This window comes from Limosilactobacillus sp. WILCCON 0051 (assembly GCF_039955095.1).
In the GTDB taxonomy this organism is placed as follows: Bacteria; Bacillota; Bacilli; order Lactobacillales; family Lactobacillaceae; genus Limosilactobacillus; species Limosilactobacillus allomucosae.
Genome location: NZ_CP154878.1, coordinates 1,783,134 through 2,013,819, shown reverse-complemented (window position 1 = coordinate 2,013,819; position 230,686 = coordinate 1,783,134). Strand labels below are relative to the sequence as shown.

Below are 230,686 nucleotides of genomic sequence, written 5' to 3'. Positions count from 1 at the left end.
TGTGGTTTGAAGTAAGTGCTGGGCCTGTGTTAGCCGAATCTCGTTTAGCCTTTCTCGAGGGGTCATGCCTGTGATATCTTTAAAAGTGTGCCTTAGATATGAAGGATCACCATGAACTAACTGACCTAATTCGTTCAAAGTTAGTTTCCGTTGATAATTCGTTTTGAGTGTGTATTCAATTTCATCAACCCACATTTGTTTATTAACGATGCGATTGAGTGGTCGGCATCGTTTGCAAGGCCGAAATCCGTTTTTTATTGCCTGTTGTGGGTCAGTAAACACTAAGACATGGTCTCGTTTTGGCAACCGAGAAGGACATGACGGTTTACAAAAAATGTGAGTAGTTGTTACTCCATACCAAAACTGCCCATCCAACTTTGAATCATTGTTGATGATTGCATGCCATTGCTCGTCATTTGGCAATTTAGTATGATTTATTGCTTTCATTGCTACTTTTCCTCTCTAGACGAAGAAGGGCTTTTTTGCGTTCTAAACCACCTGCGTATCCAGTTAATGATCCGTTACTACCAATAACTCGATGGCAAGGAACGATTAATAAGATTTGGTTGTGTCCAATAGCATTGCCAACAGCTCGTGAAAGATTCTTCTTTACTGCATGACCTTCTTGAATTACATCAGATAATTCCTTATAAGTTACAGTATGACCGTACGGGATTTTTTGCAGGGCATTATAGACACGTAGTTGGAATTCAGTTGCCTGTTCTTTGAGTTTTAATTTGTTGTAGCTCGGATTTTGGCCAGCAAAAAATTGGTTGAGCCAATCAATTGTTTTGCTGGCTTGACTAGTTAATCCTGATTCAATTTTATCGAGATTATAATGTCCTCCGTAATACTTTTGATCATTAAACCACAGACCATATAGATAACGGTCATCAGCTAAAATCGTCATCTTCCCGAGTGGCGAATCATATATAGTCTTTTTCATCAGCAGAGGCCTCCTCCGATAGATTTGCAATAGCTTAATTTATTGTCCAAAGATATCATAACAATAAAAAACGTCAAAAAATATCAAAATATGGCTTTTTCTTTAAATAATGTCTATGGCTTCAGCAGTTACTAAGTGCATTAATTATGATAAGTCATAGGAGTTCGAGTTTTTGACTTGGTAGCAAAATACAATTGCTATGTTGAATCAGTGACCACAGTATCTTGGAACCATGCAGTTAGCCTTTTTCTAGAAAAGAGTAACGGCGTGCAGGTTTTGCTTGGAGGTGAAAAAAATAACATGGTATCATAAAAACGTTGCTCGTCCCTTTGTCTGTATGAGAGGGGGTGAAAGCATTGAACTATTGGCAAGATCTATTTAACTTATTCTCCAGTCTACTTATTGTAGTTTTCGACCATTGGCTTGATAATTGGAAGCGTTGATAATAGTAGACGAACCGAGCAAAGTCAAGCTACCAAAAAAGCCCTAGCGTATGGCAGTACGTTAGGGCTTTTGGTTTACCTGCATGATAGCATTGAACTATTCACGACAAGTTATTTAACTTATTCTCGCTGTTATTATAGCACACAAAGAGCCCCAATCAAGTAGCCAAGACCTCTTTGAATTGCCTCCTTATTTAGCAAAATCAATTTAGATATTTTTAAATCCAACGTGGACATCTTATGTGAGTATTGGGGACAAATGACTTTGAAAGTACACATTGCCTTTTGATTCTTTTCGACTACAAATCGTTCAATCATTGCTCGGTCCGTGTTTGGCATAAGGCACTCTTGCTTTTATCGACTACAAATTGTTCAATTAAAAAATAACAAGGCTCGGAGTTAGAGTTTATTAAAGCGTAGGGTACATTTGAGCTTGATCAACGGAGTAGTTGGTCTGATGTTAGTTACATAGCGATTAGATGACTTCTACGTATGATTGGTTTAATTTTACGGGAGGAATTTAATACGTGTAGTACAATACAAAAAATAGAAAGGAGCCTTTAATATGCCAATTACTACTACTCAAAGTGATTTTCGCAAACACTTGAAAGATTATTTAGATCTAGTAAATGATGAAGGGCAAACAGTTTTAATTGCTCGTTCTAATCATCGTTTTGCAGCAGTTATTTCTCAAGAGCAATTAAAGACTCTGCTGGACGCCGTTAATGCTAAAGAGGATTCCCTAGAATATGCTGTTGCTCGTGATAAGCTAATCGACATGCATGTTCTGCCAGATGATCCAATTGTCGATCTAAACGATAACTATTGGAGTAGCTTCAAACCAAAGGATAAGCAGTAATGAACTATCAATTTCAGTCCCGAAAGTCGTTTGTACCAGTTAGCAAAATTAGTAAGCACACCATATTGAACCGTGTTGCCTACTAAGCGGTGACCAATTTCAAAAATTAAAGAACAAAAAAGCAGCGGTCGACCGGCGCATTTCTGCGTGGTCGACCGCTGTTCATTTATCAATTAGGCTTTGCAGCTTTCTTGAATTTCACGAGCCCATGGCAAATAAGCCTCTATTTCTGGCGTTTCGCGTTTTGTAAAGGCGCTAAGCAGGGTCTCTAAATATTTAAAGACATCCAAATGATTTAGTTTTGCGGTTTGCACGATGCTATACCAGATCGCATTGGCTTTGGCCCCAGCCGTGGACTTCGCAAACAGACTGTTCTTTCTGACCAGCGTGGTGGGACGAATCAGTTGCTCATTGTGATTATTATGCAATGGCAGCTCTCCATGCCTGAACATCTGGTAAACCCGCTTCTTCAATTTGAGGGCATTTTTGATTGCATTGCGTAGCGGTTTGAGTGGCGATTTCGTCAAGGCTTCTTCAATCAGCTGATAGAAATCATCAATCATCGCTTTTAAATGCTGACGCCTTTGGGCTGCCTTCTCACTTGCTGATGAATATTTCAACCGTTTTTCGATGTGAAATACTTTGGCAAGGATCCGCACGGCGTCACTCGCAATACTTTGCCCTTGAAAGCGGGTAATCTTTGGATCAAGCAGTCGCTTAAATTGGCGATTGATATGAACCAGACAGGTCCCCCAATACGCTTCTGGTAAGCGATTATCAGAATATCCACTAAACCCATCACACATAATACCGCCAGAAAAGTCATCACCTAAGATTTCTGTAATAACCTTTCCTGATCGTGAAGGGGCATAGTGGAAATACGATACTTGATGTGGACTGAATTCTGCCGTAGAACAGGCTGACCAGAAGTAGCCATGTGATTGATCAAGATCCAGAACTTGAAATGGCGTCTCATCAAGCTGCACCACAGGTGCTGCCTTGATTTCTTGACGCAGACGTTCATAAATCTTTTGCCCAAACCTTTCGCCAGCTTCAATTACCCCACGAGCCATATGTTTGCTGGTGATGGGAAGTCCGAGGCGCTCCCAATACTGCGTCTGGCGGGTAAACGGTACTGCCAGACCAAACTTTTCAAAAAGTACTTCGGCGATTACCGAGCTTGAAAGGTAACTGTGTGGAAACAAGGGCTGTGGCGTCTTTGCCTGAACGAGTACATCATTGTCGGTTTCCGGATCTTGACAGTGTTCGCATCTAGCCGTTTCAGTACATACGATTTTGCAGCACAAGTGGGCAGGAATCAGTTTAACTTCACGATATTGTTCATGTTTGCCGATAACCGTCATCATTTGACCGCATTGATCACAAGTCAGTTCTTGCTCGCTTAGCTGATGAAGTTCTTCAACTTGTTCTAGGCAATCAAGCAATTGTTTACGTGATTCCTTTGATTTGCATTTTCTCTGGTGACTGGTAACGGTAGTGGTCAACTTTTCTACTGTTGAATCATTCGTTGGCACGGTTTCCTGTTCGTTGTCATCAAACAGATCCAACTGGCCAGCACTTAATTTTTCAGTTTTTTTTCCAAAAAGTTGCTTTTGCAGATAGTTTACCATCTCGGTCAGTTCCGCAATCTTAGCCTTTAGTTCTTTGTTTTCACGCAAGGCTTCTTCTAAAGTGATCTTCTCAGCCATTACCAATCACCTCCTTTATTATCTGATGACCATTAGGTTATCAGATAATGGAGGCAAATAAAAGAGGAACTTGTTAATACCCTGGTCCCTTAATAGCCGGCCTGATTCGTTTCTGAGGCAGTGGCGAGATGCCTTCTAACAATGCCTTAATCTGACTCTTGGTTAATGCCACTGCGTCTTCTCGATGTCGCGGCCATCGCAGTCCACCATTTTCAAAGCGTTTATAAAGCAGGATGAATCCTTCGCCGTCCCAGTACAAGCCTTTGAAGCGGTCATTACGATTGCCACAAAATAGGAATAACGAATCATTATCTAATTCCAAGCCATAATTCTCTGCGATCACCATGGCCAAACCATCAATCCCCTTCCGCAGATCGGTCTTGCCACAAACTATGTAGACGTGCTGAGGGGCACTCCAGTTAACCAGCATAAGCGGCTACTGCTTTAATGATCTCACTAACCAGAGCGGGATCTGCTTCTTGGTAGACATTAATTTTTACTTGGTGCAGTGAAACGGTCGCAGTCAAGCGTGAGCGCTTAGTAACCGGCTTCTTTGTTCGTGGTATATCAACTTCGACAAAATCTTGCTTCATAAAAAGTCCTCCTCCTTGAATATGTCTTCAAGTATAGGAGAACTTGGGATTTAATCATATGCGGTTGGTTATAGTGTGCTTACCAAAATTAAATGGTACCATCATTAATAAAACTAGGAGCGCTGCTCGCATCTTATTGATTGACAGGATTTAAAGAATACGAGGAGAGGATATTATGACCGCAAAGAAAAAAGGTTCAGCTATTCAGTCGGATCAAGCACTTGAAAAAGTAGAGTATGTTCATTTCAATGAAAAGACTCAGGAAGCAATCATTCGGGCACACGCAGAAGAAGAAGGACTGCTCCCCAATACTGCTAAAACTTTTGATAATGTTGACGATGCAATGAAGGCACTTTTCGGTGAATAGTAATGGCGCAACCCTGATCTCAATTTATTGACTACAAATTGTTCAATCACTGCGTATCCCATGTCTGGCATAATTCATTTCGGCTGTTTTCGACTACAAATCGTTCAAAAAAGCACGCTCATCAAAACATCCCCACACTTTTGAGCGTCTGATTTTCCGTTAGCATCAGGGATAATGCTGCAGTACCGCACCTGGAACAGCCAAAATGCCAGCAATTAGAGAGACAGCCATTTCTGTTATAATTGCTGTGTTATAACAGATTGAAACGATCAGACACTGGATTCATCATGTAAATGGGAGGATTGCATTGAAAGTCTATGTTCAATTAAATAAGGATAAAATACCTTATAGCGTTAATGGTTATGTGGCAATGACCGGTTTTGAGCAGATGGGATTTGAGGTTGTCTTATTTGAAGATTTGGATAACGTAATTCCGGAAATGAACCGTGAAGATATTGTGGTTGGCGGAATTGGAACCGTTCGTAAGCGACTTGATCAATTAGGGATTGGCTTTGAGGAAATTAATTACCCCGCATCAATTCGCAAATACTTAGGACGGAAAATCTGGAAATCCAAAATCGACACTATTAACAGTCATCCAGAACAGTGGCCAGTATTTGTTAAATCCATTGAGGGAAAAAGGATTACGGGGAAAGTCATCAATTCGCCAAAAGATTTAATCGGGCTGGGTTCAAGTTATGAAAATCCAGATATTATCTGCAGTGAAGTTGTTGACTTTATGGCAGAATGGCGAGCCTATATCCGTTATGGTCAGGTTGAAGGAATTCGGCCTTATTATGGTGATTGGCATTATCACTATGATCCTCAAGTAATTGAGAATTGCCTTAATGATTATGAAAATAAACCAGCTGGCTTTTCATTGGATTTTGGCGTAACTAAAAAAGGCGAAACATTACTGGTCGAAGTAAACGAAGGCTATTCGCTGGCAGCTTATGGACTTTATGATATTCGTTACGCAAAGCTGCTGGCGGCACGCTGGGCAGAGCTAACGGGGACTGTTGATGAATGCGCATTTGATCTTTGAAACGCGGATTTGCTTTCAGAATCGCAGCCTTAAGAACCTGATTATTATGAAATTTAGTGATTTAGCAGGCTCGCGGCTAATAAAGTAACTGATATCAAAAATGGGGCACCCAAGCAGCAGGATGCCTCATTTTTAATACCTTTGCAAACTCAGATTATTATGATGCCTATTTAAAGAAACATTGAGTTAAGTTAAAGCGGCCATTAAATCGATTACTTTACTGATGGTGAGGATGTTCGCGGATAGTGCTCTGAGATATGATATTAATCCAATTGTTTTTTTGATAGAATTGGACAATATGTTAAATTTAAGGAGTGATTTATTAAATGAAAAAAGGGATTGATGCACCGATTGTACCAATTTTATTTTCAGTGATTGGCGTAATTGGAATCTTAATAGCCTGGCAATCGCAAAATACATATAATTTTATTTTCCCGGCAATCATGTTTATTTTGGCAATTTTATTTATTCACACTAGCCTTGATGGCAAGTACAAGATTATTCATGACGTGGTGAAATCATTAGATATTCCAAATGACAGCCAAATTCTTGATTTAGGAACTGGGCACGGTGCGGTACTGTTAGCGGTGGCAAAAAAATTAAAACAACCTGGTAAAGCTATCGGGATTGATATTTGGCAGTCTGCGGATCAATCTGGCAACTCGCAGACAACTACTCAGCAAAATATTGATAGGGCCCAAGTGAGTGCGGTTGCTAAAGTTCAGACTGCTGATATGACCAAACTGCCATTTAATGATCATGCATTTGACTTTGTTTTTGCAAGCTTTGCCATTCATAACGTTAAGCCAAGAAAACAGCGTGAATTAGCAATTAACGAAGCATTGCGAGTCTTAAAAACTGATGGACGGCTGGTAATCATTGATATGGAACATACGCGGGAGTTCAAGCGTATCATAACTCAAAGCGGCTGGCAGGTAACGGTTCATCATGCAGGGATCAATGGACTATGGGGTGGAATGCCAACAAGTATTTTAATTGCCCAAAAATAGCAGCATGGACACTATAATGGTGATGTTTCCTTCAACTAAGATGATGAGCGGATCAGTATCATGAGCTGGAATAAAATTGCACGGTTCAGCCTGGTCAGTAGAAGAAGGTTTGCTGGCCTTTTTGACCGATGCTGGATTAGCTGGTCGCCTGACAATGGATCATCAAGGACGTTGGCCAAGCGCTGACAAAGAGATGCTTCCTGCCAAGATTTGTGAATGTGTCTGGTGGCTGGCGGTTCTTGCGCAAAGAATGGATTTGAGCTTCGAGGATTGTGTAAAGGATTTTCTTGCTGAACGCTGGATTCTTTAAAGTAACAGTTTGGATGCGATAAAATCATAAAGCTTTTTTAAGCAGCATGGTCAGTTCTCTGAGCATTGCTGCCTTTGTGAAGAAAAAACGTCTTTGAGCTGCCGGGGGCTTTGAAATTACCTACTATTATTTGATTTTTACGCTCAAGTAGGTAAATGGGGAGAAATGTATACTCGACTTTTCTAACTTTACCTACTAAAAGAAAAATTTTCTCGAATAGTAGGTAATGTTGCATATTTAGAAGCTGATTGGGTTAGACCGACTTTGTGAATTACCTACGATTACGTGTTTTTTATCAAATAGTAGGTAATGTTAGGGTCCCCTAACTCGATATACATTAGTTTTTACCTACTTATACATTGATTTCTGCGAAAAGTAGGTAATGATTTTTTCGTCATGTGTTTTATGCAAAATTTTCTGCATAACAACCACTATTTAAGCTGTTAATGATGGACCTAAGCTGATTTAAAGGGTGTGTCAATAATTTTGTGTAAAAAGGGATCTTCCTGTGCGTATGATGAAGTCCGATTTTTAAAACATTGCGTCAAATGTGTCCTTACAGCCGGTAAATCTGGTGTAGATTCAGCGTATTCTGGACATATTTTGATCATTATAGGTTGCTGATAAACGGTTGGCTGCATCAAAAAAGTTATCGGCACGTTTGCCACAGACAATAAAAACGGCTGCGGCATACTAAAAATTAAGCGTGACGGATGGCTGATTCATGTTTTTCGATAAGCTGACTGATCGTGTAACCATCAGCAGCATGAATCATTTTCAGGCTTATTTCATGGACGATGGCGACCGCTTTTATGACTTTGCGGAAGGCAATCTGATCCGCATGCGGGCACTGAACAAGAAAGTCAATTGCGACTATTTAATGGGGATGACGATTGATGGCAAAAAGATCTACATCTATCCTGCCGAAAAATTTGCGGAATTGCTGAAAGCCAGATACAGCTGATTTTGCCATTGAATGGGTAACGAGTACGGGGGATGCGGTCTGGATCAGAAAAGCACGTTGGGTTCATGATGGCCGTTTTTACACGTCATCGGGAGTTTCAGCGGGAATTGACATGGCACTGGGATTCGTTGCCGATCATTACGGCTTGGACGCTGCTAAAGTCAATGCACAAAAAGCCGAATATATTTGGAATGAAGATTCAGAAGTTGATCCGTTTGCTTAAAATTTTAAAATGAAATCTTTTTTCGTTATACTATAAACAATAACAGTCACCGGAGGATAGTGTGCCGCAGCACAGGGGATCGCAGTTATCTGCAGGCCGCCTATCAGATAAGGTGTCGGGTGAGCCCGGTTAGATGTTTTGGCATCGCCGGGCTTTTTTAGTACCGGCATTGATTTAAGGAGGTTTTTAATTATGGTAGAACTGATTTTGCTGCAGCCAGATGACCGTGAACGATTTATCAAAGAAAATCAATGGGCATTTAAATATGGCGCGTTAGAAGAATTTGGCAAGCGCAACGACCAATTTGAAGAGGGCGATGAGATAATCGCGCGCCAAACGATTGAGAACTGTATTGATCAAGGCACGGCCTATCGTATTTGGCAAAATGGTCAAAAAGCAGGCGGGGCCGTTGTAAATATTAAAGGCGATCATGGCAGTCTAGAGCTGCTGTTTGTCAATCCAACCATGCATAGTCAAGGGATTGGCGAAGCTGCCTGGCGAGCAATTGAGCAGATGTATCCAAAAGTCAAAGTCTGGGAAACGATTACGCCTTATTTTGAAACGCGCAACATTCATTTTTACGTTAATAAGTGCGGCTTTAAGATCGTTGAATTTTATAATCCGCACCATCCTGATCCCAGCTGGTCGACTACTGATGATCAAGTCGGCTGGCTGGATTTTCGCTTTGAAAAAAGAATGGAATAAGCGTTATCATTAATTAATTCCTAAACAAGACTATTTTTAAATTGACAAGCAGTTCTATAATGAAACAATCTAAAAAGGTCTGTAAAAACAATAAAACGCCATGCTTTAAATTGCATGACGCTTAGTATTTAATAAGTATAGTGGTTTCACTTGATCTTATCCAGCTACCATGAAGATACGGACTTCTGGATCAGACGTCCAGGTTGGCTGCAATCCCACGAAGACATGCTTTGTGAACATATCGCTTTTGAGGTAGTCTTGGGCGTGTTCAACTGAGTCAAAGCCGTGCAGTACTTGGACATCTTCATTGCGGATAAGCAATTGTTTGGTTTCAGCACCTGGAATAGTGTTGAGAAATGGTTTCCGGTAATCATTATATACTTTGGCTGCCGCCTCACGATTCTTTTCAGGGATTTCCATTGTTATTTCCAGATAAGCTTTTACTGCCATTATTAAGGCTTCCTTTCATATCAGATTTCATTATTAAGATTAAGGCAGCCTTAGGAAAATTAATACATTTTCAAAAATGATTGAGGTACTAAAGAAGTATTGAGGAGTGATTTTAAGTTGTATCAGCGCAAGTTACCTAAAGAATATTTTTGCACGGTCGATTATGCCTTGGATGTCTTTGGTGGTAAATGGAAACCGCGTCTGCTCTGTATTTTAGGGCACAGTGGCTCCGTTCGTTATGGTGAATTAAAAAAGTCAATGGAAAACATTTCTGATGCTGCTCTGGCTGACTCGCTAAAAGAATTGCAAAATGCAGGATTGATTGAGCGTCATCAATATAATGAAATGCCGATTAGAGTAGAGTACTCGTTATCTTCAAAAGGCAAGACGCTTATTCCAGTTTTGAACACTATTTCAAAGTGGGCCGTTGAGCATAGCAATAAGGATATGTATCTGGGCAAACACTTTGAGCAGGTCCACAAATCCAGTTTTAATGACAGCAGAAGGTCTTAGAAACAATGGCACTTATTTTGAAAATTAAAGGATGATGAAATGGCTTCTTTACTATTAGGGGTAATTTATTTGATCTTTGTCAGTCTGGGACTGCCTGATTCGCTGTTGGGATCGGGGTGGCCACAGATGCAGACTGCATTTAACGTTCCTTCATCATATGCCGGCTACGTCTCAATGACGATTGCTTTTATGACCATCGTTTCGGCATTGTTGAGTCCTAAACTGATTCAGAGATTTCATACTAAATGGATCGTTATTTGCTCAATTTTATTAACGATTGTGGGTCTGTTTGGCTTTTCGCTTTGTACTGAGTATTGGATGCTGCTGATTTTTGCGGTTCCCTATGGCTTAGGGGCTGGCGCGATTGATGCCGCGATGAACCATTATGTCGCTAGCTATTACTCAGGCGCCGTGATGAATTTTTTGCACTGCTTTTATGGACTGGGGGCCGTGATCAGTCCATATATCATGGCATTGGCTCTAAAGACGGCGCGTTGGAATGAGGGCTATCGCTGGACGGCTTTTTTGCAGACGGGGATTCTGTTGGTCGTATTGTGTTCATTGCCACTCTGGCATCAAAACGAGCAGCCCGATGAAAAGCAAGCCAAGGCGGCCAGTGCGGGAATCAAAGAAGCAATCAGACAGCGGGGCGTGGTTACGACGCTGCTGGCTTTCTTTGCCTACTGTGCCGGAGAAGCCACTTGTTTTCTATGGACGCCAAGCTACTTTGCCGGGACGAGAAGCGGTTTGAGCGAGGAGACGATTGCCTCATTTGGCTCGCTGATCTTTGGGGGACTAATGCTGGGGCGCTTGTTGGCGGGAATGGCAGCCAACCGCTTTGGTGATCGCTTGATGATCAGAATCGGCGCGGCAGTTGAGCTGGTTGGCATTGTGCTGGTTATGCTGCCGACTGCTGGCTATCAGACGGCGGCAGTCGGCTTTGTCGTTATCGGTACGGGGATGGGACCAATCTATCCATCAATTCAGCACATGGCACCTGCTAACTTTGGCCAGCGCTACAGTGCCGCCGTAATTGGTCTGCAGATGGCGGCAGCCTATACTGGCACTACTTTTATGCCGACGATTTTTGGCCTTTTGCAGCAGCAATTTGGTATTTGGATCATGCCATACTATCTGCTGGTGTTTGCGATGCTTAATATCGGCCTTTTGGAGCTGACGTATCAAAAGCTTCGCCATCAAATTCGATGAGCATCATAAGTTCGATGAATCAATCTGTTTAATGCAGTTACGAAATTGGACTGGTTGGAGTAGAATGTGGATCAATCGCCAGGTGATGAACTGTTGATAAGATCAGCCGTTTCTGCTTCGGCGTCAACTTAACCAGCTATGGGGTGATCTAGATGAAAATATTGCATATTGGCAAGCAGGGCAATCTACAGCGGTTCGCGGCTGCTGACAGCTTTTTGAATTCGTTGGACCTGGTTGATCTAAAACCAGATCTGCCAGTTGAAGAATATCTTAGTCAAGCTGGGGACGCGGACTTTATCATTGTTGATGCTATCACGGCGATTCCAGGCGAATTGATTCGGCAAATGCCTAATCTGTTGGCAATCCATTCTGAAGGCGTTGCTTTTAATGCAATTGATCTAAAAGCTGCAGATGAATGCGGGGTCTACGTCTGCAATGCGCAAGGGATGAATGCAATGGCAGTAGCTGAACAGACGATTTTATTGATGGTTGGGATGCTGCGCAATGTTGTCGTAAATGATGCGGTAGTAAGAGCTGGTCATCAGATTGAAGCCAAAGGAGACTATATTCAAAATGCCAACCTGCTTGAACTGGCTGACTGCAGCGTGGGACTGATTGGCTTTGGTGACATTGCACGTCAGACTGCCCGCTTGTTAAAAGCCTACCAGGTTAAGAATATTTACTACTGCAAGCGTCATCGACTGGATCCAGAACAAGAGCAGCAATATGGCGTGCAGTATCGTGAATTGGATGACTTACTGGCGCAGAGTCGGATCGTGAGTCTGCATCTGCCAGTAACCAAAGCAACGCGGCACATGGCAGATCAGACCTTTTTTGCCCAAATGCAGCCAGGCAGCTATCTGGTCAATACGGCTCGTGGCGAACTGATTGATGATGCGGCACTGATTGAAGCACTCAAGTCTGGGCGTTTAGCGATGGCTGGTCTCGATACGCTGGATCATGAGCCGGTCTTAAAAGATCATCCGTTGTTGAATCAGCCGCAATCAATTGCCAGTCGCCTGCTGTTTAGTCCGCATATTGGCGGCATTACCGCAGCCAGTTTTTATCGCGGCTATGCCATGATTGATGAGGATCTGCGGTTGGTTGCTCAAGGTCAAAAGCCTAAGCGCGTCGTCAACCATCCCCAGAACCACTAATCAGATTAAGCCGCCATGACTAAGCGAGACTATAGCCTTCAACTCAAAACGCCACCCTGACTTTGAGCCAGCGTGGCGTTTTTTTAGAGCTTGCCTATCTGGAGGCACCTTATCAACCGCACGCAATCGTAGGGGCGATCGATCATAATCCAGCTCAAGGAACGGTTTTGATCGATGCAAAGAAATAATAAGCCCGATTAAAAATCGACCAGGCTGATGGCAAACTATCAGCGTTGGATAATCAAAAACCGGTAGCTATCGGCCAGCTTGTGCTGATGATTACCGGTTTTTTACGTTTTTAACAAAGATAGCGTTTACAACGATGGCAAATGGTTGGCAGCCAATTAAAAGACTTGGTTTACAAAAGCTTTACCCGTTAATTACAAAAACGTGAGGTCAGTCGTTACGTTGCTTGAATAAGATAAATCCCGTTGAAATGCAACGAAACTTTCAAGCACATGAGGTGAAATGAATGTCCATTGAACTGAAGAATCTTTCAAAGTCATATGATGGCAATACCTTGACGCTTAAAGACGTCTCGGTACGGATCGAAACGGGCGAATTCTTTGCCATTGTCGGTCCTTCTGGCTGTGGGAAGAGTACGCTTTTACGCATGATTGCCGGCTTGATCCCTGCCACTGATGGCAATGTCTTGATTGATGAACAAGACGTTACCAACCTGCCGCCCCAAGAACGCAACTTAACGATGGTGTTTCAAAACTATGCACTGTTCCCGTTCTTGACGGTCAAAGACAACGTTGCTTTTGGTCTGAAGGCGCGCAAGGTTGACCAGACTGAAATCGATCAGCGGGTTGCCAAGGCTTTAGAGATGGTTGACTTAGCCGAATTAGGCGATCGCAAGCCCAAGGAACTGTCTGGCGGTCAGCGGCAGCGGGTAGCCTTGGCAAGAGCAATTGCCAGTGATGCCAAGATCTGTCTGATGGATGAGCCGCTTTCCAACCTTGACGCCCAGCTGCGGACTAAAATGCGGGCTGAGATTCGCGAGCTGCAGCAGCATCTGGGCTTGACGGTCATTTATGTTACTCATGATCAAGTCGAGGCAATGACGATGGCGGATCGAATCATGGTGCTGCATGATCATGAGGTTCAGCAGATTGGCACGCCGCTGCAGATTTATCAAGACCCTCGCAACGCCTTTGTTGGTCAGTTCTTTGGCACGCCGCGGATGAACCTTTTGGAAACGACGCCCAACGAAGGTCAGCTGCAGACGGCCGCTCCGCTTTACTTTACCAAGCCAGCTGAGGTTGAGCCGCACAACTGCCTGATTGGGATTCGTCCCGCCAACTTGACGATTCTGACGGATGTATCAGATGCCAATGCCCGGATTGAAAACGTGGAATATCTGGGGACGCAGCTGATCATCGAAGCAGCGATGGATGATGGACAAGAGGTTCGCATCGTGCAGGATACTGAACAAGCGGATCTGTATGGAGTCAACCAGCGGATCAAGGTCGTACCAAACGGCAAGTTCTTTATTTTTGATCAAAAGGGTCAACGCATCGGTCAAGGCGAGGAGGAAATTGAAGATGGAACGATCACCGAAGCAAAATACGCTCTCAGCTAATGGCGCCAAGTCATATGCCAAGTCGTCATTTCGGACCAATCAAAAAGACGGCTGGTATGCAGTGCTGTTTTTGGGGCCTTCCTTGCTGCTGCTAACGGTTTTTGTCTTTTATCCCATGCTTAAGACGCTGTATCTGTCATTATTTATTACCGATAGTCTGGGACAGCCAAAAATCTTTGTGGGCTTAAAGAACTATGTATCGCTATTTACTTCCAGCGCCTATCTGGCCAGTGTGCGCGCCACGCTGATCTATGTGCTGTTTGTCTGTGCCTTGACAATCGTTTTGGGGCTGCTTTTGGCACAGACCGCGACGGCTAAACTGCGCGGCATTGGTTTCTTTAGAACGGCTTTTTCAGCAACGATGGGGGTTTCTGTTTCAGTTGCGGCCATCTTTTGGCTGTTTATCTTCAATCCATCAGTCGGCCTAATGAACAATATTGCCAAGGTTCTTCATTTACCGGTCATTAACTGGCTGGCTGATCCGACCTGGGCGATGGTTGCCGTGATCATTACCACAGTTTGGATGAATCTGGGCTTTACGTTTTTGGTACTGTTTGGGGCTTTGCAGAGCGTACCGCCAACCTTGTATGAAGCTGCTCAGATTGCCGGCGTCTCCAAGCGTTACCAATTCTTCCACATTACGCTGCCGATGATTTCGCCAACCTTGTTCTTCGTCTGCATCGTGACCTTGATTGAGGCATTCAAGAGCTTTGGCCTGATTGATCTGATGACGACTGGGGGACCAAACAACGCCACGAATCTGATGGTCTACCGCATTTATCAAGATGCCTTCTTAAACGGCAATTATTCATTAGCCAGCGCGGAATCGATTATTCTGGCGGTTATTATTGCAATCTTCACCCTGATTCAATTTAAGTTCTTGGAAAAGAGGGTCAACTACTGATGGATACCGTTCAAACATCCAATAAAAGCAAATGGGGACAATACCTGCTGCTGATCATTCTGGCAATTATCATTTTGGTGCCATTTGTCATCGGCTTTTGGACCAGTCTTTTGCCAACCGCGGAAATCTCGCAAGGCAAGCTGTTCAGTACCAACATCTCGCTGCGCAATTATGTTTCAGCGATTACCACGACGCCAATTCTGCGCTATCTTTGGAACAGTTTGGTGATCGCGACTTTAACGACGCTGTTTCAACTGATTTTCTGTTCAATGAGTGCCTATGCGTTTACTTTTCTGCATTTTAAAGGACGCGATGCCTTATTCTATGTTTTCCTGGCAACCATGATGCTGCCGTTTGAAGCTGAAGTGATTCCCAACTTTGCCACGTTTAAGAGTCTGAACCTTTTGAACAGCTATTCGGTAATGATCATTCCGTTTATGACCTCAGCATTTGGGACCTTCATGCTGCGTCAGGCCTTTAAGCAGATTCCAGGTGAACTGAAGGAGGCTTGTGATATTGAAGGACTCTCGCATTTTCAGTTCTATGGCAAGTGTGTGCTGCCTTATGCCAAAATCAGCCTGCTGACCTTGGCTTCATATAGTTTCCTCTCAACTTGGAATCAATATCTCTGGCCAATGCTGACGACGTTTTCCGACAGCTTCCGCCCCGTTCAAGATGGTCTGCGGCAGCTGCAGTCGACCGAAACGTTCAACGATTGGGGAATGATTCAAGCCAGTGCCGCGATCGTGGTGATTCCAACCTTGATCGTACTGTTTATTGGACAAAAAGCCTTTAAGTCGGGAGCAAACGAGGGGGCCATCAAGTAATGAAGCAGCAAGCAGTCAAATTTTTCAGTCGCCTGTTGTTGGCATTCAGCTGCTTATTCCTGTTTGCCACGACTTTTGCCAGACCCGTTCATGCCGCGGAACGCACCAAAATCGTTTTTTGGCATGAGATGACGGGACCGGCCAAAGAGCAGCTGGTTAAGTTTTGTAATGAATTCAACAAGTCACAAGACAAATATACCGTGGTACCTGAATTTGAAGGGGACTACAATCAAGTCGTGCAAAAAGTCTTAAACACGCATGGGACCGATACTTCGCCGGCACTGTTCCAGTCAATGGATATTTCCACGGCACAGATGCACTACAGCAACTACACGACGCCGGTACAAAAGTTTATTGATGAGGATCACTATGATATGAGCAAGATCTCACCAATGGCACGCGCGTTTTACTCCAAAGACGGTAAGCAGATCTCAATGCCGTTCAACTCATCGCAGCCAGTGCTTTACTACAATGCCACGCTGCTTAAAAAGCTGGGGGTTGCCGCGCCGCCAAAGGATCCATCTTATTCTGACCTGACTAAGACGGCCGAGGCGATCTATCAAAAGTCGCATCACAAGGTTCACGGGATGAGCGTTGAGATCTACGGCTGGTTCTTTGAGCAGTTCCTGGCCAACGCCAACGTCTGCATCGCCAACAACAATGACGGTCACAGCGGCGTGCCGACTAAGGTTTCGTTTAACAATCCCGCCGCGGTCAAGACGATGCAGTGGCTGCAGAAAAACATCAAGAGTGGTGCCTTTATGAACTACGGGGCCGGTTCCAATGCCGAGACCAATGAGCAGGCCGCCTTCTTGTCAGGCAAGCTGGGGATGTTCTTGCAGTCATCAGGATCGATTACGCAATTGACGACCGGGACCAAGGACAAGATCGGTGTCTGCTACTACCCACACATGGATGGTCAAAAGGCGAATGGGGTTGCCATTGGCGGGGCTTCGCTGTGGATCTCAAATGACAAGTCAGCAACTGTTCAACGTGGCGCCTGGGAATTTATCAAGTATCTGATGACCGCTAAATCACAGGCACGCTGGCAGGCCGCAACTGGCTATCTGGCATTGAACAGTGATTCGCAAAAAGAACCGGTCTTAAAGAAACTCTACAAGAAGAATCCAGCGGCCAAGGTTGCCAGCGAACAGCTGCAGCGTACTAAGCCCAACAAGGCCAACTCAGGGATCTTCATGCAGAATCTGGTTCAGGCGCGTCTGCTTGAACAAACGGCAATGGAGCAGATTTACGGCGGCACGGACGTCAAAACTGCTTTAACCAATGCCCAAAAATCAATGAACAGTTATATTCAACAGTCCAATCAAGCAAATGGATTTAGCAAATAGCTGAAAAGCTTTGACTCTCATGTGAGGGCCAAAGCTTTTTTATTGAGCTGAGCAAGAACAATTGGCTCCGCAGTCAACTGATGGTCTGATGACTTGGAACGTGGTTGGCAATCGTGGGAATAGAAGTAATTATGGTAATCGTGGGAGCTTTAGTAATTGCTGCAATTGTAGGAACTGCAGGAATTGTGGGAATTGTGGGAATTGTGGGAATTGTGGGAATTGTGGGAATTGTGGGAATTGTGGGAATTGCGCAAACGGTTGCTCATTAAAGGGAGAAGTGAGCTTTATTGTAGTCTTGGTGTCCATTGTCGAGGTCTGAATATGGTATTAACGATGGAGAAATGGATCATGGAGGTATTGATTAAGGAGGTGTTGAAAATTTGTGCAAATGGTCGCTCACTGAAATGGGGCTTGAAAGGGATTGGCAGGTTCGCAGGCAGTTGCTTTCCTTGGGCTCGACCAGCAAAGGTTTGGCTGAAACATATTCGATGCAATCAGTGCAAAGCCGTTGATTGATTAAAGCAATGCAGTGAACTTGCAACAAAAAATTAGATGGAGCAATCATACGTAAAATGATGGCTGGTGATGCAGTATCGCAATTTAAGGAAGCGGATCTGCACAATTTGGTTCAGCTAGCGAATCAAAAAAGCAGCGATGATTATTAATCAGGCTGCTTTAGCGTTTTTATAGAAAATATTCAAAAAATAGTGTATAAACTCAGATGGTGGCAAGACCATTACCTACTTTTTTCAAAAAAGCGATGTATAGTAGGTAAAATCGAATGTATATTGATTTTTCGGCGTTTTCATTACCTACTATTTTCTATTTTCATTAATAAAGTAGGTAAAATTGGCTAGTGGTCTAGATTGATTAACGGAAAAATATACAAAATTACCTACTATTTCGAAAAAAATTATTAATAGTAGGTAAACTTTCGAAGATTAATTATGCACTTACCTACTATTCGAATGAAAATGACTGATAGTAGGTAAATCATTTTTGAAAGCGAGAAGATTATTGATGCTGCCGATGAACCAGGTGCCAGTTAATGTAAATTCCTCTTGCAAGTAAAGGAATTGTACTAGTTTCGATGGTAAATGAATCAACCTTTTTGATGCCGTACCAAAATTATTGCGCAACTAGAGAGTACTGGTCAGTCAATTATGTCATCGGCTTTGGTTAATGAATAGGGCTTGATTAATGGAATGAGAGCCTTGACATTTAGCGGCTGCGTGGATGATTCCATTGAAATAATAAGGCGATCTGCAAAACCGCTTTTAACGTAGTCGTTATAGCGAATGATCATTTTTTGGGAATAGTCTGGATTATCGATCATTCCAAAGTGCTCTAAGTACACTAGACGATTTTTACGAATATCATAAATGGTGAAGTCCGGGTAAATCGTCCCCAGTTCGTTTAAAGTGCAGGCCATTTCGTAGCGATAAGGAACGTTGTAATAGTAAAGCAGATCAGCGATGATTTTTTCTGATTTTGAGCGAACCGTCTCGCCATTAATGGTTTTAAAGGTTTTGATGCCTGGTACGAGCGGCTTTTGGTTAAATGTTTTGCGTTTCCATAAATCCAGTCGATGCGCAGTTGGCTCCTTGAATGGGATGAGCTTTTTTTGACATTCAGTTGGGAAAGCGTTCCAGATTTCATCAAAGGTATCATGGGGGTCTCTTTTCAAAAAGGCAGCGATGGCATTTTGGCGCTGGGTCAATAGTTTTAAGCATTTCTCATCATATTTCTTCTGCAGCAGTTGGGTGATTTCTTGGTGCTGCTTGGTTTTGCTTAGATATCGGCGACAAGTGCTACCGATAGAGCAGTAAAACTGAAGCGAGCTCTTGTTTGACTCGATGATCAGGTTACCTTGAAGCGAATCTGCAATCTGAGCCTGCAGTTTTTGGATGTTGTTTTGATTTTGACTGAACGCGTTAGTCATCAGTTGATGCAGTTTTTCCATTTGAATTCCTCCTCGGCAGTGTAATAAGAATTGCCCCGATGGCGTACATGAACATGCGGATAATAAACGAGACATAATTATGTGACAGAACAAATTACGCCTCTACTAAAGCTGTATGCCAAAACAAGCGGATTTCAATTTATTTTTGCTGACGAAATAGCAAAATGCGGTTGTCTACTGTAATAGGGCGGTTAAAGGATCTTGAAAAATCTTTCCAATTGATAGTCAGTAAACGCTCTAAGCAACGTTAATCACTTAGATCAGCAATCTTTTCAAAGTTTTTTGGCAGCTGGTCTTTATGGTCAGCCCTCGATGTTAAGATAAGCTTAAGAAGTAAAAAAGGAGCTGATCAATTATGCCATGGCTTAAGTTGAATGCTGGCTGCATCGTACTTGATGTAAATGTGGAAGACCGTGATGCCACTGCACGAATTCATCTCAAAATCAGGGGGAATGGCATTAATATCGATCAAAACAATCTGGCAGTGCCAAAAGAAGAAGTAGTTTTTTTGGCAAAAAGTCTGAAAAAATGCCTTACCCAGGATAATTATCATTGGCAGCATGGTGATTCAGTCAGTGGTCGTTATGGAATTTTTCTGGAAAGTGAAGAGGGCGACAAGTACAGTGAGTTCATTTATTATTTGGAAGCCCACTCAGCCAGCCGCATTGTGATTGACTTTAACGAGGAAAATATGCGCTGCTTGCTGGAATATCTCGAAATGGTATTAGGCAAGATTGACCTTGACGATGATTTTGCCCAACAGATGTACGCCAGCGGCACTCTGTATTAATGTTTTTATGTTATCCAAGCCACCGAGTTTTTCGTATATAGTGTGCTCAATGTTGGTATTTTCATTGTTATTTACAATACTGCTACAGCCAAGTTCGTATATAGTGTGCTCTGATCGTTGACTAGGCAAAGCAGAGCTGGTATTGATCAGCACTGCGATTGGGATTTGCCAAGTTAAAAATTGAATTACGATGCCAAATCAAAAACCCCGGCCAGCGTCAAGCTGAACGGGGTTTATCAGTTAATTCGAATGGTGTCTGAAAAGTCAATCAATTTAAATGACGCCGGTCGGGAAAAACTCGCCAGTTAATCTTGTTAGTCTTCGTCGCTGGCCTTGTCGACGGCATCAATCACGCCATAACGGAAGCCGTGCTTTTCCAGGGCAGCCAGTCCCCGAATCGTCGTACCGGCAGGAGAGGCGACCTGATCACGCAGAGCTGCTGGTGATTGCCGCGTTTCATAAGCGAGGGCGCCTGAACCCTTAACCATGCTGGCGATCAAACGGTAGGCAGTCTGGCGATTCAATCCGTGCTTTACGGCCGCATCGCTCATGGCATCCATAAAGACATCCACGAATGCCGGACCACAGCCGCCAATCACGCCCACGATGTCCAACTGTTCTTCAGGCACCAGAACCACGTCGCCAAGGTCATTCAGCAGTTGAACGATGGTATCTTTGATGGTCTTGTCAAACGTTGGATTCAATGACAGGCCAATCGTACCGGCATTTACCGAAACTGGCGTATTTGGAATCATTGTTGCGACTGGATTGTTGACCAGTGCTTTTTGCAGATCGATGCGCTTAACGCCAGCGGCTGCAGAGATGACGATCGTATGTGGATCCAGGGCCTGCAGCTGTTCAGCCACGGTTACGGTCACAGGAGCCGGAGTCGTTAAGATAACGACATCGGGCTGCAGCTCAACCAAGCTTTGCGGATCAAAAACCAGCTTAAACTTATACTCATGGGCCAGCTTTTCAACGCGTGGATTTTTGGGGTTCAAGGCAATCAAGTCGTACTTGGTCAGGTTGTTCAATCCCTGCATAATGGCGCCGCCCATGCTGCCAACGCCGACAATAGCAACTTTCATAATCAATACTTCCTTTCGTTTAATGCTGTTTTAATTATAACAAAACCTATTGAATCAGATTGACGTAAGAGCCGTTGATAAAGCCGAGATCTTTTGCTTGATACCAAACGACGCCATTATTGTCATTGAGCTTGCCGATAATGTCTAAGCGTTCGCCATCAATCACCTTGCCAACGCTTTGCCCATACGGCTGATCGTAGACGTCCAGTTTCTTTCCCTGTACATAGTCAACGACGGCTTTGAGATGATTCAGCGGCAAGATTGCCAGCTGAGTGCCAGGTTTTGGTGCCAAGGAGTCATCGTTAGGCAGCTCCTTGAAGTCCTTCATGGTATTGCTGTCGTATTTCAGCCAGCGATCCGCGTTCACCTCGTACCAGAACTCGCCTTTTTGGGTGGCAATGCGCTGGAACGTCTTGACGAAAATTCCGCCAGGCAGCGGCGTATCGACTGGCATGCCATCAACGTCGTCAAACAGCTGCGTTGGCGTCGATAATTTTAGATACATAGCCACGTTTTGAACCTCGCCCCATGAATTGCGGCGATAGTACAGGTGAACGCTGTGTGGCTGCATATCAAAGCTGCCGTTCAATTGACCATCGGCTTTAATGAATCGGTAGTTGGGAAACTTTAACTCGACAATATGAAAAGGCGTACCAACAAAGCCCCGCAGCAGCTGCGGAACGCGCAGATTGGCACCAGTATCGATATCGGTATAGTAGACCCAGATTGGGTTTCCGGTTTTAAATGAATCAGCCATAAAAATCGCTCCATAACTCTAAACGCTTGTTAATCACATTATAACGCTTTCGAACGCTAAAAGGTCTTGAATTATCGAGCAAAATTACCAATTCGCGTCTAAAATTCAAACCATGTTATAATTGACTGGATATTTTGGCATAGTGCGAGAAAGGGGATATCAATGACAAATGCTTCGGTGAGAACAAAACGCTTAACGGCTCAGACGCTGCTGCTGGCGATTTTGATACTGCAGGATTTTATTCCAGCGTTAGGAAACATTCCAATTGGTCCATTGTCGCTGACGACGCTGCAGATTACGGTAATGATTGGCGCGGTAGTCATGGGACCAAACACGGGGATGCTTTTGGGCGGAACATGGGGCGTGATTACCTGGCTTAGGGCCTTCTTTTATCCCAGCAGTCCACTGGCGCCGCTGATCTTTACCAATCCGCTGATTGCAATCGTGCCACGGCTGCTGGTCGGTTTGGTGGCTGGCTATCTGTTCTTGTGGCTGCGCAAGGTGATGAAACAGCGATGGGCATTGACAATCGTGGGGGCGGCCGGTGCCATGACCAATACGCTGCTGGTTTTGGGCGGCATCTATCTGTTCGCGCATACGCCAGCAGTTGCTAAGGGCTACCATACCGATGTTGCTCATTTGGGGACGGTCTTGGGGACGGTTTTGGCAACGAATGGCCTGGCAGAAATGGTTATGTCAATGATTCTGGTACCGGCAATCGCCATTCCGCTGCTGCGCTATACGCATTTTAATGATCAAAAATAGACAAAAAGGCGCGACTGCCAGGCTCATAAGCTTGACAGTGCGCCTTTTATATTCAGACTAATTGAGTTACTCAGCGTCGGAATCGTCTTTGGCTGTATCGGTTACGCTGGGAGTCTGCGTGTTGGTTGGAACTGGCGTATCAGCGGCTACGACTTCGATCTTGCCGTCGCCATCGAGCTTGGCAGCCAGCTTGTTGACTTGATCGTGATCCAAAACGTAATCAGCGATGCGGTCTTCAATCTGTTCTTCAATGACCCGGCGTAATGGCCGTGCCCCCATCTTAGGATCATAGCCCAGATCAACCAGTTTTTCTTTAACGTCGGTTGGAACTTCGATGTGCAGGTTCTTGTCAGCCAGCATGGCATTGACGTCATCGAGCATCAGTGAAACGATCTTCATCAAATCAGGCTTGGTCAATGGGTTGAACTGAACGATGGCATCGAAACGGTTCAAGAATTCAGGCTTGAAGTAGTCGGTCAGCTTGTCGATAATCGAGTGCGTTGAGCCGCTTGCTTCTGGGCCAAAACCGATCGAGGCCTCGGAGTCGCCAGTGCCGGCATTGGAAGTCATGATGATGATGGTGTCCTTAAATGAAACCGTGCGTCCCTGCGAATCAGTCAAGCGACCATCGTCCAGAATCTGCAGGAACATGTGCATTACGTCAGGGTGTGCCTTTTCAACCTCATCCAGCAGAATCAGGCTGTAAGGGTGACGCCGAACCTGTTCCGTCAGCTGGCCAGCCTCCTCATAGCCGACATAGCCTGGTGCGGCCCCGATCAACTTGGAAGTCGAGGTCTTATCCATGTATTCGGACATATCGAATCGAATCATGGCGTCTTTGGAACCAAACAGCAGTTTAGCCAGCTGCTTGGCCATTTCCGTCTTACCAACCCCCGTCGGCCCAACGAACAGGAAACTGCCGATTGGACGGCCAGACTTGTTAAGACCGATTCGATTGCGCCGAATTGCCCGAGCAACCTTGTCAACGGCCTCGTTTTGACCAATGACGTGCTTTTCGAGCTGCTTGTCGAGATCCCGCAGCTTGTTTTCTTCTTGCTTTTGCAAGTCGCCAACCGGGATGTGCGTCTTTTCTTCGACGATCTTTTCCATATCTTGAACGGTTACCGTTGCGGCTTGGTCAGTATGGTTTTCTTCGGCATCCTGCTTTGCCTTGGTCAGCTTGGAAACTTGATCGCGGTAGTAGGCGGCCTTTTCATAGTCTTGGCTTTCAACGGCCTGCTGCTTGTGAGCCTCAGCCGTGTGAATCTGATTTTCGATCGTTGCCGGATCAGCAGTCTTCAAGGTCAGGTTCTTGCGGGATCCCGCTTCGTCCAGCAGGTCAATCGCCTTGTCGGGCAGGAACCGATCCTGAATGTAGCGATCAGACAGTTTAGCCGCGGCTTGGATGGCATCATCGGTGTACTTGACGTGGTGGAAGTCTTCATAGCGACCTTTGATACCGTTTAAAATCTTGATCGTTTCTTCAACGGAAGGCTCATTGACCTCAACTGGCTGGAACCGCCGAGCCAACGCCGCGTCTTTTTCAATCTTGCGGTATTCGTTCATGGTCGTAGCGCCGATCAGCTGCAGATCGCCACGGGCCAGGGCTGGCTTTAAGATGTTGCCCGCGTCCATGCCGCCTTCAGCATTGCCGGCGCCCATGATTTCGTGAATCTCATCAATAAACAGGATGATGTTCTTATTCTTTTGAACTTCCTTCATTAACTGCTGCATCCGCTGTTCGAACTGACCACGAATGCCAGTCCCTTGAACCAGGGAAACAACGTCTAAGCGGATGATCTCTTTAGAAGCGATCTTTTCCGGAACCTGGCCAGAAACGATTGCCTGGGCAAGACCTTCAACGACCGCGGTTTTACCGACCCCGGCCTCACCAATCAAAACTGGGTTGTTCTTAGTCCGCCGGTTGAGGATCTCAATTACGCGCGCGATCTCATCATCACGACCAATTACGGGATCAATCTTGCCTTGGCGGGCCAGGTCGGTCATGTTGACGCCGTATTGCCCCAACAGACCTTTGTTACGCTTGCCGCCGCCATTGCTGCTGGATTGAGCATTAAAGTTGGCGCTGCCTTGGTTGTTGGCATCTTGGCCCTGCATGTTGTTCATGGCATTCATAAAATCTTCGAGACTGCCGAAGCCAAAGTTGTTGTTCATTCCATTACCCCCATTCATCAGGTTCATTTGTGCCTGCTGCATGTTTTGGTAGCAGTTTTGGCACAGGTCAATCTGCATGCGTTGACCGTTAAAATTCATTTGTAGGTGAATCGTTGCGGGATTTTGATGGCATACTTGACAAAGCATTTATTTTTACCCCCTCAGAAGTCAAAAATATATTTGACCTTTTTTGACCATAATGCAATTATACTTACTTTTAGTAATATATCAAGCAGTTTATTCGATAAAAGTCAAATTAATCAATGCTTGATACAATGCGCTTTATCAACAAAGGTCAAAAAGCAGATAAACTTTCTACCTTTGATTTTAGCACTGGTTGAATTAGAATGCTAAAAACCCCGCCATTTAAAAAAATCCGTTATAATATAAATAGGTGAAGAGCAATCAAGAAAAGAGGTGGGGAATTCGTGGCTGCCAAAGATTACCGTCAACTGCTTGAAGATCTGCGCGCCGGTAAGATTGAGGAATTTGTCGTGACGCCCGCAGAATTTATGGACTTCCAACCGATTTATCATGATTATGAGTATCGGACCCAGATTGAAGGGAAAGCCGAACGGGGCGGAGAATTGCACTATCATTTGATAAAACGAGATTAAATCCGCATTTTGGCGTCATTTGCCAAGAAATCGTCTTGTATTTACCGCTTACAATTGCTACAATGGTGATATTGAAAGCGTTGGTTGCCAATTGCCAATGCCCAACAAAGCCTTAAGGAGAATGATTACAATGGAAAAACGCGATTTTACGATTACTGCTGAAACTGGTATCCACGCTCGTCCAGCTACGATTCTGGTACAAACTGCATCCAAGTACACTTCTGACGTATCTCTGTCATACAACGGCAAGAGCGTTAACCTGAAGTCCATCATGGGTGTTATGAGCCTGGGTGTTGGTCAAAACGCTAACGTTACGATTACTGCAGAAGGCGATGACGAAAAGGAAGCTATCGAAGCCATCGCTGAAACGATGAAGAAAGAAGGCTTGGCGGACTAATATGTCAAGACAGCTCAATGGCATCGCGGCTGGCGGTGGGATTGCCATCGCGCCGGCCTATTTGCTGGGAGTTCCTGACCTATCCGTTAAGCAGCAACATACCGATAATGTGAATCATGAAGTCGCTCGGCTTCATGATTCTTTTGCTATTACGGCCAATGAGCTGCGGGAGATTTGTCAGCGTGCCCATGCCCAACTCAACAAACAGGCGGCGGTGGTCGTCGATATGCAGCTGCAGCTGGTGCTGGCTGATGATTTTCAGCAGACCATTGAGCACCAGATCGTTGCCAATAAATATACGGCGGGCTATGCGGTCAAAAAAGAAACCGATCGCTGGCTGGCCGAAAATGCATCTTCTGAACAGGGACTGCATCAAAGAAGAATCGCCATGCAGGACCTTTTTAAGCGTTTAATGAGTCATATCTTGGGAATTGAGCTGCCGGATCCAAGCCGGCTCAAGCACCAGGCAATTATCGTCGCCCACAGCCTGACGCCAACCGATATAGCCCGCTTTGACCGGCGCTATGTCGTGGGCATCGTCTCTGATCTGGGCGGCAGTACCTCGCATTTTTCCATCATGACCAAAGAAAAGGCAATTCCCGGCGTGGTTGGTACCAAAACGGCCACCCGTGAGATTTTGGATGGCACCTCGCTGATCGTTGACGGCATTCATGGTCGCGTTTTGCTGAGTCCTACGCCGGCTGAGATCGATGAATACGAGAAAAAAGCCGGCGACTATGCGCGGGAAATGGAATCGCTCGGTGTTTTGAAGCATCAGCGAACCGTCAGTGCCGATGGTCGCCATTTCGAGATCGGTGCCAACCTGTTCCTGCCTAATGAGATTGAAAGTGCCAAAAACAGTGGCGCAGAAGGAATTGGCCTGATGCGCAGCGAGGCTTTGTTTATGGGTCGCGATACTCTGCCAAGCGAAGAAGAGCAGTTTTTAGCCTATAAAAAAATCGTGGCCGATATGACGCCAGAACGCGTGATTATCCGCACGCTGGATATTGGCGGCGACAAACCAATCGCAGCCATCCAGACACCGACAGAAGACAACCCATTTTTGGGGATGCGCTCATTGCGTTTTTCATTGGCGCACCCAGAGATTATGCGTCCGCAGATGCGAGCCCTGCTTAGAGCATCGGTTTATGGCCGCTTGGCAGTCATGTTTCCGATGGTCAGCACGCTGGATGAGTTTTTGGCAGCGCGCAAGGTACTAGAAGAAGAACGTCAAAAGCTGCAGGCCAAAGGAATCGGCTGCGCGAATCAGATTGAGGTCGGTATGATGGTTGAGGTTCCGGCCGCCGTAGAAATGGCTGATCAACTGGCGCAGTATGCCGACTTTTTCAGTATTGGCTCCAATGATCTGACACAGTATATGTTCGCGGCCGATCGCGGCAACAGCCAAGTCGCACATCTTTACCAAACGCTGCACCCAGCCGTCTTAAGAGCCATTAAGCATACGGTTGACGCGGCGCATGCGGAAGGCAAATGGGTCGGCATCTGTGGTGAGATGGCCAATAACTCGCTGGCCACGCCGCTTCTTTTAGGAATGGGCATCGATGAGTTTTCGATGAACAGTACCAGTATTTTGCCGATTCGCTCGCTGATTGGCGAACTGCACGTGCGGCAGCTGCAGCCATTGGTTCACCAGGCGATGAATGCTCGCAATGCCAAGGAGGTGCGACAGATGATCATTGGTCGCGTTCCGGTCTTAAAAAACTTCAATTTCTAAAATTTGATCAAGGTCGCTTCAAATGTCTTGAAGCGACTTTTTTGTAGGGTTAAAATCAGTTATCTGATGATGAAGAATCAGTTAAAATGGAAATTACTGAATCTGAATCGTAATTAGCCGTTCGCCGTTATTGGCGATTGAAAATTAAAGGGGATCGCATTGTGAATATTGGGTTGTTTACAGATACTTATTTTCCACAAGTCAGTGGCGTCGCGACGTCGATCAAGACTTTGCGTGATGAATTGACTGAACAGGGGCATCACGTTTACATCTTCACTACGACCGATCCAGCCGCCAAGCATGATGAGCCGGAAAATGGCATCTATCGCTTTCCCAGCGTTCCGTTTGTATCGTTTACCGATCGGCGCATTGCCGTGCGTGGCTGGGTAAGGGCTTTGAGACTGGCCCGTAAGCTGCAGCTGGATATCGTTCATAACCAGACCGAGTTTTCCTTGGGGATGATGGGCAAGATGGTGGCCAAGGAGATGAACATTCCGTGCCTGCATACGTACCATACAATGTATCAGGACTATCTGCACTATATTGCCAATGGTCATATCATCAAGCCGCATGATGTTGCCAGATTAGCGCATCTGTACCTAAAAAACATGACGGGGATCATTGCGCCTAGTGAACGAGTATTGGATACGCTGCAGGCATATGACGTGACCGCACCGATCAGAATTATTCCAACTGGGGTTAATCTGCGCGTGTATTCAAAACCAGACACGCCTGCACAAAAACATGAGCTGCGGCAAAAACTGGGTTATGAAGATAATGTGCCGGTATTGCTGTCGCTTAGTCGCCTGGCTTATGAAAAAAACATTCAAGCCCTGATTGAAGCGCTGCCGGATATTTTGCAGCATCGTCCTGACGCGCAGCTTTTGATCGTTGGCGATGGTCCAGCCAGAGAAACCTTGGAGCGGCAGGTTGTTAAGATGAGTCTTAGCGATCACGTTCAGTTTACCGGCGAGATTAAAAATGAGGACGTTCATCACTTTTATCAGATGGCCGATGTCTTTGTCTCAGCATCGGACTCAGAATCACAGGGTCTGACCTATGATGAGGCATTGGCATCCAACTTGCCGATTGTCGTGATGCGCAGTGAATATACCGACGAGCTGATTGATGATCCGGCCATTGGAATGAGTTTTCAAAAGCGCGGCGATCTGGTCAAGGGCGTTTTGTACTACCTCGACCATCCCGACACGCAGGAAACGATTGCCAAGCGTCAGCAAAAGCTTCATGATATTTCCTCAGAAGTCTTTGGTCAGCGCGTGATGGACTTTTATCTGGAATGTCAAGAGCGCCTGCAGGATGAGCAGGACGAAAAGAAACGACATCATCATCTTTTTGGTAAACGAGGTTGAGCATGTTAAAAATAACTATGTATTCTTCAGCGGATAAAGTAGCTGGTCAAGGGGTGGGCAGCGCTTATCTAGAGCTGATGCATCTGTTGAAAACGAATTTTAAAGGCGAGTTTGATATCGCGGTTAATCAGTACCGAACCAGTGATATCAGCCACTATCACACGATTGACCTGCCATTTTGGTTTTCCACTTTTTCAAAGAAACGCGGGCGCAAAATCGGCTACGTGCACTTTTTGCCAGAGACTTTAGAAGGCAGCCTCAAGATTCCGCAGCCTTTTCGCGGGATCTTTTATCGCTATGTGATTGCTTTTTATAAACGCATGGATCATTTGGTAGTGGTCAACCCATCGTTTATCGATAAGCTCGTTGCCTATGGAATTCCACGGAGCAAGATTACCTATATTCCTAACTTTGTCGATGATGCCAAGTTTCATCCCGTTGACGAGCTTGAAAAAAGAAGGCTGAAAACTAAATGGGGGATCGCTCAGCAACGGTTTGTCGTGGTAGGCAGTGGTCAGATTCAGGAGCGCAAGGGCGTTTTTGATTTCATTCAATTAGCCGAGCAGAATCCTGACGTTCAGTTTATCTGGGCGGGCGGTTTTTCATTTGGGCGGATTACGGATGGCTACACGGCCCTTAAAAAGATCGTTGACAATCCGCCGGCAAACCTTAAATTTCCCGGGATCGTCAGTCGGCAAGAGATTGCTGAGCTGGATAACATTGCCGATCTGTTTTTACTGCCGTCTTATAACGAGCTGTTTCCGATGTCGGTTTTAGAGGCTTTTAGCTGCGGGACACCGGTCATGCTGCGTGATCTGGATCTTTATCATTCAATTATTCAAGGATATTATGAGCCAGCCAAAGATGTTGATGAGATGCAGCAAAAGCTTGATTGGCTGCGGAAGACACCGGCTCGTCTGGCTGAGCTTAAAATGGCGGCGCATACCGCATCGCGTCAATATTCCAAGTCGCACCTTGCCAAAGTCTGGCATCAATTCTATCTGGAGCAGGCAAAGGAGGGCTAGGCAAATGTCGCGAAAAAATTGGGTTATTTTTGTTTTGATGCTGGCATGCGGAATCGGCATCTTTGCTTATTCGCTGCGTGACATAAAGCTGTCTTCGATTATCGTGGATTTGGTGCATCTAAACTGGGGATGGTTTGGGGCAGCCTTGTTGTGCATCTGCCTGTATTTGTTTTTGGAAGCCGTGGTCGTCAAGATTTTTATGAATGATCGTCATGACGGCTTTACCTGGAAGGATGCAATCCGGATTCCATTGGTTGAGCAATTAGGGAATGGTTTAACGCCTTTTTCAACTGGCGGGCAGCCGGCACAGCTGTTGGCAATGATGCAGGCGGGCGTTGATGCTGGTCAGGCCAGTTCGGTGCTATTGATGAAGTTTGTCGTTTTTCAGTCGATGATTGTGATCAACTTCATCATTAGTCTTTTGGTCGGCTTTCACTATATTGCTGCTAAAATGCACGTTTTGTCGCTGCTGGTTCTCTTTGGCTTTTTGATTCATCTCAGCGTCATCATCGGCTTGCTGTTAGTGATGTATTGGTACAATTTCACCAAAAAAGCGGCTAATATCGTGATTCGCCCTGCTCATTGGTTTATGAAGCCTGCTAAGTACGAAAAGATGCAGGCAACGCTGAATGAAAAAATCGATACCTTCTATCAAGAAAGCCTAAAAATCAAAAGCGAATACGGCAAAATGGCTAAAGTGAGTTTGATTACTCTGCTGCAGCTGGGGTTTTATTATCTGATTCCTTATTTCATTATGCTGTCGCTGGGCATCAATGGCTTGAACGTGCTGATGGTAGTCAGTCTAAACGTTTTGATCTTTATGGTGATCTCGCTGTTTCCGATTCCTGGTGGGACAGGGGGAGCAGAATACAGCTTTTCGGTGCTGTTCTCAAGTTTTATTGCCTCAGGAAGCAAATTGGTGCTGGCAATGCTGCTCTGGCGGATTCTGACCTACTACTTTGGCATGTTTGCCGGGATGTTTGCTTTAATGATCAAGCCAGATCGAGTGCATGAACCTGATTAATAACGATATAATATATAGTGCAGAACCTGGTCGTTTGGATTGGGTTCTTTTATTTTAGTAGTTAGTGAGGCTAGATCATGATTCATTCAGAACTGCAGCGGATTTTGCGTCGTTTGGATGCAATGGCAGAAGATACGCATGGGGACCTTCAGCAGCGTACTTTTTCTGCTTATGGCATTCAAGTCTGTACGGTAACGTATCGACAAAGCACCGGTGAGTTTACTTTAGAGCAGTTTCAGCCGGCTGCTCAGCTGACGTTTGACAGCTTGGATCTAACGGCAATCGAAGTCTATCGCTGTCTGTACGAGTTTAAGAATTCTTTTTGAATGCGACTCGAATATTCAAAAATAGTTTAGTTTATAACCACCGAGTTTCCCGCTTGGTTAAAATTGCTGTAGCTTAGTTTGTTCGTTCTTTTAAAATTAGCAGAAAAACTTTTAAAATATAGTTGACGATTAGCCACAATCTCGGTATAGTAATTATCGTTGTCGATGAGGCAAGTGCTGATGACAGTCAGATTTGCTTCTAGCAGTTATTAACGACTTTAAAAATGTTGTTGACAGTTGCGTGACTTCATGATATATTATTCTAGTCGCTTGTTTAAAGCGTTTGAAAAAAGAATTAAAAAAGTTCTTGACAAATAATTGACAAGTGTTAAAATAATAAATGTTGTAACTGATCGATTGAATCGGTTACATGGTAGACCTTTGAAAACTGAATACAGTTTCGACGAACACAAATGTGCAGGGTCATCAATCATTACGATTGATGCAAAAACATTTGCGAAGTCAATTCGCTTAATTTAAATTTGAGCTTTTCAAGTTCTTATATTTTATATGAGAGTTTGATCCTGGCTCAGGATGAACGCCGGTGGTGTGCCTAATACATGCAAGTCGAACGCGTTGGCCCAACTGATTGAACGTGCTTGCACGGACTTGACGTTGGTTTACCAACGAGTGGCGGACGGGTGAGTAACACGTAGGTAACCTGCCCCAAAGCGGGGGATAACATTTGGAAACAGATGCTAATACCGCATAACAATTTGAATCGCATGATTCAAATTTAAAAGATGGCTTCGGCTATCACTTTGGGATGGACCTGCGGCGCATTAGCTTGTTGGTAGGGTAACGGCCTACCAAGGCTGTGATGCGTAGCCGAGTTGAGAGACTGATCGGCCACAATGGAACTGAGACACGGTCCATACTCCTACGGGAGGCAGCAGTAGGGAATCTTCCACAATGGGCGCAAGCCTGATGGAGCAACACCGCGTGAGTGAAGAAGGGTTTCGGCTCGTAAAGCTCTGTTGTTAGAGAAGAACGTGCGTGAGAGCAACTGTTCACGCAGTGACGGTATCTAACCAGAAAGTCACGGCTAACTACGTGCCAGCAGCCGCGGTAATACGTAGGTGGCAAGCGTTATCCGGATTTATTGGGCGTAAAGCGAGCGCAGGCGGTTTGATAAGTCTGATGTGAAAGCCTTTGGCTTAACCAAAGAAGTGCATCGGAAACTGTCAGACTTGAGTGCAGAAGAGGACAGTGGAACTCCATGTGTAGCGGTGGAATGCGTAGATATATGGAAGAACACCAGTGGCGAAGGCGGCTGTCTGGTCTGCAACTGACGCTGAGGCTCGAAAGCATGGGTAGCGAACAGGATTAGATACCCTGGTAGTCCATGCCGTAAACGATGAGTGCTAGGTGTTGGAGGGTTTCCGCCCTTCAGTGCCGCAGCTAACGCATTAAGCACTCCGCCTGGGGAGTACGACCGCAAGGTTGAAACTCAAAGGAATTGACGGGGGCCCGCACAAGCGGTGGAGCATGTGGTTTAATTCGAAGCTACGCGAAGAACCTTACCAGGTCTTGACATCTTGCGCCAACCCTAGAGATAGGGCGTTTCCTTCGGGAACGCAATGACAGGTGGTGCATGGTCGTCGTCAGCTCGTGTCGTGAGATGTTGGGTTAAGTCCCGCAACGAGCGCAACCCTTGTTACTAGTTGCCAGCATTCAGTTGGGCACTCTAGTGAGACTGCCGGTGACAAACCGGAGGAAGGTGGGGACGACGTCAGATCATCATGCCCCTTATGACCTGGGCTACACACGTGCTACAATGGACGGTACAACGAGTCGCGAACTCGCGAGGGCAAGCTAATCTCTTAAAACCGTTCTCAGTTCGGACTGCAGGCTGCAACTCGCCTGCACGAAGTCGGAATCGCTAGTAATCGCGGATCAGCATGCCGCGGTGAATACGTTCCCGGGCCTTGTACACACCGCCCGTCACACCATGAGAGTTTGCAACACCCAAAGTCGGTGGGGTAACCCTTCGGGGAGCTAGCCGCCTAAGGTGGGGCAGATGATTAGGGTGAAGTCGTAACAAGGTAGCCGTAGGAGAACCTGCGGCTGGATCACCTCCTTTCTAAGGAATTAATCGGAAACCTGCACATTCGTTGAAACTGCGTTCAGTTTTGAGGGGTTTACCACCTCATCTCAATAATCGTTCGCTTGTTGGGTCTATAGCTCAGTTGGTTAGAGCGCACGCCTGATAAGCGTGAGGTCGGTGGTTCGAGTCCACTTAGACCCATATATGGGGAATTAGCTCAGCTGGGAGAGCACCTGCTTTGCAAGCAGGAGGTCATCGGTTCGATCCCGTTATTCTCCATTGCCAGTCGTTTGACTGGTGCTTGTACTTTGAAAACTAAATAATATTTATTTCTTTATTCACAATTAAACCGAGAACACCGCGTTATTTGAGTTTTATTAACGAAATTAATCGCATACTCAATAACTGAGGTGATCGTAAGATCATCAAGGTTAAGTTATGAAGGGCGCATGGTGAATGCCTTGGTACTAGGAGCCGATGAAGGACGGGACTAACACCGATATGCTTCGGGGAGCGGTAAGTACGCTTTGATCCGGAGATTTCCGAATGGGGAAACCCAATCATCTTAGTCGATGATTGCCTGAGCAGTGAATACATAGCTGTCAGGCGGTAGACGCAGTGAACTGAAACATCTAAGTAGCTGCAGGAAGAGAAAGAAAATTCGATTCCCTGAGTAGCGGCGAGCGAAACGGGAAGAGCCCAAACCAACGAGCTTGCTTGTTGGGGTTGTAGGACTGAACATTTGAGTTACCAAAGTGCGACGTAGTTGAAGTCGTTGGGAAGCGACGCCAAAGATGGTGATAGCCCAGTAAACGAAACGTCACACTCTCAGTTCAGGATCCTGAGTACGGCGGGACACGTGAAACCCCGTCGGAATCCGCGAGGACCATCTCGCAAGGCTAAATACTCCCTAGTGACCGATAGTGAACCAGTACCGTGAGGGAAAGGTGAAAAGCACCCCGGGAGGGGAGTGAAACAGTTCCTGAAACCATGTGCCTACAAGCTGTCGGAGCACATTTACGTGTGACGGCGTGCCTCTTGCAGAATGAACCGGCGAGTCATGATTGCGTGCAAGGTTAAGGTGGAAAAACCGGAGCCGCAGCGAAAGCGAGTCTGAAATGGGCGTACGAAGTACGCAGTTATGTACCCGAAACCAGGTGACCTACCCATGTCCAGGTTGAAGGTGCGGTAAAACGCACTGGAGGACCGAACCCGTATCAGTTGAAAATGGTTGGGATGAGGTGTGGGTAGCGGTGAAATTCCAAACGAACTTGGAGATAGCTGGTTCTCTCCGAAATCTCTTTAGGGGGAGCCTCGAGGTTTAGAATCATGGAGGTAGAGCACTGTTTGGACTAGGGGCCCGTCATGGGTTACTGACTTCAGATAAACTCCGAATGCCATTGATTTTTACTCGGGAGTCACACGGTGAGTGATAAGATCCATCGTGGAAAGGGGAACAGCCCAGATCATCAGCTAAGGTCCCTAAATATATGCTAAGTGGAAAAGGATGTGGAATTGCACAGACAACTAGGATGTTGGCTCAGAAGCAGCCATCATTTAAAGAGTGCGTAATAGCTCACTAGTCGAGTGACTCTGCGCCGAAAATGTACCGGGGCTAAGCATATTACCGAAGCTATGGATGCATCCATCAGGATGCGTGGTAGGAGAGCGTTCCAAGGGCGATGAAGTCAGACCGTAAGGACTGGTGGAGCGCTTGGAAGTGAGAATGCCGGTATGAGTAGCGAAAGACAGGTGAGAATCCTGTCCACCGAATGACTAAGGTTTCCTGGGGAAGGCTCGTCCTCCCAGGGTTAGTCGGGACCTAAGTCGAGGCCGAGAGGCGTAGACGATGGACAACAGGTTGATATTCCTGTACCAGTTGATTGTGCTTGAGTGATGGAGTGACGCAGAAGGCTAAGCGATCCGGACGATTGGAAGTGTCCGGCCAAGCAGCAAGTCAGTTGATGAGTCAAATGCTTATCAGCAGGTTGACAAGCTGTGACGGGGAGCGAAATTATAGTAGCGAAGTCGTTGATGTCACGCTGCCGAGAAAAGCTTCTAGCGAATAATCAACTGCCCGTACCGCAAACCGACACAGGTAGTCGAGGAGAGTATCCTAAGGTGAGCGAGCGAACTCTCGTTAAGGAACTCGGCAAAATGACCCCGTAACTTCGGGAGAAGGGGTGCTGATCGCAAGATCAGCCGCAGTGAAAAGGCCCAGGCGACTGTTTATCAAAAACACAGGTTTCTGCAAAATCGTAAGATGAAGTATAGGGGCTGACGCCTGCCCGGTGCTGGAAGGTTAAAAGGAAGAGTTAGCTTCGGCGAAGCCCTGAATTGAAGCCCCAGTAAACGGCGGCCGTAACTATAACGGTCCTAAGGTAGCGAAATTCCTTGTCGGGTAAGTTCCGACCCGCACGAAAGGCGTAACGATCTGGGCACTGTCTCAACGAGAGACTCGGTGAAATTGAATTGCCTGTGAAGATGCAGGCTACCCGCGACAGGACGGAAAGACCCCATGGAGCTTTACTGTAGCTTGATATTGAGTGCTTGTACTGCTTGTACAGGATAGGTAGGAGCCATAGAAGCCAGGACGCTAGTTTTGGCAGAGGCGCTGGTGGGATACTACCCTTGCATTATGATCACTCTAACCCGCACCACTGATCGTGGTGGGAGACAGTGTCAGGTGGGCAGTTTGACTGGGGCGGTCGCCTCCCAAAAGATAACGGAGGCGCCCAAAGGTTCGCTCAGAATGGTTGGAAATCATTCGCAGAGTGTAAAGGCACAAGCGAGCTTGACTGCGAGACAGACAGGTCGAGCAGGGACGAAAGTCGGGCTTAGTGATCCGGTGGTTCCGCATGGAAGGGCCATCGCTCAACGGATAAAAGCTACCCTGGGGATAACAGGCTTATCTCCCCCAAGAGTCCACATCGACGGGGAGGTTTGGCACCTCGATGTCGGCTCATCGCATCCTGGGGCTGTAGTCGGTCCCAAGGGTTGGGCTGTTCGCCCATTAAAGCGGTACGCGAGCTGGGTTCAGAACGTCGTGAGACAGTTCGGTCCCTATCCGTCGCGGGCGTAGGAAATTTGAGAGGACCTGTCCTTAGTACGAGAGGACCGGGATGGACATACCGCTGGTGTACCAGTTGTTCCGCCAGGAGCATCGCTGGGTAGCTATGTATGGATGAGATAAACGCTGAAAGCATCTAAGCGTGAAACTCGCCTCAAGATGAGATTTCCCATTCCTTATGGAAGTAAGACCCCTCAGAGATGATGAGGTAGATAGGATGGAAGTGGAAGTGCCGCGAGGCATGGAGCGGACCATTACTAATCGGTCGAGGACTTAACCAAGTTTAAAGGTGTTTCGATTGAACGTGAGAAGAATAGATATTGTTTAGTTTTGAGAGTACAAGCTCTCAATCCTGAAAAGGATTAGTGTGGTGATGATGGCTTGAAGGATACACCTGTTCCCATGCCGAACACAGAAGTTAAGCTTCAACGCGCCGAAAGTAGTTGGGGGATCGCTCCCTGCGAGGATAGGGCATTGCCATGCACATCTAAACGAACTTTGGCACCTGGCATTGTGTGTCAGGGTTCGGATATTGGAGAGTTGTCCGAGAGGCCGAAGGAGCAGCATTGGAAATGCTGTATACGGGTTAAAGCCTGTATCAAGGGTTCGAATCCCTTACTCTCCGTTTCTTATGACCCATTAGTCAAGCGGTTAAGACACCAGCCTTTCACGCTGGTATCGTGGGTTCGAATCCCGCATGGGTCACTTATGGAGGATTAGCTCAGTTGGGAGAGCATCTGCCTTACAAGCAGAGGGTCACAGGTTCGAGCCCTGTATCCTCCATTGCAACTGAATAGTTGCGTCCACAAGGATGGCTCGGTAGCTCAGTTGGTAGAGCAACGGATTGAAGCTCCGTGTGTCGGCGGTTCGATTCCGTCCCGCGCCACTTTATGGAGGAGTAGCGAAGTGGTTAAACGCGACGGTCTGTAAAACCGTTCCTTCGGGTTCGGCGGTTCGAATCCACCCTCCTCCATTATTATAGGGATATAGTTAAACGGTATAACTACGGTCTCCAAAACCGTCATTGTGGGTTCGATTCCTACTATCCCTGCTCAACTGAATATTTTGGCGGTATTGGTGAAGTTTGGTTAACACATCGGTTTGTGGGTCCGACATGCGTGGGTTCGAATCCCACATACCGCCCTTTTATCCAACAGTCTACCAACTGTTGGATAGTTTGAACGAGACGTTCAGGCACTATTTGGTGGTATAGCCAAGTGGTAAGGCACAGGTCTGCAAAACCTCGATCACCGGTTCAAATCCGGTTACCACCTTTTAGTAAAGACTTATGCCTCTGTGGCGGAATTGGCAGACGCGCTGGACTCAAAATCCAGTTCCCGTTGAGGGAGTGTGGGTTCGACCCCCACCGGAGGCATTAAATATTCGGTTATATATCTTTACTAAGCAGTCATCAGTTTTTACTGATGGCTGTTTTTTTGATTTTTGAGAAATGGCAAGGAAACACGTTCTTTTGGGTCATTGTCAAATCGTATTGGTGAAGATCAATTCCCTGTTTCAAAAATGGAGTGAGGAATTTTTAATTTTAGCTGAGGTCAATGGACATAAACTAAAACCAACCGGAAATGATTAAATTCTTTTCTCTGCAAGTTGGGCTGGCTGATCATTGAAAAATTAGTGGCTATGCTTGATTAGACTGAATTATTCAAAAAATTCTGCATAATAACATATGACGAAAATCTCATTACCTACTTTTTGAAAAAATCGATGTATAAGTAGGTAAAAATCAATGTATATCAAGTTAGGTATCCCTAATACTACCTACTATTTAACAAAAGTATCGCAATAGTAGGTAATTCACAAAGTCGGTGTGGTCCAATCAACCTCTAAATATACATCTTTACCTACTATTTCAATAAAAGGCGTCATAAGTAGGTAAAGTTAGGCTGAACAAATATGCAACTACCTACTTTTGGCGCCAAATCAACCAATAGTAGGTACTTTTGGCGCCCTTAGCCTCTGCAATCCGTTTTTCTTTCACAAAGCCAAGCCGTTTATCAGGCAGATGACGCAACTAAATACATTTGCTGGCTTACGACTTAATGTAGCAGTCTCGATGCTGCCGAGAAATCGGTCAGGATAATATAATTGCCCCCAATCAAGCGAGTTGGTACCTGGGAGGATTTTATCAGAGTTTTCAAAAGTGATTGAATATATTTAGATTATGAATTTATTAAACGTAATGATTAACTTATCCACGATATATGCAAATTTTTAATCGTTTATTGAAAGCACGTTAATTATCAACATACAATAATCTGACGTGAAGATTTTCATTTGGAGTGATGTTAGTATTGTTAAAAGTAGATAACGTAACGAAAAGGTTTGGTCAGCTTACGGCTGTAGAAAAACTTAGCTTTAGTGTTAATCGAGGAGAAGTTTTGGGAATCGTTGGACAGAACGGCGCTGGAAAATCAACGACCTTTAAGATGATTCTGAACTTCTTAGTACCAGATCAAGGAAAGATTACAATCGATAACCGCAAACTTGATGAGAAGATTTTGAATAAGATTGGCTTTTTACCAGAAGAACGCGGACTGTACCTCAATCTAAGCATTAAGGAACAAGTATTATATTTTGCCAGACTGCATGCTTATAGCGGTAGAAAAGCTGAACGGGAATTGCCATTTTGGATGAATGCGTTAGCGGTAAAAGGAAATGAAGAAACTTTAATTAAAGACCTGTCAAAGGGAAACCAGCAAAAGGTTCAATTAATTGCGGCTTTGATTCATCATCCGCAGTTGGTGATTTTAGATGAACCTTTTTCAGGATTAGATCCGGTCAATATCAGTTTATTGATTGAAATAGTAAAAAAACTTAAACAAGACGGCACGGCAGTAATTTTTTCTTCGCATAATATGAAAAATGTCAGTGAGGTTTCAGATAAAATTTTGATGCTGGTAGATGGGAAAAAGCGTCTTTATGGGCCAATCAATGAAATCAGAGCAACGTTTGGCAGAAACAAAGCGTATCTTGAAGGAGTCTTTAATGATATAGCAATTGAGCAGATCACAGGCGTTGAAAAAATAGTTGATGATTATCCTGGTAAGATTATTACATTTGACTCGGAACGGCATGCACGAGATGTGATTAAACTTGCTAAGCAATGGGATTCATTACAAGGATATCGTTTGTTGCCACCAACACTGGATGATATTTTTTGCATGATAACTGAAAGTGAGGTGGCTAGACATGGGTAAGATTTTGACAATTGCCAAAATGGTATTGAAAAAACGCCTATTGTCACCTGCCTATTATTGGATGATTCTTACGCCAGTAACAGTATTCTTGATAGGGATTGGTTTTGTTGGATTAATGCATCGGCAAAATAATAACAGCAGACCGATTATTGCGGTTGTTGCCAATAGCGATATAAAGAAGGCAATTGAATCTGAAAAGTCTGATGCCTATCAAGTCAATAGAAAAGTCGATGTCACAGATGATAAGCGTCTCAAATCTTATCTAACAGATGGTGTTTTAGATGGAATTTTATACGTCAGCGATGATTTCTCAAAAATAACCTATCGCTATAATGCTGATTCAAATAAGTCATTACCGATTGAGGCACTTGAGAAAAATCTTAATGGCTTAAGTTCTCAATTCGTGGCTTCAAGTTATGGACTAAATATTAAGCAGTGGTCGGAAATTGTTAAGCAGCCTACGATTAAACAACAGGCCATTAATAAAAAAGAAGCAGTTAAATTAAAGAATAGTAACGCTGCTCAAAATCTTGGAGAGGTAATTGTGATGCTCGCCTTTGTTTTATTGGTGAGCTATATCAACATTACTGGAACCGAACTCGGAATAGAAAAGAGCAATCACTTAATTGAAGGAATTCTGGCGGCGGTTCCTGCTCGAAAGCATTTTGCCGGTAAGATGCTTGGAATTGGTTTTCTGATTACATTGCAGCTGCTGATCTATTTGGTGATTGGTGGCCTGGTATGTCTAGTTGCTAAACAGACTGATTTGATGACCTGGTTCGATCCGGTTAAATATTTTGGTCATGTTGATGCAGAATATTTAGTAATTGTCGTCCTATTGACGTTGCTATCAATTATACTTTATATATTTTTGGCTGCTATCTTTGCGTCATTTGTATCCAAAAGTGAGGATATCTCACAAGCAGTCTCAATTGTTGGCACTATCATGATGGTACCTTACTTGTTAAGCTTTTTGGCGCAGGAGAATCCTAATACTGGCGTGATCCGGTTTCTATCATACATGCCGTTTATGAGTCAGGGAATTATGCCGGTTAGATTAGCTCGTGCAGCTGTTTCTTATCAAGCGGGATGGATTACAGTTTTATTCGCATTGTCTGGGGCAATTATTATGTATTTTTGGGCAGAGCGTCTCTATGTGAAAAATGCTTTTTCATATAGTTCAGATTCTCCACTAAAAACTCTTTTCAATCGCATCCTAAAAAACAACTAGTCAATTGCCATCCTGGTTTTGATTAAAACTACCAAAATCGGCAATAAAAACTGGCAATTTTGAGAAAATAAAAATTCTGACTCTTGAAAGCGATAAGCTGCCTTATAATCAATGCTAAAACTCAAAAGGCGATGAATTGATATGGAAGAAAACGAAAAGAAAATTCAGAACGTGTTAGCCAAGCTGGATGAAAAGCAGATCAACTATGAAATGCAGCGGCATCCGGCAGTTGATCGCATTGACCAGATTGCGGATTTGAATCTGATTCATCCAGAAACGGCGGCCAAAAATCTTTTCCTGCGCGATGATAAGCACCAACACTATTACTTGGTGTCGATCATGCCGCAAAAGCGCGTGGATCTGAAAGCCTTTCGTAAAGAAATCGGAGCGCGGCATCTGAGTTTTGCCTCAGCTGAAGACATGGAGAAATATTTGGCTTTACGTCCAGGATCAGTAACGCCGATGGGAGCGCTGAATGATACTGAGCATCAAGTGCAGGTTTACTTAGACCAAGATTTTCAAGGCGGCTTGATTGGGGTTCATGCCAATGCCAATACGGCGACCGTCTGGCTGGATGCGGACGTCTTGAGCTCATTTTTAACCGAGTATGGCTGTCGGGTCGCTTATGCTGCCATCTAAAAATGCAAACTAGTCAAGAAGCATCATGGCTGAGTCTGGTATGAATCAAATAGCGTCTGCGGCAAGCTGGCTTTTGGCATCTAGATTTAGCAATGATAAGATGGTCGGCATTGTTCAACGGTTCGGCTTGGTATGCTTGGTCTTATGCAAATAACCAGCTTTAGTGCGGTAATCTGAGACATTACGATTAAACATGACGTGGATGAACATAGCGGCTTGACAGTTACTGTCAATTATTTACCGAAATGTCAGACAGCTAAACGTGATAGCGATCATCAGTTTAAGAGATTAGGGGATTTTTTGCTTGAATTACGGTATCATTAGACTAAAGCCTTTTACGAAAGAAGGTTGTCGTTATGCCGCATAAAGCTGCTGATCCAGAAATCATTAAAGTTCTGCTGAAACAAGAAATCATCCGTTTGGGTATTCAAAATAATCCTAGCCGCACTGTTTATCAAGATCGCTATCATCGTGGCGAGGCGCCTTCGCCAAACAGTGCCATGCAGATCACCAAAATGTCTTGGAGCGATTTGATGCATGACCTGGGATTTAGTTATGATGCCAAGAAAAACATTGCGCAAAATGGTAAAAAGGGAGCCAGCAAGCATCTAGGTACCAAGCAGTCCATTCGTTTGGCAGACCCGCAGACATGTGAGCAGGTCGTAAATGGGGCCTTAGAACTTATGCGTCGCGAAAAGCTCTATAATGTAAAGGATTTTCGTCTGCGCTGCCGACCGGTTCTGGGCGTCAGCTACGATTCGCTGATGCGCTATGGCTTTTCTTTTGAGGAACTCAAGAAACGCTATGCTGCCAAATACGGTGAAAGCATTCGTAAAACCAGTCGTTGGAGCCGGTATTCCAATGCCGATCTGACGTTTTTGGTAATCGACTATATGAAGGCGCACGAACTGAATGGACTTCATCAATACTCGACTTATCTAAACCTGCATAATGATGCCATGCCCGCGACGGAAACCTTAAAAAAGCGTCTGCAGCTGTCTTATTCTGAGTTGAATCGACTTTTAAAGATTCTGCTGCAGTAGCGCTGCCTGATATAAATTGCGGATACTTTGCATCGGCTGCGTAAATCGTAAATCTGTTCAGCAATCCTCATGTTGATGAATCATGAGGATTGTTTTTATTTTTAAGCGCGAATATCTGAATAAAAAACTTGCCAAAACAAAACCGCAACTTGAAATTCTGCGATTGCAACGGCTTAATAACAACTTTTATGAAAATCAACTTGTCTGCAAAATAGTTCACGAATTTCAACAAGGTGAAAATCTAAAATAGCAAACGATTGCACAACTGCTGACTGTTCCGTTGTAAACAGACTTAGCTGGGGAAACTTTGCTCATGATTTAACTTTTTTGTTGGTTGAGCCAAAAATCGTTTTCATTGTGTTTACATTAGTGAAATTAATTTACTTTTTGATGATGTTCGTTTAGAATTATCTCAACAATTTGATAGTTAATTCACAATCTTTAGGAGGCAATAGTTATGGCAAAAGTTGCATTAATTACCGGTGCAGGTCAAGGAATTGGTAAGGCAATCGCTGAACGTTTGGCTAAAGATGGTTTTTCAGTCGTCGTTGTTGCTCGCCACATGGACGCACTGCAAAAAGTAGTTGAAGGCATCAAGGCAAATGGCGGTGAAGCTTTTGCCGTTACGGCCGATGTTGCCAAGCGCGATGAAGTCTTTGCTGCCGTTGACCAAGCCGTTGAACACTACGGCGACTTCAATGTTATGGTTAACAATGCCGGGGTTGCTCCAACGACGCCAATTGACACCGTAACGCCTGAAGATCTGCAAAATGTTTACAGCATCAACGTTGGTGGTACGATCTGGGGCGTTCAGGCTGCTCATGCCGCATTTAAGAAGCTTGGCCACCCAGGCAAGATCATCAACGCTACTTCCCAAGCCGGGGTCGTTGGTAACCCTAACCTGACCGTATACTCCAGCTCCAAGTTTGCCATTCGTGGGATCACGCAGGTTACGGCTCGTGAACTGGCTGAAGAAGGCACGACGGTTAACGCATACGCACCTGGGATCGTGAAGACGCCAATGATGATGGACATTGCTCACCAAGTCGGCAAGAATGCAGGCAAGAGCGATGAATGGGGCATGCAGACGTTTGCTAAGGACATCGCGCTGAAACGCCTGTCTGAACCTGAAGACGTTGCTAATGCCGTTGCCTTCCTGGCTGGTCCAGATTCTGACTACATTACTGGTCAAACTCTGGAAGTCGATGGCGGGATGCAGTTCCACTAAAATAAGTTCATAAAAAAGATCTCATCGTAAGTTTCGGTGAGATCTTTTTTATTTAGCGCGGTTTCGGCATTGGACTGCAAGGCGCATCTTTGATTAAGAATTTTGGCGATTATGGTCGTTTGCGATCGTTTCTTGGCGTTAGGCGATTGTGACTGCCTTAATTATTGATTCATTGCTTTGGTCTGCATTGCTCCCTTTCTTGTTGATTTATTAATTGCCGTCTTTTCTACAGATTCATAACCTTGGCCTAAGTTACTTATGCAAATCCATTAATCGCAGCCTTTCTTGTTGATTCGTGCTTTGGTTTGCAATCAATGTGGCGCTGCTATTTGCCATTAATGTTTCGTCGCGATTGTCACTGCTATTTGCCATTAATGTTTCGTCGCGATTGTCACCGCTATTTGCAATCAATGTCTCGTTGCGATTGGCGCTGCTATTTGCAATCAACGCCTTCCAACTGCAGCAGAGCCAACTTGCGTGCGGTGCCGGCAGCATAGCCAGTCAGGCGACCGTCACTGCCAATAACGCGATGGCAGGGTACCAAAATCAGGATCGGGTTGTGGGCAACGGCGCCACCGACTGCCCGCGCGGCTCCTTTTGAAATACTTTGATCAGGCGCGGCTTTTTGTCCCAGTTCCTGATAGGTGATGGTGCTGCCAGCGGGGACTTTCTGCAATGCATTTAGAATGCGCTGCCGATAGGGGGTAGTTTCTAAGGCCAGCGGAATGGTATGCGGGTCGGGATCCTGTTTTGCGAAATACTGATCGAGCCAGGCTGTTGTGCGTTTAATGATGGAATTTTCACCAACGGCAATTTCGTCTAATGCGTAGTCGGCACCAAAGTATTTTTGGTCGTTGAACCAGAGACCATGCAAGGCGGCGTCATCAGCCAGCATAGTCATGGTACCTAATGGGGAATGATATTCGTGTTTCAGCATTTTTGCGTGTTCCTTTCAAAATCAGTAGCGGCAGCCATAAATTTATGGATATTTATAAATATTTGTTGAAAACGGTTTTAACGTCAATTAATTAGAAAAAGCAATATCAGACTTAATAATCTTTAACAATCAGTACGGCAAAAACAATTAAATAATAAGTACCAGCGAGTTTAGAATACCTTCTTCTTAAAATTAAAAGTTTATTAAAAACAAACTGTGCGATATACTATATTTTAATATTTAATGTTTTAAGAGGAAAGAGGAGAACAAGATGTGTGGATTTTTAGCCGCTGGTTCCAGTGAGTTTGCACCCAAGGCTTTTGCGGATGCCTTGGCTAAGCTGAACGATCGTGGACCTGATATGACCCGGACGATTTCAATGGATGACAAGGTCTTTGGCTTTAATCGCCTGGCCATCATGGACCTGTCTGAGCGGGGGATGCAGCCTTTCGTAAGTGGTGACTGCATCTTGGTCTGCAATGGCGAAATATACAACTATTATGCATTGGAAAAGAACTTGGCCCCAGAGTATGAGTTTGTCAGCAACAGTGACTGCGAAGTCTTGATTCCACTCTATAAGAAATATGGCCTGGATACAATGTGCAAGATGCTGGACGCGGAATTTGCCTTTGTCTTATACGACCAAACCACTAAGCGCGTTGTTGCCGCCCGCGACCCAGTTGGCATTCGACCAATGTTTTATGGTTATACCAAAGGCGAGCATAAGATGTCATTTGCCTCAACTGCCAAGGCGCTGATGGATCTTTGCGATGAGATCTATCCATTCCCGCCAGGCTACTACTATGATGGTGAAAAGTTCGTCTGTTACCATGACGCTACGACGGTTCAGAAGATGCGGACCGACGATTTTGCCACGGCAGCCAGCACACTGCGCGAAAAATTGGTTGAAGCCGTTCGCAAGCGCCTAAACTCTGATGCGCCTGTTGGCTACCTGCTGTCTGGTGGCCTGGACTCATCCTTGGTCTGCTCGATTGCTACTAAGCTTTTGGGCAAGCCGATTCGGACCTTTGCAATTGGGATGGACCGCAACCCGATCGATCTCAAGTACGCGCGTGAGGTTGCCGACTATCTGGGAACTGACCATACCGAATTTATCATGACGCGAGAAGACGTGCTCAACGCTTTGCATGAGGTTATCTACCAGTTGGAAACCTGGGACATTACGACGATTCGGGCCTCAATCGGGATGTACCTGCTTTGCAAGAACATTCATGAAAACACTGATTTGAAGGTAATCTTGACTGGTGAATGTTCTGATGAGCTGTTTGGCTACAAGTACACGGACTTTGCTCCCAACGCGGAAGAATTCCAAAAAGAATCATTGAAACGGGTGCACGAGCTGTACATGTATGATGTTTTGCGGGCTGACCGCTGCATTTCCTCCAACTCTTTGGAAGGCCGGGTACCATTTGCGGACCTGGACTTTGTCGAATATGCGCTGTCAACTGATCCAGAACTGAAGATGAACCACTATCACAAGGGCAAGTATCTGCTGCGGCAAGCATTTGCTGGACAGGGATATCTGCCAGACGACATCATCATGCGGGAAAAGGCGGCCTTTAGCGATGCGGTTGGTCACTCATTGGTTGATGACTTGAAGGACTATGCCGAAACGCTCTACACTGATGAAGACGTGGCCAACGCCAAGGAAAAGTATCCATACTGCACGCCATTTACCAAAGAGTCGCTGCTGTATCGCGATATTTTTGAGGAATATTTCCCGGGAAAAGCAAAATGGATCAAGGACTTCTGGATGCCAAACAAGGAATGGGAGAACTGTGACGTTGACGATCCAAGCGCACGGGTCCTCAAAAACTATGGTGCCAGTGGTGAATAAAGCAGATTGCCGTAATAGATAAAAGCGTCATCTCAGACGGGGCTTGTCATAACAGCCTTGCATCTTGAGGTGGCGCTTTTAGCTTGCGATTAAGATTCTGATTGGCCTGGCTTGTAAAATTTGACTGTTGAAGCAGGGGGATTCTTCCACCGATTAGGCTTCAGCAGCGGAATGGCTAGGACTTAATTGAAGAATTGGGCTTCTCGCCAAAAGTGATGTCGTTAAACAGCAGCCGCATCTCTGCCGGTATGAAATCAGTGACTTTGGCCGCCAGCTGTTGAGGACTTGTCTGCATCTCCTCGTCAAACCAGGTCAGCAACCCATTATAGATGCCGCCAATATGGTAGGCCGCCTGCCAGCGCTCGACGTTTTCAAACTGCTGAAAGCTCTGTTTAAGAACTGGCAGCAGCTGAATGCTCAAGCCGGCATGATGAAGGATGAGGATATCGTTTTGGCGCTGTTTGAGCTCATTGAAAAGAAACTCCAGATAGGCTTGATAGGTCAGTGGTGCACTGGCGGCAAAATGCTGACGATGTTTGGCCAGTAATCTTGCGTAGTAGTATTGGGCCAGCTGCTGTTTGCTGGAAAAGTGGCGATAGTAGGTTGAGCGATTAACCCCGGCTTTTTCAGTAAGTTGGCTGATCGTAATCTGGTCGAATTCATGGTCTTTTAGTAGGATCAATAAGGCTTGTGCAAGATAGTCGCACATCATAGCCGACGTCGTATTCTTTCTTCGCATTAAGCGACAAAACTCCCTTCATGTTGCAGATACTGGTAATCAATTGAATTAAGCAACAAATGTCTCTAAAATGATTCTTGCTTAAAATTTTTGAAAAGTCAATGGTGAACAAATGAAAGCAAAAACGGGACTGTTTCTATACGCGCTGGTGCTGAGCGGCTGCATTGCCATGGTAGCATTTGCCTTTCTTTTTACTGAAAATGGACTTTGGGAACTGCTTTGGCAAGAGATACCACGTCATTTGCACGATGCTCGTTACTATCGCGAACTATTGATCATAATCGGTACATGCCTACTGCTGATCGTAAAAAAGCATTGGGGCAACGTGCCGCATAACGCGCACAGTGTCATGGGCGAGCTGCGGCAGACGCACACGGTCGACTACACGCAGGCCTGGCGCAATATGGTGGCATCGCTGGTCGTTTTAGCGTTTGGGGCTGGCGTGGGGCCGGAAGCAACGCTGGTGGGGATTGTCATCTCTTATTCGATCTGGGAAGCCGACAAGCTGCGTTGGGTAACCAAAAATCAAGCTGCATTTCAAAACGCGCCTTTGAAACAGAAGCTAATCATGCTTTGCTGTCCATACCGCTACCTGCTGTCTGGCAAGGAGGAAAATCATCTGCAGCAAGTCGTCAAGCATAAGAAACTGTTTGATGGATTGCTGATTGTCAATGGGGTGGCACTGTTTTGGCTGATGGTGCAGCTGACCGATCAGCCAAGCTTTATCACCAAGGTTGGTGCTAGTCATTGGCAGGTCCATGAGCTTTGGCTGATGCCGGTTTTGATGGCGTATGGCTGGCTGTTTGGCAAAATATATCGCTGGCTGACTCAGCACCTGCAGGATTGGCTGACGCGGTTCTGGCAGCCAGGGCTAAGCGCGCGGGTCGTGATGGCGGCAGCCGTAATGGCGTTTGTTGCCTGGTATTTCCCGCAGCTGTTATTTTCTGGCCAGCATTCTCTGCATTGGGCCGTTAGTCTGGGGCTGCGGGAATCAACATTGATGCTGCTGGGGCTGGCCGCTTTAAAGCTGTTCTTTTTGGACGTCTGTTTATGGGGCAGCTGGACGGGTGGTAATATCTTCCCGATTGTTTTTGCCGCGCTGCTGAATGGTTTCGCGATTGCCCAGCTGCTGCCAGCAAACGACACTACCTTGATCGTAATGCTGGTGGGGATTTCTTCTGGGATCAGCTTGCTGGGCAATATCTGGCTGGCCGGGATCTTCATGATGCTATTCTTCCCAACGAATCTATGGCCGGTCGCCATTTTGCTCATGCTGATTTGGCTGGCTGGACAACGACTCATGAAACGATTTGTCAAAGATAAGCCGATTAGTGCAGACAAGTCGGGTAACTGACGATATTGTCATTGATTTGCCAAGCATTCGAAATGGAATTGACCGCTGTCAGTATCATTGAACGCTGATCGTCAAACCTGTGCTTGGCCGATGCTCACAGCAACAAGAAAGCAGTTCGCTGATAGTTCAACATGCTTGAGCAATGGTGGTAATGATTGAACTAGTTTAGCATTGGCAACAGCCAGCAGTCGATTTAGGCCAGCTAATGATTGCCGCGACTGACTCATTGATGATAAGTGCCTTACTCAGTGGTCATGGCAGTTGAGAGCAAACTGAACAGTTATAATGACCCCATTTGGCACGTATTATGCAAAAAATCCTGCATAAAACATATGATAAAAAAATCATTACCTACTTTTCTTAAAAAACGCTGTATAAGTAGGTAAAAATCAATGTATATCGAGTTAGGGGTCCCTAACATTACCTACTATTTGATAAAAATCGCCTAATAGTAGGTAATTCACAAAGTCGGTCTGGCCCAATCGCCCCGTAAATATACAACATTACCTACTATTTCGACAAAAGGCGTCAGAAGTAGGTAAAGTCAGGCAGACCGCGTATGCAGCTACCTACTTTCCGCGAAAAATCAAGGAATAGTAGGTAATTTCCGACCATCAGCTGTTCACGAGCAGTTTTCCTTCACAAATTCAGCGATTTCGTGATCAAATCAATCCCGATCTGCTGGCTTTTGAACAAACATCATAAACAGTTGCGAACGCTAGACGTCTTAGAAATGACAGTCATAAGTTTGAGGTGTCGATCAACTGTCAGAGTCTTCTGTATCTAGCCAAGTTTTCATTATCAAATTACAAAAAATAGCACTAGCTCAGGCTTTCGATGTCTGAGTCTAGTGCTATTTGCATATGTGAATCCTTATCAATCAAAACTACTGCTTATCTTGGTCAAGCAGCTCGAATGAATGCTTTTCCTTACCGATCTGCTTCCAGATATCAATGATCAAAACGTCCATAATCAAGGCGCCAATGATAAACAAAACATATGAATACTTGGTCCCAATGGCAGTCTGAACGACGGTGCTTTGGTGAGGCATTTGCGCAGCAGTGATTGCTAGAATCGTGGAGACACAGGCGGTTCCGATTGAGCCGGCATACTGCTGCAGTGTACTGAACAAGGCATTGCCATCACCAACCAGCTGCGGTTTTAGATGCTGCAGTCCATAGGTCATGACATTGTTGAATAAGAAGCCGAAACCGACCATGTAGACCGCGTAAAAGATCGTCAGCGACCACATTGAGAGATGGCTGCTAAATGCATACATCAAGATCACGGCCAGGTTGGTAAAAAGCGCGCCAAAGATCAGCGGCTTCTTGATTCCTGATTGATCCAGCAGGCGGCCAGTCAGCGGCAGCAGGACAGCTGAGATCAGTGCCCCGAGCAAGAGCATCAGGCCAGCGACAAAAGAATTCTGGTGCAGCGTTAATTGAGCACAGTTTGGCAAAAGGAACGTCATACCGATTTGAATGAACTGAACCATGAAATACAGCAATAGACATGGCAGATAGATCGGGTCAGCAAAGACATTGGTATTGACCAGCGGATGTTTGCGATGCGAGGTCAGGTAGCCGAACATAATCAAGGCAGCCACTGCGACAATGACGTTTCCGTAAAAGGCTGGTGAGCCAAAGCCGCTGGTACCAACGCTGTTTAGTCCCATTTCCAGGCAGATGAAGCCAATGGCAACCAGCAGATACTGCAAAAACTGGAAACGGACGGCAATTGGGTGATCGATCTGCTGAATGTTGGCAATCCCGATCAGGCCAAAAATGATCCCAATTGGCAGGACGATCCAAAAAATCACGCGCCAGTTGATGAATTGATTAACCAGGCCGCCATAAGTTGGTCCTAAAGAAGGTGCCAGCCCGATTACCATTCCACCCAGGCCGGCGTAGGTTCCCTGCATGGCAAATGGAATCTGCTGCATAATGACGAAAAACAGTAGCGGCATTGCCAGCCCAGTACTGATCCCTTGAATTAAACGGCCTAACAGCAGCATCCATAATTGAGGCGCCAGGGCACAAAGCAGACCGCCAGTGATAAATGCCAGAGTAGATGCAGCAATCAAGCCGCGCAGTTTAAAGCGACGCTGCAGAAAAGCTGCCAGGACAACGGTTAGGGCGACAGTCAGCAGATAGCCGGTCGTGACCCACTGAACGGCATTTAGACTTTGGTGAAAATCACGCATCAAAGTTGGAAACGTAACATTCATTGAGGTTTCAACCAAGACACCGCAAAATGCCAGGCCGGCAATACCAATAATTGACAGATTGGTTTTCTTGGTAACCTGATGTTCGTTCGTTTGCTCCATAAAAATCAAATTCCCCTTTCTCAAATAAAAAAACTGACACTGGGAAGGCAAAAATGCTTTTCCTAGTGTCAGTCTGACTTACGGATATACAAGCGAAAGTTATGTCTTAACTATACCACTTTCGAAAATTTTTCGTAAATTAAAAAATCATGATAATTAGGACTCAAACCGGTCAAATGTCTTGCCCAAGCAGGTTATGAGCGAATGGGACATAACGGCTGACTGGCTTGACAATAACCTCGTAAAGATTTGCTAGACGTGTCGCTAAAACGCGCTGATCGGATCCTAAATGACAAATATCGTGGAACGAATTCAAACAGCCGTTGCCTAGCCGCGTTGGAGACTTCACCTCGGCGTCATTTGTCCGAGGCGGTTTTATCCGTTGCCTAGCCGCGTTGGAGACTTCACCTCGGCGTCATCTGTCTGAGGCGGTTTTATCCGTTGCCTAGCCGCGTTGAGAAGTTTCACCTCGGCGTCATCTGTCCGAGGCGGTTTTATCGTTGCCTAGCCGCGTTGGGAAGCTCCGGACTGTGGGATCTGGATTATCGTTGCCTTCAATCGTTGCCTAGCCGCGTTGGAGACTTCACCTCGGCGTCATCTGTCCGAGGTGGTTTTATCCGTTGACTAAACGCGTTGGGAAGCTCCGGTTGTCGCGTCCAGTCTTGAGCCATCATTCGGCGTAAAGTGCATCAATGGGCCATCAATCTGCGCGTCATAGTCGATTGCGACGTCCAAGCCATTGAAAAACCAATAGTCAAAGGCCTGAATGTAGTAATGAATGCCATCGACGACTTGATCAACGACGGGGTCAACGGGATGATCACAGCGGCCGATGCCTTGTGAAAAACCTTGATGGGCATTGGTTTCACCATAGCCCTTGCCAAACAGTTTGATGCCGTTGCCAGGCTTAAGATGCATTTCGTTTTGAAACCATTCACTGGCTTGCGGGGTCATGGTAATCTTGGTTAATTTCTTTTCAGTCATAAGAAAGCGCCTTCCTTAAAATGTTTGCTTTTAGCCTAACATGATACCAGCAGTTTGTCGCCTGGCTTGCTTGATAAATCGTAAATTTGATTAAAAAGTTGGTTGCTTGGATTTTACAGCAGTAATTTTTAATAACCGACCCCATTTTTTTAAAGTTTTGCTAAAATAAGGTGTTGAAGAAACAACCATCGAGATCTGCATTCCTGAAAAGGCGGCTGATCTTTTTTGATTGCGTGCTGTTTAAGCTCGATTAACCGGCAGCATGTGATCGATGTCTAAGCGATGAACCAGCAAGACATTGGTTGAAGGGGGAAAAACTATGGCTGAAAAGCAAGCCAAACTATTGAAAATGCTGAGTGAGGGATCATTAAACGAGCGGATGTTTAATGCCAGCTTTGGTCTGCGCCTGGAAGAGCACCGGATTTTAACCAATGGCCGGGCCAGTCGCTACGAATATCCCAAGAACCTCAGCTCACGCAAAACCAATCCATATCTTTTGAGCGGCTTTTCCGATAATTTAATGGAATTTACCACGCCAATCGTCAGAGGGAGCAAGGCCACCTGTCAGCAGTTAAAGGTCTTAGAACAGATCGTTGACAGTCAGCTGCATGAAGATGAACGGATCTGGCCATTGAGTCTGGCACCAGCACCAGAGTATCAGCACGATCTGGAATATGTCGGCAACAACTGCTCACAGCCGTGGAACAAGGAATACACCAACTACCTGCGCGAAAAATATGGCATTAAGCGGATGATGCTGGGAGGCGCGCATATTGGCTTTAACCTGGACCAAGAGCTGCTCAACGCCTTGTATGACGAGACTTTTAAGGACGATTTTGCCAGCCAGGCCGATTTTCAAAACGCGGTCTACTTCAAAATGGCCCAGTGCTTCTGTCTATGGCGGTGGCTGTTTACCTATCTATACGGTGCCAGTCCGGTTTCAGAAGCCGTTGAACACGATATGCCAGATCACATCAACCTGCCAGTGCGCAGCTTCCGTAACAGTACTTATGGCTACGATAACCTGCCTGATGAACGCCCCAGCTATGAAAGTCTGGAAATCTTTGTCGACCAGATCTCAAAGTTTTTGGAGGATGGTACTTACTATGGTCCGCAAGAATTCTTTGGTCCGGTTCGGCTGCACGGTAAGCATGATGATGACAGTCTGCGCCAGATCGTTAAGGACGGCATTCAATTCATCAGTTTTCGTTCATTTGATCTGGATCCATTTGCCAAAGGCGGCATTAGTGAAGATACGCTGAACTTTTTGGAATTGTTTATGCTTTACACTTTGGTTTCGCCAATGCCGGAAAACCTTAGCGAAAAAATGCAGCAGGCGGTTGAGCGCAATAATGAGGTCGCTTTGCAGGCACCGGATGAACAGACTGACTGGATGCGTGATGAGGCCATGGAATTGATTGAACGTCTGGAACAATTCTGCAGTCAGTTCAATGCACCGCGCGAATACAAGCTGGCATTGAGTTTCGTTAAGCGGCGGGTAGAAGATCCAACGCTGACGATCGGTGGCCAGGTAGCGGAAAAACTGGCGAAGGGCGACCTGTTGAGTTTCGGCCTCAAGATTGCCAATGACCGCTATACCAGTTTCGTGCGCTCGCCACATCCATTGCAGGCGCTGGCTGGCCAGTATTCCGACAGTGTTCAGAAGTTGATTAAGATTGCCATCATGAGCGGGGTCCACGTTGATTTTGAAGATCCGCTAAAGCTCAGTGTCGGCAATCGCGTTGAGACCTTTGACGCGCAGGCTGATCTTGATCTTTCCCGGGGTGCTTTGGATTACTTGTTGAACCTGTTCCCAGAATTGGAAGGTAATTTGGCTGAATAGCAAAAAGCAGTTGGGAGGCGCGCCCTGAATGGGAAGCGCCTTTTATGTTACGATGCGGTTTAGCTTGATAAATCTATGCTGCAGTAACTGCTTGGACTCACCAGGCTGTTTGCTTGATCAGATAGTAACGCCGCTCTAGGTTGCCCTGGTCAGGTGATGTCATGCCGGCTGCTTGCCTTAAACCAGTTGTTTGGCTTGGCGGGGGATGCTGTGCCGCGTGTCTGCATAATCGCCTCACGCAGGCCGCATTAATTTTCAACCCGTACTTGCATAATCATGTCATGCCGGCTGGATTAATTTTTAAAATGAGAGGACGATGGATTTTGCGTAAGCTTGGAATTATTGGACTTGGCAACGTTGGCGCGCTGTTGGCCAATCTGCTGGTGGCACGGCAGGCTGTTGATGAGCTGGTTTTGATTGATACCGACAGTGATCTGGCAGTCGGGCTGCAAAATGATCTGCTTGATGGTGTGTCGGCACTGGCAGTTCAGCCAACGATCAAAGTACAGGATTACGCGGCGCTCAAGGATGCGGACGCCGTTGTCTTGGCAATTGGCAAGGCGGAATTGTTAAAAGAGCAGCGGTTTGCTGAATTGACCGATGTTGGGAAGATGATGCGCCAGATTGCACCGCTGATCAAGCAGAGCGGCTTTAGCGGGGTACTGCTCAATCTGGCCAATCCCAACGAGGCAGCCACGGCCTATCTGCAATATTTAACGGAACTGCCGCGGCCAAAAGTAATCGGGCTGGGAACGGTTCTGGATACCGCGCGCCTGCACCGAGCCATTGCCGATCAGGTCCATGTCGCGCCCAGTGCAGTGACTGGCTTTATCTATGGCCAGCATGATGGCGAGGCCGTGCCAATCTGGTCAACGTTTCGCATCAATGGCCAACCATTGGAAAAGCCGGTAATGGGACAAAAAATCGATCCGCACCAAAGCGAGATTCAAGCTAAGCTGAATGGCTGGTATGCAATCAAAGGTCAAGGGCAAGACGTCAGCGGGATGGCATTATGGACGATGCGAATTCTGCAGGCAGTTTTGTCAGATGAACAGGTCAGTCTCCCTGTGGCGCTTTATCAGCCGCAGTATCAAAGCTATCTGAGTTTTGCCGCGCAGCTTGGTCGACGGGGTGTTGGCAACTATACGCTTTTGCCATTGCGGCCATTGGAGGAAGATCAGCTCAAAGTTGCGGCCCAAAACATTCAAGATCAGCTGAACGTCCTGCTTGAACTGCCAACTGAAGACTAGGTTAGGGCGTTTCGTTAATACGGGCATAAAGTCAGGCCGTTGCTTTTGCTGATGAAAGTCGCTCCAGTATTTTAGCTGGTCGCATCAATCAAAAAGATCATCACGGTCGCGTTAGGCTCGGGATGATCTTTTTAGTTTGCAGGCATAATTGAAGATTGGCAAAATTCATGATTACGCTTATTTGGCAACTTATACTGTTACTTCCTAATTTGTTGGGTCAGGTGGGGGTCGTTAGCGAGATTCGCAAGCAGATTTAGTTTAGCGATACTGTCGGCGGGCTGGCGCATGGTAATGGTTCATAAACTTCATCAAGTCATCAAACGAATAGGCGAAATGGATCGCATCCAGATATGACTGTTCCAAAAAGCCAGTATCATGCATGCGTCTCAGCATATTGCGCAATGGATCGTAAAAACCGTTGACGTTATAAAGCGCAGTTGGTTTGGCATTATCGCCCAATGACATCCATGAAAAGGCCTCGCTGATTTCTTCCAGCGTGCCGATTCCACCAGGCAGCGCCACCAGTCCGTCCGCGAGATCCATCATCAAATCCTTGCGCACGTCCATATTGGAAACGATTTTGAGATCCTCAACGCGGTCCAGTGCAGTTTGGCGTTCATACAGCTGTCTGGTGATGACGCCATGGACTTTGCCTCCATTATCCAGTACAGCATTGGCAATCACGCCCATGGTTCCATATTTGCCGCCGCCATAGACCAGCTCAATGCCATTTTGCGCCATCTTTTTGCCAAACGCCGCGGCCCTTGCTTGGTAGATGGGATCGTTGCCTAGATGCGCACCACAGTAAACGGCTAAACTCTTAATCATCAAATCGCTTCTTTCCATTTTTTATTTTAATTGTAAACCGATTGATCCATTGTTGCTGATGTTTTATCAAAGATGAGAATCGGTCAGCAGTTTTAATTATGCCTAGCCGAAAATCCCGTGACTTTAGTCATGGGATGGATAGGCTCACTCAACGCCAATTTGGACACTTTTTCTTTAGTCATTAAGAACACCTCAATCGTTATAGTCATTAGCTGATGATATAATTCAATTAAAGGAGGTGAAAAAATGAAGTCAATGGCACAGTTAGAATATCATTATGGATTGAAGGTTCGTATCTATCCGAGTGATTACCAGAAACAAATAATCAAGGTTAACAGCGATGCCAGTCGTTTCGTCTATAATGAGATGGTTGCGATCGGTAAAGAGCTCTGGCAATTAAACCGAGTAAAACTGTCGATTGATACGGTTCAAGATCGGATCCAACAGCTAAAGCTTCGTCAAAACGCTAAGCAGATGTCAAATCATTTCCAGTTTTTAGAAGATAAGCGCATTGACAGTCTTGCTAAGGCTAATGCCATTCAAAACTATCACAAGGCTTGGAACGCTTTTCGCAAGGTTCATGAAACCGGTGTGCCAAAATTTCATCGTAAAAGCTATGCTTGGCGATACCAGACCAACTGTCAATATCCAAAACAAAAGACGGCCCGGCTAGACAACGGTACCGTCCGCTTTGAAGACCGCAAACATATTGAGGTGCCTAAACTAGGACGTTTGCGGATCAAAGGCGCTCAGCAGCGACTATTGGATCGTCAAGGCGAAACACGCATTGGTACGGTGACCATTTCCAAAGATGCTGCCGATCGATTCTTTTTGTCGCTGCAATTAGGTTCCGATACACCGTTTGTTCCTAAGCTTAGCCGCACTAATCGGCAAATTGGCATTGACCTAAACACAGAAAACTTTCTGACTGCCAGTGATGGTCGAACCATCGCTAACCCACGCTACTATCGAACAATCAAGGGAAAATTAGCTAAAGCACAGCGCACTCTTTCACGCCGCCAGCGCCGGGCTAAAAAAGAGCAGCGTTCCTTGCGGGAAAGCAAAAACTACCAGAAGCAACGTTTGTTAGTCGCTAAGATCCATGCACGGGTATTTGACCGCCGCCATGATTTTCTCCAACGCACATCTACAGCACTGATCAAGAACCAAGATCTCGTTGTAGCTGAAGAATTGAGGAGTAAGAATCTGTTAAAAAATCATGCCTTGGCAATGAGCATCAGTGATGTTGGCTGGCGGTCTTTCTTGGGTATGTTGTCATACAAAGCCGACCTTTATGACCGTCAATTTATCACGGTCAGCCCTAAAAACACGACCCAAACCTGTCATGACTGTGGCTTTGTAATGGGAAGTGACGGAACCGAAAAGCTGACCCTGGCAGATCGTGAATGGGTATGTCCACAGTGCCATGTTCATCATATCCGCGATTACAATGCAGCACTAAATATTCTAGAAAAAGGACTCCAGAAACAACAAAAAGCCTAGTCAAAAAGCTAGGCTCATTCCTATGGCAACCTGGGAATGTAAAAGGCATTGGTAATTAGATGATCACTGCTCAAGCAACTGCGGCTGTTTGAGTAAATCGTCCGTATCTATGCAAATTGTGGTTCAGACACTCAATACAGGGGTGTTTGCCCACAAGCCATCGACTTTAGCCGATGGTGGTTGACCATCATCGTACCGGCTGGCAGGATAATCGGAATCGGCCAGTGGTTGTTAACTGGAAGATGATCGTTATAATTGGCGGGACCGTTTCTGAAATCAATGATCTGGCAGTGAAAAAGGCTCTAGCTTGATCATGGCATGCCACATTAACTACATTTGCTACCCCAGTGATCCTAATGACCAATTAGCCGATCTATCAGTAACGAAAAATATTGCCACGGTGGACGTAACGGTAAATAGCCGGATTATCAACAATGAAGGTGGGTCTTAGTGATTCTGGTAGTGGGGAGCCGCTTAATTAAAGAGCTAAGGTGCCTGATTAGCGAAGATGAAGGTGGGCCTTAGTGATTCTGGTAGTGGGGAGCCGCTTAATTAAAGAGCTAAAATGCCTGATTAGCGAAGATGAAGGCGGGCCTTAGTGATTCTGGTAGTGGGGAGCCGCTTAACTAAAGAGTTAAAGTGCCTGATTAGCGACGATGAAGGCGGGCCTTAGTGATTCTGGTAGTGGGGAGCCGCTTAATTAAAGAGCTAAGGTGCCTGATTAGCGACGATTATGCAAAAAAATCTGCATAAAAACATATGACAAATTTATCATTACCTACTTTTCTTAAAAAAAGCTGTATAAGTAGGTAAAAAGCAATGTATATCAAGTTAGGGAACCCTAACACTACCTACTATTTGATAAAAATCGTCCAATAGTAGGTAATTCACAAAGTCGGTCTGATCCAATCATCCCTTAAATATACAATTTTACTGATGATTACCTACTATTTCGGAAAAAGGCTTTGGAAGTAGGTAAAGTTAGGCGAGCCGAATATTCACTTTACCTACTTTCGGACAAAAAACAGCGTGAAGTAGGTAAATTTATCCCCTCAACCCCATGAATGCCCATATTTTCTCACAAGATCAACCGCTTTATGGGAACAGACTGATCAAGATTGACTGAAAAGCTGTTGATGGTGACTCGGACAATGAGAAAGTGGTTGTGTCGGGAGTTTGAAACACATTGTTGATGACAGCCTGGACAATGAAAAGTCAACCGTAAACAGATGAAATCGCCCGAACAGCAATGAAAGAAAGCAATGTCATTAGCAAGCGCGGGTTCGTTTGGCAGTGGAGTCACAATGGCGTTTGGAGGCAATGTCGAACGCTCGTCAACCACATTTCGTAGTGATATTGGGGAGCTTCCTGATATCATTTGAACAATCGTCAGCCACATTTGACAGTGGAGTCATAATGGCGTTTGGAGGCTATGCCAAATGCTTGTCAGCTATATTTGACGTTGAAAGCACCACGGTTTCTGGGAGCTGCCAGACATATTTCGAATGCTTGTCAGCCACATTTTGTAGTGATATTGGGGAGCTTCCTGATATCTTTTGAACAATCGTCAGCCACATTTGGCAGTGGAGTCACAATGGCGTTTGGAGGCAATGTCGAACGCTCGTCAACCACATTTCGTAGTGAAATCGCCGCAGCTTTTGGAAAATCAGGAGGCCCACCGAACTCATCAGCTGCCATTAAACCGGCTTAAGCCAAATTGTTCTAAACTTATTTCAATGGCGGCTCGGACCGACCCAAAATAGTCAAATCGATGCAGTTTTCGTTTTGAGGGTGGCCTGCACACCAATGTCAATTAATCAAACCAGTGCCATCGTTAAGACTAAAGGCAATAAAAAAACGGCGTCCGTCGCGGAACGTCGTGAATTAGACATAACGTAATTGAATTAATTATTGCACAGGTTGAATATAGTAGACTTGGTCATCGGCTTCATCGATCAGCTTGGCGGGGCGCTGTTCATTGGCTTGAATCGTAATGTGATAGCCAAACTTGTCCAGATAGACGAGCTGTTCGGCGCTAACCTGCTGAACGGTAGCCGGAATCAATTGGTTGTCGATTCCCAGCTTGAGTTCTGGCGAGATCGTAATAATGTGTGAACGGTCACGCTCTTCATCATAGTATTTCCAGGTACCGGCATAGAAAACGGGCAAGGCCGCGACGGGATGATTCTGTTTCTTAGATCGGCTGAAACCAAACGAACTGGTGATTCCAGCCATTAGTCCCGCACCGAAAAGCAACATTCCTTTTTTCTTCATTCTGCTCAATCCCCTTCAATTTAACTTGATTTTTCATTTGATCATAAATTTACGATTTTAATTATACACAGCTTTGTGTTATAGAAAGATTTCATTTCTGTTAAAAACTGGAAATAATTGTTAGAATGAAACGTAGCAATTGTAAAGGAGTGATCGAATTGCTGAAATTGGGGATTATTGGAACTAACATTATTACTGATCAAATGCTTGACGCGGCTAAGACCACGGGCAAGTACGAACTGACGGCGGTTTACTCGCGAACTGAGGAACATGCCGAAAAGTTTGGCAAGCCATATGGAGCCACGCAGTTTTTTGACAGCTTGGAAGATTTCTTTGATGAAGGCGACTTTGACGTGGTCTACGTTGCCTCACCAAACAGCCTGCATTATGAACAGGTTCGCTTAGCAATCGAAAATGACAAATTCGTAATCGTTGAAAAGCCAGCCTTTGTCAACCCAAACGAATTTGAGGGCATTGAATCGCTTTTGGCAGCCCACCCAAAGGCCCGTGTCGTTGAAGCTGCTCGTCATATTCACACGGGTCTTTTCCATGCGGCTGAAGAACAGCTCAAGCAGATGCCGGTTATTCAAGGTGCCAACATTACGGTAATGAAGTATTCTTCTCGCTATGACAAGGTAGTTGCCGGCGACAAGCCATATCCAAACATCTTCACGGCTGAATTTGCCGGTGGGGCATTGATGGACCTGGGTGTTTACGCTGTTTATGGTGCCGTTACTCTGTTTGGCGTTCCGGACAGTGTCGTGCTGTTCCCAACGATGGTCGCAAGCGGTGTTGATGGGATGGATACCGCCATTTTGAAGTATGACAAGTTTGCCGTAACGCTGAACTTTGGTAAGACGGCCAACTCGCATCTGGTTTCTGAAGTGTACGGTCTTAAGGATACGCTGGTCTTTGACTCAATCTTTGACACGACCAAAGTAACCTACTATGACAGTGAAAAGCAGGCCCACCCACTGGAAGCCAAGTACTACGAAAACTCAATGGTTGATGAGCTTAACGATTTTGCTGATCTGTTCAATGATCCAGAAAATCCAGAACAGCAGGCTAAATACCGTCGCTGGTTCGATCTGGCGCGCAAGGTCAACACGGTAATGTATGATCTGCGTCGCTCGGCTGAATTGACTTTCCCAGCTGACGATAATCGCTAGACATCAACTGACTAAATTAAAGGATGGATATCTGTTGATCGAACAATTTCAACAACTTTTTGATGAAAAAGGTTTCCAGCAGCCAACGCAGATTCAAACTGCGGTTGCTGAAACCCTAGCTTCTGGAAAATCAGTCTTAGGAATCGCGCCAACTGGTTCTGGTAAGACGCTGGCCTTTGCCTGGCCGCTCTTGCCTAAAGTTGAGCCCGGTGCCGGCGTTCAGATTCTGATTTTGGAACCATCACAGGAACTGGCAATTCAGACGACGGCAGTTTTGCGCGAATGGGCCAATCTGATCGGGGTCAAGGTGCGCTCGCTGACTGGTGGTGCCAATCTGCGGCGGCAAGTGGCAATGCTTAAAAAACAGCACCCCGATGTCGTTGTCGGGACGCCGGGACGCGTGCTGCATATGCTGGACAACCGCGATTTGAAGCTTGACCGGCTGAAGACGCTGGTGATTGATGAAGCCGATGATCTGTTGCGCGATGATACGCAGGCGGTGGTGGAAGACATTGAACGCGCCACCCCCATCAACGCGCAATTGGCCTTTTTCTCGGCAACGAGTTCGGCAGCCTTTGATCAGCTCAGCGTCATGTTTGGCCGCGACATCATCACTTATGACGTTCGTGAAACGGATCAAAGCCGTGGACCGGTTCGGCATGGCTTGGTCTATGCACGAACGATGAGTCAAAAAACGGCGATGCTTAATCGGTTGAGTCACACCAAGGATTTTCGGGCGCTGGTCTTCTTTGACAGTGTCAAGACGCTGCACTACGCGGCCAGTCGCTTGAAGCATGAGCACGTCGCTTCGGCAACTCTGGGCGGCAAGCAGCGGCAGACAGAACGTGAAACGGCACTGCGCCAATTCCGCAAGCGTCAGTTAAAGCTGCTATTGACCACTGATGTCGCCGCGCGGGGGTTGGATATTCCCAAACTGCCAGCCGTGATCAATTTCGAACTGCCCACCACTGTCGATCAGTACGTGCATCGAACTGGGCGAACGGGACGGCAGGGTGAGCCTGGCTTGGTAATCAATCTGGGCAGTGATCATGATTTTCGTGATCTGAAAAAGCTGCTGGCCGATACCGACTATCAATTTACGGAATTAACGGTTGGTGAAAAAGCCGTCACCGATGAAAAGCCGGCCGATGGAGCAGCTAAAATGCCGGTGCGTAAAGAAGCCAGCCGTGCGATTCAAAAGGAGCAACGTGAAAGCAAGCGTGAGGTTAAAAAGAGCATTCACAATACGCTGGATGGCTTTTCGATGCCGGCTAAGCGCAAAAACCGCAAGAAGAATCGCAAAAACAAGGGAATTCGCCTCAAGCATCGTCGCATGGCGGAAAAACAATCTGATCAATAGTCTTGACAGCTGGCGGATATTGAGCTGAGCATTTTTTAAGTAAGTGAAGTCTCGGTTCCGCCTGGCTATCTCTGTCTGATAGGGGTGGCATCGCTTCAGACACAAGGCATGCTTGATTCGGATTCAACATTAAAGAGATATTGTTGACTTTACGATTGAACATAAATGTGCGACAATATTTCTTGTTGCGGTCCCATAGCATAATTGGATAGTGCATCCGCCTCCTAAGCGGTCGATTCCGGTTCGAATCCGGATGGGATCATTTAATTTAAATTGATTCAAGTCTTCAGCAAGTCGCCGTCCTTAATTGGGTAGCGGCTTGTTTTACGTTGAAGACTTAAATTTTTTGTTAAAGCCAACCGATGCCAGCCCATTCGCTCAGTCAATCTTGTCTTCGGTAATTTGCTCAGTCAATCTTGTCTTCGGTAACATGATCGGCCACGCAACACGGCTGCCGGTAATCTCTGGCGTCATTCAATGGCCTAAGCCTGGGGAATGACTTGCCTGCTCCTGTGCTGACAGCTGGTTAATGAAATTTGCCAGTCGCTGCTCGTTGCCCAATTCGGAAAATGCCGTGGATGATATTTAACTGTGGTCGATGACGCTTGGCGGCGATGAGTGACGATTAGCAATGATTCACTGTCATTTGTGGGGACTTTGATCATGCCAGGCCATGGCTCGCTGACATTTGACTGAGGGCGATGACGGTTGGCGGCGATTCAGTGGAGATTAGCCATGATTCACTGTCATTTACGGGGACTTTGATCATGGCAGGCCATGGCTCGCTGACATTTGACTGTGGTCGATGACGCTTGGCGGCGATTCAGTGACGGCTAACTATGATTCGATGGTGTCTGATCGGCGGCTTGTGAAGGAAATTAGGCATTTACCCGTTGCGCCCTTTGAATTTACCTACTTTACGCTGTTTTTTTGCCAATAGTAGGTAGCTGCATACGCGATTCATCTGACATTACCTACTTCTGAAGCCTTTTGTCAAAATAGTAGGTAAAAATGCATATTCTGGGGATGATTGGGCCAGACCGACTTTGTGAATTACCTACTATTGCGCAGTTTTTATCAAATAGTAGGTAATGTTAGGGATCCCTAACTTGATATACATTAATTTTTACCTACTATGCATTGGTTTTTCGAAAAAAGTAGGTAATGAGATTTCGCCAGCCATTATTATGCAGAAAATTTTGAATATTTGAGTCTAATTAGGTTCAATGCTGTGGAGTAGATGCCCGCATTCATGAAGAAGATCGATTTTGGCCCGTTGCAGACTTTTCGATTACAACGTTTGCTTCATTTTCGGCGCAAGGCAGATAAATGACCTCAGCAATTTTTGAAGTTTTATCTATTTGGGCGATATTTCGTTAAATGCAGGTAATGGGCGAGCAGGATAGGTGCCACGTCACAAATGAATGGACAAAAAAAGCGTGATAGCAGATCTGGTAAAATCTGGAATCACGCGATGCTGTTTGGTTTAAGAGCCGAATCTTCTCTTTAGAATTCGGAAACCCGGCTTCAAAGTCAGTAAGTTTAAGTTTTAGAGCGTATCTTTCGAGTCAGTGCTCGTGATCAGGCTCAGCTTGCGTTTGCCAGTCCGATCGATCTCATAAGTCTGACGATACCGGGCTTAGCGATTGGCAATTTTGTCGTTGGTTTTAAAGATCAGCCACTTGGAAAAGATATAGTTGGCAATCACGACGACGACATTGTCCAGAATCTTAACGACCAGCTGCTGGATTGCGGAGTCAAAGCCTAAAAGCGTCACCCCGACGTACATGAAGACGATATCGATCAAAAGCGTCAAGGCACGATAGAAATAGAATTTGATAAACTCCACGATAAAAGCGCGGAACGTCGTATAGTGCGAGCCAAAGACCCAGACCTTGTTCGTTAAATAAGCGACCAGAACGGAAACAAACCAGGCAATAATGTTGGCAAGCTGATAGTTCCAGTGAATGCCGGAACTGAGCCATTGGAACACGCCGATATTGACGATGGTTGTCACCACGCCCCAAAACAGGTAGGCAATGACGCTTTTATATTTATTCCATAATTCAGTCATTAGTCTTGAGCTGCCTTTTCTACCAGCTGCTTGGCAAACGCGTCCAGCTTGGTGATATCGTCTTGATCTGGTTCCAGGTTGATGTGAACGTTGTCAGCACCCTTAACGGCACCGGTCTGTTCAAAGGCCTCGCCAAACTTGTCAACAGCCAGGCAGAAGAAGTCTTCATAAAAAGTATCGCCTGAGCCGGCTACCCCATAAACCTTGCCGCTCAGATCCTCTTCTTTTAAGTCATCGAAAAAGTCCAGGCCTTCATCGGGCAGGGCACCTTCGTCATAAGTGTATGGGCAGACTACGCAGATGTCGACGTCTTCAAAATCAGCAGCGTCGGCCATCGTCATTTCGGTTTCTTCAACTTCAACGCCTTGGTTTTCCAAAGCTTCGGTAATAATATCGGCAACGTCTTCATTGTTACCAGTAATCGTGGCATATACGACCAATGCTTTTGCCATTGTTTTTCCCTCCACGTAAATAGATTCGTAAATAAATTCGCAACGGATAGTATAACACAGAATTATTTTGCGGCCGTGAGTGATATACTAAATAAGATATTAAAATTTATAAACTAAGGAGACTTTCTGGATGATTAGTTTAAAGTCACCACGCGAAATTGAAGCGATGGAAAAGTCCGGTGCCGTTTTAGCAGGGATGCACATTGGGGTGCGCGAAATCATTCGGCCTGGCATTTCCAGCTGGGTAATTGAAGAATTTGCTCGTGAATACTTCAAAAAGGCGCATGCAATTGCCGCTCAGATTGGTTTTGAAGGCTACAAATACGCAACCTGCATCAGCGTTAACGATGAAATCTGCCACGGTTTTCCCCGCAAAAAGCTGATCTTTAAGGACAACGATCTGGTTAAGGTTGATACGGTCGTGAACCTGGATGGCGCCTACAGTGATTCCTGCTGGTCATACGCGGTTGGCAAGGCCAGTGATGAGGTCAAGCGCTTGATGGACGTTACTTACAAGTCATTGTATCTGGGAATCGATCAGTGCAAGGTCGGCAACCGGATTGGTGACATTGGCGCGGCCATTCAGCACTACACGGAAGATGAGAACGGCTATGGCGACGTACGCGAATTTGTTGGCCATGGTATTGGACCAACGATGCACGAGGATCCAATGGTACCTCACTATGGCAAGGCGGGGCAGGGAATTCGGCTGCGCAACGGGATGACCATTACGGTAGAACCCATGATCAACACCGGTACCTGGGAAGCTGATACCAGTGATCCAAGCGGCTGGCTGGCCAAAACGGCAGATGGTGGCCTGAGCTGTCAATACGAACACTCACTGGTAGTTACCGACAAAGGCCCTAAGATCTTGACTTCCCAAGATCCAGAAGCCGATGCCGCTTATCTGTACGATGACAACTACGCTGAATACTTGGCGCACTACGCTAAGCTGGCCAAGGAAGTTGCCAAAAAGTACATGAAATAGTCCATAAGATAATTACGCGTTACTAAAGACGTGATGCCTTGGTTTGCTGCCAAGATCCACCACGTCTTTTATTTATAATGGGTGCAAGATGAGTAAAGCGATACGAAGAACTTTAATTGGCTTAGCCAGTATTTTATTAGTGATGAATCTGTGGATGTGGGATAGTCGGCTGCCATTTGTCGGCTATCAGGAAAATAATACCCACATGATGATTCTGCAGCTGATTCACGTTGTTTTGATCGTTAGTGAACTTTTGATTTTGATGCTGCTGGGCAAGATGATGACGCGGCTGCGATTGGCTAAAGTCCGTGTCGTCAGCAGCTGGCTGTTGATGGTGACCATTGGCATCTTGGCAGTCTGGCTGGATTTGTTTTGGAAGAAAAGTTTCCAGTTCAGCAGTCTTTTAGATGCCGTCATGCCGATTACGCGCAACGCCATGCCGCTGGCAACCGCTTTCATCCTGGGGGGGGTAAGCAGTCGCTGGCTGGTTGACCTCAAGTTAAATCAGCGAATGGGCCTGATTTTGGCGATTCTGCTGCTGTTTTTGACGACAACGGTCTATAATCGCGACCTCTGGGGATTGGGCAGCGGCAATACGATTTTAAGCACGCTGCTGATTTTATCATTGGGCGCGATGACTGCCGAGTGGCGACCGCATTCAAAGCGCAGGCTGCTCTTGGCTGCTGGCGGTCTGTTGGCGGCAACCGGTGTGATGGCGATGATTATGCCTAAGATCTCAATCATGCTGCATAATGACATGTCAACGGCCAGCCGGATTGCCAGTTTGAACAATTTCTGCCTGATCATCGTGGCGCTGCTGCTGAGTCTGGCTTTGAGCATGCCTGGCTATTTAGCTGATGAGGTTGAGTCAGTAGTCAGCGATCGGCATAACGAGGCATACTGGATTACGCTGGGAACGGTGGCGATTGCCCAACAGCCATTGCTTGAACAGCATTTTATCGGTTTGGCGGCTGGGCATTTTGAAAATTTGATTGCCAAAATGGGGCTTTTATTGGCAAGTGCGGTCATCGTTATTATCGCGGGCGGGCTGCTGCGCTGGGGTGGCAAATGGCTGCTGGAACGAACCGGCTTGATGCGACGCTTGAACAACTGGGTCGCGACTCTGCCAACCAGTCTTGGTCAATGCTGGCCATGGTTTAAGCAGTGGTGGCATCGAAACTGGAGCACGGTTCTGTTATGGGGCAGCTGTTATGTGCTGGCTGTCGCCTCGTTTTTATTGATGAACAGCAGCTGGCGGCTTGAGCCCAACGCTGATGCATCTTATAATCTGTTGATCTATACCGTTTTTGCCTGCCAAAACATGCTGCTTTTGACAACGATTCTGTACGGCTTGATCGCTAAGACGCTGCAGGCATTGTTCAATCGCTACTGGGCAGCTTTGGGAACGACCACGGCCTTGGTGATGCTGATGATTGTTGCCAACCGAATTAAGATTGCTGCGCGCGACGAGCCGATTCTGCCATCTGAGGTCAGAATGTATCAGGCATACGGCAGTCTGTTTAAGATGGTCAAGGGCTGGATCTGGGTCGTGGCCGCGATTGTGGCGTTGCTTTTGGTCATGATCGTCGTTCGCCTGGAAAAACGTTATCCAGTTGCTAAAATCAAGCTGCCGGCAAAAATCGGCTGGCTGGTCGTGACCGTGATGGCATTTGGCAGCAGTCTGTTTTGGAACAATCAAGGATCGGCAGTTAATGCCTTTATGACTGGGATGGGCGATCAGGCAATGTTTTACAATCAATTGACCGGTGCCCGTATCAATGGTCCGCTGATTCAGTTTATGAATAATCTTGACGTTAAGGTGATGAATCAGCCTAGTGGATATTCCAAGGCTGAAATGGCAAAGATTGCCAAGCACTATCAAAAAGAGGCGCAACGAATCAATCAAACGCGGACGAATGATCTATCCAAGCAAAATATTATCTTTAATTTAAGTGAGAGTTTTTCAGATCCACGTCGCGTGCCCGGCATCAAGCTGGCGCATGATCCGATGCCTAACATTGAGCGATTGAAGAAAAACAACACCAGCGGCTTGATGATCAGTTCGGGCTATGGCGGCGGGACGGCCAATATGGAATACATGACGCTGACTGGTCTGGCACTCTGCAATTTTTCGCCAACCCTGCCAACGCCATATACACAGTTAGTACCGTTTCAGAATCAGGCCTGGTCGATCAACCAGCTGTTTAAGACGTCAGTGGCCATTCATCCATATGTCGGCGTCTTTTACAGTCGGATTGCGGTCTATCAGAAGTTCGGTTTTGATCGCTTTATGTACCTGGGCAGCAAGTATTCAATTAAGCATCAGTCCAAAATCGGCCGCAGTCAGTATCTTTCGGACGCGACCTCATATGCGAATACGCTGGATCAGCTAAAGCAGAATGGCAATGGTCTGTTTGTCAATCTCGTAACGATGCAGAACCATTTCCCTTATGATCAGCATTATTATGATGGCGCCGACTATTATCATGCCAGTACCAAAAACGGGACATCAACCGACCAAGTAGAGCAGTTTGCAATGGGCGTCCACTATACCGATCAAGCAGCAGCCAAGTTTATTAAGCAGATTGATCGGTTGAATAAGCCCGTCACGGTAGTCTTTTATGGTGATCATCTGCCTGGCATCTACCAAAACGACATGGCTAAGGATGGACTAAAGATGCATGAGACCGACTACTTTATCTATTCCAACCGCGCCGCTAGAAAGCAGGGCGCCAAGAATCTGACCAAGAGCACCGGCTATGTCGTACCAAACGACTTTATTGCTATGGCCGCAGCCCAGACCAACTCAAAGGTGACGCCTTATCTGGCATTATTGACGGATGTTTGGCAAAAATTGCCGGCCGCCGCGATGGATACTAGTCAAAGCACTACCAATACTTATAATTCCACCGCGCAGTTTATCAACCAGCAAGGAAAAGTCGTTGCCAAAGCCAAGCTGACTAAAAAACAGCGGCAGCTCTGGCACGACTATCAGTTGGTTCAATACGATTTGACGACTGGTCATCAGTACCTGCTGAAAAACGGCATGATGAAATAGCTGGACAATCCCCGCGCAAACCGGGTGAACGCACGCTCCTCAATATAAGAGGGGCGTTTTTATTTCGTGATATAATGTTTTTTGATATTGCGTTATCGCACTGCGCTGATAATCTGATAAAAGTCAATAGTAACCACCTACTAAAGTAGGTGGCTTGTGGTATTAACTGCAAGCCTGGTTGACTAGACTTAGTTTTCATAACTACGTTATGCGTGTTATCACACCTCGGGATGATACTCTAGTCCCCCGCTCTGTGGCGGCTCTGTAAACAGTCGTAAGGTTAATGCGACAGTCAACCGCGTTGGTCGTTCTCTTTGAGAAAGACAAGCACGCATAACATTGTCGAAGGGTAACAACACGGACTTATCTGCTCCGGATAGGTACGTGATAAGGTCAATACTACCTTATATTCAGAAAGGAGTAACTGTGATTATGCAGAATCGAGTTTTTGTCATTAATCAGCATGGCGAAGCTCTAATGCCCTGCAAGCCTCGAACAGCGCGCAAACTATTGGCGCAGGGCAAGGCTAAGCCGATTAAGAAAGAACCGTTTACGATTCAATTGTTGTATGGCTCGACTGGCTATAAGCAACCAGTCAGTTTAGGGATTGACAGTGGTCAGCGCCATATTGGTATAGCGGTTACGAGTCAAGCTAAGGTTTTGTTTCAAGGTGAAGTTGAACTGCGCCAAGACGTTAAAAAGCTGCTTGATACACGGCGAACGTATCGGTGCAGTCGTCGGAACCGTAAGACTCGTTATCGTAAAGCGCGCTTTCTAAACAGGATTAAAACTAAAAAGAACGGTTGGCTGCCGCCATCGGTTGCCAGCAAGTGTCAGCACAATATCAGCTGGATCAATCGCTTTTTAGCAGTTTTGCCTAACCCTGCCTTGCACATTGAGGTTGGCAAATTCGACATGCAGAAGATGAAAGACCCAAATATTCAAGGCATAGGCTATCAATATGGCGATCTGTACGGCTATCAGACGATCAAACAGTACGTCTTGGCTCGTGATGAGTACAAGTGCCAAGTCTGCAAGAAAAAGGGTGGCAAGCTAAAAATTCATCATATTATTTACCGTTCTCAAGGCGGAACTAACGTGCCATCCAATTTAATTACCGTTTGTGCCGACTGCCATACGTATAAGAATCACGAGCCAGGTGGTATTTTGCATAAATGGTATAAGGCTAAAAAGAAGGTAACAAAATCCTTGAAGGGTGCAACCTTCATGAATATTTTAAGGCACCGATTATGGCGTGCTTTTCCAGACGCTGAATTTCAATACGGTGCGCAAACAACTTTGCAAAGAGCTGGTCTTGGCTTGGAAAAGTCGCATTTCAACGATGCCGTTACGATCAGCAGTATTCAAAGAATCACTGAAAAGCCAACGAGTGTTGTGATGTTCAAGCAGTTTCGCAAGAAGAAACGTTCTCTGCACGAGGCGACTGCTCGTAAAGGACGGAAGGAGCCCAACTGCACCAGCAAGCGCAATGCTAAGAATACCAAGTTCGCTAAAGGCTTTTGGCTGAACGATTACGTTCGTATCAAGAACAGCCAGAAAAAAGGCTACATTAGTGGATTCACAGGAAACTCTTGTTATATCAAGGATTGTCTTGGCAACTATGTAATCATTGGGAAATACAAGCAAACAGCATTGTCAAAAATCATGATGATTACTCATCACAATAACTGGTGCAGTACCGAAATATTAGCGAATGAATACACGATGAGATAGACCTATCCATCCCATGACTAAAGTCACGGGATTTCCGGCTAGTCATCATTAAAAACATTATTTCTGAACAAGGCAGGTTAACCATGGACAAAAAGCCGAATAAAATAAAAAATTTCGTGCTGCTTTTTATTAAGCACTTCACCATGGCACAGGTTTCAGCGTCAGCGGCGGTCTTGGCCTACTACTCGCTGCTGTCGGTTTTTCCGGCGATCATCGTGGTCGGTAACCTGCTGCCAATGATGGGGCTGAATGCTAAAACCGTCTTGGACTATCTGCAGACGGCGATTCCAGAATCAGTGTATGACTTTTTAAGACCGATCATCTATGACTTTCTGCAGCATGGGAACGGCGGCACGTTGACTTTGGGTGCGATCGTGGCATTATGGTCCACCAGCCTGGGGATCGCGGCTTTTCAGCGCAGCGTCAATCATGCCTATGGGGTCGCGGAAAATCAAAATCCGATCATCAACCGCGCCGTGTCGTTTCTTTGGATGCTGGTCATCTTGCTTATCGTGACGACGCTGGTGATTTTATATGGGCTTGGCGAACAGACCTTGAGCAGCCTGCAGCCGATCTTGGGCTTTAGTACCAAATACGTCACGTTCTTCAGGTCGATCAAGTGGCCGGTTACTTTCTGGGCGCTGTTTGTGCTCTTAACGCTGCTGTACTACTTTGTTCCCAATGCCTTGGTCAAGCTGCGCTACGTGATTCCGGGCGCTTTGATTGCGGATCTTTTATGGATGGGACTTTCCCGCGTCTTTTCCTATTACACGATGATTTTTGCCCATAACATTACGTCCTATAAAACGATTGGGGCGTTTATCGTGCTGATGATCTGGCTGGATCTGTCCGGGATGGTGATCATGATCGGTGCCACCATCAATGCCACGCTGCAGGATGCTCATGATGGCGAGATCAAGGAAAAGAAGCATCTTTGGCAGTACGTGCGCAAGATGCGGCATCGCGAGTTTAACGACCGCTACCATTATGATGAGCATAAATAAAAACAAAAACGCTGGCAGGGAAGGATCTGCTGGCGCTTTGAACAGTTGGACTTATATTTGGTTAGAGTGAGGAAGTTTTTAAGAAATGGCGAAAATTTCAAAAATTGAAGCACAAAAACGTCCTGGCCGCTATAATATCTATCTTGATGGCAAGTATGCGTTTGCCGTAGCTGAAAGCGTCTTGATCAAGTACCGGCTCATGAAGGGGATGGAACTCGATCAAGCACAGCTGGCCCAGATCTCTAATGATGATGAGATTGCCAAGACCTATAATAAAATGCTGGACTATCTGGCTCACCAGCTGCGAACTGAACATGACGTCTATGAGAAGATGCGTCAGCTCAAGACCCCGGCTGAAGATATTGAACCGGTGATGCAAAAGCTGCGCGGGCTCCATCTTTTAGATGATCACGAGTACGCGGCCAGCTACGTACGCACGGTGATGAATACTGAACTGAAAGGGCCCCAGGTGATTCGGCAAAAACTGCGGCAAAAGCAGATCGGTGAATTGGATATCGACAGTGCCCTGGCGCAGTTTACACCGGAGCGGCAGCTGGAGAATGCGACCAAGCTGGCCAAAAAGCTGTTTAAACGCTATAACAAGCTGCCAGCACGTCGCCAGGCTGAAAAGGTGCGGCAGGGATTGGCAACGAATGGCTATGCGGCTGATCTGTTCAATGAGATCAAGGACACGGTGACGCCGCAGCCTGATCTTGAGCAGGAAGACGAACTGTTGGCCAAAGAAGCGGCAAAGGCTTGGCGACGCTATGAGAAACGCGCGCAGACGGATTATGAAAGACGGCTTAAGGTTAAGCAGGCTCTGTATCGAAAAGGCTTTGACCTGGATGAGGTTGAGCGTTGGCTGAATGAGCATGAGAACGCTTGAAAACGTCAGTAGTTTTAAAATGTCTTTCAAATACTTAAAAATACTGGTATCATACTAAAGATATGTTTATTGACTAAATGATAATAGAGAGAAATATGCAAATGGTAGAAAAAAATATAAAGATTGATGGAGAGAAGCTTAAACATCAGTATGCTTATCGAATGGTTAAACGTATTTTTGATGTTGTTGCCTCAGCAATCGCTTTAGTTTTACTAAGTCCATTATTTTTAATCTTAGCAATTGCTATTAAAATTGATGATCCTAATGGGCCTGTTTTTTATACCCAAACACGAGTCGGGAAAAACGGAAAAACTTTCCAAATTATTAAATTTCGATCAATGATTAGTAATGCCGATAAATTATTGGCTCGTCTAAAAAACCAAAATGAAGTTGAAGGTGCGATGTTTAAAATGAAGAACGATCCACGAATTACGCGAGTGGGTCGTTTTATTCGGAAATACAGTCTAGATGAACTACCTCAGTTGATCAATGTAATTGGTGGCTCGATGAGTATTGTTGGACCGCGGCCACCATTACTTTCTGAGGTTGAGCAATATACAGATTATGATAAGCAACGTTTAATGGTCGTACCTGGTTGCACCGGTATGTGGCAAGTTGGTGGTCGTAATGATGTCGACTTTGATGAAATGGTCCATTTAGATCTAACCTACATTCAAAATCGCTCGGTTTGGCTTGATCTAAAAATTATGTTTGAAACTGTAAAAGTTATGATTATCCCTAATGGGGCTTACTAAGGAGTTAAAAAATTAATGGAAGTAAAAGTACTGGTAGCAGCACACAAAAATTACCAAATGCCTACGGATCCACTGTATTTGCCTGTATTTGTTGGGAAAGATCTTCATCCTGATGTAAATCGTACTTTTCAAGGGGATAACACCGGCGATAATATTTCTTCAAAAAATCCAACATATAATGAATTAACCGCCATTTACTGGGGATGGAAAAACTTACAAGATTTGGATGCAATGGGATTGGTTCATTATCGACGTTATCTGAGCTTAAATCATAAAAAGTCATTGGACTCAGTATTAAGTGAATCCCAAGTCCAAGACTTATTAAAAGATAACGATATTATCTTGCCTCCTAAGCGAAACTATTATATTGAAACCAATGAATCACATTATTTGCATGCACATCATCATGAGCCATTTGAAATCATGCGACAGGTAATTCATGAAAAGTATCCTCAGTATGTGCCTGCCTTCGAAAAAGTAATGAAACGTACATGGGCACATATGTTTAATATGTTTATCATGAAGCGTAAACCACTTGATGAATATTGTACTTGGATGTTTGACGTATTATCCGAGGTTGAAAAACGAACAGATATTACAAGCTATTCTGACTATGAAAAACGAGTATATGGCTTTTTAAGTGAACTACTACTCGATGTGTGGTTGGAGTGTCATCCTGAATATAAGACCGTCGAAGTCAACTATGTCTTTATGGAAAAGCAAAACTGGCTGGTAAAGGGTGGCAAGTTTTTGAAACGTAAGATTACGGGATATAGTGAATAATTATAGTTTTTAAGGAGAGAAAAAATGTCTGATCTGTCGCTAAGAATCAAACAGGTTTGGAAAACGCAATTAAATGGCGAGGTACTTTTCTTTATTGCGTTTGTACTGTATTTTTTCTTTTCTTTTATTCGAAATACAACATTTAATCCATACGTTGGGGCACGCCCTTTTAATCTAGTTTCGTATTTAGTGGTAGGATTGTTGGTTGTTAAAATATATATTTTTGATAATCAACAACTTAAATCATTATTAATAGCAACAATTGGGTTGGGATTGGCAGCGATATCTTGGCGAATGTCGGGATCAAATTTAATTATTGTTATGATGGCTTTCATCCTAGGTGCTAGAGGAATATCCTTTCAAAAAATCATAAAATGGTATTTCTGGTTAGGTATTACGATGTTAGTAATGGTGATGTTATTTTCATTAACCGGAATAATTAAAAATATGGTTTTCATTGCAAAGGGTCGGGCACCTAGATATGCCCTGGGTATAATCTATCCTACAGATTTTGCAGCGCATGTATTGTATTTAGTCCTTGCACATGCATATTTAAACTATAGGTCACTTAATATTAGATATTACTTTACCTACTTTGTAATTGCGTTGGTAGCTATGCTGGTTACTAATGCTCGATTGAGTTTTATCTGTTTAATATTGACAATTGCTGTTTTATGGGTTGCAAAGCATGCTGAGTCTGAAAATAGACCTATTGCAAAATTAATTGCGTCCTTCTATTGGACCAGCACTCCTTTGTTAGCTGTAATTACTATTTTCTCAACGTATCTTTTTGATAATACAAACCATATATTCTATATGGTAGACCATTTATTATCAGGGAGGCTTTCATATGGAAACATGGCTTTTTGGAGATATCCGATTACATTTTGGGGCCAAAAAGTCGTTGAGCATGGGTATGGTGGAAATGCAGGGATGAAAATTTTTAGCCAACATAACGGAGAATATTTTTATATTGATTCTTCATACATGCGTTTAATCATGATCTATGGGTTAGTTATTGCGGTCGTGATGGTAGGAATTTTTATGACGATTTCTATTCGTGAAACCGCAGTGAGAAAATATGCTCTTCCAGCTATTTTATTTATCGTATCCATTAGCTGCATGGTTGAACAACATTTATTAGAATTAACATATAATCCATTTCTATTGGCACTTCTTGCTGAAGTAGGAATGGATAAAGCTTTGGAGGAAAGAATTGATGAAAAGCAAAAATTATAGTATGCAGGATTTATCAAAAATCATTGTAAAAAATTTATTAGTAATTATTATTTTTACTATATTGGGTGGTGGAGCTTTTGGTTTACTAGCTAAACATAAACGTTCAACAACCTATACTGCTGAAAGAAGTGTTGTTGTAAGCCATAACTTCAGTAATGCTAATAAAAAAAATGATGTAGTTAATGCTGATCTATCAATGACCTCTACGTACTCAGATATGATTAATGGACGCGAAGTAACCAATAAAGCATATAAACTATTGTCTAAGAAGATGCGTAAGGAATATACACGGAATCAAATTGCTGCCTCAATTAATTCTGAAACTCATCCAGAATCGTTGGTAATCAGCATTAAGGCTCATGGAAATTCTGCAAAAGATGCAGTTGCTATTGTTAACGCAGCAACAGATGCAGCAAAGTTAGAAATTCCGAAAATGCAACCAGGTGCTGGCAACGTTCACGTCTATCCTAAGGCTACAGAAAGCAGTGTCGTATCTAAGACCACGCCTTCTACAAAAAAGTATGTTGTTATTGGTAGTGCCTTAGGACTACTTTTTGGAATGATTGTGGCTTTTGCTGTTGATACTTGGAAGAAATTGATTTAGTTTTGGAGAATTATAATGACTGTCTATGTAATAACGCACAAGCCATTTAAATATGCTGATAAGCTTCCTAGTGGCTATCTTCCAATGATGGTTGGTGCTAACTCTAATGCCAATCCTGATAATTACTTGGCCGATAATACTCTTGAAAACATCTCAGATAAAAATCCATACTACTGTGAGTTAACGGGGTTATATTGGATTTGGAAAAATTCAGCTTCTGAGAATGTAGGACTTGCACATTATCGACGCTATTTTTATGAGCGTAGTATTGGTGGCCGTAATGCAATGTACCTTTATTTACTTATAATGGGAAATAAAGTTAAACCTATCAGCACTGATAAATTAGATGATTTGCTGACTGAATATGACTGGATCGTAGCACATCCTGAAAACGAAGGTGGTGGCGATTTATGGAATCAGTTTGCAAAGGATAATAATATTTTAGATATGCAACATACCCGAGATGTTATCTCAGAAAAATATCCGGATTATGTTGCAGCTTTTGATGAAGTAATGCATTCTTCATCTTGGATGTCTCCATACAATATGTTTTATGCAAGCAAGAATAAAATGGATGAGTACTGTAAGTGGTTGTTCGATATATTGTTTGAAGTTGAAAAGAGAACTGATATGTCAGGATATACTGATTATCAAAAGCGACTTTATGGATTTCTAAGTGAACGTCTGTTGAATGTTTGGCTGAAGAAACATTCTGAATATAAAGTAAAGTATCTTACTGTTTTTAAATCAGATGATTTGGATAGGAAAGCATTGATTCGTCGGATTACTAATCATTTTGGAATTACCAAGGGAGTCAATAATTAACTCGAAAGTGGTGTAATAGATGCAAGCTGTATTAATTTTGGCACATAAGAATATTGACCAGGTTATCGAGCTTTCACAACGATTGAGCTCTTGCTTCAATGTGTATATCCATTTTGATAAAAAGGTTAGTCTCAGTGAAAAACAAGAGCTTAGTTTGAAGAAATTAAATGTTAACTTTTTTTCGAAATATGATGTCAAATGGGGAAGTTATAGTATTGTACGGGCTACTATTGATTTAATGAAATTAGCTTTAGAGAATCCTAAAAATAAATACTTTCATCTAATATCTGGTCAGGATTGGCCAATGAAAGCACCCCAAAAAATTTATGATTTTTTTGAACATACTAATAAGATATACATGAACTACTGGCGTGCGATTGACATGCGAAAATCTGGGGAACCAGAAATTTGGTGGGTAAAATATTATTTCAATTATGATCAAATTAATCGACGAACTACTTTTGGAAAAATTTATCATCGCTTTTTATTACTCGTTCAGACACTGGGACGTGTTAATAAACTTAAAAAGTATGGTGTAGATGAAAATGATATCTATGCGGGGCAAGAATGGGTTGATGTTCCTAGGGATGCTCTAGAATATACTATTGAATATTATGAAGGTCATCCTAATTTAGAAAAGATTTTTTCAACTAGTTTCTGTTCTGATGAGATATGGATGCAGAGCATACTATGCAATTCTCCATATAGAGATAGAATCGATAAAAATATCCATCATTTTATTGAAATGGTGAGGAATCCTGGTATTCAACCAGCAATTTTGGATGAAAAGTATTATGAAAAAATTATTAAAGGAGATTATTGGTGGGGGAGAAAGGTTGAACGTCCAGTCTCTGATAAACTAATCAGCCTATTGGATCAGAAAAATCGGTTTTAGTTATACTAAAGGTTTTCTTAAACATGGAAGGCCTTTTTTAATTTGATAATTTCTGTTAAAATTGGCTATTGATTATTTTGTTACGAATTCAAACTTCTGAGAAAAGAGGATAAAAATGAATAGCTATGATTATTTAGTAGTAGGTGCCGGCTTATTTGGAGCCACTTTTGCTTACGAAGCAGCTAAGCGTGGCAAGCGCGTTAAGGTGATTGAGAAACGCAGCCATATTGCTGGCAACATCTATACTAAGAAAGTTGATGGCATCCAGGTACATGAATATGGTGCCCACATTTTCCATACTTCGGATAAGGCAATCTGGGAATACGTTAATCAGTTTGCGGAATTCAACCGCTACACGAATTCTCCAGTAGCCAACTACAAAGGGGAAATGTACAACCTGCCATTCAACATGAACACCTTTAATAAGATGTGGGGCGTTCGAACACCTAAAGAAGCAATGGCTAAGATCAATGAGCAGCGAGCTGAAATGGATGGCAAAGAGCCTCAGAACCTAGAAGAACAGGCTATTTCTCTGATCGGTCGCGATATCTATGAAAAGCTGATTAAGGGCTACACCGAAAAGCAGTGGGGGCAAAAGGCAACTGAACTGCCGGCTTTTATCATTCGGCGTCTGCCAGTTCGATTGACTTATGACAACAACTACTTCAATGATCTGTACCAAGGCATTCCAATGGGCGGCTACACGCAGATCGTTGAAAAGATGCTGGCCAGTGATTTGATCGATGTTGAACTGGGGGTTGACTTCTTTGATCAACAAGATGAATATCTGGCAAACTTCCCTAAGATCGTCTTTACTGGGATGATCGATCAATTCTTCAACTATGAATTGGGTGAGTTGGAATACCGCAGCTTACACTTTGAGACTGAAGAGCTTGATGAAGACAACTACCAAGGTAATGCCGTGGTTAATTACACCGATGCCGAAACGCCATACACGCGAATTATTGAGCACAAGCACTTTGAATTCGGTAAGGGCGATGAAGGCAAGACGATCATTACGCGTGAGTACCCAGCTGACTGGAAACGAGGCGATGAACCATACTATCCAGTTAACAACCAACGTAATAATGCTCTTTACCAGCAATACACGGAATTGGCCGGACAAAAGGCACCAAACGTTATTTTTGGTGGTCGTCTGGGTCAATACAAGTACTACAACATGGATCAAGTAATCAAGGCGGCCTTAACGACCGTGGCTGAGGAGTTTGACAAGTAGATCATGAAGGTTATCAAAAACTATCTGTATAATGCGGGCTACCAAATTCTGTTAATGTTAGCTCCTTTAATCACAACCCCCTATGTATCGCGGGTCCTAGGAGCGCATGGCAGCGGTATCAATTCATACACGAATAGTTGGGTAACCTTTTTTTATTTAATTGGTCAATTAGGGATTACTTTATATGGTAATCGAGAGGTTGCTTACCACCGTGATGATAAACATGAACGTTCCAGAATCTTTTGGGGCATTGAGTTCATGCAATTGATTACATCAACTATGGCATTCTTTGCCTTCTTGTTGGCTATCTTCTTGTTTAGTACGACATTCCGAAAATACTTCTTGCTACAGTCATTATGGATTGTAGCAACAGGATTAGATGTCTCATGGTATTTCATGGGAATGGAAGATTTTAAAAAGACGGTTACACGGAATACCATCGTAAAATTGATATCAATTGGTTTGATTTTTGCCTTAGTCAAAGAACCAGGGGATCTTTGGAAATATATCCTATTATTAGGGCTTGCTCAAGTGGGCGGTAATTTGACTTTATGGCCATATTTAAAAGGCAGTATTGAATGGGTAGCAATAAAAGAATGGCATCCTTTTCAACATTTGTACCCATCATTGTTATTATTTATCCCAACTATTACGACTCAAGTGTATGTTGTCGTAAATCGTTTGATGTTGGGGCATATGTCATCGCAAGAAGCGTTAGGCCAATTTGACTATGGAGATAAAATCGTTAAATTAGTTCTGTCTGTAGTAACTGCAACAGGGACAGTTATGCTACCCCATGTGGCTAATAAATTTGCGAATGGTGACATTAAAGCAGTTCGCAAGAGTCTCTATAATTCATTCGATTTCGTTACTGCATTGTCAGTACCAATGATGTTTGGTTTGATGGCAATTTCAGCTAAATTTGCTCCCTGGTTTCTAGGAGGGGAGTACGTTCAGACTGGACGTTTGATTTTTCTCGAATCGCCAATTATCTTATTTATTGCTTGGAGTAATGTTACTGGAACGCAATATCTAATGCCTGTTAATCGTGTTAACGAATATACGCTATCTGTGACAGTTGGAGCTGTCATAAATATTATTGCTAATTTATTTTTGATTCAAGGATGGGGAGCTGAAGGGGCAGCTGTTGCCACGGTTATTTCTGAGCTTGCTGTAACATTTGTTCAATTATATTGTGTACGTACAACCATACGGCGGCGACAGTTATTTGCTTCTTTGTGGCGTTATTTAATCAGTGGGATTTTAATGTATTTTGTTGTTTACCGATTAGATCAAATTATGCAAATGACGATTATAAATTTGATGATTCAGGTTGCCTTAGGAGCAGTTGTTTATGTAGCCTGTTTATTTGTATTGCATGCGCCAGTGATTGAGCAAGCAAAGGTAATGCTGAATAGGAGATAATTTATTATGAAATTGAATTTTGTTTGCCCAGAGCTATCTGGAAATGGTGGTACTGAAACAGTTTTAGTTAAAGCTTTAAATCATTTATCAAAAAATAATCAAATAAAGCTCTATTTAACTAGCATACCGGAAAATCGTGTATGGTTAAGTCAAATGAATCCTGATATCCTTATTAAGGAAGTTAAGAGAAATACCAAATTTGATAAAATGACATTGCTTTTAAAAACTTTTTTATCTGCTAAAAATGATGAATGCTTTGTTATTCTTGGTGCAACTATTATTAAATTAGCTGCTTTTGTTAGAAAAATATTTTTAAAAAAATGGCCTATTGTTTCATGGATACATTATTCTTTGATTAATCAAGATATATTTGATCCCAAAAATATTAAATTAGCTGACCGACATTGGGCAATAAGTACCCCTATTAAACACCAGCTTATGGATTTAGGGATTCCAGAGAGCAAAATCTATTTAATTTTAAATCCAGTTAGTCAATATAATGGTTCACTTAATATTTCTAATCAGTCTTCGATGCTTAGGCTGGTATATGTTGGGAAAATTATGCTGCATGGACAAAAGAATTTAATTGAGCTTTTCGATGGAGTTAGCAAATATCCTAAAGAAATACATGTTGATTTATTTGGAGCAGATAACAGCAATGGGGAAGTTTTTAATTATATAGAAAAATTAAAAATTACTGAGAAGTGTACTTTTCATGGTTGGCAGAAAAATCCTTGGAAAAAGATAATAAATGAGATTCATCCCAATGCCTTAGCTCTAACTTCAAAATATGAAGGATTGCCTATGGTAATGATTGAAGCTATGGAACGAGGAATTCCTTGCTTGGTTGCTGATTTTAGTGGTTATGAAGATGTACTAATTGAGAAAGTAAATGGCTTTGTCTATAGAAGTGATAGCACGTCTGATTTGGTAGATAAAATGCATTTATTAAAAGAAAATATTTTTTCTGCTGATTTAGTTCATAAAAGTGTAAAAAAGTTTGAGGACCCAGAATACTTTGAACGTTTGGATCAAGCGGTAAATGAGATTGGTGAATTATGATTAAAAAAAGAATTTTATGGATTGATTTGGCAAGAGCTATTGGGATGTTACTAATAATAATTGGACATATTCCAAATGCTTTTTCAGAATTTACGTATAATATGATTTATGCTGTTAACGTACCGCTATTTTTTATTCTGTCTGGTTATCTTTTTAGGGTCCAGCCATATGCAAAGCAGCTATATAAGTTATTTTACAATCTAATTCTCCCGTATCTATTTACTGGGGTTTTAATGCTTTTGATTAGTGAATTTGTAAACAATTTTTGGAGATATGGTGGATTGATTAGTGGTGGTAGTACTAAAGAAATGTTAGCAAAGATATTTTTTGCTGTTGGTACGAATACGAATATGTTAATGACTGGTTTTCATATGCCTTCAATCGGTGCAATATGGTTTTTACCAGCGCTTTTCTTTAGTTCTATAATTTATAATTTCCTGATGAAGACAATAGGCAAATATAAACAAGGTTTTTATATTGTCGGTGTTATTACGTTATTAATTTGTGCTTTAGGTTTTTTAATTACCAAAGATAATGCTACTATTATTTTGCCATGGTCTCTAAATGCTGCATTTATTGGGACCTTCTTTTTATGGATAGGGGCTTTAATTCATAGAAATTATTTTATAAAACGACACATGATTATTTTTTCTATATTAGGTTTGATAATATGGTTCTTTTCAAGCAAATTCGGTGCATTTTGGTTGAATCGAGCATATGCAGATAATCCTATAATAGCTGTTATTGGCGCTTGCGGTGGTTCTTATGCGATTATGGGGATTTGCTATGGCTTAGAAAAAATTACTGATGTAAATGGTTGGCACAGAGTTATGACATTAATTGCAATTTATGGAAAAGACTCATTAATTGTATTATGTGCACATATTCTCGACTTAAATCATACAATGAGCAGTTTTTATATCACTAGAGAATTTGCAAGTGTACCAACTATAGGTAATATGGTTCTGATACTATATCGAATTTCAATAACAGTAATAGCGATTATTTTATTTAGATTTTTACCAGTTTTTAAAAATATTTATTATAATCGGCAATACCCTTTCAAGTTTCAAAAAAAATTTACAAATGTAAATAGACAAGAGAAAAATTAGATATCTTATTAATCATGTTAAGAAAGTGATTAGAAGAATAACACATATTCCAACAATTATAAGGAACTCTTATATTGTATAATACGTGTTGCTACACGCGTTATGCTTACTATTTAATAACAAGCCCTTGCAGAAAAAACTTGAAGCTAAAATTACAAGTCTGTTTCAAAAATTATAGTTCTTTAACAAAAATAATGAATATTCAAATGGTGGTTATTTGTGTGTTAGTATGAACATTGATGTAAATTGTAATAAAAATTATAAATTATTAAAGATTTAGCGAACTTTAGTAGAGAAAGAGTAGGAAGATTTAAAATATGGATTTGCGGAAACACTATAAAATGTTTAAGAAGGGCAAGAAGTGGTGCTGTATGGCCTTGATGACCGTTGCAGTTGCTGCTGGAACGGTGATGGCAACACAAACGGCTAATGCGGATACAGCAGTTGAAACGGGCAATGCTGCAGTATCAACAACTTCTGAAGTTCCATCGGCCAGTGCAAACACTTCTGGTTCAGCTACATCTAGTGAGAGTGCAGCTTCGGCAATGTCAAGCACAACTATTACAAACCAGGCTAGTGCTTCCAGTACAGAAAATATAACTAGCGCTGTGAGCGAATCTGCAAATATTATCAGTCAACCTGTTGCAGATAATGCCAACAGCCAATCTTCTGTTGCAAGTACGGCTAATGATAGTGCAGCCAGTGAGTTAGAAATTACTGAAAGTACTAGTTCAGCATCAGTAAGCACAAACTCTGATACCGCTGTAAAAATGACCTCTACGGCTTCAGACAATGCTGAAAGTTCAGCTGCTAGTTCTGCAGTAGCTGATACTGAAAATGTAGTAATGACCTCATTAGCTGTTGCTGCACAAAAGGATGGCTTAGTAACTGAAAATGGCAATACTTATTATTATCAAAATGGTCAGCAATTAAAAAATTATTTTGCAACCATTAATGGTAAAACCTATTATTTCAAATCCGATGGGACAATGGCCAAAGATTATTTTTATAATAACTGGGGTCATACGTATTACTTCCAAAGCGATGGCTCTCGGATGGACAATAATTTCTACAATAACTGGGGTCATACGTATTACTTTGGTGATGGTGGCGTTCGCTTAGATGATGGATTCTATAATAATTGGGGTCATACTTACTACTTTGGTGATGGTGGCGTTCGCTTAGATGATGGATTCTATGGTAACTGGGGTCATATGTATTACTTTGGTGATGGTGGCGTTCGCTTAGATGATGGATTTTATAATAATTGGGGAAATACTTATTACTTTGGAAATGGTGGAGTTCGTTTAGATAATAGCTTTTACAATAATTGGGGGAATCTTTACTACTTTGGTTCAGATGGCTCATTACAAAAAAATAAGCAAGTTAGTGTTAATTTAACGAGATATTGGGCTAATAGTGATGGTGTTTTAACTCCCCAATTTGATAATGGGGTAAACCAATACATTATTAATAACCATATAGGTCATGCAAGCATTACATATTACAATGCTATTCCTGAAAATATTACGGGAACTTATTCCGGCACTAGCGATGGGAAGCCTAATATGATTGTTGTTCATGAAACTGCAAACCCTAATGACAATATCTGGGGTGAGATAAATTATGAAAAATCACATTATAATAGTGCCTTTGTTCACGCATTTGTAGATAATAATAGCATTATTCAAATTTCTGATACTGACCATGAGGCATGGGGAGCAGCCTATCCAGCTAATGGCCGCGCTGTTCAGTTTGAACAGGTCGAAGTATATGGAGGTTGGAATTTCGCCGCAGAACTTGTAAATGCTGCCTACTACACTGCCTATAAAATGAAACAGTATGGGATGTATCCAAGAATTGCTGATGGTGATTTGAGTGCTACTTTATGGTCGCATCATGATGTAAGTCGCTATTTAGGCGGTACTGATCATACTGACCCAGACAGTTACTGGTCAAATCGCGCTTGGACCAATTTTGGGACTGGTTATGGTATGTGGGATTTTACTATGTTGGTTAATTATGAATATGCATTGCTGCAGTAAATAAGATAACTCATATCTCTAAAGTTGATTGACCTTAGGGATATGAGTTTTTTTAAATTTATGAAGAAAATTAGAAGATAAAGTTACAAGGTTATTGCAAAAATTATTGTTCTTTAACAAAAACGATGAATAGTCACTTGACAGATAATTATGTGTTAGTATGAACAGTGTTATCGTAAAATAAAAATTAAAACTATTAAAATTTAGAAAACTTTAGTAACGGAAGGGTAGGAATATTTAGATCATGGATGTACGGAAACACTATAAGATGTTTAAGAAAGGCAAGAAGTGGTGCTGCATGGCTTTGACGACCGTTGCGGTTGTTGCTGGAACGGTGATGGCAACACAAACGGCTAATGCGGATACGGCAGGTGAAACGGATAACGCTGCAGTATCAACAACTTCTGAAGTTCCATCAGCCAGTGCAAACACTTCTGGTTCAGCTACATCTAGTGAGAGTGCAGCTTCGGCAATGTCAAGCACAACTATTACAAACCAGGCTAGTGCTTCCAGTACAGAAAATATAACTAGCGCTGTGAGCGAATCTGCAAATATTATCAGTCAACCTGTTGCAGATGATGCCAACAGTCAATCTTCTGTTGCAAATAAAGCTAATGATAGTGCAGCCAGCGTGTTAGAAATTGCCGAAAGTACTAGTTCAGCATCAGCAAGTACAAACTCTGATACCGCTGTAAAAGAGGCCTCTACTGTTTCAGACGATTCTGAGAGTTCAGCCGCTAGTTCTGCAGTAGCTGATACTGAAACTGTAGCAATGACTTCATTAGCTGTTGCTGCACAAAAGAATGGTTTGGTAACTGAAAATGGCAATACTTATTATTATCAAAATGGTCAGCAATTAAAAAATTATTTTGCAACCATTAATGGTAAAACCTATTATTTCAAATCCGATGGGACAATGGCCAAAGATTATTTTTATAATAACTGGGGTCATACGTATTACTTCCAAAGCGATGGCTCTCGGATGGACAATAATTTCTACAATAACTGGGGTCATACGTATTACTTTGGTGATGGTGGCGTTCGCTTAGATGATGGTTTTTATAATAACTGGGGTCATACGTACTATTTCCAAAAAGATGGTTCTCGTTTAGATGACGGCTTCTATAATAATTGGGGTCATACGTATTACTTTGGTGATGGTGGTGTTCGTCTAGATGATGGATTCTACACTAATTGGGGTCATACGTACTATTTCCAAAAAGATGGTTCTCGTTTAGATAATGGATTCTATACCAATTGGGGTAACGTCTACTACTTTGGTGATGGTGGTGTTCGTCTAGACAATAGTTTTTATACAAACTGGGGTAAAGTTTATTACTTTGGTGCAGATGGAGCACGTGTAACCAATACTACGATTAACCTTGGCTTTGGTAATCTGACCTTTGATGGAGATGGTGTTCTTTCTGATTCTAATTCATTTATTGGTAGTATCGTAAACGGTGCAATTCGTGGATGGACTCAATACAAAATTTTGCCATCACTAACACTTGCTCAAGCAATCCTTGAAAGTGGCTGGGGTAAATCGACTTTGGCTTCTCAATACCATAACTTATTTGGTATTAAGGGGTCCTATAATGGGCAATCCGTAACTATGGCAACCGCTGAATATATTAACGGAAGCTACATTACTGTAAATGCTGCTTTCCGAGCTTATCCTGACAATGACGCGAGTGTTGCTGATCATAGCTTATTCTTCATTCAAAATTCCCGTTATAGTAATTTGATTGGAGTGACTGATTCCAATACTGCAACGTACTTAGTTCGAGCAGATGGTTATGCAACAGATCCGTCATACACGACGTCATTAAGAAACATGATCAGTACTTATAATTTGACTCGTTTTGATCAAGTTGCTTTCCGTTTATAATTGATAAATTGTGAAGAAACGACTTTTGCCGAAAGATTTAAGCCGTTTCTTTTATTTTTACAATTATTACAGAAGCGTTTCAAAGATTATTGTTGATTAACAATCAACTGAAAATTCCCGATTATAGGATTTTTTATGGTAAGGTAATAATCGTTAATAAATTATTAGTGAAAATTAAATCTTTAAAAAAATCATGAAAGGACTTTTGTGTGATTATGGAAGCAAAGAAACACTTTAAATTGTTTAAGAAGGGTAAACAATGGTGTTGTATGGCAATTGCCACCACAACTGTAGCTTTGGGCGTTGCTGCGTTTAATGCTCAAAATATTAACGCTGATACAGTTAATGATGTGCAAACAACAGCTGTTGCTTCCACAAGCACGGAAATTCAAAGTGAAAGTGTCGCCGAACAATCTGGTGCAAGTGATGTAGCTTTATCAACTACTGATACTATTGCTGTCAGCGAAGCGAGTGGAGTAAATTCAACAGTTGCTAGTTCAGCTGCTGAAAGCAGTAATGAGAGTGCTCAAAGTAATGCCCCGGCTGCTTCTCAGAGTACCTCATCAAATAGCAGTGCAACTTTACCCGCTGCAAGTGCAGAAGCCTCTTCAGCTGCTGAAAATGTAGCGTCTGTTTCTTCCTCTGTAAATAAAGAAGTTGCTGACAGTGATGTAGCAATGACTACATTGTCTGCTCAAGCTGTTAAGAATGGTTTAGTTACCGAAAATGGCAATACTTACTATTATCAAAATGGTCAAGCGGTTAAGGATTATTTTTTGACGCAGAACGGTAACACCTATTACTTTACCGCTAATGGTACAATGGCCAAGAACTACTTCTACAGTAACTGGGGTCATATGTACTACTTCCAAAATGATGGTGCACGTTTAGACAATGGTTTTTATAGTAACTGGGGCCATACGTACTACTTCCAAGGCGATGGTGCACGTTTGGATAATGGATTCTACAACAATTGGGGCCACACATACTACTTCCAAGGCGATGGTGCACGTTTGGATAACGGATTCTACAACAATTGGGGCCACACATACTACTTCCAAGGCGATGGTGCACGTTTGGATAACGGATTCTACAACAACTGGGGCAATACGTATTACTTCCAAAGTGATGGTGCACGTTTAGATAACAGTCTTTATAGTAACTGGGGGAACCAGTATTACTTTGATGGTAATGGTGCCTTAGTAAAGAACACTAATATTACCGTCAATGGAGTTGCATATAAAGCAGCCAGTGATGGTGTTTTGACCTCTGTTAATGATGCAATCGTACAATTGGCTTTGAAACTTACCACAATGAATATTCCTTATGTTTGGGGTGGTGATTCATTGCAATGCATGGATTGTTCCGGTTTGGTTAAATATGTGATGTCACAGGTACGAGGCTTAAACCTTCCTCATAACACAATTGCTCAAGAGGGCTACTTAACTGCCCGTAAGGCGGTAAGCCAAGCACAGCCTGGCGATCTGCTTTTCTGGGGTAATGCAGGTGCATCATATCATGTCGCAATCTACATTGGCAATGGAAAATACGTTCACGCACCGCAACCTGGTGAATACGTAAAAGTTGGCTACATTAACTCATACTTTATGCCATCGTTTGCTGGTACGCTTCGTTAAATTTATTAGGCATTGGCATGACGGAAGAGTCTGCCAGTGCTTTTTATTATTGATTGCTGTTATCAATACTAGTATAATTCGATTATGAAATTGTCCGTTAAATTAAAGGAGATTATAAAAATGCATTTTAAGAAAGTATTGGCCACTGTTGCAACTTTTGGGTTAATGCTATCCTTAACTGCTTGTGGAAGCAAACAAACCGTTTCTACCAGCAGTTCAAGTAAATCAGCTAGCGTATCAGCAAAAACATCTGGATCATCATCTGCTAAATCTCAAGATAAAAAATATTCAGAAGCTCAATATGCAATGATGGCATATCTTAAGAGCGCAAAAAAAGAGGGTACTAATACTGGAAATCAATCAGTACAGATAACTACTAATAATAATTTAAGACGAAGAATAAGTGACAATCAAGAACAATATACGGTTACTAATACTGCAAAGAAGGTAACTGTTAAGTCTTCAGAAGCTTCCTATGTCTTTTCAAAAGATCAACTAACTAAGTCTTTACAGAAAAATATTGAAAATGTGAATGAATTACTGGATAAAAATAGTGATTCATCCGATAACTTAAGTTCTTCAACTTCATCATCAAAAGAAAGCAACGTTGCTGAATCTTCTAGTAGCAGTTCATCATCCAGCTCTTCGAGTGCGTCTTCATCATCAAGTAGTCAAAGTACCGCAAAGATGACAGCTGCCGATGCAAAGGCTATGCTTAAAGAACACGTCAGTGTTGAAAGAGAAAAAGCCGGTTTAAGTGGTCAATCAGTATCCGGGATGCCAACTGCTGATGATGTTGACGGTTTTACTATGAATCAAAACTCTGATGGAAATTGGACGGCAACAGGCATGATTAATGGGCAGACTGTAACCTATAGCATTACTCCGTCACAAGTATCGTCTAACTAATTAATAAAAACTAATGAGATAGTACATCATGGATTTCTTAAATTTCATGATGTACTATTTTATTAATAATTTAAGAAGGGACTTCTTAAAATGTCAAAATTATCAATTGTAGTTCCTTGCTACAACGAAGAAGAGTCAATTCCATTATTCTACCCAGCCGTAGAAAAAGTCGTCAACCAAATGAACGATTTACAAATTGAATATTGGTTTGTCAATGACGGTTCGTCAGATAACTCACTAGCCGAAATGCGCAAACTACACGAACAAAATCCAGAGCGCGTCCATTACGTTTCTTTTTCACGTAACTTTGGTAAAGAAGCCGGATTATACGCTGGATTACAAGCAGCCACTGGCGATTACGTCGTGGTAATGGACGTTGATTTACAAGACCCGCCAGAATTTTTGCCACAAATGTATGAATTGCTCCAAACGGGCGAATATGACTGTATCGGAACGCGTCGTGTCGATCGTACTGGCGAAGCCAAATTCAAGTCGTTTTTAAGCGATCAGTTTTATCACGTCATTAATCGTATCTCACAAACCAACATCGTTCCCGGTGCACGCGACTACCGGATGATGACACGGCAAATGGTTGATGCCGTTTTATCATTAAAAGAATATAACCGCTTTTCAAAAGGCATCTTCAGTTGGGTCGGATTTAAGACCAAATATCTGGACTATCATAACGTTGAACGAGTGGCCGGTGAAACTGACTGGTCAACTTGGAAATTGTTCAAATATGCAATGGACGGGATTACCGATTTTTCACAGGCACCACTTTCGATTGCGGTATGGTTAGGAACGACTTCATTCATACTTTCAATTATTGGCCTGTTGTTTGTTATTATCCGACGAATTGTGGAACCAAGCAGCAGTGTCTTTGGTTGGGCTTCATTGATCTGTATCATCCTGCTATTCGGGGGACTTCAATTGTTATGCATTGGAATTCTCGGCAAGTACATTGGTCGTGTCTACATGCAGGTCAAGCAACGACCAATCTATATTATTAAGGAAAAGAAATAATGATAAAACGAAAAAGTCTACTGTTTTGGTCAGCAGAACTATTAATTGTCGCGACTTTAATTTGGGTTTGTACTAAACTGGACTTTCTGTTTCATCCCATCATCGTCTTCATATCAGTAATCTTTGTACCACTGATCGTTTCAATCTTTTTATATTACATGACGAGTCCGGCCTTTCGCCTATTAATGAAGATTCGCTTAGGCAAATGGCAGATGAAACGTGGGATCGCCAGCATAGTGATCGTCTTGGGACTCTTGCTGCTGATTGTTGGTAGTCTCGCAGTTTTAATTCCACCAATGATCAAGGAACTTAATCAAATGATTCACTGGCTACCAAGTGCTACCAACGACATGCAGCATTGGCTCGCGCAAGCTTCTCAAAAACATGAATGGATTCGCAAGATCGACCTGGCAGACTATTATCAGCAATTCAACAAGCAGATTACCAAATACGCTGAAAAGCTGTTGGCGGGTCTAACCAGCAGCGTTGGCTCAATCATCGGCACGATTACCAGTGCAGTGGTCGTGATCGTAACCGTGCCAGTCATGCTTTTTTATATGCTGAAAGATGGCGATCGCTTTGTACCAAACATTCAGCGATTCTTTTCTGAAAAGCATGCCAAAGAGGTTACGGAACTGCTGCATCAGATGAATAAGACGCTTTCTTCATACATCTCTGGACAGATGATTGAATGTATCTGTGTTGGAATTGGTACCTGTATTGGCTATCTGATCATTGGCGAACCAATGGCAATCGTTTTAGGCCTGGTAGCTGGGATCACCAATATCATTCCTTATATCGGGCCATATATTGGCATTGCACCGGCTTTAATCGTTGCTTTGGCAGTTGATCCGCAGAAAATCATCTGGGTTATTGTGGTAGTGATCGTCGTTCAACAGATTGATGGTAATATCATCTATCCAAATATTATTGGCAAGAGCCTGCAAATCCATCCATTGACGATTATCATTTTACTGTTGGCCGCTGGCAATATCGCCGGGTTACTAGGGATGATTTTATGCGTGCCACTGTATGCGGTAGTCAAAACAATGGTTGATTACTTCATGACGATTTATCGCTTGGAAAAAAATGACGCAAAATAAGGATTAGAAAGCTTGTTTGCAGCAAGTGTCAAGGGCAATTAAAAATTGTACAAAAATGGCAATTTGAAAATGTACAATTATGGCAGTTTAAGATGGCGATTTATGGTTAGTCGCCGATTTCAATCTATATGACTTGCCTGCAATTTTAATGATATGTGACTTATAGACCAGGCGATCCAAAATGGTTTCTGCCGCGGCCGGATTATGTAGAATTTCTCCCCATCCAGATAGTGGTACGTTAGTTGTGATGATTGTTGAATGCTGCTCATACCGATTGTTAACGAGTTGAAACAATAAGTTCGCATCATCTGGCTTCATCGGTAAATAACCAATCTCATCGATGATTAACAGCTCGTAATTTGAGTATCTCTTCATCTGCCTTTCCAGAGTTCCTTTACTGTCGGCCGTTCTTAAAGCCAGTAGAAGGTCATGGCAATTGATAAATAGGGTCTTAAAGCCATGTTCACACGCTATCAGCCCTAAGCCAATCGCTAGGTGCGTTTTGCCGACTCCTGGACTGCCAACTAGTAAAATATTTTGGTGATTGTTTAAGAAGCCTAACGATTTAAGCCCCAGAATCTCCTGTTTATTGATTGAAGGCTGGAAGTTAAAGTCGAATTCATCAATCCTTTTGACGATCGGAAACTTTGCTTGCTGGATTCGCTTTTTGATTTCTTGATCACGTCGGTATTGCAGCTCACTTTCGGTTAATTTTAATAATGCTTCACCGAAACTGAGTCGCTGTTGATCGACCTCCGTACTATAATTTTGATAATTTTCACTGAAATTGTTTAATTTTAATTGTGCTAAATTTGAGATAAGCTGTTCATAGTCTGTCATAAATTCAACTCCTTACAGACAATCGTATGCTTTAAGATTCTCGCTCATATACTTATTGAGCTCGTCTTCTGAGCGGTCCTTAAAAAGATCCGTCTTTAAAATTGCTTTGTAATCATCCTCGTTATAGTTGAATTGCTTATCGGTTAGGTTATGAGATCTAATTTCCACTCCCATATAATAAATTTTGATACTTTTATTGGTGGGACTTAGTTTAATTTCAACTGTTTTTCCTATATACTTAGGGTCAACGGAGTACTGATTCTTCCTGAACATAATCATTGAATCTTTCGATACTTTTCGAGTCTGCACGCTGTTAAAGTATCTATCGATGTCATCGTTTAGGGGATTGAGGCACTCCTTTTCTTTTTGCCATAATTCCTTCGGAATTTTATGCGTGCTCTGAGATTCCTCTAAATTCAAATCTCGACAGATCTCATCGTAAGCACACCATAACAACACGTATTCCAACCGCCACACGGACCTTCTATACTTGAGGAAACTCATATATAGGAGGTCTTTTTGATGGCTCAAAATGAAATCGTTGAAGTCAGCGCCACTTCAAACGACCGCAAGACTAACCGGCGCGTGCTCGTAGCCTCACTTTCGATTCAGAAGGTGCGGCTTAACATCTATCAAGACGCGGATCCCGCAATGATTGAAAACCTGATTAAACTCCTCGTTGATCATGCTAGTTAATTGGACCCAGCCAAAGCATGTTTTCATCGTCTGCGGCAAAACCGACCTGCGCAAAGGCATTGATGGCTTAGCTGCAGTGGTCGCTGAAAACTATGATCTGGATCTGTTTGATGATTCCCTATTTCTCTTCTGCGGTACGCGGAATGATCGGTTTAAGGGACTCTATTGGGACGGTGAAGGATTCATCTTGCTTTATAAACGTTTTGAAAATGGTGGTCTGCGCTGGCCACGGCATCGCAATGATGCCGTCCAGTTAAGCCGACGCCAAATCAAGCAGCTTTTGGAAGGCATCTCTCCGTTGCCTGTTAAGCGAGTTAAACCCGCGCCAAATGGGCATTTATATTGATTTTAGTCTGTTAATTTCCTAACGTTTCTGATATGCTTAATAGCATTCAGAAGCGTTAGGAGGTGACGAACTATGGCTCAAGCACAACAGCCCAAGAATCTTGAAGAAGCCTTGCAGGTCATTCAGCAATTGTCTGAAGTGATTCAGCAACAAAACGAGCTGATCAATCAGTTGAAGGTAGCCCTTCAGCTTCAACAGCATCGCCAATTCGCAAAAAAAAATGAGTCTTTAAACCCAGATCAGCTCTCTTTATTTGAAGAGAAGCAGGTTGAAGCAACTGATAGCGAAGAACCTTCAGATGCGGCGGTAGAAAAGCGAGAATCCAGTCGTCACCCTAAGCCAAAGAAAAGCAACAGCCGGAAAGAAAATCTGGATAGTCTGCCACAGGAGAACTGTGAATACGACCTGGATGATAAAACTTGTCCTGACTGTCATCAAGAAATGAAGCAGATTGGCCGCCGATTGGCAAGTCGCGAAGCGGTATACGTTCCAGCACATACCGTTTGTAGGAACGTTTATGCGAAGACATACAAGTGTCAGCATTGTCATCCCAACGGTGGCGATAAGCTGGTTACGGCCAAGACGCCGAGTCCGCTGTTTAATCACAGCTATATCTCAAGCAGCATCCTGGCAACGATTGCGGCTAACAAATTTGATTTGGCTGTGCCGTTTAATCGTCAGGAACGCATGTGGCAAGCAGCTAATCTTGAATTGGATTCCAAGCAAATGGCAAATGCGGTGATTAAAGGTGCCAGGCGGTTTTTAAAACCATTGAGCGACGTTCTTGTCAGCCAATTGCGACAAGAGAAAGTTGTTCATATGGATGAGACTCCTTTTCAAGTGCTCGACAGCGGGAAAAGCAAGTCCTTTTTCTGGGCTTTGCGAACACCGAAGGAGTTCGCAAAACATCAGATAGCCTACTTTCACTATGCGCCGACTCGTTCAGGAAAAGTCATCAGTGACGTACTGACTCCTGACTATACGGGAGCGGTTATGTGTGACGGCTATCGTGGCTACGGCCAAGAGCAGCTGCCCAAAGCAACGTTTGGCAGCTGTCTCATACATATTCGCCGACCATTTATTGAATTGGTCAAAGGCCTCACGTTAAAGAATAATGCCCAGGCAACGCAAGCCGTAAAGCTGCTTAGCCGAGTGTTTCATAAGGAAAATAACTTGAGGTATAAAACGCCGGCTGAGAAAAAAGCGCAGCGACGAAAACTGGTCAAGCCACTGTTGGATGCCTTCTATCGCTTTATTGAAGGGATTGCTTATCCGATGCATAAGCTGAAAGACGCAGTCAAAAACGCCTTGAAACTTAAGGATCGTGTATATCAGATCTTTGAGATTGGCGAGCTGCCGTTAAGCAATAACTCGGTTGAGCAGAGCATCCGACCGTCGACCATCATTCGCAAAAACAGCCTGTTTGCGAAGTCCACGGCCGGTGCGGAAGCCAATGCGATCTTCTATACGATCGTTCAAACGGCCAAACTAAATAATCTGGATGTCTTCAAATATCTGAAATTGATCTTTGAAGCCTACACGCGCTCTCAGAACCTGGATCTGAAGGCTTATTTGCCATGGAATCCAACCGTTCAGCAGATTTGCGGCAAATAAAATCACTAGGATAATGAAATGGGGCATCTCGCCAAGCAGCGAGATGCCTCATTTTTTCGTGTATTTTTCAACCCATACCATTATGGTGTGCTTACATCTCATCAACGATGCCATCAAGTTCCTTTAAAGTTTTAAATTCACCATCGTAAGGAGCTAGTCGGCTAGTTGTTCTCGCTAGAGATTCCACAACGCCCTTTGTTTGTGGCCTGTATGGCTGACAGGCAATCGCCTTAAATCCAGCATCTTTGCTAAATGAAAGAAATTTTTCGTTGAATTTAACATGTCCAGGATAACTGGAATGATGGTCTACAACCGTTGCCATATTATCAAACCAAATTTCTTTTGGAACGCCATTAGTGTATTGAAACGCCTTGTAAAGCATCTCAAACAGCGTATCTTGGCTTTTGTCCATTGTTAGACTAATAAACTTTAACTTTGAGTAAGGCAGTACGTATAGAAAAATGTTGAATGTGTGTACCTTCCCATACTTATCACGTAGTTTGACTTCCTCCTTCCAGTCTACTTGAGCGCTAAGGCCAATCGTATGAGTAACTCTAATCGTCGCCTTCTTTATCTCCTCCTGTTTATAGTTTCGGCAGAACGTTTTTACTAACGTATAGCCGCCTGTATATCCTTTCTTTTGAATGAACCGGTAGATTGCCATGGCCGTGCAGCCAGCTTCGTATTTGAGCTTGACGATCTCTTTAAAGTCGTCGAGCTTTCCATGAATGTTTCTTTTCTTTCTTACAACCTCCTTAACTTGACCCGCTTTATCATATAAAGTTTTAGCCGTTCTTCGATCAACGCCATACTGTCTGGCAATCTGACTAAAGTTTGGTTTGATGTCCTCCTTCACGAAGAATCGCATCCTTTCAAAAATATCTTTTCTCATGTATACATCACCTCTAATTTTTTAAGTGAGTATACAAAAAAATGTACGAAAATGTACAATTTGAGATTGCCATTTTCATACATTTTAAGACTGCCATCGACAGCAAGCTCCTAATCCTTTTTAAATGCCGTGGCTAATAGACTTTACACCATATTTGTAATACTATAGATAGGATAATTCTCGAAAGGAACATAAAAATGACTGATTCAAAAAAATTGGCAGAAGCCGTTAACAAGCGCCGGACGTTTGCGATTATCTCGCACCCCGATGCTGGAAAAACGACAATTACTGAACAGCTGCTTTTATTTGGGGGCGTCGTCCGCGAAGCTGGGACTGTTAAAGGACGCGGCAGCAGCAATTTTGCCAAGTCTGACTGGATGGAAATTGAAAAAAAGCGTGGGATTTCCGTTACCAGTTCTGTAATGCAGTTTGACTACCAGGGCAAGCGGATTAATATTCTGGATACACCAGGGCACGAAGACTTCTCTGAAGATACTTACCGAACTTTGATGGCCGTTGACTCTGCCGTCATGGTAATTGATGGTGCCAAGGGTATCGAACCACAAACCAAAAAGCTGTTCCAAATTTGTAAGATGCGGGGAATTCCGATTTTCACGTTCATCAACAAGTTTGACCGCGATGCCCGCGAACCATTGGATCTGTTAAACGAAATCGAAGACGTGCTGGGAATCGAAACCTACCCAATGGACTGGCCAATTGGGATGGGACGGCAATTTATGGGTGTTTATGATCGTTATAATCATCGAGTTGCCCTTTCCCACCCACAGGATCCTGCCAACCCTTATCTGCCATTAGATGAAGATGGTCAGGTCATTGGTGAAAACCCATTGGCTGGTGAAGGTGAATGGAAAGACGCCTTAGATGGAATGGAACTGATTGAAATGGCTGGCAGCAAGCTTGATGAAGAAAAGATCGCTAAGGGGGATCAAACACCTGTCTTCTTTGGTTCAGCTCTGACCAACTTTGGGGTTAAGACTTTCCTGGAAACCTACTTAAAATTTGCCCCAGCCCCTTCGGCACACAAGACAGAAGACGGTAAATCAATCGATCCACTTGCACCCGAGTTTTCTGGCTTCATCTTTAAGATTCAAGCTAACATGAATCCTAAGCACCGTGACCGGATTGCTTTTGTACGGATTTGTTCTGGTGAATTTACCCGGGGCATGGACGTTACCTTGGAGCGGACTAAAAAGCCGATTCGTCTGTCAAACGTGACCGAGTTTATGGCCAATACGCGTGAAAACGTTGAGAATGCCGTTGCCGGTGATATTATCGGGCTTTACGATACCGGAAACTTCCAAATCGGTGATTCAATCTACACTGGTAAACAAGACATCAAGTTTGAGAAACTGCCTCAATTTACACCAGAACTGTTCGTCCGCGTAACGCCAAAGAACGTTATGAAGCAAAAATCATTCCATAAAGGGATTAACCAGTTGGTACAAGAAGGGGCTGTCCAGCTCTATACTGGCTATAACTCCAACGACTACATTTTGGGAGCTGTAGGTCAATTGCAGTTCGAAGTGTTCAAGTTCCGGATGCAAAACGAATATAATTCCGAAGTTATTATGGAACCACTGGGTAGTAAGACAGCACGCTGGGTTGATCCAGAACAGCTTGATCCTAAGATGGCTTCTTCACGGAATATGCTGGTTAAAGATCGTTATGGCGCTCCACTATTCTTGTTTGAAAACCAATTTGCGGAAAACTGGTTCAAGCAGAAGTATCCAGATGTTAAACTGACGGCGAAACTCTAGGAGACCATAATGTCTAAAGCAAAATCACAATTTTTAAATATTGTATGGCTATTCATTGGTACAGGAATGCTAGTCAGTTATCCTACTCCATTAAGTAGTGACAACAGACTACTAAGCACAAACTCCTATACAGTGATTATGGTGGCTTTATGGCTAGCTGTTATTTACTACCTATCAAAGGAATGGATAATCAAGGTAACTAAAATTGATGTTATAGGTGGAGTTATTTTATCATTTTTCTATAATTTCACATTTATGATCAGTGCTGGCTTAGACGATAGCAATAGAGGACTAACATTGGTCGGAACATACTATCTTAATCATAGCTTTTTAGATTGTATGTTTTCGATCCTTGCCATGCTAAGTTGGGCATTTGTGCTTACCTATACAATTGCAACGCTTCGAACTTATTGTACTAGTAAACTTCAATTAAAAGAAACATACAGCAGTCCTCATCTTTTTAAAATATTCGGATGTATGATGCTCATATGGTCTCTTACGATTATTACCTATTATCCTGGTCAGATTAGCTGGGATGCTTTAAGACAGTTTTGCGAGTTTGAAGGGCGTCACCTATCATCTTTACATTTCACATATGTTCCTACGAACCATCAACCATGGTTTGTAACTTTAATCTTTGGATCACTGTTTAAAATTGGTCAGAAATTAGTTAACACAAATTTTGGTGTATTTACGGTAGTTCTATTTCAAACGATTATAACAGGCATTATCTATTCAATCGCTACTTCGTTCGTTTGGAAAAAGATTGGCAAAATAGGCGGAATACTGACCTTTATTTTATTTGCATCCCCCGTCTTTAGTACTTATGCAATAACAATCGATAAAAGTACGATCTATTATGCATTATGTGTTGCATATTATCTTGTCTTTTTGAAATTACTGGACAGCATAAAACAAGGCGTTAATTCATCTTATGAATACTTATTATATTTGATCGTATCGTTTTTCTTTTCTGAATTTAGGAATGACTCAAAATATATCGTCATCATAACAACAACTGTATTGATTGGATATGCACTTGTTCAACATCAAAAAGTACGTTATTTAATTGCTGCTACGGTTACATTATTTATTTTGCTGTTTGGTTGGAACAGTTATTTAAATTATAAAAATGTAATTCCGGGGGCGATGAGTGAACCGTTAACGCTGCCAGCTCGTCAATTAAGTTATATATACCTTAACGATAAGAAAAGCCTTTCTAAACAAGAAATAGACACAATCAACAGAGTAACTCCAGTAAAAGAGCTTAGAACAAATTATGACGTGAATTCTGGAGATAATCTAAAAAACCTTTTCCCTATGAACACTTTTCTAAATGGGGAAACGATAATCAATGATGTCGTAAATCATAAGATTACTTTGAGAACTACACAAACTCAAAAAAAAGAAGTCAAAAATTATCTAAAGGTATGGATTATTCAAGGCCTCAAGCATCCAGTAAAGTATGTTGAGGTATATTTGGCTGCTAATAGTAAGTACTTTAATCCATTTTTTGGTCTTCCAGGTAAAGATAATTCACTATTTTTAAATTATTTTCCTAATTATGGAGACTTCCTATCGCCAACTTGGTATTCAAAGTATCACCCTATTTTTTCTACTAAAATTCATAATCATATGCAATCTCTTTTAGATGCCTTTCTTGCAATTCCACTTATTTCCATTGTCATAAATGTTGGTTTCCCATTCTGGTCAATGTTAATTTTAGTCATCATAATTTTGTCAATTACAAGTAAAAAGAAACCATTACTTTTAATTTCTATAATTCCGCTTATACTCATGATTCTTTTATATACTGTTACACCAATAAATGGTTATTCAAGATACGTTATTGGTACTACTGCTGTCTTACCAGTGGTCACAGCATATATTTTAAAGAATATTCATCAAAGAAATAAAAAGAACATATAATAAATATTATCTATAATTTAAGGAGAAAATTATTAAATAATGGACAACTTAGCTGTTTTAATTCCTTGCTACAACGAAAGTCAGACAATCACTAAAGTTGTTAAGGATTGTCAAAACGCCATTAAAGATATCCCAAATTCAGCGGTGTATGTATATGACAATAACTCTTCTGATAACACCGCTGAATTAGCTCGTGAAGCGGGTGCTTGTGTCCGCTATGAATATAAGCAAGGTAAAGGAAATGCCATTCGTCGCATGTTTCGTGAGATTGATGCTAAATGCTATATCATGATTGATGGTGATGATACGTATCCTGCTGAAGAAATCCCCAAAATGGCACGATATGTGTTAGAAGAAAACTATGATATGGTTATTGGTGATCGACTTAGTTCAAGTTATTTTGAAGAAAACAAACGTCCTTTCCATGGCATTGGTAATAAAATGGTTCGTGGCAGCATCAACTTTTTCTTTAAAAATGATATTAAAGACATCATGACTGGCTATCGGGCCTTTAGCTATGAATTCGTTAAAACCTACCCCGTGCTGTCAAAAGGATTTGAGATTGAAACAGAAATGAGTATTTTTGCAATCGTTAATAACATGGCAATGAAAAACCATGTCATCGATTATCGAGATCGTCCTGAAGGAAGTACCTCCAAACTAAATACGTATTCTGATGGGTTTAAAGTATTAAAACTTATTTTTACTCTTTATCGGAATTACAAGCCATTAAGATTTTTTGGAACCTTGGCTTGCTTGTTGTTAATCCTATCATTAGCTTTCTTCATTCCGGATGTCTGGCTTCCTTATCGCGTAACAGGCAAGGTTTTACATTTTCCAACTTTAATCGTTTGTGGATTTTGTGCTATCGCTGGAATTCTATCTTTTTATAGTGGCTTGATTCTTGATGCTATTCAGCGCAAAGAACACCGAGAATTCGAATTTAGATTACGGCAAGTTCATCAAATAAAAATTCAATTAAGTAATCACTAGAAAAATTTTAGAATCATAATTAGAAAAGTAAGCCAGTTCAAAATTGAGAATTAGTCCTAGTTTTCTAAATATAAAGAAATATTAATTAACTAAATTTCTATGATTGAATTTAATTGATGAGTGGAATAAAAAATGCCATTTTTGAACTAGTTGGGGGATATGATTGATGGGCAGTAGTTTAAAAAGAAAAATCATAACGGGGATTGTGTTTTTTTTATTTATAATGCTTTGGTTATTCTGGTTATGGAAACAGTTGATGATTGGAACATTTGTTACTGGAGATAGTTTTTTTCATGCTAGTCGTATTTATGAGATAAGGTATGCTTTTTTGCATCATGAATTGCCAAATTTCCTTAACTTTCAATCCTTTTTTGGGATGGGGCAGGCAGTTAATGGAATGTATCCGGACATTTCATTGTGGCCATTAGTTTTAATAACACTACCTTTATCATTTATAAAGCAGATTTATGCTATAAGATTAATGATAATATTCTTAACTTTACTAGTTACCTACGTTAGTTTGGTTGGTAGACGGGTTTCAAAAATCAATTCGTTATTGGCATCAATTATTTATGTAACATCAGGATATTCACTATATCAATCCGTAGTAGAATTGCAGCCAGGAACTGCAATAATATATTGTTTCTCTTTTCCTATTTTTTTCTGTGCTGAAGAGATAATTGAATCTAAAAGTGTAGATAGATTACTAATTTTAAAAACGGCACTTTTATTAGCGATAATTTTATATTCACATCTTTTAAGTGTTATATCATTGATAATTATTATTTCTTTAGTACTATTATATAATTTTTTTATTAATGGTAATGATATTAAATATTCTATAATTAATTCGATGTTAGCGAGTGCGGTTTCTTTTCTTTTTGCACTTCCTATATTATTTCGATATTTTATTATTTCAAAGTCAGATATTTCGGCGCCTTTTTCACAGGGAAATATAACTTCAGAGTCGTTAATTGAACTTTTTCAAATGCCATATGGTTGGGCGGCTCGGACTACTTTACCAGCTATTTCATTATTTTTAATCTTTTTGACAATCTTTTTAAGATCAAATAATAAAAAGATTTTGAATTATTTGTCTATAGAATCGTTATTAATGTTATTATGTACAAATTTATTTCCATGGGCTATCTTTAACAAGGTGCCAATAGTTAATAATTTACAGTTTACTCCTTGGCGTTTTGGAATTTGGTTAGGAATAATTCCCTTAATCGCTTTTTTGAAGAATTTTAATAATCAAAAGATATTATGGAAGTTATTAATAGTTTTTGCATCCCTATCAGTCTTTGCATGTTTGCAGTTTATAACTGATTTTTACTCTAATAATCAGCAAGTTTTAACTTTGCAGCTTTATAAAAATAAACAAGGAAAGAATCAAGTTGCTGGTGATGATTTAGATAAGGTAATACTTACTCGGGACTATACACCCAAGAGATCAAATATTAAAGGAAACGATAATAGGGTTACGCATTTGACCAGTTCCTTAGCTTTTAGCCCCCATGTATTTACGAAAGAAGCTCAAGCTAAAATAACAAAAGAAAGTTTTAATAATGGCATAAAAATGACTATAGATGATCCGATAGAAGGAAAAATATCACTCCCTATGTATTGCTATAGATCAATAAATTATAGAGTTAAAATTAATGGTGAAGGCATACCCTATACTACAGATAAAAAAGGATATTTACAATTAACATCAGATTTGAATCTGAAAAAAAATGATGTTATAACAATTACGGTAAAGAATCCGAAGATATATATGTATTTAGTATTTCTATCTCTTGGACTTTACGTAATAGGTTTGATTTACTTTTTTATTTCGAAGGTAAGGATATTGTAGCAGTCCGCATTTAAACGTAAACACCCTATAAAGGTACGGAATGAAAAATGTTTTTGTCAAATAGTGTTGATGAAGATCAACTCTTTGCTTCAAAAATGAAGATAGGATCTTTCACTGTAAACGCTTCATTATTCTAATTGTTTTTTACTGGTTAATCATACGGGGATGGTTTTTCCTTTTTTCAATACTTCTTTTAAATCAACACTTAAGACGGCTATAAATTTGTAAATGTTTGTTCATGGAATAGAGGAACTGAGTTTATGAAAAAAGAATATTTTGAATTATTATTAGATCAGTTGGAATTACAATGTTCTTTTGCAGAGTATTCATTTAAAAAATTCTATGGGATGTATATAAAATTTGATTTGGAATCTTCAAAAGTAATATATCAAACTAATGATGAAATATGGTTTTACTTGAGAGGATTTACAATTTCTTTAGCCGATATTGCCAAGCTGCTTGTATTATCTACAAAACAGTCTGATATCAGACGAGTAAAAAGGGAGGTATTACTTCAAAAAATTGATATTCTTCCTGAACTGTCAGTAATTACTGATAAAAAATTAAGAAATGCTTTGGAACATATTGATGAAAGAATTGATGAGTATGAGGAGTCAGGAGTGAAACTTGTACTTAATCGTAATATTGCACCGAACTTTCTCAGAGAGATGAAAGGAAGTGTAAAAATAAACGATCAAATTAATAATTTTAATAAAACTAATTATACTGAAAATCTTTTTTATGAGAAGAATATGCTATATTATGCAGCCTTTGGAGTAGATATACCATTAAATCAAGCATATGAAGAGTTATTAAAATTGAAGGAAGATATTAAAAAAATTAAAAGACAGTTTTGTGAAGGAAAATATGATTCTGAATTCAATGGATAAAATATGTGAATTGCTAGTTAGTAATATTTAGCTGTCGATGGCAGTCTTAAAATGTATGAAAAAGGCTATCTCAAATTTGTCAAGGGCAATTAAAAATTGTACAGAAATGGCAATTTGAAAATGTACAATTATGGCAGTTTAAAATGACAATTTATGGTTAGTCGCCGATTTCAATCTATATGACTTGCCTGCAATTTTAATGATATGTGACTTATAGACCAGGCGATCCAAAATGGTTTCTGCCGCGGCCGGATTATGTAGAATTTCTCCCCATCCAGATAGTGGTACGTTAGTTGTAATAATTGTTGAATGATGCTCATACTGATTGTTAACGAGTTGAAACGTAAGCACACCATAACGGTACCGGTTGAAAAATGCACAAAAAATGGGTCTTTGTCAAATCGTATTGGTGAAGATCAATTCCCTGCTTCAAAAATGGGATTTAATCATATACAGTTGGTTATAGTGTGCTTACAGAATATTTAGGTAAACACATGATTGATAAAATGAGATAGAAAACTTTTAAGTGGACTATCTCATTTTTTATTTATATTAAGATAAATTTAAGTTATAATGACTATAGTTGTATTTTATCAGCTAATATCTGTGTATTTTTTCTGAGGGGGAATAATTTGATGAAGTATAATAGACGTTATCTTTTCATGGCAACGGCTGCTCTCACCGCTTTTATCCTAACTGGTACTACATCGATCAAGGCACATGCTGACGATAATCAGGCAGTAATCGTAGCACAGCAACAAACGGCATCAACTGGTAGTCAAAAAGATACTAGTGTTGATACTATCGTTACAAATGATTCACAATCGAGTTCTGACTTATCAAGTGCTACTAATTCTGATTGGAACTCTAGTTCAGCAGATAGTAGCAGTTCAATTGTGAATGAGAATAATAGTCAATCTGCTGTAGAAAATACGAATGTAAATACTACTACTGCAGCTGCCTCTGCTCCTAAAAATCAGTTTGTTACTAGTGCCAATGGTAAGATTTCATACTATGACAACAATGGTCAAAAAGTAGCGGGGAGTGGCAATACTGCCGATACACTTGCATATCGGACCATTAATGGTAATACATATGCCTTTGATAATGATGGTAATGCCTATACTGGCTTTTTGTCAGGGTGGGGTAATATGTATTACTTTGACAATAATGGTGCTCGTTATACAGATCGATTCTATAATAATTGGGGCAATACATACTATTTTGGCCAAGATGGAGTCCGTTATACCAACCGTTGGTACTACAATTGGGGTAATTACTATTACTTTGGTGATGGTGGTGTTAGACTTACTGATGCCTTCTTGCCTAATAAGCAATTACCACTAAATGATGGTAAGGGTGGCTTGAAAGATACGGATCAAGTTCATGTTTACTATTTTAATCCCGAGACTGGAGTAATGGCTCGTGACCAATTCTATAATAATTGGGGTCATACTTACTACTTTGGTGTAGATGGTGTGCGTTATACAGATCAGTTCTACAATAACTGGGGTAACACGTACTATTTTGATAACGATGGTGCACTTTACACTGATAAATTCTACAATAATTGGGGCAATACGTATTACTTTGACAAAAATGGTGTTCGCTACACCAACCAGTGGTATTCTAACTGGGGTCACAAATATTTCTTTGGTGATGGTGGTGTTCGTGCCACTAATGTATACTTTAATGCTTTAGGAGCTGGTGGTGACTATGACACTCACTGGGCTGATCAAAGTGGTATCGTAAGTGATGTTCACTACTTTAGCCAATATACGCCAGTATTTGCACCTTGGGGCTGTGCAGGGGCTTCATTGGCGATGCTTTTGAGCATTAAGAATGTTTACCCTGATTTAAAGGATTTAATTTATAACGAACCTAATGTTACTGGCAGTCGTAATCAAGGCTGGGAAGGCGGTCAATCAGGTAGCGTCGTTTCTGGTATTGGGTTTGACCACGTTGTTCAACCAAATGCTTTAAGTCGTTATGGACAGATGTTCTATAGTGGTGTTCGCGATATTTCCAACACTAGCTTGTCAAATATCGCTAATATTGTTAAGAGTGGACATCCAGTAATTTACTATGGCTGGTCTGCTTATGATGCAGGTGGAGCCCGCAACCACTGCAAGGTTATCTTAGGCTACAATGCTCAAAACAATACTTTCCATGTTTATGATCCGCTGTATGGCTACAAGAATCGTTGGACTGCAAACTCAACTGGACACAACGCTTACGATCTTGGTAATGATGCTTGGGTCAATGCAAGTCATATTCAAGGTGAAATGAATGGCCAAGCTATTTCGATTTACTAAATAAAAATTAATTTTAATAGATTAAATTTGGGTCTTTGTCAAATTGTATTGGTGAAGATCAATTCCCTGCTTCAAAAATGAAGTGGGGAATTTTTAGTTATCGAATCTAAACTTTTGGGAGTGTAAAATTGTTTGTGTAAATGTAAGCACACTATAACCAACCGCATATGATTAAATTCCAAGTTCTCCTATACTTGAAGACATATTCAAGGAGGAGGACTTTTTTATGAAGCAAGATTTTGTCGAAGTTGATATACCGCGAGCAAAGAAGCCAGTTGCTAAGCACTCACGCTTGGCAGCTATCGTTTCACTGCACCAAGTAAAAATTAATGTCTACCAAGAAGCAGATCCCGCTCTGGTTAGTGAGATCATTAAAGCAGTAGCCGCTTATGCTGGTTAACTGGAGTGCTCCTCAGCACGTCTACATAGTTTGCGGTAAAACAGATCTGCGGAAAGGGATTGATGGTTTGGCCATGGTGATCGCAGAGAATTATGGCTTGGAATTAGATAATGATTCGCTATTCCTATTTTGTGGCAATCGTAATGACCGCTTCAAAGGCTTGTACTGGGACGGTGAAGGATTCATCTTACTTTATAAACGCTTTGAAAAGTAAGCACACCATAACAACACGTATTCCAACCGCCACACGGACCTTCTATACTTGAGGAAACTCATATAGGAGGTCTTTTTGATGGCTCAAAATGAAATCGTTGAAGTCAGCGCCACTTCAAACGACCGCAAGACTAACCGGCGCGTGCTGGTAGCCTCACTTTCGATTCAGAAGGTGCGGCTCAACATCTATCAAGACGCGGATCCCGTAATGATCGAAAACCTGATTAAACTCCTCGTTGATCATGCTAGTTAATTGGACCCAGCCGAAGCATGTTTTTATCGTCTGCGGCAAAACCGACTTGCGCAAAGGCATTGATGGCTTAGCTGCAGTGGTCGCTGAAAACTATGATCTGGATCTGTTTGATGATTCCCTATTTCTCTTCTGCGGTACGCGGAATGATCGGTTTAAGGGACTCTATTGGGACGGTGAAGGATTCATCTTGCTTTATAAACGTTTTGAAAATGGTGGTCTGCGCTGGCCACGGCATCGCAATGATGCCGTCCAGTTAAGCCGACGCCAAATCAAGCAGCTTTTGGAAGGCATCTCTCCGTTGCCTGTTAAGCGAGTTAAACCCGCGCCAAATGGGCATTTATATTGATTTTAGTCTGTTAATTTCCTAACGTTTCTGATATGCTTAATAGCATTCAGAAGCGTTAGGAGGTGACGAACTATGGCTCAAGCACAACAGCCCAAGAATCTTGAAGAAGCCTTGCAGGTCATTCAGCAATTGTCTGAAGTGATTCAGCAACAAAACGAGCTGATCAATCAGTTGAAGGTAGCCCTTCAGCTTCAACAGCATCGCCAATTCGCAAAAAAAAATGAGTCTTTAAACCCAGATCAGCTCTCTTTATTTGAAGAGAAGCAGGTTGAAGCAACTGATAGCGAAGAACCTTCAGATGCGGCGGTAGAAAAGCGAGAATCCAGTCGTCACCCTAAGCCAAAGAAAAGCAACAGCCGGAAAGAAAATCTGGATAGTCTGCCACAGGAGAACTGTGAATACGACCTGGATGATAAAACTTGTCCTGACTGTCATCAAGAAATGAAGCAGATTGGCCGCCGATTGGCAAGTCGCGAAGCGGTATACGTTCCAGCACATACCGTTTGTAGGAACGTTTATGCGAAGACATACAAGTGTCAGCATTGTCATCCCAACGGTGGCGATAAGCTGGTTACGGCCAAGACGCCGAGTCCGCTGTTTAATCACAGCTATATCTCAAGCAGCATCCTGGCAACGATTGCGGCTAACAAATTTGATTTGGCTGTGCCGTTTAATCGTCAGGAACGCATGTGGCAAGCAGCTAATCTTGAATTGGATTCCAAGCAAATGGCAAATGCGGTGATTAAAGGTGCCAGGCGGTTTTTAAAACCATTGAGCGACGTTCTTGTCAGCCAATTGCGACAAGAGAAAGTTGTTCATATGGATGAGACTCCTTTTCAAGTGCTCGACAGCGGGAAAAGCAAGTCCTTTTTCTGGGCTTTGCGAACACCGAAGGAGTTCGCAAAACATCAGATAGCCTACTTTCACTATGCGCCGACTCGTTCAGGAAAAGTCATCAGTGACGTACTGACTCCTGACTATACGGGAGCGGTTATGTGTGACGGCTATCGTGGCTACGGCCAAGAGCAGCTGCCCAAAGCAACGTTTGGCAGCTGTCTCATACATATTCGCCGACCATTTATTGAATTGGTCAAAGGCCTCACGTTAAAGAATAATGCCCAGGCAACGCAAGCCGTAAAGCTGCTTAGCCGAGTGTTTCATAAGGAAAATAACTTGAGGTATAAAACGCCGGCTGAGAAAAAAGCGCAGCGACGAAAACTGGTCAAGCCACTGTTGGATGCCTTCTATCGCTTTATTGAAGGGATTGCTTATCCGATGCATAAGCTGAAAGACGCAGTCAAAAACGCCTTGAAACTTAAGGATCGTGTATATCAGATCTTTGAGATTGGCGAGCTGCCGTTAAGCAATAACTCGGTTGAGCAGAGCATCCGACCGTCGACCATCATTCGCAAAAACAGCCTGTTTGCGAAGTCCACGGCCGGTGCGGAAGCCAATGCGATCTTCTATACGATCGTTCAAACGGCCAAACTAAATAATCTGGACGTCTTCAAATATCTGAAATTGATCTTTGAAGCCTACACGCGCTCTCAGAACCTGGATCTGAAGGCTTATTTGCCATGGAATCCAACCGTTCAGCAGATTTGCGGCAAATAAAATCACTAGGATAATAAAATGGGGCATCTCGCCAAGCTGCGAGATGCCTCATTTTTTCGTATATTTTTCAACCCGTACCATTATGGTGTGCTTACAATACTAGTATTCTTTACGGATACTTTAAATCTTTTAACAAAATTTGACGATAGCGCTTTACATCTGCTAAAGTTAGAGGGTTAGTTATGATAAAAAATTGGTTTATTGGAGTATAGCAAGACAATGAATGGCGACTATCAAACACGTGCCGAATATCGACACGATCATAATCAAAATAATCAGTCACAAAACAGTCCTAAAAAGCCGCGTAATAAGCTGCGCTGGGTCTATCGCTTTATTGGTTTGATCATCGTATTGCTCTGCATCGGTGGTGCTTATGAATATCATAAGATTCACAGTACTGCTCAAGGTGTCTTTTCTGACGGTTCAGGCAAGATCAGCAAAAAGCTGAAAGAAGGCAAGCCGGTATCAGTTCTGGCAATGGGGACTGACGTTGGTGCCATGAATCGTGGGAATAAGGGTGGTAATACGGATACGCTTGAACTGATTACTATTAATCCCAAGAAAGAAACGGTTACTATGACCAGTATCCCACGCGATATCTTGATCAAGGTGGATACTGACGAAGGTGCGGACTATGTTAAGCTGAATGCTGCTTACCAGATTGGTGGCGCTAAGCAGACTGTCAAGCAGGTTAAAGAGCTCTTGGGCGTGCCAATTGATTACTATGCTGTTGTCAACATGGGTGTTTTAAAGAAAGTCGTTAACGCGGTTGGCGGGGTCGATGTCAATAACCCATTTGCCTTTGATTATGAAGGTCAGCATTTTGCCAAGGGTAAGCTGCATTTGAATGGTCATGACGCCTTGCAGTATTCTCGGATGCGCTATGATGATCCTAAAGGTGACTATGGCCGTCAAAACCGGCAGCAGCAGGTTATGAAGAGTGTTATGAAGAAATTCAAGAAGTCTGGTTCCATTTCGGCTGCCAACAAGATTATGGACGCTGTCAAGGATGGAGTTAAGACCAATATTCCAATTGACAACGTGGCAACTTTATACACCAACTATCATGTTGCACTGAAGAACATTAAGACTGAACATTTCCAAGGCTTGGATGCAACAATTGAGGGCGTTTCTTTCCAGATTGCCTCGCCAAAGGAAATCAACCGGGTTTCGAAGCTGATTCGGAATCAATTAGGTTTGAAGGCTAAGAAAGTCGTTAACAATGAAACCAAGATGTACAATCTGCAGACGACATATGATGGCTACACCAACACCAATTTTGTCTTGCCAAACGGCGCTTCTTACAACACGCCTGGCAGTGGTACCAGCAATACGATCAGCTCATCCTCTAAAAAGTCGAGCTCTTCGCTAAGCGGCAGTTCAAATTATGGAACGACGTATAGTGCTGATACGACTTATGGTTCGTACTCTACTAGCTATAGTGCTGGATACTAAGTAAAAGCATTACTGTGACATCGTCAGAGTAATGCTTTTTTATTATCGATATTCTATAAATAGATAGTTCGGAAGGTGAAGTATTATATTCTGAGAACTTGATTAGTCCTTTATTTATAGAGATGCTTTTTAAGATTTTAATATATTTATTTTTGTGGGTAATAATATTGAAAGAATAACAATAGGGAGTATAGTATGTTACATTCTCGTTACTTGTGATACTCCTCTTCAGTAAGCGCTAACCCTGCTGATATATAGCAGATAAATAAGAAGGTGTCGAATTAAATATCTTTTATTTCGTAATGTTTTTGAAATATTTGTTACATTATTGTTTGAAATGAAGTATAATAAGAATGTAAAGAAATAAGGAAATTCATTCAGGAAATTCTAATTTGATCGGGGGTAAGGATCATGATGAAGCTGCAACACAAAATTTTAACAAGTTCAATTATTTTAATGGCTGCATTGGGACTGACGGGTTGCGCCACCAGTTCCAACACCTCAACAATTACTGGTCAAGAAGCAAGTAGTGCAAAGGTAACTAAGAGTGCCAAGAGCACTAAGAGCGTAAAGAAGGCAGCAAGTTCTTCAAGTCAAGCTCAAAGTAGTTCGGTTGCTTCAGGCAGTTCAGCACAGAATGAAAACTCGACTGTATCTACTCCAGCAACTTCCAGTAGTGAGACGGCTGTTTCTAAAGCAGCTCAAACTAGTACGGCTCCGGTAACTACCACTACGACGGTAACCCAACCAACAAATGTTAATACTGACAAGGTAGCTGAATCCAGCAGTGTTGTAAATAACAATGAAAATGCCAACATTGAATCACAAGTAGTAGCACAACACGTTGATACTGAAGAAGCTGGCATCATTAATGGATTAGTACAAGCTGCCGGTCTGCAACAAGAAAATGGTGATCAATACACTGTTACGAAAGGCGAAGATGGCTACTACCAAGTAGATGTACGCAATTCAAATGGTGACCCAGACGTTGCTCACTTGAAGGGAATCTACCAATACAACCCAACCACTAATCAATACAAGACAATGGATCCAACAACCGGTGAATTCAACTAGTTAACGAGTAGGCTTTCATCCTAAACGATGAGAGCTTTTTCTATTTATAATGAAGTATTATATTTAATATAGGGAAATTAAATGTACTTTTGGAGATGATGTTTTTGCGGCTATTGGTAACTGGTGGGGCCGGCTTTATTGGCAGTCACTTTATTGATTATGAACTTGCACACGATCAAAGCATTGAGATCGTAAACCTGGATGCTTTGACCTATGCCGGCAACGTTGCCAACAATGCGCAGGCAGCTGGCAATGCTCGCTATCATTTCGTTCATGGCAGCATCAACAATCGGGAGCTGGTTGACTGGCTGCTGCAGGAATTTGCCATTGATCATATCGTTAATTTTGCGGCCGAGTCACACGTTGACAATTCACTGAAAAATCCGGAGCTCTTTACCAAAACCAACGTCTTAGGCACGCAGGTTTTATTGGATGCTGCCTATCAGGCCAATATTCAAAAATTCATTCAGATTTCAACTGATGAGGTCTATGGTACGATGGCGCCTGGGCAAGCGGCTAAGGAAACCGATCCGCTGCATCCCAGTTCGCCATACGCTGCCAGCAAAGCAGGAGCAGATATGCTGGCACTGGCGATGGTGCACACGTTTGGCATGCCAATCTGCATTACGCGCAGCACGAACAACTTTGGCCCACGTCAGCATCATGAAAAACTATTGCCCATGCTGATTCAAAATGCGCTGCGCAATCGACCGCTTAACATTTATGGCCAAGGTACCGACCGGCGTGACTGGCTGTACGTCAAAGACAACTGCGCGGCCATTGATCTGGTTTTGCGTCATGGTCAGTTGGGTCAGATCTTTAATATCGGTGCGCATCAAGAAAAGAGCAACAATGAGGTCACGAAAATGGTGCAGGCAGAATTAGGCTTTTCCGATCAGTTGATCCGTCACGTTGCTGAACGGCCTGGCCATGATCTGCGCTATTCGCTTGATACCAGCCTGATTGAAACCCAGCTGCATTGGAAGAGTCAGACAGATTTTGCGTTTGGCTTACAGGAGACGATTGCCTGGTATCGCAAGCATCAGCGTTAAGTATCAGCGCGGAAATACCCATGTTAATTGACTGACGGCGGCCTTAAATCAGTTTTGCGGTCGTTATTATGATGGTTGCTGGCTGAGTTTGCTAGCATCAGCGTGGAAATCCTTGTATTAATCGATTGGCCAAAGTACAGCCCAGTTCCAGCGCGGAAATACCCATGCTAATTGACTGGCAGCGTTCTTAAATCAGTTTTGCGGTCGTTATTATAATGGCTACTGGCTGAGTTTGCTAGCATCAGCGCGGAAATCTTCGTGTTAATCAGTTGGCCAAAGTACAGCCCAGTTCCAGCGCGGAAATACCCATGCTAATTGACTGACGGCTGCCTTGAATCCGTTTTGCGGTCGTTATTATGATGGTTACTGGCTGAGTTTGTGAAAAAATCAGGCGCATCTGGACGGCACTCTTTGAAATTACCTACTTTGCGATGCTTTTTTGAAAAAAGTAGGTAAGTGCAGGGAAAGTGCATATGCGATTTCGAGAAATTTACCTACTATTGGGCGCATTTTGCCGAATAGTAGGTAAAATTGCATATTTAATGGTTGATCGGGCCAGACCATTTTTGTGATTTACCTACTATTGGGGAATTTTTGATCAATAGTAGGTAATGTTAGGATACCCTAACTCGATATACAATATTTTTTACCTACTATACATCGCTTTTTTGCGAAAAGTAGGTAATGATGTTTTCGTCATATGATTTATACAGGATTTTTTGCATAATGACGATTTTGATGAGCTTGTCGTTAGCATTACTGACTGATGATTCCCTGCTTTCAATAAGTTAATCGTTGGTCATCAATACTATTGGCGGTTCGGGAATCTGGCTGCTGCAAATAAAGTCAGGCTATTGCTGAAAATACGATTGCTCCAAGACAATGATTTAAAGTACAAAAGCGCCGGATCACCTTCACAATCGTTCGACGTTTTTAAATGTAATGATTTCTCATCGGGAATTATTGCAGTGCATTTTAGCGAATTAGATGACCGCCTGGCTTTTATGCTGGACGGTTTTTCGATTATTAGGAAGCTGCTGTTGAACAATATTCTTATGATGAAGTTCTAAAAGAATCTAAAAAATTCTAAAAGAAAAAACAACTTCTAAAAACTTCTAAAAAGATCTAAAATAAAAATAGCAAGTTAAAAGTGAGGTGATATCATGCAGAATCCGTTCAATCCAACTTTTGGTGATGTGCCTAAGATTTATCTTGATACTGGTAATCAAGCGGAATCATTGGCTGCGTTGATTAAAAACAGTGAATTTGCTCGTTCGTTCTTCATAACCGGTGTGCGTGGATCAGGTAAAACGACTTTTATGACACAGGTAGAAACATTGCTTAGTCAAGATTTGCAATGCCTGCCAATCAGCCTGATTAATGATGAGCATCTTTTATCGAGTTTTGTCCATCAACTAGAACGGGCCGTCGAGAGTAAGACTGCTGCTCTGGCCAAAAAACTATCAGGGTTTACTGCTGGACCGATTTCATTGTCCTTTAACAGTGAAGAAGCTGGCAGCGATGTTATTACGCGGGTCGTTGAATTGATGCAGATAGTAAAGAAGAAGCATCAATATGTTTTGGTTACGATTGATGAGGTTGACAACAGTAAGGCAATTCGCAGCTTTGCACAGGTGTTTAACGACTTGAAACGTCATCAGATGCCAATTTTTACACTAATGACTGGGTTACCAGATCTGATTTTAAATATTCAAACGGAAAATAAAATGACTTTCTTATTGCGCTCTGAAAAGATAACCATGGAGCCTCTAGGAAACGGCAATACTGCGCTTGGCTATTCCAAAGTGCTTGGATGCGACTGGGTAACTGCCCAGCAAATGGCTAACATGGTGCGTGGCTATTCATATGCCTTTCAGCTGCTTGGTTATTTGGCCTTTGAGTATCAAGAAAAGTTGGCGCGTCCAATTCAGCAGGCAGATTTAAAGTCAATTGAGCAGCAGTATATTGTTCAGTTGTTTGATAATGCCTATCAAAAAATTTTCGTTGATCTTTCACCACAAGATAAGAAATATTTAATTGCTGTAGCTGATCATCGTCGGTTTAAAGATGTCGTTTCAATGATGAATCAAAATGCTTCCTATGTATCGCAATATCGCCGTCGTGCCATTGAGCGTCATCTGGTGGTTCCGGCATCATATGGACAGGTTAACTACACGCTGCCATATTTCGCGGAATATCTAAAAGCGGTTCAAGATCCAAATTCCGTTTATTATGACTATCTCGAGTTTTAGAGGATTGGTTTCGTTTGCCGGCGTTGAAAAATTAAAACAGCTCGATTGCAATGGTCGGGCTGTTATTTATATCGGTAGCAGGATAAAGCGAAAATTTGAGGCACGAAAACGGAATATTTGTTATAATTAATCACGAAAATATGTGATAAACAAATAAGAAGGTGACTAGATATGTTGATTGATTTTAAAATGAAAAATTTCGCTTCATTTAAAGAGGAGATGATTCTCTCTGCTGAAACTGGTGCATATCTGAAAAGTTACCGAGAAACGAATACGTTTGAATTTAAAAACCTCAAATTGTTAAAAAACCTGCTGATTTTTGGTCCAAATGGTGCGGGGAAAACATGGGTCATCAATGGTCTTTTAACGATGAAGAAAATCGTTTTAAACGGGGGTGGCGAAAACAGTGCAAGCAGATTGGCATTTACGCCATTTGCTTTGGACGAGGACTCAAGAAATGAAGATACCAGTTTTACGATTGATTTATTGATTGACTCAGTTCAATATCAATATCGCTTTGACTATAATGCACGTGCGGTAACTTATGAATCATTAGACATTATTAAGCGAAACAAGACTATCAATTATTTCAAGCGACAAGATCAGAATTTATTGAACGTACCTGATCAATTAAAAGCATATATTAAAAATATGCGTATCAATGGCCTGTTTCTCTATATTGCGCAACAATTCAACGATATTCATGCAATGCGTATCTTTAAATGGTTTTATAATGATTTATACGCAATTAATAATTCAGGCATCGTACCAGCAAAGTTGGTCGAATTAATGAAGAATCAAATCTTGAAAGATGAAATGGTGGCCTTTTTACGAAACGCTGATTTTAATATTATTGACATTAGGGTTCGCGATATACCTACGCCAAATCTACAAGATATTCCTGAACAGCTGCAGCCACTCTTTAAAGATGCGCAGAAAACTGTGCCGCAACTATTTACTGTTCATAAAAAATATAATGGTGCCGGACAGGTCGTTGGAGATGAGGAATTTTCATTAAGCCAAGAATCGCTTGGGACAATCCGTATCTTTAAGATAGTGCTGTACATTATCTATTCGCAGGTTAATGGCAGTCACAAAACAATTTTGATTGATGAATTTGATGATTCGCTTCATAACGAATTGTCACAGTCGCTGGTCAGAATTTTTAATTCAAAGCAAAACCTAAATCAGTTTATCTTAACAACGCATAATATTCAGCTGATGGACTTAAAGGTGAGAATTGACCAGATTTACTTAGCTGAGAAAGATTTTCATGGTATCAGCACGTTAAACTCAATTTTTGATTTTAATGATCCACGCACTAAGGGACGCCTGGATATTCATTTTGCCAAGCGTTACATTGAGGGACGATATGGGGCCGTTCCGATCGTTGATACCGAAGAATTATTGAAGACTTTGGCAAGAGTTGATGGCATAGTGGGGGAACAATATGTCAAGAACGAGGAAAAAGATAAAACCACATTTTAGTATTGGCATTTTTTGCGAGGGCGCATCGGAAAAACAGTATTTTGACATGCTTAACAAAAAATATCGTCGCGGCAATGTCGTGACAACATATCACACAAAAATAAAAGTCAAAGATGCTGGGGCTTCTGGAAGAAAGTTGATTGAGACCGCCAATCAACACCAAAAACAAGAAAAATTTGATCAGGTATATGTTGTTTTTGACCGCGATGATCACTCAAGAGCAGAACTGCAACATTGCGAAAAACTTGCCGAGCGCTATAACATTAAAGTGATTTTTTCTTCAATTTCATTTGAGATTTGGATTTTGATGCATTTTGAAAGTGTAATGAAATCATATACAAGAAAAGGACTTTATCAAAAACTTTCGGGGAAAAAGTACTTTGGCCAAGATTATCGTCGTTTCAAAGGCTCTGATTATTCAAAATATCTTGAAGACAAAGTTCAGACCGCCAAATTAAATGCTGAACGGCTTTATCAAAAGAATAACAAGATCTATGACGATGATCCGTTTACCAATGTTGATAAAGCAATTAAAGAGATTTATGATATTGATCAATTTTAAAACAGCTCGATCGCAATGGTCGGGCTGTTATTTATATAATAGAAAAAATTAAAAAGCATGGCGACAGCTGGCTCGCTAAAAATTTTTTAAAGCTTGATCCAATCAGAACTATCACGTTTTACTCAGCGTTAAATTCTTGTCAAGCCTTGATATATCAATGATTAGCAACTATGATAGTCTTTGGCTGTTTTTGGAAGTGATGGTATTTTTATCATATATCCAGAAAAATTTAGGACGATTTTATGAGCATATCAAACGATAAATTAGCTTTGGATTATACATTGAATTCAGTTCGATATGCGATTCATGCCAAATCAAGAATTGAGTTTTAGCGTGCTTTTGATCGCCTTAACGTACGATTATGAAATCTATTTTATAACCTCGATCTGCAATAACAAATTACTGACTACAACATATAGTGATGTAAAAGTCAAGGCTTAACTAGATGTTGTGTTTTGCGCTAATATAGATGGTGTTCAAAAAAGGAGAGGATCACAATGAAGCTGCAGACGGAAAAAAACACCGGGCTAAATAGTCTGGCAGATTTAAAGGTAGTTAAAAGGGATGGGACTGAAACGCCCTTTTATGCCTATAAGCTGAACTTGATCTTTAAGTCACTTGACGCGGATTGGGCAACGCAACAATCCGTCTGCCAAGCTTTGTCACAGGCCTTTAAGGATCAGGCAAGCGCCACGACGATTGAGATTGCCGAAGCTTTTGTTGATGGACTGCGCCAGGCTGGTCATGACGATCTGGCAACGCGCTACATTGAATACCGCAAGCAGGATGAAGAAGCCTTTGCCGAGGCCACTAATCCGATGAACAAGCTCCATCAGCTGTTTGGCCGTGATTCCCATATCGTGCACGAAAATGCCAACAAGGACTCACGGGTCTTTAACACGCAGCGTGACCTGGAAGCCGGTGTGGTTAGTCGAGCACTGGGACTCAAAATGCTGCCAGGTATCGTTGCCAAGGCACATCTGCGTGGCGACATTCACTGGCACGATTTGGACTACTCTCCAGTTATGCCAGAAACCAACTGTTGTCTGATCGACTTTGACGAAATGTTCAAAAATGGTTTTAAGATTGGGAACGCGTGGGTTTCTTCACCACGCTCCATTCAAACGGCCACGGCTCAGATGTCGCAGATTATTGCCAACGTAGCTTCACTGCAGTATGGTGGCTGCTCGGCCAACCGCATTGACCAGCTGTTGGAGCCATATGCCAAGCTTAACTATGAAAAGCACATGAAGGATGCCAAGGAATGGGTTGCGCCAGACAAGCAGGAAGCCTATGCCAAGGCCAAGACTAAAAAAGACATTTATGACGCGATGCAGGCTCTGGAATATGAGATCAACACGCTCTACTCCAGTCAGGGGCAGACACCGTTTACGACGATCAACTTTGGTTTGGGAACTTCCTGGATCTGCCGCGAGATTCAAAAAGCAATTTTACAGATTCGCATCAAGGGGCTGGGCAAGGAACATCGGACGGCGATCTTCCCGAAGCTGATCTTTACTTTAAAGCGCGGTCTGAATCTTAAGCCAGGCGATCCCAACTATGATATCAAACAGTTGGCGCTGGAATGCTCTACTAAACGGATGTACCCTGACCTATTGATGTATGACAAGATCAAGGAGATTACGGGCTCATTCAAGACGCCAATGGGTTGCCGGTCGTTTTTGCAGGGCTGGAAAGATGAAAACGGCAAGGAGGTCAACTCTGGCCGGATGAACCTGGGCGTGGTTACGGTCAACCTGCCTCGGATCGCTTTGGAGGCTCATGGCGACAAGCAGCTGTTCTGGCAGATCTTTGATGAAAAGATGAACATTGCCAAGATCGCGCTGGACTACCGGATCAAGCGGACCAAGGAAGCCAAGCCGGAAAACGCGCCGCTGCTTTACATGTATGGTGCGTTTGGCAAGCGGCTGAAGAAAGACGACAGCGTTGATGAGGTCTTCAAGAACAGCCGCGCGACCGTATCATTGGGCTACATTGGTCTGTATGAGGTCTGCTCAACGTTCTACGGTCCAAAGTGGGAACACAACCAGGAAGCTCACGACTTTGCGGTTTCAATCGTCAAACAGATGCATGACCTTTGTGCGCAATGGGAAAAAGAAGAAGGCTACCACTTCAGCGTCTACTCCACGCCAGCCGAATCTTTAACGGACACGTTCTGCCGGGATGACGAAAAGAAGTTTGGCCTGGTTGAAGACGTCACTGACAAGGAATATTACACCAACAGCTTCCACTATGACGTCCGCAAGCATCCGACGCCATTTGAAAAGCTGACGTTTGAAGAAGACTTTCCTCAGTACGCAGCGGGTGGTTTCATTCACTACTGCGAATATCCAAACCTGCGTCAGAATCCGAAAGCGTTGGAAGCCGTTTGGGACTGGGCATACGATCATGTCGGCTATCTGGGAACCAACACCTCAATCGATCAATGTTTCAAGTGCGGCTTTAAAGGCGAGTTCAAGGCCACAGCGCGCGGCTTTAAGTGTCCACAATGCGGCAACACTGATCCCGCAACCTGTGACGTGGTTAAACGGACTTGCGGCTACCTTGGCAATCCTCAGGCACGGCCAATGGTTCATGGTCGTCACGAAGAAATCATTCACCGGGCTAAGCACATGGATCCTGGCATGATCAAGACGGCCGCTGAATTCCAACGGAGCCGGCAGCTGGATGATAAGGCGCACGCTAACATCACCGGCGATCAGATCTAGCAGGCTGCCAGCGTCTGGTTCAGCATCCTAAGCAGCCGGCAAAATGCTCAGCTCGGCTTTAGCCAAGGTGCTGCGTCTGCATTTTAAAAATCAAAGTGCTGAATCCGTGTCTTGGAAAATTCGGCGCCCGCAATTTAAAGACCACGCAGCCCGCAATTTAAAAAACACGCAGCGACTGGTTCAATGATCAGCATGGCTGGAAAATATTACTGACTTAAAACGACGCCACCTTAAGCTTCGGCGTTTCAATCAAAATTAAACAACTCGTGAATACCGCTAAGGGTCCGCATTCGGCTAGACCGAACGTCGGGCCTTTATTGCTTTAGAAAGGAAGATATGCATGACAAAAGAACGTCCAATCAGACTCCCCAAGAATCCTAAACCCAAGGAATGGCTGGCCGAGGATCATTCCTTACAATACATTGCCGACTACAAGCCATTTAACTTTGTCGATGGTGAAGGGGTGCGCTGCAGTCTTTACGTCAGCGGCTGCCTGTTCAACTGTCCTGGCTGCTACAACAAGGCCGCGCAAAACTTTCACTATGGTCAGCCCTATTCACAGGAACTGGAAGATCAGATCATTGAAGACTTGGATCATGACTATGTTCAAGGACTGACGCTGTTGGGCGGGGAACCATTCTTGAACACCCAGGTCTGCTTAAAGATCATCAAGCGCGTGCGCAAGGAGTTTGGCCATACCAAAGATATCTGGTCATGGTCGGGCTACACTTGGGAAGAGCTGCAGCAGGAATCATATGACAAACTGGAAATGCTGAGCCTGATCGATATTTTGGTTGACGGTCGCTTTTTAGAAGGGCAAAAGGATTTGACGCTGCAGTTTCGGGGCAGTGCCAACCAGCGCATCATTGACGTGCAGAAATCATTAAAAGCCAACCAAGTCGTTATCTGGGATAAGCTGGTTCACTAGAAAAGAGGCCATCATGACATTAAAAATCAATCATCTGCATGCCATTATCAAAGAAACCGGCGAAGAAATCTTAAAAGGCGTTGATCTAACGGTGCCAACCGGTGAGATTCATGCCATCATGGGTCCCAATGGCACGGGAAAGTCAACGCTGTCAGAAACGATCATGGGCTATCCGGCCTATGAGGTTACGCAAGGTACGGTAGAGTTTGATGGTCAGGACGTCTTGAGTCTGCCAGTCAACGAACGCGCCAGACTGGGAATGTTTTTGGGGATGCAGTATCCGGCCGAGATTCAAGGAGTCAACAATGCTGATTTTATCCGCACGGCAATCAATGCTCAGCGTCCTGAAGATGATCCATTGCCAGTGCTGCAGTTTATTCAACGCCTGCAAGAAAACATGGCGCTGCTGGAAATGCCCGCTGATATTACTGATCGGTATTTAAACGTGGGCTTTTCCGGTGGGGAGAAGAAGCGCAATGAAGTATTGCAGATGCTGATGCTGCAGCCTAAACTGGCGATTTTAGATGAGATCGACTCGGGGCTGGATATTGACGCGCTGCGAATCGTAGCCAAAGGGATCAATCATCTGCGCGGGCCTAAGTTCAGTGCGTTATTGATCACTCATTATGAGCGGCTGCTGGAGTACGTTACGCCAGACAAGATTCACGTCATGGTGGATGGTCAGATCGTCAAGACGGCGGGACCGGAACTGGCTGACGAGCTGGAAGCAGACGGCTATGCCAAGTACGAACAGATCAGAAGAAATGGCGTGAGCGAATGAATCAACAACTTTTAAGTCAAGTGATGGCCAGCTGTGTGAATGCACCAGACTGGCTGATGAAAAAAAGACAATTGGCGGTTTTGCTTCAAGAACGGTTCAAAAGCACGCCAGCCGCGGAAAAAATCATGGCTGCCTGGCTGGCAAATCCCAGTCTCGCCCAGCTAGAGCAATCAGTTGGCGAGCAGACAAATGCTGATCAGGTTAAAGCTGCCGGCTTGCACACGACTGGCTGGGTTAATCTGCCTTTGTTTACCGCTGCCAATGCCTATCCTGAATTGCTGCAGGAAAATCTGATGGAAAAGGCGATCTCATGGCAGGACAGTCAGCTTAATGCCATGCACCTGGCCTTGCTGAATGGCGGCCGCTTCATTTATATTCCAGATGGCACGATCGTCAAAGAACCTATTGAACTGACCGTTGACTGTTCATTGCCGAACTATCATAATCTGGTGATCGTCGGTGCCGGTGCCCAGGCAGCCATTGTCGAGCATCAAACCGCCACGGGCAGACAGCCGGCTTATTTTGGCACGGAACTGCTTTTAGGCGATGGCGCGCGGGTCGACTACTATCAGTCCAACCGCTTTTCGGCTGTGCAGAATCATCAGGCAGTCAGGGCCTATCAAGCACAGCATTCAGTTTTGAATATGTATCTGGCCTTGTTTGATGAGCATGATTTGACGACCGATTTTTATGCCAATCTGGATGGTCAAGGCGGAGCAGCCGAGATCAAAATGGTTACGATTGCCAGTGGTCAGCAGGTCCAAGACGTTCAGACACAGATTCTTAATCATGGTCCGCATACGGTCGGTAATATCGTCCAAAACGGCGTGGCTAAGGATAAGGCTGTTTTAAATTTTCATGCAGTTGGCAAAACCGAGCGTGGGGCATATGGCGCCAACTCGCAACAGCAGAGCCGCATTCTGACGCTTTCTGATGAGTGCAAAGGCGAGGCGGATCCCGTGCTGCTGATTGAAGAAAATGACGTTAATGCCGGGCACGCTGCCAGTATCGGCAAGGTTGACGCGGATGATCTCTATTATCTGGAATCGCGCGGCCTCAGTGAGCATGACGCGCAGGTACTGCTGACGCGGGGCTTTTTACTGCCGGTTTTAAATCAGTTCCCGGATCAAAAGCTGCGGGAAAAGCTGGTTGATGAACTGGCGCAAAGATTGGAGGAAAAGCATGAGTGATCAAGCAAGCCAACAGGCAGCAGACAAGGCAGCAATTCATGAATTTGCCAGCCAGCACTATCAGTTTGGCTTTCATGATGACGTCAAGCCGATCTTTTCAACTGGAGTCGGGCTGACGGAAGAAACGGTTCGTGAAATCTCACGCCGCAAGCATGAGCCGGACTGGATGCTGAAGATTCGTCTGGATGCCTACCATCAATATCGTCAAATGAAGCTGCCGACTTTTGGACCTGATCTGAGTCAGCTGAATCTGGATGAGCTGCGCTATTTCCAACGGCCAACCGATCACGTGGCGCGCAGCTGGGATGACGTGCCCCAAGCAATGAAAACGACTTTTGAAAAGATGGGCGTTCCCGAAGCCGAGCGTAAATATCTGGCGGGAGCAACGGCACAGTATGAATCAGAGGTCGTTTATGCCAATCTAAAGCGGGATCTTTCACGCCAAGGAATCATTTTCATGGATACGGATACGGCCGTTCAAAAACATCCCGAAATCGTCAAACAGTATTTCGCGACGCTGGTTCATCCCGATGACAATATTTTCACGGCACTGAATACAGCGGTCTGGTCGGGCGGCACGTTTATCTATGTACCAAAGGGCGTGCATGCTGACGCGCCGCTGCAGAGCTTTTTTAGAATCAATGCCGAAAATACGGGGCAGTTTGAGCGGACGCTGATCGTGGTTGAGGATGGCGCAAGCGTTAACTATGTCGAAGGCTGCACGGCACCGGTCTATTCTGAAGACAGTCTGCATGCGGCCGTGGTTGAGGTGTTTGTGCATCCCAATGCCTTTTGCCGCTATACGACGATTCAAAATTGGTCCAGCAACGTCTACAGCCTGGAAACCAAGCGTGCTGAAGCCGAAGCCGGGGCTACGATGGAATGGGTTGACGGTAATCTGGGCTCCAAGGTCACGATGAAGTACCCCAGCATCTATCTGCGGGGGCGTGAAGCTAAGGGAACCATGCTGTCGATTGCGTTTGCCAATGGTCCGATTGATCAGGATACCGGTGCCCGCATGATTCATCAGGCGCCGCACACGCATTCAACGATTATTTCCAAATCACTGTGTCGGGCAGGCGGCATCTGTGACTATCGCGGCGAGGTTAAGATGGATGAAAACGCGCACGGCTCAAGCTCGCATGTTGAATGTGACACGATTATCATGGACGACGATTCAAGTTCAGATACGATTCCATATAATAAAGTCGCGGTCGGGGACGTAACGATGGAGCATGAGGCCAAGGTATCTAAAGTTTCTGAAGAAGAACTCTACTATTTAATGTCGCGTGGGCTGAGCGAAGAAGAAGCAACCAAAATGATCGTCATGGGTTTTATTGAACCGTTCACCAAGCAGCTGCCAATGGAATACGCGGTGGAATTGAATCGTTTGATTGACTTTCAAATGGAAGGCTCGGTCGGTTAGGGCTTGATTTAGAAGGATTTTGCACGGCTGAATCGTCAACCAAGCCATTACTGGGCAAGTGGTTACCGTAAAACAATGCCAGGTTTGTCTTGTTTGGTTGTCAAAAATAGTTTTAGGCTGGAATTGGATTTGTCGATCAATGGAAAATAAACGATTTTGGCACTGAAAATGCCGATTAAAGATTACAAAATTGTCACAAACAAGGTCATAAATTCCTAAATTTTAGGATTTATGGCCTTTTTTTATGAAAAATAAAAATTTTTTTACTCTGAAATATTACAAAATCGGCTATTTTTCGGCTGTAGTGAAAACAGATTCATGCAAGACCATTATAATGCGATTTATAACGAGTTTAGGTCAGCCTAAGTTTATGGATGAAAGCGGATTACATTACACGTTTTTACAGAATTCGCGATTTTTGAGATATTCCGGTAATTGCACGGTAAAGCTGAGGGGTTATAGTATTCACCGTTGATAAAGATAAAGAGCAAAAAACCTGAACTACAGATAAAAAAGGATGAATCTATTTTATGAAAATTTCAAAGAAAGCTGTTAAAATCTCTGCTGCCGTTGCTGGTGCCGTAGCTTTGGGCACGGTTGGCACGGCAATCACTGCCAATGCCGACACGGTTTACACGGTTCAGTCCGGCGACACGCTGTCTGGAATTTCCGCTAAGCTGGGTCACAACTTAGACTTTGTAGACCAATTGGCATCCAAGAATAACATCGCTAACAAGAACCTGATCTATGTTGGTCAAAAACTGGTTATCGCTGACGATGGCGAAGTATCCTCAGCAACTTCAGAACAAGCTGCTACGTTGCCAAGTGCTACGGCTGAAAACACGGCTACGGCACAAGACAGCACGGCGCAATCTGCTGACAGTGCCGCTCAGTCAACGGCTGCTGATACCAGTGCAGAACAAGCTGCCAGTGATGCTGCCGCTGCTCAGGCTGCCAGTGACGCTGCTGCTTCTCAAGCTGCCGCATCCCAAGCCGCTGCTTCTCAAGCTGCTGCCCAGGCCCAAGCTGCGCAACAACAAAGTGCGCAAGTTCAAGCAACTACTTACAGTGCCAACACTTACAGCACCAACACGACTACTACGGCTACGACCACGTCCTACACTTCGACGGTCAGTGGCGACGAAGCAGCTGCTAAGGCTTGGATTGCCAACAAAGAATCTGGCGGCAGCTACACCGCACAAAATGGTCAATACTACGGTAAGTACCAATTGAGTTCTTCTTACCTGAATGGCGACTACTCAGCTGAAAACCAGGAAAAGGTTGCTGACAGTTACGTTGCCAGTCGTTACGGCTCATGGACGGCTGCTCAACAATTCTGGCAGACTCATGGCTGGTACTAAAAATCAGCTTAACTAAATTAGATAAAATGAAAAGCAATGGCGATTTTCTGCCATTGACCCGTATCCCCAAAGTTGGCAACACAACCTTGGGGGTATTTTTGTGTTGCATCCTTTTTGCACCAGCAAGAGAAATAGGACGGTTTGATTTAATTGGCAGGGCAGTTTAGATAGTCGGAATGAATGGTTCGTTATATTATCAGGAAATTAAAGCAGCTGTGCGGGTGATTTCTAGTAGTGTTAGAATAAGACGCAGATAAAATTGAGAAGAGGGATTTGTGATGACTGCAATCAACTGTCAACAAACACGAATTGAAACAACGCATCGGATTTTGAATGGTGACTTGAATGAGCATGGGACGCTGTTTGGCGGTCGCCTGCTGGAAGCCGTGGATGCAGAGGCTTCAGTCGCGGCAATGCGGGTTGCTAGAGCTACTTTGGTCACGGCCGCCATGGATCACGTTCAATTCGTCAAGCCATTTCACCTGCAGGATGCCATGATTGTCAGAGCAGTGGTTACTGGGCTGGGGCATCGATCAGTTGAGGTATTCGTAAAGGTTTTGGGCGAGCACTTGATGACAGGCGAGCGTTTCGTTGGCTTTACCTGCTTTTTGACCTACGTGGTACCGGCAGCAGGGGCAGGATTGGTTTACGATGAATTGATTGCTGATAATGATGAAACCAAATATCTGCTGGCTGGCTATCAGGATCGTCGTGCGCAGCGGGGCGTGGTTCGTCAGCAGGAGCGCGATTTGTTGGCTCATTTGAGTTGCGAATAGGCCGGCACGTTTACTAGCGGCTTGGGAATCGTTGAGACGTCGGCGGATTTACTAGCGGTGTGGGAATCGTTGAGACGTCGGCAGATTTACTAGCAGTGTGGGAATCGTTAAGACGTCGGCGGATTTACTAGCGGCCTGGAAACTATTAAGATGTTGGCGGGAGGTATCGGTATCTCACGCAAAAACATCATGGCTGAGGTTGTGATATTGTCGTGCGATCGATTGCGGTAATGGACGATCAGCTCATTAATGATGATAGATGTCCCAGATGCGACTTTTATACAAAAAAACTTGCATAAAACGCCCAAAGAAAAACGCATTACCTACTTTTAGCAAAAAATGATGTATAAGTAGGTAAAAATCGATGTATATTGAGTTAGGCGTCCCTAACATTACCTACTATTGATCGAAAATATCATAATAGTAGGTAATTCACAAAGGCGGTCTAACCCAATCAGCCTTCAAATATACATCTTTACCTACTATTTAGAAAAAAACTGCCATAAGTAGGTAAAGTTGGCGCGATTCAATATGCAGCTACCTACTATTGGCCAAAAAACAGCGAATAGTAGGTAGTCTTAGAGTCCGCAGCCAGATTAAGCCCGATTTTCTTCACAAAGTCAGCTGCTTAGCGGTGAAAAAATGGTCGCCGACTGAATTCATGACAGCTGGCAGTGAAAAATACTCGTACTGGCAGTGGAGGATGCTTATTCGAATCTGCTGAATCTGTAAAATATTGTTGAATAAAGAAGAGACATCCTGCTGTTCAAACAAGATGTCTCTTTTCTGTTTTTAAATTAGAAAAATCCAGAATATGGTTTTTGGCAAACTGACTGATGCAGCCAATTAATAAGCGTAATGAAATCAAAGACCGGTCGCTTGGCTGCCGCTTGAATCGCCGCAGCATATGGCGGCAGATCACTGCATTCCAATAAGATGGCACCGACTTCGGGATGATTGGCAACTACCGACTGAGCTTTTTGCATTAATGCTTTAGTCAGTGCGCCATTATCAAGAACGGTTTGTCCATAGCGAATCGCGTGAAATTCGGGTAGACTGCCAACATCGACAAAAATTACATTATGGTCATCAGCGTTGACATTGTTCAAAAGCTTTTGATCAGCACCGTTAATGTCTGCGACCAGTACGGCGATTTTTTGATTGGCTTGCAGACTAAGAGAAATCAATGGCAGCTGCGCAAGACTGGAGAGGATAACTGGAACCTGAACGCTTGATTGAACCTGACGCTGGAAGTTGGCAAAGTACCCGCACGCGCCAACGATTGCTTTAACCCCTCTTGCTTCGAGTCTTTTGGCTGCATTGACGATCACATCAATTGCCGCCGGATCATTTTCGAAGAGTTGTTCAATTTCAAGATCGATTACCTCATAGTCAACTGGAAAGGTAAAGGTCGTAGCATTGGCGACATTGCCTGGGAGCTTGGGATAGTCAAGATTGACGGCGATGATGCCGATTGCGTTGCCAGCAATGGGACTGACGCTGGGCGAGACAGATTGATTCTGATTGTTAGAGCTAATGTAGCCATATGGATTAGCCATTGTTCTTCTCCTTAAAGTTGCCGTTTATCAGGTAATCCAGCAGTTCGTCTTTGTTAAGATGCGCGATATCCAATTCATCAAGCGTGACGCCGGTTTGGTAAAAGTCAGTTCCAACCATCGCGGATCCTAATGTGATGATGCTGTCAATCACTGGCGTTGCAACGCCGAATTTCTGCCCCAGTTCATGATAGACATGGCAGCCGACTGGAATATCTTCAGTAACGTAGCGATCGTGAATACTAAATGGACCGGTACCAAATGCCATTGGAAACTGATCGTCAAATGGCGCCTCGGCCCCATCACCCATATATTCAGGTCCTAAAATATTTGAGCGTGAGAAGAAGGTCTTTTTTGGATAACGGGCAATATCGACGCCAATCGTTTCGGCCAGTTTGATTTCTTCTTGATAAAAGGCATATTGAACTTCAGAAACTGATTCCGTATAAACATGAGAGTAAATTGAAAAGTCGCTCTTGTCGTTGCCGCCAAAAACGCGTCCGTAATTTTCCATCACGGCAGCGCCCAGTACGGTACCAGGGCAGTGCAGGGTTGGATTAACGTTGCTAAAGCCAATGTCGAGTACCGTCTTGCCGCCAACTGGACCATCACCAAACGTAATCGAATCAAAACAGCCAATATGCTGCGTGCTTTCCAGGAACTTGTCTTGATCAGTCGAAGGCAGGGCGGCTCCCCGCAAAGAGATTGCTCGGTACCGGAAGAATACCCGTTTAGTGTCAATGCCGGCTTCTTTGACAATCCGCGTACCATATGGCGCACTTGACCAGCCGCCAATGATTACGTTGAGTTCAGGACGCTTTTCCCGCAGCTGCTTGCGTAAACGCAGACTGCCGAAATTGTCGGGGATGATATGGATGATCTGACCATCTTCCAAGAGTGGTACCAGCTGTTCAAAGAAAGCGTTGTGGCCAACTGAAGGAACGGCGACCAAAATAATCTGTGCGCCGGCAACGACTTCTTTTAAATCATCGGAAACGAGATCGAATTTGGCAATGCCGCTGCGCTTAAAGTTATAGCGGTTATATTCAAAGCCTTGAATCTCAATGCCGGTTTTATCAATATCTTTTAACGACTCTTTGGCAAATTCTGGTAAATCGAACAGGCGGACATGATTGCCAGCCAATTGACAGTCGGCAGCTACGGAACGACCAACCGCTCCGGCTCCTAAAACAGCAATAGTATATTCAGATAAGTTTTGTGCTACCATTTGAATTCCTCTTTTCTTAAAAATAAAAACGCCCCCAGCAATGCACTCGTCACTGCTAGGGGCGTGTTATACGCGTTACCACCCTAATTTGATAAAGAATTGCTCCTTTATCCTCAGCTGGTGCCTCCAAGTAGGAGAGACCAGAACGGAATATCGACCGTTAACCGGAAATGGCTTGCCAAAAGCTCACCGTTTCTAAGACTCAGAGACCATCTTCATTAAGCATTTGCCAACGGTTTTCACCAGCCACCGTCTCTCTAAAGGCATCCGCTTAACTACTCATCTCTTCAGCGTCATTAATTAATTTTTCATAATTCTATAACGATTAATTAATTTTTGTCAACAAAAAACTGAGAATTTATTTTATCGATGAACTCAGCCATAAGGTCACCCCCCTAGCTGGCAAGTAATATTCAGCAGTTAAAAAGCAATAAATCAATCAAAAATTCAAGAAAAAACCGTAATTTGAGGGCTGAAATCTTCAAATTTACGGCTTTTTTATTACAGATTAAGGGACGCCTAACTTTTTGATTGAAACATTGATGAAAACAAAACCGGGCGCTGACGATGACGTTTTCAACCCTAATCGTTTAGAATTGATGAAACCGGCTTACATTACGAAACATTACGAAAATAGCGGAATTTGATATTTGCGATTAACCCACGTGTAACGTTGAACCTGTATAGTAGTCACCGTTGATAAATAAGCAAGATCAAAACAAACGAAAAAGGATGGATTTAACAAATATGAATTTTAACAAGAAAGCTATGAAGATTACCGCAGCCGTTGCTGGTGCCGTTGCATTGGGCACGGTGGGAGCAGCAACTACGGCCAACGCCGACACGACCTACACGGTACAGGCCGGCGACACGCTTTCCAGCATTTCATACAAGTTGGGTCACAACCTGGACTTTGTTGACCAGCTTGCCCAAAACAACAACATCGCCGACAAGAACCTGATCTTTGTTGGTCAACAGCTGACGATCAAGGACGATGGTGAAGTCGTAGTCAGCGATCAAAATGGTCAACAGACTACGGTCGCCCAAGTTCAAACTCAGCCAGCTGCTCAAACGACTGCTGCTGCGCAATCGACAACGCAATCAGCTGCCAGCCAAGCATCTTCAGGCACGCAATCAACGTATACTTCCACTGCTTCTGGTAGCGATGCCGCTGCTAAGGCTTGGATTGCTGCTCGTGAATCTGGTGGCAGCTACACCGCGCAAAACGGTCAATACTACGGTAAGTACCAACTGAGTTCTTCTTACCTGAATGGCGACTACTCAGCTGCCAACCAAGAACGCGTGGCTGATAATTACGTTGCCAGTCGTTACGGTTCTTGGACGGCTGCTCAACAATTCTGGCAAAGCCACGGCTGGTACTAAAATCCAGCTTGGCAATGCCAAATCATCCCTGATCATTTGATTTCCCAAAAAACGATCTCAATCAATAAACATATTTCCTTACCAAAAGAAGCGGCCGCGTTTTGCGTGTCGCTTTTTTTCGTGGCGGAAAGGCAGCTGCCTAAACGAATTTAGCGAAGGCTGGGGCTTTTAGAAGTTGCCTTAAGATATCAGCTGCCAAATGAAATCGATCCAACTTTGCTTAGTTTTGGTACAATCTAAGAAAACGACTATTAATGAGGGAACCATGCTAACCATTTATGACCTAAAAAAACAAACCATGCTGACGCAGCCGGAATTCTTTGATCTGACGACGGCTTATGATATCTTAAGCGGCGTATCGTTTGTCGGCTCGTTTAAGATTATTGAACAAGAGCTGTTGCCGCGCTTTAAGCAGATTAAGCTGATCTTGGGAATGGAGGATCAAAAGACGGGCCAGAACCTGAATCAGTTTTTTGATCTTTCACGGCGCACGAAAGAACTCAAGAATGCCAGTGAAGAATTTCTGCGGCGAATCACGGATGAAACGCTGCAGCTGCATTTTACCAAGGATCATTTATTTCACAGCAAGTATTTTATCTTTGAAAACGAGACTCAGTTTGCGATCTTTAACGGCTCGATGAATCTGACAGACAAGGCATTGCACGACAATCACGAAATGATGTGGCTGTACACCGGCGATAAAAGCGTGGCGGCCGATCAAGCCATCTATCAGGCTCACCAGCAGCTGTTTGAGCAAAACTTCAATCAGGACAGTACGGAATATCTGAGCCGCAAGCTGATCAACCAGCTGCACGACAAATCAGTTGATGAGATTGCGGCCGTCTTGACTGAGGCAACGTTTGAGCAGCTGGATAATAAGTCGATTCAAGTACATGCTAAAGATATTGAGCAGGTAGTCGATGAAGCTAAGCGCGAGCAGATCAGTTACGCGGTCAAGCCGGAAGTCGTGCAGACGGTGTCGACGATCTATACCGTTAAGGGTAATCGGCGGCGCAACAAAGAACAGGCCAAAAGTACCGTCAAGCAGCTGGTCTATCGGACGTTTAAAAAGCCCCATTCTGAAGAAGCTGATGCCAGTGAGCTTTATCCACGGCCAATGTGGTCATATCAAAGTGATCAGATAATCGTTCAGGATCAAGCAGACGGACTGTATCATCCATTGACGGTGGCGGATGATTTGGTAACCAGAGCTGATGTGGAGAACTTTGTCAAAATCATCAAGAGTTTTCGCTATAACAAAATCAAGGATGAAAGTCAGCAGGCACTCTCGGCGTTTGTCTATTTGATGACGGCACCCTTGATTTGGAAGATTCGCGCGCTTTACCGGGATTCCAATTTCTCTAAGAGTCCGGATCAGGTACCAGTCTCCATGGTTTTGATTGGCCGCGGGACGACGGGGAAGACGCTGCTGGTGCGCGATTATTTCAAGCCGTTTATTGGAGACGATTCGCCAAGCGTTCAGTATGTCCAGATCAATCAAGGAAATGGCGCGCATACCAACCGTGCTGTTGAGTTTTTGGGCAGCTACCTGCAGTCGAAGCGGTTTGTCTCGCCGATGATCATTGACGAGTTAAATGAAAACTTTCTGCATAGCAAGGTGGCAACCAACGCCATCAAGCAGTGGTCCAACACGCTGACTGACATTCACAACGTCAACGTATTTGCCATGAACCATAATGCCGGTGATCGAACCATCAACAACCTGGAAGAAATCACCAAGCGGGTCTACTACCTTTCGTTTGAGGCGGGCTGGAAAGATCTCAAGCAGCAGCGCTATGACTACAATATTTTGGTCAACAGCGTCAATGACCATATCTATCGCTGGATGACCTGGCATTTGAACGAACGACTCAATGATCTGACTGGTCAGGAAGAAGAACGCTTGGTACAGGACTATCTGTATCTGACCAAAGAACTGTTAAACGAGCTGCTGACTCGGTTTGGGCTGGCTGATGAATTGGCCGATCTCATCTGGCAAAACTATGACTACAAGGTTGATCGCAATCGTCTGACTTGGAAAATGCTGATCAAGGATGACAACTTTGAGCATGTCGCGTTTACTGAAGGGGATGACCAGCGATTCAGCGTTTCGAAGGCAATTTTCAACAACCTCAAGGGCAGCACCTATGAAAACATCAATCAAACGCTGGACAACTACTATAATATGTTTCCGCGCGAATCTGGCGTAGCGCTTGATCAATACGACAACGGCATGGTCTTAGACATCGACCGCTTTGACCATTTTGTCGGCGAGCCGCTGATCAGACGCTACTATGAGCAGCTGCATCAAAAAGAAAATCAGCAAGATCAGCTTACTCAGCTGCTTAAAGCTCAAGCCCAGCAGTCTGCCAAACAAGCTGCCCGCCAAGAAAAACACGATGAGATGATGCTAAAAGCAATGGAGCAGCTGGCAAGCAAGAAACAGCAGCCTAAGCGCCGTGGCATCTGGTCGCGCTGGTTTAAGGGCGATGACTGATCAAGAAACGTGCCGGCGATTGATACGAGCCGGCGGTACTTTTGATCGGGCTTAAATATTGGTTAATAAGGAAGGATCAAAATGATAAAACTAATCGCGGTTGATATTGATGGCACGCTGCTTAACGATCAAGGCCAGATTCTGCCGGCGACGATTCAAGCTGTTCAACGGGCAGCCGCAGCCGGTCAAAAAATCGTGCTGTGTACCGGTCGGCCGCTTTGTGGAGTGACGGATTATCTTAAGCAGCTCGGACTTTGGCAGCAAGCGGACCAGTACGTAATCAGCTATAATGGCTCGCTGATTCAGACGACGACCCAAGAAACGTTGATGAGTCACCAGCTGCAGTTTAGCGACTATCTTGATCTGCTGGAATTTGCTCACCAAAATCAAGCCGCGTTCAGTCTGTTGACGCCTGCTTGCATGTACGTCACGCCTGGCGATCAAAACAGCGTTATCTTAAAAGAAGCGGAAACGGTTGGGATTGAGCTGCAGACGCGCACGCTGGCAGAAATGCGTGCTTTGCCAAATCTAATACCGGTCAAGGGCATGATCCTGGATGAACCGGCCAAGCTGGATTACCTGCAAACTGTCATGCCAAAAGACTTTAAGCAGCGCTTTACGGTCCTGCGCAGTCAAAAAGACCACCTGGAGTTCACGCATCCTTTAGCCAGTAAGGAATCCGCACTGAGACAGCTGACCGGTCTGCTAAAGATTGAGCCGACTGCGACGATGGCAATTGGTGATGAGCAAAATGATCTGGGAATGATAAAAGCAGCTGGAATTGGCGTGGCAATGGGCAACGCAGTACCGCAGCTGCGAGCGATTGCTGACCAGGTTACGGCCGACAACAATCATAATGGAGTTGGCGAGGCAATATCTAAGGTTTTGTCTGTTAGCGCTCCTTCGACAGGCCGACAACAATCATAATGGAGTTGGCGAGACAATCTTGAAATGACGTTAAATATGGTCGAGCCGATTGATAAATCATATCATTGGCAGCGGGGTTGATCGTCAACGGCACCGTGTTAAAGGCGGCTTAGTTGATTGGCAACCGCTGATCACCGTGGCAGCTTAAAGTAGCGGTTCATCAGCGAAAAAAGCTGGCGGCTGATCATTGGCATTCTGACAGGCCGGTGAAAATAAGACCGTAAAAAATCTAAAAATGGGTTTGATCTAGATGGATCGGACCCATTTTTATTTTTGCATACAACGGTATATTTTTAGAATATTATACAATTATCTAAAGGGAGGAGTTTGTAGTCAGATAGTTAATCTTGTTTATTTATTAAAATAATATTCTCTTTAAAAGCGCTTAAATGGGGATTTAATAATTATTATTCAAGGAATATAAGAAAATGACCAATAAAAGGTTGTCGAATTCTAATTCATGGGTTATATTATCACCAATGATTTTATTAATTTTTTATGCAATCACGAACAAGGAGGTCACAGATTATGAACGCAGCCATCATCGGAGTGACTGGTTATAGCGGCACGGTTTTATACCAGCTGCTCAGTCAGCATCCAGCGGTTGAAAACATTCACCTGTATGGTCATCAAGATACTGCCGCACCACGCTTTTTAAATGATGAAGTAGAGGCTTTCTGTGACCGACGAATCATGATTGAGCCTTATGACGCCCGAAAAATTATGGCCGCAAATGACGTGGTGTTTTTCGCCACGCCGGCGGGAGTCACTGCCAAATTGGCTCAGCCTTATTTAGACGCCGATTTTCCCGTAATCGATCTTTCCGGCGACATGCGCTTAAAGGATCCCAAAGAGTATGCCAAGTGGTACCACAAGGATCCGGCTCCAGCTGATCAACTGGCAAAAGCACAATATGGCTTGGCTGAATTCAATGCCGTGCATGCCGGCTATGTTGCTAATCCCGGCTGTTACGCGACGGCCACGCTGTTAGGGCTGGCGCCGCTGGTCAAAAAACATTTGATCGATCTGGACTCGATTATCGTTGATGCCAAGTCGGGACTTTCCGGCGCGGGCAAGAAACTGACGACCAGCTCGCATTTTGCCTGGATCAACGAAAACTCGCAACCTTACAAGGTCAATCAGCACCAGCACATCCCAGAGATTCTGCAGCAGCTGCAGCAATGGGATGCAGGCGTCAAGGCTCTGCAGTTTACGACGACGCTGATTCCAGTAACGCGCGGCATTATGGCTTCGATTTATGCCAAGCCGTTGCCGGGCGTTGATGAAGAAAAACTGACCGCGGCCTTTGAAGAATGCTACGGCAAGCGACGATTTGTCCGCCTGATTAAAAACGGCTGGCCAAGCATCAAAGAAGTCAGTCATTCGAATTTCTGCGACCTGGGCTGGGCACTGGATCCCAACAGTCACACGATCCTGGTCGTTTCCGTAATTGATAATCTGATGAAAGGGGCTGCGGGACAAGCAGTCCAAAACCTGAACCATATGTTTGAACTGGACGAGACGCTGGGATTGCCAATGATTCCCAGCTGGCCATAATGAAAGGATGTCTTTAATATGATGGAACCACAAACTACGCCAAACGTTGCTTCAATTGTCGAAACTGCCTTTACTTGGCCTAAGGGATTTTACAGTGATGGGCTGCATGCTGGACTCAAGGCTGAAAAACCAGATCTGGGCTGGCTGTTTTCCAAAGTACCAGCCAGTGCCGCGGGGGTTTATACGACCAACCAGTTCTGTGCGGCGCCAACTGCCTTAACCAAAGAAACGATCAATCATGATCATCAGCTGCAGGGAATCATCGTCAACAGTGCGATTGCCAATTCCTGCACGGGTCCTCAAGGTAAGCTGGATGCTTTAAAAGAACAGGCACTGATGGCTAAAAAGCTGGGTGTCAGCCAAAATCTGATCGGCGTGGCCTCAACCGGGGTAATCGGCGAAATGCTGCCAATGGACAAGATCAAGGCCGGGATTGCCAAGCTGAAGCAAACCAAGTCGGCTAAAGTTACCGAAGCCGTCCTGACCACGGATACTCATACCAAGACGATTGCCGTTAAGTTTGAAATCGCGGGTCATCAATGCACGATGGCAGGCTTTTGCAAGGGTTCGGGAATGATTCACCCAAAGATGGCCACCATGCTAGGCTTTGTGACGACCGATGCCAAAATCAGCGGGGCCTGCCTGCAGGATTTGTTAAGCGAGGAGGTTGACACGACTTTCAATCAGATCACGGTTGATGGCGACAACTCTACTAATGATATGGTCGTTACCATGGCAAATGGGCTGGCAATGGCGGATGAGGAATCATTGACGCCGGACCACCCAGATTATCCAGTCTTTGCCCAGGCCTACCATCAAGTGCTGAGTGCGCTGGCCAAAGAGATTGCCCGTGATGGCGAGGGGGCAACTAAGCTGGTTGAAGCCAATGTCAAGGGCGCGGCTAATGATCTTGATGCTCAGCACGTCGCTAAGGCAATCGTAGGCTCCAATCTGGTCAAGGCCGCTTTGTTTGGTCAGGATGCCAACTGGGGCCGGATCATGGGAGCAATTGGCGCAACGGATGCCGATTTGGACGTCAATCGCGTTGACATCAAGCTTAATGGCATCAACATCGTCTTGAGCAGTCATGGCGTTGAATATGACGAATGGCTGCTGCGGCAGAAACTGGCTGAGGATCAGATCAAAATCGATGTCAATCTGCATCATGGCTTTGGCAAGGGACAGGCATGGGGATGCGATCTGACCTATAAATACGTGCAGATCAATGCCTCGTACCGGAGCTAGGAGGCATTCATGAAAGATCTGATCATTATTAAAATCGGCGGTCAAGCCATCAGCGAGCTAACGGATGATTTTTTCGAACAGCTGGCAGTCTGGCGCACGCAGGGTAAAAAGATTCTGCTGCTGCATGGCGGCGGTCCCTTGATTACCAAGCTTTGCCAACAGCTGCAGGTGCCGGTCGTTAAAAAAGATGGCGTGCGGGTAACCGATGCCCAGACGCTGGCGCTGACCAAACTGGTGCTGTTGGGACAGGCTCAGCCATTATTGCTGCAGAAACTCAGCGATCATCAGCTGCCAGTCGTCGGTTTGAACGCGGCGGACAATCAGATGCTGGTGGGCAAGTATTTGGATCAAAGCGTCTACGGCGAAGTGGGCACCGTCGTCAGCGTTAATCAAGATAAGCTTTTGCCGCTATTGGACAGCTATATCGGCGTTTTGGCACCATTAGCGATGACGCCGGCTGGTAATTGGCTTAATGTCAATGCCGATCAGGCCGCGGCCGACGTAGCCAGTCTGTTAGGCGCTAAAAAACTTTATCTGATGACAGACGTAGCCGGCGTTTTGAATCAGCACCATTTGATTCCGCACTTAACGAAGCTGGTTTCACAAAAACTGGTCGCTGAAAAAATCATCAGCAGCGGAATGCAGCCAAAGATCAAAGCTGCCTTTGCTGCCTGCACCGCGGGAGTTGAGCAGGTAGCCATCACCAATTGTCTGCAGAATCCCGGCACGATTATTACCAAGGAGTGATTAAATGAGCCATTTATTTCCAACCTATACTCGTTTCCCATTTGAAATCGTAAAAGGAACCGGTGCCCATCTATTTGATGAACAGGGCAATGAATACCTCGACTTGACCAGTGGCATCGGTGTCTGCGGACTAGGCTACAACGTCAAGGCGCTCAATGATGCCGTTGAACATCAGCTGCATCAGGTCTGGCATACATCCAATCTGTATGAGAGCTCGCTGCAGGAAAGCGTGGCGGCACAGCTGGGCGTTCATCAAGACATGCTGGTCAGTTTTGCCAATTCCGGTACCGAGGCCAATGAAGCTGCATTGAAACTGGCGCGCAAGGCAACGGGCCGGCTTGATTTTCTGGCATTTGATCACTCGTTTCATGGACGTTCGGCTGGCTCGCTGACGGTAACGGGCAACGAGGGTATTAAGGAAGGCTTTCTTCCCCTGGTTCCCGGCGCGCGGTTTGCCAAGTACAATGACTTCGCGGCTATCGATGAGATCAAGCCGGATCTGGCTGGGGTAATCCTGGAAGTCGTCCAGGGCGAAGGCGGCGTGATTGCTGGTGATGCCAAGTGGCTAAAGGCCGTTCAAGACAAATGTCACGAGGTTGGCGCGCTGCTTTTGATCGATGAGGTGCAGACTGGGATGGGCAGAACCGGCTCGCTGTTTGCTTTTGAACAGTTTGGCCTGGATCCAGACATCTATACGGTTGCTAAGGGGCTGGCCAATGGAATTCCGGTTGGCGCGATGGTCGGCAAAAAAGAGCTTGGTCAATACTTTGGTCCCGGCAGCCACGGTTCGACGTTTGCGGGCAATCCGCTGGCAATGGCGGCCGCTCAGCAGGTATTAAAGACGCTGGATCAAGAATTTTTGAGCGCGGTTCAGCAAAAAGCCGCGGTAATGCATCAAGCTATGGAAAAAGAGCTGCTGCCAATGGACATGGTTGATTCAATCAGCGGCCTGGGCTTAATGATCGGCATTCATCTTAATCAAGCCGTTGCCGTGAGTCAGGTCTTGGCTCAGCTCCATTCTCAGCATGTGCTGGCGCTTTCGGCTCGTGACAATACGCTGCGTCTTTTGCCACCATTGATTGCCAGTCAAGATGAGCTGCTGACTGGTGTCGATGAGATCAAAAAGGCGCTGAATGCAGTTGAATCGGCGACTGTTACCGCATAAATAAAGTCAGATGGCGGTTGCTAAATTGATTGAGATTGCAGCAGCTTAATCGGCGACCATTACCGCATAAATAAAATCCGATGGCTGATAAACTGGTTGAGATTGCAGCAGCTTAATCGACGACCGTTACCGCATAAATAAAATCCGATGGCTGATAAACTGGTTGAGATTGCAGCAACTTAATCGGCGACTGCTACCGCATAAATAAAATCCGTCAAGCCAAAACTGGTTTGACGGATTTTTGATGTTGGGGCTAATGATGCGCTGTTTAGCGGATTAGTTTGATGAAAACTGGGAGTGTAAAATTGTTTATGTAAATTTAAAAGGAGGCATTGAAAAGGGAAAAAACTCCCCGGATGATTAAACTGCTTGACTTTGCGAGTGAATCTGGTGAGACGATCACTGAAAAAACCGTTGCTGAGCGTTGATTGGAATCGATTGGGCACGATTATGCAAAAAGTTCTGCATAATACCAGCTGACGAAATCACGTTACCTACTTTTTTAAAAAAACGATGTATAAGTAGGTAAAAATCAATGTATATCGAGTTAGGGATCCCTAACATTACCTACTATTGGTTGAAAATTCCCCAATAGTAGGTAGTTCACAAAGTTGGTCTGACCCAATCAGCTCTAAAATATGCATTTTTACCTACTATTTCGGAAAAAGACGCCGAAAGTAGGTAAAGTTAAGCCGGCCGCGTATGCAGTTACCTACTTCTGGCCATAAATCAGCGCAAAGTAGGTAAATCCAAAAGGGAGCTTGATTAATGCCAGAATTGCTTCACAAAGATGGCTGACAATGCTGGCAATCGTCGCGGCTTTCGTGCGTCTTGACAGCCATTCAATCGTGGATGCTTAAAGAACGTGGGTTGCGGCTTTCATGCGTCTTGAAAGCCATTCAATCGTGGATGCTTAAAGAAGTAGGTCGCGGCTTTCATGCGTCTTGACAGCCATTCAATCGTGGATGCTTAAAGAAGTAGGTCGCGGCTTTCATGCGTTTTAACAGCCATTCAATCGTGGATACTTAAAGAACGTGGGTTGCGACCTTTATGCGTCTTGAAAGCCATTCAATCGTGGATGCTTAAAGAACGTGGGTTGCGGCCTTCATGCGTCTTGACAGCCATTCAATCGTGGATGCTTAAAGAAGTAGGTCGCGGCTTTCATGCGTTTTAACAGCCATTCAATCGTGGATGCTTAAAGAACGTGGGTTGCGACCTTTATGCGTCTTGAAAGCCATTCAATCGTATGCCGATAGCGATGATGCTGGATAAGGCTGGGCGCGTCGGATGACAGACCGGTTCTGCCTTGCTGATACAAATTACGCGTTCGGCTCAAGTCAGTAAATCGATCATCGCGATTCGATCAGTTCAGCTTGGCAAACATAGTCAAACCAGTCAAATCTAAGCAGGATCTCAGTGCGATGATTCAGGGCAGATATCATAGCGCAGCCAATTCAAAGCGGCCAATCTATCACCATAGCTGGAAGTTAGCGAGGCATCGCGGCCAACTCAATCTACCGGCTTTGTTTGGCGACAGATAACGGTATTTTTTTGAATGATACTGACTTATCGAATGAAATAAAAATCATATGATACAAAAATATTTTATTTGACAAGACGTTTAAACGCGATTGTTCCAATGATGAAAGCCCTTACGAGAGTAGGATTTCAGTCGTCAAGGTCAACAAAGGTCAAAGAATTTTGCCGAGGAGCAGCGAATTTCGCAAAGTGAAGGGTTGTATTTTTTAATATACAAACTAAGATAAAAGTGTACAAATGATATGAGTTATTTTAGGAAAGGAAGTTTTGGATATGGCTAATGAAATTCAACGTCATAACAACATGTTTGACGACGTAATGAGCGCGGGCATGCGCAATCTGCTGAACGACAATTTCTTCTCTGGCTTCAACGCTAAGGCAGATCACATGAAGACCGACATTGCAGAAACTGATAAGAACTATGTCGTTAAAGTCGACATGCCTGGCTTTGACAAGAAGGACATCCACATCAACTATGAGAACAACATCCTGACGATCACGGGCCGCCGTGACACGTTTGACGACCTTTCTGACAAGGATGGCAATATTTTGCACAGCGAACGCAACTATGGTCAAATGAGCCGTTCATTCCGTCTGCCAGAAGTTGACTTAAAGAAGGCCTCTGCTCACTACAGCGACGGGGTTCTGGTTCTGACGCTGCCTAAGCTGGCACCAGAAGCCGGCACTGGCACTCACATCGAAATCGAATAATTTAATTGACAAATAGTCTTTAAATGAGTAGCAGTTTTAAATTGCTACTCATTTTTTATTTTGGCTATGTAAATGCTTTCACGAATTTGATATAATTAATTTGTGCAATCTAACAACTTTGCAATTATTTTGTTGTCTTAACAGCTAAAGGAGGGAACGTTTTGGAAAACGCAAAGCCAACCAAAAAGCACCGTTTTAAGATGCCATCCGCGTTTACGATTTTATTCTTCATTATCGTCGTCTTGGCAGTCTTAACTTGGTTTATTCCAGCCGGTAAGTACGCTACCGATTCAGCCGGCAACATTATTGCTCATACCTACCATACCGTTTCGCCACACCCGCAAGGTATCTGGGATGTCTTCATGGCAATGGTTATTGGGATGATTGGTGACAGCAAGACTGAAGGGGCAATTCAGATCGCGCTGTTCATCCTGGTAATTGGTGGGTTCTTAGGCGTCGTTAACAAAACCGGGGCTTTAAACAATGGGATTTCCGCCGTTGTTCGTCGTTATGAGGGACGCGAACGGACATTGATTCCAATTTTGATGATCCTGTTTGCTCTGGGGGGTACGACCTATGGCATGGGTGAAGAAACGCTGGCCTTTTACCCATTGCTGATTCCAGTCATGATCGGCTGCGGCTTTGACTCAATCGTCGCGGTTGCCGTGGCTTTGGTCGGCACGCAGCTGGGGTGTCTGGCATCAACGGTCAACCCATTTGCCACTGGGGTTGCCTCAGCTACATTGAAGATCTCGCCAGGTGAAGGCTTGATTCCACGGCTGATCCTGCTGGTGATCGTCACGGCGCTTGGCATTTGGTACACGATGCACTATGCCGACCAGGTCAAAAAAGATCCAACCAAGTCATTAGTCTACGCTCAGCGGGCTGAAGACGAAAAACGGTTTGACATTTCTGAAAAGACGCAGGACACACAGCCTTTAACCAAGGTGCAAAAACGCGTGCTGTGGCTGTTTGGGATCACGTTTGTCATTATGATCATGGGGCTGGTGCCATGGACTGATCTGAACAAGCATTGGACGGCCTTTGACACGTTTACCAACTGGCTGCATGGCATTCCGTTCCTGGGCGTTTTGATCGGTAAAGACATTCCAGCCTTGGGGACTTGGTACTTTAACGAAATTACGCTGCTGTTCATCTTTATGTCGGTAGTAATTATGTTTGTCGCTCATATGAAGGAAAGCGAATTTATCGACGCCTTCTTAAAGGGAATGGGCGACCTGCTCAGCGTTGCGATTATCGTGGCCGTTGCTCGTGGGATTCAGGTTATCATGAACAATGGTATGATTACGGCGACCGTTTTGCATTGGGGTGAAGTCGGACTGGGCGGCCTGTCGCGCAGTGCCTTCATCATTTTGACCTACATCTTCTACATTCCAATGTCATTCCTGATTCCATCAACTTCCGGCTTGGCTGCCGCTACGATGGGAATCATGGGACCACTGGGACACTTCTGTCATGTTTCCGGCAGTCTGGTTATCACGGCTTACCAAGCAGCTTCTGGCTGGATCAACCTGATTACGCCAACTTCCGGAATCGTAATGGGGGCATTGGCAATTGCGCACGTCAACATCAGTGTCTGGTGGAAGTGGATGGCCAAGTTCATGGTGATCCTGTTCCTGGTTACCTGTGTCTTCTTGGGCGTTGCCGCGGTACTTTAGCTTTTTTCAATCATATCAGGGGGAATTAATATGGCAGCAGAATTGGTTCAAGAAAATGAGCGTCAACAAGCATTGGCAGCTTTAAAGCGTTTGGTTGCCAAGCCATCGTATAATGAGGCTCCAGCACCAGGCGCGCCGTTTGGACCCAAGATTCGTCAGGCTTTAGATGAGCTGATGCGGATCTGTGATGAGCTGGGATATCAAACCTATGAGGATCCAGATGGCTACTATGGCTATGCTGAAACTGGAACCGGCAGCGAGACGTTTGGCATTATTGGCCATGTTGATACAGTACCAGCTGGCGATTTGAGTACTTGGGAACATGATCCGTATTCTGGCGAGGTCTTTGGCGATGTGGTCTATGGGCGCGGCGTACAAGACGACAAAGGTCCCGTGATTGCGGCTCTGTTCGCGGTTAAGGCGTTGGAGAATCGCGGCTGTCATTTCAATAAAAAGATCCGCTTTATCTTTGGTACCGATGAAGAAACGCTGTGGCGCGGGATTGCCAAGTACAATCAAAAAGAAGCGCCGATTGATCTGGGATTTTCGCCAGACGCTGAATTTCCGGTTACCTATGCTGAAAAAGGGCTGCAGCAGTCATATCTGGTTGGGCCAGGGACCGAGCTGCTGAACGTTGAAACTGGTGGTGCATTCAACGCGGTTCCAGATCGGGCAGAATATGCTGGTCCAAAGCAAGATGAGGTCAAGGCTGCTCTTGAAAAACACGGCTTCAAGTATCATGAGGAAGCCGGCAAGCTGGTCGTAGAAGGCAAGGCGATTCATGCCATGCTGGCTCCCCAAGGCGTCAACGCGGTCTTAAGACTGGCAATTGCTTTGGATGACGTCTTTAAAGGCTTTGGACCACTGGACTTTATCGGTCAGTGCTTTAAAGAGGATGCGACGGGAACCAATCTGCTGGGCGATGTCAAAGACGAGGCATCCGGCCACTTAACGTTTAATATTTCCAGCCTCAAGATCACGCCGACAGAAACGCGGATGCAGATTGATCTGCGGATTCCGGTTACCGTTGATCGTGATGCGCTGCTTGAAAAACTGAGCCAAAACGTAGCCAAATACGATCTGCAATATAAGCATTTTGACTACGTAGCGCCATTGTACGTTCCTAAAGATACCGAATTGGTTAAGACCTTGATGGCAGTCTATCAGGATCAAACCGGTGACGTTGCTTCTCAGCCACAGGTCAGCGGCGGGGCAACCTTTGCGCGGACGATGCATAACTGCGTGGCCTTTGGGGCGATGCTGCCAACCACGCCTGACTTTATGCACCAGGCTAATGAACAATGGCCACTTCAAGACATGTTTAAGGCAATGGACATCTTTGCTGAGGCAGTCAAGCGGTTATGCGTGGACTGATAATTGAATAAAAAAAGAGCAGCTGCGAGAACTCGCGGCTGCTTTTTTTACGGCTTCAAACCGGTTTAGATGTGTTCCTTGATGCCATTGGGGAAGTCTTTATCGATTTCCTTTAAGATTGGCAGCAGGGTGTTGATGTATTCATGATATGCTTCGATTGGCTTGCGATCCTTGCCGTTTGCCTGAAGCAGCGCGATGGCGATATCATGCGCGCGTTGTTCGTTACTGATCATATTATTCACCTCATTACTACAGTTTAACAAATTTTATCGATAGTTGCGCGATCCAATCAGCCAAGGCAGTCGCTTTTAAAAGCACCATGACATAAAACCCAGCTAAAACGCCAGCTGCATTTGTGATGACATCATCAATATCAACGAAGCGTTCAACATGGAAAAACAGATCACATAAAAATTGTGTGCTTTCGATTGAGATTCCCAGCAAGACACCAAATATAAGCACCGACTTGAAATCATGCCGCGCACTCAGCAGATACCAGTAGATGCCAGCCGGAACCGTCATGACGATGTTTAAGAAAAAATCAGGCGACAAGGCTTGAAATGGAATAGCGTTGCAGGGAACACCTAAGACGTGATAAAAAATCTTATGCGGGCCACCCCAATTATACTGGGTTGGCGTAAAGCAGAGATAGGCAATGGCCAAAGTATAGATCAAGGCACTCAGCATCGTAAACCATTGCCAGCCATGAAGCGGTAGATGCAGGGCCCGGTTAAACATAGTGCTCCAGATGATTAATAGTATTATAAATGGAATCCAAGAACGCAAAATTAAAAATCTCCCAAATAACTCTAACGAAAATTTAAAAACGTGGTACAATAAAGATTCTAGGTTTTACCCTCCAGTCTAGCAAAAAATGCTGGGCAGGTTAAGAGAAGGAGGAAATTAAATATGGCGGAAAAGCAACCGGATCAGCAAACGCTGTCGCGGGGCTTAAAGGATCGTCACGTACAGCTGATTGCCCTTGGTGGTGCGATCGGTACGGGGCTGTTCTTGGGTTCCGGGAAATCCATTCACGCTGCTGGTCCTTCCATTCTGCTGGCATATCTGATTACGGGGATCATGTGCTTCTTGTTGATGCGGGCGCTGGGCGAACTCTTGCTGGCTGATCTGCATTACAATTCATTTGTGGATGCGATTCGTGACTACTTAGGCTCACGGGCTGCATTTATCACTGGTTGGACGTACTGGCTCTGCTGGGTCGCAATCGCAATGGCTGAGATTACTGCGATCGGCATGTATGTTCAATTATGGCTGCCGAATTGTCCACAATGGGTACCCGGCTTGATTACGCTGGCGGTGCTCTTATGTGTCAACTTGATTACGGTTGGTGCATTTGGCGAGGTCGAATCTTGGTTTGCACTGATCAAGATTTTTGCGATCCTGCTGCTGATTGCAATCGGGATCGGGATGATGCTGGTGCGCTTCAAGAGTCCCAACGGCATCGTTACCTCACCAAGCAATCTGGTATCACATGGCGGATTTTTCGCAACCGGCCTGGATGGCTTTTTGAAGTCTTTCCAAATGGTCATCTTCTCATTTGCCGGAATTGAAATGGTTGGGATGACGGCGGCCGAAACTGCTAATCCCCGCAAGGTCATTCCCAAGGCCATCAATGACATTCCAGTCCGGATTCTGTTGTTCTACATTGGCGCACTGTTTGTGATCATGAGCATCTATCCATGGAATCGCCTTGATCCAAATTCGAGTCCGTTTGTCATGGTCTTTAAGGATATTGGCATTTCTTCAGCGGCCTCAATCATCAACTTTGTAGTTTTAACCGCGGCTGCTTCATCTTGCAACAGCGCCCTGTACACGACTGGACGCATGTTGGCCGAATTGACCTCAACTTCACGCCGGCCTTCAATTCGCAAGATCAGCCGCATTTCTAAGAATTCGGTTCCAGCTACGGCGATCGTCATCTCAGCTCTTTTGATGGGGATGTCGTCACTGCTGAACTACTTGATTCCTTCCGAAGTCTTTACCCTGGTTTCAAGTGTGGCCACGACCAGCTTCCTGTTTATCTGGGGAACGATTGTGTTGGCTCACCTGCGCTATCGTAAGCTGCATCCGGAAGGCAGTGGCTTTAAGATGCCGGGAACGCCGGTTACTGATTGGATGGTCTTGATTTTCCTGTTTGCCGTGGGCGTGATCTTGTTATTTAGTCCTGACACCAGAATTGCCTTGATTATCGCATTAGTCTGGCTGATATTTATGACGATTCTTTCATTGACTTTCAAACAATATCGATACAACTAAAAATAAACTTCTCGGTGTTCAGTCATCGAGAAGTTTTTTAATGCGTTGATTGTTTTTGATGGTTTTGGAAAGCAGGAACGTTTGGCAGCGATTTTTATGAGAATCTGTTGGCCAGCTTTGTGAAGAAAATCGGGATTTAAGCAGCTGGGGAGCTGAAATTACCTACTTTACGCTGCTTTTTTCTAGAAGTAGGTAACTGCATACTCGCTCAGTTCAACTTTACCTACTATCAGCGTTTTTACTTCGAATAGTAGGTAAATATGCATATTTAAGGGCGGATTGGGCCAGACCGACTTTGTGAATTACCTACTATTGGGGCCTTTTTGTCGAATTGTAGGTAATGTTAGGGATGCCTAACTCAATATACACTGATTTTTACCTACTTATACATTGATTTTCGCGAAAAGTAGGTAATGATGATTTTGTCATATGTTTTATGCAGAGATTTTTGCATAATTGACCTGAATCTAGGCTCGACAGCGAATTTTGCGACAAACAACCAGCGTAATTGGCAAGAAAAAGCGATTTTAATCAGCAGCAATCATCCGACTACACGGTTTTCCTCGCTTGGGACAATTTGGGTAAATAAGATGGTTAAGCCAAGCGAGTTATTGACGATTAACCTATTGATATGCCGACGATCAAGAAATTGTCAAGCCAGCCATTCGTTGCTGCGTTGACGATTAGTTAAAATAATTAAGTTTGATCATGGTTGGCTGGTTTCATCACGACTAGATAAATAAAAATGGGCCCTGGCTGTCTGGTCGGGGTCCATTTTTCGTTTTATAACGGGTCAGGCAAGGTTAATCAAAGCTGTCTGGTGAGCAGGTGCTATAGCAGGGGCAGACAAAATTAACTAAAGCTGCCTGGCGCGGGACGTTTTAATAATATCGAGTCAAAGCTTACCGGTGTGGCGAGCAGTCTGGATTAATGTAGCTGACGGAATTAATGATTATGCTCAGCTGCGGGGCCTAGTCATCGTCTTCGTCATCATCAGTAATCGACAGTCCCTTGGTTGGCTCGTTGCCTAAAAAGCTTTGCGCCAATGCAATCTGTTCTTTGATCCAGCGATACAGTTCTTTCATCAACAGATTTTGTCCTTCATGGGCTTCTTTTTCAGTCAGCTTGATGGCGCGGTCAATAAACAAGAGCTGGGTGTCAAAATCCTTGATCAGATCAAAAAGCTGCTGCTCACCGCTGTCGTATTTGGCAGCGCCGTTTTCTTCAAGCATGCTGTATTCTAACAGCTCACGACTGGTAGTTGGTACCAAATCAGCTTCGGCATACAGGGCACGGTTGATCTGCTCCCAAAATGTCAGTTCTCTTTGAAGCCAGCTTCGGCCATGCTGATTTAAAAACAGTGCACTGGGACCCTTGGCAAATAAAACGGCTTGTTCGATCTTGAGGGCATGCACAGCCAGATTAGCGGTAATATGACCAATCATGGCACCAGCAGTTGGGACGTGGTGCTCATGCTGGCTGCGTTCTTGTTCGTTGGCAAATGCTTGGGCAGAGTTGGTTTTGAGCGAATCCATATTTAGGCCTCCTTAACGATGATTTTCTCGACTTGATAGCCAAGCTGATTGACGATGCTGCCCAGTTTTTCAGGCGCGATCAGCTTTTCGTCGACTTCAGCCTTGACCTTGCCAGCGTTAAACATTACTACGGCATCTTTTACGCCAGGCTGCTGGCTGACGGCTTTTTGAATCTTGCTCATGCAGGATGGACATGACAGATCGTTTAGTTTTAAGATTACTTTTTTCATGATATTCAGCTCCTTTAATAATTGATTAATGACATCATATTTTAGATTCACGCTAAAGTAATTGACGCTGATCAATTATGACGAATTAAACGCATTCCATTTAAAATTACGATCAAAATACTCAACTCGTGGACCAGCATTCCTGATGCCATGTAGATATAACCCGTAAAGAGACCAATAAAAAGCAATAAAACGGTCAGCAGGGCAATCGTGATGTTTTCATACATGTTGCGCATCATTTTTTGGGCGTACTTAACAGCAATTGGCAGCTGGGTTGGGCTGGAATCGACCAGAATAATATCGGCAACTTCAATCGCGGCCTCGGTTCCGCTGCCCATTGCAATTCCTAGATCGGCAATGCTTAGCGCCGGGCTGTCATTGATGCCATCACCGACAAAGGCAGTTTGATGTCCAGCTGCCTGCAATTTTTTGATGAATTCAGCCTTGTCCACGGGTAAAAGATCGCCGACGACCAGGTCAAAATCCAAGCCGGCTACTGTTTTTTCGGCAACGGCTTGATTGTCCCCCGAAAGCAGCACAAGTTGATAATCCTTGAGCTTTCTTAAGTCGCGCAGGGCATCTTTTACGCCGCTCCTCAGCTGATCACTGACTTCTAAGGCCAATCGCAGTTCTTCATTAACGGCCAGCAAGACATGCGAGCTGGTTGCGGATAGTTGTGAGGTGCTGGCAGCAATGCCGGCTTCATTTAGCAGACGCTCATTGCCGACCAGCACCGACTGTCCGTTAACGGTGGCTTTGATGCCGCGTCCATCCACGATCTGACTGTTGCTGATCGGATAGATGGCATCTTTTTGGCCGGATTTTTGATAGTACTCAAGGATGGCCCTAGCTAAAGGGTGATCGGATTCATGCTCGATGCTGGCCAGAATTTTAAGATTTTTGGCTAAAGAGCCATTAATGTTGATGACTTTACCGACGCTGGGCTGTCCCGTCGTTAGCGTACCGGTCTTATCAAAAACCAGCGTATCGATCTTGGTCAGCTGGTCTAATGCGGCACTGCCCTTGGCAATCATGCCCTGCTTGGCCGCGCTGCCGATACCGGCGACGGTTGAGATTGGGACACCGATGACCAAAGCACCAGGACAGCCCAAGACCAGAATCGTGATGGCCAGCCTAAGGTCTTTGGTAATCAGACCAACTGCAGCAGCGATTGCCAAGACTAGAGGCGTGTAGAACTTCGAAAAACGATCGATCAAGCGCTGCGTTTTCGTCTGACTGTCCTGGGCCTCCTCAACCAGTTCGATCAGCTTGCCAAAAGTAGTATCTTCGCCGACTTTTTCTGCTTGCACGGCCAAGGTTCCGCTGGTCAGAATCGTGCCGGCAAAAACGCTGCTGTCGATTGTTTTGCGACTAGGCTTTGATTCACCGGTAATGCTTGCCTGATCAGCATAGCCGCTGCCATCCACGACGCGTCCATCGACTGGAATCTGGGAACCGGTTTTTACCAGCAGATAGTCGCCTTTTTCAATCTCGTCAATATCTACCTCGGTAAACACGCGCTCATGAGGCTGATTGATTTTCAGTGCAGTTTTGGGTGCCAGATCGACCAGTTCTTGAATCGACTTGCGCGTTTTTTTGAGCGTGACGGCTTCCAAAAAATCACCGATTGAAAACAGCCAGACCACGATGCCCGCCTCACTGTATTCGCCAATTGCAATCGCACTGACGACGGCAATTGAAACCAAAAGCTCAATTGAAATGATTTTGAACCGCAGTGCGCCAGCTGCTCTGACTATCAGCGGCAGACCACCGATAACCGCGATTGCAACCATACTTAGGTCGTCCAGCCAGTCAAGACCGCTGAATCGGCCAAGATAAGCGGCAATCAGCAGAATCGTCATTAATACGACGCTGCCTTTTTTATGCTGCGAAAAAAACATAATTTCAGCTCCTCCCTGAATTGTTCGTTTCCTAGCATAAGGTGGCAGCTGAATTTATGAATTGATGCCTGTCAATTTTTAAAAAATAGCCCAAATAAAAATCCCCGGCTCAGCTGACTGAGACGAGGATTGATTTTTTGATAAAGGTCAGGGAAACACGTGCTTTTAAGGACATGATGAATTGCCCATTCTTGTTTGCTCTTTTATGACTATGCGAGGCCCAGCTTTTTTTGACAGTTGGGGCAGATGCCATGAACTTCAATATCGCTTTGGGTTACCATGAAATTGGTCTTTTCGCGGGTAATCTGCTGCAGATCCTTGGTCAGGGCCGCGAAATGATCATCAAAAACGTCTTGGATCAAACCGCAGTTGTCACAGACGACATGGTAGTGGGGATGCCCAAAGTAGTCATAATGGGAGCTGCCATCACCATTTTTCAGTTCAATGACCAGCTGATCTTCAACCAAGAGATTGATGGTGTTGTAGATCGTTGCCATGCTGATGTTGTCGGCTTCTTGTTTTAAATCGGCGTAGATCATCTCAACGCTGGGGTGCGTGTGGTGACTGATCAGATAGCGCAGAATCAGTTTACGCTGCGGGGTGAGCCGGACATGTTTTTCACGCAGATGCTGCAGTGCGTGTTCATATTCTGAATTGGCCATTGCAACGATCATCCTCCTTTCACAGACAAGTGATTAGACAAGTCATTATTATAGCATTGTCAAGACCGATAATGCATCAGGAAATAAAATGTTTCTTTTTAGATAATAATAATTCTAATTTAGGGAAAAGAAAAGCATTCTGCCTGGTAAAATTTAAACCCAGAAAGTCAGAATCGTTGTCAGCAACTGTAACAGAGTATAAAAAATTTGATTATGCGGGTTTGCGATCAAGCGCTGCAACAGCCACCAGCCTAAGATCACCAGTGCGATGGCTAACAGCAGCGTTACCTTGATTGGCCGCGTCAGCATCGTTAAAATCAAGATCACGCCAAGACCGCCCTCAATCATTGGAAAACGCGGGTCATCAGATAAAAAAAGCGGGGCGTAGTAAAAACAGTAGATCATCAATAATGGGATCAGTTTGAGCAGATAGCTCCACGATAAAAACTTAACCGAGATGAAGGTGAATGCTACTGGAATGCTGAGGGTCATTAAAAGGCCGAAAACCAGCAGCCCAACTGGATTTTGAAATTCGTGCAGATAAAGCTCAAAAATCAGCAGATAGCAGGGCGGCAGCAAAAGCAGAATAAACAAAAAGACGTTGCCATGCAAAAAGCCGCTGATGGCAAATAAAAAGCTGATCAGCAGCGGAATAATCGAAGTCAGCGAGCCGCCTTGCTGGTCAAAAATAATGGTGGCGGCCAGGGCAATGCAGATCTGATAGGCAAACAGACTGTACAGATCGTGAGAAAAGACGGTGGTTTTGATCTGGATGGCATAGGCAAAGGGCACGTAAGACCAGCAGCACATCATTAAAAAAGCATTGGGCAGCAGACTGCGCCAGTCGATATCTTGGATTTGCAGCTTAAAATGCGATAACAGGTTTTGCAAAAAAATTCCTCCTGAGCGGTCAAAAATTAAGTTTTCCTTATTGTAACAAATTCCATCATAAAAAATTGCTTATTATCACGAGAATATGTTAGGATGGTGAACGTTATAAAGCAAATTCCCGATAGGATTCACAGATTGTGAAGATGCCTTGTAACCGCAATAACCGAACTTTTTAGTTTAGAAAATGGGGGAATTAACAAAATGACTGAACGACACTTATTTACATCCGAATCGGTTTCAGAAGGACATCCTGACAAGATTGCCGACCAGATCAGTGACGCAATTTTGGATGCCATGCTGGAACAAGACCCAGATGCCCGGGTAGCGGTTGAAACCTCGGTCACGACCGGCCTGGTACTGGTATTTGGCGAGGTCTCGACTAAGGCTTACGTCAACATCCAGCAGATCGTTCGCGATACGATTCGTGAAATTGGCTACACGGATGGTCAATATGGCTTTGATGCCGACAACTGTGCGGTAATTACAGCGATTGACGAACAGTCGCCAGACATCGCGCAAGGGGTTGACGACTCGCTGGAAACGCGGGGCGGCAACGTTGATCCATTAGACAAGATTGGTGCCGGCGACCAAGGGCTGATGTTTGGCTATGCTACTGATGAAACGCCAGAATACATGCCGCTGACGCTGATGCTTAGTCACAAGCTGATGCAAAAGATCGCCAAGCTGCGCAAGGATGGTACGATTCCATATCTGCGCCCTGATGCCAAGGCCGAAGTAACGGTCGAATACGATGAAAATGATAAGCCATTGCGTGTCGATACGGTTGTTTTGAGTACGCAGCATGACCCAGAGATTGCTTTGGATCAGATTCGTCACGACGTTATTGAACAAGTTATCAAAGCCGTGATTCCAGCCGAACTGTTGGATGACGATACCAAATACTTTATCAATCCAACCGGCCGTTTTGTTATTGGTGGTCCACAAGGCGATGCCGGTTTAACGGGTCGCAAGATCATCGTGGACACTTATGGCGGGGCTGCTCACCATGGCGGGGGCGCCTTCTCTGGCAAGGATGCGACGAAGGTTGACCGTTCTGCCAGCTATGCAGCCCGCTATATTGCCAAGAACCTGGTAGCGGCTGGCTATGCCAAGCGCCTGGAGATTCAGGTTGCCTATGCAATTGGGGTGGCCCAGCCAGTCTCAATCTCAATCAATACGTTTGGGACGGGGACGCGTTCGGAAGCTGAACTGATTGCAGCGGTACGCAAGACGTTTGATCTGCGGCCGGCCGGAATCATTAAGATGCTTGACTTGAAGCGCCCAATCTACAAAAAGACGGCTGCTTATGGTCACTTTGGCCGGACTGATATCGATCTGCCGTGGGAACACCTGGACAAGGTTGACGAATTGAAAGCCATTTTAGGATAAAAGACAAAAGGAAAGCCAAGTGCCCAGATGCGGCAGCTTGGCTTTTTTGCTGGCGGCCGGCGTTTTGACTCATGATCAGCAAAGCTTAGTCAAACAAGCCAGCTAATACCAGAGCGCAAAGCTGGTCAGAATCAGTCGTTGACAAACTGAACGTCGTAGCTATGGTCGATAATTCGAACCTGATCTGGCTTGAGACCGACAACTTGAACATGGCGTGCCTGATCGACAAAAACGGCCCCCATGACGTCAGGATGATCATTGATCCAGTTTGGCAGCGGCTGACCGGCAAAGAAAAGGCGGCCGGTTTCGATCTCGCCGGTAATCGATTGACCAGAAAAGACGGTCACGCCGGCCAGTGCAGTTTTTCTAGGGTGACCAGTGGCCGGATCGATGATGTGGTGGTAGTCTTGCCCATTTTCTTCGAGATGACGTTCGTAGATTCCACTGGTAACGGCTGAACATTCCGGCAGAGCAGCTACTAAAATCGATTGACCACGCTTGGCACTAGGATCCTGAACGCCGATTCGCCATAAGCCGTCCTGGTGCTTGGGCGCTGTGCCGTGCATCAGAATGTTGCCGCCCAGATCGATGATGCCGGCGCGAATATCACGCGAGCGCCATAAGTCACGAATGCGATCGGCAATATAACCTTTGGCAATGGCGCCCAGATCAATCTCCATCCCCGGCTTTTTCAAAAAAATGGTCATGTCGCGGTCGTTTAGCTCAACGTCATGTGGATCGATCAGTTTAAGGCGTTCTTGAATTTCCGCCTCGCTTGGTACATGAGCATCGTCAAAGCCAATGTGCCACAGTTTTACCAAAGGACCGATCAAGGCATCAAAACCATTGTCTTCCAGGCTGATGGCAATGGCTTTTTTGGCAAGATGGTAACTGGCATGAGAAACCTGTACGGGATGCTGGCCGGCTGCCTGATTAACGGCCATCAGCTCTGAATGATCGCGATTGACGGTCAGGATGTCTTCATAGCGGGCAATCAATGCATAGGCATCGTCCAAATCGCGCTGCTCGGCACTGCCAAACGCCGTTAAAACGATGTTGGTGCCAAGACCATAATAGCTTTTAGAGATGGTATGCTGGGCCAGATTGCTGATGATTTGGGGATGATCGTTTGACCAAAGAGGGGTTTTGTTTTCCATTGGAGTCGTCCTTTCTACGCTTGCAGTTTATTAATGTCATTATAACCTTGAGGGGCTTTTAGAAACGAGCAAAATTAAGTTAATTATCAAACAAACGTGTCTAAAAGTCAGGTGGAAATTTAAAATCTATTGTTTAAAAAATAATTGATGAAACAACGATGAATCCGTTTGCACGGCATTTGTCAAATAATTGCTAAAATATTCACAATATCTCTAGTAAAAATCATTTAAAACGAGTAAGATGGACCCGTAAAGGTTAAATCAAGGAAGGGGTCTAGAGTCATGCATTCATTCTTAAGTATCGATGTCGGTGGGACAGCGATTAAGTATGCCCTGCTGAACAACGCCGGTCAGATTACCAAAAAAGACAAGGTGCCGACGCCTACCAGCAGCCTGAGTGAATTTATGAAGTCGCTTTATGCAATTATTGATCAGTACCAAGCTCAGATCAGCGGATTGGCGGTCTGCGTTCCCGGCAAGGTTGATCCGCAAAAGCAGGTGGTCGTATTTAGCGATACGCTGCCGTTTTTGAAGAACTGGGATCTGCCAAAACTGTTTAAGGAACATTACCGTAAGATTCTGCCGATTGCCGTTGAAAACGAAGGACGCGCGGCAGCTTTGGCGGAATCATGGCTGGGCAATCTGCATGGTGAAACCGATGCGGCAGCCATTTTGCTGGGAACCGACATCAGCTCCGGCATCATCACCAATGGCAAACTGAACTATGGCGCGCATGCCGGTGCCGGAATGCTGAATTTTGTGCCAACCAACTTTAAGGCGGAAGGCACGGATCGCTTGGCAGGCTTTAACGGTTCTTCTGTCAAAATGATTCAGGACGTAATTGAGGCATCCGGTCTGCCGGAAGGTGCGGATGGCTTAGCGGCCTTTCGGATGATTGAAGCTGGCAATCCGGATGCCGCCAAGGTCTTTAACGAATATTGCTATCAGATTGCCTGCTTGATCTTGAGCATGCAGGCGATTGTTGATTTAAACAAGGTCGTTATCGGTGGTGGGATCTCCGCGCAGCCGATATTGATTAAGACGATCAATAATCAATATGACCAGCTGGTAGATTCAATGCCGATCGTGAAAAAAGAAATGGTCAAGCCAAAGATCGAACCGGCTAAATTCAAAAACGACGCCAACCTGTATGGGGCTTTAGATGCTTTGCTGCTGAAACTCGATGAACAAAATTAGAAATATATTAGAAAAGAGACTTGCACTTAGCGGCGGTCCTTGCTAGAATAGTTTGTAATCTTTGATCGTAGAGGAGTTAGTAGCCAACTCAGCTGTTTACAGAGACCAGGCGGCGGTGCAAGCCTGGAGCAGACGTTGGTGAACTGGCCTCAAAAAATTGCCGCTGAACCAATAGTAGGCGGCAACGTGAAATTCGCGTTAAGAATCTCAAGGGCCATGCATAAAGCGTGGAATTCAGGTGGTACCGCGGATTTTGATTCGTCCTGCATTTAGTTGCAGGGCGTTTTTTTATACGATCAACTTACTGACAATCAGAATTTTAAAAGGAGCAGGGCTAATGGCTTACGATCACAAAACGATTGAAAAGAAATGGCAGCGCTATTGGAAGAAAAACAAGACCTTTAAGGCGGAAATCAACAAGGACCAAAAGAAGTACTATGCTTTAGACATGTTTCCATACCCATCTGGACAAGGTCTGCACGTTGGTCACCCAGAAGGCTACACGGCAACGGATGTGGTTTCGCGGATGAAGCGGATGCAGGGCTACAACGTGCTGCATCCAATGGGTTGGGATGCGTTTGGTCTGCCGGCTGAACAGTACGCTTTAAAGACGGGCCACAATCCAAAGGGCTTCACCAACCAAAACATCGATCACTTTAGAGACCAGATTCAATCGCTGGGCTTTTCTTATGACTGGGATCGCGAAGTCAACACGACTGATCCAAACTACTACAAGTGGACGCAGTGGATCTTTGAACAGCTGTACAAGAAGGGGCTGGCCTATGAAGATGAGATCATGGTCAACTGGGCTCCTGACTTCATGGGCGGTACGGTTGTCTCCAATGAAGAAGTCGTTGACGGCAAGACGGAGCGGGGCGGCTACCCAGTCTACCGCAAGCCAATGAAGCAATGGGTTTTGAAGATTACGGCCTACGCCGATCGTCTGATTGATGATCTGGACTTGGTTGACTGGCCAGAAAGCGTTAAGGAAATGCAGCGCAACTGGATTGGTCGTTCAGAAGGTGCTTCCGTCTTCTTTGACATTGCTGATCATGATGGCAGAATCGAAGTCTTTACGACGCGTCCTGACACGCTGTTTGGGGCTTCCTACGTTGTTTTGGCCCCTGAACTGGATCTGGTTGACGAACTGACGACGCCTGAACACAAGGCCGAAGTTGAAGCCTACAAGGAAACGACATCTCGCCGCTCTGATCTGGAACGGACCGATCTGAACAAAGACAAGACGGGTGTATTTACGGGGGCTTACGCTATCAACCCAGTCAATGGCGAAAAACTGCCAATCTGGATCTCGGATTACGTACTGGCTTCGTATGGTACTGGTGCAGTGATGGCCGTGCCAGCTGGTGACCAGCGTGACTGGGACTTTGCCAAGAAGTTTGACCTGCCAATCAAGCCAATCATCAAGGATGCCGATATCTCAGAAGCAGCCTATGCTGGCGATGGCGAGCACATCAATTCTGGTTTTGTTGACGGCATGAAGATCAAGGAAGCCAAAAAGGCCATGATCGACTGGCTGGAAGAACACGATGCCGGCCACAAGAAGGTCAACTACCGGCTGCGCGACTGGATCTTCTCACGTCAGCGCTACTGGGGTGAACCAATTCCGGTTATTCACTGGGACGATGGTACGACCTCATTGGTGCCGGAAGACGAACTGCCTTTGAAGCTGCCTGACATGAAGAACATTGAGCCATCTGGTACTGGTGAGAGTCCACTGGCCAACGCTACTGACTGGATCAACGTTTATGACGAAAATGGCCGACATGGGCTGCGGGAAACCAACACGATGCCGCAATGGGCTGGTTCTTCTTGGTACTGGCTGCGCTACACGGATCCGCACAACGAAAAGGAATTTGCCTCTAAAGAAGCGCTGGACTACTGGTCACCAGTCGATCTGTACGTCGGCGGGGCTGAACATGCCGTCCTGCACCTGCTGTACGCCCGTTTCTGGCACAAGGTCCTGTACGATCTGGGCTACGTACCAACGCCGGAACCATTCATGAAGCTGGTTAACCAAGGGATGATTCTGGGTTCCAACCACGAAAAGATGTCCAAGTCCAAGGGCAATGTCGTTAACCCAGATGACATCGTTGAGCAATATGGTGCCGACACGCTGCGGCTCTACGAAATGTTCATGGGTCCACTGACTGAATCCGTGCCTTGGGACACCAAGGGGCTGCACGGTGCCTACAAGTGGATCAACCGGGTATGGCGCCTGATGATGGATGACAACAACCATCTGCGTGATCGCGTTTCAAACTTCAATGATGGCAAGCTGACGCGCATCTACAACCAAACCGTCAAGAAGGTTACGGAAGACTTTGAGCGGATGCACTTCAACACGGCTATTTCGCAACTGATGGTCTTTGTCAATGAAGCCTACAAGGTTGACGATCTGCCGGTTGAGTACATGGAAGGCCTGATTAAGATGATCTCGCCGGTAATTCCACACGTTGCCGAAGAGCTTTGGAGCCAATTCCACGTTTCCGACACGATTGCCTACCAGCCATGGCCAACCTACGATCCAGAAGCCTTGGAAGAATCAACGGTTGAAATGATCATACAGGTTAACGGCAAAGTGCGGGCCCGAATTGAGATGCCAAAGGATGCCGATCAAGAAACGGCTCAAGCTAAGGCCCTTGCCAACGAACACGTCCAAAAGTTCACGGATGGCAAGGAAATCAAGAAGGTCATCGTTGTACCAAACCACATTGTCAACATTGTCGTTAAATAGTCTAACGTAATTTAAAGGTCAGCATTCGATAGCGTCGAGGCTGGCCTTTTTGGATTTTAAAGAAAGGAAACAGCAATGGAACTGGTTAGCTATGGAGCAGTCTTTACCCCAACCGAAAAAGAGATTCAGGTTGATTTTCCGGATGTCCCCGAGGCATTTACGCAGGGGCAGACCATGGATGAGGCGATCGAAAATGCCAAGCTGGGGCTGGCGATCGTGATCAATGACAAGCTGGGCCATTTTGAGCCGGCACCAGCAGCAACGCCTATCGACCAGCTGAAAACGGCTTTTTCGGATCGTGAAGTGCGGCTGATTGAAGTCGATCTGGAAAAATATTAAATGCGTTGATCCTTGTTGGGATAGGCTTTTGAAGCACTCAAGGCAATTAGGTAAAACAGCTTACTATAAATAAGACGTTGACAATTGAAAACTTGATCGCTATAATAAAGCCATTAAATTTTTAAGAGATTTTTAATTATTGAATTTCATTGCGAAAGGAGGAATTTCTATGTTGAAGCATCAATTTAAAGCATTGGAAATTTCTGCCTTTTCGTCAATGATGGCCTGTTGTTAATCTATTCCTCAATCGATTTTTCGATCTGAGGCCTTTTTGGGTTACTGTTTTTGCGGTCCCAAAAGGCTGATTAAAGGAATGGAAAGACAATGGGCCTTTTTTCATGCAATTTTTTGATTAGACATTATTTAAATATTTGTCTAAAAGGGGAGTGAGAAGTTTTGAGTTGGACGATCATTCAGCAGAGCCTGCCTGAATTTGCCAAGGGCTTTCGATTGACGCTGTGGCTGTCGCTGGTGGGAATTCTAGGCGCTATGGTCGTGGGCATCATCGTTAGTCTGGTGCGGTATTTCAAGGTCCCGTATCTGGCTGGCATCCTGGCTGCTTACGTTGAGCTGGCCCGCAATACGCCGCTTTTGATTCAGCTGTTCTTTTTGTACTATGCATTTCCGGTAATTGGCTGGAAAATGAGCGCGGCGGCCTGTGGGATCGTTGGTTTGATCTTTTTAGGGGGCGCCTACATGGCAGAAGGATTCAGCGGCGGCTTTAACGGCGTGGCCAAGACGCAGCTGGAATCCGGCAAGGCCCTGGGAATGAGCAGCTGGCAGCTGGCCCGTTACGTAGTCTTTCCACAGGGATTTGCACTGTCGGTACCTGCCCTGGCTGCCAACGTGATCTTTTTGATTAAGGAAACCTCGATTTTTTCGGTGATTGCCATTCCGGAACTAACGAATACGGCGCTGGATCTGATCGGTCTTTACTACCGTTCCAACGAATATCTTTTCGTTTTGGTGATCGCCTACGCAATTATCTTGATTCCCCTGTCCTTGATTTTGACTTGGCTGGAAAGGAAGGTTCGCTATGGCACATTCGGGAATTAACGTTTTGTTGGAAGGACATAACTTTGCGCGACTGCTGGGCGGGCTGTGGACGACGGTTTGGATCGCGGCGCTGTCCTTGCTGATTGGGCTGGCGTTAGGCGCGGTGCTGGGAATCTTGCGGACGTTTAAGAATCGGCTGCTGCGCTTGATTCTGCGGCTTTATCTCGAGTTTTTCCGGATCGTGCCCACGGTTGTGCTATTGTTTTTGGCCTACTATATCCTGCCAAGAATGATGCATGCAGCCAATCTGCCCGGCTCGTTGATGGCTGTCGTCGCGTTTGCCTTATGGGTGGCCGCGGAATTCAGCGATATCGTCCGGGGAGCTTTGATCTCGGTTCCAAAGCATCAGCGGGAATCAGGCTTGGCATTGGGTTTGAATCGGCAGCAGCTGTTTTACTACGTCTTATTGCCCCAAGCGTTTCGACTGGAGCTGCCGGCAACGATCAATCTGGCAACGCGGGTGATTAAAACGACCTCGCTTTTGATGATGATCAGCGTGATGGACGTCATCAACATTGGACAGCAGATTATCGAGGCCAACAATCATCTTTATCGAACAGGGGTCTTTTGGGTTTATGGCCTGATTTTCGTATTTTACTTTTTGGTAGATTATCCATTGTCGCGCTGGGCAAAAAAGATGGATGCCAAGCAAGCAGATTAAGGGGGATGTCTTTTGACTGAAGAAATTTTAAAAGTAGCGCATTTAAACAAGTTTTACGGTGAGCGCCAAGTCTTGTTCGATATCAACTTTGAGCTCAAAAAAGGCGAGGTGCTGGCACTGCTGGGACCTTCCGGATCGGGCAAGAGTACGACGATTCGCACGCTGAACGGCTTAGAGGACTTTCAAAGCGGTCAGATCACTTTTGAAGGCCAGAACGTGATTCCCGATGAAAAGCATTGGCAAAAGCTGCGACAAAAGATCGGCATGGTTTTTCAAAGCTATGATCTGTTTCCGAATATGACGGTTTTGGAAAACATCATTCTGGCACCGACCAAAGTTCAGCAGCGCGAACAAAAAGAAGCAACGGCAGAAGCCAAAAAACTGCTGGCCATGGTTGGCTTGAGCGATTATGAGCAGGCCTACCCGCGCCAGCTGTCGGGTGGGCAAAAGCAGCGGATCGCCATTGTCAGAGCACTGGCCATGCATCCGGATCTGATGCTGTTTGATGAGGTCACGGCCTCATTGGACCCTGAGATGGTCAGAGGGGTCTTGGAGATCATCAAGAGGCTGAGTGACGAAGAAGACATGACGATGCTGATCGTAACTCACGAGATGAACTTTGCGGCCCAGATTGCCGATCGGGTATTGTTCTTAGAGGATGGTCATATTTTAGAGGATACGCCGGGTCAGCAGTTCTTTAAGCAGCCGCAGACTGAGCGGGCCCAGCAGTTTTTGGAGAGTATGGATTTTTAGTGTTTTTTGAGAAAAGGGGAACTGATTATGAAAAAGCAGAGTTTTAAAAAATTGATTCAGACGCTGGTATTGGCCCTGGGCGCTTTGCTACTGGCATTTGCACCACTGGCAGGCACTGTGACGGCCCATGCCGCTGATAATCAGAGTTCGGTTTCAGCAATCAAGAAGCGCGGCTACATTAAGATTGCCGTGTTTGGCGACCTGCCGCCATATGGCTGGGTCAACAAGGATGGCAAGCGCGTGGGGTATGATCTGTACCTGGCACGGCGGATTGCCAAGGATTTAGGCGTCAAGGCCAAGTTCGTGCAGGTCAACGCCAACAACCGGGTCGACACGCTGAACTCCAACAAGGCGGATCTGGTTTTGGCCAACTTTACTGTGACGCCGGAACGCAAGCAGACGGTTGATTTTGCCAAGCCATACATGAAGGTTTCCGTTGGGGTCGTTTCTAAAAAGAGCGATCCAGTTACCAAGGTCAGTCAGCTGAAAGGGCAAAAACTGATCGTCAACAAGGGGACAACGGCTGAACAATACTTTACTCAACACCAGACCGGCGCCAGCCTTTTGAAGTTCGACTCCAAGACGCAGCAGTTCAACGCGCTTAAAAACGGTCGCGCCAAAGCATTGGCTGATGACAACTCCTACCTGTACGCCTGGGTTAAGAACAATCCTAAGTACACGGTTGGCATCAAGCAGCTGGGTAAGAGCTCATACATTGCCCCAGCCGTCAAAAAGGGAAACAAATCGCTTTTGAACTGGACCAACAAGGAAATTACCAAGCTTAACGATGAAAACTTCTTTGAAAAGGACTACAACCAGGAACTGAAGCCTTACTTTGGCTCGGAAGTCAAGGCCAGCGACATCATCTTGACTAATCAAAAATAGTCGGGGACGGCTGCGCTAAAATATGAATCAACCAAACGTCGTCGGCTGATTGCCGCGGCGTTTTTAGGTTGCTGGTGAAAATGATTTACTAAATTTTCAATGCTGACTGAAAAAATTTAGTTGACATGAGAAAATCGCGTGACTATAATGAGTGAAAATTAAGAAATTCATTAAATAATAATTATAAAAGCGTTGATGAGAAGAGTAGGCCGCTTTATTAGTGTTTCAGCGACTGCCGTCAGTGAAAGGGCAGCACGAACCAGCGGCTGAAGATGAGCTCAGAGCAAGGTATTTGGTCAGTTTGGCTGAATTCCCGGCAGGATCCGTTACCATCCCAGACATCAATTGGTGTTGTTGAGGCCGCTGTGGGCAATCCAGCGGTAAAATCGGGTGGTACCACGTCGGATCAGCTGCGTCGTCCTGAATCTATCAATAGGTTCAGGGCTTTTTTATTGCCTTGAGAAAGGGGAAAGACATGACAGAATTTAATACCAGACTGGTGCACGGGCCAGCCCAAAATGACAATCAGACGGGAGCCGTCAACGTTCCAATCTATACTTCAACGACCTATCGCTATCCTAAAATCGGCGCGGCAGTCCAGTATGACTACGGCCGCTCGGGAAATCCAACACGGCAGTATCTTGAGGATCAGTTGGCTGCTTTAGAGCATGGTACGCGGGGATTGGCGCTTTCTTCCGGGATGGCGGCGATTCATACGGCGCTGGCAATTTTTAAAGCCGGCGATCATATCATCGTTGGCGATCAGATCTATGGCGGCACGTTTCGGCTGCTCAATCAGTTCTTTGAACGCTGGGGGCTGAGCGCGACACCGGTTGACACCAGAGATTCGGCGGCCATTGAACGCGCGATCCAGCCTAATACCAAGGCAGTCTATTTTGAGCCAGTTACCAATCCGCTGCTGCAGGTGACGTCAATTGCGGCTGTGGCCAAGGTTGCTAAAAAACATGACTTGCTGACGATCGTCGATAACACTTTCTTAAGTCCCTATCTTTGTCAGCCATTGACTTTAGGTGCTGATATCGTGATTCACAGTGCAACTAAATATTTGGCTGGGCATTCCGACGTCAGTGCGGGCGCGGTGATTACCAATGATGAAAAATTAGGCGACCGACTCTACTTTGTGCAAAACGCGCTTGGGGCCGTGCTTTCGCCAGAAGACAGCAATCTGGTTCGGCGCGGGCTGCAGACTTTAAGCGTCAGAATGGATCGCCAGCAGGCCAACGTCAAGGCAATCATTGCTCATCTGCAGCCGCTGCCAGCCGTCAAAAAAATCTATTATCCCGGTCTGCCCGGCCAGCCAGGCTATGAAACGCTAAGCAGCCAGGCCAAGGGTGCGGGCGGCGTGCTTTCAATCGAGCTGGCTGACAATGTGGATGCAGTTAAGTTCGTTGATTCGCTGCAGCTGTTTCAATTGGCAGTCAGCCTGGGCTCAGTGGAAAGTCTGGTTGAGCTGCCAAGCAAGATGAGCCACGCGGAGCTTTCACCGGCTGAGCAGCTTAAAGCCGGAATTACGCCGGGGCTGATCAGATTGGCGGTTGGCATCGAGGACCAGCGCGACTTGATCGCGGACCTTGATCAGGCATTAGCCAAGGCAATTTGATCATCAGCAGGTTTTTATAGCACTGGCATGCAGCATTAGAACGCATGGATCAAAACAGTCTCATCACCAGTTGAATGAATCAGAAAATAGCAGAAAGAGGGAATTATTTATGTGTGAATGTCAAAAGAATGAAGCCGAACCGTCATTGGCAACTATCGCAGCGCAGGCCGGCAATCATGAAGATGAGCGTGGCGCGGTGGCCCTGCCGATCTATCTGTCGTCTAATTATCGTCACCCAACCTTAAAAGAGGCCATCAATTTTGACGCGACCAAAGACTATACCTACTCGCGCCTTTCAACGCCCAATCGCCGCGCCGTTGAAAAGACGCTGGCCAAATTGGAGGGCGGGACGGCAGCTTTTGCACTCAGCTCCGGGATGGCGGCCGTTCAGCTTTCGTTAAGCATTTTAAAAACCGGCGATCGCTTGATTTCACTGGATGATCTGTATGGCGGCGACTTTCGCTACTTTGATTATCTGAATCGGCATGCCGGTATTGAGTTTGATCAATGGGATGGCGGTTCGCTTGCTGATCTGACTGCCAAGCTGACGCCTAAAACCAGAATCGTCTGGCTGGAGACGCCTTCTAATCCAACCATGAAAGAAATTGACATTCAAGCAGTTGCAGCAGCCGTTCATGAATATGATCCGCAAATCAAGGTGATCGTTGACAATACCTTTTACACGCCAATCTATCAGCGGCCATTGCTAAAAGGAGCTGACGTAGTTATTCACAGCGCGACCAAGTATCTGTCCGGGCATAATGATTTGCTCGGCGGGGCAGTGATCGTTAAGGATGAAAAACTGGCTCAGGCATACTACGACTACTACATTACGACTGGCGATACGCTGGATTCGTTTGATTCCTGGCTGCTTTTGCGAAGTCTTAAGACGCTTAAGGTGCGTATGGCTCAGCACACTAAAAATGCCCAGGCCATCGTTGAGTATCTTAAGCAGGCACCGGAAGTGGAAAAAGTTCTTTATCCGGGCAAAGGCGGCATGATCAGCTTTTATCTAAAAGAGGCTGATCAGGTTGAAAGACTGCTTGATCACGTTAAGGTAATCACGTTTGCTGAGAGTCTGGGCGGGATCGAAAGTCTGATTACGATTCCCTACTATCAGACGCACGCGGACGTTTCAGTCGAGCAGCGGCAGCGGTTGGGGATTACGCCTAAGCTGCTGCGGCTGTCGGTTGGTCTTGAAGACGCGGCTGATCTGATTGCCGATATCAAACAGGCTTTAGCAGCGACCCGTTAAGGTTTTCTTAACAAATTGTTAATTGATTTGCGCTGACTGCCAATTCAAGCTAGAATAGTTAGGATTATTTTTTGAAATTTTAACAATTAAAAAGGTAGGAAAGCAGCAAATTATGGATGCACAACAAAAAACGGCCCCGAGCAAGCAGGCTGCAGCCAAGGCAAAAATGCTCAGTGGGTCGGCCTGGATGACGGCAGGGAGTGTATTGTCGCGAGTTCTGGGTGCACTTTATATCATTCCTTGGGTAACTTGGATGGGGGCCTACAGTGATCAGGCCAACGCGCTTTACGCCAAGGGATACAACATCTACAACCTGTTTTTGGTGATCGCAACGGCGGGGATCCCATCCGCGATGTCGAAGCTGGTTGCCCATTATAATGGGATCAATCAAACCAACATCAGCAAAAAGCTATATCATACCGGGATGTACGTTTCGATGGCAACCGGGGTGATTGCGGCCTTGATCATGATGTTTGGCGCTTCACTGCTGGATGGCGGGGACCCTAATGAGATTCCGGTCATCCGTTCTTTGGCCTGGGCCGTACTCTTGATTCCCAGCATCAGCATCTCGCGGGGGTATCTGCAGGGGTACAGCTGGATGGCGCCATCTGCCATCTCGCAGCTGATCGAACAGCTCTTAAGAATCATCTATATGCTGGGAGCCACCTATCTGGTCATGAAGATCCAAAAAGGGAGTTGGGTCTTGGCGGTTACCCAGTCAACGTTTGCTGCCTTTATCGGGGCCTTGGGAGCAGCCGCGGTCTTGATTATGGCGCGGATTCACTACCGGCGGCCAATGGAGGAGATGTTGGAAAACAGTCTGGCAACACCAGAAATCTCGACGGTACAGCTGATTGTCAAGATCGTTTATCAAGCCATCCCGTTTATTGTGATTGAATCAGGGATTACGATCTTCCAACTGATTGATCAATATACCTTCTTTAAGATGATGCCGTTGGTTGGCCACTTTACCTACTATCAAATGAATACGGTCTATGCCATGTTCAGCTTTAATGCCAACAAGCTCTACATGATCATCATTGCGGTGGCTACGGCCATGGCAACGACGGTGATTCCGCTGCTGGCCAACGCGCGCGCCAAAAGCGATCAGGAAGGCATGCGCACGCAGATTGAAAACGCGCTGGAGCTGTTCTACTTTATCATGGTGCCGGCCTCCTTGGGACTGGTTGCCGTAGCACCGCAAGTCTACACGGTCTTTTATCGTTATAATCAGGCCGGGATCGTAATTTTAGAATTTGCCGCGTTTGCCTCGATCGCCATGGGACTTTACAGCGTGGCGGCCGCGATGATGCAGGGGATTTCAGAAAACCGCAAGATGATGAAGATTCTAGGAATTGGCATGATCATCAAGCTGATTTTGCAGTTCCCATGCATCTGGCTTTTAAAAGGCATGGGCCCGCTATTGGCAACGGCCCTGGCCATGGTGGTGATGAACTACCTGATTTTGCATTCGTTTAATATGGAATTTGGCCTGCACTTTGAAGAAATGGCCAAGCCGACCAATCAGATTCTGGCCTTTTCTCTGGTCATGTTTGTGGTTACCAAGCTGGTGATGTTCGGCCTGGGCTATCTGGTTAATCCGCACGGCCGCTATGCTGCGTTCTTCCTTTTGATCGTTGGCGTGGCCATTGGTGGCGGCATCTATGGCTACTTGGCATTGAAATCGCGCCTGGCTGATCATCTGCTGGGCGCGCGGGCTGAGCTTTTGCGCGAACGGCTGCATATGAATTAAATCAATCTGCTCGTCTCAGTTTTGGGGCGGGCTTTTTTACTGTCTAAAGTTTTGGTCAGAAAAGGTCAAATTATTTAACAAACTGGCCGCGTCGTGCTAAAACATAGTTGCAAACAAGAAAGGAAGGCTGATTTAATTATGGAAATCAAGGAAACTACGATTAACCAGATGAAGAAGTCTCATTTCGACGTTACGGATACCAACAACCAAGCAGTCGATCTAACCAAACTGGCTGAACAGCCGCAAGACGCCAAGCTGGAGCTGCGCGCGTCTGGGCAGATCGTTCAGGATAATCTGACGCCCAAGCAGATTGTTGTAGCGGTCAATGACTTATTTGCCGCTTAATCAATTAGATTCGATCATAAAAAAACCATGACGCCCAGTTGTGACGTGACCCGTACCCCCAAAGTTGGAAACACAACTTTGGGGGTATTTTTATGACCAAAATCAGCATAGAGACTAAGATCAAGGCAATTGAAGAGTACTGTACAACGGCAAGTTCACTGCGGGGGATCGCTCGCAAATACGGGATTGCAAAGCTTGACTTTCAAATCTGCGTGGGTATTTATGCACGTTTCGGCAAGGAAAAACTATTGAATCCACCAACCGTAACTGGGGATTTCCGCTTAAATCTGGTAAAGTGGAAACAACAAAACCGAGCTTCCATTCCAGAGACCTGTATCCACTTTGGCTTTCGTTCATCAGGCTCTGTCTATCAATGGGAGCGTCAGTACAACGAACATGGAGCACCGGCCCTCTTAAAACTACGACCAGGAAGGAAATCAAAACATGAGCTCAAATCACGAGAAAGAGATTCAACGTTTAAAAAAACAGAATCAGCTTCTCCAAAAAGAGAACTTATCCTTAAAGATTCAACTCGATGCCTCAAAAAAATTGGCAGCCTTGAGAAAGCATCCAAAAAAGAACTTGCCCAAGTAATTTATGACCTCAAGGCAAAATATCGTTTGAAAGACCTGATTGAAGCACTGCCAATCTCTATGTCAACTTACCAGTATTGGCAGGCCAAATTTGAACACCCTAATGAAGCCGAAGAAGAGCTTAAATCCGTCATCAAGGGCCTGTTTGAATATTTTGAAGGCGACTATGGCGTTCGTCGACTGAGCGCGCAGGTGCGTGACTACTACCGAATTATTAATCGTCCACTGCCCAATCACAAGCGAATTTACCGCTTGATGCGTGAGATGGGCCTTCAATGTACGAAATACAGCAAACGCCGCCGCAAGTACGATTCTTCCAAAGGTCCGTCGGGTAAGAAGGCTAAAAACGTAATCCGTCGTCGCTTTATGAGCAATCGCAAATATCAAAAGATGGTCTGCGACATTACTGAATTGAAGGCTAAGGACGGCAGTAAGGTTTATCTGGAAATTGTCAAGGATCTGGCAACCAACCAGATTCTGACTTGGGAAATCGGGACGCATCCAACCCTGGAATTCAGCCTTAAGCCTTTGCGCAAGCTAATCGATCTTTTACCGCACACTGGGTATCAATTAACTCTGCATACAGATCAAGGCTGGCAGTATCAGCATCGTGCCTGGCGAGTCTTATTAAAGCATGGTCGGATTCGTCAAAGCATGTCCCATCGAGCAACGTGTCTGGATAACGCCGCCTGCGAGACCGTCTTTAGCAAACTTAAAGCAGAGATCAAGCCGGACACTGATTATGCCAATCAAGAAGACTTAACTCAAGCCATTGAAGAGTGGATTGACTACTACAACCACCGCCGGATACAAACAAAATTAGGCAACCTGACCCCACTTCAATATGAAGCACGGCTAGTTGCCTAAGAAAAATTTTTATTCAGTTTACAAGTAATTAATATTCAATTCCAACTTTTTGGGTACACACCAACGTCATGGTTTTTTTTGTTTAGTCCATAAATCCAATATGCGTTTTGGAATCCTGCACGGCAATTTTTTTCATAAAGGCAGGCAGGGCATGACTGATTTGGTGAGGCAAAACGATGTATTGATTTTCCGCGATTTGATCAGCTACGGCACTGTGCGCGTAAACAGCGGCCAACACCGCATCCAAACCGGCATCCTTAAATTCAGCCGTAAACGAACCGACCATTCCGGCCAGCGTATCGCCCATCCCACCGACAGCCTGCGCGGCAGAACCGATTGGCAGCTTAAAGACCTGGTCATCATGATAGATTTCGGTATGGTGCTTTTTCAAGACAACGGTCGCATTCAGCTTTTGAACGGCTTTTTGATTGTTTTCAACGGACTGATCGGCAATCTTGATTCCTGAAAGCCGCTGCCATTCCATTTGATGCGGCGTGTAGATGACACTGATCTGGCAGGCTGGCTGTTTCAGATTTTCCCGGGCCATCAAGGTGATTGCCGAGCCGTCAATTACCAATGTCTGGCCATCGTGCACGTATTCAAAAACGTTTTTAAGAATGTGCAGGCTTTGCGCGTTATCGCCTAGACCAGGGCCAACGACCACCGTATCGGCCGCTACGATCAGATCGCCAACCAGCTGATCGTCATTAAAATCGGCAAACATGGCTTCTGGCAGCTGAGCATGCAGAGCTGCCGAGTTGGCTGGGTCGGTCGCCGCCGTAACCAAGCCAGTCCCGCCATAGACTGCTGCGGTTGCGGCCATGATGATGGCACCACCGAAATTCTCGTTGCCGCCGACCAGCACGATCTTGCCAAAAGTTCCTTTAAAGCTTTCCTGTGGGCGGGTTTTAATGACTTTTTGCAGAATTGACTCATCCAAGTTTTGCATATTTGATACTCCCTTTATTTAATCCAATAAAATCCACTGACGATTGATCCGTAAATCAATCCCAAATAATGTTATTACCCTATCATAAATGGCTATATACAGGCGTTTTGAGCATGTGTGTACAGCATACGTACAACAACTTAAATTTTATCCAGCTTTGACTCGATTTGATCATCAGATTTGCGCTTGTACTCATCGATAAAGTAAGCATAAGTGTTGCTGGTAATCGACATATTGGCATGACCTAGTCGCTTGCTGATAGCGTAGAGGTCCACACCTTGACTGAGCAGATAGGCCACATGCGTGTGCCTGAGACTGTGGAAATGAAAAGACGATTTATCAATACCGGCTTGTTCTAGATATGATCTTAAAACTCTGTTGACGCGCATGTCGAGTCGTGGAGTGCCATTTATATCAAAAATCCTGTCTGCTGTTTTCGGGATTTTTTTCAGCTGATCTAGCAGCTTGGTATTAACGCGAATCGTGCGCACCGAAGACGGCGTTTTGGTTGGTATAAAACCACGTTTGCCGTGATAGTCGAACGCCTTGTCGATACAAAGCGTTTTGTCATCAAAATCGACATCATCCCACGTTAAAGCAAGAATCTCTCCAAACCGTGCACCAGTATAGATTGCCGTCAAAATCATGTATGCGGGGATGTTGCCCGGCGATAAATTGTCAGTCACGACTTTGGTCAGCCGTTTTAGCTCATCAATGGATAGATACTCAACGCGATTGTCAGAATTGCTGTTATAGGCGATTTTTGCACCATAGGTAAAATCACGAGATATGATACCGTCAGCGATTGCTGACTTTACACAAGCACGAACCCGAGACTGCAAGCTTGATACTGTTCCTTTGGCATGATTTTTGCCAAATTTGTTGATAAAACGTTGATAACTCCCACGAGTGATTGCTTTAATCTTTGTGTTGCCAAAGTATGCCCGGACGTTTTTGATGTTAGTAGCATACAGAGCCTTAGTACGCTTGGCTAAGTGTGGCTCTCTGTATGTCTTGTACCACTGTTCGAAGTAGTCAGCAAACACCGGGTCAGCTGCGACATCCACACCTTTACCCAGCTCGGACTCCAACTCGGTTGCGTACAGCTTGGCCTGAGCTTTGGTGGCGAAACCGGCTTTTGATTTTTGATGCAGCTTACCGTCGGCATCTCGCCAGGAAACTCTGGCTTGCCATTTACCGTTGCGTTTCATGAAATTTGCCATAAATGCACACTCCCTTGTGGTATAATGGCAGTGCTTTGAACTACTCCCCACTCGCTTTTGGCGGGTGGGATTTTTTATTTTTAATCAATTCAGATCGTCATACGTCAGATGGATAATTGCTTGACTGTTTTTACCGCTATCATCTTTGGTTTCGGACGACCAGTAATGCTTACCAGTCTTTTTAGAAACGTAATGATCTTTTGATGTTTCTTTGAGATCTGATGCGGTCACTTTTTGATAGTCCTTCAGTACCTTTTTGTTTGAGGCTGATGCGCTGTCAGTCTCGAAATAGTTGAATTTAACGGCTGACACAACCTTTTTGCCGTCAGCATTAGTAGTTTGATAATACCGCACGTATGATCTGCTTTTGACGGTATAGTAGGCTCCGTCAGAATGGCTCTTTGCATTCTTGGCCACCTTTGAAATTGGCGTGCCCAATTTGTAGTAGGCAGCGGGCTGTTTCTTACTGTGGCCACCAAATAATCCTGAGCAGAGAAAAATGACAGCTAAAAGTCCAGAACCAATAACAACTACCTTTTTACCAAATGAGCTGTACTTAGCGTATTTATCCGGCTTGGTTGTGTATTCATGCCAGGATCCCCAGGCTAGGCATCCAAAAACGATTGCCAAAAGAATATCGAACATTTTATTGCCTCCCAATAGCTTTTAACGTCAATCACGCTTGGACGTAGGCAATTAATAGTCGGCGATTATCTCTTTAACGATATCCTCATCTCGCAAAGGGATGTCATTCTGGCGCATAAACTCCAGATAGTCGACCCTATATGGTTCTTCACCGGTGTATTTGATGTATCGATGAAACAGATAACTGATCATAAAGCGATTGGCTTCGCATTCCATTTTAAGCTTCATCGTCTTGGTTGCGTTGTATAGATCGATTTCGTTTTTCTGTTTTGCGGCATGCCCTAGTTCATGCAGCAGAACCGCTTCGTGTTGGCACTCGTCAAGCTTTTCGTCTATGTAAATGGCGTTAAGCTCCGGCACGTAGTATCCGGGATTATCAAAACTGCCAACAATCACCGATACGCCAAGCTCTTTAATGATGTCTACAACTTTTTCAGCCATACAACATCACCTATTCTTTTCCGGCCATGTATGCTTTCCAAAGCTGTTTCATCATTTTTCTGTCGTGCTCAGTAACTGGCTTTCCGTCAAAGCTCATTGCGTTATCTATAGCCTTATCTAAGTCGATTTCCTGCTCCAGATGCTTTTTATCTGGCGTGCTCCTACCTAGTAAATAGTCTGCTGATACATCAAAAATAGACGCTATTTTATCAAGCTCTTCGCTAGAAACTTTTCGGGTTCCCTTTTCAATTTTATTCATTGATGATTTGTCGATGCCAAGACGCTTGGCCAGTTCCGATTGACTCATGTTAACTTTTTCTCGCAGGTCTACTATTCTGGCAGCTAATTGTGTTTGCATTTTAACGCCTCCTTATTATCGCTGGTGTGTACGGTTTCGCTTACAATTTCTATTTTAGCAATGTTTCTAAAAAAGATACATATTTTTGAGAAAAAAGAAATTTTGGTGTTGACGTTTCTAAAATCGAAACGTATAATAAAAATCGTGGTTGAGATAATCGCAACCAAAAAGGAAGTGAAATGTTGACCTACTCGATTAATATTCAACTAATCAAGCAGAAACGTCTGGAACATAAATATACACTTCAAGAAATGTCCGAAGCGCTAGGATTGGCCAATCGTTCTCTTTATTTGAAAAGAGAGAATGGTTGTCAAAAATTCAAAGCGAACGAATTGCCATTGCTTAGCAAAAAATTGGGCATTCCATTGAACGATTTTTTTATCCCAAACGTTGAGAAAAACTCAAAAGGAGAAAAATAAATGGACAATTTCGATACTGACAAAATCATTAAATATATTAGCGACTCCAAACAACAAGTAATTGATAGTCGGGACGTTGCCAAGATGATTGGCAAAACTCATGCACATTTGGTGCGTGATATTGACAGCTACAAAGAGGTTTTGGATCAAAATCCAAAATTGGATTCTGACCAATTCTTCATTGAATCAAGCTATCAAGCCGGCACTGGTAAGCATTATAAATGCTACCTGCTAACCAAAAAGGGTTGCGAATTCGTGGGCCACAAGGTGGGTGGCCGTAAAGGAACAATCTTTACTGCTACGTACGTCAGCTTATTTAACGAGTACGAGGCTGAACACAATGGAAAGCTGATTGCGAACGGAGATTTGAATTTCCAACGCCAAGATCTCGAATATCATCGCCGGTACGTAGCGGTGAAAGAACAGGAAGCTGCTAACAAGCGAGCTGAACTGCTGATCAAGATTGGCGACCGTCAGGAAGAAGAGCGCTATCGCCAAGCGTACTACACGGAAGCTACGAATCAGTTGATGTTCCCAATCACAAACGGTCTTGCCGTTACCGCCGGTGCAATTGCCGAACAGCTCGGCACTAATGCTTACAACATTGGCAAGTGGGGCCAGATCTTAGGATTAAAAGCTCCGAAAGGGCACCGCAGTCAATATGGTTACTGGAGTGGTGATCGCTACTACTACAACGAAAAGGCGATTGAAAAATTCCAGGAACATAAGAAAGAGATCGTTGATGACGACAACGATCTGGGGCTGTAGGAGAAAATATCAATGGAAATCAAGTTGACAAAGCAATCCTTGCTTGAACTAGCCAAACAGCTTGCACCACTAATCGCGAAGATTCTAGGAAGATCCAAGCCAGAGCCGGACTGGATCAAGCTCGAAGACATACGGGCGGACTTATTTGCTGGCAAGGCAAAGAGTTGGATCCGGTTGTATGTCTTTGACCAATTCCCAGAAATTCAGGTTGAAAACGGCCAGCCTGGCGCATGGGTAATGGGAGTTCATGGTACTGGCAAGGTAACTAAGATTTACCTGCCATACGCTAGGCCGTGGATGCATGAACATCACGATGAGATCAACTGGATTGCGAAGGAGGTACGATGATGGATTTATTTGGAGTAATTTTTGCAATGCTCATGGTGGCATTGCTGCTAGTGGATCACAGCATTTTAGGGAATCGAATCAGTCAATTAGAAAAGGAGATGAAACGTTATGAACGCAACCATTATTAACTGGCTTGTGCTTGTTACTCTAGCTTGTTGGTGCTGGGTAGACGGTTTCACAACAACGGCATTTGTGTTGACTACCTTAGTTAGCGTAGAAGCTGCGTGGAAGCCGTTCATCCGTTCACGCTTGGCAGTCAAGCTGTTTGGGGCAGACACGATGGCTTTACTGCAACAAAAAAGCGCAACTAGCCGCCACTAGTTACGCAAATAACAAAAATATTTTACAAAAGGAATTATAACATATGAATTTATCACCAAATGAAAATGCATTAATTGATGAAACGCTAAAAGAAATTGGCGCAACCATTGGCTCATTGTCGCATATCTCTTGCAATGAATTCAGCAAAGAAGAGATTATCGAACGATTGTCGATGGCAATTGCAAGCCTAGAACTTGCGCAACAGCCGCTTATTACGGTGCGCAATAAAGTACGCGAACGGAGAAAGGAGTGAGCGTGATGGTTGAGACCCCGTCATACTACTCTATCCTGCCGGCAAATGTCAGGTACGACAAACGGCTTGGTAAGCCTAACGCTCGTGAGCTGTACAGCGAAATCACAGCTCTGAGCAACAAATATGGGTATTGCATTGCCCGTAACGCTTACTTTGCTGAGCTTTATGACATCAACGAGAAGACGATATCTAAATGGATATCAACGCTCGTTGAGTGCGGGTATCTCTACAGAGAGATTATCTGCTATCCGAATACCAAGCAGGTTAAAGAGCGGCGACTGTATCCGCTGAGTAATCCGATCGTGGGCAGTACCCCCTCCCCACGGAAAAACGGAGGGGGTATCCCCGCAAAAATGACTACCCCTCCCCACGGAAAAGCGAAAGATAATATTACAAGTATTAATAAAGAGAGAGAGGAATTAAGCTCCTCTCGACAAACAGAAAAACTTCCTCTTGTTGCATGGCCAGACAGCTTGGGTGCCATGACTGGGAAGATTGAACGTCTGCTCCTAGACGTTAAGCATCAGGGAATGTCTGACAAAGTCATCCAGAAAGCAATCGACCTGACAAAGATCGCGGAGCCTAATACGCCATATGGCTATCTGAAGACGATCCTTGATGACTGGCTAGGCCAGAACATCTATACGATGCACGACTGGCAAGCATTGCAGAAGAAGAAAAGGGATGCCAAGAACCGAGAGATTCCTAACATCCCGATTTACAAGATTTAAGGAAGGCGAAACAGATGATCAAAGCAATCCCACGTAGCAAACTACGGGATACGCTATATCCCGATTACTACGATTATTGGGTATCGGTTTACAAAGAAGGCGTGGTTGCTGAACGAACCTATGAAAAGTGGGACTTAGCAGGACGCCATTTAAGAAGACTGGCACCAGATTTAAAGATCCGCAACATGTCAGCAGACGATATGCAGCAGATATTGAACCGATACTCAGTTGACCATGAGCACGCAACAACCCTTGATTTCTGGCACTCAATCGCAGCGCCTGCAAAAAGACTATTTGCCTATGAAGGAGTCCTAAAACGAGACCCTACCTATGGCATTGTAGTTCCTGAGGGCAAGCCAGCCAAAAAGAAGAAAAAGAAGTTTCTTGAGCCGGAAGAGCTAGAACGATTAATTAAAGTACTTGAATTTGATCAATCAACGTATAGCGATGGGCTCATGATAACGATCAGAACTGGAGTGAGATTTGGCGAGCTTTTCGGCATTACACCAAAAGACGTTGACCTTAAAAGGATGACTTTAAGCATTAACAAAACGTGGGACTATAAGCGGAATGCATCGCTTGACGACCACTACAACGAGTTCAAGCCAACCAAAAATAAATACTCAGTTCGTAAGATTGCGATGGACAATATTACAGCCCGGTGCTTTCAGCGCGAAATGGGGGGGTGCAAGGACGATGAGACCATCTTTGGAACCAACACTTCTGGTTTCAATTCCACCTGGAACAATGTCCTTGCCAGAATATGTAAATTTATCGACATCCCAGTTATGAGCATTCACGGTCTAAGACACGAACACGCATCATTTTTGGCGTCACAAGGTGTGCCAACTAAAACGATTGCAGCTCGGCTTGGTCATGTTGATGATCGTGTAACCAACAAGGTCTACATTCACGAAACAATGCATGACCAGAAACGGGATGCTAGAGCAGTGATGGATAAGCTGGCTGATATGCAATGACAGCAGAGATTAATGGCCGGCATAAGCAGCCGAAACGGAAATTTGTATCAGGAAAGCTGTTTGACGAAAAAGGTAGATGGACAGTCAGCGAGACCAATGAGGATCAATTGCGTGATGAATTTAGAGAATTCGTGCATCAGAAGGTAAATCAGAAGACATATCAGCCAGTTATTACCGTTGATGGCTTTGGCGATTTCTTAGACCGAATCACAAAACAATGCTCGATGATGAGCGACTTCCAATATCAAATGATCCTGGACTATGTTGACTACGTGAAATGGAGACGATAGCAGATGCAGTTTGATGTCGAGACAGTTAATTCAATTCTGGGGATTGATGATGCCTATAAAGCGCCGGACAAAATCATGGAACTAATCTCTGGCAAAGAATCTCGAGAAACGCTTTTTCAGAAATTTCTGAATGTTTCAAGCGACTTGTCGTTTGACTGGTTCCATCAGTACTTTGAAGACGAGCAGGCACAGCGAAAAAAGATGAAACAGGATTTTACTCCTGACAGTGTCGCAAGATTGCTCAGTCGAGTGGTTAACACAAATATTGCTCGTGTAAGCAAAGCAAACAATGACGGGACGCACACTTATTTTGAGCCGACTGCTGGAACTGGTGGGATTTTAATTAGCCACTGGGACTTTAATCGAAGAAATGACGCTTTGAACTTCAAAGGCAAGAACGGAGATCATCAGTTGCCAAAGTGGGCATCAGTTTTAACTTATGATCCACGCCGCTACTGGTACCAGGCAGAAGAAATGAGTGATCGTGCAGTACCGTTTTTGTTATTCAACATGGCGATTAGGGGGATGAACGGCGTTGTTATTCAATGCGATGCCTTAACACGCCAGACGAAGGATATCTGGTTTATCCGCAACGACACGCCAGATCCTAGTCGCTTTAGCGAAATCATCAAACTGCCGCATACAGAGTTGTGGGCAAAAGAATTTGATGTTGCTGAATGGGTTACTGAATTCAAGTAAGGAGAACAAACATGACAAGAATTGATATCTACGCCATGATTCCTGGCGCAGGCGAGCAGACATGGACCATCTGGACTTCTGACGTAAGTAAGGAATGTGCCAAAATTCAAGAATGCATTAAGGACGGCCGGCTGTATCAGACGGACAACGTGATTATGTCAGTGGATCCGAGCTTCAATAATTGCTCAACGCTGCTGATCAATCCCAAGTACATCACGCTTGTGGCGGTTGATGACCACGTGGATTCGTGGACTTACACCAAAGCTGAAATCGATGCCGGCGCTGACAAGAACAAAAAGGAGAACGACTAACATGAAGCTTTCATTCGAAAACAATGGGACACGGTTGCAACTGGAAACTCCAAAACAGTTTGATATGGCAACAGGAACTGCCTTTCTGGCATTGGCAAGCAAGGTACTAACTAGGGATGAGCAAGAAAATCATGGCCTTACAGTCATTCCTGATGATCAAAAGCAAGAACGCCGCATCAACTACGCTGACGTTCCAGGATGGCGCGAACCAGTGAAGGCAAAAGTAATGTGTCCATTCTGTGGCGAATCATACACGCGAGAGATTCCATATGGATACAAGCACATCCGCTGTCGTGTTTGCCACGAGAAAATTCACGTTTCAGCAGCTGCCGGCGAGTATGGTGTTCCTGACGAGAAAGGCTTCTACTATGTGGCGGAAGAGCCAGAACGCGATGACGGCATGGATAAAGAGCTGCTAGATGAGATGCAGAAAAACGACTCGGAGGAACAATGAAAATTCTATATGACTTGATCACTGTTTTGTGGGCCATAGCCGTTGTAGCTTCGGCTTTTATGACAGCGATTTTAATCAGCTCAGCATTTCATATTGATTTATTAGTGGCATTGTTGATAGTGGCGGTATTGTTAAAGATTTTTTAGGAGCGCGAGTTATGAATTTATACCGAGTAACTTTTTCTCGCTGGCATATCGGTAATTGGCTAGTGGCTGCTGCAAGTGAAAAACAAGCGGCTGGTCTAATTGTTGATAATCTTAATCGGCATTGGCGGCAGACGGGCATCACTTATCAAATTACAGATTTTGATGCTGAGAAAATCGACATCGATTCATTTCGACAACCAACGATTATTGACTAGGAGGACAAACGATGAGTAGTAAGCGAGCAAAGCGCCATCAACTGATAGTGCGTGTTAGTAATGGCAGCCGTGCTAATAACAAGCGAGCTGGCAGGAAAATCCATGATGTCGCGCTTATGCCGTTTAGAACGCCAAAGCTACGATGCCATAACTTGCAGAGTGAGTTTTCGCGTGTTTGGCGCCGAGAACATCCATATGCTGGAAGCTACAAGCAGCATAAAACTGAGATGATCAGATTTACGGTTTGGATGTTAGAGCCGGCAGGAAAACTTAAAGGAATGGGGACGATTAAATGAGCACTAGACGAGCACGAAAGCACAAAGGCCTGGTTGAGTATGAAAAGAAATATCACCATCGGCCGGGGATGCATTTAAACAACCATCGCAAGACTCGTGGCGTTAACTTGTTGCAAGCTGTATGTGCTGAGTCGGCCTACGAATGGCACAAGCGCGAGAAACAGAACCCGGAGCTTGCGAAGGAATTAAACGAGCTATTTGATTGGATGAGGCGAAAGTGAAATCTATCTCGAAATCTATCTTATGGATCACAGGAATCATCAGTGGCTTGATCATGATTGGTGGACGAGTGTATGCGATCTGGGGTGACTGGATGTTAGGCATTCAGATCAGCCTTGTCAGCGGAACTATAACAGCTGCCTGTTATCTGATACTTGAAATTTTTGGCTAAAAGAGGACGAACATGATCAAAACAAAAATTTTTATGGAAGGCTTTGACGATCCCAGCATTGACGAGCAAATCAATAAGTGGATTGCCAAGCATCCCGACTACATCATCGTGGATGTCAAACTGCAATCAAATATGGTCGACGATATCGACAGCTGCTGCGTAGTTCGAGACGCACTGGTTATCTACAAAGAATATTAAAACCAAAAGGAGAAGCGTAATGCCGGCAAATCAGCTAATCACTAAACCGCGTGAAGAAGTAGATCTGACACTGACCGTAACCGATGGGGATGTTATGCCGTACACGTATCATCTGCATGACGTGTTTAGCGAAGTAATCAGCCTTATCAACCATTGCAAGAACAAAGGAATCATGTTCCGTTTCCGGGCAATCTATGGTCTTGACAGCGATACGCCAACAACTGGTATGGTGGCTATCGACCCGAAGATGATTATTTCGGTATGCGAAGAACCAAAGGCGGTGAAATGATGAAACACTACGGCAGAAAAGTAAAACTGGACGGCTATACGTTCGATTCTGTGAAAGAAGCATCATTCTACGCCGCCTACATCAAGAACAGTGGCAAAGAGTATGCAGTGCATCCCCAGTACGAGCTGCTGCCTATCTTTGACGCCGGTATGGTGCGAGTCGGGGCAATCTACTATCATCCAGACTTCGTTGTATATGGCCCAGACAAGTCCATAGAGCACGTTTACGATGTTAAGACATCAGTAGACTACAAAGGTGCTGATCCAAGCGCACAGCTCAGATTTAAGCTGTTCTGGCGCAAGTATGGCATTCCGGTCGAAGTAGTGACGCCATATCGGTCATACTTCAAAACCAGAATTTTAGGCACTACGACCAAGGTACAGCCGATGCATCAAAGACTTAAGAAGAATGGGGATGTCGTTAAGGACTACTACGATATCAAGACATCCCTTGATTACAGCGTCGAAGATTTATTAGGAGGAATTGCAAATGGTTAAGAGTGTCAAACTTGGACAGCTAGAAGACATTGGTATCTGGAAGCATGCTGATCAGTCCGGCAAAGCTTACTTTGTTAGCGAGCATTTTGACGTGCCGGATATCGGCGAACCATATCGGCTGGTGCTCTTTAAAAACCCGTATCACAAGAGAGGCGATAACACGCCATACTACAAGGCGATGCTTGTCTCGTACACGAATACTTATGAGGGAGCAAGCTTAGCTGACATTAAGTTTGAGCAGAAATCACGCAGCAACCCAACCGTTGATGGATTAACGGTCGACCAGGCAATGTGCGTGGTACGGGATGCAGTAGCTCAGATACTATATGGCGAGAGCGAAGACGATGTGATTGTGGAAGCACGAGCAGATTTGGAAACGATACTGGAACAGAAAGGATGAAAATGGTGAGCAGATTTATCGAAAATCTCGACTACTTCGAGAAACGATATAAGCAGGACCTGAAAAATTGCGATTATCTCGATTTGCACGTCAAGATTGACGACAGGGTGAGATATCACGAATTCAAACGTCAGTTGATTGGACTGCGAGAAATCGGTCAACTGCCAAGAGACAACCGAACACCAGAGTGGAAGAAAACTGATGAGCGGATCATCAAGGCACAGAAGGCTGCACTTGATAACGGTGAGAACCGTGAGTGGGTACTGCGCCATGCCAAGGTCAGCAAGATGACGTATGACCGCCATCTTTGGGGAAACCCTGATTTGGCAGATTTGAACCGGCAACTAAGGGAACAGCATAAAGATAAAGAATTAGAATCTGCCGAAGTTACGACTATCTGCATTGACATGAAGACCTGCCAACGATACGAATTCAAAAAGCGTATCTTATGCGATCGCAAGTTTGGCTGGCGTGACGGAGCAACGGCAGCGTTAATCAGCAATGCTGGTAAACGCAAAACTACCAGGCTTTATCGGAGCAGATATCTAGTATTTGACGCAAAGGATGAGGATAAGTATGAGATTTAACGGATTAGGCATGATATTAGGTGCATGCTTGATTTTCTGGATTTTTGTAGTGATTTTACTGGCGCATATCTGGGGGTGAAGGAATGAACAGCAAAGCTTGGAGTGCACTTGCCAAAACGGCAAAATATGCTGCCGTTGCGACGATTACGGTAACGGCAATCATGACGACCAACAGTCAAGCGTACAGGTTCTTCTTTTTCTTCCTGAGCCTTTGGTTTCTGTAGGTGTGCAGCGTATGGAAACTAAAAAAAGCCGCATCACAATGACACGACTCTCCAATTTATCGACATCACCAGTATACCAGACAGGGGAGTGTGATGTTGTGGTGCAGACTGATCTAAGCTTGGGGATCGATTACAACGAGACTGCCAAGAACGCACGAAAGTTTTTATCAAAAGGAATCAATAAGTATCTTTACAAGGCGGGGATGCACCGCAACCAGTTAAAGTCACCGACTCTCAACTTAGCAGGCGGCGGATCATCTGGCGGCAACCATGCCGAAGATAAAATCATCAACGGTATGGAAGCAAGCCGGATGTGCCGGTGCATCAAAGATACGTTGGAAAACTGCGAACCGCTGACGTATCAGATTATCTCGGCGGTCTACCTTGAGGGGCTGAAAGACTGGCAGATGGCTGACAAGCTCAGCTACTCGCCATCGCAATATCAAAACATCAAGCGAACCGCGCTCTGCGAGTTTGCCGAACGGTTTGAAGGATTCGAAACCAGATATTCATTCGACCGCAATGATTACGTTTACCTCGTTAAAAAAATCGGAGAATGATAAGAGAATTGGTGTAGCGTTTACGCCATATAATGATATCGTGATAGAAATATCACATGGGTGACTATTTTCTGAACTGGTTTTCTTCGAATCACAGTACAGACGTTTCGGCGTCTGGTTATGCATCGACCGGGCAAGGCAGCCGGTATCCTTAAATAAAATCAATGTTCATGGTTCGCGATCTACATGATTACAGTACCAGTACCTTCTTTCTGATTAGATGATTTGGTTAGGCTTAATTATCGTTTTAAATGTGGCTGTTTAGTGGGTTCGACTCCCACGCGATGCTTTCCCGTCAAGGCGGGAACCCTTACTTAATTTGTATTTTGGATCCCAAACATTAACTCCATAAATTTTGGCACCGCAAACGGTTAGCTATTCCACCTAGCTAGACGGTTCGACTCCGTCATGCGGTATTGTGCTGACACACAGCAGCACATTGTCGGTGTTCTGCCAATACCGGCTGGAAGGTCCCAGGCGGGCACTGAGTTTTAACCATCGTGTCTCAGCGCAAAAAGGGTGCGAGTCCCTTACCTATCCATTTCCTGGCTTTAATTTCTAACATTTGCTTATCAACGACTTATACCTGCCAGGACAACGTATCGAGGCCAATTCCCGACAGCGTGGCAACGTGTTTAGATGGTCAGCTTAAGACCGAACTGACGGGAGCTGGTTCTCGACAGCGTGGAAGTATGGCTGAGTGGCTTAAAGCGCCAGTTTGCTGAACTGGTAAAGTCTTTAAAAGGACTTACGCAGGTTCGAATCCTGCTGCTTCCGTTGCCAGAAATGGCATAGCCAAAAAGTATGATTGCATATCAATCGCATATTGGCAGCAGATATAGCTCAATGGCAGAGCTTCTGATCTCGGTTCGATTCCGGGTATCTGCGTTGAGAGTAGCGCAATTCACTCTCTTGTCTTTCGATTTAGGCTCAGAAAGGCAGACGGTATGGTCATCCCTATACTTCAGGTGGGGATGTCACGGTTCGACTCCGTGAGCCGTCATTCCGCTAGTGGTCAGCGGTGTGCAAGTGCGTCATTTCAAATAATATGCTTGCATTAGCTCAGCTTTGGCTGGGCTTTTTATTTTGGTTGAGGTGGTGACAACATGAGAGCGTACAAGGATTGGGGAGCCTGCTCGTGAAGAGCATAAGCTGCTCGTGCTTGCTGATAAGATCTATCACAAGCAGCATCCAGAACGAGTTAAAGACAAACCGGCTGAATACACGATCAAGCCACCAGTTCTACATACTAGGAAAGGAGGTGGCCACAATGCCAAGGGTTAGACGATGCAGATATCCGGGATGTCATACCATGTGCCAGCTACCTGATCACTACTGCAAGCAACACTACGAGCATGAGGCTGAGTACCTAGCCAGCCGTCAGAAGTGGGCACGATCACACGGCACTGAGTACCAACGCAAGTACAACAACGTCACAAGGTATCGCGATGATACCAAGTCGGCGCAGTACCACTTCTACAAGTCGAGACAATGGCAGTCACTGCGCAAGCAAGTACTCGAACGGGACCACTATGTCTGCCAGTACTGTGGCAAGCCAAACTCCAAGACCGTTGACCACGTCATACCAATCGAGTTTGACAGCAAGCTGCAGGCAGACACTGACAACCTGGCAACCATCTGCCGGGACTGCCATAGACTCAAGACAGCTTGGGAGCAACGGCACTATGGCACTGGCAAAGACAACCAGTTGATAGCTGGTGCTGAGCCGATCCATGACGTGGACGTTATAGCCAAGCTCATGACGCTGTGAGAGGCTCATATTTGCTTTCTCGCGCGTTTTAAATTTTTTTGATGAATTTATCAAGTCGGATTTTAAAATTTACCCCCGCCCCCTAATCGCTTGCCAAAAGGAGCGCACACAGTTCAATCGTCTCTTACAAAAATGCGATTTTTAAAATTTTTACCCCAGGGGGGCTCCGGAACGTTCCGAATCTGCAGAAAGGAGAGCCAAAAATGCCAAAACAGGTGTTTTATAAGCAAAATCACGGCCATTTGCCACCAAATCCGCCTAATTATTTCGGGCCAATTGCTGCTGCTTGCTGGCGAAAGATAGTGCCTTATCTTGAGAGCACCGAGCGGGTCCAGCGAATCGACGCCGGCATGGTCGAACAGTACTGTACTCAGTACGAAATCTACCGTCAGGCGTATGCTGACGTGCAGGAAAACGGCATTCAGACCAAGCTGTTTACGTCGTTGCAGAACGCAGCCGGCGAAATTATCGGTAAGGATTTCACCGGGTACAGAAAGAATCCGGCTGTTGGAATCATGAACGATGCAAACAAGCAGCTTAACTCAATTGGCATTCAACTTGGTTTGACGCCTAAGGGTAGACAGGACCTTATGCAGATTGCTAGTCACGAGAAGAAAGATGATACAATTAGTGCGATGGAAAAATTCTTTGGCTGAGGTAAAGCGATGAGGCGTAAGACTAATCAAGACTTTGTTCGACAAGTCAAAAATTTAGTTGGAAATGAGTATACTCATTATCGTGATTTATTCAAAAACAAATTCTGTAAAGAACACCATATAAGATTAATCAGAATTAAATACACCGAAGATGTTAATAAAGTTTTAGAGCAGGTTTTATAATAACCTGTTTTTTTATTAGAAAGGGGGTGATGCTATGAATATTGACCTTACTCAATCACATGATGTACTTGGCATATATCATAAGATTGACTATTCAGAGATTCGCAAACAATACAATGATGCTGGTACTCGTTATTGCTTTGATGTGCTAGATGAAAAAATTCCAACAGGATATTTGATTAAACTTGCTTGTTTTCGCCATTTACAAGATCTTACAAGACAAAACAGCACAAACTTTCCTTATCATTATTCAATTGATGAAGCTAATAAGTTGCTGAAATTTGCCAGTGTGTGTCCTGATGTTGACACTGGTGAGCCAGCCAAATTGATGGATTGGCAAAAGTTTATTTTTTCTCAATTGATTGGTTGGCGAAACAACGAGGGTGGCAAGCGATTTAGCCGCGCTATTGTTTCTATTTCACGTGGGCAAGGAAAAACTTTCTTAATGGCTATTTTGATGTGCTACTCATATTTAATTGAATCAATAGGACTGTCTAACCAAGATTATTTGGTTACTTCAATTAACTTTAAACAAACCAATAAAATTTTTGGGTACATTAAATCAATGATGAGAAAAGTAACTTCAATTGACCCGTTTAAACAATTGGCTAAAGAAACAGATTTGCATTTGCAAAACGATCAAATTATTGAAAAGAAAACCAACAACATATTGCGAGCTATATCTCATGAATCCGGTCAATATGATTAGCTAGGCTCATTTCATTTTACGACCGCTATTTTTGATGAAATTGGTGAAGTCACAAGCCGTGAGAAAATCAGCAAAATTATTTCTGGCCAAGTGAAGGTTAAAAATCGTCAATTCATTCAAATTTCTACCGCTTATCCAGATCCTTCAGTTCCATATCATGAAGATGAAAAAACGATTGAAGAATTAATGGAAAAAGATGGCGATCGAGATGGTGACACTTATCTGGGGCTAATTTGGAGTCAGGATAGCCTAGATGAAACATTTAAACCGGATACTTGGATTAAAAGTAATCCGTTATTAGGGCTTGATAGCCAAAAGAAAGTTTTAATGCAAGGGCTTCAAGACAAGCGTGATTCGGATATGTTAGCCGGTACGGTTGGCGATTTTCAAAACAAGAACCTAAACATGTGGCTGCAGGAAGCTACTAACTCGTTTCTTAAGCTGGCCGACATTGAGCGAGCGGTTAAAGATGATTTCAGTTTTCGCGGCCAACAAGTCTATATCGGTTTTGACTATTCTATGTTCTCCGACAATACGGCAATTGCCTTTGTCTTCCCGTATATTGATGCTGACGGCAATCAGAAATGGCACGTTAAGCAGCATAGCTTTATTCCATGGCAAAAGGCCGGATCGATCGAGGCAAAAGAAAAGCAAGACGGGATTGAGTATCGGGAATTGGCAAGAAAAGGCTACTGTACGATCACCAGTCATCCGCAAGGCTTGATCAATGACGACCAGGTCTATCAATGGCTGCTTGATTTCGTGGCCGACAATGATCTCAAGGTCCTGTTTTTTGGCTATGACGCGTGGGGAGCAACCAATGCGATCAAACAGATGGAAATCAATACTGAATGGCCGTTGAATCCTATCCGCCAGCGTACCAGCGAGCTGAAAGATCCTACTAAGTTCCTGCAGAAGGGCTTTGTTGAGTCGTCAATCACGCGGGATGATGATGAAATTATGGAAAAAGCGCTTGTTAATGCCGAAATTATTCAGGACAAGATTGGCATACAGGTCGACAAAGCTAAGGCAACGCTAAAAATTGACGTTGTGGACGCAATTATTGACGCTCTCTATCAAGCTATGTATCACTTTGAGGACTTCGGGATTGCCAACGACAAATCAAAACAGGTCGAACTGATGACCAGCGAGCAAGTCAAAGCCTGGTTTGAGAACGAAGACTCCGGCTTGCTGTAAGGGAGGTTGCCTATGCTAAAAATTATCTGGAAATATATTGACGTTTTATGTTTTTTGGCCGCAGCGGTTTTTATCGTCTGGGGCTTTTTTAGACTAAGCATTACGGCCGGCATCTTTGCAATCGGCATTGTGCTGATTGTAGTCGGCCTGATTACCGAGATGATCGCAAGCTGAAAGGAGGTGATTGAATGCCGATTTTTAAACTGAGAAACAAAGCTAACTCTGTTTTATCGATCGCTGATGATCAAAGCATTATCAATTTCCTCAACCCAAATGGCACTAGCGATTATGTGGATGCATCAACTGCTCTGCACAACTCTGACGTCTACTCGCTGATCTTTCAGCTGAGTTCCGATTTAGCAAATGGCAAATTTGTTGCTGAAAAGTCGCGGACGCAAGGGATGCTTGACAATCCTACCGTCACTAGCAACGCACATGCGTTTTGGCAGTCAATGTTTGCTCAGCTGCTGCTTGGCGGTGAGTGTTTTGCCTACCGTTGGCGCAATAGCAATGGTATTGACAGCTACTGGGAATATTTAAGACCGTCGCAGGTATCGCCATATTTGCTGGAAGACGGCTCTGGACTGATCTATACGGTTACGTTTGATGAGCCAAGCGTTGGCGTTGTTGAGGCTATACCACAGTCTGACATGATCCACATTCGGCTTTTGTCCAAAAATGGCGGTAAGACTGGTATCAGCCCACTGTCAGCTTTGGCTAATGAGCTGAGTATCAGCAAGGCAAGCAATCGGCTGACTCTCTCAGCACTTGCGCAGTCTATTTCCGCGCCTGGGATTTTAAAGATCCAGAAAGGCGGGTTGCTCAACGCTAAGGAAAAGGCTCAACGCTCACAGAAGTTTATGCAGCAGATGCAGGCGTCAGGGAGTGGGCCAATCGTACTTGACGACTTGGAAGACTATCATCCTTTGGAAATTCAAGGCAACGTTGCTCAACTGCTGAATCAAGCCAACTGGACCGGCGCACAAATTGCCAAGGTATATGGCGTATCTGACTCAGTTATCAATGGTCAAGGGGACCAACAATCATCGTTGGCCATGATGGGTAATGACTATGCCAAGTCGTTGAGCCGTTTCGCCAAAGCAATTGACAGCGAACTCAGCAACAAGCTGACTGGCAATGTCAAACTGGATCTGCGACCGGCCGTTGATCCGCTTGGTGATACGTTTGCCGGCACGATTGCATCGATGGTTAAATCGGGGACTCTGGCAGGCAATCAGGCTGCTTATGTGCTTGAACAATCTGGGTATTTACCGGCAAAACTTCCACGAGCTGATGATACAGAGAAGGGAGGTGAGAACGATGACCAAGATTAACATTAAAGGTGACGTTGTCGACAACATGACCGGCAAATTTTACAGCTGGTTTGATCTGGATTCAGCCTATCCTCAGGCGGTTGAACGGACATTAGCCGACGCTGATGATGATCTGGTGGTGGACATTGCATCGCCAGGCGGAGACGTACACGCAGCGTCTGAAATCTATACGATGCTGCGCGACTATCCGGGCAAAGTTACGGTTAACGTGTTAGGCCTAGCTGCTAGTGCTGCATCAGTCATCGCAATGGCTGGGGATGAGATCAATATGTCGCCAACCGCGCAGATGATGATCCATAAGGCATGGACCGTAACGCAAGGCAACGCCGATGATCTCGACCATGATTCCAAGATGATGGATACCGTTGACCAAACGATTATCAACGCTTACGAAGCCAAAACCGGCTTAAAGCGGGATGAAATCGAAAAACTGATGGCAGACGAAACTTGGATGACGGCTAAAGATGCCGTTGATAAGGGTTTTGCTGACAAAATCATGTTTGCTGACGAAAATCAGCCGCAAGTGGTCAATGCTGTCCACAGTATCCCTTCACACGCCGCAATCAACAAATTCATGACGCTTATGGCCAAGGCTGAACAGCCAAAGCCAGCTCCGTCTGTTTATGACGAAAAGCTGGCTATTTTATTAGACAAAAAGGAGGCCCAACATGGGAATCAATGAACTGAACAACGCTTGGATTGAAGCCGGCCAAAAGGTTTCTGATCTGAACGATAAGCTTAACGTCGCTCTGATGGACGACTCTTTTGATCAAGCAGCTTTTGCAGATTTAAAGGAACAACGCGACCATGCCAAGGAACGTCGCGATGCTCTGAAAGACCAGCTTAATGAAGCTCGTGCAGCAGAAGTAGTTAAGATGCACGACAACGACAAGGAACCGCTGAATGACAGTCAATTGTCGCTGAAAGACAAGTTTGTTAAGGACTTTAAGAACATGGTTACTACGGGCACGTCTGGCACTGGTAACGGTGGTCTGACGATTCCAGATGACATCCGTACGACTATCAATACTCTTGTACGTCAATATGCATCTCTGCAGAACTTGGTTCGTGTGGAATCCGTAACTACCGAATCTGGTTCGCGGGTTTACGAGAAGTTCTCCGACATCAAGCCATTGGCATCGCTGGACGATGAAACGGCTGCAATCGGCGACAACGATGATCCAGAACTGACTACGATCAAGTACCTGATCAAGCGTTACGCCGGCATCACGACTGTTACCAACACGCTGTTGAAGGACACGGCCGAAAACATTCTTGCATGGCTGTCTACTTGGATTGCCCGCAAGGTTGTCGTTACTCGTAACCAAGCTATTCTGGCAGTTATGAATACGGCATCCAAAAAGCCAACGATTGCTAAGTTTGATGACATCAAGGATCTGGAACTGACCGCACTTGACCCTGCAATCAACGCTACGTCATCGTTCTTGACCAACCAATCTGGTTTTGCCGTTCTGGCTAAGGTTAAGAACGCAATGGGTAACTACCTGGTACAACGCGACCCAGCCAGCCCAGAAATCTATCGCATTGGCGGTAAGCCAGTCACGGTAGTTGCTGACCGTTGGCTCCCGGACGTATCCAGTGCTCATCCACTGTACTATGGCGACTTTAAGCAGGCTATCACGCTATTTGACCGTGAAAACATGAGCCTGTTGGCAACTAACATCGGTGCCGGTGCTTACGAACATGACGAAACCAAGATCCGTGTCATTGACCGGTTTGACGTCGAACAAGTCGATGGTGACGCATACGCAGTTGGATCGTTTACGACAGTTGCTGATCAGACGGCTAACTTCCAAGCAGGCGCTGGTAAGTAGGCGATTTAAATGGCTGTATCAGTAGACGATGTAAAAAGGGTACTATACCTTGACGGCACGGACGATGACGTACTGCTGCAGGCCTACATTGATGCAGCCGAGCAGTACGTTAAAGGTGCAATTGGTGATGGGGATGCATTTTACACGCAAAACAGCGTCTCGCCATTGTTTGATATGGCAGTAAAGTCGCTTGCAGCTACTTATTACCAATATCGCCTGAGCATGTCAGATATCCAGACATACGAGATTGATCTGACTGTCAACAGCATTATTGGTCAGCTGCGTGGACGATACGACGTTTGGGAGGCGAGCCAAGATGAAACTACCAATCAGCCGTCTGAACCACATAATTGAACTCGGTACGGTATCAACCGTGCCTAGCAGGACATTAGGCGGTTCACGTCAAAAGTTTGTGCCGACTCAAACTCTGCACTGCGCAATCTATCAGCGGTCTCAATCACAGCAGTATGCTTTGGTTGGGACGGCATTAGCAGATACAACGGTAGTAGCCGTCCGTTCTCAGTATCACGTTGACAAACAGCTCAAGGTGAGATTCAAGGACGACAGTACGATCTATGACATCTTGGCCATATCCAGGGATGAGAGCCATACGACTGCGCGTTATGATCTGCTGACGCTTAAGGCCACTAAGAAAGCTGGTGCTACTAATGGATGATCTCGGTAAAATGCTAGAGGTATTTGGCAAGAATGCCGAAAAATTTGCCATTCCAGATCATGCTACGAAGAAAGCAATGACTGCTGCTGGAGCAAAAGTTTTAGCAGACGAGTTGCGTAAAGCAACCCCGCGCTCGACAAAGAAAAATCCAAAGTATGGCCACCTGCAAGACAATGTTGGTTTTCAAAATACTGACATTGACGGCGAAGATGACGGCAATTCCGTTGTCGGCTTTGGTCAAAAAGCCTATATCGCCAGATTCTTGAATGATGGAACCGTTAAGATGAAGGCTACTCACTTTGCTGACAACGCGCGTCGTGATTCGGCTGACAAGGTTTTTGCAGCAGAGAAAAAGGTGCTTGACGCAAGAAATGGCGGTGTCAAATGATGGAACTGCCAGTTTTTCAAGCGTTAGATCTGCTCGATGGCAAATTTGACTGGATTAATAAGATTTATACTGATTCAATCCCAGAAGAAGAGTCCGATTATGAAGACAAGACGATCTGCTTGATTACTGAATGGCTGAACGAGCCTACCTACTATGCCAACCATACTTTCAAGGGATGGACGGTCGGCGTGGAAGTTCAGATATTCTACAAGCTCGATAACGATATCAGCACGCTAGATGGCGAACAGGCACTGGCACGGCTGTTTGTTGATAATAATTGGACTGTCGAACAATCGAAGAATCACATAAAAGACCCCGACACTAAACAAGTGACGAAGGTCTTTTATTTTGCAAAAGATGAAATTATCAAGGAGGGGAATTAAATGTCCGCAGGTATTTCTACTTCCGGTATCAATTGGATCGCGTTGGGACTGATTGACGATACCGGGAAAATTATTGCTGACGCTAAAAAGGGGCTCTCTGAGTCCGGCGTAGTATTGCTGGACGGTGATGGCGAAGGTGCCACGACTGCCAACATTACCAATATCGAAGAAGCAGGTACGCAACAATACGCTAACAACAAAGTTAAGCGTACGTCTCACGGTGTTCCAACGCCGCAAGTTGCTGTTACGTACCTTGACTTGCCTTACGAAATCGGCATGAAGTGCAACGGCTACGAGATCGATGCGACCGGTGGTGCAACGCTGGGCAAAAAGCCACACTTGGCAATGCTAATTTGCTCTGACGACTTCAAAGGCAACAAGTACTTTGACGGTTTCGCCAATGGTGAAATGATTATGCCAACTCGCAATCATGGTACTAACAACAAAAACGAAACTGACGCCAATGCTGCATTTACCTATCAAGCTTTGACGCCAATTGACGACACTGTCTTTGTTAGCTCTGACGGTACGCAACAGCCTTACAAGCAGTGGAACAGCGGAGCAACTGGATACAGTGCTGCAGCTATGCTTAAGGAAGTATTCGGTGGCTATACCGGTGACGATATTACCAAGCATGGCCAAACCACTACTACCACTACTACCAGCAATACTGTTACTCCAAGCTAAAAAACTTAAGTCGCCTAGTAAATACACAGTACCAATGGGGCGGCTGATATGAGGTGTCAAAAATGGAAAAAATTAAAGTAGACGCATCCCTGTTTGGCATTAAACAGCCAATTGCGGTTAAGCCAACCGTTCGGGTGACGTACAAGCTTAACCAGTTAATGAAACAGGCGCTAGAGGCTTCCTTGGTTACGGATGATACACCTATTGACGATAATGATGCGCAGGGAAAGTTTGTCGAAGCTATTGATCAGGAAACTGAATTTATTAATGGCGCAATCAAATTTATCGCGCAATTGTTGCATATTGATGAAGACCGTATTTGGGACAACGCCACCGAAGAAGAAATTGGGGCTTATCTGTCTTACTTGCGGAGTCGTATGTCTGGCATTAGCGAAAAGGAAGCACAAGAAGCACTTAAAGCTACGGATGAATCCCCAAAATCGGTAGCGGAGAAATCCGCAAAAGAATCTGGGAACTCAAACAAGAAATAGAAGACATCAATTACCTTAAACAGCAATTGATGCTTAATAGTGGCGTTTTACCAGATGATTTGGACAATCAAAACTATTTGGAACTGTTGGAAACTTTGAATGCGCGGTCAAGGGATGATAGGCCAATGAACCCAGAAGACGCGCACGCGCAATTATCTAAGATGTTTGGAGGTGGATAGCTTGAAAGTACAGAATGAAATGGCCACACGGATTTCGGTTGATACGATTTCTGCCGTTGGAAGCATGTCCGCCTTCCGAAACGCAATCACAGCCACAACCAATGCCTGGAAGGCTCAAGAAATAGCCTTAAAAAACAGCGGCGACTATACACAGGCGGCTAAGGTAAAACTTGATGGCCTTACTCAGGCAATGGAGCTGCAACGTGCCAAAATCGAAGAGTTGCGTAGTCGTCAAGAAGGACTTGACCAGTCAAACGAGAAACAGGCCAACCAGTGGCTGAAACTTGAGAAGCAGATCAATCAAGCCAACCGTCAATTAGCCAGCTACGAAGCACAGGCTCAGCGTGCTAAAGCAGCCTATGAGTATCAAGCGTCTGGCTTGTCAGACCTACAGTCCAAGTACAAGTTGACGCAATCAGCATCACAAGCCTACGTTGATCGTATGGCGGCCGAGCATCGCACTGCTTCCGAAACCGTTGCACGCTATCATCAACTAGCTTCCGGACTGGAAAACCTGCAACAGCAGTATAAAATCCAGTCCAGAATGCTTGAGGAAATCAAGAGCCGTTCTGGCGAAACGTCTGACGCTTATCTCAAACAGAAACAGCGGTTAGACCAGACTGCAACGTCGATTGCTAAAACACAAGATGAGCTTAAACAGCTTCGTGTACAGGAAGCATCCCTTGAGCCAACCGGCATTGCTCGCGTTGATAATGCAATCATCAAGATGCGTGACCACACTGAGCAGATTCAGCCAAGGCTGGAACAGCTTAAAGGCCAAGTAAACAGTTTCTGGGATTCTGTTAAAAGCGGGGTTATGGCTGCCGGGGTTGCCGTCAGCGCATTTACTGCATATACGGTTGACGGCGCCAAGAAGGCTGAAGACATACAGCATACGTATGTCACCAACACCAACCTGATGACGACTGCCGGCGAAAAGCATAAGGATGTCCAGAAGGCAATCAATCAGATGTATGCCGATGGTTCCAGCTTGTCGGTCAAATACGGTGTATCGCAACAGCAAATCGCCGAAGGTTACCAGACGCTGATCAAGCGTGGGTACGACAGTCAAATGGCCTTGGGTGCCATGCCGCAACTGCTTAAAGCAGCTAAGGCTTCCGGGGATGACTTTAATGACACGATGGAAGTCACGACCTCAACTCTGGAAGCTTTCGGCATGAAGTCCGACAATGCCAACAAGATGATGCAGGCCACGTCTTATACGGCAAACACTCTGGCCAAGGCGGCTGATGTTACGTCTACCGACTTCTCGAAGCTTGGTATTGGTATGCAGTATGCCGGCGGTACGGCAAAAGGTGCTGGTATCTCGATGAGAGATGCTGCATCAGCGCTGGGTGAGTTGTCCAACAACGGTTTGGAAGCATCTCAAGCCGGTACCAGTCTGCAGCGGATTATTGTACGTCTGTCCAGCGGATCTCAGAGTGCAACAAAGGCATTTAAAGAATATGGATTGTCAATTGATGACTTCAAGACTAAGTCTGGGAAGCTCAAATCGATTCCAGAAATCTTTGATCAGATCAATAAAAAGGTTCCTAAGGCAGACCGGCTGAAAGTCTTTAACCAGGCATTCGGCCAGTCGGCACAGTCTGCCGCTGTTATCTTATCTAATAACCTCAAGGACCTTGATGTAGTCGAAGGTAAGGTTAAGACTGCGTACAACGAAGACTATGTCGGCAAGCTAGCTCTGCGCAATATGAAGTCCGCTAAGAGTGCTCAAGACCGATTTAAGTATGCCTCGCAAGCAATTCAGATTGAGGTTGGTCAGGCACTTCTGCCGGCAATTTCTAAGGCGTCAGTAGCCTTGGCAGAAGCTTTTAGCAAAAAGTCTACTAAACAGGCATTTGCTGACTTGGCCAAAGACCTTGGCAAGCTCTCAATGGCGGTTGTCAACTTTGCTGTGTACTGTTCCAAACATAAAGCAGTAGTAGTTGGCTTTGCCAAAGCCGTTACGGCAGCATTTGTCTTTACCAAAGCAATGTCTGGCCTTAATGCTCTGATCAAGGGGATTGGGCTTTTTGCTCGTGTGCTCAAGGTGGCCACGCTTGGATTTAATCCATGGATGATTGCAATTGAAGTCGCACTTGCACTGATCATTAAGTACCACAAGCAGATCGGCAAGTTCGCCAAAGATTTCGGCAAAGCCTTTAAGGGCCTTGGTACGCTTATCGTCAAACGAACCAAGGAAACCAACAAAGAGATTGGCAATTGGTGGAATTCGACCAAAAAGAGTTTTGCTGACGGCTGGAAAGACCTGAAAAAAAAGACCAGCGATGGCATTGACAACGTAAAACGTGGTTGGGACAGATTGAGCAGCGATACTGCCCGTTCGGCTCAGCAGATGTTTAACAAACATAAGTCTACGTTCCAAGCTGGCTATAAAGTTATCGAGGACCGGACTACTACTTGGCATGATCTTGTTTCGGGGCGTTGGGATCGCTTAGGTGAAGACACCGAACGTACTGCGCAGGACATGTTTAAGCTCAATCGCAAGATCTTTTCCGACATGTACAACAAGCTGAATGACATGACTAACGGTCGTTTAGGTGACATGCTTAAGGTTTGGCAGGACATTTTCGGCAAGATCCAAGATGCAGTTAGCAATGCAGTCGGCAGTGTGCATCGCCACTTTGTCGACCTGGTAAATGGCGTACTCAAGCCGTTCAAGACCATGATGGATGACATCAAGGGCGGTATCAACTGGATCCTTGATAAAGTCGGCGGTTCTAAGATTGGTGGAGATTTCAGCATTTCAATGCCAAGCTATGCCAACGGTACCAATGACACTCATCCCGGCGGTTTGGCCAAAGTCAATGACGGCTTAACGGCACATTACCGTGAGATGTTTATGACCAAAGACGGGCAAGTTGGGATGTTCCCAGCTAAGCGCAACTTGATTCTGCCGTTGCCTAAGGGTACCAGTGTGCTTGATGGTGAACGGAGCTATCAGCTGTCGCGTATGTTCGGGATGATTCCGCATTATGCAGACGGTGTGGGCAATGCTTTTAGCTCTCTGCTCAACAAAGTAGGGGATGCAACTGATGATGTTTTAGGCATGGTTGACAAAATCATGTCAAAGCCGGTCGAATTTATGGAATCCGTATTCCAAAAATTTGTCCACGTCAGCACGCCGGTTAAGTTTGCTGCAGAGTTGGTTAAGGACGTGCCGGTTTATATCGCTAAGCAGATGGGCAACTGGATTAAAAAGCAGTTTGAGACGCTTGCCAATCCAGGCGGTGCCGGTGTCGAACGCTGGCGCCCTTACATCATCAAAGCCTTCAAGACTTTGGGGGTTGAGGCTACCGCCACTAAAGTTTCCAAACTGTTAAAACAGATCCAGACCGAATCTGGCGGTAATCCAACCGTACCGCAAAAGGTTTGGGACATTAACATGGCAAACGGCAATCCCGCGCAAGGGCTGCTGCAGTTTATTCCAAGCACTTTTAACCGCTGGGCAATCCCTGGCCACAAGCAAATCCTTAATGGATATGACCAGATCTTAGCTGCTATCAACGCTCTGGAACACGGCGGTGAAGGCGGCTGGGGCAATGTCGGTCAAGGCCACGGCTGGGCTAACGGTGGTCTGATCTCTAACCATGGCGTTTATGAGATCGCAGAAAAGAACATGCCAGAATATGTCATCCCGACCGACATCAGCAGACGGTCACGTGCATATCAGCTGCTTGGCGAGGTCGTTACCAGATTCCGCAACGATGATCCTACTTTGAGCCATAATGCTCAATTTGTCGGTGAAAATAATCGCCAGTCAGACGCTCTGAGCCACAAGTTAGACGAGTTACTGTCCAAGTTTGATATTTTGTTGCGTCTGAGCGGTGATCAGGTAGACGCAATTAAAGCACAAGGCAGTCTTGATATGCAACAGTTGTACAAAAAGGAAGCAAAAGACGCTCGTATGCGTCAATTAGGATTCTAGAAAGGGGATGAGCAGATGTCGGATCCATATATCATGATCAAGGTTGGCTATCAGCAGGAAATCAATCTCTGCGATCAGATAACCGGACTGCGTTATCTCGGATTGGACGACGCCAGCTCGTCGCCACAATTTACTAATCAGTACCAAGATACGACGGGTACTGATGGTTCGCCATTTGCCGGTCAGACTTTTGCTAAAAGAACATTCAGTGAGAAGTTCTGGCTCAGCTTTGGCGGATATGAAGATCTGGTGTTGGCTAAGCATGAGCTTTATCGATTGTTTGGCTCACGCAAGTTGGTTCGGGTGCGGACTGATACCAGTCCAGGCAAGGTATACTTTGGCATTCCAACGCCATTTGATATTGCACCGATTACCCCAGGGTCTAACGACGCCAACTTTTCAATTCCGTTTGACGTGCCGAACGGTTACCGTTATTCGCTTTATCGGAGCGATTCATTGCCTAGTGTGGCTAATGGATGGCAGTTCGGCATGAATCTGCCTAAGAATCTGCCAAGCTATCATTTTACGTCAACGAGTTTTGACGTCTACAACGCCAGCGATATCACGATTGACCCGTACTATCAGCGCCATGATCTCAAAATCTCATGCAAGTTTAACGGCAATTCCATTAAGCTTACTAACAAGACCAATGGCACCAGCTGGCAGTACACGCAGTCTAACGACGGCAGTCATACGGTTGTGCTCAATGGTGTCAATACCTATCTTGACGGCAATCTTGCCAATACTAAGACTGATTACGGGACGATATCGCTAGACCCTGGATGGAACAGCTTTACTGCCGAAGGAGCCGGCAGTGTGGACATCACGTTCAGCTTTCCGTTCATCTACCTGTCATGAGCGTAGCTTTAAAAGTAGCTGCTACTAAAGACCATGCTCTGAAGGTGCCTGATGGTGATGATCAGATTGCCATGCTCCACTCGGCACTGGAAGACAGCATCTATATCAGTTGGGAAGTCAACAACACGTACCAAGCGTACTTTACAGCTTGGGACGATGAGTCGGTTGCCTATCAGATGCTGACGGTGCAGAACATGGTCGAAATTGACGGGCAATGGTTCGTTATCAAGCAATGTGAGCCGGACTACTCCAACGGTATTGGCACAACAGCCGTTACGTTGCAGCACATCTCCGGTGAGATTAGCAGAATGCACATCTACGGCAGTGATCCGGTCGATTGGGGACAGTACTCGCATACCGGCAACAGCAATGTGTCTCTGGACGTACCGGATAGCACTGACACAGTCGCTCAATCGGTATCTCCGGGTGATATACTTAACGCCTTTTTCGGCGGCGATAACGGCAAAAACTGGAACATTACCTATCAGGTAATTGGGAGCTTTAACAATGCTATGGTCGAAAATCCGTATGCAGCCGGTTCTGGCAAGGATGCTATCAGCCGGATTCTGGAGGCATGGTCATCAGCGGTCTTTTGGCCAGATAATCTTAATCTGCGTATCTACTCGCATGACGAGTTTTACAAAGACTATGGCCACCGCTATGACTACCTGCGCGATACATCAGAAGTTCAGCTGCAGTATGACACGACTGATATGTCAAACGCTGCTCGTTTGGTTGGCGCGACGCAGGAAATCCAGACTACCAGTGATACTGGGTTGCCTAATGGATCACTGACTGCCAGCGGTGGTGCTCAAGCAGTGATTGCCGACGCCAAGAAGTATCTCGGTGTCCCGTATGTATATGGTGGTGGCCGACCAGTTGGCACTGCTAATCCATACAACGGCATGGATTGCTCGAGTTTTGTCAGCAGAGTCTACTATGACTTTGGAATCAACATCCCAGCTTATACCGTATCAATGGAATCCTATGGCCATGAAATCAGCCGTGATCAGGTACAGACGGGTGACATGGGATTCTACGGATCTAAAGGTGCCAGTTATCATGTCTGCATGGCTCTAGATAACAGCACTATGATCTATGAGCCAGCACCTGGTCAATCGTGTAAAACTCAATCAATTAGTTCCTTTGCACCTAGCTGGTGGGAGCGTAATGATGATATGGCCAAAGTCGTTGCCAGTGGTTCATCCAGTGATAATGGGACGGCATCTACAGCTGATTCTAAGGAGCAGTACTATTTTGCTCCTTTTTATTTTGTCGACGAAACCAGTCGCCAGCGTTGGGGGCTGTTTGTTGGGGATGATATCACCAGTGATACGATAACCGATAAAGAGCAGATGAAAGCTTACGCTGAGTCTCAATTCAAAGCCAACCCAGACTTCACACTGCAACTTACGGTTGATCCCGGCAAAGAGATTATCGAAGGCGATATGGTAAGGTTGGAGATTCGGCCAGCCGACTACGTTACTAAAGTCGACTTAGTTGGATATCAGAAATATCCATACAGTCATACGCAGCCATCTACGGTAGTGCTTAATTCAAATGCTCAAAATGTTCTTGATTATCAAAGCAGTCAGGCAAAAAAACTTAATGCAGCGTTTGAGAAACTATCACAGGAAAGCCAAGACAAAATTAACGCAGCTCTCAACAAAAAACCAGAGACTATCATGATTACGCAGAAGGAGGCGAACGAGATTGGGCAATACGTCGACAAACAACGGCAAGACAGCGGTGGATGATGTTAAAGTCAAGCTGATTATTGGCGAAATTGGTCGTGATACCAAGACGGGCATAATCGGTCGTGGTTACTCGTTTGACAACGGAAACACCTTCCACGTAACGGATACTATCTACGGTCGCCTGTATGATCAGAATGATGCGGACGGGCTGTGGAACAACGGTCTGCATGAGAAGGTTAAGGAGAAAGTCAATCAAGAACTAACCAATACCGTTGAGCCGGCAATTAAGCAGGCTGACAGTGCTGTAGCATATGCCAACGAGGCAATCGAAAAGTCGCGAGTCAACAGCCAGTCAATCGTAGAGATCAACTCAGCTGTCAGTGATGCCGTGTCGGACGCTGTGGTTGCCAGGAGCGATGGTTTGCGGGCATGGAATGCAGCACAGTCCAACGTCGACTTAATCAACCAGAACTACGCATCGGCCAGTGCGGCTATCTCAAGCGCTCGAACTGAGGCGATTGCGGCGGCTGATGAGGCTAAAGCGTCGGCAAGTGCGGCACAAGCTGATATCGTTGCCGTACGATCAGACGTAGCAGCAGTGCAGGCAGACGTGACCGCCACGCAGTCAGACGTTGCGGTGGCTAAGAGCGACATTGCTGATACCAAGACCAGTCTGACCAGCCAGGCAAAGAGCTTGTCATCGTATGCATCACAAGCGAGTGCTAATGGTGCTGACATTGTTACCCTAAAGAGCCAAGCCGGACAGCTTGAGCAGGACATGGCGGATACCAAAGGCGATGTCAGCCAGCTCAAGGTGTCGGCAAGCTCGGCCAGTGTAGCCTTGTCAGATGCGGCCGGCAATATCTCCAGCTTGCAGGCAACGGCTAATTCGTACAGTGCGGCGTTGTCGGACACTAACAGCAACGTAGCCAGTGTGACGGCAACAGCGAGCGAGCTTGAAACCAAGTATGCTGATGCGGCAGGCGATATCAGTCAAATCAAGGCTACCGCTAAGGGCATGACGCAGACAATCAGTAACGCACAAGGCGACATCGCCAAGCTCAAGACGCGCGCCGATGGTTTTGACACGCAGTTTACCAACGCTAAAAGCGATATTGCTGTTATCCAGACGGATGCAACTGGTACTAAGCAGACACTGACAAATGCCAAGAGCGATATCGCAGTCTTGCAGTCGCGCGCGGATGGTTTTGATACTAAGTTTGCTAACACGGCGGGTGACATCAATCGGATCAAGTTGGACGCCAAAGGCTTTAGTCAGACGCTGACCAGTGCCAAAGGTGATATATCCACACTCCAGGCTACGGCAACTGGTTTTAAAAACACGCTGACCGATGCACAAGGCAACATCTCTACGCTCCAGTCGGACGTGTCGGGGCTCAAAAAGACGACCAGCGACCATGCGGGCAATATTGCCACACTGCAGGCTGACGCCAATACGCTGACCAGTCAGATGAGCAGTGCGCAAGGCGACATCAGTACGCTTAAACAGACTGCATCGGGATTTAGTTCTAAAGTTAGCGGCATGGAAACGAGCCTAGCCAATGCCAACAGCAAGATTGATGACATTACCAGCAATGGCGGTGGACGAAATCTAGCTATTGGTACTGATCAGGAATATACGATGGGTTATGGAATTCCTACTACGACGTGGGAAAATGGCTATGCTTATTTGAAATTGCCAACAAATACTATTAATAGAGAAGTTCTTCCACAATACCCACACACCTTTTACCATACTCTGACCAAAGGGACAACATATACTCAAACAATATGGTTTGAAACCGATGCAAAACTCGGAAACAGTAGTGGTATACAAATTACATGGTTTACCAGTGTAGAGCATGACGGCCAACCAGCAACGTTAATTAATCTTGGCGAAAATAAATATAAGCTCTACTCGACTTATATGTGGCCTGGCAAGAGCGATAATAGTGTACGATTGTTTGATATTTTCTACTTAAATAGCGCTTTTGATCTAAGTACAGGAACATATTTGAAGTTTGGCAAGTTAATGCTTGAAGAAGGTACCGTTTCACATGCCTGGTCGCCAGCCCCAGAAGATACTGATGTCAAAATCACGACCAACTCGACGGCAATCGACCAGAATAAAAAAGCCATTGCGCTTAAAGCCGACCAGGAAACAGTCAACAAGACCAATAGAACTGTCCAACAGTTGCAGTCACAGCTTAAAGTACAGGCTGACCAGATTGCGTCTAAGGTGTCGAGCAGTGACCTTGATGCTAAGGGTTATGCAACACAGACCTACACGCAAACGCAAGTCAAACAAACGGCTGACAGTATTAATGCCAACTTGACGTCAGTTAAGAACGGTTTAACGGACAAATATACCAACTTGAGTGCCAGTGTGGACGGTATCAAAGCTGACGTATACAACTCAGACGGGTCGAGTAAAATTACTCAACTGTCTAATCTGATTGCCACTAAGGTATCGAGTGGCGACTACAACTCGCAGATCACTCAGCTCAAAAACGATATCAATCTGCGGGTGCAGAAAGGCAATGTTGTCAGCCAAATCAATCAAGAGGCGGGTGGCAATACGCTGATTCAGGTAAGCAACGGGAAGGGCAAACTGGCGCTGAACGCAAGCTCAGTTGTCTTCTCTGGTTCAGCTTTTATCCCAGTCGCATGTATTGCCGATCTAACTGCCGATAAAATTAAGACTGGAACGCTAACGGGTAGTACGGTGCACTTGGGCGATAGCAACGGTAACACGATTGATTTAGGCGTACTTGGCACTAACCACGTTGGTTTGCACTCGTCAGCTAAGAATGGTGACCAGACTTACATTGACTACAACGGCGTTAAGAATAGCGGTACTGGATATAGTACAACCATTTCTCAAGGAAAAATCACAACTGGGTATATGACGGTCAATGGTGGTGGCTTGATTGACTTCCGTTCAAGCGGTAACGGTACAACAATTGACAGTCAAAATATCAAGTTCTACAACTCCAACGCAGTCAACGGCGGTATTGAGTTCTCTGGTGGCAATCCGATTGCTACGGTGCGTAATGGCACTGGTGGTAATGAGTTGCGAGTTCGCTACGATAGGTCGTTTGCATTAACGCCGATCAAAGATGAATCGGCACGTATCTGCGCATCGTCGGCAGCTATGCAGGTGGGCTTCGTCCAATCCGGCAGATCAACGCCAGACCGCCAGACAACTGGGCTTTGGGTCGATGGTGATAAGCGGCACGTCAATCTTGGCGTCTGGGGTGCAGACAGCACGTGGGCACGTGTGGAAGCCAACACTCATAACATTCATATGCAAGCTGACAAGGCTCATGCTTGTCTCAGCAGTGATAACGTGTTCCACATCTACAAGGACGGCGACAGTAGCTCAACTGCTACCAAGTTACAAGTTGATGGCTGGGCATGGATTAATGGTTGGGTTGAGGCGGCTGGTCACTCTCAGCACTCGGCGCTGTCAACCAAGACGGACATCCAGTCGGTCGATGATGACAAGATGCTTGAGATGGTCAACGGCACTGACCTGACCACGTTCTTGTACAAGACAGACGTTGCCAATGGCGATACGCACCGCCACATCGGACTGATCATCGATGACGTGCATGACGTGGCTCAGTATCAGACGCCACAGGACTTTATCGCGCCGAACGGAGTCAGCCGTGACGATGACAATATGATCGGAGCACTGTTTGGCGCTGTTAAGGCACTGACCAAACGCATTAAAACACTGGAATCCAAAGTCGGTTAACGCCGGCTTTTTATTTTGGAGGCAACTATGGGGAAAGAGACTGTACAAAAAATCAATGTTTCTCCAGAAAAAATAGAAACATTTATGGGCATGAAAGAAAAGCAGAAGCAGTCCGTTAAGCCTTGGACGAGAGTAACACAGACTGCTAAAGAGCTTACTATTGAGCTTCATTCATAGGAAGGAACGATTGTATGGATATCGATTTACAGAAACTGCAGAACCACTACGCAAGCAAACTCGGCGCATTAGAGGCCAACAACACGCTGCAGGAAGTGCAGATTGACCAGCTGACCAAAGAAAACGCCGATCTCAAAAAACAACTGGAAGATTTAAAGGCTAAGCAAGCAGATACTGCTAAGGAGGACTAATCATGCAAGTAAACGTATCAAACATTGTTTTTAACTTTTCATCCACGACGCCAGGTCAAGTTGACTCGGCCAACTTTACCTTCTACGGTTCAAACGCTGACACGGGCGAATTCCTGAACAACACAGTACGAGTAGACAAGACCGAACTGCCAGACGGCACGACGTTTTTCACCGGCTTAGACAAGGCCCAGACGATTGCACGGCAAAAGCTGCTCAAGTATCTGGCACTGCCTGCTAATACGACTACGACTGCCTAAGGAGATGTTTTGAGTGACCAAGATGATCGTACTTGGTGACTCGATTATGTGGGGTCTGACTGGCTTTGGGAGTAATCACCCACGTGCCAATCCAACGATCCCACAGGCAATCGGGGACCAGTTAGGGTGGGAAGTCGACAACGAAGCGATCAGTGGCACCAAGTATGCTGACAACCGTGACGGTCAAGACTTTATCCCACAGGTCAATAAGTTTAACTTTAAAAACTATGATGTGGTTTTACTGGGCTATGGTATCAACGACTATGACGACCAGCCGTATGCCACGACTACGCAAGTCCAAGATGCTATGACTAAAGGTATCGCTAAGATTCGGGCGGACAATCCGTCAATCCATATCTACGTCGAATTGCCTACACCAAGCTATGTTTATGGTGCTACAGACGGTGCGCTCAATGGCGGTGGCATTAGTGAGCGAACTATGTATGATGCTATTAAACAATGCGCTAAGGACAATAATTGTCCCGTTTACGACTGGCGCGACAAACCGCTGATCACATATGACAACCGTAATCAGACGCTTGGCGATGGTCAAATCCATCCCGTACAAGCGGTACAAACACAGATGGCCAAGCGATTGGCAACGTGGATTGCCGAAGAAGAGCAGCAAACGACTAGTCAGCCAACTAAGCCCGCCACGCCGACCAATCCGAGTACACCTACGACACCGAGCATCGTTGTACCAGACCCAACTCCCACACCAACGCCTAAGCCAGCCGAGACTATCAGTCTTAACACTAGCGTTGGTACTGGGAGTTTTATCGATAACGTTAATAGCAATTTTAAAAAGATTTGGTCAGCGTTACAAAAAGTAAGCGGTGATGATGCAACGGATTTTCCAACGGAAACGTTTAGCAGCTACTCGCGCGGGTTGCGCATGTATCTTGCCGAATCGGTCCGCACTATCACTGGATACGCTCAGCACAGTCTAGGGTCAACGGAAACGACTGACAGTGACGGCCGGTCGGTATCCGTAGAAGGGTACACGCTGACTAACTCGCTATTGATTAAAGATATAGTTGATTCGCTCAACGGCTGGTTTAAGGACTGCCAGACGGCAATCAATGCAATGCTTAAAAACTTATAGGAGATGATATAGATGGCATCTACTACTTATGCCGGACATACGTATACGCAGGTCGACACGACCTTTAACGGCGATGTGGCGGTCAAAATTGACGAGCTGTCAGGCCGACAAGGCGACAACATGCGCCCAGTCTATCTGCAACTGGTCCAGACGAGCGGTGGTGTAACGACTCCCTGGAACTTATCTAACCGGAGCGTTGAGCTTGGCGGTAAAGACTATCAAGGTCGCGTCAAGCTGACCAATACTGCAACAGTAACCAACGCTGCTAAGGGCATGATTCTGCTGTCAGTACCAGGAGCCTTTTATCAAACGGTCGGTGACTACCAATCGGCCTATCTGCGGATTATGCAGGGCTCAACGGTAGTATCCACGATTAACGTTGCCTTTACCGTCTACCAAGACGGGTTGGCAATGACTACTGGCGACAGCGTGACCTATATCGGCCAAATCAGCCAGCTGGTAGCTCAAGCTAATGCGCTGGTTGAACCGTTGACCACCAAGATCAACAGTGCATCAAGTGCAGCCGATGCGGTATCTACGGCGGTTAAGGCTTATCAGACTCAAGTTGAGTCGACTGGAGTTGCTAAAACCGGAAGCAACAACACATTTACTGGGACGCAGACCTTTGACCAGATTAATGCCAGCTCAATTGGCGGGGATGCTTGGGGTAAGATTCAAGCGCTAGTCAACAGCAAATTCAGCAATACCGGAACATCTAGCAAAGGTATTGAGTACGTTAACGGTGCCAGTGGCGATTTAACCAAGCAGCTTGTTCAGATCGGGCCAATCCACATGTTAGCAATTTCTGGCGGGATGCGGACGCCACGTGCTCTAAAGCCGTGGGGTGACCGTGTTGAGGTTGTTAAATTCACAGACCTTGATGGTGTCCAGAATCCAATGATGATGATGCGGGAGACGCCGGCTGATTTAGGCATCACGTTGTGGAATCAAATGAACGGGTCCACGATGTCAATTCAAAATATCACGCAAGGCGGTCAGACCGCTAATGCCAACTGGTACTTCCAATTCAACCAAATGTTTATCTGGTAGGTGATACTGATGCGCAAACTAGATTATGTTAATGCGACTAATGATGAGTATAAGTTTGGCGATACGTCTGCTGTACTGACGTATACCGCATATGATGATGACACCAAAGTTGCCATGACTGGTAAGACGCTACAGTTTAAGGTTAAGGACGACACATCCTACGTTGCCAGTGCTCCAGGACAACTTAACAGCGATGGTACGGTCAGTCTTAAAACGGCCGATATTAAAGATTTGACACCTGGCACTTATTTTGTCGAACTGTGGATCAGCGTTGACGACACGACCGCTATTTATCCGTCTAAAGGATTCGTGTCTTTCACCGTCAATGAAAGCACGCAGACGGTCACCAATAAGTACAGTTTTTTGACGCTGACCGAATTGATCAACAACTTTAATAAGGCAGTTGCGGACGTCAAGACTGGGCCTAAAGGTGCCGATGGTAAAGATGGTGCTACGCCAGAAATCGATAAAGCTACTAAGCACTGGATGATCAATGGCACGGATACCGGTTATGTTGCAGAAGGCTCGGCAGGTACGCCAGGCAAAGACGGGGCAAACGGTGCTGATGGTGCACCAGGTAAAGACGGTGTCAGCCCAACAATCACGATCAATTCCGTCAAAACACTAGATGCTGGGCAGTCTGCAACGGTTACCAACTCTGGCGACAATACGAATATTAAGCTCGACTTCGGCATCCCACGTGGTAACCAGGGTCCACAAGGCATTCAAGGGGCAACAGGGTCAACAGCACTGTCGCTTAAGCTTGGCACGGTAACGACTGGCGACACCGGTTCAGTCACCAATGTGGGCACTGATTCGGCGCAAGTCTGGAACGTTGTACTGCCAAAAGCTAAGGACGGTGTTGACGCAACGGTTGCAATCGGCAAGGTTACGGCTGGAACGACCGCCAGCGTAACCAACTCGGGCACGGCAACCAACGCAATCCTTGATTTTACGTTGCCACAGCCAGACATGAGCAAGTATATGCTTGCAGCGGATGCTGACAAAAATCTGGCGCTCAAGGTCGACAAGTCTACGCTGTCCAGCTACTACACAGCTGCACAGGTTGACAGTATGATTGCCAACAAAGCTGATGTATCGGCTTTGGCAACGTATGCGTCTAAGAGCGCACTTGACGCGCTGACCGAACGTGTCAAAAAGCTCGAAACTCCTACTACGTCTAAATAGCAGAAAGCGAGGCGAGATATGGATATGCATAGACCATTCGGCTTTGATTGGGGTGAATTAGTTAGTATTGTGACACTGATTGGAGTTGTCATGACGTATGTCAAGACGTCAATCACGCACACGGCTCACGATTCTAACAAAGCCGAATTTGACCGACTGGGTGACTCAATTGCCCAGTTAAATCAAACTATGATCAAAGTGAACATGGCTCTGGACAGTCTCAAAGCCGACCGTGAGTCAACAAATCGGAGGTTGACTAAGCTGGAAGCAACGACTGACAAGCACGACATCCAGCTTGCACGGATTGAAGAACATGTAATCGTCAAGGGGGATAAAAAATGAAAGTAGCAAATGATGTCATTGAGTGGCTGATCCAGTCTGGGGCTTTGGCAGCATTGGTTGCCTTTCTTTGGGCATACGCAAAACCGTTGCTGGCCGCTAAGGCTAAGACAGCCAAAACGGAACAGTCACGTCAACTCTGGACGCTGGCCGAGCAGGTGGCAGAGGCAGCCGTCAACACGATGGCTAGCCGCAACCTGTCTGGTGCTGACAAGTATGCTAAGGCAGTTGATATGGTGCAGACAACGTTAGCCAACTCTGGCCACCACATCACGCCAGAAGACGCCGAAACGGTCGTACAGTCGGCATATGAAAAATCTGGATTGGCAAGCAAAAAGGAGGAAAACTAACATGGTTATGTATAGTGTAGATGTTTACAGCGGTTCGCCTGACAGCATTATCCAAGACAGTCACGCACAAGCGGTCATCGTTAAGGCTACACAGGGCACGGGCTACGTCAACCCTAAGTGCAACCACCAGGTCGAGTTGGCTAAGTCGCTGAGTAAAAAGCTTGGCTACTACCACTATGCCGGCGGTGGCGACCCAGTAGCGGAAGCCGACTACTTTATCAACAACATCAGTGGCTATGTCGGTACGGGGATGCTGATCATTGACTGGGAAAGCTATCAAAACAGCGCCTTTGGCAACACAACTTGGGTCCGTAAGTTTGTCGACCGTGTGCACGATCGTACCGGTGTCTGGTGTGTCATCTACGTATCCGAGTCGGCTCTGGCTCAGGTCGCCAACTGTGCCCGTGACTGTGGTGTGTGGGTCGCCAAGTACGCAAGCATGACGTGGGGTAGCTGGACGGTGCCTAACATGTCGGTATCCAGTGGCGCGTTTAAGTTCATCACTGGCTGGCAGTACACCGGTGGCGACATGGACCGGTCTATCTGGTACCTGGATGCAGCTGCTTGGGACAAGTTTGCCAAAGCCAACGTATCCAACCCTACGCCAGCGCCACAACCTAAGGTTGACCAGTCTAAGCCAGTCGTTAACCCACAGACCACGTGGACGGACAACTTGGGTGCGGTATGGCACGTCGAAGACGGCAAGTTTATCAGCAACACGGCTTTACATCTGCGGTGGGGTGCTCTGCCAAGCGCATCCACGATCGCAGTTCTGCCGGCTGGCAGTGTGATCAAGTATGATGCCTGGTCACGGGGCAACGAGTTTGTCTACGTACGTCAACCACGTGGCAACGGCTATGGATACGTAGCTGTCCGCAATGCTCGTACGGGCGAGGCTTACGGCAAATTTGAATAGTGTATAATAGCGGTATGGAAAGGCCAGACTCAGCGCACCTGGTCGGGGCTAGTCCATATCGCGCAACTTGGCTCGGCTTTATGCCGGGCCTTTTTTAGTAGGTGAGACAAAAATGGAAAAACTAAAGTTAACGCCGAACGTGCTCAAGATCGATGACAACGACCGCACGATCACGGCATCAGTCACGATTGACGGCCAGGCTCTCATCCCTGACGATGGAGCAGAGTACACGCTTAAGCTTGCCAATGCCAGCGGACACGTCAAAGACATCACGCTTGCGGAGCTTGCTTTTAGCAGTGCAGAGTTAAAGAGCCTGCCGGCAGATACGTATACTGCTGAGGTGTGGATGACTACTGGCGATAAGCAGCGCATCTATCCCAGCAACGGCAAAGCGTATCTCCAGATCGTATCCAACGTGACATCCCTTGTCGGCGATATCGTACCACCGATGACGGTTGACGAGATCAGCAAAAAGCTCGATGATATCGCTAAGAAGGGCGTCACGTCCATGCCTGGCAAGTCGGCGTATCAGACGTGGCTTGATCTGGGCAACACTGGCACGGAGCAGGACTTTATCAACAGCTTAAAAGCTGATGCTGACAAACGGCCGGCTACGTCGGTCTGGATCGATTTAAGCGACACGCAAAACATCATCGGCCGGTTTGACAACGGCTGTTGGGTCGAGTTACAGACGGCTGCTAAGTGGGTCCCGCTATATGCCACTGGTGCTGCCGGCTACGGCAGTGTGACGATGCAGTCGTTTGTCCATGATCAGTGTTGGTGCAACGTACAGTCGTTTATCAACGGGTTTCTGACGCTCGACGCGATGAAGAAAGCCACACCGGATAAGTATGAGTACTGGAAGACGTGTGTTGTCCACGATCCATACGCTGACGTTAAGCAGTACGACTGGAGCAAATGCCGTATCACGTCAACTGGTAGTGACTTAGGCGAGGTCGACTTCGCCAAGATGATGTTCGCTGTAGGGTTGTTTAGCGAAAAGACGATCCTATCGCTTGGCGCGGTTAAAAAATAGAGTTTAGTCCTAGCTACGGCTAGGGCTTTTTCTTTTTGCTTTCTTTTTAATGACGCATATAAACGTTGATATATAGGCGTTTGATTCTTTTCACTTTCTTTTTAAAAACTATTGCATAATATAACGGGGCGTTATATAATATATATGTAATCAAGGAAAGGAAGTAATCATTATGACTAAAGCAAGCATCATGAAAGCAGCACACAAGCTGGCAAAGAAGCTGGTTGCCAAGACTGGCAACTACGCAATTGCACTGAAATTTGCGTTGGTCCAAATCTGGGCTATGGCAAAGGCCGGTCGTAAGCGCATGAGCGATTCAGCATTTAAGAGTGCTGAATGGAACGCAACGCACAAGTCATACAACGGTCCTGCTTTCTTCTGGTGTGGTCGTAAGGGTGTTCCTTGCTGGCTGATGCAAAAGAACCTGACGCAAGCCGAATACGACGGTGCACAACAAGCGTACGAAATGTACGCTAAGCGCGAAACCGCAAAAGCCGTGCTGATTAACTTCACCACTGACTTTGGCAACATCACGATGTGGGCACCGAAATCAGTTGTCAAAGGTTTTTAAAAAAGTCCTTGATTTATATCTAACGGGGCGTTATAATAGAAGCATAGAAAGGGGAGCGATGGAATGGTAAGCAAAAGCCAAACACAAGCCAGCCGAAAGTGGGAAAAGGAAAACCCACACCGAACCGGCTATGCGAAGTTAAGGCGGACGGCCTTTAGCTTTGTTAACCCGAAACCGGGTAGCAAGGCCGAAGAGCATATCAACGCCAACCATGCTGACTACGTGGAGGACTTAAAGGAACTGCAGTATGAGATTAGCAAAAAATTGGAGGTAGCTAAAATGAATCAAACAGTAAAGAGATTGGTCGAAAAGGAAATCGACCGTCATATTACTACCGTCTACTACGACGGCAGGGTAGAAATTAAGAAGGACAGCGTAGACGTTAAAAACGGTCGAATCCGTTTTTGGGATTTAGGCCATGTAACCGGCTGGATTGATCTGGCTGATATCAACTGCACTGAAGAAGAGGCTAAGGAACTCGTCAAACACTGCATCACCGAAGCACTGTTTGCAATCAGCGACAAGCCGGTAACTACTGACTTTGATGTGAAATAATAGGAGGTAATTAAAATGGAACTGACATACAACGGGCTTAAGTTAACCTTAGACCAGGACGCCTACATTAGTGGCTCTCACGAAGAGCCATATTTCGAAGCTCAGGCTCATGACGAGCAGGGCAACGAATACATGGTTACTTGGTACCCTAAGGACTGGGACGAGTCAGATATTGATGCAAGCGATGCCTGCGACTGGGACAATCCTGATGAAGTTACTAAGCTATAAATAAAAGCGGTCGTCATTATGACGGCCGTTTTTTAGTGCAACAAAAGTACATCAGCGTTGTACTTTATAGGATTTTATAGTTTTCTATTTAGCGTTAAATCAATGACTTAAAATTATAGATATCACTAATTATTCATAAAGACGTTCCCAAATAATGTTATCATTAAATCTAGGAATTTGACTAACATTGGAGGTTTTTTTATGACTGATTGGTTAAAAGCCGCACAATCTCAAAAAGAAGAATATCTCAACGATTTAACCACGCTGATCAAGATTCCCAGCGTGCGCAATGATGACGAAGCCACGCCGGAATATCCGCTTGGCCCAGCCCCAGCCCAGGCATTGAAAGCTTTCTTGGAAATGGCTGAGCAGGATGGCTTCCGCGTTAAAAACATCGATAACGTAGCTGGCTTTGCCGAATGGGGTGAAGGCGAAGAGACCTTGGCAATTCTGGCTCACCTGGATGTCATGCCGGCAGGAAAAGGCTGGGAGACTGATCCATTTAACCCAGTAATCAAGGATGGCAACCTGTATGGACGCGGCGTTTCTGATGACAAGGGCCCAGGAATGGCTGCCTATTACGCCTTAAAGTATTTGAAAGATCATGGTGCCGTCTTTAAGCAGAAGGTTCGTTTTATCGTTGGTACTGATGAAGAAAACGACTGGACAGGAATGAAGCGCTACTTTGAAGTGGAGCCGGCGCCGACCTATGGCTTCTCGCCGGACGCCGAATTTCCGCTGATCAATGGTGAAAAAGGGCAGGTTTCACTGCTCTTGGATATTGATGGCGGCAATGAAGGCGAGGTAGTCTTAAAGTACTTTGATTCTGGCCTGCGCTTTAACATGGTGCCGCGCGATGCTGAAGCCACGATTGAAGCCGTGGATAATGAAGCCGTGGCGACTGCGTTTACCGATTTCTTGGATGAGAATCCGATTACCGGAAGCATTGAAAGCGATGCTGACGGAATTAAATTAACCGTGGTTGGCAAGGCTGCTCATGGAATGGAACCTGAAAAAGGCATCAATGCCGGAACCTATCTGGCAACGTTTTTAAAGCAGCTTGATATTCGGGGGCATGCTGGCGACTTTATCGACTTTTTGGCCAGCTATCTGCATCTGGATACGCGCGTCAATCATTTCAATGCCGCCTTTGCCACGGATAAAATGGGCGAGATGACGATGAATGCCGGTATCTTGAAGTTTGATCAGCAGGCTGGCGGACACATTGATATGAACTTCCGCTATCCAGAGGGAATCACGGCTGACGAGATCTTAAACCGCATCAAACCGGTCGCAGCTGATCACAATTTTGCCATTTCACGCACTCAAGGCGAGGTGCCGCACTATGTTGACGCCGATGATCCAATCGTTACCACGCTCCTCAAGGCCTACGTTGACCAGACTGGCGATCAGACTGCCCAAGCTGAAGTCGTTGGCGGTGGTACTTACGGTCGCTTGATGAGTCGTGGGGTAGCATTTGGTGCTTTGATGCCAGATACGCCAAACACGATGCATCAGCCAAATGAATTTCAGCCGGTTGATGATCTGATCAAGTCAATGGCCATCTATATGCAGGCAATCCACGACTTAGTAGTTGAATAAAGAAAACATATTGTTCAAGAAACCGTTTTCGTGGTAAAATAATAACAAGGAAAACCAATGTAGATTTTCTTAATAAGGTTGTTTTCTGGAGGTGGCAATAATGAGTGAATACAAGAACTTGTTAGTTGGTGTTGATGGCTCCGAACAATCCAAGATGGCGGTTCAAAAAGCTATCGACATTGCTAAGCGCAATAACGCCAAGCTGCATCTGTTGAGCATCGTCAACGGTGAACGCTATCCAAACACGAGCACGGTTGGCTATGGATTCGTTGATCGTGACATCTACAAGAAAGCTACGGATGAAATGACCAAGGAACTGGCCGAGATGAAGAAGAAGGCCGAAGCTGCCGGGGTCAGCGATGTCGTAACTGATGTCAAGATCGGCAACGCCAAGATGGAACTGACGGAAGGATATGCAAAAGAACATGATGTTGACTTGATCTTGGTTGGGGCCACGGGTCTGAACATGATTGGTCGGATGATCGTTGGTTCTACGGCTGCTTACGTAATTCGTCAAGCCGACTGTGACGTCATGGTTATTAAGACCGATGAAAACAATAAGAAACTCAACGTTAAAATGGAAAGCTATCCAGAAATCTAATAGCTGACCATTTGAAAGCTGATCTTTCAAAATATCTAGGATCTGGCAGCTGATCTGCCAGGTCCTTTTTTATTTATATGATTAAACTGAACTATTCCAGGCTGCGATAAGGTTCTCAGTAACTGCGGCTTTCTTAGTGAACAAGTGCCAGGGTGTTTGCTCACAAGCCATTGACTATAGCCGCTGGTGTTTAATGAAATATCAATGCTGTTTAGCGTTTGCAGTTAAGAGTGCGTTGCTCAAGCTGCGGGCCGCCAGTTATGTCAGCAATAGCAGTACGTATATGCAAAAAATCTTGCATATTGGCTGCCGAAAAAAGACCATTACCTACTTTTTCTAAAAATCGATGTATAAGTAGGTAAAAATCAGTGTATATTGAGTTAGTGAAGTGGACTACAATTACCGGACAAAGAGTTTAGTAATTGCAGGTGATATTTTATGAATATATACAGTCCAGAGTTAAAAAGCAAAATCGTTCATGAATACCTTGAACGCAAAAATGATATCAGTATTAGCGAATTAAGCAGGCAATATGACATTGATCCTCGTCGGGTTGGCGAGTGGATCCGCAACTATCGGCTTCGAGGAAAGATCATTACCCAACCCAACAAACGAAAATTCAGTCAGAAGTTCAAAGAAGATGTGGTAGACTACTATCAAACTCATGAGGAAACCTTGGAACAAGTTGCCGCAAGATTTGATGTACGTCCTACTCAGGTCAGCTCCTGGAAAAACACGGCTCAAAGATACGGCAACGAAGCCTTGGCATCTCAGAAAGAGAAGGCAGCGAAAACCATGGAGCATAAGCAAAAAGAAACACAACAACTGACGAAGGAAGATCGTAATAAGCATGAAATGGCGGCTGAAATCGCCCGCTTAAGAGCCGAACTTGATAAAACCAAGAAGGAGCTCTACTACGCCAGAATGGATCGTGACATCGCAAAAAAAGTCCAAGCTCTGGTCAAGGCCTCAGCGTCAAAGCCAAAACGAAAATAGTGACCGAGATCAGAGCATATCAAAAAACACTTCCCAAAGAGCGGCGTTATAAGATTGGCGATCTGTTAGCACGAATCGATCTGAAGCGCTCATCTTATTACGATGAATGCGAACGTATGAAAAATCCATATGATAAATACGTCAACGTCAAAAAACTAATAATGGAAATCGCCCAAAGCTACGTTGTCCGCGATCGCTATACCGCTGGCTATCGGCGCATTCAGAAGAAACTGGATCAGCGTAACGCTCATTTAGCTGGCGAAACCATCCGTAAACTAATGGCTCAGTTGAAGGTTCAAGTCGCAATCTATAATCAGAATCGCAACGGCAAGTATTCCTCATATCGCGGAACCGTTGGAAAAACCGCCAAGAACCTGCTTAAGCAAAAGTTTGATGAAACCCAGCCTTATAAAGTCATTCACACCGATATCACGCAGACCCAACTGGCTAATCAACAAAAAGTTTATATTTCAGTAATGGTTGATGAGGGCACCAAAGAAGTACTGGCCTGTCAGATCAGCGACCATCCAAATCGTAAACTAATCACTGATACGCTTGATGAATTATTGCAAAACCTGCCTGATAATGCCCGGCCGATCATTCATTCTGACCAAGGGTGGCATTACCAGCTGCCTTACTATACCCAAAAACTAGCCGATCATCACTTTACCCAAAGCATGTCGCGGAAGGCTAACTGCCTCGATAACGCGCCAGTAGAAAGCTTCTTCCATCTTCTAAAGACTGAACTGCTCAATGGCCGTCCCCTTGTTCGTGACATCGAGGAATTCAAGCGCCTGGTAAACGGCTATATTATGTTCTTCAACAATATTCGTATCTCTTTAAAAACAGACGGTCTGAGTCCAGTTGAATATCGCAATCAACAGTTGGCCGCTTAATTTTAAAAGTTTGTCCGGATTTTCTCTTGCACTTCATAGGACACCCTAACATTACCTACTATTGGCTGAAAACACCATAATAGTAGGTAATTCACAAAGTCGGTCTGGCCCAATCAGCTGCTAAATATACAAGTTTACCTACAATTCGAGAAAAAACTCTTTAAAGTAGGTAAAGTTGAGCCGGCCGAATATACATTACCTACTCTTGGCAAAAAAACAGCGGAAAGTAGGTAAATTTCGCAGTCACGGTCAGGCAAAACCTAATTTCTCTCACAAAGTCGAAATATCTTAAAGGCCATGATCAAATAATCTTCGGTGACTGTGTAGTGAATGCTGATGGGATTAATGAATCCGATCGCATCAAAACGCTATTTAGGCAACTGTAAAAATCAACAGACGACTGCTGATTGATGGCATCCAGACGTTTTCGACTACTAGGGTTGCCACTGTTTATCAATGAATGATTTGCTGGCTGAAATTATAATATCTTTCAATTTGGGAATGTTATATAATTGGCGTTGCACAAGGTTAAGGGTAAGGGAGTTGAGGAATATGAACTCGCGCACGAAAATGTCTTTAGGCATTATCGCAACGCTGCTGGTCATCGTGATTGGCGTGATGACCTGGCATCAAAGAACTCATTTTAATAAGAATACAACCATTAATGGCGTGGCCGTTGGGGGCTTGACCGCACAGCAGGCCTATGACAAGGTAGCAAAGACCAGGCTGACCAACGAGGTAAAACTGGATGGCAAGGTGATCTACAAAGGCCAAGCCAGCAGTGCCGGCTTTACTAAGAATGATCTGAGCAAATTCCAAACGGCTCTCAAAAAACAAGTCACGTTCTTTCCTTCCAGCAAGGCCAAGAACATCAAGGTTGTCCCAAGTTATGTCGATAAGACGCGCATTGCAGCGATGCGGGCAGCTTTAAAGGCCAATATCGAAAAAGAAAATGCTGGTCGCAAGGCGCCGGTTGATGCTAAAGCAGTTTTGGCAAATGGCAAGGTTACGATCAAGCCAGCCCAAAAAGGCAATCGTTACGATACCGAAGCGCTTTTAAAAGACTTTGACCAAAATGCAACCAACGTTAAGATCGTGCTGCATAAGCAATACCAACACCCGCTGGCAGCCAGCAGCAAAACGGTTAAGCAGGAAGCCGTCAAGTTAAAGGCGCTGCTTAATCAAAAGCTGACGTATCAAGTCGAAAACAAAACCTACACTTTAACGACCAATGACATCATTACCAAAGCCACGTATCTGAATCATCAATACCAATTTGATACCACGGCTCTAGACAAGCTGGTTAAAAAGGTCAACAAGAATCAGTCGACTCTGGACAAAAGCTTTACGTTTACCACGCACAGCGGCAAGCAGATCAAGACGGCAACTGGCGGTTCATACGGCTGGCGGCTTAGTGAAACCAAGGCCGCGGCTACTTTAACCAAAGCCTTGATCAACCACCAGACCAGCGTCAATGCCAAAAACGACGTCTATGGTGTTGGCTATAATACTGGCGGCATTGGCTACGGCACGACATCAAACCATGGTATCGGCAATACCTATGCAGAAGTCTCAATTTCTGATCAGCACGTTTGGTTCTATAAAGACGGCAAATGCGTTTTTGATGCCAGCGTGGTTACTGGTAAACATAGCAGTGGCGATGATACGCCTAAGGGAGTCTGGTACATTATGTATAAGCAGCGAAACACTACTTTGCGCGGTACCAGCGACAACGGTTCAGCCTATGCCTCGCCAGTCAGCTACTGGGCACCGTTTACCGATAGCGGCTGTGGATTCCATGATGCCAGCTGGCGAACGGACTGGTCAAGCACGGCTTATCTGAACAACGGCTCAAATGGCTGTGTCAATATGCATACCAGTGACGCGGGAACGGCTTACGATTCATTAACTCAATATGAACCGGTAATCGTTTATTAATCTTGATGATGCCATGTCCAATTAAAATAACGGACAAATTGATCTTTAAGAGTTAATCTAATTTAAAAACCGCGCTGTCTCAAGCTTTTTCTGGGCCTAAGACAGTGCGGTTGTTTTATTTTGCTAATTAGTTTCAGCCTGGCTCAAGAAATTGGGGCAGGTTTTTTAGTGCCAATCAGCGTTTTTTGACATATGGAATATCAGGAGCAAAAGAAAGGATGATTTCACTATGATCAAAAAACAAATCTGGCTGACTAGTCTGGCAACGATGACGATGGTTTTGCAGCTGATGGCACCGGCTTTGGCAGCCCAGACAACAGTAGACAATGAGTCGAATGGGACTGATTTTAAGGTGCAGCTGCCGGCGGTCATTGATTCTTCAAATGATGGCGGCATGGGGGATGACTTTAAAAACAACTGGCTGACAAAATGTCAAACTGCCTATCAGCAAGGATTACAAGATGCCATGGCCGCTAAGCCGCAGCTGCCGCCAGATCAAGAACCAATTAAAACGGCTTATTGTCAAGGCTTTAAAGATGGCAGACAGCTGGCCTTGGAGCACGCTGATTGGCTAAAGCGCGTGCAGGAATCGCAGCAAAATGCCATACCGGTCTTGAATGATCAGACAGTTGCGGACTACAGTGCCGATAACAATGAATCAGCAGGCAATGAACAACAGGCAGCCGATCAAGACAGTGCTCAGCTGCCATCTGATCAAGCGGCCAGTGAAGTGCCAAGCACAAATCAGCATTACGCGCCGCTTTGTCCGACCAGGGATCAGGCTCGGTTTATCGCGCATCTGGGGCCAATCGCGCAAAAAGTTGGTCAAAAGCATGATCTTTATGCTTCGGTTCTGATTGCCCAGGCCGCTCTGGAAAGCAATTGGGGAACCAGCGAGTTAAGCCGAGTTCATCATAATCTATTCGGCATCAAGGGAACCTGGCATGGTCATGGTGTTTCAATGATGACACAGGAATGTCTCGGTGGTAAGCCAGCCATCGTTGCCGGAACCTTTAAGAGCTATACCGATGAAAAAGCTTCGTTAAGCGATTATGCTGCCGTGTTGGATCAGCCGATGTATGCCGGGGCTCATCGCAGCAGTGCACCTACCTATCGATCGGCAACCAGTTTTTTAAAGGGGCGCTATGCTACGGATCCTAACTATGACCAAAAACTGAATCAACTGATTGAAGCCTATCAGCTGACGCATTTTGATCGTCCAGTCAGCCAAGCAGCCAATTCATCGCTTAGTCGGCCAAGAACGGGTCAACGCCATCAGCAGCATCAAACGGCTGCCTTGGTTGAATCAACGAAGCCTACGCCCAAAAAGCAGCCGCAAAAAGCCGTTCGTCAGCATACCTGGCTGCCGTTTGCCAGTGGGATTGGCAGCGTCGGCATTTTAGAGGTGCTGCGGCGAATGTATCTAAAATAAAAACCACCGCGTAGTCAGTCGACTCAAGCGATGGTTTTATTCTGCTGGCTGATCGGTAATGCCGAGTCAATCAGCGGTTTAAATGCAGCGATTGATTTAGCGAATCTGGGCCAGCCGCTCATCAATCATCCCCAGAACCGTAGCAGCGTTTTGCGGATCTTCCAGGTCGTATTTATCAAGATCGATCTTCATCTTAGGACTGGCATCGTATTCTTGATACCAGTCTTGATAGGCACTCCACATTTTGTAGTAGTAGTCCTTGAGCTCAGGATTGTTGTCGATCTGTTCATAGTCGCGTCCCCGTTTTTTGATTCGGTAGAGAATGGTCTCAAAAGAAGTTTCTGAATAGACCATCAAATCAGGCGCTTTTTTAGGCAGCTTGTTCAAATCGCTCATCATGTTGTCAAGCAGCTTTAGGTAAACGTCCAATTCCGTATCAGAGATGTTGCCTTCCGCGTTGTTTTCCTTGGTAAACAGCGCGTCTTCATAGATTGAGCGATCCAGCACGTTGTTGTCATCGCTTAATGCCTGCTTGATCATGGAAAAGCGCTTGTTTAAAAAGTAGATCTGCAACAGGAAGCCATACTGTTTTGGATCCTTGTAGTAAAGCGGCAATACCGGATTTTCGCCCACCGGTTCAAAAAAGGCTTTCGTGTGTAGATGATCGGCAATCTTAGCCGTAAGCGTTGTTTTGCCGACCCCAATCATTCCTGCTGTAATAATCACCATGTTGGCCCCTCTTTACATAAAAATTCAACTTGACCATCTTACTACAAAATATAGTGTCTGCCCATAAAATAAATCCATATTTTGTGGGCAGCTGACAGTCAAGGAGGGTCAACAAGGCATCATCTGGGCAATTGAGCGCATCAAAAAAATTTGCCGTTTACATTTGAAACAGGCAAAATAAAAACAGCAACTTTTGAAGGGACGTTAAAAATGATTGAACATATGAATGAGCCACAGATTCGCGAGCAATTGACAATCAGCCAGCAGCAGGGAACCTTAGTCGAGGTATATAACTTTGCCGATGACGATACCTTTAACGTTGGGTTCGTGATTGCCATGGATCCGCTGTTCGTTTTACTGATGACCTTGGATTGGGACTGCAAGATCAATGGCTTGACGCTGGTTCGCATCAAAAGCATTCATGCCGTTAGAAGCCAGACCGACTATTTAACGACTTGTTCTTATAAAAGCAAGGTAGCTCAAGAATATGGCTATTTTGATGTTTTTGGTCTGCAGCGTTTTTTGCGTGAGCACGATTTTAGGCATGTCAACTTGCTGAACACGCTTTTGAAAGATTCCATTGACCATGAGCTGCCGGTGGTGATTGGCACGCAAAAATACAAGGGCCGCGATGACTTTGAAGGAATGGTGCATGAATTGACGCATATCGGCTTGACGCTGCATTATTATAACGAGCATGATCTTTCGTCGCTTTGGACCTATGATATTTTACTGGCCCAGATTGACTATCTGCGGGTGCGTGGTTTTCAGGCCATGCAGACCAAGGCGATTATGGAAGGCATTTTTCACCAAAATTAAAAAAATTATTGGCTTATTACAATTATTTAAAGGTCAGCTGGTAAATATGTGGTAAACTTGTCCGTAAATAGGTTTACTAATGAAACAAGAGGAAAGCACACATTATGAAACACAAAGTAACAATTCGCGATCTGGCAAAGGCTGCTGGGGTTTCGGTCACGACGGTATCGCAGATTTTAAACGGCAAGGGGCAGCGCTTCAGCCAAGCCACACAGCAGCGAGTCTTAGAACTGCGCGATCAGATGAATTATGTTCCTGATTTTAACGCGCGCAATCTGATCATGCGCTCTTCTAAAACGATTGGCGTCTTGGTACCTAATATCGGCAATCCGTTTTTCAGTACGTTTATTCGCGGTGTGCAGGAAGCAGCTCGTCAAGCCGAGTTTATGCCGCTGATTTTTAGTGCCAACCATGAGGAAAAACTGGAACGCTACTATCTTGGCCGCTTGATTGAACGAGCCGTTGATGGCTTGATCATTGCCAGTTCTTCGATTACGACCGACACGATTGAACAGCTGTTAAAGCCAAACGATATTCCGTATCTGTTGTTCGACCAAAACGAGGCCAATGGCGGGGACCGACTTTTGATTGATGACTATCAAGGCGGCTATCTGGCAGCTGAGCATCTGGCTGGTCTGGGACATCAGCATGTGGTCAGCATCATGCCGGAAAACATGACCGACAACTTGAATCACCGGCTGCGGGGCTTGATTGACGGCCTGCGTAAGCACCATGTTGATTTTAACGATCAGACCGACGTGATTTATGGCGAGCTGACCAAGCACGGCGGCTATTCGTGTACTAAGGGCGTGTTGGCGCAGCATCCGACGGCAGTCTTTGCGGCCAACGATGAAATGGCGATCGGGCTTTACCGCGGCTTGGCCGAAAATGGCGTCAGCGTGCCAGACGATATTTCGGTAGTGGGGTTTGACGACATTGACCTGGCTGAATACGTCACGCCAAAACTAACAACGATTCAACAGCCAATCCGCGAAATCGGCGAACAGGCTACCAAGATGCTGTTTAATCGGATTCAAAACCCAGATACGGCCATTCAGACTTCCTACTTCGGCGTTAAGCTGGTTGTCAGAGATAGTACCAAGCAGGCATAGACTTGTTTGCACGTAAGCTGATATGCTAAAATAGTGTAGTTAAGAAATACTGATTTAATCACACATAAAAGCATTTACTAATTTGCTGATTGCATCAAAACGCAAAGGAGACTTTGAAATGACGAATAAAGTTACGGTCGTTGGTAGTCTGAACGTTGATACGACGCTGCGAATCAAGCGGATGCCATTGCCTGGCGAAACGCTGTCATCCGAAAGCAAGAGCAGTGCCGCTGGTGGCAAGGGGGCCAATCAGGCAGTTGCTGCGGCGCGTGCTGGTGCAGATACCAAGTTTGTTGGCCGGGTTGGCAATGATCAAGCAGGTCAGTTTATGATTGACTCATTAAGCGAAAATCATATCGACACGCGCTACATTACTAAAGATGAGCATGCCGGAACTGGCTCGGCCACGATTCTGCTCGATGACAATGGTCAAAACAGTATTTTGGTTTATGGCGGGGCCAACCAGTGCGTTTCCCCAGCTGATGTTGATAATGCTCAGGCTGCCATTGCAAACGCCGATTTTGTGATCGCGCAGTTTGAAACGCCACAGGAAACAACTCTGGAGGCATTTAAACTGGCTAAGCAGCATGGCGTTAAGACGATTTTGAATCCGGCACCAGCGGCCAAGATCGACCCTGAAATCTTGAAGGTTACGGATCTGATCATTCCAAACGAAACCGAATGTGCCACGCTGACCAACGTTATCATTGCAGACGAGACTTCAATGCTTGAAGCTGCTGGTCACTTTGCACAGATGGGGGTCAAGAACCTGATCATTACAGTCGGGAGCAAGGGTGCTTTCTACTGCACGCAAAACGGCTATGACTTTGTGCCAGCCTTTAAGGTACACGCAGTTGATACTACGGCAGCCGGTGATACGTTTATTGGTGCCTTGAGTTCTCAGTTAAAGCCCGACATGAGCAACATCAAAGAAGCATTGATCTTTGCTCAGCGGGCCAGCTCAATTACGGTTCAGCGGATGGGAGCTTTGCCATCAATCCCAACGCTGGCAGAAATTGAAGCTGCCAGTCAAAACTAGTCAAAAATCAGACTTTTTGGCGTTACCGATGATAAAAAGCGAGATCAACGTCTTTGATGACTTGATCTCGTTTTTATTAAGCGTTTGGAAAAGAAGGTCTTAAAAATGACAGTCTATAATGTAAATCTGGGGATTGGCTGGGCCAGCAGCGGGGTTGAATACGCACAGGCCTACCGATCCAAAGTGTTTTCTCGCCTGCAGATTCCGACAAAGTTTATTTTTTCCGATTTGATTTTGGCTAATAACATTGCAGAATTGACGCGCAATCTTGGTTTTCATGATCAAGACATAATCTGGCTCTATAATTTTTTTACCGACGTCAAGATCGCGCCCACGACTTATCCGCTAAGCGAGTTTAAACGCGCGCAGCATTTTGCGGAGCGCAATGTTGAAGCTACCGTGCAGAATTTCGCGGATGGCAAGCAGGTAGTCCACTACTGGCTGCCTGATGAAAATCTAAGAATCAATGTCCGTATCTATGATCTGGCAACGCAGGCCATTGACTACGCCGAATACGTGGTTGACTCCCAGATGGTGCGGCGGGAATTTTATTCATACATAAGATACGTAACCGAATACCTCAGCGCAGGCAATCATGTCTATGCCCGCGACTTTTATAATGAGGATGGCTCGATTGCCTATCATCAATATGTTAATGGCACCAACGAGGTCTTTGAGCTGAAAGACCAGATTTTTTATTCTAAAACGGCTCTGTATGCTGAAATGATTCGCCGTTTAAAGCTTACTGCCCAGGATCTGGTTATCTTGGATCGTGAAGACGGGCGAGGACTGGTCAGCGGCCAGCTGTGGTACCAGATGCATTCGCCGGCAAGACTTGGCGTTGTAGTGCATGCCGAGCATTATGATGAGCACTATACCAATCAGACGAACATTTTATGGAACAACTATTACGAGTACCAGTTTACGCATGCCGATCAGACCGACTGTTTTATCGTCTCAACACCGGCGCAAAAACGCGTCCTGGCTGCACAGATGAAAAAATATCAGCATCAGGCACCGCAAATTGCCGCGATTCCGGTGGGCAGCCTGACGAAACTGATGTCGATGCCATACGAGAAACGACGTCGGCATTCGTTGATCACGGCTTCTCGCCTGGCCAGCGAAAAGCACGTTGACTGGCTGATCAAGGCTGTCGTGCAGGCTAAACGAGCAATTCAAGACGTTTCTTTGGATATTTATGGTCAAGGAGCACAGTACCGCAGTCTGCAGCGCTTGATTGATGAGCTGCAGGCCAATGAATACGTTCATTTGAAAGGACAGCAGAATCTAACCGCGATCTATCAGCACTATGCTGGCTATATTGCGGCTTCAACCAGCGAGGGATTTGGCTTGAGTTTGATGGAAGCCGTGGGATCGGGTCTGCCGATGATTGGCTTTGACGTTCCATATGGCAATCAGACGTTTATTGATCCAAATCAAAACGGCTATCGGCTGCCATATCAAGCAGATTGGTCAGAGGAACGCAAGGTAAGGGAACTGGCGAACGCGATTGTCAGCCTCTTTAGCGATGATCAGCGGGCGGCTGGTTTTAGTCAGCACTCTTATGAACTGGCCCAGCCATATCTGGATGAAAAGATTGCTCAAAAATGGCGAGTACTGGTAAACGAGGTGGCAAAATGATAAATCTGTTTGATAAATGGGATCAGGCTGCGCGCGACTTCAGACTGGCTCAGCTGATTGCACAATTAAAGCTTCCCACGGTGGTAATTCATGATGATGGCTTTTTGCCGCGCAACGTTCAATCGCCGCTGCAGTACTATTGTCCGCGTTCAGACAAAGGCCAGCCGCTTTATTTTGATCAGATTCCGGTGCCGCGTTTTTGGCGAATCGTTGGCAGCAGCAAGGGCGCGCAGATTTATGATCTGAATCATAAACGCGCGGACGTTGTTTTTACCAAAAACGACAACACGCGGCAGGTCAAGCAGGTGCGCTGGCTAAATGAGAGCGGTCAGCTGCAGTGGGTCGATGAGTATGATCGCTTTGGCCGTTTGTTTGCTAAAACCAGCTGGGCAGATAATCGGGCCTGGCTTAAGCAGTTTTTTGATGAGCAGGGCCAGGTAGTAATCGAATCGCACCTGGATAATGGCAGCCTGTTTTTGAATACTCGTCAGGAATGCCGTCATTTTAAGAGTCTGCCGGATTTTGTCAGTAATTATCTGCAAAAGAGCGGCCTGAATCTGGATCGGATTTTTTATAATACGCTAAGCACCAGTTTTCTGACGACGTTAAAGCTGCCTAACTCAGGTCATGATACGCTGTTTTGGCATGAACCGGTGCAAAATAAACTACCGGGCAATCTTGACTACATCTACCAAAATGAAACGCGGACGCGGCATGTGATTGTCCAGGACTATCGCGTCTGGCAGAATCGCCAAAAGCTTTTTAAAACCAATCAGCATGTGGCGACCGACTATTTAGGCATCGTCTATCCGCATCCACGGGGGAATTCGCTGCGACCCGCGATTCTGATCTTAACCAATTCAGATCAGATCGTGCAGCTGGAAAATCTGGTAAAGATCTTGCCGCAGTTTGAGTTTCACATTGCAGCTATAACTGAGATGTCCGATCGCTTAATGGGGATGCAAAAGTATGAAAATGTCTATCTATATCCAGTCGTTAAGATGGATAAGGCCCGCGATCTGATGAGAAAATGCGATATTTATCTAGATATCAACCAAGGTGATGAGATCTTGGATGCCGTGCGGGCGGCGTTTGAAAACAACATGCTGATTCTGGGATTTAATGAGACAATGCATGAGCCGCGCCTGATTGCGGATGAAAATCGCTATGCCGCGGCTGAATTTGATAAAATGGCTATTAAGATCGTCCAGGCAGTCTCGCAGGCCGCTGAAATGCAGCGCTTGATCGACACGCAGCGCCAGCAAGCCGGTGATGAGCCGGTTGCCCGTTTTCAAGCTGGGATCGAGGCCCTGATCAACGATTGAAAAACCAATAAGGAAGTGACAGCATGCCGACTGACAGACGACCAAGCTTTCCCCGCGCTCTACTGATTTTTTCGGCGTTTTGCGTTTTGATTCTGATGCCGCCAGAAGCCGCGCGCAACATTACCGAGCATCCCCGACTGACGATTCTTTGGGTGATTTTGTATCTAGGATTTTTCGGACTGATTATTGTTTGGGGACAAAGACTGTATCGTCGCTATGATCATTTTAATCATCGCTCGCAAAGTTTTTTTGCCCATGCCAAAACGATTCTTGGCGGCTATTTGGCAATTGTAGCTGGCGAGATCGTTTTGGGTAATCTAAACCGGCTGATCTATCATCAAGTGCAGACGGCCAATAATCAAGCCATCATTGACACCATGAGCGGCAGTCCGATCGTCAGCGTCCTGGTCTGTTTTTCAGCCGTGTGCTTGACGCCATTTGCTGAAGAACTGATTTTTCGCGGTCTGTTTATGAATCTGTTTTTTAACGCTCGCGATTTTTGGCTGCCGATTCTGCTGTCGGGGCTGGTTTTTACGCTGGTCCATGCCAGCAGCAACATTATCAGTTATCTGATCTATTTTTATATGGGCTGCGTGCTGGCTTATGTTTACCGTTCGACGGGTAATCTGACCAATTCAATCGGGATTCATCTAATCAATAATCTAGTGTCCATCCTTTTGATTCTGCCAGCGGTGATCAAATAGCAGCTTGATTATGATCGGCAGCTAAAATAATTTTTATCGAATCCTTGCAACCGCTTACAGAATGTGGTATATTATAGGCGTGGAAGGATAAGAGATATATTCAGCGAAGCGCGTGATGCGGTTTCGACTGAAGCTGGTGGCTGAAGTCATCGAGTAGGCCTAGAAGCAGCGTAAGAGTGACCAGAAGCATCGGATTGTAATTGTGTGGTTACCAGCGTGCACCAGTACTAAATAAAAATAATGCAGCTTTGCGGAAGATTGAATCAAAAATGTGTTTAAGTTAAGTATGAAAATTGTATGCTTGGCGCAAAGTAGCAGATTCCTTCCCAAAGTGGCTCGTCTCAATTAAGAGGCGGGCCTTTTTGGTTGGAGTTAAATATCAGTTATTTTAGCAAGTTGCTGGGACTGATGCGCAAATGAGCCAACCGCAATGCCGGTGAAAAATGGTCGGCTGATCTTTAGTGGAGATTGCGGAACCATCGCTGCGGCAAAACACTCAACAGTGATCATTATTCATAAAAATCTGTATAAAATATTTGAAAAAAACTCATTACCTACTTTTAGCAAAAAAGCGCTGCATAGTAGGTAAAAGTTTGTGTATATCTAGTTAGGGATCCCTAACATTACCTATAATTGGCCGAAAATCCAATAATAGTAGGTAATTCACAAGGTCGGTCTAACCCAATCAACCCATAAATATACATTTTTACCTACGATTCAGAAAAAAGCTGGCGGAAGTAGGTAAAATTCGGTCAATTGAATATACAGTTACCTACTGCTTATTAAAATTCAAAAAATAGTAGGTAAACTTGCATCTTCCAGCGAACTCAACTTAATTTTTTTCACAAGATCCGCCAGCAACGCGATAGACCCAGCATCATGCGAACCTTAGCAATCAACGAAGAATAGCGGCTGCATTCAAAGCCTTGATTTTGTTAAAGTCCTCCTGATGCAAAATATAGTTGGCTTTTTTGAAAACAGTTCTTGAAAATCATTATGAAAACAAGTAAACTAGCCATTGCTGTGTTTTTTCGAGAATACCGAAGTCGGTGAAGGGAGTCCAATGACTAAATATCGCTTGCAATCGCTGCTGTTTGTCTTTGTTGCATTTATGCTGGGCTGTAATGAATATATGATTGTCGGGGTCTTGCCCGATATTGCAAAAGAATTTCATGCCTCGCTTTCATCACTTGGCTATACCGTTACTTTGTTTGCACTGATTTATGCCATCTCGACACCAATCGTTACGACTTTAGCGAGCCGCTTTAATCGTTACCATGTGCTCTTGGTCTTAATGCTGATCTTTTTTATCGGCAATACCTGGACGGCGCTGGCAACGGGATTCTGGTCATTGATGGGTTCGAGAGTGCTTACGGCGACAGTGGCAGGGGCTATTATCTCGTTAGTACTGGTCATGGCCAACTATATTGCACCGCGCGACAAACGGGCCAGCCTGGTCTCGTGGGTATTTGCTGGTTTTAGCATTGCTTCGATCATCGGGGTGCCGATTGGAACAACGATCAGTACGACTTTTTCGTGGCATGACAGTTTTTGGATGATTACCTGGCTGACGATTCTGACCTTTGTTATGCTGGCTTGGCTGGCCCCCCGCGATACGCCACAGGTTCGAGGCAGTCTGCGCTCACAGTTCAGTCTGTTTCGCGATTCGCGGGTTTTGATGGGAGTCGCGTTTATCGTCTTGGTATGTGCTGCTGACTATACTTTTTACACCTACGTACGACCGCTGCTTACCAATATGATGGGCTTTGATAATACCTGGCTCAACTGGCTTTTGTTTGGTATGGGCATCTTCTTTATGTTTGGCAACAAGTTTGGCGGCTACTTGGCTGATCATCGCGGAATCCAGTCACTGCCTAAGATCTATGTTTTAATGACGCTTTGTCTGGCAGGGCTGGCACCAAGTTTTCAGTATCGCTGGCTGGGCGTGGCTCTGATTGCCATGCTTTGCGTGATGGTGGCCTGTTATGGATCGTCAACGCAGCTGATGTTTTTAGACATTGCCGAAAAAGACTATCCACAGTCGCTTGATCTGGCATCTTCTCTAAATTCGATCTTTGCCAATATCGGCATCTCGCTGGGATCGTTTACGGCTGCCGAAACGGTGCATTATCTGTCTTTAGGAAGCGTTGGCTACGTGGCTGCTGTCTATGGCTTGCTGACGGTACTGGTGATTACTGGTTTGAGTCGGCGCTATCGCAATGCGTATCCATATTGAAGTTGAATATGAAGGCCGGCATGAGAAATCAGTCGGCTTTTTGTTTTATCGAAATTAAAATTAAAATCCTCACATTATTTTTTAATTTTATAATTGACATCTAATAAAACACGTGGTAAATTTAGAACATCAAAACAGAGGAGGCAGAAAATGATGTTTGCTGAAAAGACCAGTCAATTGTCCAATATTATTATTATTCGCATTATTAGCTAGGTGATGCGGATCTTTTGACGTGTTCGCATCACCGCCCTCGATGATGCGAACGGTTCAGCAAATGGTTGTCTGCCAGCAGCTGACTGTTCATGAAACAGTCGGCTGCTTTTTATTTAGGGGTGATTTTTATGGAAAGCGACATTAGCGACATTAAGAAGCCAAGCTGCAGAAATACGATCTTACAAATTAAAAACACAGGAGGATGGCTATGGAAAACGCAACAGAACGAATGACGGTGAATAATGAGAAACTGGAACGCGACCCGGTTAAAACGGTAATTTTGGCATCTATGATGGGGACAGCCATTGAATTTTTTGATTTTTATGCATACGGGACGGCTTCGGCAGCCTATTTCCCTAAGGTATTCTTTCCACAGATGACGCCATTATTGGCCACGCTGCTGAGTCTCTTGACGTTTGGGGTTGCCTTTGTCGCGCGTCCGGTTGGTTCATTTGTCTTTGGTCATTTCGGTGATCGCTTAGGCCGGAAAAAGACGCTGGTCGTATCGCTTTTGGTAATGGGGGTTGCCACGGTGGCGATCGGCTTTATTCCTGGCTATCAAAGCATCGGGGTCGGCGGTGCCTTGCTGCTGTGCCTTTGCCGCTTTGTTCAAGGGATCGGCCTGGGCGGTGAATGGTCCGGTGCCGTTTTGGTTGCTACGGAAAACGCGCCGGCTGACAAACGGGCACTTTATGGAGCTTTCCCTGAAGTCGGAGCACCAATCGGCTTTTTCATCTGCAATGGTTTGTTCTATGTCTTGGAAAAGGTTCTGACGCCAGCCCAGATGATGAGCTTTGGCTGGCGGGTGCCTTTCTGGGCCTCATCAGTTCTGGTCGTAATCGGTCTCTACGTTCGGCGCCGTCTGCAGGAAACGCCGCTGTTTAAGCTGGCCCAGGAACGCGACAACACGACGCGCTCGCCTTTAAAAGTAGTCTTTAAGGAAAACTGGCGCGAGATCTTAAAAGGTACGTTCTTGATGGGTGCTACCTACGCAATGTTCTTTACGCTGACGACTTGGTCACTTTCATTTGCCACGACGGCACTGGGCTTTAGTCATTCTGAGTTCTTGCTGCTGTTGATGGCAGCCATCGTTGAATTTGCCGTTTTGATCATGGCGACTTCGGTTCTGGCGGACAAGGTCGGACGCAAGAAGGTTTTGATGACGGCTTCGGTCGCATTGGTCGTCTTCTCATTGGTCTTCCCATACTTCTTGGAAGGTCAGCACAACATGGTCGGCATGCTGCTGTTCTTAGGCCTGGGCTTTGTAGTAATGGGCACGCTGTATGGCCCGGTTGGCGCGGTTTTGCCAGAGCTTTTCCCAACTAAGGTTCGCTATTCCGGCGCCGGCATCACCTACAATCTGGCTGCTGTGGTTGGGGCAGCCGTAGCTCCAACAATCACGACTTGGCTGATTGCTGCGTTTGGCCTGCACTACGCTGGGATGTACATGTTCGGTTTGGCAGTAGTTTCGGTAGTTGCCTGGGTATTGACGCCAGAAACCAAGAATGTCGATTACACGAAATAATGCTTTAATTATGACTAGCCGGAAATCCCGTGACTTTAGTAATGGGATGGATAGGCCTACTATGATAGAATACTTGTAGATAGTAGTTGACTTAGTAACTGTATCACTAAGAACCAAAGTGAACGATTACAGCATTATAAGGCTAACTATCTAACAACTATTGAGATATATCGTCCCTATGGCAACCTGGGGACGTAAAAGGCATTGGTAATTAGACGATCACTGCTCAAGCAACTGCGGCTGTTTGAGTAAATCATCCGTATCTATGCAAATTGTGGTTCGGATACTCAATACTGGGGTGTTTGCCCACAAGCCATCGACTTTAGCCGATGGTGGTTGACTGAAGTCTGCAATGAAAAATGCATCGTCGAAAGTGACGGTGCATTTTTATGTTAAGCTAAAAGAATCAAATCTAGTTAAGGAAGAATTTCATGAACAACTGGCAGACATTTTATTCGGCAAGCGAGCAGGCCATTATTTTAGCAAAGCATCAGCGCGGGATCGATTTCCCGACAGAACTGTACCAACGGGCGCTCAAGGCTGGCAAATCAATTCCTCACTATCAGCGCATCAAGGCTTGTCAACAGGCGCAGCTGCCGCTTTTGACTGAAGACATTCAAAATCTGACGGCTGTGATCAATCACCAGCCGCTTTTAAATCCGGCGTCTGGTTCAGCTAAGCAGCGTCAGCGTACTAAATCTAAAAAACAGCAGTCAGTGAATACAAGACCGCATGAAAAAAATCGGTCAAAAATGCGCGCCAAGTCAAAAAAACAGCGGTCAGCGACTGATAATGCCAAGCCAGATGCCAAAACCAGCGCTAAAAAGCAGCTGCAGACCATGCTGAAGCGCTACGACGGTCTGGTGGCCAGCGCGGAGGAAATCGGCGTAATGCAGTTTGAAAAGCACCGCCGCTATCGAAATCGCGCTTTTGAGGTGTTTAATGATCCGGATGCAACGATGGCAGCGATGCATCGTCAGGCAAATTATCTGGAAGGACAGATTCAGCGTTTAGAAGAACGCATGCAGCGGCGAATGTTTTAGCAATACCAGTGTCTAGTCAACTTAAAAACAAACTCAATTAAAAAGGCATGCGACCGATTTTAGATCGGAGCATGCCTTTTATTATGAACTGATCAGCACATCGCTTGGGCTGGAACGTAAATGACCAGCTAGATCAAAATACTGATTTGCTGGTTATCTTTATGGCGGCGGGAAAGTCAATGATTCTTTTCAAAATGGAAGAACTAAAGGCTGGTTGATGCTAGAGACTAGTCTTGATTTAAAACAGCCGGATTTTTATATTCGGCTTGGATGATTTTCAGCATCGTTGCAGGGCTTTCGCGACAATCGTTATTCAGCCATTTTTTGATCACGGCAGTAATGCCAGCCCGAAAGAACTCACTGTGATAATCGATGAACTGATTATTATAGAGCTTAGCCGCCAGTTCTTGATCATAATGAACGATCTGGTAGTCAATATCAAAGCCAAGCTTAAAGTAGGTCTTATAAAAAGTCTGATTGGCTTGGATGCTTTGAAACAGCCGCAGATAGTTTTCTTGTGAAGCCCCGCGCTGGTCATCAAACAAACTAGAGTATTCAGCTATCATGCGTTCACGAACTTTATCTTTAAGGTCGTAAATATCCAGATAATTGGCGTAAAAAGTCGTGCGGTTGACCTTAGCCAGCTTACAGATCTGAGTAACCGTGATTCGCTCCACGGGCTGGTCTTGGGCCAGTTTTAAAAAGACGTCTTCAATTTTAAGCTGTGATGGTTTTTTAGCTGGTTTCATATCTTCGCTCCATTAAGTCAACAAATCGCCTTTGATTGATGACTGTTTTTTTCATTTATCCATATTATATTAAAAATCACAGATATCAGTTAAGAATTTAAAGGAGAAGGATAATATGAAAAAAGATACACTTTGGGAAATTATGATTGGTACGGTTGGCGGTCTGGTTTTTGCGATTGGCATGTGCATGTGTCTGATTCCGGAATGGCAGCTGTTTCGCACTGGGATCATCGTATCAGTAGTTGGCTTTTTGATTCTGCTGCTGATGATTCCAATCTATCGGCGCACGCATCCGCGCAAGCAGGTCAAGATTGACTGGAGCATTACGCTGATCTGGCTGATTGGCGTTGCCGGGGCACTGCTGATGGGATATGGTATGAGCAAGACCATGCGGGGAAGCGTCAGTACAGAGGAGATGATCATTGGTCTGGTTTGCGGTTGTATCGGGCTGCTGATCTGCGTGCTGGATTATCCAGTCTACCTTTACGTCAGCAAGAAGCAGTAAATTTTGGTAAACGTGTAATCAAGGACCTGACAGCGAAAGGATGGTTGACGATGAGAATTAAAAATCCACAAGTAACGCTGGCTGATGAGGCAAGAAATGGCGTTGTCGAAAACGTTCGCAGCGGTTTTTTGGACTGGCTCTTTAGATTTCATGTCACGGGTGATGATGGTGAACTGTATTCACTGGGCGGCTCAATCCTGTCTTTGGCACAAGAAAAAATAGATCTGGTTTCAATTGAATGGACAAAGGGGAAAGGGACTATCAAACAGCTGCCAGGCTCGATCTATCAGTTGGCGCGTTTTCCCCAGCCAGGTCTGATTAAAATGATTAAAAATCCGCAGGGAACCTTGAAGATTGAACAAACAGCCCACAGTGTCCAGGTTGCCTGTGGGGATGAGTTTAAAGTTGAATGCTTTGATGATCATACCTGGCATTTTATGATCAACACTCAAGATGGACAATATCGAGCTGACCTATATCATCGACCGTATGGATATCCTTTATGGTATGGTCGCAAACAGCCTTCTTATCTAACACAGCATTCTATTACCTATGGCTATAACTGGGCAGGTGACAGTGAGGGAGATATCTGGATCAAGGGTCGCAAAATACACGTCAAGGGCACTGGGCAGCGAGAACGCTATGTCGCCGTTGACTCGTCAGCAGCCGAGCTTGGCGGATGGGAAGACTGGGGATTCGTAACGTTTGATGAGATGCATACGTCCTTTTATGACATGCGATTGGGGAAAAAGGATCTTTCCGTTTATGATCTGAAGACGCAGCGACACTATCCAGAAGGTCAGTTAACGATTGAACATGGTAACTGGGCTTTTATGCGCGAACTGGACGGCTTTGTTCCAATTGACTATCGAATCAGCATGGAGGTTGAAGATGGCGTTTTGATGATTAATGCCAAAGTCTGCAATGCAACGACATGGGGCGTCACTTTTAAAAATCCTGACAATCCCGTTGGAACGCTGATTTTTGACCAGATTACCGGTGTCTTTTATCCCAATGATGGCAAACCGCGCAAGCTATCAAATGGTCGCGGTGTCCTATCCATTCGTCAGTGGCATCAATATCCTAATATTTTACCGCGTGAACTCTATGTTGACGAAGAACGAGGCGGCGAAAAGTTTGCGACGCTTTAACTTTCGATTAAAGGCAAGCTTGAGCGAGCAAACAAAAATTGCTACTTGAATGATGAACGATTCGGCGTTAAAGTATAGAAAATTTCTTACAAAAAGGA

At 44.9% G+C, this 230,686-nt stretch carries 212 protein-coding genes, 13 tRNA genes, 3 rRNA genes, 2 pseudogenes, 1 riboswitch and 2 other annotated features (1 of these 233 running past the window's edge); of the genes and pseudogenes, 191 read left to right on the top strand and 39 right to left on the bottom strand.

Features of this window, described 5'->3' with window-relative positions; translation table 11 throughout:
• Positions 1 to 447: the 5' portion of an Ada metal-binding domain-containing protein gene (locus tag ABC765_RS09365; RefSeq protein ID WP_347964007.1), read on the bottom strand. The gene continues 156 nt to the left of window position 1, outside the view; the window shows 447 of its 603 coding nt (coding positions 1-447); the start codon lies at positions 445 to 447; the stop codon falls past the left edge of the window.
• Positions 425 to 946, bottom strand: a complete 522-nt coding sequence (locus ABC765_RS09360; protein ID WP_347964006.1) for a methylated-DNA--[protein]-cysteine S-methyltransferase — start codon at positions 944 to 946, stop codon at positions 425 to 427. Before ABC765_RS09360 ends, ABC765_RS09365 begins: the two co-directional genes overlap by 23 nt.
• Positions 947 to 1,954: 1,008 nt before the next feature.
• Between ABC765_RS09360 and ABC765_RS09355 the strand changes: the two genes are divergently transcribed.
• Complete coding sequence (locus ABC765_RS09355) at positions 1,955 to 2,248, top strand: type II toxin-antitoxin system Phd/YefM family antitoxin (RefSeq protein WP_347964005.1); 294 nt, start codon at positions 1,955 to 1,957, stop codon at positions 2,246 to 2,248.
• A 173-nt stretch (positions 2,249 to 2,421) separates the two neighbouring features.
• Here the strand turns inward: ABC765_RS09355 and ABC765_RS09350 are convergent, their stop codons facing one another.
• The 3 genes from ABC765_RS09350 to ABC765_RS09340 all read right to left on the bottom strand — a co-directional run bounded on the left by ABC765_RS09350 (position 2,422) and on the right by ABC765_RS09340 (position 4,550).
• The gene (locus ABC765_RS09350; protein WP_347952914.1) at positions 2,422 to 3,957 is read right to left on the bottom strand and encodes an IS66 family transposase; all 1,536 of its coding nucleotides are present in this window, start codon (positions 3,955 to 3,957) and stop codon (positions 2,422 to 2,424) included.
• Positions 3,958 to 4,030: 73 nt separating this feature from the next.
• On the bottom strand, positions 4,031 to 4,387 hold the full coding sequence (gene tnpB / locus ABC765_RS09345; protein ID WP_013437559.1) for an IS66 family insertion sequence element accessory protein TnpB: 357 nt from the start codon (positions 4,385 to 4,387) through the stop codon (positions 4,031 to 4,033).
• Positions 4,377 to 4,550, bottom strand: a complete 174-nt coding sequence (locus tag ABC765_RS09340) for a hypothetical protein (protein WP_303094221.1) — start codon at positions 4,548 to 4,550, stop codon at positions 4,377 to 4,379. The genes tnpB (ABC765_RS09345) and ABC765_RS09340 overlap by 11 nt, the downstream gene beginning before the upstream one ends.
• A 175-nt stretch (positions 4,551 to 4,725) precedes the next feature.
• Between ABC765_RS09340 and ABC765_RS09335 the strand changes: the two genes are divergently transcribed.
• The 6 genes from ABC765_RS09335 (at position 4,726) to ABC765_RS09310 (ending at position 9,174) form a co-directional block, all read left to right on the top strand.
• Positions 4,726 to 4,917, top strand: a complete 192-nt coding sequence (locus ABC765_RS09335; protein ID WP_347964004.1) for a hypothetical protein — start codon at positions 4,726 to 4,728, stop codon at positions 4,915 to 4,917.
• A gap of 307 nt (positions 4,918 to 5,224) precedes the next feature.
• Entirely contained in the window at positions 5,225 to 5,962 is a 738-nt protein-coding gene (locus ABC765_RS09330) for an ATP-grasp domain-containing protein (protein WP_347964003.1), read from the top strand.
• A gap of 326 nt (positions 5,963 to 6,288) precedes the next feature.
• Entirely contained in the window at positions 6,289 to 6,972 is a 684-nt protein-coding gene (locus tag ABC765_RS09325) for a methyltransferase domain-containing protein (RefSeq protein ID WP_347964002.1), read from the top strand.
• Positions 6,973 to 7,048: 76 nt separating this feature from the next.
• On the top strand, positions 7,049 to 7,282 hold the full coding sequence (locus ABC765_RS09320; protein WP_347964001.1) for a MazG-like protein: 234 nt from the start codon (positions 7,049 to 7,051) through the stop codon (positions 7,280 to 7,282).
• Between the two features lie 724 nt (positions 7,283 to 8,006).
• Positions 8,007 to 8,246 carry a hypothetical protein gene (locus ABC765_RS09315; protein ID WP_347980331.1) on the top strand — a complete coding sequence of 80 codons (240 nt, stop codon included), beginning with the start codon at positions 8,007 to 8,009 and terminating at the stop codon, positions 8,244 to 8,246.
• 415 nt (positions 8,247 to 8,661) lie between these two features.
• Positions 8,662 to 9,174 (top strand): GNAT family N-acetyltransferase, encoded by a 513-nt coding sequence (locus ABC765_RS09310; RefSeq protein WP_347980330.1) that lies wholly within the window; start codon positions 8,662 to 8,664, stop codon positions 9,172 to 9,174.
• A gap of 156 nt (positions 9,175 to 9,330) precedes the next feature.
• On the opposite strand, the gene ABC765_RS09305 is transcribed toward ABC765_RS09310, so the two are convergent.
• Entirely contained in the window at positions 9,331 to 9,624 is a 294-nt protein-coding gene (locus ABC765_RS09305; protein ID WP_347980329.1) for a hypothetical protein, read from the bottom strand.
• A gap of 117 nt (positions 9,625 to 9,741) precedes the next feature.
• On the opposite strand from ABC765_RS09305, the gene ABC765_RS09300 reads away from it, so the two are divergent.
• From ABC765_RS09300 to ABC765_RS09265, 8 genes are all read left to right on the top strand, one after another.
• Positions 9,742 to 10,137 carry a helix-turn-helix domain-containing protein gene (locus ABC765_RS09300; protein WP_347953724.1) on the top strand — a complete coding sequence of 132 codons (396 nt, stop codon included), beginning with the start codon at positions 9,742 to 9,744 and terminating at the stop codon, positions 10,135 to 10,137.
• A gap of 39 nt (positions 10,138 to 10,176) precedes the next feature.
• Complete coding sequence (locus ABC765_RS09295) at positions 10,177 to 11,346, top strand: MFS transporter (protein WP_347980328.1); 1,170 nt, start codon at positions 10,177 to 10,179, stop codon at positions 11,344 to 11,346.
• A 152-nt stretch (positions 11,347 to 11,498) separates the two neighbouring features.
• Complete coding sequence (locus tag ABC765_RS09290) at positions 11,499 to 12,503, top strand: NAD(P)-dependent oxidoreductase (RefSeq protein WP_347980327.1); 1,005 nt, start codon at positions 11,499 to 11,501, stop codon at positions 12,501 to 12,503.
• Positions 12,504 to 12,975: 472 nt separating this feature from the next.
• Positions 12,976 to 14,088: an ABC transporter ATP-binding protein gene (locus ABC765_RS09285; protein WP_347980326.1), complete on the top strand. Its 1,113-nt coding sequence runs from the start codon at positions 12,976 to 12,978 to the stop codon at positions 14,086 to 14,088.
• Positions 14,051 to 14,992 carry a sugar ABC transporter permease gene (locus ABC765_RS09280; protein ID WP_347980325.1) on the top strand — a complete coding sequence of 314 codons (942 nt, stop codon included), beginning with the start codon at positions 14,051 to 14,053 and terminating at the stop codon, positions 14,990 to 14,992. Before ABC765_RS09285 ends, ABC765_RS09280 begins: the two co-directional genes overlap by 38 nt.
• On the top strand, positions 14,992 to 15,819 hold the full coding sequence (locus ABC765_RS09275) for a carbohydrate ABC transporter permease (RefSeq protein ID WP_347980324.1): 828 nt from the start codon (positions 14,992 to 14,994) through the stop codon (positions 15,817 to 15,819). Before ABC765_RS09280 ends, ABC765_RS09275 begins: the two co-directional genes overlap by 1 nt.
• Entirely contained in the window at positions 15,819 to 17,168 is a 1,350-nt protein-coding gene (locus ABC765_RS09270) for an ABC transporter substrate-binding protein (RefSeq protein ID WP_347963991.1), read from the top strand. Before ABC765_RS09275 ends, ABC765_RS09270 begins: the two co-directional genes overlap by 1 nt.
• A gap of 113 nt (positions 17,169 to 17,281) precedes the next feature.
• Positions 17,282 to 17,437: a hypothetical protein gene (locus ABC765_RS09265; protein WP_347980323.1), complete on the top strand. Its 156-nt coding sequence runs from the start codon at positions 17,282 to 17,284 to the stop codon at positions 17,435 to 17,437.
• 884 nt (positions 17,438 to 18,321) lie between these two features.
• Here ABC765_RS09265 and ABC765_RS09260 read toward each other — a convergent pair.
• Positions 18,322 to 19,131 carry a hypothetical protein gene (locus ABC765_RS09260; protein WP_347980322.1) on the bottom strand — a complete coding sequence of 270 codons (810 nt, stop codon included), beginning with the start codon at positions 19,129 to 19,131 and terminating at the stop codon, positions 18,322 to 18,324.
• Positions 19,132 to 19,486: 355 nt separating this feature from the next.
• Between ABC765_RS09260 and ABC765_RS09255 the strand changes: the two genes are divergently transcribed.
• Positions 19,487 to 19,921: a hypothetical protein gene (locus tag ABC765_RS09255; protein ID WP_347980321.1), complete on the top strand. Its 435-nt coding sequence runs from the start codon at positions 19,487 to 19,489 to the stop codon at positions 19,919 to 19,921.
• Between the two features lie 314 nt (positions 19,922 to 20,235).
• On the opposite strand, the gene proC is transcribed toward ABC765_RS09255, so the two are convergent.
• Both proC and ABC765_RS09245 read right to left on the bottom strand, forming a co-directional pair.
• Positions 20,236 to 21,009, bottom strand: coding sequence for a pyrroline-5-carboxylate reductase (proC, locus tag ABC765_RS09250; RefSeq protein ID WP_347953713.1), 774 nt, complete (start codon positions 21,007 to 21,009; stop codon positions 20,236 to 20,238).
• Between the two features lie 46 nt (positions 21,010 to 21,055).
• Positions 21,056 to 21,766 (bottom strand): MucBP domain-containing protein, encoded by a 711-nt coding sequence (locus ABC765_RS09245; protein WP_347980320.1) that lies wholly within the window; start codon positions 21,764 to 21,766, stop codon positions 21,056 to 21,058.
• Between the two features lie 162 nt (positions 21,767 to 21,928).
• On the opposite strand from ABC765_RS09245, the gene ABC765_RS09240 reads away from it, so the two are divergent.
• Positions 21,929 to 22,531, top strand: a complete 603-nt coding sequence (locus ABC765_RS09240) for an ECF transporter S component (protein ID WP_347980319.1) — start codon at positions 21,929 to 21,931, stop codon at positions 22,529 to 22,531.
• 66 nt (positions 22,532 to 22,597) lie between these two features.
• Here the strand turns inward: ABC765_RS09240 and ABC765_RS09235 are convergent, their stop codons facing one another.
• Entirely contained in the window at positions 22,598 to 24,853 is a 2,256-nt protein-coding gene (locus tag ABC765_RS09235; protein ID WP_347980318.1) for an AAA family ATPase, read from the bottom strand.
• A gap of 281 nt (positions 24,854 to 25,134) precedes the next feature.
• Here ABC765_RS09235 and ABC765_RS09230 point away from each other — a divergent pair, with 281 nt between their 5' ends.
• The 26 genes from ABC765_RS09230 to ABC765_RS09105 all read left to right on the top strand — a co-directional run bounded on the left by ABC765_RS09230 (position 25,135) and on the right by ABC765_RS09105 (position 43,676).
• Positions 25,135 to 25,323, top strand: a complete 189-nt coding sequence (locus ABC765_RS09230) for a hypothetical protein (protein WP_006500175.1) — start codon at positions 25,135 to 25,137, stop codon at positions 25,321 to 25,323.
• A 130-nt stretch (positions 25,324 to 25,453) separates the two neighbouring features.
• A complete protein-coding gene (locus ABC765_RS09225; RefSeq protein ID WP_033935213.1) occupies positions 25,454 to 25,720 on the top strand; it encodes a phosphocarrier protein HPr in 267 nt (88 codons plus the stop codon).
• Position 25,721: 1 nt separating this feature from the next.
• Positions 25,722 to 27,455 carry a phosphoenolpyruvate--protein phosphotransferase gene (gene ptsP, locus ABC765_RS09220; RefSeq protein ID WP_347980317.1) on the top strand — a complete coding sequence of 578 codons (1,734 nt, stop codon included), beginning with the start codon at positions 25,722 to 25,724 and terminating at the stop codon, positions 27,453 to 27,455.
• 161 nt (positions 27,456 to 27,616) lie between these two features.
• A complete protein-coding gene (locus ABC765_RS09215; RefSeq protein WP_347980316.1) occupies positions 27,617 to 28,825 on the top strand; it encodes a glycosyltransferase family 4 protein in 1,209 nt (402 codons plus the stop codon).
• A gap of 2 nt (positions 28,826 to 28,827) precedes the next feature.
• The gene (locus ABC765_RS09210) at positions 28,828 to 29,850 is read left to right on the top strand and encodes a glycosyltransferase family 4 protein (RefSeq protein ID WP_347980315.1); all 1,023 of its coding nucleotides are present in this window, start codon (positions 28,828 to 28,830) and stop codon (positions 29,848 to 29,850) included.
• Positions 29,851 to 29,854: 4 nt separating this feature from the next.
• Positions 29,855 to 30,874, top strand: a complete 1,020-nt coding sequence (locus tag ABC765_RS09205; protein WP_347980314.1) for a lysylphosphatidylglycerol synthase transmembrane domain-containing protein — start codon at positions 29,855 to 29,857, stop codon at positions 30,872 to 30,874.
• Positions 30,875 to 30,951: 77 nt separating this feature from the next.
• The gene (locus ABC765_RS09200) at positions 30,952 to 31,200 is read left to right on the top strand and encodes a DUF1797 family protein (RefSeq protein WP_006500168.1); all 249 of its coding nucleotides are present in this window, start codon (positions 30,952 to 30,954) and stop codon (positions 31,198 to 31,200) included.
• Between the two features lie 506 nt (positions 31,201 to 31,706).
• Positions 31,707 to 33,283, top strand: a 16S ribosomal RNA gene (locus tag ABC765_RS09195).
• 91 nt (positions 33,284 to 33,374) lie between these two features.
• A tRNA-Ile gene (locus ABC765_RS09190) sits at positions 33,375 to 33,448 on the top strand.
• Positions 33,449 to 33,453: 5 nt separating this feature from the next.
• Positions 33,454 to 33,526: transfer RNA gene (locus ABC765_RS09185), tRNA-Ala, on the top strand.
• Positions 33,527 to 33,676: 150 nt separating this feature from the next.
• Positions 33,677 to 36,598 (top strand): 23S ribosomal RNA (locus ABC765_RS09180).
• A gap of 85 nt (positions 36,599 to 36,683) precedes the next feature.
• Positions 36,684 to 36,800 (top strand): 5S ribosomal RNA (gene rrf, locus ABC765_RS09175).
• The 16S, 23S and 5S rRNA genes sit together here with 11 tRNA genes alongside, the layout of an rRNA operon.
• Before the next feature lie 51 nt (positions 36,801 to 36,851).
• Positions 36,852 to 36,942: transfer RNA gene (locus tag ABC765_RS09170), tRNA-Ser, on the top strand.
• Between the two features lie 8 nt (positions 36,943 to 36,950).
• Positions 36,951 to 37,022, top strand: a tRNA-Glu gene (locus ABC765_RS09165).
• A gap of 5 nt (positions 37,023 to 37,027) precedes the next feature.
• Positions 37,028 to 37,100, top strand: a tRNA-Val gene (locus ABC765_RS09160).
• A 30-nt stretch (positions 37,101 to 37,130) separates the two neighbouring features.
• Positions 37,131 to 37,203, top strand: a tRNA-Phe gene (locus tag ABC765_RS09155).
• 6 nt (positions 37,204 to 37,209) lie between these two features.
• Positions 37,210 to 37,290: transfer RNA gene (locus ABC765_RS09150), tRNA-Tyr, on the top strand.
• Between the two features lie 7 nt (positions 37,291 to 37,297).
• Positions 37,298 to 37,368, top strand: a tRNA-Trp gene (locus ABC765_RS09145).
• Positions 37,369 to 37,385: 17 nt separating this feature from the next.
• Positions 37,386 to 37,460 (top strand) — tRNA-His (locus tag ABC765_RS09140).
• Positions 37,461 to 37,520: 60 nt separating this feature from the next.
• Positions 37,521 to 37,591 (top strand) — tRNA-Cys (locus ABC765_RS09135).
• A 16-nt stretch (positions 37,592 to 37,607) separates the two neighbouring features.
• Positions 37,608 to 37,692, top strand: a tRNA-Leu gene (locus ABC765_RS09130).
• A 937-nt stretch (positions 37,693 to 38,629) separates the two neighbouring features.
• Positions 38,630 to 39,535, top strand: coding sequence for an ABC transporter ATP-binding protein (locus ABC765_RS09125; RefSeq protein ID WP_376752306.1), 906 nt, complete (start codon positions 38,630 to 38,632; stop codon positions 39,533 to 39,535).
• A complete protein-coding gene (locus ABC765_RS09120; protein WP_347980312.1) occupies positions 39,528 to 40,766 on the top strand; it encodes an ABC transporter permease in 1,239 nt (412 codons plus the stop codon). Before ABC765_RS09125 ends, ABC765_RS09120 begins: the two co-directional genes overlap by 8 nt.
• A gap of 141 nt (positions 40,767 to 40,907) precedes the next feature.
• Positions 40,908 to 41,405, top strand: a complete 498-nt coding sequence (locus ABC765_RS09115; protein WP_347980311.1) for a prolyl-tRNA synthetase associated domain-containing protein — start codon at positions 40,908 to 40,910, stop codon at positions 41,403 to 41,405.
• A gap of 356 nt (positions 41,406 to 41,761) precedes the next feature.
• Complete coding sequence (locus tag ABC765_RS09110; RefSeq protein ID WP_347953702.1) at positions 41,762 to 42,448, top strand: hypothetical protein; 687 nt, start codon at positions 41,762 to 41,764, stop codon at positions 42,446 to 42,448.
• 457 nt (positions 42,449 to 42,905) lie between these two features.
• The gene (locus ABC765_RS09105) at positions 42,906 to 43,676 is read left to right on the top strand and encodes a (S)-acetoin forming diacetyl reductase (RefSeq protein ID WP_347980310.1); all 771 of its coding nucleotides are present in this window, start codon (positions 42,906 to 42,908) and stop codon (positions 43,674 to 43,676) included.
• A 433-nt stretch (positions 43,677 to 44,109) separates the two neighbouring features.
• Here ABC765_RS09105 and ABC765_RS09100 read toward each other — a convergent pair whose 3' ends face one another.
• On the bottom strand, positions 44,110 to 44,613 hold the full coding sequence (locus ABC765_RS09100) for a methylated-DNA--[protein]-cysteine S-methyltransferase (RefSeq protein ID WP_347980309.1): 504 nt from the start codon (positions 44,611 to 44,613) through the stop codon (positions 44,110 to 44,112).
• 271 nt (positions 44,614 to 44,884) lie between these two features.
• Between ABC765_RS09100 and asnB the strand changes: the two genes are divergently transcribed.
• The gene (asnB, locus tag ABC765_RS09095; RefSeq protein ID WP_347980308.1) at positions 44,885 to 46,471 is read left to right on the top strand and encodes an asparagine synthase B; all 1,587 of its coding nucleotides are present in this window, start codon (positions 44,885 to 44,887) and stop codon (positions 46,469 to 46,471) included.
• Positions 46,472 to 46,646: 175 nt separating this feature from the next.
• Here asnB and ABC765_RS09090 read toward each other — a convergent pair whose 3' ends face one another.
• Complete coding sequence (locus ABC765_RS09090; protein WP_347980307.1) at positions 46,647 to 47,210, bottom strand: TetR/AcrR family transcriptional regulator; 564 nt, start codon at positions 47,208 to 47,210, stop codon at positions 46,647 to 46,649.
• A gap of 112 nt (positions 47,211 to 47,322) precedes the next feature.
• Here ABC765_RS09090 and ABC765_RS09085 point away from each other — a divergent pair, with 112 nt between their 5' ends.
• Positions 47,323 to 48,564, top strand: coding sequence for a chloride channel protein (locus tag ABC765_RS09085; RefSeq protein ID WP_347980306.1), 1,242 nt, complete (start codon positions 47,323 to 47,325; stop codon positions 48,562 to 48,564).
• Positions 48,565 to 49,450: 886 nt separating this feature from the next.
• Here the strand turns inward: ABC765_RS09085 and ABC765_RS09080 are convergent.
• Both ABC765_RS09080 and ABC765_RS09075 read right to left on the bottom strand, forming a co-directional pair.
• Positions 49,451 to 50,890, bottom strand: a complete 1,440-nt coding sequence (locus tag ABC765_RS09080; RefSeq protein WP_347980305.1) for an MFS transporter — start codon at positions 50,888 to 50,890, stop codon at positions 49,451 to 49,453.
• Between the two features lie 624 nt (positions 50,891 to 51,514).
• A complete protein-coding gene (locus ABC765_RS09075; RefSeq protein ID WP_272207505.1) occupies positions 51,515 to 51,874 on the bottom strand; it encodes a HesB/YadR/YfhF family protein in 360 nt (119 codons plus the stop codon).
• Between the two features lie 319 nt (positions 51,875 to 52,193).
• Between ABC765_RS09075 and ABC765_RS09070 the strand changes: the two genes are divergently transcribed.
• Together ABC765_RS09070 and ABC765_RS09065 are read left to right on the top strand one after the other, a co-directional pair.
• The gene (locus tag ABC765_RS09070) at positions 52,194 to 53,717 is read left to right on the top strand and encodes a glutamate--cysteine ligase (protein ID WP_347980304.1); all 1,524 of its coding nucleotides are present in this window, start codon (positions 52,194 to 52,196) and stop codon (positions 53,715 to 53,717) included.
• A gap of 323 nt (positions 53,718 to 54,040) precedes the next feature.
• On the top strand, positions 54,041 to 54,967 hold the full coding sequence (locus ABC765_RS09065) for an NAD-binding protein (RefSeq protein WP_347980303.1): 927 nt from the start codon (positions 54,041 to 54,043) through the stop codon (positions 54,965 to 54,967).
• Between the two features lie 258 nt (positions 54,968 to 55,225).
• Here ABC765_RS09065 and ABC765_RS09060 read toward each other — a convergent pair whose 3' ends face one another.
• Positions 55,226 to 55,795 (bottom strand): TIGR00730 family Rossman fold protein, encoded by a 570-nt coding sequence (locus tag ABC765_RS09060; RefSeq protein ID WP_033934961.1) that lies wholly within the window; start codon positions 55,793 to 55,795, stop codon positions 55,226 to 55,228.
• Between the two features lie 246 nt (positions 55,796 to 56,041).
• Between ABC765_RS09060 and ABC765_RS09055 the strand changes: the two genes are divergently transcribed.
• Complete coding sequence (locus tag ABC765_RS09055; RefSeq protein WP_347980302.1) at positions 56,042 to 57,298, top strand: transposase; 1,257 nt, start codon at positions 56,042 to 56,044, stop codon at positions 57,296 to 57,298.
• Positions 57,299 to 59,206: 1,908 nt separating this feature from the next.
• Here the strand turns inward: ABC765_RS09055 and ABC765_RS09050 are convergent.
• On the bottom strand, positions 59,207 to 59,572 hold the full coding sequence (locus tag ABC765_RS09050; RefSeq protein ID WP_347963971.1) for a DUF4828 domain-containing protein: 366 nt from the start codon (positions 59,570 to 59,572) through the stop codon (positions 59,207 to 59,209).
• 158 nt (positions 59,573 to 59,730) lie between these two features.
• On the opposite strand from ABC765_RS09050, the gene ABC765_RS09045 reads away from it, so the two are divergent.
• From ABC765_RS09045 to ABC765_RS09035, 3 genes are all read left to right on the top strand, one after another.
• Complete coding sequence (locus tag ABC765_RS09045) at positions 59,731 to 60,741, top strand: Gfo/Idh/MocA family oxidoreductase (RefSeq protein WP_347953694.1); 1,011 nt, start codon at positions 59,731 to 59,733, stop codon at positions 60,739 to 60,741.
• Positions 60,742 to 60,775: 34 nt separating this feature from the next.
• On the top strand, positions 60,776 to 62,101 hold the full coding sequence (locus tag ABC765_RS09040; protein WP_347980301.1) for a DEAD/DEAH box helicase: 1,326 nt from the start codon (positions 60,776 to 60,778) through the stop codon (positions 62,099 to 62,101).
• A 189-nt stretch (positions 62,102 to 62,290) separates the two neighbouring features.
• Positions 62,291 to 62,363, top strand: a tRNA-Arg gene (locus ABC765_RS09035).
• A 1,377-nt stretch (positions 62,364 to 63,740) separates the two neighbouring features.
• Here ABC765_RS09035 and ABC765_RS09030 read toward each other — a convergent pair.
• Positions 63,741 to 64,175 carry a GtrA family protein gene (locus tag ABC765_RS09030; RefSeq protein WP_048345236.1) on the bottom strand — a complete coding sequence of 145 codons (435 nt, stop codon included), beginning with the start codon at positions 64,173 to 64,175 and terminating at the stop codon, positions 63,741 to 63,743.
• Entirely contained in the window at positions 64,175 to 64,627 is a 453-nt protein-coding gene (locus tag ABC765_RS09025) for a flavodoxin (RefSeq protein ID WP_033934958.1), read from the bottom strand. Before ABC765_RS09025 ends, ABC765_RS09030 begins: the two co-directional genes overlap by 1 nt.
• 130 nt (positions 64,628 to 64,757) lie before the next feature.
• Here ABC765_RS09025 and map point away from each other — a divergent pair, with 130 nt between their 5' ends.
• The 21 genes from map (at position 64,758) to ABC765_RS08920 (ending at position 90,839) form a co-directional block, all read left to right on the top strand.
• Positions 64,758 to 65,615 (top strand): type I methionyl aminopeptidase, encoded by an 858-nt coding sequence (gene map, locus ABC765_RS09020; protein ID WP_347953692.1) that lies wholly within the window; start codon positions 64,758 to 64,760, stop codon positions 65,613 to 65,615.
• Positions 65,616 to 65,703: 88 nt separating this feature from the next.
• The gene (locus ABC765_RS09015) at positions 65,704 to 68,673 is read left to right on the top strand and encodes an LTA synthase family protein (RefSeq protein ID WP_347980300.1); all 2,970 of its coding nucleotides are present in this window, start codon (positions 65,704 to 65,706) and stop codon (positions 68,671 to 68,673) included.
• A gap of 432 nt (positions 68,674 to 69,105) precedes the next feature.
• Positions 69,106 to 70,407, top strand: a complete 1,302-nt coding sequence (gene iscB / locus ABC765_RS09010) for an RNA-guided endonuclease IscB (RefSeq protein ID WP_347980299.1) — start codon at positions 69,106 to 69,108, stop codon at positions 70,405 to 70,407.
• 83 nt (positions 70,408 to 70,490) lie between these two features.
• Positions 70,491 to 71,411, top strand: coding sequence for a YihY/virulence factor BrkB family protein (locus ABC765_RS09005; RefSeq protein WP_270362438.1), 921 nt, complete (start codon positions 70,491 to 70,493; stop codon positions 71,409 to 71,411).
• Positions 71,412 to 71,496: 85 nt separating this feature from the next.
• Positions 71,497 to 72,297 carry a recombination regulator RecX gene (gene recX, locus ABC765_RS09000; protein WP_347980298.1) on the top strand — a complete coding sequence of 267 codons (801 nt, stop codon included), beginning with the start codon at positions 71,497 to 71,499 and terminating at the stop codon, positions 72,295 to 72,297.
• 95 nt (positions 72,298 to 72,392) lie between these two features.
• Positions 72,393 to 73,052, top strand: a complete 660-nt coding sequence (locus tag ABC765_RS08995) for a sugar transferase (protein WP_376752305.1) — start codon at positions 72,393 to 72,395, stop codon at positions 73,050 to 73,052.
• 15 nt (positions 73,053 to 73,067) lie between these two features.
• On the top strand, positions 73,068 to 73,835 hold the full coding sequence (locus tag ABC765_RS08990; protein ID WP_347980296.1) for a DUF4422 domain-containing protein: 768 nt from the start codon (positions 73,068 to 73,070) through the stop codon (positions 73,833 to 73,835).
• 24 nt (positions 73,836 to 73,859) lie between these two features.
• The gene (locus tag ABC765_RS08985; RefSeq protein ID WP_347980295.1) at positions 73,860 to 75,074 is read left to right on the top strand and encodes a polymerase; all 1,215 of its coding nucleotides are present in this window, start codon (positions 73,860 to 73,862) and stop codon (positions 75,072 to 75,074) included.
• Positions 75,055 to 75,678, top strand: a complete 624-nt coding sequence (locus ABC765_RS08980; protein WP_347980294.1) for a lipopolysaccharide biosynthesis protein — start codon at positions 75,055 to 75,057, stop codon at positions 75,676 to 75,678. Before ABC765_RS08985 ends, ABC765_RS08980 begins: the two co-directional genes overlap by 20 nt.
• 15 nt (positions 75,679 to 75,693) lie before the next feature.
• Entirely contained in the window at positions 75,694 to 76,503 is an 810-nt protein-coding gene (locus tag ABC765_RS08975; protein ID WP_347980293.1) for a DUF4422 domain-containing protein, read from the top strand.
• A 19-nt stretch (positions 76,504 to 76,522) separates the two neighbouring features.
• Positions 76,523 to 77,398, top strand: coding sequence for a beta-1,6-N-acetylglucosaminyltransferase (locus ABC765_RS08970; protein ID WP_347980292.1), 876 nt, complete (start codon positions 76,523 to 76,525; stop codon positions 77,396 to 77,398).
• 115 nt (positions 77,399 to 77,513) lie between these two features.
• Positions 77,514 to 78,635 carry a UDP-galactopyranose mutase gene (gene glf, locus ABC765_RS08965; RefSeq protein WP_347980291.1) on the top strand — a complete coding sequence of 374 codons (1,122 nt, stop codon included), beginning with the start codon at positions 77,514 to 77,516 and terminating at the stop codon, positions 78,633 to 78,635.
• 3 nt (positions 78,636 to 78,638) lie between these two features.
• Positions 78,639 to 80,060, top strand: coding sequence for a flippase (locus ABC765_RS08960; protein WP_347980290.1), 1,422 nt, complete (start codon positions 78,639 to 78,641; stop codon positions 80,058 to 80,060).
• A 6-nt stretch (positions 80,061 to 80,066) separates the two neighbouring features.
• Positions 80,067 to 81,122 (top strand): glycosyltransferase, encoded by a 1,056-nt coding sequence (locus ABC765_RS08955; RefSeq protein WP_347980289.1) that lies wholly within the window; start codon positions 80,067 to 80,069, stop codon positions 81,120 to 81,122.
• Entirely contained in the window at positions 81,119 to 82,234 is a 1,116-nt protein-coding gene (locus tag ABC765_RS08950) for an acyltransferase family protein (protein ID WP_347980288.1), read from the top strand. The genes ABC765_RS08955 and ABC765_RS08950 overlap by 4 nt, the downstream gene beginning before the upstream one ends.
• A gap of 317 nt (positions 82,235 to 82,551) precedes the next feature.
• Positions 82,552 to 84,279: an N-acetylmuramoyl-L-alanine amidase gene (locus ABC765_RS08945; protein WP_347980287.1), complete on the top strand. Its 1,728-nt coding sequence runs from the start codon at positions 82,552 to 82,554 to the stop codon at positions 84,277 to 84,279.
• 244 nt (positions 84,280 to 84,523) lie between these two features.
• Entirely contained in the window at positions 84,524 to 86,167 is a 1,644-nt protein-coding gene (locus ABC765_RS08940) for a glucosaminidase domain-containing protein (RefSeq protein WP_347980286.1), read from the top strand.
• Positions 86,168 to 86,382: 215 nt separating this feature from the next.
• Positions 86,383 to 87,804, top strand: coding sequence for an NlpC/P60 family protein (locus ABC765_RS08935; protein ID WP_347980946.1), 1,422 nt, complete (start codon positions 86,383 to 86,385; stop codon positions 87,802 to 87,804).
• A 120-nt stretch (positions 87,805 to 87,924) separates the two neighbouring features.
• Positions 87,925 to 88,713, top strand: coding sequence for a hypothetical protein (locus ABC765_RS08930; RefSeq protein WP_347980285.1), 789 nt, complete (start codon positions 87,925 to 87,927; stop codon positions 88,711 to 88,713).
• Positions 88,714 to 88,803: 90 nt separating this feature from the next.
• Positions 88,804 to 89,736 (top strand): glycosyltransferase family 2 protein, encoded by a 933-nt coding sequence (locus tag ABC765_RS08925; protein ID WP_347980284.1) that lies wholly within the window; start codon positions 88,804 to 88,806, stop codon positions 89,734 to 89,736.
• Positions 89,736 to 90,839 (top strand): AI-2E family transporter, encoded by a 1,104-nt coding sequence (locus ABC765_RS08920; protein ID WP_347980283.1) that lies wholly within the window; start codon positions 89,736 to 89,738, stop codon positions 90,837 to 90,839. The genes ABC765_RS08925 and ABC765_RS08920 overlap by 1 nt, the downstream gene beginning before the upstream one ends.
• 87 nt (positions 90,840 to 90,926) lie before the next feature.
• Here ABC765_RS08920 and istB read toward each other — a convergent pair whose 3' ends face one another.
• A complete protein-coding gene (istB, locus tag ABC765_RS08915; protein ID WP_347963826.1) occupies positions 90,927 to 91,679 on the bottom strand; it encodes an IS21-like element helper ATPase IstB in 753 nt (250 codons plus the stop codon).
• Positions 91,680 to 91,691: 12 nt separating this feature from the next.
• Positions 91,692 to 92,183, bottom strand: a complete 492-nt coding sequence (locus ABC765_RS11030; protein ID WP_376752304.1) for a Mu transposase C-terminal domain-containing protein — start codon at positions 92,181 to 92,183, stop codon at positions 91,692 to 91,694.
• An 18-nt stretch (positions 92,184 to 92,201) separates the two neighbouring features.
• On the opposite strand from ABC765_RS11030, the gene ABC765_RS08910 reads away from it, so the two are divergent.
• The 3 genes from ABC765_RS08910 (at position 92,202) to ABC765_RS08900 (ending at position 94,335) form a co-directional block, all read left to right on the top strand.
• Entirely contained in the window at positions 92,202 to 92,375 is a 174-nt protein-coding gene (locus ABC765_RS08910; protein WP_180304655.1) for a hypothetical protein, read from the top strand.
• On the top strand, positions 92,365 to 92,721 hold the full coding sequence (gene tnpB, locus ABC765_RS08905; protein ID WP_347963209.1) for an IS66 family insertion sequence element accessory protein TnpB: 357 nt from the start codon (positions 92,365 to 92,367) through the stop codon (positions 92,719 to 92,721). Before ABC765_RS08910 ends, tnpB (ABC765_RS08905) begins: the two co-directional genes overlap by 11 nt.
• A 72-nt stretch (positions 92,722 to 92,793) precedes the next feature.
• Entirely contained in the window at positions 92,794 to 94,335 is a 1,542-nt protein-coding gene (locus ABC765_RS08900; protein WP_347963210.1) for an IS66 family transposase, read from the top strand.
• Positions 94,336 to 94,426: 91 nt separating this feature from the next.
• Here ABC765_RS08900 and istA read toward each other — a convergent pair whose 3' ends face one another.
• A complete protein-coding gene (gene istA, locus ABC765_RS08895) occupies positions 94,427 to 95,227 on the bottom strand; it encodes an IS21 family transposase (RefSeq protein WP_347980282.1) in 801 nt (266 codons plus the stop codon).
• 197 nt (positions 95,228 to 95,424) lie between these two features.
• Here istA and ABC765_RS08890 point away from each other — a divergent pair, with 197 nt between their 5' ends.
• The 5 genes from ABC765_RS08890 to ABC765_RS08870 all read left to right on the top strand — a co-directional run bounded on the left by ABC765_RS08890 (position 95,425) and on the right by ABC765_RS08870 (position 102,675).
• A complete protein-coding gene (locus ABC765_RS08890; RefSeq protein WP_347980281.1) occupies positions 95,425 to 97,005 on the top strand; it encodes a peptide chain release factor 3 in 1,581 nt (526 codons plus the stop codon).
• Positions 97,006 to 97,014: 9 nt separating this feature from the next.
• A complete protein-coding gene (locus tag ABC765_RS08885) occupies positions 97,015 to 98,934 on the top strand; it encodes a DUF6020 family protein (RefSeq protein ID WP_347980280.1) in 1,920 nt (639 codons plus the stop codon).
• 39 nt (positions 98,935 to 98,973) lie between these two features.
• Positions 98,974 to 99,927, top strand: a complete 954-nt coding sequence (locus ABC765_RS08880; protein ID WP_347980279.1) for a glycosyltransferase family 2 protein — start codon at positions 98,974 to 98,976, stop codon at positions 99,925 to 99,927.
• A gap of 166 nt (positions 99,928 to 100,093) precedes the next feature.
• Complete coding sequence (locus ABC765_RS08875; protein ID WP_347980278.1) at positions 100,094 to 101,785, top strand: hypothetical protein; 1,692 nt, start codon at positions 100,094 to 100,096, stop codon at positions 101,783 to 101,785.
• A 260-nt stretch (positions 101,786 to 102,045) separates the two neighbouring features.
• A complete protein-coding gene (locus tag ABC765_RS08870; protein ID WP_347980277.1) occupies positions 102,046 to 102,675 on the top strand; it encodes a hypothetical protein in 630 nt (209 codons plus the stop codon).
• Positions 102,676 to 102,813: 138 nt separating this feature from the next.
• Here the strand turns inward: ABC765_RS08870 and ABC765_RS08865 are convergent.
• A pseudogene (locus ABC765_RS08865) lies at positions 102,814 to 103,023 on the bottom strand (ATP-binding protein); the annotation flags it as partial.
• A gap of 287 nt (positions 103,024 to 103,310) precedes the next feature.
• Between ABC765_RS08865 and ABC765_RS08860 the strand changes: the two are divergent.
• From ABC765_RS08860 to ABC765_RS08770, 19 genes are all read left to right on the top strand, one after another.
• A complete protein-coding gene (locus ABC765_RS08860) occupies positions 103,311 to 104,990 on the top strand; it encodes a C39 family peptidase (RefSeq protein WP_347980276.1) in 1,680 nt (559 codons plus the stop codon).
• Between the two features lie 226 nt (positions 104,991 to 105,216).
• Positions 105,217 to 105,390, top strand: coding sequence for a hypothetical protein (locus ABC765_RS08855; RefSeq protein WP_347963373.1), 174 nt, complete (start codon positions 105,217 to 105,219; stop codon positions 105,388 to 105,390).
• Positions 105,380 to 105,604: an IS66 family insertion sequence element accessory protein TnpB gene (gene tnpB / locus ABC765_RS08850; protein ID WP_347980275.1), complete on the top strand. Its 225-nt coding sequence runs from the start codon at positions 105,380 to 105,382 to the stop codon at positions 105,602 to 105,604. The genes ABC765_RS08855 and tnpB (ABC765_RS08850) overlap by 11 nt, the downstream gene beginning before the upstream one ends.
• A 78-nt stretch (positions 105,605 to 105,682) precedes the next feature.
• Complete coding sequence (locus tag ABC765_RS08845) at positions 105,683 to 105,856, top strand: hypothetical protein (protein ID WP_347963208.1); 174 nt, start codon at positions 105,683 to 105,685, stop codon at positions 105,854 to 105,856.
• A complete protein-coding gene (gene tnpB, locus ABC765_RS08840) occupies positions 105,846 to 106,202 on the top strand; it encodes an IS66 family insertion sequence element accessory protein TnpB (protein WP_347963209.1) in 357 nt (118 codons plus the stop codon). The genes ABC765_RS08845 and tnpB (ABC765_RS08840) overlap by 11 nt, the downstream gene beginning before the upstream one ends.
• A 72-nt stretch (positions 106,203 to 106,274) precedes the next feature.
• Entirely contained in the window at positions 106,275 to 107,816 is a 1,542-nt protein-coding gene (locus ABC765_RS08835; protein ID WP_347963210.1) for an IS66 family transposase, read from the top strand.
• Positions 107,817 to 108,035: 219 nt separating this feature from the next.
• Complete coding sequence (locus ABC765_RS08830) at positions 108,036 to 109,271, top strand: LCP family protein (protein WP_347980274.1); 1,236 nt, start codon at positions 108,036 to 108,038, stop codon at positions 109,269 to 109,271.
• 411 nt (positions 109,272 to 109,682) lie between these two features.
• The gene (locus ABC765_RS08825; RefSeq protein WP_347980273.1) at positions 109,683 to 110,345 is read left to right on the top strand and encodes a hypothetical protein; all 663 of its coding nucleotides are present in this window, start codon (positions 109,683 to 109,685) and stop codon (positions 110,343 to 110,345) included.
• 104 nt (positions 110,346 to 110,449) lie between these two features.
• The gene (gene rfbB / locus ABC765_RS08820; protein WP_347980272.1) at positions 110,450 to 111,397 is read left to right on the top strand and encodes a dTDP-glucose 4,6-dehydratase; all 948 of its coding nucleotides are present in this window, start codon (positions 110,450 to 110,452) and stop codon (positions 111,395 to 111,397) included.
• 1,163 nt (positions 111,398 to 112,560) lie between these two features.
• Complete coding sequence (locus ABC765_RS08815) at positions 112,561 to 113,649, top strand: P-loop NTPase fold protein (RefSeq protein WP_347953664.1); 1,089 nt, start codon at positions 112,561 to 112,563, stop codon at positions 113,647 to 113,649.
• A gap of 171 nt (positions 113,650 to 113,820) precedes the next feature.
• Complete coding sequence (locus tag ABC765_RS08810) at positions 113,821 to 115,137, top strand: ATP-binding protein (RefSeq protein WP_347980271.1); 1,317 nt, start codon at positions 113,821 to 113,823, stop codon at positions 115,135 to 115,137.
• Positions 115,100 to 115,699, top strand: coding sequence for an RloB family protein (locus ABC765_RS08805; RefSeq protein ID WP_347963936.1), 600 nt, complete (start codon positions 115,100 to 115,102; stop codon positions 115,697 to 115,699). The genes ABC765_RS08810 and ABC765_RS08805 overlap by 38 nt, the downstream gene beginning before the upstream one ends.
• Before the next feature lie 497 nt (positions 115,700 to 116,196).
• Positions 116,197 to 118,428 carry an anaerobic ribonucleoside-triphosphate reductase gene (nrdD, locus tag ABC765_RS08800; protein WP_347980270.1) on the top strand — a complete coding sequence of 744 codons (2,232 nt, stop codon included), beginning with the start codon at positions 116,197 to 116,199 and terminating at the stop codon, positions 118,426 to 118,428.
• A 340-nt stretch (positions 118,429 to 118,768) separates the two neighbouring features.
• The gene (nrdG, locus tag ABC765_RS08795; protein WP_347980269.1) at positions 118,769 to 119,356 is read left to right on the top strand and encodes an anaerobic ribonucleoside-triphosphate reductase activating protein; all 588 of its coding nucleotides are present in this window, start codon (positions 118,769 to 118,771) and stop codon (positions 119,354 to 119,356) included.
• A 10-nt stretch (positions 119,357 to 119,366) separates the two neighbouring features.
• Entirely contained in the window at positions 119,367 to 120,137 is a 771-nt protein-coding gene (sufC, locus tag ABC765_RS08790; RefSeq protein WP_347980945.1) for a Fe-S cluster assembly ATPase SufC, read from the top strand.
• A complete protein-coding gene (locus ABC765_RS08785; protein WP_347980268.1) occupies positions 120,134 to 121,327 on the top strand; it encodes a SufD family Fe-S cluster assembly protein in 1,194 nt (397 codons plus the stop codon). The genes sufC and ABC765_RS08785 overlap by 4 nt, the downstream gene beginning before the upstream one ends.
• Entirely contained in the window at positions 121,320 to 122,753 is a 1,434-nt protein-coding gene (gene sufB, locus ABC765_RS08780; protein ID WP_347980267.1) for a Fe-S cluster assembly protein SufB, read from the top strand. The genes ABC765_RS08785 and sufB overlap by 8 nt, the downstream gene beginning before the upstream one ends.
• A gap of 530 nt (positions 122,754 to 123,283) precedes the next feature.
• Positions 123,284 to 124,114 (top strand): LysM domain-containing protein, encoded by an 831-nt coding sequence (locus tag ABC765_RS08775; RefSeq protein ID WP_347980266.1) that lies wholly within the window; start codon positions 123,284 to 123,286, stop codon positions 124,112 to 124,114.
• A gap of 278 nt (positions 124,115 to 124,392) precedes the next feature.
• On the top strand, positions 124,393 to 124,890 hold the full coding sequence (locus ABC765_RS08770; protein ID WP_347980265.1) for an acyl-CoA thioesterase: 498 nt from the start codon (positions 124,393 to 124,395) through the stop codon (positions 124,888 to 124,890).
• A 797-nt stretch (positions 124,891 to 125,687) separates the two neighbouring features.
• Here ABC765_RS08770 and ABC765_RS08765 read toward each other — a convergent pair.
• Positions 125,688 to 126,449, bottom strand: a complete 762-nt coding sequence (locus ABC765_RS08765; RefSeq protein ID WP_347980264.1) for an aspartate/glutamate racemase family protein — start codon at positions 126,447 to 126,449, stop codon at positions 125,688 to 125,690.
• On the bottom strand, positions 126,442 to 127,674 hold the full coding sequence (locus tag ABC765_RS08760) for an NAD/NADP octopine/nopaline dehydrogenase family protein (protein WP_347980263.1): 1,233 nt from the start codon (positions 127,672 to 127,674) through the stop codon (positions 126,442 to 126,444). Before ABC765_RS08760 ends, ABC765_RS08765 begins: the two co-directional genes overlap by 8 nt.
• Before the next feature lie 54 nt (positions 127,675 to 127,728).
• Positions 127,729 to 127,974 (bottom strand) — a binding site (T-box leader).
• A 447-nt stretch (positions 127,975 to 128,421) separates the two neighbouring features.
• On the opposite strand from ABC765_RS08760, the gene ABC765_RS08755 reads away from it, so the two are divergent.
• From ABC765_RS08755 to ABC765_RS08710, 10 genes are all read left to right on the top strand, one after another.
• Positions 128,422 to 129,057 (top strand): LysM domain-containing protein, encoded by a 636-nt coding sequence (locus ABC765_RS08755; RefSeq protein WP_347980262.1) that lies wholly within the window; start codon positions 128,422 to 128,424, stop codon positions 129,055 to 129,057.
• A gap of 265 nt (positions 129,058 to 129,322) precedes the next feature.
• Positions 129,323 to 131,554: a phospholipase D family protein gene (locus ABC765_RS08750; RefSeq protein ID WP_347980261.1), complete on the top strand. Its 2,232-nt coding sequence runs from the start codon at positions 129,323 to 129,325 to the stop codon at positions 131,552 to 131,554.
• An 81-nt stretch (positions 131,555 to 131,635) separates the two neighbouring features.
• Positions 131,636 to 132,481: a Cof-type HAD-IIB family hydrolase gene (locus ABC765_RS08745; RefSeq protein WP_347980260.1), complete on the top strand. Its 846-nt coding sequence runs from the start codon at positions 131,636 to 131,638 to the stop codon at positions 132,479 to 132,481.
• 528 nt (positions 132,482 to 133,009) lie between these two features.
• Positions 133,010 to 134,038 (top strand): N-acetyl-gamma-glutamyl-phosphate reductase, encoded by a 1,029-nt coding sequence (gene argC / locus ABC765_RS08740; protein WP_347980259.1) that lies wholly within the window; start codon positions 133,010 to 133,012, stop codon positions 134,036 to 134,038.
• Between the two features lie 18 nt (positions 134,039 to 134,056).
• The gene (gene argJ, locus ABC765_RS08735; RefSeq protein WP_302145448.1) at positions 134,057 to 135,283 is read left to right on the top strand and encodes a bifunctional glutamate N-acetyltransferase/amino-acid acetyltransferase ArgJ; all 1,227 of its coding nucleotides are present in this window, start codon (positions 134,057 to 134,059) and stop codon (positions 135,281 to 135,283) included.
• A 9-nt stretch (positions 135,284 to 135,292) separates the two neighbouring features.
• Positions 135,293 to 136,030, top strand: a complete 738-nt coding sequence (argB, locus tag ABC765_RS08730; RefSeq protein WP_128513018.1) for an acetylglutamate kinase — start codon at positions 135,293 to 135,295, stop codon at positions 136,028 to 136,030.
• 4 nt (positions 136,031 to 136,034) lie between these two features.
• Positions 136,035 to 137,195, top strand: a complete 1,161-nt coding sequence (locus ABC765_RS08725; RefSeq protein WP_347980258.1) for an acetylornithine transaminase — start codon at positions 136,035 to 136,037, stop codon at positions 137,193 to 137,195.
• A 1,812-nt stretch (positions 137,196 to 139,007) separates the two neighbouring features.
• The gene (locus ABC765_RS08720; protein WP_270628375.1) at positions 139,008 to 139,445 is read left to right on the top strand and encodes an Hsp20/alpha crystallin family protein; all 438 of its coding nucleotides are present in this window, start codon (positions 139,008 to 139,010) and stop codon (positions 139,443 to 139,445) included.
• 200 nt (positions 139,446 to 139,645) lie between these two features.
• Positions 139,646 to 141,124, top strand: a complete 1,479-nt coding sequence (locus tag ABC765_RS08715; RefSeq protein ID WP_347980944.1) for a YfcC family protein — start codon at positions 139,646 to 139,648, stop codon at positions 141,122 to 141,124.
• Positions 141,125 to 141,154: 30 nt separating this feature from the next.
• Positions 141,155 to 142,498: a M20 family metallopeptidase gene (locus ABC765_RS08710; RefSeq protein WP_347980257.1), complete on the top strand. Its 1,344-nt coding sequence runs from the start codon at positions 141,155 to 141,157 to the stop codon at positions 142,496 to 142,498.
• Positions 142,499 to 142,563: 65 nt separating this feature from the next.
• On the opposite strand, the gene ABC765_RS08705 is transcribed toward ABC765_RS08710, so the two are convergent.
• Positions 142,564 to 142,731, bottom strand: a complete 168-nt coding sequence (locus ABC765_RS08705; RefSeq protein WP_006500145.1) for a hypothetical protein — start codon at positions 142,729 to 142,731, stop codon at positions 142,564 to 142,566.
• Positions 142,732 to 142,747: 16 nt separating this feature from the next.
• The gene (locus ABC765_RS08700; RefSeq protein WP_347980256.1) at positions 142,748 to 143,236 is read right to left on the bottom strand and encodes a VanZ family protein; all 489 of its coding nucleotides are present in this window, start codon (positions 143,234 to 143,236) and stop codon (positions 142,748 to 142,750) included.
• A 171-nt stretch (positions 143,237 to 143,407) separates the two neighbouring features.
• Between ABC765_RS08700 and ABC765_RS08695 the strand changes: the two genes are divergently transcribed.
• Entirely contained in the window at positions 143,408 to 144,775 is a 1,368-nt protein-coding gene (locus tag ABC765_RS08695) for an amino acid permease (protein ID WP_347980255.1), read from the top strand.
• A 971-nt stretch (positions 144,776 to 145,746) separates the two neighbouring features.
• Here the strand turns inward: ABC765_RS08695 and ABC765_RS08690 are convergent.
• The 5 genes from ABC765_RS08690 to ABC765_RS08670 all read right to left on the bottom strand — a co-directional run bounded on the left by ABC765_RS08690 (position 145,747) and on the right by ABC765_RS08670 (position 149,994).
• The gene (locus tag ABC765_RS08690) at positions 145,747 to 146,310 is read right to left on the bottom strand and encodes a DNA-binding protein (RefSeq protein ID WP_347980254.1); all 564 of its coding nucleotides are present in this window, start codon (positions 146,308 to 146,310) and stop codon (positions 145,747 to 145,749) included.
• Between the two features lie 2 nt (positions 146,311 to 146,312).
• Positions 146,313 to 146,540 (bottom strand): heavy-metal-associated domain-containing protein, encoded by a 228-nt coding sequence (locus ABC765_RS08685; protein WP_347980253.1) that lies wholly within the window; start codon positions 146,538 to 146,540, stop codon positions 146,313 to 146,315.
• A gap of 71 nt (positions 146,541 to 146,611) precedes the next feature.
• A complete protein-coding gene (locus ABC765_RS08680) occupies positions 146,612 to 148,441 on the bottom strand; it encodes a cation-translocating P-type ATPase (protein WP_347980252.1) in 1,830 nt (609 codons plus the stop codon).
• Between the two features lie 209 nt (positions 148,442 to 148,650).
• Positions 148,651 to 149,103: a Fur family transcriptional regulator gene (locus ABC765_RS08675; protein ID WP_347953644.1), complete on the bottom strand. Its 453-nt coding sequence runs from the start codon at positions 149,101 to 149,103 to the stop codon at positions 148,651 to 148,653.
• Between the two features lie 153 nt (positions 149,104 to 149,256).
• Positions 149,257 to 149,994, bottom strand: a complete 738-nt coding sequence (locus tag ABC765_RS08670; protein ID WP_347980251.1) for a hypothetical protein — start codon at positions 149,992 to 149,994, stop codon at positions 149,257 to 149,259.
• 98 nt (positions 149,995 to 150,092) lie between these two features.
• Positions 150,093 to 150,198, top strand: a riboswitch (SMK box riboswitch).
• Between ABC765_RS08670 and metK the strand changes: the two genes are divergently transcribed.
• Complete coding sequence (gene metK / locus ABC765_RS08665) at positions 150,196 to 151,383, top strand: methionine adenosyltransferase (protein WP_347980250.1); 1,188 nt, start codon at positions 150,196 to 150,198, stop codon at positions 151,381 to 151,383. (Overlaps the previous riboswitch by 3 nt.)
• Positions 151,384 to 151,514: 131 nt before the next feature.
• On the opposite strand, the gene ABC765_RS08660 is transcribed toward metK, so the two are convergent.
• Positions 151,515 to 152,540, bottom strand: a complete 1,026-nt coding sequence (locus ABC765_RS08660; protein WP_347980249.1) for an FAD:protein FMN transferase — start codon at positions 152,538 to 152,540, stop codon at positions 151,515 to 151,517.
• 282 nt (positions 152,541 to 152,822) lie between these two features.
• Here ABC765_RS08660 and ABC765_RS08655 point away from each other — a divergent pair, with 282 nt between their 5' ends.
• The 12 genes from ABC765_RS08655 to ABC765_RS08600 all read left to right on the top strand — a co-directional run bounded on the left by ABC765_RS08655 (position 152,823) and on the right by ABC765_RS08600 (position 166,620).
• Positions 152,823 to 153,737, top strand: a complete 915-nt coding sequence (locus ABC765_RS08655; RefSeq protein WP_347980248.1) for an ROK family protein — start codon at positions 152,823 to 152,825, stop codon at positions 153,735 to 153,737.
• Positions 153,738 to 153,792: 55 nt separating this feature from the next.
• Positions 153,793 to 154,006: a binding site (T-box leader), on the top strand.
• Between the two features lie 68 nt (positions 154,007 to 154,074).
• Positions 154,075 to 156,492 (top strand): leucine--tRNA ligase, encoded by a 2,418-nt coding sequence (leuS, locus tag ABC765_RS08650; RefSeq protein WP_347980247.1) that lies wholly within the window; start codon positions 154,075 to 154,077, stop codon positions 156,490 to 156,492.
• 75 nt (positions 156,493 to 156,567) lie between these two features.
• Positions 156,568 to 156,831 (top strand): type II toxin-antitoxin system HicB family antitoxin, encoded by a 264-nt coding sequence (locus tag ABC765_RS08645; RefSeq protein WP_347980246.1) that lies wholly within the window; start codon positions 156,568 to 156,570, stop codon positions 156,829 to 156,831.
• Between the two features lie 396 nt (positions 156,832 to 157,227).
• Entirely contained in the window at positions 157,228 to 157,887 is a 660-nt protein-coding gene (locus ABC765_RS08640; protein ID WP_347980245.1) for an amino acid ABC transporter permease, read from the top strand.
• A complete protein-coding gene (locus tag ABC765_RS08635; RefSeq protein WP_347980244.1) occupies positions 157,868 to 158,548 on the top strand; it encodes an amino acid ABC transporter permease in 681 nt (226 codons plus the stop codon). The genes ABC765_RS08640 and ABC765_RS08635 overlap by 20 nt, the downstream gene beginning before the upstream one ends.
• A gap of 12 nt (positions 158,549 to 158,560) precedes the next feature.
• Positions 158,561 to 159,301, top strand: coding sequence for an amino acid ABC transporter ATP-binding protein (locus ABC765_RS08630; RefSeq protein ID WP_347980243.1), 741 nt, complete (start codon positions 158,561 to 158,563; stop codon positions 159,299 to 159,301).
• Positions 159,302 to 159,328: 27 nt separating this feature from the next.
• Complete coding sequence (locus ABC765_RS08625) at positions 159,329 to 160,186, top strand: transporter substrate-binding domain-containing protein (RefSeq protein ID WP_347980242.1); 858 nt, start codon at positions 159,329 to 159,331, stop codon at positions 160,184 to 160,186.
• 475 nt (positions 160,187 to 160,661) lie between these two features.
• On the top strand, positions 160,662 to 161,807 hold the full coding sequence (locus ABC765_RS08620; RefSeq protein WP_347980241.1) for a PLP-dependent aspartate aminotransferase family protein: 1,146 nt from the start codon (positions 160,662 to 160,664) through the stop codon (positions 161,805 to 161,807).
• A 109-nt stretch (positions 161,808 to 161,916) separates the two neighbouring features.
• Positions 161,917 to 163,062 (top strand): PLP-dependent aspartate aminotransferase family protein, encoded by a 1,146-nt coding sequence (locus ABC765_RS08615; protein WP_347980240.1) that lies wholly within the window; start codon positions 161,917 to 161,919, stop codon positions 163,060 to 163,062.
• 112 nt (positions 163,063 to 163,174) lie between these two features.
• On the top strand, positions 163,175 to 164,815 hold the full coding sequence (locus tag ABC765_RS08610; protein WP_347980239.1) for a polysaccharide biosynthesis protein: 1,641 nt from the start codon (positions 163,175 to 163,177) through the stop codon (positions 164,813 to 164,815).
• A 138-nt stretch (positions 164,816 to 164,953) separates the two neighbouring features.
• Complete coding sequence (locus tag ABC765_RS08605) at positions 164,954 to 165,160, top strand: hypothetical protein (RefSeq protein ID WP_347980238.1); 207 nt, start codon at positions 164,954 to 164,956, stop codon at positions 165,158 to 165,160.
• Positions 165,161 to 165,252: 92 nt separating this feature from the next.
• Positions 165,253 to 166,620, top strand: coding sequence for an IS3 family transposase (locus ABC765_RS08600; RefSeq protein WP_347964342.1), 1,368 nt, complete (start codon positions 165,253 to 165,255; stop codon positions 166,618 to 166,620).
• A gap of 82 nt (positions 166,621 to 166,702) precedes the next feature.
• Here ABC765_RS08600 and ABC765_RS08595 read toward each other — a convergent pair whose 3' ends face one another.
• From ABC765_RS08595 to ABC765_RS08575, 5 genes are all read right to left on the bottom strand, one after another.
• Positions 166,703 to 167,569: an NAD(P)H-hydrate dehydratase gene (locus ABC765_RS08595; RefSeq protein ID WP_347980237.1), complete on the bottom strand. Its 867-nt coding sequence runs from the start codon at positions 167,567 to 167,569 to the stop codon at positions 166,703 to 166,705.
• A 140-nt stretch (positions 167,570 to 167,709) separates the two neighbouring features.
• Entirely contained in the window at positions 167,710 to 168,792 is a 1,083-nt protein-coding gene (locus ABC765_RS08590) for a tyrosine-type recombinase/integrase (protein WP_347980236.1), read from the bottom strand.
• Between the two features lie 84 nt (positions 168,793 to 168,876).
• A complete protein-coding gene (locus ABC765_RS08585) occupies positions 168,877 to 169,437 on the bottom strand; it encodes a hypothetical protein (protein WP_347980235.1) in 561 nt (186 codons plus the stop codon).
• A 51-nt stretch (positions 169,438 to 169,488) separates the two neighbouring features.
• Positions 169,489 to 169,878 (bottom strand): DUF6782 family putative metallopeptidase, encoded by a 390-nt coding sequence (locus ABC765_RS08580; RefSeq protein WP_347980234.1) that lies wholly within the window; start codon positions 169,876 to 169,878, stop codon positions 169,489 to 169,491.
• Positions 169,879 to 169,888: 10 nt separating this feature from the next.
• A complete protein-coding gene (locus ABC765_RS08575) occupies positions 169,889 to 170,236 on the bottom strand; it encodes a helix-turn-helix transcriptional regulator (protein WP_347980233.1) in 348 nt (115 codons plus the stop codon).
• A gap of 182 nt (positions 170,237 to 170,418) precedes the next feature.
• On the opposite strand from ABC765_RS08575, the gene ABC765_RS08570 reads away from it, so the two are divergent.
• The 57 genes and pseudogenes from ABC765_RS08570 to ABC765_RS08290 all read left to right on the top strand — a co-directional run bounded on the left by ABC765_RS08570 (position 170,419) and on the right by ABC765_RS08290 (position 215,797).
• Positions 170,419 to 170,655: a helix-turn-helix transcriptional regulator gene (locus tag ABC765_RS08570; protein WP_347980232.1), complete on the top strand. Its 237-nt coding sequence runs from the start codon at positions 170,419 to 170,421 to the stop codon at positions 170,653 to 170,655.
• A complete protein-coding gene (locus ABC765_RS08565) occupies positions 170,656 to 171,423 on the top strand; it encodes a Rha family transcriptional regulator (RefSeq protein ID WP_347980231.1) in 768 nt (255 codons plus the stop codon). It begins immediately after the preceding gene.
• A gap of 12 nt (positions 171,424 to 171,435) precedes the next feature.
• Positions 171,436 to 171,771: a hypothetical protein gene (locus tag ABC765_RS08560; RefSeq protein ID WP_347980230.1), complete on the top strand. Its 336-nt coding sequence runs from the start codon at positions 171,436 to 171,438 to the stop codon at positions 171,769 to 171,771.
• A complete protein-coding gene (locus tag ABC765_RS08555) occupies positions 171,771 to 171,899 on the top strand; it encodes a hypothetical protein (protein WP_347980229.1) in 129 nt (42 codons plus the stop codon). The genes ABC765_RS08560 and ABC765_RS08555 overlap by 1 nt, the downstream gene beginning before the upstream one ends.
• A 236-nt stretch (positions 171,900 to 172,135) precedes the next feature.
• Positions 172,136 to 172,345 (top strand): hypothetical protein, encoded by a 210-nt coding sequence (locus ABC765_RS08550; RefSeq protein ID WP_347980228.1) that lies wholly within the window; start codon positions 172,136 to 172,138, stop codon positions 172,343 to 172,345.
• 5 nt (positions 172,346 to 172,350) lie between these two features.
• Positions 172,351 to 173,076 carry a helix-turn-helix domain-containing protein gene (locus tag ABC765_RS08545; RefSeq protein ID WP_347980227.1) on the top strand — a complete coding sequence of 242 codons (726 nt, stop codon included), beginning with the start codon at positions 172,351 to 172,353 and terminating at the stop codon, positions 173,074 to 173,076.
• Between the two features lie 14 nt (positions 173,077 to 173,090).
• Positions 173,091 to 174,056 (top strand): site-specific integrase, encoded by a 966-nt coding sequence (locus tag ABC765_RS08540; protein ID WP_347980226.1) that lies wholly within the window; start codon positions 173,091 to 173,093, stop codon positions 174,054 to 174,056.
• Positions 174,053 to 174,346 carry a hypothetical protein gene (locus ABC765_RS08535; RefSeq protein ID WP_347980225.1) on the top strand — a complete coding sequence of 98 codons (294 nt, stop codon included), beginning with the start codon at positions 174,053 to 174,055 and terminating at the stop codon, positions 174,344 to 174,346. Before ABC765_RS08540 ends, ABC765_RS08535 begins: the two co-directional genes overlap by 4 nt.
• 3 nt (positions 174,347 to 174,349) lie before the next feature.
• The gene (locus ABC765_RS08530) at positions 174,350 to 175,045 is read left to right on the top strand and encodes an SAM-dependent DNA methyltransferase (RefSeq protein ID WP_347980224.1); all 696 of its coding nucleotides are present in this window, start codon (positions 174,350 to 174,352) and stop codon (positions 175,043 to 175,045) included.
• Positions 175,046 to 175,056: 11 nt separating this feature from the next.
• The gene (locus tag ABC765_RS08525) at positions 175,057 to 175,356 is read left to right on the top strand and encodes a hypothetical protein (RefSeq protein WP_347980223.1); all 300 of its coding nucleotides are present in this window, start codon (positions 175,057 to 175,059) and stop codon (positions 175,354 to 175,356) included.
• Position 175,357: 1 nt separating this feature from the next.
• Entirely contained in the window at positions 175,358 to 175,810 is a 453-nt protein-coding gene (locus ABC765_RS08520; protein ID WP_347980222.1) for a hypothetical protein, read from the top strand.
• 157 nt (positions 175,811 to 175,967) lie between these two features.
• A complete protein-coding gene (locus ABC765_RS08515) occupies positions 175,968 to 176,171 on the top strand; it encodes a hypothetical protein (RefSeq protein ID WP_347980221.1) in 204 nt (67 codons plus the stop codon).
• A 699-nt stretch (positions 176,172 to 176,870) separates the two neighbouring features.
• A complete protein-coding gene (locus tag ABC765_RS08510) occupies positions 176,871 to 177,056 on the top strand; it encodes a sporulation protein Cse60 (RefSeq protein ID WP_347980220.1) in 186 nt (61 codons plus the stop codon).
• Between the two features lie 19 nt (positions 177,057 to 177,075).
• Complete coding sequence (locus tag ABC765_RS08505) at positions 177,076 to 177,345, top strand: hypothetical protein (RefSeq protein ID WP_347980219.1); 270 nt, start codon at positions 177,076 to 177,078, stop codon at positions 177,343 to 177,345.
• Positions 177,342 to 177,842: a DUF1064 domain-containing protein gene (locus tag ABC765_RS08500; RefSeq protein ID WP_347980218.1), complete on the top strand. Its 501-nt coding sequence runs from the start codon at positions 177,342 to 177,344 to the stop codon at positions 177,840 to 177,842. Before ABC765_RS08505 ends, ABC765_RS08500 begins: the two co-directional genes overlap by 4 nt.
• Positions 177,835 to 178,242, top strand: coding sequence for a hypothetical protein (locus ABC765_RS08495; protein WP_347980217.1), 408 nt, complete (start codon positions 177,835 to 177,837; stop codon positions 178,240 to 178,242). Before ABC765_RS08500 ends, ABC765_RS08495 begins: the two co-directional genes overlap by 8 nt.
• On the top strand, positions 178,239 to 178,829 hold the full coding sequence (locus ABC765_RS08490; protein WP_347980216.1) for a hypothetical protein: 591 nt from the start codon (positions 178,239 to 178,241) through the stop codon (positions 178,827 to 178,829). Before ABC765_RS08495 ends, ABC765_RS08490 begins: the two co-directional genes overlap by 4 nt.
• A gap of 83 nt (positions 178,830 to 178,912) precedes the next feature.
• On the top strand, positions 178,913 to 179,053 hold the full coding sequence (locus tag ABC765_RS08485) for a hypothetical protein (RefSeq protein ID WP_347980215.1): 141 nt from the start codon (positions 178,913 to 178,915) through the stop codon (positions 179,051 to 179,053).
• Between the two features lie 11 nt (positions 179,054 to 179,064).
• Entirely contained in the window at positions 179,065 to 179,613 is a 549-nt protein-coding gene (locus ABC765_RS08480; RefSeq protein WP_347980214.1) for an ArpU family phage packaging/lysis transcriptional regulator, read from the top strand.
• A gap of 686 nt (positions 179,614 to 180,299) precedes the next feature.
• Positions 180,300 to 180,390: transfer RNA gene (locus ABC765_RS08475), tRNA-Ser, on the top strand.
• Positions 180,391 to 180,771: 381 nt separating this feature from the next.
• Positions 180,772 to 180,897 (top strand): hypothetical protein, encoded by a 126-nt coding sequence (locus ABC765_RS08470; RefSeq protein WP_347980213.1) that lies wholly within the window; start codon positions 180,772 to 180,774, stop codon positions 180,895 to 180,897.
• A complete protein-coding gene (locus tag ABC765_RS08465; protein WP_347980212.1) occupies positions 180,884 to 181,384 on the top strand; it encodes an HNH endonuclease in 501 nt (166 codons plus the stop codon). Before ABC765_RS08470 ends, ABC765_RS08465 begins: the two co-directional genes overlap by 14 nt.
• Positions 181,385 to 181,587: 203 nt before the next feature.
• Positions 181,588 to 182,040, top strand: coding sequence for a phage terminase small subunit P27 family (locus ABC765_RS08460; protein ID WP_347980211.1), 453 nt, complete (start codon positions 181,588 to 181,590; stop codon positions 182,038 to 182,040).
• A 217-nt stretch (positions 182,041 to 182,257) separates the two neighbouring features.
• Positions 182,258 to 184,129: pseudogene (locus ABC765_RS08455) on the top strand (terminase large subunit).
• Positions 184,130 to 184,141: 12 nt separating this feature from the next.
• The gene (locus ABC765_RS08450; RefSeq protein WP_347980210.1) at positions 184,142 to 184,303 is read left to right on the top strand and encodes a DUF1056 family protein; all 162 of its coding nucleotides are present in this window, start codon (positions 184,142 to 184,144) and stop codon (positions 184,301 to 184,303) included.
• 14 nt (positions 184,304 to 184,317) lie between these two features.
• Positions 184,318 to 185,463 carry a phage portal protein gene (locus ABC765_RS08445; RefSeq protein ID WP_347980209.1) on the top strand — a complete coding sequence of 382 codons (1,146 nt, stop codon included), beginning with the start codon at positions 184,318 to 184,320 and terminating at the stop codon, positions 185,461 to 185,463.
• Positions 185,450 to 186,145: a head maturation protease, ClpP-related gene (locus ABC765_RS08440; protein ID WP_347980208.1), complete on the top strand. Its 696-nt coding sequence runs from the start codon at positions 185,450 to 185,452 to the stop codon at positions 186,143 to 186,145. Before ABC765_RS08445 ends, ABC765_RS08440 begins: the two co-directional genes overlap by 14 nt.
• Positions 186,132 to 187,298, top strand: coding sequence for a phage major capsid protein (locus tag ABC765_RS08435; protein ID WP_347980207.1), 1,167 nt, complete (start codon positions 186,132 to 186,134; stop codon positions 187,296 to 187,298). Before ABC765_RS08440 ends, ABC765_RS08435 begins: the two co-directional genes overlap by 14 nt.
• Before the next feature lie 9 nt (positions 187,299 to 187,307).
• Positions 187,308 to 187,652: a head-tail connector protein gene (locus ABC765_RS08430; RefSeq protein ID WP_347980206.1), complete on the top strand. Its 345-nt coding sequence runs from the start codon at positions 187,308 to 187,310 to the stop codon at positions 187,650 to 187,652.
• Positions 187,615 to 187,974 carry a phage head closure protein gene (locus tag ABC765_RS08425; protein WP_347980205.1) on the top strand — a complete coding sequence of 120 codons (360 nt, stop codon included), beginning with the start codon at positions 187,615 to 187,617 and terminating at the stop codon, positions 187,972 to 187,974. The genes ABC765_RS08430 and ABC765_RS08425 overlap by 38 nt, the downstream gene beginning before the upstream one ends.
• A gap of 10 nt (positions 187,975 to 187,984) precedes the next feature.
• Entirely contained in the window at positions 187,985 to 188,362 is a 378-nt protein-coding gene (locus ABC765_RS08420) for an HK97-gp10 family putative phage morphogenesis protein (RefSeq protein ID WP_225355695.1), read from the top strand.
• A complete protein-coding gene (locus tag ABC765_RS08415; protein WP_302148014.1) occupies positions 188,359 to 188,745 on the top strand; it encodes a DUF806 family protein in 387 nt (128 codons plus the stop codon). The genes ABC765_RS08420 and ABC765_RS08415 overlap by 4 nt, the downstream gene beginning before the upstream one ends.
• Entirely contained in the window at positions 188,746 to 189,432 is a 687-nt protein-coding gene (locus tag ABC765_RS08410; RefSeq protein ID WP_347980204.1) for a phage tail protein, read from the top strand.
• Between the two features lie 62 nt (positions 189,433 to 189,494).
• The gene (locus tag ABC765_RS08405; RefSeq protein WP_347980203.1) at positions 189,495 to 189,923 is read left to right on the top strand and encodes a phage tail tube assembly chaperone; all 429 of its coding nucleotides are present in this window, start codon (positions 189,495 to 189,497) and stop codon (positions 189,921 to 189,923) included.
• A 180-nt stretch (positions 189,924 to 190,103) separates the two neighbouring features.
• Positions 190,104 to 194,054, top strand: coding sequence for a phage tail tape measure protein (locus tag ABC765_RS08400; RefSeq protein WP_347980202.1), 3,951 nt, complete (start codon positions 190,104 to 190,106; stop codon positions 194,052 to 194,054).
• A 15-nt stretch (positions 194,055 to 194,069) separates the two neighbouring features.
• On the top strand, positions 194,070 to 194,912 hold the full coding sequence (locus tag ABC765_RS08395; protein ID WP_347980201.1) for a phage tail domain-containing protein: 843 nt from the start codon (positions 194,070 to 194,072) through the stop codon (positions 194,910 to 194,912).
• Positions 194,909 to 196,669, top strand: coding sequence for a phage tail protein (locus ABC765_RS08390; RefSeq protein ID WP_347980200.1), 1,761 nt, complete (start codon positions 194,909 to 194,911; stop codon positions 196,667 to 196,669). Before ABC765_RS08395 ends, ABC765_RS08390 begins: the two co-directional genes overlap by 4 nt.
• Entirely contained in the window at positions 196,626 to 200,369 is a 3,744-nt protein-coding gene (locus ABC765_RS08385) for a tail fiber domain-containing protein (RefSeq protein ID WP_347980199.1), read from the top strand. Before ABC765_RS08390 ends, ABC765_RS08385 begins: the two co-directional genes overlap by 44 nt.
• A 27-nt stretch (positions 200,370 to 200,396) precedes the next feature.
• Entirely contained in the window at positions 200,397 to 200,546 is a 150-nt protein-coding gene (locus tag ABC765_RS08380; protein WP_347980198.1) for a hypothetical protein, read from the top strand.
• A 14-nt stretch (positions 200,547 to 200,560) separates the two neighbouring features.
• Positions 200,561 to 200,737 (top strand): hypothetical protein, encoded by a 177-nt coding sequence (locus ABC765_RS08375; RefSeq protein WP_347980197.1) that lies wholly within the window; start codon positions 200,561 to 200,563, stop codon positions 200,735 to 200,737.
• Between the two features lie 2 nt (positions 200,738 to 200,739).
• Complete coding sequence (locus tag ABC765_RS08370; RefSeq protein WP_347980196.1) at positions 200,740 to 200,994, top strand: hypothetical protein; 255 nt, start codon at positions 200,740 to 200,742, stop codon at positions 200,992 to 200,994.
• Positions 200,995 to 201,016: 22 nt separating this feature from the next.
• Positions 201,017 to 202,099, top strand: a complete 1,083-nt coding sequence (locus tag ABC765_RS08365; protein WP_347980943.1) for an SGNH/GDSL hydrolase family protein — start codon at positions 201,017 to 201,019, stop codon at positions 202,097 to 202,099.
• Between the two features lie 12 nt (positions 202,100 to 202,111).
• Entirely contained in the window at positions 202,112 to 203,149 is a 1,038-nt protein-coding gene (locus ABC765_RS08360) for a BppU family phage baseplate upper protein (RefSeq protein ID WP_347980195.1), read from the top strand.
• 9 nt (positions 203,150 to 203,158) lie between these two features.
• Positions 203,159 to 204,337: a hypothetical protein gene (locus tag ABC765_RS08355; protein ID WP_347980194.1), complete on the top strand. Its 1,179-nt coding sequence runs from the start codon at positions 203,159 to 203,161 to the stop codon at positions 204,335 to 204,337.
• A gap of 18 nt (positions 204,338 to 204,355) precedes the next feature.
• Entirely contained in the window at positions 204,356 to 204,679 is a 324-nt protein-coding gene (locus tag ABC765_RS08350; RefSeq protein WP_347980193.1) for a hypothetical protein, read from the top strand.
• Entirely contained in the window at positions 204,676 to 205,026 is a 351-nt protein-coding gene (locus ABC765_RS08345; RefSeq protein ID WP_347980192.1) for a phage holin, LLH family, read from the top strand. Before ABC765_RS08350 ends, ABC765_RS08345 begins: the two co-directional genes overlap by 4 nt.
• A 1-nt stretch (position 205,027) precedes the next feature.
• Positions 205,028 to 205,942, top strand: coding sequence for a GH25 family lysozyme (locus ABC765_RS08340; RefSeq protein WP_347980191.1), 915 nt, complete (start codon positions 205,028 to 205,030; stop codon positions 205,940 to 205,942).
• Between the two features lie 112 nt (positions 205,943 to 206,054).
• Positions 206,055 to 206,978, top strand: coding sequence for a hypothetical protein (locus tag ABC765_RS08335; protein WP_347980190.1), 924 nt, complete (start codon positions 206,055 to 206,057; stop codon positions 206,976 to 206,978).
• A gap of 172 nt (positions 206,979 to 207,150) precedes the next feature.
• Entirely contained in the window at positions 207,151 to 207,549 is a 399-nt protein-coding gene (locus ABC765_RS08330) for a hypothetical protein (protein ID WP_347980189.1), read from the top strand.
• 63 nt (positions 207,550 to 207,612) lie between these two features.
• Positions 207,613 to 208,104 carry a hypothetical protein gene (locus tag ABC765_RS08325; RefSeq protein WP_347980188.1) on the top strand — a complete coding sequence of 164 codons (492 nt, stop codon included), beginning with the start codon at positions 207,613 to 207,615 and terminating at the stop codon, positions 208,102 to 208,104.
• Between the two features lie 15 nt (positions 208,105 to 208,119).
• Positions 208,120 to 208,332, top strand: coding sequence for a hypothetical protein (locus ABC765_RS08320; RefSeq protein WP_347980187.1), 213 nt, complete (start codon positions 208,120 to 208,122; stop codon positions 208,330 to 208,332).
• 201 nt (positions 208,333 to 208,533) lie between these two features.
• Positions 208,534 to 209,934 carry a dipeptidase PepV gene (gene pepV, locus ABC765_RS08315; RefSeq protein WP_347980186.1) on the top strand — a complete coding sequence of 467 codons (1,401 nt, stop codon included), beginning with the start codon at positions 208,534 to 208,536 and terminating at the stop codon, positions 209,932 to 209,934.
• 100 nt (positions 209,935 to 210,034) lie between these two features.
• Positions 210,035 to 210,535 (top strand): universal stress protein, encoded by a 501-nt coding sequence (locus ABC765_RS08310; protein ID WP_006500121.1) that lies wholly within the window; start codon positions 210,035 to 210,037, stop codon positions 210,533 to 210,535.
• 438 nt (positions 210,536 to 210,973) lie between these two features.
• Positions 210,974 to 211,531 (top strand): transposase, encoded by a 558-nt coding sequence (locus tag ABC765_RS08305; RefSeq protein ID WP_347980000.1) that lies wholly within the window; start codon positions 210,974 to 210,976, stop codon positions 211,529 to 211,531.
• Complete coding sequence (locus ABC765_RS08300; RefSeq protein ID WP_347953351.1) at positions 211,531 to 212,427, top strand: IS3 family transposase; 897 nt, start codon at positions 211,531 to 211,533, stop codon at positions 212,425 to 212,427. Before ABC765_RS08305 ends, ABC765_RS08300 begins: the two co-directional genes overlap by 1 nt.
• Before the next feature lie 552 nt (positions 212,428 to 212,979).
• Positions 212,980 to 214,365, top strand: coding sequence for a L,D-transpeptidase family protein (locus ABC765_RS08295; protein ID WP_347980185.1), 1,386 nt, complete (start codon positions 212,980 to 212,982; stop codon positions 214,363 to 214,365).
• 229 nt (positions 214,366 to 214,594) lie between these two features.
• Positions 214,595 to 215,797, top strand: a complete 1,203-nt coding sequence (locus ABC765_RS08290) for a glycoside hydrolase family 73 protein (RefSeq protein WP_347980184.1) — start codon at positions 214,595 to 214,597, stop codon at positions 215,795 to 215,797.
• 96 nt (positions 215,798 to 215,893) lie between these two features.
• On the opposite strand, the gene ABC765_RS08285 is transcribed toward ABC765_RS08290, so the two are convergent.
• A complete protein-coding gene (locus ABC765_RS08285) occupies positions 215,894 to 216,526 on the bottom strand; it encodes a deoxynucleoside kinase (protein WP_347980183.1) in 633 nt (210 codons plus the stop codon).
• A gap of 210 nt (positions 216,527 to 216,736) precedes the next feature.
• Between ABC765_RS08285 and ABC765_RS08280 the strand changes: the two genes are divergently transcribed.
• From ABC765_RS08280 to ABC765_RS08240, 9 genes are all read left to right on the top strand, one after another.
• On the top strand, positions 216,737 to 217,345 hold the full coding sequence (locus tag ABC765_RS08280; protein ID WP_347980182.1) for a hypothetical protein: 609 nt from the start codon (positions 216,737 to 216,739) through the stop codon (positions 217,343 to 217,345).
• 104 nt (positions 217,346 to 217,449) lie between these two features.
• Positions 217,450 to 218,457 carry a ribose utilization transcriptional repressor RbsR gene (rbsR, locus tag ABC765_RS08275; RefSeq protein ID WP_278768910.1) on the top strand — a complete coding sequence of 336 codons (1,008 nt, stop codon included), beginning with the start codon at positions 217,450 to 217,452 and terminating at the stop codon, positions 218,455 to 218,457.
• 118 nt (positions 218,458 to 218,575) lie between these two features.
• The gene (gene rbsK / locus ABC765_RS08270; protein ID WP_033934494.1) at positions 218,576 to 219,496 is read left to right on the top strand and encodes a ribokinase; all 921 of its coding nucleotides are present in this window, start codon (positions 218,576 to 218,578) and stop codon (positions 219,494 to 219,496) included.
• A gap of 105 nt (positions 219,497 to 219,601) precedes the next feature.
• Complete coding sequence (gene gtfA / locus ABC765_RS08265; protein WP_347980181.1) at positions 219,602 to 221,137, top strand: accessory Sec system glycosyltransferase GtfA; 1,536 nt, start codon at positions 219,602 to 219,604, stop codon at positions 221,135 to 221,137.
• Positions 221,134 to 222,462, top strand: a complete 1,329-nt coding sequence (gene gtfB, locus ABC765_RS08260) for an accessory Sec system glycosylation chaperone GtfB (protein WP_347980180.1) — start codon at positions 221,134 to 221,136, stop codon at positions 222,460 to 222,462. The genes gtfA and gtfB overlap by 4 nt, the downstream gene beginning before the upstream one ends.
• 23 nt (positions 222,463 to 222,485) lie before the next feature.
• Positions 222,486 to 223,166, top strand: a complete 681-nt coding sequence (locus ABC765_RS08255) for a type II CAAX endopeptidase family protein (protein WP_347980179.1) — start codon at positions 222,486 to 222,488, stop codon at positions 223,164 to 223,166.
• A 1,063-nt stretch (positions 223,167 to 224,229) separates the two neighbouring features.
• Positions 224,230 to 225,402 (top strand): MFS transporter, encoded by a 1,173-nt coding sequence (locus ABC765_RS08250; RefSeq protein ID WP_347980178.1) that lies wholly within the window; start codon positions 224,230 to 224,232, stop codon positions 225,400 to 225,402.
• A gap of 421 nt (positions 225,403 to 225,823) precedes the next feature.
• Positions 225,824 to 227,140 carry an MFS transporter gene (locus tag ABC765_RS08245; RefSeq protein ID WP_347953619.1) on the top strand — a complete coding sequence of 439 codons (1,317 nt, stop codon included), beginning with the start codon at positions 225,824 to 225,826 and terminating at the stop codon, positions 227,138 to 227,140.
• A 431-nt stretch (positions 227,141 to 227,571) separates the two neighbouring features.
• Complete coding sequence (locus ABC765_RS08240) at positions 227,572 to 228,183, top strand: hypothetical protein (protein WP_347980177.1); 612 nt, start codon at positions 227,572 to 227,574, stop codon at positions 228,181 to 228,183.
• Positions 228,184 to 228,410: 227 nt separating this feature from the next.
• Here ABC765_RS08240 and ABC765_RS08235 read toward each other — a convergent pair whose 3' ends face one another.
• Complete coding sequence (locus ABC765_RS08235) at positions 228,411 to 228,932, bottom strand: TetR-like C-terminal domain-containing protein (protein WP_347980176.1); 522 nt, start codon at positions 228,930 to 228,932, stop codon at positions 228,411 to 228,413.
• Between the two features lie 115 nt (positions 228,933 to 229,047).
• Here ABC765_RS08235 and ABC765_RS08230 point away from each other — a divergent pair, with 115 nt between their 5' ends.
• Together ABC765_RS08230 and ABC765_RS08225 are read left to right on the top strand one after the other, a co-directional pair.
• On the top strand, positions 229,048 to 229,437 hold the full coding sequence (locus ABC765_RS08230) for a hypothetical protein (protein WP_347980175.1): 390 nt from the start codon (positions 229,048 to 229,050) through the stop codon (positions 229,435 to 229,437).
• A 50-nt stretch (positions 229,438 to 229,487) separates the two neighbouring features.
• Positions 229,488 to 230,588: a hypothetical protein gene (locus ABC765_RS08225; RefSeq protein ID WP_347980174.1), complete on the top strand. Its 1,101-nt coding sequence runs from the start codon at positions 229,488 to 229,490 to the stop codon at positions 230,586 to 230,588.
• Positions 230,589 to 230,686 lie beyond the last annotated feature (98 nt).

What these genes read in the sequence shown, in the direction of transcription:
- ABC765_RS09360 (WP_347964006.1), bottom strand. Translation starts at nt 946, where the DNA reads ATGAAAAAGACTATATATGATTCGCCACTCGGGAAGATGACGATTTTA.
- ABC765_RS09355 (WP_347964005.1), top strand. Translation starts at nt 1,955, where the DNA reads ATGCCAATTACTACTACTCAAAGTGATTTTCGCAAACACTTGAAAGAT.
- ABC765_RS09350 (WP_347952914.1), bottom strand. Translation starts at nt 3,957, where the DNA reads ATGGCTGAGAAGATCACTTTAGAAGAAGCCTTGCGTGAAAACAAAGAA.
- tnpB (WP_013437559.1), bottom strand. Translation starts at nt 4,387, where the DNA reads ATGCTGGTTAACTGGAGTGCCCCTCAGCACGTCTACATAGTTTGTGGC.
- ABC765_RS09340 (WP_303094221.1), bottom strand. Translation starts at nt 4,550, where the DNA reads ATGAAGCAAGATTTTGTCGAAGTTGATATACCACGAACAAAGAAGCCG.
- ABC765_RS09335 (WP_347964004.1), top strand. Translation starts at nt 4,726, where the DNA reads ATGACCGCAAAGAAAAAAGGTTCAGCTATTCAGTCGGATCAAGCACTT.
- ABC765_RS09325 (WP_347964002.1), top strand. Translation starts at nt 6,289, where the DNA reads ATGAAAAAAGGGATTGATGCACCGATTGTACCAATTTTATTTTCAGTG.
- ABC765_RS09315 (WP_347980331.1), top strand. Translation starts at nt 8,007, where the DNA reads ATGTTTTTCGATAAGCTGACTGATCGTGTAACCATCAGCAGCATGAAT.
- ABC765_RS09310 (WP_347980330.1), top strand. Translation starts at nt 8,662, where the DNA reads ATGGTAGAACTGATTTTGCTGCAGCCAGATGACCGTGAACGATTTATC.
- ABC765_RS09305 (WP_347980329.1), bottom strand. Translation starts at nt 9,624, where the DNA reads ATGGCAGTAAAAGCTTATCTGGAAATAACAATGGAAATCCCTGAAAAG.
- ABC765_RS09295 (WP_347980328.1), top strand. Translation starts at nt 10,177, where the DNA reads ATGGCTTCTTTACTATTAGGGGTAATTTATTTGATCTTTGTCAGTCTG.
- ABC765_RS09290 (WP_347980327.1), top strand. Translation starts at nt 11,499, where the DNA reads ATGAAAATATTGCATATTGGCAAGCAGGGCAATCTACAGCGGTTCGCG.
- ABC765_RS09285 (WP_347980326.1), top strand. Translation starts at nt 12,976, where the DNA reads ATGTCCATTGAACTGAAGAATCTTTCAAAGTCATATGATGGCAATACC.
- ABC765_RS09280 (WP_347980325.1), top strand. Translation starts at nt 14,051, where the DNA reads ATGGAACGATCACCGAAGCAAAATACGCTCTCAGCTAATGGCGCCAAG.
- ABC765_RS09275 (WP_347980324.1), top strand. Translation starts at nt 14,992, where the DNA reads ATGGATACCGTTCAAACATCCAATAAAAGCAAATGGGGACAATACCTG.
- ABC765_RS09270 (WP_347963991.1), top strand. Translation starts at nt 15,819, where the DNA reads ATGAAGCAGCAAGCAGTCAAATTTTTCAGTCGCCTGTTGTTGGCATTC.
- ABC765_RS09260 (WP_347980322.1), bottom strand. Translation starts at nt 19,131, where the DNA reads ATGGAAAAACTGCATCAACTGATGACTAACGCGTTCAGTCAAAATCAA.
- ABC765_RS09255 (WP_347980321.1), top strand. Translation starts at nt 19,487, where the DNA reads ATGCCATGGCTTAAGTTGAATGCTGGCTGCATCGTACTTGATGTAAAT.
- proC (WP_347953713.1), bottom strand. Translation starts at nt 21,009, where the DNA reads ATGAAAGTTGCTATTGTCGGCGTTGGCAGCATGGGCGGCGCCATTATG.
- ABC765_RS09245 (WP_347980320.1), bottom strand. Translation starts at nt 21,766, where the DNA reads ATGGCTGATTCATTTAAAACCGGAAACCCAATCTGGGTCTACTATACC.
- ABC765_RS09240 (WP_347980319.1), top strand. Translation starts at nt 21,929, where the DNA reads ATGACAAATGCTTCGGTGAGAACAAAACGCTTAACGGCTCAGACGCTG.
- ABC765_RS09235 (WP_347980318.1), bottom strand. Translation starts at nt 24,853, where the DNA reads ATGCTTTGTCAAGTATGCCATCAAAATCCCGCAACGATTCACCTACAA.
- ABC765_RS09225 (WP_033935213.1), top strand. Translation starts at nt 25,454, where the DNA reads ATGGAAAAACGCGATTTTACGATTACTGCTGAAACTGGTATCCACGCT.
- ptsP (WP_347980317.1), top strand. Translation starts at nt 25,722, where the DNA reads ATGTCAAGACAGCTCAATGGCATCGCGGCTGGCGGTGGGATTGCCATC.
- ABC765_RS09210 (WP_347980315.1), top strand. Translation starts at nt 28,828, where the DNA reads ATGTTAAAAATAACTATGTATTCTTCAGCGGATAAAGTAGCTGGTCAA.
- ABC765_RS09205 (WP_347980314.1), top strand. Translation starts at nt 29,855, where the DNA reads ATGTCGCGAAAAAATTGGGTTATTTTTGTTTTGATGCTGGCATGCGGA.
- ABC765_RS09200 (WP_006500168.1), top strand. Translation starts at nt 30,952, where the DNA reads ATGATTCATTCAGAACTGCAGCGGATTTTGCGTCGTTTGGATGCAATG.
- ABC765_RS09120 (WP_347980312.1), top strand. Translation starts at nt 39,528, where the DNA reads ATGGGTAAGATTTTGACAATTGCCAAAATGGTATTGAAAAAACGCCTA.
- ABC765_RS09115 (WP_347980311.1), top strand. Translation starts at nt 40,908, where the DNA reads ATGGAAGAAAACGAAAAGAAAATTCAGAACGTGTTAGCCAAGCTGGAT.
- ABC765_RS09110 (WP_347953702.1), top strand. Translation starts at nt 41,762, where the DNA reads ATGCCGCATAAAGCTGCTGATCCAGAAATCATTAAAGTTCTGCTGAAA.
- ABC765_RS09105 (WP_347980310.1), top strand. Translation starts at nt 42,906, where the DNA reads ATGGCAAAAGTTGCATTAATTACCGGTGCAGGTCAAGGAATTGGTAAG.
- ABC765_RS09100 (WP_347980309.1), bottom strand. Translation starts at nt 44,613, where the DNA reads ATGCTGAAACACGAATATCATTCCCCATTAGGTACCATGACTATGCTG.
- asnB (WP_347980308.1), top strand. Translation starts at nt 44,885, where the DNA reads ATGTGTGGATTTTTAGCCGCTGGTTCCAGTGAGTTTGCACCCAAGGCT.
- ABC765_RS09090 (WP_347980307.1), bottom strand. Translation starts at nt 47,210, where the DNA reads ATGCGAAGAAAGAATACGACGTCGGCTATGATGTGCGACTATCTTGCA.
- ABC765_RS09085 (WP_347980306.1), top strand. Translation starts at nt 47,323, where the DNA reads ATGAAAGCAAAAACGGGACTGTTTCTATACGCGCTGGTGCTGAGCGGC.
- ABC765_RS09080 (WP_347980305.1), bottom strand. Translation starts at nt 50,890, where the DNA reads ATGGAGCAAACGAACGAACATCAGGTTACCAAGAAAACCAATCTGTCA.
- ABC765_RS09075 (WP_272207505.1), bottom strand. Translation starts at nt 51,874, where the DNA reads ATGACTGAAAAGAAATTAACCAAGATTACCATGACCCCGCAAGCCAGT.
- ABC765_RS09070 (WP_347980304.1), top strand. Translation starts at nt 52,194, where the DNA reads ATGGCTGAAAAGCAAGCCAAACTATTGAAAATGCTGAGTGAGGGATCA.
- ABC765_RS09060 (WP_033934961.1), bottom strand. Translation starts at nt 55,795, where the DNA reads ATGATTAAGAGTTTAGCCGTTTACTGTGGTGCGCATCTAGGCAACGAT.
- ABC765_RS09055 (WP_347980302.1), top strand. Translation starts at nt 56,042, where the DNA reads ATGAAGTCAATGGCACAGTTAGAATATCATTATGGATTGAAGGTTCGT.
- ABC765_RS09050 (WP_347963971.1), bottom strand. Translation starts at nt 59,572, where the DNA reads ATGAAGAAAAAAGGAATGTTGCTTTTCGGTGCGGGACTAATGGCTGGA.
- ABC765_RS09030 (WP_048345236.1), bottom strand. Translation starts at nt 64,175, where the DNA reads ATGACTGAATTATGGAATAAATATAAAAGCGTCATTGCCTACCTGTTT.
- ABC765_RS09025 (WP_033934958.1), bottom strand. Translation starts at nt 64,627, where the DNA reads ATGGCAAAAGCATTGGTCGTATATGCCACGATTACTGGTAACAATGAA.
- map (WP_347953692.1), top strand. Translation starts at nt 64,758, where the DNA reads ATGATTAGTTTAAAGTCACCACGCGAAATTGAAGCGATGGAAAAGTCC.
- ABC765_RS09015 (WP_347980300.1), top strand. Translation starts at nt 65,704, where the DNA reads ATGAGTAAAGCGATACGAAGAACTTTAATTGGCTTAGCCAGTATTTTA.
- iscB (WP_347980299.1), top strand. Translation starts at nt 69,106, where the DNA reads ATGCAGAATCGAGTTTTTGTCATTAATCAGCATGGCGAAGCTCTAATG.
- ABC765_RS09005 (WP_270362438.1), top strand. Translation starts at nt 70,491, where the DNA reads ATGGACAAAAAGCCGAATAAAATAAAAAATTTCGTGCTGCTTTTTATT.
- recX (WP_347980298.1), top strand. Translation starts at nt 71,497, where the DNA reads ATGGCGAAAATTTCAAAAATTGAAGCACAAAAACGTCCTGGCCGCTAT.
- ABC765_RS08995 (WP_376752305.1), top strand. Translation starts at nt 72,393, where the DNA reads ATGCAAATGGTAGAAAAAAATATAAAGATTGATGGAGAGAAGCTTAAA.
- ABC765_RS08990 (WP_347980296.1), top strand. Translation starts at nt 73,068, where the DNA reads ATGGAAGTAAAAGTACTGGTAGCAGCACACAAAAATTACCAAATGCCT.
- ABC765_RS08985 (WP_347980295.1), top strand. Translation starts at nt 73,860, where the DNA reads ATGTCTGATCTGTCGCTAAGAATCAAACAGGTTTGGAAAACGCAATTA.
- ABC765_RS08980 (WP_347980294.1), top strand. Translation starts at nt 75,055, where the DNA reads ATGAAAAGCAAAAATTATAGTATGCAGGATTTATCAAAAATCATTGTA.
- ABC765_RS08975 (WP_347980293.1), top strand. Translation starts at nt 75,694, where the DNA reads ATGACTGTCTATGTAATAACGCACAAGCCATTTAAATATGCTGATAAG.
- ABC765_RS08970 (WP_347980292.1), top strand. Translation starts at nt 76,523, where the DNA reads ATGCAAGCTGTATTAATTTTGGCACATAAGAATATTGACCAGGTTATC.
- glf (WP_347980291.1), top strand. Translation starts at nt 77,514, where the DNA reads ATGAATAGCTATGATTATTTAGTAGTAGGTGCCGGCTTATTTGGAGCC.
- ABC765_RS08960 (WP_347980290.1), top strand. Translation starts at nt 78,639, where the DNA reads ATGAAGGTTATCAAAAACTATCTGTATAATGCGGGCTACCAAATTCTG.
- ABC765_RS08955 (WP_347980289.1), top strand. Translation starts at nt 80,067, where the DNA reads ATGAAATTGAATTTTGTTTGCCCAGAGCTATCTGGAAATGGTGGTACT.
- ABC765_RS08950 (WP_347980288.1), top strand. Translation starts at nt 81,119, where the DNA reads ATGATTAAAAAAAGAATTTTATGGATTGATTTGGCAAGAGCTATTGGG.
- ABC765_RS08945 (WP_347980287.1), top strand. Translation starts at nt 82,552, where the DNA reads ATGGATTTGCGGAAACACTATAAAATGTTTAAGAAGGGCAAGAAGTGG.
- ABC765_RS08940 (WP_347980286.1), top strand. Translation starts at nt 84,524, where the DNA reads ATGGATGTACGGAAACACTATAAGATGTTTAAGAAAGGCAAGAAGTGG.
- ABC765_RS08935 (WP_347980946.1), top strand. Translation starts at nt 86,383, where the DNA reads ATGGAAGCAAAGAAACACTTTAAATTGTTTAAGAAGGGTAAACAATGG.
- ABC765_RS08930 (WP_347980285.1), top strand. Translation starts at nt 87,925, where the DNA reads ATGCATTTTAAGAAAGTATTGGCCACTGTTGCAACTTTTGGGTTAATG.
- ABC765_RS08925 (WP_347980284.1), top strand. Translation starts at nt 88,804, where the DNA reads ATGTCAAAATTATCAATTGTAGTTCCTTGCTACAACGAAGAAGAGTCA.
- ABC765_RS08920 (WP_347980283.1), top strand. Translation starts at nt 89,736, where the DNA reads ATGATAAAACGAAAAAGTCTACTGTTTTGGTCAGCAGAACTATTAATT.
- istB (WP_347963826.1), bottom strand. Translation starts at nt 91,679, where the DNA reads ATGACAGACTATGAACAGCTTATCTCAAATTTAGCACAATTAAAATTA.
- ABC765_RS11030 (WP_376752304.1), bottom strand. Translation starts at nt 92,183, where the DNA reads ATGAGTTTCCTCAAGTATAGAAGGTCCGTGTGGCGGTTGGAATACGTG.
- ABC765_RS08910 (WP_180304655.1), top strand. Translation starts at nt 92,202, where the DNA reads ATGGCTCAAAATGAAATCGTTGAAGTCAGCGCCACTTCAAACGACCGC.
- tnpB (WP_347963209.1), top strand. Translation starts at nt 92,365, where the DNA reads ATGCTAGTTAATTGGACCCAGCCAAAGCATGTTTTCATCGTCTGCGGC.
- ABC765_RS08900 (WP_347963210.1), top strand. Translation starts at nt 92,794, where the DNA reads ATGGCTCAAGCACAACAGCCCAAGAATCTTGAAGAAGCCTTGCAGGTC.
- istA (WP_347980282.1), bottom strand. Translation starts at nt 95,227, where the DNA reads ATGAGAAAAGATATTTTTGAAAGGATGCGATTCTTCGTGAAGGAGGAC.
- ABC765_RS08890 (WP_347980281.1), top strand. Translation starts at nt 95,425, where the DNA reads ATGACTGATTCAAAAAAATTGGCAGAAGCCGTTAACAAGCGCCGGACG.
- ABC765_RS08885 (WP_347980280.1), top strand. Translation starts at nt 97,015, where the DNA reads ATGTCTAAAGCAAAATCACAATTTTTAAATATTGTATGGCTATTCATT.
- ABC765_RS08880 (WP_347980279.1), top strand. Translation starts at nt 98,974, where the DNA reads ATGGACAACTTAGCTGTTTTAATTCCTTGCTACAACGAAAGTCAGACA.
- ABC765_RS08875 (WP_347980278.1), top strand. Translation starts at nt 100,094, where the DNA reads ATGGGCAGTAGTTTAAAAAGAAAAATCATAACGGGGATTGTGTTTTTT.
- ABC765_RS08870 (WP_347980277.1), top strand. Translation starts at nt 102,046, where the DNA reads ATGAAAAAAGAATATTTTGAATTATTATTAGATCAGTTGGAATTACAA.
- ABC765_RS08860 (WP_347980276.1), top strand. Translation starts at nt 103,311, where the DNA reads ATGAAGTATAATAGACGTTATCTTTTCATGGCAACGGCTGCTCTCACC.
- ABC765_RS08855 (WP_347963373.1), top strand. Translation starts at nt 105,217, where the DNA reads ATGAAGCAAGATTTTGTCGAAGTTGATATACCGCGAGCAAAGAAGCCA.
- tnpB (WP_347980275.1), top strand. Translation starts at nt 105,380, where the DNA reads ATGCTGGTTAACTGGAGTGCTCCTCAGCACGTCTACATAGTTTGCGGT.
- ABC765_RS08845 (WP_347963208.1), top strand. Translation starts at nt 105,683, where the DNA reads ATGGCTCAAAATGAAATCGTTGAAGTCAGCGCCACTTCAAACGACCGC.
- tnpB (WP_347963209.1), top strand. Translation starts at nt 105,846, where the DNA reads ATGCTAGTTAATTGGACCCAGCCGAAGCATGTTTTTATCGTCTGCGGC.
- ABC765_RS08835 (WP_347963210.1), top strand. Translation starts at nt 106,275, where the DNA reads ATGGCTCAAGCACAACAGCCCAAGAATCTTGAAGAAGCCTTGCAGGTC.
- ABC765_RS08830 (WP_347980274.1), top strand. Translation starts at nt 108,036, where the DNA reads ATGAATGGCGACTATCAAACACGTGCCGAATATCGACACGATCATAAT.
- ABC765_RS08825 (WP_347980273.1), top strand. Translation starts at nt 109,683, where the DNA reads ATGATGAAGCTGCAACACAAAATTTTAACAAGTTCAATTATTTTAATG.
- ABC765_RS08815 (WP_347953664.1), top strand. Translation starts at nt 112,561, where the DNA reads ATGCAGAATCCGTTCAATCCAACTTTTGGTGATGTGCCTAAGATTTAT.
- ABC765_RS08810 (WP_347980271.1), top strand. Translation starts at nt 113,821, where the DNA reads ATGTTGATTGATTTTAAAATGAAAAATTTCGCTTCATTTAAAGAGGAG.
- ABC765_RS08805 (WP_347963936.1), top strand. Translation starts at nt 115,100, where the DNA reads ATGTCAAGAACGAGGAAAAAGATAAAACCACATTTTAGTATTGGCATT.
- nrdD (WP_347980270.1), top strand. Translation starts at nt 116,197, where the DNA reads ATGAAGCTGCAGACGGAAAAAAACACCGGGCTAAATAGTCTGGCAGAT.
- nrdG (WP_347980269.1), top strand. Translation starts at nt 118,769, where the DNA reads ATGACAAAAGAACGTCCAATCAGACTCCCCAAGAATCCTAAACCCAAG.
- ABC765_RS08785 (WP_347980268.1), top strand. Translation starts at nt 120,134, where the DNA reads ATGAATCAACAACTTTTAAGTCAAGTGATGGCCAGCTGTGTGAATGCA.
- sufB (WP_347980267.1), top strand. Translation starts at nt 121,320, where the DNA reads ATGAGTGATCAAGCAAGCCAACAGGCAGCAGACAAGGCAGCAATTCAT.
- ABC765_RS08775 (WP_347980266.1), top strand. Translation starts at nt 123,284, where the DNA reads ATGAAAATTTCAAAGAAAGCTGTTAAAATCTCTGCTGCCGTTGCTGGT.
- ABC765_RS08770 (WP_347980265.1), top strand. Translation starts at nt 124,393, where the DNA reads ATGACTGCAATCAACTGTCAACAAACACGAATTGAAACAACGCATCGG.
- ABC765_RS08765 (WP_347980264.1), bottom strand. Translation starts at nt 126,449, where the DNA reads ATGGCTAATCCATATGGCTACATTAGCTCTAACAATCAGAATCAATCT.
- ABC765_RS08760 (WP_347980263.1), bottom strand. Translation starts at nt 127,674, where the DNA reads ATGGTAGCACAAAACTTATCTGAATATACTATTGCTGTTTTAGGAGCC.
- ABC765_RS08755 (WP_347980262.1), top strand. Translation starts at nt 128,422, where the DNA reads ATGAATTTTAACAAGAAAGCTATGAAGATTACCGCAGCCGTTGCTGGT.
- ABC765_RS08750 (WP_347980261.1), top strand. Translation starts at nt 129,323, where the DNA reads ATGCTAACCATTTATGACCTAAAAAAACAAACCATGCTGACGCAGCCG.
- ABC765_RS08745 (WP_347980260.1), top strand. Translation starts at nt 131,636, where the DNA reads ATGATAAAACTAATCGCGGTTGATATTGATGGCACGCTGCTTAACGAT.
- argC (WP_347980259.1), top strand. Translation starts at nt 133,010, where the DNA reads ATGAACGCAGCCATCATCGGAGTGACTGGTTATAGCGGCACGGTTTTA.
- argJ (WP_302145448.1), top strand. Translation starts at nt 134,057, where the DNA reads ATGATGGAACCACAAACTACGCCAAACGTTGCTTCAATTGTCGAAACT.
- argB (WP_128513018.1), top strand. Translation starts at nt 135,293, where the DNA reads ATGAAAGATCTGATCATTATTAAAATCGGCGGTCAAGCCATCAGCGAG.
- ABC765_RS08725 (WP_347980258.1), top strand. Translation starts at nt 136,035, where the DNA reads ATGAGCCATTTATTTCCAACCTATACTCGTTTCCCATTTGAAATCGTA.
- ABC765_RS08720 (WP_270628375.1), top strand. Translation starts at nt 139,008, where the DNA reads ATGGCTAATGAAATTCAACGTCATAACAACATGTTTGACGACGTAATG.
- ABC765_RS08715 (WP_347980944.1), top strand. Translation starts at nt 139,646, where the DNA reads ATGCCATCCGCGTTTACGATTTTATTCTTCATTATCGTCGTCTTGGCA.
- ABC765_RS08710 (WP_347980257.1), top strand. Translation starts at nt 141,155, where the DNA reads ATGGCAGCAGAATTGGTTCAAGAAAATGAGCGTCAACAAGCATTGGCA.
- ABC765_RS08705 (WP_006500145.1), bottom strand. Translation starts at nt 142,731, where the DNA reads ATGATCAGTAACGAACAACGCGCGCATGATATCGCCATCGCGCTGCTT.
- ABC765_RS08700 (WP_347980256.1), bottom strand. Translation starts at nt 143,236, where the DNA reads ATGTTTAACCGGGCCCTGCATCTACCGCTTCATGGCTGGCAATGGTTT.
- ABC765_RS08695 (WP_347980255.1), top strand. Translation starts at nt 143,408, where the DNA reads ATGGCGGAAAAGCAACCGGATCAGCAAACGCTGTCGCGGGGCTTAAAG.
- ABC765_RS08690 (WP_347980254.1), bottom strand. Translation starts at nt 146,310, where the DNA reads ATGGATTCGCTCAAAACCAACTCTGCCCAAGCATTTGCCAACGAACAA.
- ABC765_RS08685 (WP_347980253.1), bottom strand. Translation starts at nt 146,540, where the DNA reads ATGAAAAAAGTAATCTTAAAACTAAACGATCTGTCATGTCCATCCTGC.
- ABC765_RS08680 (WP_347980252.1), bottom strand. Translation starts at nt 148,441, where the DNA reads ATGTTTTTTTCGCAGCATAAAAAAGGCAGCGTCGTATTAATGACGATT.
- ABC765_RS08675 (WP_347953644.1), bottom strand. Translation starts at nt 149,103, where the DNA reads ATGGCCAATTCAGAATATGAACACGCACTGCAGCATCTGCGTGAAAAA.
- metK (WP_347980250.1), top strand. Translation starts at nt 150,196, where the DNA reads ATGACTGAACGACACTTATTTACATCCGAATCGGTTTCAGAAGGACAT.
- ABC765_RS08660 (WP_347980249.1), bottom strand. Translation starts at nt 152,540, where the DNA reads ATGGAAAACAAAACCCCTCTTTGGTCAAACGATCATCCCCAAATCATC.
- ABC765_RS08655 (WP_347980248.1), top strand. Translation starts at nt 152,823, where the DNA reads ATGCATTCATTCTTAAGTATCGATGTCGGTGGGACAGCGATTAAGTAT.
- leuS (WP_347980247.1), top strand. Translation starts at nt 154,075, where the DNA reads ATGGCTTACGATCACAAAACGATTGAAAAGAAATGGCAGCGCTATTGG.
- ABC765_RS08645 (WP_347980246.1), top strand. Translation starts at nt 156,568, where the DNA reads ATGGAACTGGTTAGCTATGGAGCAGTCTTTACCCCAACCGAAAAAGAG.
- ABC765_RS08635 (WP_347980244.1), top strand. Translation starts at nt 157,868, where the DNA reads ATGGCACATTCGGGAATTAACGTTTTGTTGGAAGGACATAACTTTGCG.
- ABC765_RS08625 (WP_347980242.1), top strand. Translation starts at nt 159,329, where the DNA reads ATGAAAAAGCAGAGTTTTAAAAAATTGATTCAGACGCTGGTATTGGCC.
- ABC765_RS08620 (WP_347980241.1), top strand. Translation starts at nt 160,662, where the DNA reads ATGACAGAATTTAATACCAGACTGGTGCACGGGCCAGCCCAAAATGAC.
- ABC765_RS08615 (WP_347980240.1), top strand. Translation starts at nt 161,917, where the DNA reads ATGTGTGAATGTCAAAAGAATGAAGCCGAACCGTCATTGGCAACTATC.
- ABC765_RS08610 (WP_347980239.1), top strand. Translation starts at nt 163,175, where the DNA reads ATGGATGCACAACAAAAAACGGCCCCGAGCAAGCAGGCTGCAGCCAAG.
- ABC765_RS08605 (WP_347980238.1), top strand. Translation starts at nt 164,954, where the DNA reads ATGGAAATCAAGGAAACTACGATTAACCAGATGAAGAAGTCTCATTTC.
- ABC765_RS08600 (WP_347964342.1), top strand. Translation starts at nt 165,253, where the DNA reads ATGACCAAAATCAGCATAGAGACTAAGATCAAGGCAATTGAAGAGTAC.
- ABC765_RS08595 (WP_347980237.1), bottom strand. Translation starts at nt 167,569, where the DNA reads ATGCAAAACTTGGATGAGTCAATTCTGCAAAAAGTCATTAAAACCCGC.
- ABC765_RS08590 (WP_347980236.1), bottom strand. Translation starts at nt 168,792, where the DNA reads ATGGCAAATTTCATGAAACGCAACGGTAAATGGCAAGCCAGAGTTTCC.
- ABC765_RS08585 (WP_347980235.1), bottom strand. Translation starts at nt 169,437, where the DNA reads ATGTTCGATATTCTTTTGGCAATCGTTTTTGGATGCCTAGCCTGGGGA.
- ABC765_RS08580 (WP_347980234.1), bottom strand. Translation starts at nt 169,878, where the DNA reads ATGGCTGAAAAAGTTGTAGACATCATTAAAGAGCTTGGCGTATCGGTG.
- ABC765_RS08575 (WP_347980233.1), bottom strand. Translation starts at nt 170,236, where the DNA reads ATGCAAACACAATTAGCTGCCAGAATAGTAGACCTGCGAGAAAAAGTT.
- ABC765_RS08565 (WP_347980231.1), top strand. Translation starts at nt 170,656, where the DNA reads ATGGACAATTTCGATACTGACAAAATCATTAAATATATTAGCGACTCC.
- ABC765_RS08560 (WP_347980230.1), top strand. Translation starts at nt 171,436, where the DNA reads ATGGAAATCAAGTTGACAAAGCAATCCTTGCTTGAACTAGCCAAACAG.
- ABC765_RS08555 (WP_347980229.1), top strand. Translation starts at nt 171,771, where the DNA reads ATGGATTTATTTGGAGTAATTTTTGCAATGCTCATGGTGGCATTGCTG.
- ABC765_RS08550 (WP_347980228.1), top strand. Translation starts at nt 172,136, where the DNA reads ATGAATTTATCACCAAATGAAAATGCATTAATTGATGAAACGCTAAAA.
- ABC765_RS08545 (WP_347980227.1), top strand. Translation starts at nt 172,351, where the DNA reads ATGGTTGAGACCCCGTCATACTACTCTATCCTGCCGGCAAATGTCAGG.
- ABC765_RS08540 (WP_347980226.1), top strand. Translation starts at nt 173,091, where the DNA reads ATGATCAAAGCAATCCCACGTAGCAAACTACGGGATACGCTATATCCC.
- ABC765_RS08535 (WP_347980225.1), top strand. Translation starts at nt 174,053, where the DNA reads ATGACAGCAGAGATTAATGGCCGGCATAAGCAGCCGAAACGGAAATTT.
- ABC765_RS08530 (WP_347980224.1), top strand. Translation starts at nt 174,350, where the DNA reads ATGCAGTTTGATGTCGAGACAGTTAATTCAATTCTGGGGATTGATGAT.
- ABC765_RS08525 (WP_347980223.1), top strand. Translation starts at nt 175,057, where the DNA reads ATGACAAGAATTGATATCTACGCCATGATTCCTGGCGCAGGCGAGCAG.
- ABC765_RS08520 (WP_347980222.1), top strand. Translation starts at nt 175,358, where the DNA reads ATGAAGCTTTCATTCGAAAACAATGGGACACGGTTGCAACTGGAAACT.
- ABC765_RS08515 (WP_347980221.1), top strand. Translation starts at nt 175,968, where the DNA reads ATGAATTTATACCGAGTAACTTTTTCTCGCTGGCATATCGGTAATTGG.
- ABC765_RS08510 (WP_347980220.1), top strand. Translation starts at nt 176,871, where the DNA reads ATGATCAAAACAAAAATTTTTATGGAAGGCTTTGACGATCCCAGCATT.
- ABC765_RS08505 (WP_347980219.1), top strand. Translation starts at nt 177,076, where the DNA reads ATGCCGGCAAATCAGCTAATCACTAAACCGCGTGAAGAAGTAGATCTG.
- ABC765_RS08500 (WP_347980218.1), top strand. Translation starts at nt 177,342, where the DNA reads ATGATGAAACACTACGGCAGAAAAGTAAAACTGGACGGCTATACGTTC.
- ABC765_RS08495 (WP_347980217.1), top strand. Translation starts at nt 177,835, where the DNA reads ATGGTTAAGAGTGTCAAACTTGGACAGCTAGAAGACATTGGTATCTGG.
- ABC765_RS08490 (WP_347980216.1), top strand. Translation starts at nt 178,239, where the DNA reads ATGAAAATGGTGAGCAGATTTATCGAAAATCTCGACTACTTCGAGAAA.
- ABC765_RS08485 (WP_347980215.1), top strand. Translation starts at nt 178,913, where the DNA reads ATGAACAGCAAAGCTTGGAGTGCACTTGCCAAAACGGCAAAATATGCT.
- ABC765_RS08480 (WP_347980214.1), top strand. Translation starts at nt 179,065, where the DNA reads ATGGAAACTAAAAAAAGCCGCATCACAATGACACGACTCTCCAATTTA.
- ABC765_RS08465 (WP_347980212.1), top strand. Translation starts at nt 180,884, where the DNA reads ATGCCAAGGGTTAGACGATGCAGATATCCGGGATGTCATACCATGTGC.
- ABC765_RS08460 (WP_347980211.1), top strand. Translation starts at nt 181,588, where the DNA reads ATGCCAAAACAGGTGTTTTATAAGCAAAATCACGGCCATTTGCCACCA.
- ABC765_RS08450 (WP_347980210.1), top strand. Translation starts at nt 184,142, where the DNA reads ATGCTAAAAATTATCTGGAAATATATTGACGTTTTATGTTTTTTGGCC.
- ABC765_RS08445 (WP_347980209.1), top strand. Translation starts at nt 184,318, where the DNA reads ATGCCGATTTTTAAACTGAGAAACAAAGCTAACTCTGTTTTATCGATC.
- ABC765_RS08440 (WP_347980208.1), top strand. Translation starts at nt 185,450, where the DNA reads ATGACCAAGATTAACATTAAAGGTGACGTTGTCGACAACATGACCGGC.
- ABC765_RS08435 (WP_347980207.1), top strand. Translation starts at nt 186,132, where the DNA reads ATGGGAATCAATGAACTGAACAACGCTTGGATTGAAGCCGGCCAAAAG.
- ABC765_RS08430 (WP_347980206.1), top strand. Translation starts at nt 187,308, where the DNA reads ATGGCTGTATCAGTAGACGATGTAAAAAGGGTACTATACCTTGACGGC.
- ABC765_RS08425 (WP_347980205.1), top strand. Translation starts at nt 187,615, where the DNA reads ATGAAACTACCAATCAGCCGTCTGAACCACATAATTGAACTCGGTACG.
- ABC765_RS08420 (WP_225355695.1), top strand. Translation starts at nt 187,985, where the DNA reads ATGCTAGAGGTATTTGGCAAGAATGCCGAAAAATTTGCCATTCCAGAT.
- ABC765_RS08415 (WP_302148014.1), top strand. Translation starts at nt 188,359, where the DNA reads ATGATGGAACTGCCAGTTTTTCAAGCGTTAGATCTGCTCGATGGCAAA.
- ABC765_RS08410 (WP_347980204.1), top strand. Translation starts at nt 188,746, where the DNA reads ATGTCCGCAGGTATTTCTACTTCCGGTATCAATTGGATCGCGTTGGGA.
- ABC765_RS08405 (WP_347980203.1), top strand. Translation starts at nt 189,495, where the DNA reads ATGGAAAAAATTAAAGTAGACGCATCCCTGTTTGGCATTAAACAGCCA.
- ABC765_RS08395 (WP_347980201.1), top strand. Translation starts at nt 194,070, where the DNA reads ATGTCGGATCCATATATCATGATCAAGGTTGGCTATCAGCAGGAAATC.
- ABC765_RS08390 (WP_347980200.1), top strand. Translation starts at nt 194,909, where the DNA reads ATGAGCGTAGCTTTAAAAGTAGCTGCTACTAAAGACCATGCTCTGAAG.
- ABC765_RS08380 (WP_347980198.1), top strand. Translation starts at nt 200,397, where the DNA reads ATGGGGAAAGAGACTGTACAAAAAATCAATGTTTCTCCAGAAAAAATA.
- ABC765_RS08375 (WP_347980197.1), top strand. Translation starts at nt 200,561, where the DNA reads ATGGATATCGATTTACAGAAACTGCAGAACCACTACGCAAGCAAACTC.
- ABC765_RS08370 (WP_347980196.1), top strand. Translation starts at nt 200,740, where the DNA reads ATGCAAGTAAACGTATCAAACATTGTTTTTAACTTTTCATCCACGACG.
- ABC765_RS08365 (WP_347980943.1), top strand. Translation starts at nt 201,017, where the DNA reads ATGATCGTACTTGGTGACTCGATTATGTGGGGTCTGACTGGCTTTGGG.
- ABC765_RS08360 (WP_347980195.1), top strand. Translation starts at nt 202,112, where the DNA reads ATGGCATCTACTACTTATGCCGGACATACGTATACGCAGGTCGACACG.
- ABC765_RS08355 (WP_347980194.1), top strand. Translation starts at nt 203,159, where the DNA reads ATGCGCAAACTAGATTATGTTAATGCGACTAATGATGAGTATAAGTTT.
- ABC765_RS08350 (WP_347980193.1), top strand. Translation starts at nt 204,356, where the DNA reads ATGGATATGCATAGACCATTCGGCTTTGATTGGGGTGAATTAGTTAGT.
- ABC765_RS08345 (WP_347980192.1), top strand. Translation starts at nt 204,676, where the DNA reads ATGAAAGTAGCAAATGATGTCATTGAGTGGCTGATCCAGTCTGGGGCT.
- ABC765_RS08340 (WP_347980191.1), top strand. Translation starts at nt 205,028, where the DNA reads ATGGTTATGTATAGTGTAGATGTTTACAGCGGTTCGCCTGACAGCATT.
- ABC765_RS08335 (WP_347980190.1), top strand. Translation starts at nt 206,055, where the DNA reads ATGGAAAAACTAAAGTTAACGCCGAACGTGCTCAAGATCGATGACAAC.
- ABC765_RS08330 (WP_347980189.1), top strand. Translation starts at nt 207,151, where the DNA reads ATGACTAAAGCAAGCATCATGAAAGCAGCACACAAGCTGGCAAAGAAG.
- ABC765_RS08325 (WP_347980188.1), top strand. Translation starts at nt 207,613, where the DNA reads ATGGTAAGCAAAAGCCAAACACAAGCCAGCCGAAAGTGGGAAAAGGAA.
- ABC765_RS08320 (WP_347980187.1), top strand. Translation starts at nt 208,120, where the DNA reads ATGGAACTGACATACAACGGGCTTAAGTTAACCTTAGACCAGGACGCC.
- pepV (WP_347980186.1), top strand. Translation starts at nt 208,534, where the DNA reads ATGACTGATTGGTTAAAAGCCGCACAATCTCAAAAAGAAGAATATCTC.
- ABC765_RS08310 (WP_006500121.1), top strand. Translation starts at nt 210,035, where the DNA reads ATGAGTGAATACAAGAACTTGTTAGTTGGTGTTGATGGCTCCGAACAA.
- ABC765_RS08305 (WP_347980000.1), top strand. Translation starts at nt 210,974, where the DNA reads ATGAATATATACAGTCCAGAGTTAAAAAGCAAAATCGTTCATGAATAC.
- ABC765_RS08295 (WP_347980185.1), top strand. Translation starts at nt 212,980, where the DNA reads ATGAACTCGCGCACGAAAATGTCTTTAGGCATTATCGCAACGCTGCTG.
- ABC765_RS08290 (WP_347980184.1), top strand. Translation starts at nt 214,595, where the DNA reads ATGATCAAAAAACAAATCTGGCTGACTAGTCTGGCAACGATGACGATG.
- ABC765_RS08285 (WP_347980183.1), bottom strand. Translation starts at nt 216,526, where the DNA reads ATGGTGATTATTACAGCAGGAATGATTGGGGTCGGCAAAACAACGCTT.
- ABC765_RS08280 (WP_347980182.1), top strand. Translation starts at nt 216,737, where the DNA reads ATGATTGAACATATGAATGAGCCACAGATTCGCGAGCAATTGACAATC.
- rbsR (WP_278768910.1), top strand. Translation starts at nt 217,450, where the DNA reads ATGAAACACAAAGTAACAATTCGCGATCTGGCAAAGGCTGCTGGGGTT.
- rbsK (WP_033934494.1), top strand. Translation starts at nt 218,576, where the DNA reads ATGACGAATAAAGTTACGGTCGTTGGTAGTCTGAACGTTGATACGACG.
- gtfA (WP_347980181.1), top strand. Translation starts at nt 219,602, where the DNA reads ATGACAGTCTATAATGTAAATCTGGGGATTGGCTGGGCCAGCAGCGGG.
- gtfB (WP_347980180.1), top strand. Translation starts at nt 221,134, where the DNA reads ATGATAAATCTGTTTGATAAATGGGATCAGGCTGCGCGCGACTTCAGA.
- ABC765_RS08255 (WP_347980179.1), top strand. Translation starts at nt 222,486, where the DNA reads ATGCCGACTGACAGACGACCAAGCTTTCCCCGCGCTCTACTGATTTTT.
- ABC765_RS08250 (WP_347980178.1), top strand. Translation starts at nt 224,230, where the DNA reads ATGACTAAATATCGCTTGCAATCGCTGCTGTTTGTCTTTGTTGCATTT.
- ABC765_RS08245 (WP_347953619.1), top strand. Translation starts at nt 225,824, where the DNA reads ATGGAAAACGCAACAGAACGAATGACGGTGAATAATGAGAAACTGGAA.
- ABC765_RS08240 (WP_347980177.1), top strand. Translation starts at nt 227,572, where the DNA reads ATGAACAACTGGCAGACATTTTATTCGGCAAGCGAGCAGGCCATTATT.
- ABC765_RS08235 (WP_347980176.1), bottom strand. Translation starts at nt 228,932, where the DNA reads ATGAAACCAGCTAAAAAACCATCACAGCTTAAAATTGAAGACGTCTTT.
- ABC765_RS08230 (WP_347980175.1), top strand. Translation starts at nt 229,048, where the DNA reads ATGAAAAAAGATACACTTTGGGAAATTATGATTGGTACGGTTGGCGGT.
- ABC765_RS08225 (WP_347980174.1), top strand. Translation starts at nt 229,488, where the DNA reads ATGAGAATTAAAAATCCACAAGTAACGCTGGCTGATGAGGCAAGAAAT.